The organism is Brucella cytisi (assembly GCF_038433355.1).
Classification (GTDB): Bacteria; Pseudomonadota; Alphaproteobacteria; order Rhizobiales; family Rhizobiaceae; genus Brucella; species Brucella cytisi.
Genome location: NZ_JBCAUP010000005.1, coordinates 115,344 through 300,662 on the forward strand (window position 1 = coordinate 115,344; position 185,319 = coordinate 300,662).

Consider the following 185,319-nt stretch of genomic DNA (forward strand, 5'->3'; position numbering starts at 1 on the left):
GTCGCCTCTGATCGGTTTGCGATCGTCGATGAACAGAAATCCATCAGGTTTCAGCACCGCCTTTAACCGCATCATGGCCAGTTTCTCGATCTCGGGGTGTCTGCCATCCAAAGCACCGACGCGCATGGCAAAAGCGAGATCGAAAGGCTCTTCACCACTCTTCAGATGATAATTCTCGATCGCAACATTGTGCACGACAAGCCGACCCTTCTCGATGTCCGTCTTCGCCAATTGTTCGATCATGCGGATTGCTTTGGATGAGCGATCAATTGCGACGACTGTGCCGCTGCCGATCCTCGACAGTACCTCACGCGCAGCGGCCCCGGGACCACAGCCAACTTCGAGTATACGTAATCCAGGTCTTAACGGTAGAGCTGCAACGTAATCTTTTATCCTCGACGATGGTTTTCTGCCCATGATGACACCGCGTGAAGGTTCGTTTTCCAACACAATACGCGATGGATCGGTATGCGCAAACTTGACGTTGATTTTATAGGATCTTGCCGGGCAACAAGAGACTGAATTAAAGGCAGGCCTTCGTCTTCAGGTTTTTCAGAATTCTTCGGGGGGTGACGTTAAACTGGCGCCGAAATGCGGTTGTGACTTTTCCGGTCGGGACCAGCCGCGATCTCTGCTACCCGTACCTCGCGAAACGTTCTTAACGAGCGCATAGCGCGATGCCGGGGATGGTCGCCAGAACCATTACAGAGCCGAATATGCTGCTTCTGCCCCTCTTGTCGACCGGGCACGAGAAATGACCGGTTTCCTGGGGCGAAAGTTTGATATCATTGAAGACCTGTTGAGGAGAATGACCCACCAGGCGGGACCTGACTGACACCCGAAGGGCCGTTATCTTTTTCCCGCCTTGTTCTCCGAAACCAGACACTGACACTCTGCCCGATACCCGCAGATACCAGACAATTATTTGCGGGTATCGCAAAGCCATGGTCGATGCGTCTCAAAGTTTGTTCTCTTATCCTGATCCCTGGCAGGAACATCGGGCTATCTGCGTTACGACTGAACATCAGGCCGGTCACATTGACAGCAGCCAATCCTCACGCCCAAGGCGGATTAATCCCGAATTTGAGGGCGTACGGCTGGCATTGCGGTGGTGTTTTTACTCACTGAGTGCCAGCCGTCGAGACCTTTCCAATGCTGCAGAATATAGCCTTCCCGACTATTTTTCCCCGTAGGTTGGCTTGCCGTTCTCGCCCTTGGTCCATTCATAGACAACATAGTCCGGCCTGGTAATGTCCCCTTTTCCATCATAGCTGATCTGACCGATTACCGTGGGCCAGGGGCCACCTTGCTTGATTGTCTCGGCAACTTTTTGGGCATCATCGGCAGAGCCAAGTTTTTCGATGGCCTGCATAATGATTTGCATGGCTGCGTAAGAGTATAGCGTATAGGCTTCCGGCTCAAAGCCCTGGGTGCGGTATTTTTCAACCAGATCTTTTGCTGCGGGGTTTTTGCGTGGATCGGGTGCAAAAGTGTTTAGCGTGCCTATGACCGCATCGCCCGCAATGGAGGCCAGCTCATTGGAAACCATGCCATCTCCAGAAAACAGGGTGGCCTTAAGCCCCTGATCTGCAGACTGTCGCATGATCAGCCCGGCTTCCGTGTGGAGACCGCCGAAATAAATCAGCGATACGCCGGATTCCTTCATCTTGCTGATAAGAGCTGAGAAGTCCTTGTCACCCATGTTGATGCCCTCATAGAGGACTTCCTTGATGCCAGCATCGTTCAGTACCTTTTTCGCGACATCGACGAGCCCGACACCGTAAGGTGTCTTGTCGTGAACGATAGCGATTTTTGCGTCCTTGAAATGCTCGGCAATATAGTCGCCTGCAACTTTGCCCTGTTGATCATCGCGACCGCAGGTGCGGAATGTGTTCCAGAGTTCGCGTTCTGTATATTGCGGATTGGTGGAGGCCGGAGAAAATTCCAGTATGCCATTCTCGGCATAGACCTCCGAGGCAGGGATTGAAACGCCGGAATTATAGTGTCCGATGACGTATTTGACACCGTCGGCAGCAAATTTATTGGCAACCGAGATACCTTGCTTGGGATCCGAAACGTCGTCGCCGATTTCGATTCTGATTTTTTGGCCGAGTACACCACCCTTCGCATTGATATCATTGGCTGCCTGTTCAGCACCCTTTTTAAACTGGGCGCCAAAGGCGGCGTTTGGGCCGGTGATAGGACCGGCTACGCCGACCAGGATATCGGCGGAGGCGGCGCCAGCCAGAGAAAGTACGACTGACAAACTGATTGCTGGAAGCAGTATCCGTTTCATGAAAGTCTCCCATTTTATTCGCGGGCATAAACTTTGTCCCTTCCTGCGCTGCCCACACACGCAGATTTCCCTTGTTTTCGGGACCTTTGGGCCGGGAGGCGCGTGTCAACGCGTCCCACGGTCATACGTTTCCGCAGTCACTCCGGTCTTCTTAAGCTCACTGCGGGCAATCTTTTCCGTTGGGGTCCGCGGCAGCGGCCCGTCGATGAGGTCGATGTAACGAGGGATCATATGGCGAGGCGCCTGGGCGCGAAAATGCTCCACCAGTTCGGCTGGTGTCAGTGCGGATCCCGGTCGGCGCATGGCCACCAACATGATGTCTTCTTCAGTAAATTCGGAGGGAACACCAAATGCGGCACTCTCGACGATGTCACTATGGGCCTCCGCAATTGTCTCGACTTCGAAGGCGGAAATATTCTCTCCACGCCGCCGAATTGCTTCGTTGAGGCGTTGCTTGAAATAGAACCAGCCGTCTTCATCCTGATAGCCGGCATCGCCCGAATGGTACCAGAGATTGCGCAGCGTCTGGACGGTTCTTGCTTCCGCCCGATAATATCCGGAGAACATGTTCCAGTTCTTTTTCGGGCGTGAGACGATTTCTCCCACCACACCAGCTGCAACGGGTCGATCGTGTTCATCGACGATTTCCACTTCCCAATCGGGATGTGGTTTTCCGCATGAACCGTCGCGGGTCGTGCCGGGCGTATCGAGGGTTACGAAACTGGTTTCGGTTTGGCCGTAACCGGTGACGAGATTCATGCCGAAGCGGCGCTCAAACATGGATTTATCAGGTACCATTGGAATGCACTGACAGACCCGGAGAGGATTATCGCCATCGTCGGCTCTGGGTTCTGCCCGGGCCAGAATGACACCCATGGCGCCGAGCAGGTTTGTTGCTGTGGCGCCGCTGGCGCGAACCTGTTCCCAAAAGCGCGAGGCGCTGAAGCTCTCAACCAGCGTGGTCTGTGTTCCAAAGATGAGTGGCAGATAGATGCCGAACATCTGCGCGTCCGTATGGAAAAGGGGCAGTGTGCAGAAATAGCTGTCGGCGGCGGTGTATCCGAGATTGAGCGCCATCGCCATGCTCCAGCAATAGCAATGATGATGCGACATCAAAACGCCCTTGGCGGGGCCGGTCGTGCCAGACGTATAGAGGATCGCCATCGGATCAGAATAATGGATATCAATATGTTCGAACTGGTCCGGTTGGGTCATGCATTCATCGAAAGTGACAATGTGCTTTATGATCACACCGGCTGCACGCGCGGTGTCAGTATCTGTATCTGTCAGGACGATTGTTTCAATGTGCGGTAGCTGGTCCTGGATCCTGGCGAGGTCGTTGAGCCTTTTCGCATCCACGACGAGTACCTTCGCGCCGCAATTGTTCAGATTGTGGCTTAGCAGTTCGCCTTTGAGGTCTGGATTGTTGGGGGCCTCGATGGCACCCAGTTTTGCAACCGCAAACCAGATCGCGACAAACTCGAAACAATTGGGCAGCAAAAGCGCTACGCGGTCGGAACGCTCGACGCCAAGCGCACGCAGCCCGTTGGCGAGCTGGTTCGAAATGCGGTGCATATCGTGAAAACTGGCTTTGCGACCGCAAATCTCGATAAAGGGCTTGTCGCCCAGTATCTCAGCCTGATGTGCCAGAATTTTGGGCAGTACCCGCATATCGAGGGTACTGTCGCTGTGTCCGGGAATGACCGTTTGAAGAGGGATATGATCCATCGCCAGACCCATCTGCCTAATAGTGCTTCGCGCGCATCTGCGCATCAGGGGACAGAAAGCCGGAGACCGTAGCACGCGTTTCGCGGGCCATGGCCTGTTCAAGCGATGAATGGAAACCTTCGTTGATCGCCTCTTTGATTGCAGAGACCGATGTTGCCGGACGATCAGCGATTTTTAGTGCGAGTGCCTGCGCTTCCTTGAGCAACTCTTCATCTGGTACGACTTTCCAGGCTATGCCCACTTGAAGCGCTTTGGCCGCGTCGTGACGTTCACCCAGAATTATGAGTTCTTTCGCAGCCTGAGGGCCGATGTGTTTGGTCAGCAAGGCTGTGACGCCACCAGTGACAAAGAACCCATAAGTGACTTCAGGAAAAAACCAGCTCGCTGTTCCAGCAAAGATCCGGAAGTCGCAATTGATCGCCCATTCCAGCGCGCCGCCGACACACCAGCCATGAATGGCGGCAATGACGATCTTTTTCGATCCCATGATCTTCAAGGTAATTGCCTGAATGGATTCGACCCACGCCTGCGTGGCGTCAGCAGACGTAGTCTGATTGTCGAGATCCTGCAGATCATCGCCTGAGCAAAATGCGCGACCTTCACCATGCAGGATGACAGTGCGAATCTTCTCGTCACTCTCGATACGGTCCAGTGCAGCAGCAAGATCATTCACCAGATCCTGATTCATGGCGTTCAGCCTGTGGGGTCGGTTAAGCTTGACCCAGGCAATGACGCCATCCACGCGGACGACAACGGTTTTTCCCATTCTATGTCTCATACGATCATTGGCTCGTCATAAGCGCCCCAAGTGTCGCGCAGTGCGCGGCAGATCTCGCCGAGCGACGCTTTGGCTTTCACGAGTTCCATGGTCTTTGGCAAAAGGTTCACGTGATCGGTTTGCGCTTGTGCAACCAGCTCCGCCATCAAGGTCTGGATATGCGCATTGTTGCGGCTCATGCGGACGGCATTGAGGCGGTCGATCTGAATCTGGGTGCATTCCTCATCATAGGGATGGATGTCGACGTCGGCGCTTTTGGCGGTGTCATCGACGTAGCGATTAACGCCGACGGAAACCTTCTCACCTGTTTCGATTTTCCGGAATGTCGCATATGCGGAATCGGCAAGCTGCTGCTGGAACCAGCCTTCCTCGACTAGCTTGATCGCACCGCCGCGCTCATCGACCTTGGTCAGCACTTTCCAGATTTCTTCTTCCATATCGTGCGTCAGGCGCTCGACGAAAAAGGAGCCCCCGAGAGGGTCAACCACGGAGGTGACATTAATCTCGTCACGAATGATCTGTTGGGTACGGATAGCCAGTTTCATGGCTTCTTCGGTCGGAATAGCAAAAGCTTCATCCAGTCCGTTGGTATGCATGCTCTGGCAGCCACCCAGAACAGCACCCAAAGCCTGAATTGCCGTGCGCACCAGATTATTCTGGTGCTCGACTTTGGTCAGGCTCATGGCAGCGGTCTGCACATGCACGCGCAACCGCATCGATTCCGCTTTCTTTGCGCCGAAACGTTCTGCCATCAACCTGGCATAGACGCGACGGGCCGCACGGAACTTGCAGATCTGTTCGAAGAAATCTTGCTGGCTGATGAAGAAGAATGAGAGACGCGGTGCAAAGTCATCGATGTCCATGCCGGCGGCAATAACTTCTTCGCAATAGGCTGTGGTGAAGGCCATGATGAAGGCGATCTCCTGGATCGCATTGCCGCCGACGTCGGATAAATGATAGCCGCTGAGGCTGATTGGATTGAGCTTGGGCGTGACTCTGGCGCTGTACATGATCAGATCACGCAGGAGCCGGACGGCTGGGCGAACCGGATAAATCCACTCCTTTTGTGCTACGTATTCTTTCAGGGGATCAGCTTGCAATGTGCCGGCAAGCTTTGTCAGATCGTAGCCACGACTTTCGGCTACTGCCACATACATGGCATAGATAACCCAGGCCGACGGGTTGATCGTCAGGGACACCGAGATTTTCTCGAGATCGATCCCGTCGAACAGGCGATCGACATCGTCGATCGTGTCAATGGCGACACCACATCGACCGACTTCGCCAAATGCCATGGGATCGTCTGAATCAAGGCCAAGCAGTGTGGGTAGATCGAAATCGGTAGAGAGACCGGTTTGTCCGGTCTGAACCATATATTTGTAGCGCTGGTTGGTGGCTTCCGGATTTCCGAACCCGGCAACCTGGCGGATTGTCCAGGGGCGTCCCCGATACATCGTTGGATATGGTCCTCGGGTGAATGGATAGGCTCCCGGGAAACCGAGAGCGTCGGCAGGGATATCGGCGACATCGGCTGCTGTATAGACACGCTTCAGCGGGATGCCGCATTCGGTTTCATATTCGAGTTTTTCTTCGGGGCGGTTGGCAAGAGTGGCCGCAAGTTCATTGGCTTCCCATATGGCCTGAGCTGCGCTAATGCTCCCGATTGCATCTTCCCGATATAGTTTTGTCATTTCAAAGCCTCTCTGCGGCTGAGAAGAGTGCGTGCTGCTGTCTCTGGATCGTCACGTCGCTCCAACACTGATTGCAGCAGGGCTTCGATCTCTGTGGCGCCGGTTACAAAACGCCGATGGAACAACCGCCGCGCTGCACCCAATATTCGCGTCATGCAGATTTTTCGCTGGCGAGACCCAAGCTCGCCGGTATCATTGAGATGGAGCCAGTGTTGCTGGATCAGTTCTTTAAGTTTGTTCACCTTGTCACCCGTCACCGGGCTGACCGCGAAAACGGGAACAGTCCACGACGTCTGTTCTGCCGGTCCGCCAAGGGTCATCATGGCTTTCAGCGCCGCCAGTGTCGCAGCTGCCTCGGGCTTGTCAGCCTTGCTGACCGTATGGATATCGGCGATTTCCAGAATACCTGCCTTGATCGCCTGAACGTCATCGCCAAGGCCCGGCGCAGAAAGCACTACAACGGTATGGGCCGCAGAAACGACCTCGACTTCATCCTGTCCGACACCAACCGTCTCGATGATGATCGGTGAATAGCCTGCAGCATCGAGCACATCGACTGCCTGTAAGGTGGCTGGTGCAAGCCCCCCCAGATGCCCGCGTGTTGCCATGCTGCGGACGAAGGCGTTGCCTGCCTGCGCATTGTCATTCATGCGAACCCGGTCACCGAGGATTGCGCCGCCCGAATAGGGACTGCTGGGGTCGATCGCAACCACGCCGACCTTGTGACCGTCGGCTGCAAGTGTCTTGATGAGTGCTGACACGAGGGTGGATTTTCCGGCACCTGGTACACCAGTGATGCCGATGACATGCGCTTTGCCCGCATGCCGGTAGATTTCCGCCAGTGCGGGACCTGCCTCAGCAATACCTGTCTCGGCTCTCGTAATCATGCGGGCGATAGCCAGAAGGTCTCCGGCAAGAACTTCGGCAACGAAATCCTGCGAAGGTCTGTAGGCAGGCTTCGTCCGGGTTGCGGCTTGAGCGACAGCTGTCATATGCGGCCACGGGACGTTACAAGATCGGTAATGGTTGTGACAATTGTCTCCACGCGTGCTTCTTGCGGCACAATTGCATCCACACCGGCGTCGATCAAAGCCGCATAGTCCTGCTCCGGGATGACGCCGCCAGCAACGACAAAAATGTGTTCTGCGCGCTGTTCTTTCAGGCAGCGTCCAAGCTGACGAAATAGTGGTACGTGTGAACCCGAAAGCAGGCTGACGCCGATGACGTCAACGTCCTCCTGAATGGCCGCCTGAACGACCTGAAGCGGCGTTTTATACAACCCGGTATAGATCACTTCCATTCCGGCATCGCGCAGAACGCGCGCCACGACCTTTGCTCCACGGTCATGTCCGTCGAGGCCAAGTTTTGCTACCAACACGCGGATTGTCTGCGACTGTTCGTGTTCCGCAGGAACTGGTGTCGCCGCGTTCATCATTCTGCTGCTGCCTTCTGGTCTGTCATGAGTTCGTGTTCGATGGATTGGCAGATGATGTCGAGACCGAGGTCGATTTCTTCTTCGGTGATGATCAATGGCGGGGCGATGCGGAATACCGCGCCCATGCCTGGCAGCTTGACGATGTTCATGTTCAGGCCGCGATTGAACGCCTCTTTCGCGATGCGTGCGCCCAGTTCATGGTCTGGTTCCCGGTTCGTGCGATCCTTGACAATTTCCATGCCAACAAAGAGCCCACGCCCACGAACATCGCCGACGCATTCGTAACGCTGCTTGATGGAATTGAGACCATCGATCAGTCTGTTGCCGAGGCGGCGTGCTCGCTCGACGAGATCTTGCTCGGCGACGACATCAAGCACGGCGAGGCCGACAGCCGCTGGCAGCGGATCCGATACGTGGGTGGTATAGAAGAGGAAGCCGCGCTCAAAGGCCTCCTGTTCGATCCTGGTCGTTGTCAACACTGCTGACAACGGTAAGCCTGCACCGATGGTCTTGGAAATGGTCAGGATGTCCGGTGTCACGCCATCCCGCTGATATGCAAACATTTCGCCGGTGCGGCCAATTCCGGTCTGAGCTTCGTCAAGGATCAAAAGCATGCCGCGTTCGTGGCATTTATCTCTAAGTGCGCCCAGATAACCTTCAGGCAGTTCCAGCATGCCGCCGCTGGAGAGGATCGGCTCTGCGATAAATGCGGCGAGGCTTCCGGTTGACTGGGCATCGACCAGGGCAAAAGCGTCATCAAGCTCGGAATGCCAGTCAATCGAACCGTCAGCCCGCTTGAAGCGTGGGCGGAATGTATTGGGTGCCGGAACGCTGATTGATCCGGCCATTGCCGGACCGTAGCCTTTGCGCCCGGCGGAATAGGTAGCTGAAGCGGCTGCACCGGTCATACCATGCCAGCTCCTGGAGAATGCTACGATTTCGTGTTTCCCGGTCACGAGCTTTGCCATGCGAATGGCCGCTTCATTCGACTCAGCACCAGTGGAGAGAAGCAGCACTTTATCGAGGCCCGGGGCCAGAAGCGCGAGGCGCCTTGCCAGTTCGACGACGGGTCGCGAAAGCATGCCACTGAACAGATGTGCAACGGTCTCAACCTGTTCTTTTACTCTCCCGGTGATTGCCGGGTGGGAATGGCCAAGCAGCGCGCTCATTTGCCCTGAAGTGAAGTCCAGAATGGGGCGGTCGTCGGCATCGTAAACGAAACATCCCTCTGCACGCTCGATAATCGCCGGGTCGAACGTGCCTCCGTATCGGATCAGGTGCTTGTCGACGTTCGCCCAGAATTCGGGCTCAAGGTTGTTTGACATGACAGTTCTCCGGCCAGATTTCAGTCAACCATTGCAGCTGGATACGTCGAAGTAAATTTGATAATAGTGGCACTACATTATCAGGAAAATTGATATGAACGCATATTTAGATCCTCGTTTGTTACAGACATTTGTTCGTGCCGCGCAAACCGGATCATTGAGCACGGCAGCGCTGCAGGTGGGGCGCACCCAATCTGCGGTAACCATGCAGATGCAACGTCTCGAGGAAGCGCTGGGGCAGACGCTCATGCACCGCAGCGGTAGTGGTATTCGATTGACGAGCACCGGTGAAAAGTTTCTTGCATATGCGGAACGCATCCTGAAAGCTCATGATGAGGCCCTTGCTGATTTCTCGGATCGCGGCCTAAAAGGTTCTATCGTTTTCGGTTGCCCCGAAGACTATCTCCTGGCATTTTTTCCTAGAATTTTCAGGAGCTTTGGCGTCAACCACGGCAATGTCGATATCAAGGTTGTCGCTGCGCCGACTGTCGAATTGCGCGGTCTGCTCCATTCCGGACAGCTCGATCTGGCGCTTATCTCGACGCTCAATGCGAACGACGCCAACGATATCATCAGAACTGAGGCCATGGTGTGGGTAGGTGCAAAGGCAACGCTCGAAGAACATGAATTTGGTGAAAGAACGCCGCTTGCACTTCCGGCATCAAATGCGATGGATCATCGTGCCGCCTGCGAAGCTATGACCAAGGCTGGTTTGCCTTACAGTATCTCGTATGCCAGCAACAGCATTGCGGGCCTCATAGCAGTGACCCGGTCGGGGCTGGCAATCAGTGTAATGACGAAGAATGCTGTGCCGGCGGATCTTTTTATAGTCTACGAGCCGCTTCCGTCATTGCCACTCCTCGGGATGAAGCTGGCGCTTCCCAATGTTGACGTATCAGCGGCAACGCAGGCATTCATGCATCATATAAAAACAAGCCTCGGTACTACTCGGGTGATGTCATAAACAGGTACCGAACACGATCCGTTCCGGGAGACAGGAGGGGCACGCTGGTGCCATCAGGGAGGATGCGATTGTTAAACTGCCATGCGCCGACAACGACTGCATTCGAGACCGGAATGGCCCTGGGTCTCTTGAGCCGGCCAGGGTTTCCGCATGGGATGCCACAATACATACGCTTGTCGTGAGGCGTCATGCAGATGAATCGGAAGTGTAGCGAGACCGGATGTAGTCTCTAAATTCGATGAGCGGTTTTCGATGCCAGGGCCCTCCTGCGAGTTGCCTCTGCGATATTGTCTGTGGCCAGTAAGAGTTTCGATATGCCGCAAGAGCTTGTGCGGCGGTACCCTTCAATTCATCCGGCAGGTTTGTCAGTGCCCACAATCCAGCTTCGTCCTTGCTTGGAATGATGCGTGCTTTGGCCTCGATCATCATGGCCCAGCGGCATAAATTGAGGATGCAGTAATATGGTGACGTCATGATATTCTGATCGTCTAGTATCCAGTCAATATCCCCCCGCACTGAAGTCAGGTAGTCGCTCCAGCATATCTCTCCGATCACTTCCTGCGGGCTTCGGCCAAACAGACTCAGTCCCCGAAGTCTGGCGACCATAAGATGGGCTATCAGGTCTTCGTCTATCAGTGGTTCTCCTCGAATCCAGGGACGAAATCCGGTCGTTGTCTCGCTGAAATGCACGAGATAAGCCAACGGAGCCATAGGTGATTTCACCTCGGACGCCAGAACGACGCTGACTTCCATGCCACCCGCATAGGGTCTGGTGGCATGGTGATGCTCGAAAAGTGCGTACAGTCTGCGGGCCAGGTCTTCAGTCAGCTCATCTACTATTACCAGTAGATCCACATCGCTTTTTGGAGGGTGAAATGATCCCATCGAAAGCGAACCGTGAAGGATGACGCTGACGAGAGATTCACCCAGTATCGTGGACAAATCATCGGTTGCATCGATGATGAAGTTCCGCAAGGCCGGCTCAGCATTATGAAAGGAAATGCCACTCATTTTGAGATTCTCTTAGTGGGTTTTAGAAAAGACAACACCTGATCGTCCGGAGATTTGGGTTTTGCTCGATAAGTCAGGGATGGGGTCTGGAAGCGCTATTCATGGACATTTGTACATTGCAGGAATGAGGGCGCAAATGACGCATTACGAGTGCTTCGGTGCGATGATGGTGTTTTTGCCGTAGCAAGACTTCACAAAACGATCATGTGGTAAAACCTCCCGACTTCAAACTTCACAGCAACGGAACCAATTGTCAAATTGGTTCACGGTGTTTACGCGACATTTGACTTGAATAACTCCATTGGTTTTGGTTTTATTCTATAAAATATAAGAAAAAAAACGGGATGTGTGAAATAGAATACGAACCGGTATCATTCTCGTTCAATCAGAGGTGAACCGCAGACAGACTTGGTTCCATAAAGGTTCAAGCTGATGTCAATGATGGGACGCGATCCAAATTCGACCAGAGCGCTCGAGCAGCTGAGGGCATTGCTTGCCGCAAATATGTCTGATCGCGAAGTCCGGCTTCCTCCCGAGCGGGAGCTCGCGGCCCGATTTGGAGTAGGACGACGTGCCGTGCGTGCGGCTCTCGACATTCTGGAAGAGGAAGGAGCAATATGGCGAAGGCAAGGGCAGGGCACATTTGGCGGCGAGCGCATGCCGATAGGGCGCGGACTTGCCAAGGGAATAGCAGGATTTACCAATCCCATTGAAGTAATGGACGTCCGTATCGAGATTGAACCGGCCCTGGCGAGAATGGCGGCGGCTCGTGCTACGCCTGCTTTGGTCGAGCAGCTTCAAAGACTGGCGATGAAAGCAGAGCAGTCAGCCGATGTTGCCTCATGGGAGCGATGGGACTCGGCATTTCACAGCAGGATTGCGGGTGCATCTGGTAATCATCTGTTTATCGCCATTATGGGGATCATCGATGAAATCCGTCGCAATGACGCGTGGCAGCAGTTTCGTGCCCGCGTGCGGTCCAGCGGCAGAAATGCCCTGTCGGTAGCTCAACATGATGCAATACTTGATGCCATTCGCCGCTTTCATCCGCTTGATGCAGAGGAAGCAATGCGAACGCATCTGGTTTCGCTGCGTGCTGCTGTCGTCGGCGAGATTGGCGGTGTTGCCCGAATGCAAACGACATCGCACGCTCCACAACCGGAAGCCTCGCCGTCCTGGAAGAATGATGAAATCAAATAAGGGGAACCAAAAATGAAATCCATGTATCGATCATATTTACAAAGGGCTGTCTTGTCGGTCGCTTTTCTTGGTTTGGCGTCAACCGCGATGGCGACTGATTTGCGGATCGGTTTGCAAGACGATGCCGACGTGCTTGACCCGCATCGAGCACGCACATTTGTTGGTCGCATCGTTTTCACATCGTTGTGCGACAAACTCTTCGACATCAACGAAAAACTGGAAATTCAGCCACAGCTCGCGACCGAGTGGAACTGGTCCGAAGATGGCAAAGTTTTACATGTGAAGTTGCGTTCTGATGGAAAATTTCATGATGGCTCGCCAATCAAGGCAACTGATGTGAAGGCGAATCTCGAACGGGCAAAATCCTTGCCCGAGTCGTTGCGGAAAAGCGAAGTAGCTTCCATTGACAGAATAGAGGTGATTGACGACACGTCCCTCGACATTCATCTCACCAGACCGGACGCCTCCCTTTTGTCGCAACTCGCGGACAGGGCGGGTATGATCCTCTCGCCTAAAGCATTTGAAGGCGGAGATTTCGGGCAAAACCCCGTCTGTTCTGGTCCTTACAAGTTTGTGAACCGTGTCCAGAATGATCGCATCGTACTTGAGAAATTTCCCGATTACTGGGATGCGGCCAATTATAGCTTCGATAAAGTAACGTTTCTGCCCATACAGGACACAACGGTTCGCTTTGCCAATCTGCGTTCCGGTGATCTTGATCTGATCGAGCGCCTGGCATCATCCGACATCGAGGCAGCAAAGGCTGATAGCAGTCTTGCATTCTATCCCGTTACCGGGACTGGTTATCAGGCTCTTACATTCAATATGACCAGAGGTGACAAGGATTCGTTTCCAATTGGTCATGACAAGCGGGTTCGTCAGGCTTTCGAATTATCCATTGATCGTAACGCCATCAATGAAGTCGTAGGGCAAGGTGTTTTTCAGCCAGCCTATCAGCCGTTCCCGCCATCGAGCTTTGCCTATGACAAAAAATTCGAAAACGTCAGCCGGGATGTAGAAAAAGCAAAACAGCTTCTGAAGGAGGCCGGGCACGAGCGTGTGAGCTTTGAAATTGCGTTCGGCAATAATACCACGTCGCAGCAGGTCTACGAACTCATTCAGGCGATGTCGGCTGAAGCTGGTTTTGATATTTCTCTTCGACCGACAGAGTTTGCGGCGTTGCAAAGCGCATTGAAGGAAAAGTCTTATCAAGCCGGCCAAAGCGGCTGGTCGGGGCGCGCTGATCCTGATGGTAATATCCATCAATTCGATACCTGTAAGGGAAGTCTGAATGATGCAGGTTATTGCAACGAAAAGGTAGACGCGCTGCTGGAGCAGGCCAAATCCATTTCCGATCCCGCCAAGCGTAAGGAAATCTATGATCAGGCACAGGAAATTCTGCAGGATGAGCTTCCTATCGTTTATCTCTATTACCAGCCCTGGCCGTTTGCTGCACGCGCCAATCTTCAGGGGTTCAAGGCATATCCGGATGGCATGATCCGTCTCAAGGGTGTTTCCCTGGTAAAGTAGAAGGAAGCCGGTGGGTAGAGGTTGTAAGCGTGCTCACCGTTTCATTTTGAATATGGATCCAAGCTAATGATGGACTTGATAATACGACGCTGTCTGGTCGTCATCCCAACATTGTTCCTGGTGTCTGTCCTGGTTTTCGGGATGCAAAAACTCTTGCCGGGAGATCCAGTACTCGCTCTGGCAGGTGAAGATCGCGATCCACAGACGATTGCCTACCTGCAGGAAAAATATCGACTGAATGACCCAATCCCGGTTCAATATGTTGCCTGGCTCGGGCAGATACTTACGGGCGATTTCGGAGTTTCCGTGCGCACAGAAGTGCCAGTGTTGGACCTGATAGCGCAAAAATTGCCGGTGACAATACAGTTGGCCGCTTTTGCTATGGTAATCGCATTCATCATCGGCGTGCCGGCTGGTATTGTTTCTGCTGTGCGTAAAGGAACGTTGACTGATTACTCGATTAACGTAGCTGCTCTTTCCGGATTGTCGATACCCAATTTCTGGCTTGGCATTCTGCTAATTCTGTTCGTATCCGTACAATGGCAATTGCTCCCGTCCTCCGGTTACACGTCGCCGCTGGAAGATTTCGGCCAGAATATCCGGACCATGATCATGCCCGCCTTCGTGCTCGGTACCGGACTCGCCGGGGTGCTGATGCGTCACACTCGTTCGGCCATGCTGAGTGTTCTCCGGTCCGATTATGTACGAACGGCTCGTGCCAAGGGTCTGAATGAAACGACTGTCATTTTGCGACATGCCCTGCGAAATGCATTAGTTCCTATTATTACGTTAACAACGCTTCTGTTCGGTGAATTGTTGGCGGGTGCGGTATTGACCGAACAGATTTTTACTATTCCCGGCTTCGGTAAACTGATCGTAGACGCTGTTTTTACCCGCGATTATGCGGTTGTACAGGGTGTCGTGCTGTGCACTGCCATAGGGTTCATCCTGATGAACCTCGTAGCAGATATTTTGTACATCGTTGTCAATCCAAGATTGAGGGACGCATCATGAGCGCGATTGAAATGCCGGTCGCAAGGTCCTCTAATCGTGCAATACGCAAGTTTCTGGCAAACCGAGCGGCGGTACTGGGCACATTCCTGGTCGTTTTTTTTGCGATTGTAGCCATACTTGCCCCCTGGATTGCGGGATACGACCCGTTTCAGACCAGCTTTACGGCTATTCGCAAACCGCCTTCAGCCGCTCACTGGCTCGGTACAGATGAGCTGGGGCGCGATCTATTTGCCCGAATGGCATACGGTGCGCGTACTTCACTGATGGCCGGAGGTATCTCCGTCGCGATTGCCATTGCCGTCGGTGTGCCGTTCGGGGTAATTGCCGGTTATTTCGGCGGATGGGCGGACAGTGTGATATCCCGCGTAATCGACGCCATGCTCGCTATTCCATTTCTGATCATGGCGATAGCGCTTGCCGCGTTTCTGGGAGCGAGTCTCGTCAATGCAATGATTGCCATAGGTTTTTCGGCTGCTCCGGTTTTTGCCCGCATCACACGCGGGCAGGTATTGTCGGTGCGTAATGAGGAATATGTCGAAGCTGCCAAGGTGATCGGTTTGCGGCACCCACGTATCATATGGCGATACATTCTGCCGAACTCTGTCTCGCCAATCATCGTGCAGGCTACCCTGACCATTGCTGCTGCGATTATCGCAGAGGCGAGCTTGTCATTTCTCGGGCTTGGCCAGCAGCCGCCTAATCCATCGTGGGGTTCCATGCTGAACACGGCGAAAAACTTTATTTCCCAGGCACCCTGGATGTCGATCTGGCCAGGAGCCGCGATTTTTCTAGTCGTTCTCGGCTTCAATCTTCTTGGCGACGGATTACGCGACGCCATCGATCCACGCGAATATTGATACATTAACGGATAAGGCTAATGAGTATGTTCACGACCCGCCCTGAAATCCTTGGCACTTTCGGTGTAGTCACTTCAACGCATTGGTTGGCTTCTTCTGCAGGAATGGCCATGCTGGAACGAGGAGGGAATGCCTTCGACGCAGCAGTTGCCGCCGGTTTTGTATTGCAGGTTGTCGAGCCTCATCTTGTTGGTCCGGCTGGAGAAGTGCCGATAATCCTTCATTCGGTGAAAACGGGGAGAACCGAAGTTTTATGCGGCCAGGGAGTAACGCCGGAGGCCGCGACGATAGAACGCTATAAGCGGGAAGGACTGGATCTCGTTCCCGGGTCCGGCCTGCTTGCAACCGTTGTGCCGGGGGCATTTGACGCCTGGATGTTGATGCTGCGCGATCATGGCAGCATGAAACTGCGTGATGTAATGGAGCCGGCTATTTATTATGCTCGTCATGGGCATCCGTTACTGCCACGTGTTGCCAATACCATCCGCGAGCAGGCAGTTTTCTTCGAACAGGAATGGCCGACATCCTATGCCACATGGGCGCGAGGCGGCAAATTGCCAGAGGCACATGAACTTTTTGTGAACGATGCTCTCGCAACAACCTATCAACGGCTCGTTGATGAAGCCGAATGTGGTACAGGCGGACGCGAGGCGGAAATCGAGCGGGCTCGGAATGGGTTTTACCGAGGGTTTGTGGCAGAAGCGATTGATACCTTTTGTAGAACGACCAAAGTCGTGGATACGAGCGGAGAACGTCATGGCGGACTGCTGACCGCTGACGATATGGCACGATGGAGCGCTACATATGAACGACCGCTAACCTATGATTATCATGGATGGACGGTTGCCAAAACTGGTCCGTGGGGTCAGGGTCCCGCCTTTCTGCAGGCTCTCGCACTTCTGAAAGAGACTGACCTGTCCAAAATGGCACCAGAGGGAGCGGAATTCGTTCACGCGACCATCGAGGCTATAAAGCTCGCCTTCGCGGATCGCGAAATCTACTATGGTGATCCAGACTTTGTCGACGTACCGATGGAACATCTTCTTTCTGAGGCGTACAACGCGGGCCGGCGTCAACTTCTTAAGTCAACGGCGGCACATGAATTGCAACCTGGCGCGGTTCCCGGTTTCGAAACGCAGCTGGCCCGCGGAATCCGGCAATTTCGATATGCTGGAAAAACTCAGACAGGTGCGCCAGGGGCCGGCGAGCCGACTATGGCGCATTTACGTACAGAACGGCGGGGTGACACCGTACATATCGATGCAGTTGATCGTTGGGGTAACATGGTGTCTGCAACACCTTCAGGAGGTTGGTTGCAGTCATCTCCGGTCATTCCGGAACTCGGTTTTGCTCTCAATACCCGCGCGCAGATGTTCTGGCTAGAACCGGACCTGCCGACAAGCCTGGCTCCGTGCAAACGTCCGCGTACCACGCTCACGCCATCTCTCGCCTATTTTGAAGGCAAGCCACGGTTAGTATTCGGTACACCAGGTGGTGACCAACAGGATCAATGGCAACTGATCTTGTTCCTGCGTCGTGTGCATCATGGTCTCAATCTGCAGGAAGGAATTGATTTGCCCCTGTTCCATACCATGCACTTCCCTTCCTCTTTTTACCCGCGTGAAGCCATACCGGGGCGTATCGTGGTGGAAACCTCGATTGGAGAGGCCACTATCAGCGATCTCAGAAAACGGGGGCATGATGTGGAGGTAGTAGGTGAATGGACTGTGGGTCGTCTCACAGCCGCGGAAAGGGAGCCTGGCGGATTGCTTCGGGCTGCAGCCACACCTCGTCTCATGCAAGCTTATGCAGTGGGCCGCTGACCGCGAGGTGCAAAAGGATGAGCACGAAGGCGGATCGGGAGTAAGCGATGGTCATGGGAATTGAAACTCAGGAACTGATCTGGCTTGGCTTTGGACTTTTGGTAGCAGGCGGGATAACTGGCCTGCTTGCGGGACTCTTTGGCGTGGGCGGTGGCGCGGTAGCAGTGCCGATCCTTTACGAACTGTTTCGCTATATGGGGGTGCCGGAGGATGTGAGAATGCCCCTGTGCATTGGCACATCGCTTGCCATCATAGTGCCCACGTCAATACGATCCTATAATGCACATCGCGCGAAAGGGGCGGTCGATACCAGCCTTTTGAAACTATGGGCCGCGCCCGTTGTTATGGGCGTGGTCATCGGTAGCGTTATCGCCCGTTATGCACCTGCCGACCTGTTCAAGTTCGTTTTTATCGGGGTGGCAGGCGTTTCGGCTGTTCGGCTGCTGTTCGGGAAGGATAGCTGGCGATTATCACATGATCTCCCGGGTAAAGCCGCCATCCGGTTGAGTGGTTTGGTAATTGGCGTACTTTCATCCCTTATGGGGATCGGTGGCGGGCAACTCTCAAACCTTTTCATGACGTTTTACAATCGCCCCATCCATCAGGCCGTCGCAACTTCTTCCGGTCTCGGCGTGCTGATTTCTATTCCGGGTGCGTTAGGTTATATCTACGCGGGATGGCAGCGTAGCTCAGAATACCCGGACGTCGTTGCCCTGCAGCCGCCTCTTGCCCTTGGCTATGTTTCTCTATTGGGTTTCCTGCTTTTCATTCCGACCAGCATCCTTGCCGCTCCTGTTGGAGTGAGACTTGCGCATAGTCTGTCGAAACGAAAGCTCGAAGTTGCGTTCGGCCTGTTTCTTCTCGTGATCTGCCTGCGTTTTCTTCTCAGCGTCATCTTCTGATTGGGACATATGGATGCAAACGCCTCTACTCTCCGTCACTGATCTTGAGATATCTTTCCTGACCGATGGGCTGTGGACACCAGTCGTGCATAATATCTCGTTCGATCTGGATCAAGGGACGACAGCTGCAATCGTCGGTGAATCTGGTTCGGGCAAAAGTGTGACTGCGCTGTCCTTAATGCGTCTTTTGCCTGCTGGAAACAGTCGTGTTTCCGGTCGTGTTCGTTTCAATGGTCAGGAACTGACCGATATTGGCGACGGGGCGATGCGTCACATTCGCGGGAATGAAATTGCCATGATTTTCCAGGAGCCGATGACGTCGCTAAACCCGAGCCTGACGATCGGTTTTCAATTGGCCGAAGTGTTGATGACGCACCGCGGCATGCCTCGAAGCGAAGCGGAGGCGGAAGCGGTGCTACTGATGGAGCGTGTGCGCATTCCATCAGCTGCCGAGCGCGTGAAGGAATACCCTCATCGTCTTTCCGGGGGTATGCGCCAGCGCGTTATGATTGCGATGGCGCTCGCGTGCAAACCCAAGCTTCTCATTGCTGATGAACCGACCACCGCGCTCGATGTTACCATTCAGGCCCAAATCCTGGACCTGATCCGGGATTTGCAAAAGGAAGAGGGGATGGCTGTCCTCTTCATTACGCACGATATGGGGGTTGTGGCCGAAATCGCCGATCGGACGATTGTCATGCTGCATGGGAAGGTTGTTGAGAGTGGTGAAACGGCGAGGATCTTTAGCAGTCCGGAGCACTCTTATACGCGAATGTTATTGTCTGCGGTTCCAAAGCTCGGGTCTATGGAGGGAAAGAACGCACCGCTCAAGTTCCCTGAAATAGACCGAAAGTCTGGTTTGCCAGCTGTAACCCGCGAAATGGATGCTTCGTTGCCGTCCAGAACCGCATCTGCAGCGACGGTACTGGAGGTGCGCAACCTGCGCAAGTATTTCGAGCTGAAGAAAGGCCTTCTTCGCCGGCCTGCAGGCCGGGTACATGCGGTGGAGGACGTATCTTTTTCGATTGCAGCAGGTGAAACTCTGTCGCTTGTGGGCGAGTCCGGTTGTGGAAAGTCAACGACGGGCCGGGCCATTATGCGACTGAGCGAGCCCACATCTGGAGAAATACGGCTTAACGGAGAGGACATTCTGAACATGAGCCCGGCCAGTTTCCGCGACCGGCGCCGCCAGATGCAACTGATTTTTCAGGATCCCTTTGCCAGCCTCAATCCTCGCATGAAAATCGGAGAAACCATCGCTGAGCCGATGATTGCACACAAACTTGCCACGAAATCGCAGGCACGAGAGCAGGTGGGAGTACTTCTCGAACAGGTCGGCCTTGGACAGAACGTTGTAGATCGCTACCCGCACGAGTTTTCGGGAGGGCAGCGTCAGCGAATCTGTATTGCTCGAGCACTTGCTCTGGATCCTCAACTGATTGTTGCAGATGAGGCAGTCTCGGCGCTCGATGTATCGATCAAGGCCCAGGTCATTAACCTCATGCTCGAGTTACAGGAGAAGCTCGGTCTGGCTTTTCTTTTCATTTCACATGATATGGCGGTCGTTGAGAGGATCAGCCACAGGGTCGCGGTGATGTATCTGGGCGAGATTGTGGAAATCGGTAGCAGAGCCAATGTATTTGGCAATCCGCAGCACCCTTACACCAGACGACTGTTATCTGCCGTCCCTGTTCCAGATCCGGCACATCGCTGGACGAAGCCGCGGCTCAAAACCGGTGAACTGAAGAGCCCGGTGCGGGGTCTCGACTATCGACCGCCTGTGCATTCGATGCAACAGGTTGCTTTTGACCACTTTGTACAAAATTGGGACAAAGATTGGGGCTAGAATGGAACGGGACGGGTCAACGATAATATTGGAGCGTGAAGTGTGTCGCCCAGGGCGAAATCTCATGTTTGCAACGAGGCAGCAAATCATTGCGCCAGTGCTACCTGAATGCAAATAATGGAGTGTCGGGATCGTCGTGACCCATCAATTGGGCCGATATTATATCAGCGGCTATTTTGCTGAAGGTTATGCCGTTTCCGCCATAGCCCATTGCGGCAAATACATTCGGGCAGCCTGGAACTTCACCAATCATGGGTGTTCCGAGCGACGTGGTACCAAATGCTGCCGCCCATTGATAATCAACGCTGACAGGCTCACTACCAATAAGACCTGAAACTTTCCTGGCTATGGTTTCAGACTTGCAATCAAGTTTCGCTTTATCAAGATAGGCCGTCTGAGATGGTTCATCCTCGCCGCCGGCGATAATCCGACCGTGGTTTGCCGTACGAAAATACAGATAAGGATCCGAAGCCTCCCAGACCAGGTAGTTTTGCAACCAATGCGGTGCTGTGGTCCATTTCTGGCTTGCCAGAGCCCATGTCGAGATGATTCTGTGATCTTTTCTCTTAAGCAATTTCAGAAATTCGTACCCGGTACAAAAAACGACGTATGTTGCTGTCAGGAGATTGCCTGTTTGGGTCGCCAGAACGACTTTGTCAGGTAAACTCACCAGATCGGTAATTTCGACACCGGCAATTGTTTCTGCTCCTCGCGCAATTGCTGCCCTCAAGAATCCCGCGGTCAGCTGAGCGGGATTGGCAGATGCGCTGACGTTGCTTTCAATTGCTGCTGTACGATCAATATTAAATTCCTTTTTGAGCTGGTGCGAACCCAGGTACCTTGCCTTTAACCCCGCTTCATTCCGCGCAATTGTCTCAGCCTTGAGTGCTCTCAAACCATACTCATTTCCGGCGAGATAGAGGGCCCGCTTTTCGCTCATCTGACAATCGATGCCGAGTTTCCTTACCAATCGGGTGAGATCGATAACAGAACGACTGGAACGTAGCCAAATACGTTCCGCCATCGATTTTTCCAAACGGCGACTGAGTATGAAAAGGGGGACATCGATTTCATGCTGGATCATTGCTGTGCTGGCCATACTACTTCCCGAAACCGGCGAGCGTCGCTCCACTATCGCAATTGTTCTTATGCCGTCTGCAAGTGCCTCGGCCAGCATTGCACCGCTGATCCCGGCGCCCACAATAATTACATCATAATTTTGACGTTTCGGTTGCCGGAATGTCCGAACGGATATACTAGGCGTTGTTTCCCAGAATGGTTTGGCAATACGAAGATTTCGTTGGACGGTAGCTTTACTGCGAACCATGACGGTTTCCCTTGCTCTGGTTTCGCCAGTTAACGGATTTCAAGGGAAAAGGTTCGAATGCAACGATTATTGTGCAATCCACCGCAATTTTTACAAGCAAAGATTGGGCTTTGGGCTATGCCAAAGAACCTACGTGTATTTTCCGATAATTTATTTCGATCAAAAAAGCCTTGTAAAAATACTGCTCGGATTTGTTCTGACGCGCGGGTTTCCTGGAAATAGCTAGCCGATTCGTACTAATTTATCACTGAAGTTGCGATACTCGCCGCGTGCACAGGATTTATAGTTCCTTCAATCGAAAGCTCCCGGAAATATAAGATCAGCGAAATTCTGGGCCCATTGACGAGAAATATGCCAGTGTCAGAACTGCCCCCCACAAGATCGCAGACAGCTGCATCATGGCGGTACCGAAACCTGATGATAGTGAAGGTCCGAAGAACGGGATAACGGCAAGCATCGCAATGGTGGTCCAGAGACCCAGCCACCGGCCCCATTTCCTGAGAAAGAACAACCCTGCAGGTGGAACAACAATTGCAGCCAACGACACTGCAGCGAGAGGTAAGAAAATGGCCGGATTTGACACAAATGGCGGTAAGGCCCCTCTCGCATACGCCGCTGCAAGTTCATCCGAAACCAATGCCGGGAAGTAAACACTTCGACGGTTGTTGCGAGTAGAGTCACTATGTAAGCAAAGTATCAGCACGCGAAACCACGTTTTTGTCATACTGGTTTTCCAGGTCCGTTTTGTCAGAGTGTGGGTTTTGGACCTGTCAGTCTGAATTTCTATCCCGGCGAAATGAACTTGCCGCTTCCGTAAGCCCGATATGAAAGCGTTCGCCGGTCGGTGCCTCGCTCAATGCGGTTTCTATTGTTTCTTGCGGCGCTCACGGACAAGAATGTGGCAATCAGACCAGAGGCTACAAAGAGGTTTTTCATAGTGTGTAGCTTTCCAAAGTATGGCTTTGTGATGTTTATGGTCGAGATTTGCAGAATTCCTGATGCATGATAACACGCACCCCGATATAATCTTTGCTATGGCAGTCATGTCTGGAACGCTGGTTTCCCACCCGCTGACCATCTGAGAGCCAGCAGGACGGTGACGCAAACGATGAGCATTCCACCATCGGGAATTATTGGAAAATCTGAAATATAATCTACAATTCCAAGTCCTGTGCAAACCAGAATCTGAATGCCCGCAACCATCAGCATGACCGATCTGGTTTCGTTGCCCGCAAACTCAGGACGGACACTCGAAATGAGTCGATAATAGGCGTAAACGAAAACCGGAATGAGTATGGCAGACGAGATTAGTGAAACTAAAATCAGCTGCCGGGGTGCACCAGCGAACAGATCCGGGATGAATAATACCGGGATAAGCAGCAAATAACCTGCGACAATATTGGCGAGAAATGGCGGCCAGAGCAAGACTGTCAGCGAGAACTCTGCCCCGGCATCACCTTTCTTCCCGCATAAAAGCAGGTTAGCAACGACTATCGCTGCAACCGCTAGAACGATGGATAATATAGCAATCAGCCAATCCTGGATCGATACAGCGCCCACCCGTGTCAGGTCTAGCGCCCTAATGAAATCTGCCGGAACCGCACAAATCAGGGACACCGCCAACAACAACCAGAAACCATTGCCTCGATAGGGTACGTGCGCCACGCTGGCCAGCCAGATCATTACAGCGGAAGTGCCGACGAGTGATACAACTCCGGTGACGACTGCGCCGGGAGAGTCTTTCATCAGTCCCATGTCTGCAAGCGCGGAAGTGAAGCCATATCCCTGCATCGCAGCAACCAAGAGGATCATGGCCTTGATGACTATACTTGTATGAAAGGCATTATCTGGAGAAGCGACCTGCCACCGGAAAAAAGAGGGAAATACAAGTTTCGCGATTTCTGCATAAACAAACACGGTGAAGAGCGGCATGATCCCGAGGGCAACGACTGAAAACCTTATCAACGAGCCGTTGGGGGAATAAGTCATCTGCTCGACCAGGGCAAATGTATCTATGCCGGGTAAAGGAATTCGCGACCCTATCAGGATAGCTGCAGCTACCGTTAATGTCACTGCAACAGCTTGCCAAAACATATTCGTGGGTCGGAGGCCTGACCAAGAATCAAAAATCATTTTGTTATCTTACTAAATACTCCGGACATCTCAATCTATGCTGCAGAATATTGCATATCGCGACGAATTTGCACCCCGAATTACGTTTTTGGTTCATGAAATAGGGAATATTCGCGAAAATCAGGGTTTCGTTTCTTGCCGTCGGCGTCCGGTATCCCTGTTTCTTTCTCATTTGAAGGCCATGCGGTTTTCGCCTTGAACTGAGAGACTGGCTCGTGGAGATTTTGTGCCATACTCGTCATTTCTGATGAACTATGAGACGCAGTTGAAAGGAAAAGAATGCCGAAACCTCTGAAACTCGTTGTTTTTCTGTCAACGCTTGGTGTCGTCGCATCCGTTCCAGTGTCGGCCGATGAGCAGCATGAAACGATCATATTGTCCGTTTCACCGAAAATGGTGCGGTGGGCGGATGTTTACAAAGTGCGACCGGAGCGAGCAGATGACCCATATTACCATGTGCGGGTTATCGAGCGACAGAAAGACTGGAAAATCTGGCAGTTCAATGAACTTGCGTCCCATCTAGCGGTAACACCAAAAGCGCTGGAAGCCAGCCGTACCAGTAAAGAAGCCAGAACATATAACTACAAGGACGTGGAAATTCGTAGCGCATATCATCGCTGGCTGAACGAGCCGGAGACACGGTCCGAAGTTCCTGTGTGTAATACGGATATACTGAACTGCGTTAAAAAATTCCGCCGCAATAATTGAGGAACCATTCATGCATAAGTTAATTTTCGGGGTAACTCTGTCGGCACTTCTCTGTGGCGCGGCTGCAGCCAACGATGCTGGTGGTATTGCCTTTGAGAACAAATTGAGGGCCTGCGTGGCGATCAAAGCTGCCAAAACGGTCGTTGAGGCGAACGTCGTCTCAGCCCGCACCCAGTTTCAGTTAAACAAGTCGATTGGAAACTGTGGATGCTTTTCGGCGCGGGCGACCTATACGAGCAGCGTCGATATAGAAGGCGGGCGAGACATATTGCAGCAAGGCGTCATCGTGATCAGGCAGGACGATACGAAAATACTGGTCCTTGCGAGTGATGCCGGCTTGGTCGGCAACCGGAAAGTCCATGTTCAATTGGCTTGCGCAGGTCCGACATAGGCCAGAATTGCGATGTCTCGTTTATAGGCACGTCAGCAGAAAGATTGGTTATGCTCAGAAAGATTGTGCTTTTGGCGATTTTCAGAGCGACAACGTCAGGCATAAGCAGTAGCGGGCAGATTAATATTTGGTCCAAAACCGCGATAAACTGTAGTGTCATCGCGTTGTTCCTGATGGTGATCTTTCCTTCTCCTTCAACCCTTTGAGAACATAGCGAAGCTCCGCCTGAGAAAAGGTTAAAATGGTAGGGCTCCAGTTGGTCGCAATCGATGCGGGAAATGCGAGAAGTTCGCACATGCGTCATGTATCGCCAAGCGATTGGGTGCGACCTATGGAAAACGAGGGAGTGTGGCATCTCCTGCACTGAAAAACGAACCAGGTAACTTCTTGAATGCAAGTCAACTGGTTCATTGACGCGTTGGAACAGTTGCCTGGTTCGGCAGTTTTAAACCTTGCTGAGGCGTTTGCGCGGTTCTGCATTCTCCGCGCGGAGTTTCCCGGCCAGAACTTTTCGAAGTTTGAAGTTCTTGGCTTCTAGAGCTGTCAGAGGGGCAGGATTAGCGCGTAAATAACCCGTTGGAGGCGTGGCCGTGGTTTTGCCGTAGCAGTCTTCAAATTGTAGTAGATCTGTCTGCGCCAATGTGTCCTGGTCTTGCCACCCTTTGTAATCTTCTCGATACAAGGGGGGAAAAGCCACGCTGAGCGTGCGTATATTTGTTCTGCTTGCGCTCTACCGGCTGTGTTGTAACGGGTTCTGCCTTTGCAGCCTCAGTTGCTTTACGGGGCTTCGTAGCAACCTTTGTTGCAGCTGAAGAAGAAATTGCTTCGTTCTTTTTGAATGCCTATGCGTTTTTCGCGGCGCACGCGGTTGCGGTTTCTCACCAACAGGTTCAGCAGCCTGGCTTCGGCTATGTCGGATTAGCGTTCGTACTTGTTTCGGCAGCCACGTGGAGTTTCTCGTGTTTGGAGAGGGCGGACAATTGTTCGATCGCAGATTATACAGATGAATATTCAGCGAGGAAATGAGATCGAATATTTCTTGAATCCGCCCGAGCAGACCTGTTTGAGAGGCGATTGTCGCAATCGAATGGTGCACTGAATGTTGAAATCCCCATGCAAAAACTGTACGTAGCGGCAAAGCTCGTTGAGCACCTTACAGTCATATCGCATTGGGATAGCTTTTCACAATGAAGAATCCAGTCCGCAACGTCGTCGTCGAATACAAGAACAAGCGTGCTCGCAAGGGAAATGTATCCTTGTGGGGAAATCTTGATTTGAAGTCCATTGCTCGTGAGGTCGAAGCGGATACCGCACAACCTCCGATCGACGTTCACGCAAAGTCTGGTTCCTCTGAACCAACAGCAAACAACGCGAAGATCAAAGTTTTGGAAGTTTCGCCCGTTGCCGCTGAGAAGTTAAAGGACGCTGCAATCGAACGAGAGCCTACTGTCTCTGACGTTGTGGAGACACAAAAGGCAACGAATGTGCCTGATCCCGTTTCAGAACCAGACATTGTCGTAGAAATTGATGTCATGCCGAAGCGTCGATCGGTTCAGCGTGGTTCGAGAAAAATCGCGCCACAGAAAAAGAAAAAGGCCACGCTTCCGTTAGCTGAGCCTAATATTCATTCTGAACTGTTGTCCCTCGAAAGCGAGAACGCTTCACTCAAACGCGAACTGATTTCGAAACTACGTGTGGAAAACGAAAACTTGTTGGTAATGATCACGCGAGCAGATCAGCGGATCACAAACAGCAGATAAGGTCGCTTTATTAGGCTTGCATTCCCGGTGCCGATTCTACTGCATTAGTTCCCATCGTTCTGGCCATACGGGTGCGTTTGGTTTATCTTCGACCATGTTTTCGGAAAGAAGATATTTCATGCACTATCTGGTCAGAACAGGGAGGTTGATTGACGATGAAATCATGGGGTGAGCGTCTCATTGCGGGACTGAAGAACTGGCGATCACGCAAGAACGACGCTGTTGAGGCTGAAACCCCAAATGCCCGGCGCCTGGCCGATACCTCAACAGAGCAGTCTGATTACGAAACAAAGATAAAATTATCGATCAGAGCTGTGTCGAATGAGGCGATCGGTGAATCCACACAGGCGGCTGAACTGGAAAGTTCAGACAATAGATCAGCTACTGCAGACCAGTTAAAGGTGCCTGAAGAGGCGCCGGCTCAGGCGGAGCTGGCACCGGAGCAAGCGGAAGAAAACCCGGTCCAGGTTTCTGTTTCCGAACAATCACTTCAGCGATCAAAGCCGAGAACATTAAAAACTGAAGAAAACCATGTGGCAGAAACTGGCGAAGCAGGGTCACTCCCTGACATGGAGAATGAGGGCAGAGACAAGCCGGAGACACCAGGCCAGGCACTGCAAAAGGAAATACCGGCCAGTGTCAGACTCGAGAGGGCACATAAAGCAGATGGAGAGGAGCACGGGCAGGCGACCGGTGTGGCCACACAGGCGGCTGAACTGGCAAATGCAGACTGTGCATCAGCTACTGCTGACGAATTGAGGATGCCCGAAGAGGCACCGGAGCAAGCGGAAGGGCTCCCGGTCCCGGCTTCTGTTTCCGAACAATCTCATAAGCGATCAAAGCCGAAAACATCAAAAACTGTGAAAAACCATGTGACGGAAACTGGCGAAGCGGGATCAACCCCTGACAGGGAGATTGAGGGCAGCGACAAGCCGGAGACACCAGGCCATGCACTTCAAAAGGAAATACCGGCCAGTGCCAGACTCGAGAAGGCACATAAAGCAGATAGTGAGATACGCGGGCAGATCGAACCTGACACCAAGCCGGTAACGCAACTGTCGATTGACGAGCCGTTAAGGCAAAATCAAACGGCTCGTGAAGACGAGATAGCGAGCATCCATGCCATGTCAACCGTTCCCAATTCATTGGTAAGGCGATCTGTGGCCAGGAGGTCGAAAAACGGGTCTCAGAATGAGGCGGTCACTGATGAAGAATTGGAAGCTCTGGAAGCGGAAAATGCTCGGCTCAAGCGACTTCTAAGTGACAGGAAGGGTGCTAAATCCAATACTTCTGACGGTTGAATTAACGGTATATGCCTGACACTATCGGTCACTTGATGCTGATAATCGTCTGGCAATACGGGGCTGGAGTCGTTGGAAGAGGGATTTCTGGCTCCTATGTGAAACCGCGCAAGGTCGACAGTCCTCAGAAGTACATGGCTTCATAAGTAAAGAAGAGATAGGTGTGGGATAGCCATCGTTGGCGCTCGCGAACAGTTCAAAGCATCTGGAGAGGTAAGAAATAACCGGAAGTCTTTGACTGCTGGCGATGTAGGCTGACTTCTGCAGGCTGGTCGGCTGGCAGCCCACTGCAATGGCCGTGGCAATTTTCATAAAATCCAGCGATGCGTCGGCGAAGATATCGTCCAGAGAATTCAAGCACCCGCACCTGCTGTTGGGGGAGGAGCAACAAAGAATCTTTTCGATCGCCGGAAAATGATAACTCCACCGATAACACTCGCCAGCACAAGAATGGCATGTCGAAAATAGGAGGATCAAATCCAGGGTACCGTTCTCGATTAGCGAGAAGTCTGCCAGTGGCAAGGAAATGCCTCCTTTTGCCGGAAAGACCTCAGTCGGTGTACCCGCCCCGGCAATATATGCTTTACGGCAGCTGCGGTGGGTCGGTTCTTCACCCAACTTCATTTATGGGAGAGAAGATGAAACTTGACCAGATTTTACGACATTCGCTATTTCCCTTCGCTGATTTTCGTACCAACGACGCTTCGTTCCGGATGCTCGAGTTCTACTGGGCTGCGGTGGTCAGGGACGCTCTCGGGCAACAGGTTCAGGCGCTTGTCGCACCACTGCAGTTCGCAGATCAGGACACGGAGAACTGGGGTGACCCGCTGATGTTCGACTTCTGGATACCGAACCAGCGGCGAGGCACGAAGTTAGTGCTCGCTGAGAACACCGGGAATTTACCCGCTTGTCGCGACGTATCGGACAAGCTCAACTGCTTTCCCTCGATCCTGGTCTACACGAGCAGCCGTGGTATTACTGGCCCTGATGACGAAATTGATCAAATTTGCTTTCGCGCAGACATGAGCGAGGTCGCTCGATCAGCTGTCGTACATTTCATGAGTGCATTTCTGGTCCACGGCATTGAAGTCGACAAGGTTGAATCTCAATACTACGATTTCTGCAATCGCACAGGCGAGGGTCCAAACCGCTCGTAACTTCAAGCCTGCTTTGCTACCTGGAAAAACGATGTTCGACACCGATTTTGAGTATCCGCAAAGGTTGAACACAAGGTGATCAATGATCCCGATTAAAACGCCCGTCATTCTTGTTTTGACGATTGCATCATGGACCGTTACCGAGCCTGCATTGGGTGGTGTTTCGATCAGTCAAAGCTGCGTTCGGGATTATCCGTTTGCCGACATGCTGGCCCTCCAACCTGGAAAGTCGAAAAAATTGAACGTGTTTGGGAGAAATCACTCCGAAAGGATTTCAATCTCGTGGGAGGAGTAGACGGCTATGGTTGGGCGCGAGCTTGCCGTATGCCCGGAACAGCTACCGACGTTTTCTAAGGAGAATACCTCGATCAAACGACCTGGTATCGCGGACGCTTCCGACTTGAGACCCAGGAAGGCAAACCGGCCCCGGAAAATGCAATGGAACGTTTTTATGTCAGTCACTTCGATTACCCCGATGGGCTTGTTCTTTATCCGATCACTGAAAGCGCTCCGCCTGTAAAAACGCTTCGCCTTGTGCCGGTCAACGCTGACAACTTCAAGTTTCGATCCGGTTTGGAATAGCTGAACGGAACATGAGTTCGCCTCACGAAACGCGAACCAGATTCCGATCCATTGCGTTATCCTCCGTCAATACAGACTTGCGCAAACGAGACCCTGTTAAACGAACCTCACTTCGGCCAGGCGTTTAATAGAGTAATCGTCGTTCCAGCAAACGGCAGCTTCCCAGGCGGCCGAGGCCTGATGAGCAACATCCCATCTGTGTGCGTCAAGAGCTGCCGCATTGTGAGGCAGGGCCAGATCAAGATCGGCAGCGTCGACATGCGACTCGTCCCAGTCAATCAACGCTACCTGATCGCTTGTCATCAGAATATTCCGTGCGTTAGGGTCACCGTGAACAACGCAGGTCGGGCAGTCAACAAGCCGCGCCCAGGCCGCCCGGCATCGCACTACGCCCTCCGCTGGCATTGCGGAGAGGTCGATCCTTGTCCCCTGTTCAGTCAGGAGAAGATCGGTCGATGATCGCCACCCTGGACGCTGCGGCCAATCCCGGGTCAGCCGGTGTAGTTCACGCAGTGTATCAGCTACCCGCCGCCAGTCGGCCTCTGTCCTGGGCGGCATGCCTTCCACGTATTCCATCATTACCATGCCTTCTACGAATAATCGTCCATCCATTGCGGGAATGGGCCGCGGTACCGTCATGCCGTTTCGATCCAGGTATTGGAGGAGCTCGGTCTCCCAGGCCAGATCATCGTCGCTTCGCGTGCCAAGGCGTGCCACCGCAAGGCGTCCGCCGATCAGCACGCTCCAGATATCGTTGGCAACGCCGCCGGTAAGCGGCGCCAGGCGGTCAACATCTGCGCCCCAAGATTTGAGAGATTCCCATCCCATTTGTGTAGCCTTCCCGATTTTGGGTTAATCCAGATCGTACCTTACAATACTATTTTCGTCATACTTGCCGATTGCGATGACTCTGATCAGGCGGAAAATGGCAAGGGCAACGGAAACGGGATACAGGAATCCGCTGACAAACATGATCCCGTATAGGTCAGCGAACAGTTCGCGTTCTTCTCCGAACCTGTCTGTTATCCCGGTTACCGGGTATACATAAGCGGCGATGAATTCCCCGGTCCCGTATCCGAAAAAGATTCAGGCCGGCATGAGCCAGAGAAGGTGCATTCCTGAGATGTTGAAAGAATCTGGTTGCGCAGTTTTCCATACCGGGGCGCATTGGTTCATTACACAACATCATAGGTTTGGCGGCTGCATATGACGGAAATTTTGCTAGAAATGAAATGACGTGTTGAAGGCTCTGGGCCCGTCCCGTAGCTGCGAGAGACGGATGCACCGTTTTTTGTCCGGCTCGTGCTGAGTAAAACATCAAAGGATAAAGTTAATGCTGAAATTATTAAGCGGTTTGGCGGTGCTGGGCCTGGTCCTGTCAACTGCTTCGTTCGCGAGTGCCGACGAAAAAATGTTGAAGATTGCAACCGAAGGCGGCTTTCCGCCCTTCAACATGACACGTCCAGACGGAACGCTGGATGGATACGAGATTGATCTGGCCAAAGATCTTTGCGCGCGCATGGAGATAAAGTGCGAGATTGTAACGCAGGAATGGGACGGCGCTGTTCCGGCACTTCAATCGCGTAAGTTCGACGTGCTGATGGCCGCGATGTCCATTACGCCTGAACGTGAGAAGATGGTAGATTTTTCGATCCCCTACCAGCTCGGTCTGATGGGTTTTGCCGCAATGGCAGATACTCCTGTTGCAGAGCTGCCAGGCACGGGAGAAGCCATCAATATCAGCTCCAATCCGGATAAATTCGCCGAAGTTATCGAAAAATGGAAACCTGTACTCCAAGGCAAGACAGTTGGTGTGCAGAGCAGTAGCAGTAATGCAATTTTCCTTGAAAAATACCTTAAGGACGTAGTGGAAGTCCGCGAATATCCATCCACGGAAGAACACGATATGGATCTTCTGGCTGGCCGGGTTGACGCTGTGTTTGCGGCCTATCCGATCCTTATGGGTGATATGGAAAAGCCCGAATTCAAGGATATGAAGATTGTCGGAACAGGTGTGCGCGGTGACGTATTCGGCAAGGGTGCAGCAGCTGCTTTTCATAAGGGTGACACTGAACTTAAGGCGAAGTTCGATAAGGCTATTCAGGCTGCCATCGATGATGGCACGATCAAGAAACTGAGCATCAAATGGTTCAAGAGTGATCAGACGCCTTCGAACGACTGATCGCACGACAATAATGCAGGATTTGGCGCGCATGGTGCGCCAGGCCACTTTTGAAAATGAAGCTCGGGATTAAATCTCCATGAACACACTTGTTAACGACACTGACCGTCTCATAGATGATCTGGTAACGAAGGAAGAAGCGCGACTGATCGAGATCAGGCGCGATATTCACGCTCATCCCGAAATCGGATTCGACGTTGAGCGCACAGCGGCTGTCGTGGCGCGCGAGCTTTCCCGTCTGGGTATCGAACACCAGACGGGTGTAGGTCGTACCGGTGTGTTGGGTATCATCAAAGGCGGGCGTGCCGGTCCTACACTTTTGCTACGTGCCGACATGGACGCACTGCCGATCCTTGAAGAGACCGGGCTGCCTTATGCAAGCACCATCGAAGGTCGCATGCATGCTTGCGGCCATGACATCCACACTTCCACGCTGATCGGCGTGGCGGCTGTACTCAAGGAGATCGCGCCCCGCCTTGCAGGTACCGTGAAGCTGATGTTCCAGCCAGCGGAAGAAACCCCCGACAGTGGCGCCAGAGCGATGATAGAGGATGGCATCCTGGATGGTGTGGACATGGCGCTCGGTTTCCACAACCATCCCGACGAACCCACGGGCATGTTCAGTTATATCGAAGGCAATGCCAATGGCTCTTGCGACGAATTTGAGATCACGGTTCATGGCCGTTCCGGGCATGCCGCTCATCCTGATCAGGCAGTGGATCCCATCGTTGCATCGGCTCATCTGGTGTTGGCTCTGCAGACTATAGTCTCTCGTGAAACCAACCCAATGCATCCGGCTGTATTGACGATCGGAGCGATTCATGCGGGCGACGCATACAACGTCATTCCAGAGACCTGCAAACTGATTGGAACTGTGCGTTGTCAAGACCCAGAGACACGGCGCTCCATTGATGAGGCGATTCATAGACAATGTCGTGCACTGGAGGATTTGCTGCGTGTCAGGTGTACAGTGAACTATATGCGGACCCTTCCTTCCCTGCAGCATGACGACAGGATTGTTTCGATCACTATGGAGGCCATCGCCGACCATTTCGGCAATGAGGTTGTAATGAAACGTGCACCCAGCCTGGGTGCGGAGGACTTCTCTCTGGTTGGCGAGAAAGTGCCATCTTTCCAACTTGGCATTGGCTCGCAAACCGCAGGACGGAACGATTTTCTGCACAATGGTGATTATCAGCCTGATGAAGCGTGCATTGGCCTCGGTGTTGCTGCATTGTCCTGCGCTGCGATACGTCTTCTCGAAGAGCGTGTCTGAATGAGATCCGATGCCTGATTGAAATTAAGGATTCTGCGAGCCTGGCTGCTTTGAATACCAGTATCTCGAACTCGTAAGTGCGAGCCGCTAGTAAGGGATTTTGTTGCCGCCAATGGGCGTGCTTCGATGTGCCTGGTCATTATTGCGACGAATTTTTGGTGGCCTGGGATCGCGGTCGGGGACAGAATGAGAATCTGACGAGAGGGCAGGAGTTTCAACGGGGCGGGCATTATCTGTTTCAAATGGACGCTGCTCCGGAGCAAATGGTCGCGGAGCAGGACGCTGAGGTATTTCCTGATATTGACTGATCGCGGAAACTGTTTTGCGAACAATATGGTGTTTGCAATACGGGCAGCGTCGACATCGCTTTCAATTGTTGTCCTTATAGTGGACCCAAAACCTGCTTCATCGTTAAGCTATCGGCACGGGTGAGGCAGCTCCGGATTAAAAATTCAGATAATCGGTTTAATATGTACAATTGAAACGTAAGATCAGCGTCCCGCGCGACCGATTGCGGGTTCTGCTCCAGTATCACATCGATTGTTTGGCAAGAAAGTAGTTCTCGTTCCGTGTTCAAAAACTAATGAATAATGAACGAATGCGAAGATGTTTTTTCCGAATTTTATTTTTATGGGTTGACCGAAGGGAAATTGCAAATTTTACTGATATTATTTCCATGAACTATAATTACTTTTGAGAGGGAACAAATGTCAATAAAGCGGGCAATGAGAATCGCTGGATTACTTTCCGGCGCCCTTTACATTGTCGGAACAATGGCGTCTCCAGTGCTGGCACAGGAGCCAGCTATGGTTCCTGCCCCAGAGCGGTCACCATCGGATGGCGTGGGGCCGTTTAGCAAAATGGTTATCCGCGGTGCGACATTAATTGATGGAACCGGTGGTCCGCCTCGCGGTCCTGTTGATATTGTAATTGAACATAACCAGATTACAGATGTGATTAATGCGGGGACGCCTGGCCTGCCGTTAAAGACCGGTCGCAAGCCAACGGATGCTGAGCATGAAATAGACGCCTCCGGTATGTTTGTGACTCCAGGTTTTGTGGACACGCACACACATGCGGGTACACCGGATAAAGCTCCCGAACTGGAGTATCCGTTCAAGCTATGGCTGGCGCATGGCGTAACGACGGTTCGCGGTGTTCCCCTCGTCGCGGGAAAGCTGGGTGCAAGCGAAAAGCTGCGTAGCGAGAAGAATGAAATTACTGCGCCACGGATATTCAATTATCAGACATTGGGCAGTGCGTGGGATGGGGGAAGAGTTACCACACCAGCCATTGCGCGCGATTGGGTTAAATGGGCTGCAGCCAACAACATCGACGGGATCAAATTCTTTAATCGCGGAGACGAAACACCAGAGATTATTGCAGCAGCGATTGATGAGGCAAAAAATCAGAAACTGGGCACTGTAGCGCACCTTTCTCAGAACCTTGTGATGGAAGTAAACGCAGAATCAGCGGCGGCGATGGGGCTTGGGACGGTCACCCATTTCTATGGTCATTTTGAAGCATTATTAAAAGACCATCGCATTCAGGATTTTCCGGCGACTTATAACTATAATAACGAGTATGATCGTTTTGCCGGTGTTGCCGATATCTGGAATCAGATTTATGAGCCGGATAGCCCGGAGTGGAAAGCTTATCTTGAAAAGCAGAAGCGGATGGGGATTGTATTTGATCCGACGTTCACCATCTATGCGGCGTCTCGCGATTTGATGCGGGCCAAAAACGCTGACTGGCACGCAAAGTATACGATGCCAAGCTTATGGAAATTTTTCCAATCCACTCGTGACAATCATGGATCCTATTTTTACGACTGGACCACGCATGATGAAGTACAGTGGAGAAATTTCTACAAGCGTTACATGCAACTCGTGAATGACTATAAGAATATGGGTGGCCGGGTAACGACAGGCACGGATTCTGGTTTCATCTACAAGCTTTATGGTTTCGGTTTTGTAGAGGAACTGGAACTGCTTCAGGAAGCCGGATTTACTCCGCTGGAAGTAATTCAGTCGGCAACTGTTAATGGCGCCCGCACTCTTATGGAGCCGAAGGGCGAGGCTGCTTTATTCGGCGTGGTGCGCAAAGGTATGCGTGCAGATCTTGTCATCATGCCTGAAAATCCGCTGGCCAATTTCAAGACGCTCTATGGCACCGGCCATGAAAGGCTAAATCCCCAAACTAACGAACCGGAGATTGTGGGCGGGGTTAAGTGGACTATTAAGGACGGCATAGTCTTTGACGCGAAGAAGTTGCTCGATGATGTTGCGATGATGGTTGCGGCGAAGAAAGAGAAATCCGGTTCAGAAAAACCTGTTAAGCCGGACTGACCGACCATTAAGCCGCCAGCCGGCATACGCCTGTCAAGGCAGCCCGTGGGCTGGTGGAAGCGCGATGTGAACACCGCCGTTACGAGAGAAATTTGGCAATCCGACGGGAGCACAGGACATTAACGAGGGCAGACGGGGTGCGGGTCAAAGTCATTGACGGGTTAGACCCGCACCTTTTCTTACGCGAGGTCAGCAGGCAGCACTTCCACAGGAATATTTTGATAGCTGACGGGCCGCAGGAAGCGGCGGATGGACATGGTTCCAACACTGGTTGCGCCGAAGTTAGTGCTGGCGGGGTAGGGGCCCCCATGAACCATAGAATCGACTACTTCCACGCCGGTCGGAAAGCCGTTTGCCAGAACCCGCCCGGCCTTGCGTTCAAGAACTGGCAATAGCTTGCGGGCGTCAGCTGCATCGTCCCTGTCCATATGCAAGGTTGCTGTCAGCTGGCCTTCAAGACCCTTGGCCAGATGCACCATGTCATCGACCGACTTCACGCGAACGACGACGCCGAGCGGACCAAACACTTCTTCGCCGATGGTATGATCGCTGAGGAAAGCGTCGCCGGTCGTCTCATAGAGATTGGGCGAAGCTTCGCGGCCCTTGCTTTCTGTGGTCAGCACCGCTTTGACGGAGTTACGGCTGTCGAAATGTACCTTGCCATCCTGATAGGCCTTAGCAATGCCGTCGGTCAGCATGACCTGCGGCGCAACCTTTTCCAAAGCGCTGCGGGTGGACTGCACAAAGCTGTCGGCGTCCGATCCGTCGATAACCACGGCGATGCCTGGATTGGTGCAGAACTGACCAGCACCCATGGTCAAGGACGCGGCCCAGCCTTCGCCGAGCGACGGCGCGCGGATCTTCATGGCTTCCGGCAGCAGGAACATCGGATTGACCGAGCCAAGCTCGCCGAAGAAAGGAATCGGTTCCGGGCGCTGTGCGCAAAGATTGAACAAGGCACGACCACCGCCAAGCGAGCCAGTAAAGCCGACAGCCTTGATCAGCGGATGCGTGACGAGCGCCTCGCCGACCTTGCGATCTCCACCCTGGATGAGGCTGAACACACCTTTCGGCATGCCGGTCCTGGTAATAGCGGCTAGAATGGCATCAGCGACGATTTCGCCGGTTCCCGGATGCGCAGAATGGCCCTTCACAACCACCGGGCAGCCTGCGGCGAGGGCCGCTGCCGTGTCGCCACCAGCGGTGGAGAAAGCGAGCGGAAAGTTGGATGCGCCGAAAACTGCAACCGGGCCGATCGGGCGCTGCATCAGGCGGATTTCCGGGCGCGCTGCGGGCTTGCGGTCAGGCAGGGCTTCATCGACGCGACGATCCAGATAGTCACCCTTGCGGATATGGCTGGCAAAAAGGCGCAGCTGGCTGGTCGTGCGTCCACGCTCGCCTTGCAGACGGGCAACTGGCAAACCGGTTTCCTGCGTGCCGATTTCGGTAATGGCCTCCGCACGCGCTTCGATCTCGTCGGCAATGGCTTCGAGGAAGAGGGCGCGTTCTTCACGGCTCTTGTAACCATAAGTCCAAAACGCATCTTCTGCTGCCTCGCAGGCGCGCGCCACGAGAGCGGGCGTGCCGACTGCGAATTCATGCGATGGACCCGTCGCCGGTGTCGAGGCAAAAGTCGTCTCCCCCGCAACCCACTCGCCAGCTATCAGGTGTTGTCCATGGGGTGTCCAGCTCATTTCAATTCCTTTCCATAGCAATTATCGCATTGTGATCTGTATTTTTACATCCGTCGGATGAGCCGCATCCGCCCGCCTGAATGCCTCAACGCTATCCTTGAAGTCATATGTTTCAGAGATCAATGGCTTCACATCGATCCTGCCTTCTGCCAGCAATGCAATGACGCGTTCATAGACGTTTGCGTAGCGAAAGACTGTGACAAGGCGGATTTCCTTGACCTGCAATGCGACGATATCGATAGGTACCGCTTTTTCAGGCATGCCCACACAAGCCAATGTACCCCCTGGACGAATGCAATCGGCAATGCCATCAAATGCTTTGGCAGCACCTGAGCATTCATAGACAATATCGACGCCCCAGTCATCGGTCAGACATCGAATCTGATCCTTCAGGGGACCGTCGGCTGCGTGAAGTGGCTGGATGCCTGAATAGCACGCGGCAATGTCGAGCTTTTGTGACGCCGGATCGAAGATCAGGACGCGCGAACACCCGGCGGACAACGCGCTGAGCGCCACAAGAATGCCGATCGGACCTGCTCCGAGGACAAGAGCGACATCGCCCGCCGCCACGCCGGTTTTATGAACCGCCTGGAGTCCCACCGCCAAAGGTTCGATCATTGCACCTTCGGCAAAAGACACATTCCCGGGCAGTTTATAAGTCAGGTTTGCAGGGTGCACGACGTCTGGTGTCAGACATCCGTGAACTGGCGGAGTGGCCCAGAAAGTGAGAAACGGATCAAGATTATAAAGTCCGATACGGCTCGGGCGGCTCGTAAAATCAGGGACGCCTGGCTCAACGCAGACCCGCTCGCCCACCGTGAGATTGTGAACCCTTGCGCCGCAGGCAATGACAGTGCCAGCTCCCTCATGGCCGAGGATCATCGGTTTCTTCACGATGAAGGGACCGATCCTGCCATGACGATAATAGTGAACATCGCTGCCGCATATTCCGACAATGTCCATCGCGATGCGCACGTCGCAATCGCCAAGTGTCAAATCGATATCGATATCACGCAAAGCCAGTTCGCGCGCCTTTTCCAGAACAAGTGCGAGCGCCATGATGAACCTAGATACTCGTATAGCCAGCGTCTGCAGTGACAATCGAGCCAGTCATCAGGCTTGAAGCGTCTGAGGCAAGGAACTGGACGATGGAAGCGATCTCCTCCGGCTTGCCCATGCGACCGGCGGGAGTCAGGTCAAGCCAGCGCTCAACCAGCCCCGGCTGATTTTCAAGTCCATGCAACAATGGCGTTTCGATATAGGTTGGCGCAACCGCATTCACCCTGACACCTCGTTTGGCCCATTCGACTGCGAGCGAGCGTGTGAGGTGGTGTACCCCGGCTTTCGAGGCGTTGTAGTGGCACTGTGGCTGCGGTACATTGACGATATGTGCCGACATCGAGCCGATATTGATGATCGAACCCTTGCCATTTTCCAGCATTCGACGACCAAAGGCCCGACAGGTGCGGAATACGCCACTGAGATTGACCTCAATGACACGATCCCATTGATCATCGGTCATGTCTTCAGCGGCGACATTGTTGACGATACCTGCATTGCAGACGAGCACGTCAAGTGGCGGTAAGTCATTCGCCAGCGCGTTCAACTGAACGCTGTCAGTAACATCGAGCTGCCGGGCGGTTGCAGACCCACCGATTTCTCCCGCGGTGGTTTCGGCGCGTGACAGATCAATATCCGTGCAGACCACCGTCGCCCCGGTTTGCGCCAATGCCTGCGCACATGCTGCGCCTATTCCCTGACCGGATCCTGTTACCAGTGCCAGCCGACCGCTCAAATCCATTCTTGCACGATAGGACATTTTGTTCTGCCGTTCCTAAATCAAACCGCGTTTGGCCATGTCCCGCATCAGCGAGCGCATACCGTAAGCCCATGGACGCGCCTTGTCCGACGTCGTGACCACATTGCGCAGGGTTCCAAGCGTTGGCGTCGAAATCTCGACGACGTCACCTTCCTTGTGGGTGAAGCCGCTGCCTTTTTCCGCACGATCCTGCGTGGGAGCGAACATGGTACCCAAAAATAGCAGGAATCCGTCAGGATATTGATGGCTGGCATTGATGGTCTGTGCGACCAGATCGGCAGGTCTCCGGCTGATCTCGGCCATATTGGAGCGTCCTGACATTTCAAAGCCGTCTTCTCCTTTGACGGACATTTCAAGTGTTGCGTTCTCAATGTCTCCGAGCGTAAATCCAGCGTCAAACAGACGGATGAACGGTCCAATGGCACAGGAAGCATTATTGTCCTTGGCCTTGCCGAGCAGGAGAGCTGAGCGACCCTCAACGTCGCGCAGATTGACGTCATTTCCAAGTGTGGCGCCACGGATATTGCCGTTTTTATCTACCGCTAGCACGATTTCGGGTTCGGGGTTGTTCCACTTCGAAATCCGGTTGACGCCGACTTGCGCGCCATGGCCAACGGCAGACATGGGTTGCGATTTGGTGAACACCTCAGCGTCAGGTCCGATGCCCACTTCAAGATATTGCGACCAAAGCCCTTCTTTCTCCAGGCCAGCCTTTACCTCGGCGGCCTGCTCAGAGCCTGCGTGTATGTTGGACAGGCTTCCGCCGATCAGTTCACCGATGCGCTTGCGGATCGCGTCGGCTTTTGCCGGGTCGCCCGAAGTCCGCTCATCGATGACGCGTTCGATCATACTTTGCGCAAAAGTGACCCCACAAGCCTTGAGCGCCTGGAAATCGCAAGGTGCAAGCCATGAATGGCGAGCCGATCCATAACCTGTTTCATGCGGGGAAAGAATGAAATCTTCAGGCTTGCCGAGCTTTTCGCCCTGCAGATCATCAAAGCGTGCCGCGGGATCGTTATCCAGGAAGTCGCTAACTGAAATCACCGAGTTTGTGACATCAATCACCTCACAATCGCGAATGATGACAACACTGGGCGCTGACAGGTCGGCGCGCCACACACGCCCGACCAGGCGGGCCTTTTCATGAGAATCGGGAAGCATGCTTCTCCTCCTTGTATGTAGTAAAACTATTAAAATCATTGCAGTTTCGTCAAGGTGTAATCCGCCTTTGTTGCGAATATTATTGCTGGCTTCAACTGGAAACTGACGTGAATTGCGCCGAGAAGTCACTGTATTTATTTAATTTCATCGCTGAAAATGATTTTGTGCCGTCGGTTCCTTTTTCTGGATTGGCAAATCTGATGCAACGCGATATGTAGTTATGCTATATCAGCGAACCTTGTGAACGTTGATGGCACTGAACCGGGTGGAGAAAATCATGACCGATGCGATCCTGTCGCGGATCGATGGCAAGCTGTTCATCGACGGAAAATTCATTGAAGGACGCGGGGCGCGTATCGACGTCGAGAATCCGGCACGCGGCGAAGTCATCGGGCAGATCGCGGCCACGACGCCCGAAGAAATTGACCAGGCAGTTGCAAGCGCGCGGGCAGCATTTCGTTCATGGTCCAGAGTTCCGGCCAGGGAGCGGTCACAAGCTCTCCACAGGCTCGGCGACCTGATATCTGCCGATGCCCTGCACATGGCCCGGATCATGACGCTCGAACAGGGCAAACCGCTCAATGAAGCAAAGGGTGAAATCCTCAAGCTGGCCGAGGCTTGCCACTTTTATGGCGAGGAAGCCGTGCGCGTTCTTGGCGAAATCGTACCCAACGACCAGAACGGTTATCAAAGCCAGGTTATCCGCGAGCCGATCGGCGTGGTCGGTGCAATCACACCCTGGAATTATCCCGCCGAACTTGTTGGCTGGAAACTTTGCGCAAGCCTTGCTGCTGGTTGCACAATCATCATCAAGCCGGCAGAAATTACACCCTTTACCGCCCTGGCCATTGCCGAAAAGGTGGCGGAGGCCAGGATACCAGCAGGCGTCGTCAATGTCGTGACCGGCAAGGGCTCGCTCGTAGGTCAGGCACTCGTCGAGCATCCAGACGTTGACAAGATCGCCTTTACCGGCTCAAGCGCGGTTGGTCTTCATATCCAGAAGTCCTGTCCAACCGTAAAGCGCCTTTCATTGGAGCTTGGTGGCAATTGTCCGTTAATCATAACCGCCAGCGCTGACATTGATGCGGCAGTGAAGGGGGCAGTGCGCCGTTCCTTCCGCAATATGGGGCAGATCTGCATTGCGATTAATCGTATCTATGTGGCGCGCCCGCTCTACGAGACCTTTCTCGAAAAATTCGCGGTTGCAGCCAACGCATTGACCATCGGCGACGGTCTGCTCGAACCGGCTGCCGATATCGGGTCCATGGCTTCGCTTGCACCACTGGAAAAAACGCGCGAGCACCTGGCTGATGCATTGCAAAAAGGTGCAAGGCTCTTCGCCGGCGGCAAGACGCCGGAAGGTGAAAAATTTGCCAGGGGATTCTTCTTTTGTCCCACCATTGTCGCCGACTGTACCCATGAAATGAAGGTCATGAGTGAAGAAACCTTCGGGCCGCTTGTCGGTGTGGCCGCTTTTGACAGGCTGGAAGAGGCTGCAGCCCTCGCAAACGATACACCTTACGGGCTTGCCTCTTATGTCTATGCGCGCGACTTGCGGGAAATCTATCAGCTGTCAAGCGATCTCGATTACGGAAATGTCGCCGTCAACAATGTCGACGCGGGCATCATGAACGCGCCTTATGGGGGCCGTAAGCAAAGCGGCATCGGCTATGAGCATGGTCGGGAAGGCTTGCTGGAATACTTCAATTTCAAGCATATCCGCCTGCATCATGGCATAGGGGTCTGACTTCATGACTTCCGCACTTCTAGGTATCGACATCGGAACCTCGGGCTGCAAGTCGTTGCTTGTGTCCGTCGAAGGCAAGATTCTGGCTTCCAGCACCGCCACCTACGCGCTGTCGCAGCCTCGTACCGGCTGGGCAGAACAAGATCCTGCACTTTGGATCGAGGGTGCGCGAAAGGCAGTGGCAAGCGTCATGGCGCAATGCCCGGATACTGAACTTGTCTGTGTCGGCCTTTCAGGACAGATGCATGGCCTGACACCGCTTGACCACAACAGAAAAATCCTGCGACCGGCAATCTTGTGGAACGACCAGCGTAATGCTGCCGAAGCGGAGGAAATCACAGCGAAGGCTGGCGGACTTGATGCTCTGATCGGACAGACGGGCAACCGCATGCTGGTCGGCTATACCGGTGGCAAAATCGTCTGGATGAAAAATCACGAGCCGGATCTCTTTGCAAAACTGCATCATGTACTTAATCCTAAAGACTATTTGCGTCTGGTTTTGACGGGAGAACTTGCAACGGAAGTTTCGGATGCGTCTGGCACCGGGCTTTTCGATGTGCGACGGCGCAAATGGGCATCGGGGCTGATCGAGACGCTCGATATCGATCCTGCATTCTTACCCGCCTGTCACGAATCTCATGAGATTTCCGGGCGCATCAGCGCTTCTGGCGCAGCACTCTTCGGGCTTCCCGCAGGGCTACCTGTGGCTGGCGGCGGTGGTGACAGTGTCATTCAAACTATTGGTTCAGGCGTTATCGAACCTGGTCAGTTGCAAACTACAATCGGTACTGCCGGTATTCTGGCAGCAGCCCTGGATAAGCCTGTCCCATGCGCAGACGGTCGCATCCAGATGTTCTGCAATGTCGCCCCTGCCAAGTGGCACGCCATGGGAGTATCGCTGAATGCGGGCGGGGCCATGGGCTGGTTCCGCTCAATCCTTGCCGAAACCGGACATGGTGACGATCTTACCTTTGATGCGGTCGTGAAGGCTGCTGCGTCCACCACACCAGGTGCACGTGGACTATTGTTCCTGCCGTATCTCAATGGTGAACGTTGTCCGCATCCAGATCCCGCAGCACGCGGTGCCATCATCGGCCTCACAGCACGCCACACACTTGGCGATGTCGCGCGCAGTGTCATGGAAGGCGTTGTTCACGCGTTTTATGACATGCATGCGCTGATGAAATCCATGGGGATCGAGGGCCGGGTGATCAAGGCATCTGGAGGTGGTGCCCGATCGCCATTGTGGCGACAGATCCAGGCCGACATGTTCGGTTGTGATGTGGTGACGACGGAAGGTGCTGCGGAAGGTGGAGCTTTTGGCGCGGCACTGGTAGCAGGAGTGGGGGCAGGTGTCTGGAAGGACGCGACTGAGGCAGCTGGCACCTTGCGCGAATTGACACGTCAAAAGGCTGATCGTGCCCATAGTGACGTCTACCACAAGGCACATGAAATCTATCGAGCGCTTTATCCTGCACTCTCCCGGAGCTTCCACGCTCTCGGCGATCCGGTTTTTGCAGGCTGACCGCCGAACGGGCCCAACCTAAGGACTTTTTGAATTATGAAACAATATTCGGCATTGATCTTCGACCTGGATGGAACGCTGATCGACAGTGCGCCGGACATCACCGCGGCGGTGAATGTCTATATGGCGTCCATGGGCTGGCCGGCACTATCCGTCGACTATGTCGAAACCTTTATCGGTAATGGCCCGCGTCGCCTGTTGCAGGACATATTCATTGATCAGGGCCTGCCCTTTGACGATGCAACCGTGGATGCTGCGGTTCAAAGCTATATCGAAAACTATCATCGCAACCCGGCCGAGAAGACACGCTTCTTCAGCCATGTTCGCGAAGATCTGCAAAGCCTGCATGCTGCCGGTTTCAGGCTGGGCATCTGTACCAACAAGCCCCATGCCCTGACACAGGAAATTCTGAAAATCCTGGGGCTCGATCGTCTCATCGAGGTGGCGCTTGGTGCAGACGCGGTACCGGCGTGCAAGCCTGATCCCGGCCATTTGCGCGCCGTTGTCGAGCATATGGAGCTAAACGGTGCCAACTGGGCATTTGTCGGTGACACCAATGTCGACAAGGCGACGGCGGAGGGCGCGGGCGCCACTTTCTTCGTCGTGCCTTGGGGTGGTGGAGCCGATGTAAATGTCGAGCCACATCAACGGCTTGCGCGTATCGCCGATCTCATGGAGTATCGCCCTGATTAAATGGTGAGATGACGAAGGAACGAATTTCATGACGGTTAGCCTGTTACAGCGCATATTCCATGAAACAGACGGAATGGGTGCCGCCGAGCGGCGCATCGCCAACTTTGTGAGTACGTCTCCAGGCGAGGTTATTCATATGAGCATGGCCAGATTGTCCGAACGCTGTTCGGTCAGTGATCCAACCATTATGCGCTTTTGCCGGCGGTTCGGTTTCGATGGCTATCAGGATTTCAAGCTGCATCTGGCGCAAAGCCTCGTTCCTTCCGCACCTTTCGCCTATGAACAGATCATCCCCAATGACGGCATAGACAATATTGTCCGCAAGACCTGTCGCAATTCTCTCAACGCCATCCAGCGTGCTCTGGAGGATCTCGTTCCGCAGCAGGTTGAAAAGGCGGCCCTGCTTTTGCGCGATGCCGCATGGACCGGCATCTACGCCAGCGGTATTTCTGAAGTCACAGCCATTGATGCCGAACACAAGTTCCAGCGTCTCGGTATGCGGTGTGCAGCCGTCATGGGGCGCAAGAAGCAGTGGATGCACGTCGAAAGTTCGCGTCCGCACGAAGTCGCGCTGATCTTTTCGCAGTCTGGACACACCAAGCAGATGGTGGAGCTGGCCATTGCGGCAAGGGCGGGGGGCGCGCGCGTCGTGTCGATCACCGCAGCCGAAAGTCCGCTCGCCCGTGTCACGGATGCGCTGATTGCTGTGCGTCCCTACGATCAGACCGAGTTGATGACACCGCTCGCATCGCGCCTCAATCATCATCTCGTCGTCAACATGCTCGTCACGGCAATAGCAGTGTCGAGCGGCAGCGAATTCCCCGATCAACTGCCAGCCCTCGATTCCTGGCTGACCGACAAGATACGGGACTAACCTTCTAAACAACCGCCGCAGTCGTCCACAACGGCTCCGGTCAATCGGCAGGAAAGACAAATGTCCGCAGAGCAAAATGAAGCCAAGAAAGTCGCAGGCCGCCGGGTCATTGAGGAATTCGTTCGAGACGGTATGAAGCTTGGCCTGGGATCGGGCACCACCTCGCACTTCTTCGTGCGGGAGCTGGGCAAATATGTCGCCGGTGGCATGAAGCTGACCTGCACCACCACGTCGCGTTCGACGATCGACGTCGCGCGGGAAGTGGGTATCGCCATTACGGATCCAAACGAAATTGGCGAGATCGATCTTACAGTCGATGGGCCGGACGAGATCGATCGCCAGTTCAACATGATCAAGGGCGGCGGTGCGTGCCTGTTGTGGGAAAAGATTATCGCACATGCATCAAAGCAGATGATTACGGTTTGCGATGAAACAAAAATCGTCGATACGCTCGGTGCCTTTCCTCTGCCGGTGGAGGTGGTTCAGTTTGCGTGGAAACAGACTGAACGGATGGTAGATCGGATTTTGCAGGAACACGGGATTGCTGCCGGGATCACCCGCCGCATGCGTGACGGTCAGCCCGTGGTAACCGATAGCGGCAATTTCATCCTTGATTGCAGATGCGGCGCGATCGCCAAACCGGCACCGCTGGAAACTGAACTCAACCGCATACCTGGCGTCGTCGAAAATGGCCTGTTTACCCGGGAATCTGCCGGTATTGTTGTCGGTTGTTTTGACGGTACGTCCTACGTCAAGATGCGTTAATCTAGTAAAACTTCAATCGGACTGATGTGACTGGATCCGCCCCAGGTTCCGGAAAGCGTAAAATTTTGCCAAAAATGGCAGATTATCGCGATTATTCGATCAGGATTGCGCCGATCAGTCTGAATTTATCCAAAGCATCTTGACAAGCTTACAGCATATGTAGTGAAACTATATCGACATACTCTGGGAGGTGAATATGGGTATCGATCTTAAACTCAACCGGCGCCATGTTCTGGCAGGGGGGCTTGCACTCGGAGCGGCGGCATTCGCCGGACGTCAGGCATTGGCGCAGGATCGCGTATTCCTGCCGTTCAGCAACAAAAGTCTCGATTACTATTTTTTCGTTATCGAGGAAGAGGCGGTAAAGCGTGCTGTCGAAAGCCGCAAATGGTCGTTCCAGGCAACCAATGCCAATTTCGACAATACAAAACAGCTCGAACAATGGCAGAGCCTGATGTTGTCCCAGCCTGCTGGTCTGGTTGCCGATCCGATTGATAGCCAGGCGATCGTCAGCGCGATCCGCCGCTACAATCAGAAAAAGATACCGGTCGCCATCATCGATACGCCTGCAGATGGCGGGGATGTCGCCATCACAGTCAGCTTCGACAATTACCAGGGCGGCGTCATGGCCGCACGCGAGATTATCGACCGGTTGACCAAAAAGCACGGCAGCCCGCGCGGCAAGGTCCTCAATTGCTATGGAGCACTTGCAAGCGTTGCCTGGCGTCAGCGCAAGGAAGGTATGGACGCCGAATTCGCCAAGTATCCTGACATTACCTATATCAGCCGGCCCACCGAGGGGCAGCTCGATCAAATGCTTTCCGTGACGCTATCGACGCTTTCCGAACATCCAGATCTTGATGCCGTTCATGCACCCAGCGACTCGCCCGCACGCGGCATCACAACCGCCCTGCAGCAGAAAAACCGTTGGAAAAAGGTCGGCGAGGAAGGCCATGTGATTTTCGTCACTATCGATGGCGAGCCGGTTGCAGTCAGAGGCATTCAGGACGGGTACATGGATGCCTGCGTGTCACAAGACCCTATCGCCTACGGCGAGATAGCTGTCGAGCTCTTGGAAAAGCACGCAATGAAGGGCGAGGAAGTGCCGCTCGGCGCTTATGAAAACAAGAAATATTTCTGGGAGAAGGGCGAGATCGTCAAGGGCGATACCGGTCCAACCCTCATCATTCCGCCTTTCGTCATCAACGGCGACAATGCCGCCGACAAGCGCCACTGGGGCTATGTCGCAGAAAAGGAATGGGGCGTTCCCTATACCTGAACATGAAATGCGACGTCCGCGCAACAGGGGTGGGCGTCGTTTCGCATGTGATTGGCGTGCGGTCGCAGGCGACGGAGGAGTATCATGAAAAATATCCAGACAAATGGGCGCGACAAGGATGCTGGCGAAAGCAGCATTGCCTTGCGCGTCGACAACGTTACCAAACGATATGGAACCTTTACGGCCCTGCACTCCGTCAGCCTCGATATTCGCCGCGGCACTATCCACGGACTGCTCGGCGAAAACGGTGCCGGCAAAAGCACGCTAGTTGGCATCATCTCCGGGCAGCGTACGCCCAGCAGCGGAACAATCTATCTCAATAGCGAACCGGTGCAGGGCGCAGACGTCAAGGCCATGGAAGAAGCCGGCGTCTTTCTGGTCACACAGGAGCCGATGATCATCGATCACATCTCCGCCTCTGAAAATCTGATGCTGGGCATCTGGCCTTCGCGAGGCGGTTTCGTGCGCTGGAAGAAACTGAAGGCGGACGCTGCACGGATGCTGAAAGATTCCGGAATTGATCCAGCCGTCAATGCCGGCAGGCTCAACGCCGTTGCGAGACGCAAGCTCAATATCCTGCGCGCCATGTTCTCCGGCGGTAAGGTCATCATTCTCGATGAACCGACTGCCGCCCTGACCGTTCCCGACCGCCGGCAACTGTTTGATTTCATGCGTCAGTTGAAGGGCGAAGGTGTCACCTTCATTTTCATCTCGCATTATAATGACGAGATTCTCGAAATCTGCGATGCGGTTTCGGTACTGCGCGACGGTTTTCTCGCCGGCGGCAGTCAGGACGTAGAGGCGATGACGTCCGAGCAATTGTCTGAACTGGTGCTCGGGCGCGGACTCGACCTGTTTCAGCGCGAGCGCAAAACGTTCGGTTCTCAAACCCCTGCAATAAGCCTGCGAGGTGTTGTGGCGCATCATGTCGATCTGGATGAGCTTGATATCCGGCCAGGCGAAATCGTCGGCTTTACCGGCCTGCCAAGCGCCGGCGCAAAAGAACTCGCGCGCGCGATCTTCGGCCTTAACCGGGCGTCGGCTGGAGCGATCAGCTTTGCCGGTGGACCACGGGAAAGTCTCCCGCAGCATCCAAAGGCAGCTTTCAGCAAGGGTGTCGCCTATTTGTCCGACGATCGGCGCAAGGATGGCGTCGTCGGCCATTTGTCGATCGCTGAAAATATCGCTCTTTCATCACTCGATAGGCGTGCGGTCCTCGGTTTTGTCAAACGCGACGAGGAAGCGCGTCTGTGCGACGGATATTTCTCCAGCATGGGTATCAAGGCGCGAAGCGCTGCCGCAGCCGTCGATACGTTGAGTGGTGGTAACCAGCAGAAAGTATGTCTCGGTCGTGTTCTTGCAACACAGCCACGGCTTCTTATCCTCGACGAGCCGACACGCGGTATTGATGTCGGCGTCAAACAGGACGTTTTGCGCATCATCGATGAACTCAGCAACAAGGGCGTCAGCGTTATTATTGTCTCGACCGATACGGACGAGCTGGTGCGCGCAGTCGACCGTGTCTGCGTATTCCGTCATGGCTCGATCGAGGAGATCGTGACCGGTGACGACATTACCACCGACAATCTGCGCCGCCTTTCACAGGCGTGAGCACAACATCGGTAAAGGAATAAGTGAAATGAGCAATGTCATGACGGCCACCGCACCTAAAGAGGTCAAGCCTAACGAAAAAGCGACACATAATATTGTCGGCTGGATTTTGCACAATGTGGTGTGGATCTGGCTGGTGGCGCTGGTCCTCGGTTTCGGGCTGTTCAATGAGTTTTTCCTTACCGTGATGAACATGCAAAACATCATGGTCCAGGCGACGGTTCTGGGAATGCTCGGCCTCGCTGTCGCCCTGCCGCTGCTTGTGGCTGAGATTGATCTGTCGATCCCGGCCAATCTCGGATTTTCGTCCGCAATCGGCGCGCTTGCCTATTCCAATCTCGGATTGCCCTGGTTTCCAGCCATGCTGGCGGGTATCGCTGTCGCAACTCTCATCGGTTTCTTCAACGGTCTTTGCATCACCAAATTGCGAATGGTCTCGCTCATCCAGACGCTTTCGATGATGATCATCCTGCAAGGCGCTCTCCTGGCACTGACGCAAGGCAAGACCTTGACCAATCTGTCCGACGGATATGTCTGGATCGGTCAGGCATCGGTTGCCGGATGGCCAGTTATGCCGTTGATTTTCGTCGTCGCCTTGATCGCGATCGGTGTCCTGTTGCGCATGACTATTCTCGGGCGTTCCATCTACGCGGTCGGCGGCAACCCGCAAGCGTCGAATTCCGCGGGCATTCGCGTAGACCGTATCAAGATTATTGCCTATACGCTTTCCGGTTTCCTCGCAGGTGTGGCAGGCTTCCTGCTGGCGTCATGGCAGATGGCAATCACATCCAACCAGGGCTCCAGCTATCTTCTCTATGCAATCGCCGCACCAATCATCGGCGGCGTCAGCGTTTTCGGAGGGCGTGGAAATGTGGTCGGCATTCTTGGAGGTGTGTTGCTCCTCACTGTAATTCAGGTCGGGCTGGCGATCATCAATATTCCGTCCTTCTATGTCGGCATGATTGGCGGTTTCATGATCTTCATTGCCGTCGCCATTGATGCAATCAGGGTACGTTATTTCGCTTGATTGGACCTGGTTACCGCCTGTGGGAATTCAATAATCATGCCTGATCTCGTTGAACAGCTTCGCCATTTCGTCGGCCGCCGTCATGTCCTGACCGGCGATACGCAAACCCGTCGCTTCAGACAGGGTTACCGTTATGGCGGAGGACAGGTTCTTGCCGTCGCGCGTCCGGGCACGCTTCTGGAGATGTGGCGTGTACTAGAAGCATGCCACCAGGCCGGCACGATCATTATCTGTCAGGCAGCAAATACAGGACTGACCGGCGGTTCCACGCCGGTGCCTGAAGGCTACGACCGGAAAGTTGTCATCATCAATACGCTGCGCCTGCGCCGTCTCGATCTGATCGCCGAAGGAGAACAAGTCGTTTCGCAACCCGGCGTCACCCTTGATCAGCTTGAAAAGACATTGCGTCCCATCGGAAGAGAACCGCACTCGGTAATCGGCTCAAGCTGTATCGGCGCTTCGGTCACGGGCGGAATATGCAATAATTCCGGCGGATCGCTGATAAGACGCGGACCGGCCTATACACAACTTGCACTGTTCGCTCGCATTGATGCCAAAGGAGAATTGAAGCTCGTCAATCATCTGGGTATCGATCTGGGGAACACGGCCGAGGAAATATTGGGCAGACTGGATAAAGGCGAGATTCCAGCCGCCAATATCGACCAGTCGTCGAATCTTTGTGCCTCGGATCACGAATATTGCAATCATGTACGCGATATTTCAGCAGCCACACCCGCGCGATTTAATGCCGATCCCCGTCGGCTTTATGAAGCATCCGGATCGGCGGGCAAAATTGTTGTGTTCGCACTGCGGATCGACACGTTTCCGGCCGATAACAAGACACAGGTTTTCTATATAGGTTCCAACGATCCGAGCGAACTGGAAAGCATACGCCGCGATATGCTATCAACATTCGAGTATCTTCCCATCGCGGGCGAATATATGCATCGATCAGCCTACGATCTCTCGCGACGCTACGGCAAGGACCTCTTCCTGTTCCTCCAGGCTTTTGGCACAGACAAAATTCCATTCGCTTTCAGTCTCAAAAGCCGCTTTGACGGATTAACCGAAAAGTTTCGCCTCGGCGGTGCGATCAGCGATCGTCTCTTGCAGTTCGTAACCGGATTGTTGCCCGATCATTTGCCCGCCAGACTTAACAATTTTCGGGACGGTTACGAGCATCACCTGCTTCTGAAAATGGGCGATGACGGGGTAGACGAAGCACGCTGCTATCTCGCCGCACGCTTTCCCTCAACGCATGGAGATTACTTTGAGTGCACGGGTGAGGAAGGCAACGCCGCTTTTCTCAATCGGTTTGCGGTTGGCGGCTCGGTGGTCCGATATCGCGCGGTTCATGCGAAGACTGTCGAGGATATTGTAGCCCTGGATATCGCCCTGCCACGCAATACGCTCGACTGGTTCGAGAGCCTGCCTGCTGAAATCGAAAAAAAGATCGATGTCACAATGTATTGCGGGCACTTCTTCTGTCATGTTTTGCATCAGGAATATCTGGTCAAGAAGGGTGAGGACTGCGAGGCCCTGAAAAAGGCAATCCTCGCGCTGCTGGAGGAGCGCGGAGCGAAATATCCTGCAGAACATAATGTCGGGCATCTCTACGAGGCCGACGATAGCCTTAAGCAGTTCTATAGGGATCTGGACCCTACCAATGCTTTCAATCCGGGGATAGGACAGACGAGCCGTTTCCTGGATTGGCAGGAAGCTGGCCACCATTCGAGCATTTAGCCAGTCATTCTGGGAGAAACACCGCCCACTGTCACAAGGTGCTTCTCTGCGTCTTAAGGCACGTGCTATATGCAGGCGTGCACTACGGATCTGTGAAATACCGGGGGGAGTTAAGTACCGGCTTCATTCGGTTGGAATGATGAAGCGAGCCGGATCGGCCCTGGTCCGCTGATGATCGGTGTCTGGCGCGCGCGCGGTTCCGTTGTGCGGAATGTCTCAGATGGCAGGAAAAACCACCTCCATGCGGAAACAGCTCGTCCTTCCGTTCGTTGCTGCAACCTACACCGGGGCAGTCAGCCATAAGGGCTCGCATAGTCAAAGACGAGTTTGAACCAGAACAGAATATCGGTAAACAGGACTGCGATCAGGTTAAGTTAACATACACCGAAGCAAAATTTCAATGAACCTCGCAAAAAGGTTCCCGATGTCAGTCGGCTTCATCGAAGAACTGCATCAGATCTGTGGCGAGCTGTTCTGGAACTTGCCAGCTCGGAGGATGCCTTGTTTCTGCGCACATTCAGGTTGCACCAGTTAATTTTCTTCGTGCTTCATGGATGTTGATCCAGGCTATGATCGACGTCCCGTTGTAATTCAAACTAAGGATCAGGTTGTCGCCGTCGGGAGAGAACCTGGCATGTTGGGCATTGGACGCAGGATCAGTGACCTGAGTGATATTGCCACTTATAAAATCATAAAGTTAAATTGCATAACCATTGCCGCTACGGTTTGTTTCGAAGGCAATTGTTCTGCCGTCCGGGGAGCACGCTGGTGCGCGCCCTTGATGCAACGGATCAAACTGATCAATGGTCGCGTCTGCTGGTAAAAATCCCGTTCTCGTCCATTTCGTTAATAAAGATATAGTTGGCGTTCTGATTATAAGTCGCTACGGCAGAGCCGTTCCAACCCCTGATGTTCGGTTGACCGGCAAAAGCTATAAGAATATCAGACAACGGGCAAGCGGCTGGCATGCCGCCGTAGAGTTGTCTGCCGGTGCAAACTATCCCGTTAACGTTTTCCTGGATTGTTGATCCGCTCTGATCAAAGATGGAGTTGCGGGGTGTCGGCGATGCATTTGTATCCGCATTCATAACTACCAGTTGGCCATCACCGCCTATCCATGTGGGATAGGCCGCGCGAACTATACCCGGAACAATACAGGTGTTGCCCCCGTCATCCGCTATCCAGACCTCCAGCTCTGGTTTCTCAGAACTGCTACCATTGTAAGCGATGTTCCCTGAGGTCCAGCACCAGTCCGGTCGGGTTTGGTTAACCGGGCCCGTGGATGCAGGCAGAAACAGTCTGGCGACAGGAGAGGCAAGGTCTTCAATGATATAAAGCTCTGTGGGACGTCCCTTGAAGGTTCGCTCAAACACTACCTTATCACCAGACGCATTTATGGCTGGGCGATAGTCGTGAATATCAATGCCGCCGGTCCGTCGGTGGACTTCAGGAAACTGGTGAGTCATTAATGTTCCTCCGCGAAAGCAAGAGCTCTTCAGATCAATTCTATGGTTCGTACGAGAGAAAATCCGAATATGCTCAGAATGAAGCGCGCTATCAGAGCATTGAGGTATTCTTTCTGGATTTGCACTACGACAAATGCCGTACTTTATGTGAACCGGCGTTTTCTGGTATTACGATGAATGGACTTGGACCCGGGCCGTGGGCGAAGCGTGAGACCTCGAAACCTTCTGACGCATGAGAAGCTGGGCTGCCTTTGTTACCGGTGCGTCTGCAGTTCATTATCTTTGGGGGAGTAGTAGACGTGGCAGTGTTAACCAATCGACAAAAGCAAATTGTCTGGCTGCTGCTCTAGTAGCACCATTCGCGCGGATCCTTACCCTGCTATCGGGCTTGCTTCGCTGTGTCTGACCAGTCGGGTCAAGTGAAGGGTGACGCGGATAATTTCAGGTACCTTTTTGTCTACGACTTTCTCCTTACGTCTCTACTGCAGTCAAGACGCCTGTAGAGCATCTATAACTGACACAGTTAACGCAGGATCTGGTTGAGAAGCTCTCCGATTTCTCCCTTCGCAGGACCGGTCGATGGTGTTGTATCGATCTCATTTTGACCTGAACCGGTTGTTTCCTGCTGCGGGGTTGCCGCAGGCTGGCCTGGTTGGCGTCCTGAAAGAGCGCCGTTAATTAGATCTCCAAGCGCAGGTGCTTTACCGGAACCGTTGATCAAATCTCCGATTTTGTCACGAACCCTATCGCGTGTTTCATCCGTTGGCGTCTCGCCTGGAAGAAGTTTGTCGAGGCCCAGCTTTCTGGTCGGCAACCCCAGGCGACCCAGCATCTCAATAGCTCCTTTCGGATCCTGCATCAGTTTGCTTAAATCGGGATAAATACGCGGTGCCGATAGCGTGCCGTCGATGATGACCGGTACACCGATGCCCTTTGTTGCAATATCTCCACCTTGACCGGAAAGAGAGGCGACGACCCTGGGGTTGAGATTGATGGCCAGTGTCTGCTCTGCGAGGTCTATTGTTCCGGCACCATCCATTCGCACCAGAGGGCTAAGCAGACTGATGTCGCTGGTCGCCGCAATGCCCTTGTCGATGTTGAAGGTAGCGCCAAGCTCAGTGAAGGTCGTCTTCTTGTTTTCATCTGATTTGAATCCGCCCGCCAGCAGACCGACCAGATTGTTATATACTTCTGCGATATTGATACCGCGTACCGCGCCGTTGCTGAATTTCATGGAGGCCGTGCCGGTAAGCGACCGACGAAGTGTTTTTGTGGTACTGCCCGTCCCCGTTATTGCGAGGCTTGTTGCAAGCTTGCCCTCCAGACGATTGAAACCGGCCGCATCATTCAGCAACGAGGCTGCGGTCGCCCCGGCGACTGACGCGGCTAACTTTACAGCTGCTGTCTTGCCGGAACCATCGGCGGTCATATCAGCGCTGATGGTTCCGGCATAAAACGGGCTTTGGGGAATGGTCAATTCAGCTTTGCTACCTGCAATGACAAGTGAGGTCTTTACTGGACCGGCAAATACTTTCCCATAACCGATTTTATCCGCCGCAACGTCGATCCTGACGTCGAGGTCTTTCAAAAACGAGAGATCGATTGGAGCATCGACTTGTTTGGCAGGAGCACCTGCTTTTGCAGTTGCACCGCTGCTTTGGCCTGAGAACGCTGCGAAATCAAGTTTATCGAAGATGAGCGCAGTACGGATACTGAGCGGCGAACCGAATTTTAGCGATCCTTCACCTGATGCCTTGATGCCGTTGAGACCAACCTTTGCTTTCGTGAAAGCAACGCCTTTTGAACTGCCATCAACGAATCCGTCGAAGGCAAAATCACGCAAGCCTGCCGATCCTGGCTGACCGATCCAGCGCATGAGTTTATCAAGCGATGGTGAGGTAACGGAAGTGTTGCCCCGGAACGTGCCGGTGGTTCCGATATTTCCATTCACGCTTGCGTTCAGGTGTTTCGAAGTGACTGAAAGGACCACCGGTCCGGAAGCATTGCCGATTGACGGAGCAGACAGGAAGTCAACGGGCGAAATCTGTGTTTTGAAGCCGACAGCCTCCCCCTGCCATGTCATTTTTCCCGCAATGCTGACCGGCTTGGTGACGTCCTGAATTGTAGCGTCAAGGCTCAGGTTCGTAACATCGCCAATCTTGTCGGCCTCCCTGGCCGTGAGTGCCGCCAGCGGAATTCTGCCCCCTCGAATGCCTACCGTTCCACGCGCATTGACGCTTTGCATCATCCGGCTGGCAGTCAACCCGCGAAAGGCAAAAGCCGTGTCTATGGTCACTTTTCCTGACATCGGGATGGTTTGACCCGCGAGTTTGGCCAATGCATCAATGTCGAGTCCTGCACTCGTGACCTGGCCATGTACCGTAGGTAATGCGTCAGCCACGTTGGTCATAACAGAAGCGCTGATACTTCCCGCATCAATACGCATGCGTTTCAGTTGTGCATCCAGTTTTCCATTCTTCAGGGAAGCCGAGAACTGTAAATCGGATGCTGCCAACATGCCACTGGATAGCTCGCCTATTGTGACGCTGACCTGGGCATCGACTGTCGAAAGAAACACAAGGCTCGGTTCGCTCTGGCCGGCAACCGGTTTTTCCGGACTGGTGTCGGCAGAACCGCTTCCAGATATCGTACCGATATCTACCTTGTCCGCAGCCAGATCCAATTGGAAATGATGGCGTTCGCCGGGCTGGAACAGCGCGTCCATTGTAAAGGCCTGACCGCCAAGATCAAACCGTCCTCCCCTGACCTGATAGCTGCCGTTTTCATTCAGGCTGATTTCGCCTTCGGCTTTGACGGATGCAAGCATTGGTGACGGTGCCGGATCCGTTTGCGCTTGCAGTACCAGTTCTGCCGGCTTGCGTTGAAGGATCGGCCTTAACGCCGACAGCGTACCGTCCAATTGAACGCGGCGCTTGTCTTGCGTAGCTGCCATGGAGAACGAAACCTCCCTGTCGAGGTCAGGTACGCCAAGATCCATATCAATAGCTTCTACCTTACTCGCGACGCCTGCCGCATCGAGCAGGGTGAGGCTGCCGTTTTCAATACTGATGTGATTGACTGCCAACCGCTCAAGCGTATCGACAAGCGAGGCAAAAGGGTCATTCTTCTTTATTCCATCGTCCGGCCCTGCATCATTTTTCTGGGTGGATGCGGACGAGGGAGCAAGCCGGATGGCCGGATCTGCCATCGAGATGGACTGAATCTCCAGCTTGTCCGACCACAATGATGAAAGCGTGATCGAAGTGGAGAAAACAGGAACCCTGACAGAAATGTCGCCGTTATCAGATGAGATCGCGATGTCTTTGGCAACGACGGACAGGTTTGGAAGAAAGGAAAGTCTTACCGGACCTTCCAGCCGAACATCCATGTCACTTGCAGTCGACAGTTTCCGCCCCAGCTCGGATCTTGCCCAGTCTGTCGAAATCAGAGCGGGCAGAAGAAGGAGTAGCCCCACGGCAACTGCTGCTATAATTACCAGTGTGGCAAATATTTGTTTCATGTCGATCAGCCAGATTGATTGAATAGAATCAGTATTTTTGGATTATATAACAGTCTGGACTGGATTTCGTATTTGCGTGGAACGGATATTTTGGGTGCTGGTGCAGGCCAGCAAAGGACGGTGGCCAATCAACCATAGCGCTCAACGTCGACTGAGGCTTTTCCCGGCAGGTCGAAAGTTGTTTTTAAGTGCTAGGGGTTCAGGGAAGGGAGCCAACGTTTTTTCCGCGCGAAGCGGCAATAGGGCAACCAACGTATCAGGTCCCACTGGGAAAAATTTGGTACTCTGAATGAATACTTGCGTCGAGCGGTTAAGCTATCCGTTTTCAGGTGACGTGTTTGAATACCTCGGACATTGTTCACCATTCGGACAGTCTTGGGGATAATTATCGATTTTGTATTCTGTTCTCGTCAATCGACCGGTGCAGGGTAAAGTGGGCTGACATACTGGAGCCGCTTTCGAAATCAACCGTGTCGTCAGTTGACCTGCGCTCCTGTTCATCCCCACATCATCGGCGGTGGCAATGGAATCCTGGAATACGCCTCTTGTGGACGACTTCGAAGGAACCGACTTTTCTCCGTCCGGCGGATTTTCCATGTCCGCACTTTCTCAACGCGTCAACTGTTCCGTGGATTTCGCTTTGACCTAATCGACAAAATATTGCGTGATAACACTCGAACGAACTGAACTGCCTTTATGGCGGCGTTTAGTGTTATCCGCGTCCTTGCGATGACCGCGGTTTTTGTTCGCAAAACTGCTTGAGAAAAGCAGTCAGTTTTGCCGGCTGCTGTTGTCGGGATGGATAGTAGACGAAGAACTGAACAGGCGAAGGTTCGTATTCGGGCAAGATCTCAATGAGGCTGCCGTTGATGATGGCGTCTTCTTCCGTCCACCGATAGCGCTGGGCGATACCCAGACCGCTACGCACCGCAGTCCACGCCACCCGATACTTGCCGCGCGCGCGGTGATGGAAACGACCGAGCATGTATTTCTGGCCGGTGATGGCGCCAAACGCTTCTGTGAAAATGCCGGTCTTGAATTACAAACTCCGGAATGGTTCAGTACCGAACATCGGCTCAATGCCCTCAAGGCTGAAATGAAGCGCCGTAAAGAGGGGCTTCCGGATGACGGCGATCCTGCTCGCAAGCATGGAACTGTCGGGGCGGTGGCGCTCGATCGGTTCGGTCACCTCGCGGCAGCAACCTCCACAGGCGGCATGACGGCAAAGACGCCCGGTCGCGTCGGTGATAGTCCCGTTATTGGCGCCGGAACCTGGGCTGACGATACCACTGCGGCCATTTCGGCAACCGGACATGGAGAATATTTCATTCGTTGGGCTGTTGGACACGAGATCGATGCACGTATGCGCTGGGCAGGACAGGACTTGCAGAATGCGGCAGGTGGTGTCGTGACCGAACTGGGTGAAATCGGCGGTTCAGGCGGGCTTGTGGCCGTGGATGCAAAGGGCAATATCTGCCTGCCCTTCAACAGCCCGGGAATGTATCGCGCATGGTGCGGTGTGGATGGTGTCATCCATACCGGAATCTATCGCCACTGATTGTCTCGCCCGAATTGCATCGCGATAGTTATATACTGCCTGAACTACGCTGAGGTCACGAACAGAGGTTTGTGCGGGCAAAGCCATCGTCGGGATGATGGTCGACCGGGGTATTGCCGTTCGTGCGGTTACGTCAGCTCGCGGACCGGGTACGCCGGTTCGCGAGATTAGGAGCAGGGACGTCAAATATGCCCGGGAAAGCTCGCGATCAGACCGACAAAACGTAGAACGGTCAGAACGTTGGCGTTCCAGTTCGCTCCATTGACTATGTAATCCGCTTTCGGGGCGGTCGACGGCGCTGTGGCACGCGGTCGGCTTTCATTTGAATTATCGCGGCTGAGGACTGGCTAAGCCATTAAAGCTTCGGGGAAATCGATTGAGACACATCACTATCGAAACCGAGCCGACAGTAACCGATCCCGTACAAAGAAATTTCGTCTTCCCTGCAATCTATCGCTTGGGCGTGTCATTGAACGCGATCGACAACGTCTTGAGTGCAGCGCGCGCCCTGTCGTCCGTTTCTCGCGTGTGCAGTACGACCGGCAGATACGGCAAGTCCGGCAATTCCAGTTGCGATCCTACGTTGACAACACCTGCGGGCAGCATCCGTTTTGCCAATGCTGCAACGCCGAGCCTGGCCATCACTGCGGCGGAGACTGCAGTCACGCCACCGCCAACGAAGACTTCCGTCCATGCTATCCCGGCGTCCTCAAGAAGACGGCAAGCCAGGCTCCGCACCCCGCACGGCTCGGGCATCGTCACCAGGGGGAGCTGTTCCCCAGGTTGATGCTGCCAGCCATTGGCCGCGAACCAGCCGAACTTCTCTTCAGCTATTGTCTCGCCGTCGGTGCGACCGGAATGAAATCGCACAATAACTGTGTCGAGTTCGCGACGGTCGAAATTTCGCAGCAGCTCGTCGGATGTCCCAATTCGTATTTCGATCAAAAGGGCAGGATCGTGAGCTTTCATACGTGAAATCAGTGCGGGTAGTTCGGGGCCGGCCACGTGGTCACTGATCCCGATAGCAATACGTCGTCTCTGCTCTGTAACAGTCGCAATGGCCTTGTCATGCGCTTCGAGGAGTTCGCGCGCGCGAATGAGAAATGCCGCTCCCTTTGGCGTGAGTTTCAGATATCGGGGAGTTCGGGTGACAAGGTTGCAGCCAATGGCAGTTTCCAGGCGCTTTAGCTTCAGGCTCATGGCCGATTGCGTTGTGCCAAGAAACTCTGCCGCCCGGGTAAAGCTTCCAAGATCGACAATGTAAACGAATGCGCGTACCGCATCGAGGTTCAGAGCTGCCTCAGCCATTTCAATCTGTTATTTCTGATATCAATTACATTGCATTATGAAATACATTCACGCGTGCTATCTGTAAAGCAGAGAAACGACTGGAGTAGTACCATGCCAATCCTGCAAGTTTCGATGCAGGTCGGAAAGCCAGCTGCTTATCGCAAGGCCATCCTTGACAGCCTCTATCAGTCTCTGCGGGATGTGCTTCGTGTGCCGGAGGGCGATAAGTTTATGACGATTACTGAGCACGAGCCGGAGAATTTCTGCTTTGGAAGCGCATTCGACGTCCAGCGAACCAGCGATTTGCTTTATATATCAATTACGTTGTTCGATACACGAACCACCGACCATAAGGCCAGTTTATTCCGACGAATGGTAGTGTTGCTTTCGGAAAGCCCTGGCGTTCGTCCTGAGGATGTCTTTATCAATATCTACGAGGCACCGAAAGAAAACTGGTCGGTTGGAAACGGGGAAATGCACTTCGGTTCAGGAAAAGCTGCGCACGGATAAATACCCGGTGTGAATCCGTCGCGAGCAATTGCGAGGTCCCCCGGCGAGGGGACGTTCTGAAAGCCGAACTGCCGGGAACCGGATACAGAATCTGGTTTAAATACGACACCTGCCGTATGTCACTTTGTGTCAGCGAAGTTTAATCCTCCCTGCAATGAGACCAGGGGAGGAACCATCATGTTGTCGCAGGACTTGTGGGTACAATTTGCTGTAGCAACGCTGACGTTTGCATGCATACCCGGGCCTGCAATACTCTACATGACAGCACAAACCCTGGCGTACGGTCGCAATGCCGGCCTGATGGCTGCTCTCGGCATTCACCTTGGCTGTTATGTGCATATTGTGGCGGCCACGGTCGGCCTCGCCTCGCTGCTGGAGCACGCGCCGATGGTCTACACGAGCCTTCAATTTATCGGTGCCGCCTATCTAGTCTGGTTGGGTCTCGCAATACTCTTTGACTGGAGGAAATCGAGCGATCAGTCCGATCGTCCAGCGTTGAAGTCATTTCGGGATAGTGTTGTCGTTGAAATTCTCAACCCCAAGACGGCTATATTTTTCCTGACATTTCTGCCGCAATTTGTGCAGCCGGCGGCCGAAATTCCAATCTGGATGCAGTTTCTTGTCCTGGGCCTGATAGTGAATTTGATCTTCTCACTAGCCGATGTCGCGGCCGTGGCCATTGCGTCGATCACCTTCGGGCGTTTTAGCAGTAACAGGACCGGTTGGCTGGTGCCAAAGACGTGCGGAACGATCCTTGTGGGGCTCGGTGCGGCGCTTGTCAGTCATCACTTTTAGTGCCGGTAGATTGCGGATGCTGTCATTGTGCGGGCTTAATCTGCCCCGATTGTAGAGCTCGAGCCGACACGGGATCCCGGTTCGATCCGCAGTTGCGATCATTACGTCAACGCTGCGTTCGACATCTGCCACTTTAAGCTCCGCAATTTCTTGAAACACATCACTGCTTGCACCGCTCTATAATGAACAACCCCGCCTGATGGCGGGGCTCTCGTCGTTACATTCGTATAGATTGAGCCTGGAAACCGGAACCTTATTTACTTCTCCAGCATGTTATCGATTTGTTGGAATTCCTTCTCAGAAATTGTGCGGTTGAACGCTGTTTCCAGTTGGTCTTTCGCCTCATTCAGGGCTTCCTCTCTCTTGATCGGATCACTAATCGACAATGCACGATCTCTGGCCTGTTCGTAAGACGCGATTCTACCAACGGACGAGTTCGGAGCTGCGTTTGCTCGTGCCGTTGCCGATGCATGCGCCGCGTTCAGCGGACCAAGCGTGTTCTTGTCTTTCGTTACGCTCTGGCCCTGGTAACGCCAGACTTCGTTATTGGGTCTGCTCTATGATGGCTTGATCTGGCAGCAGACGATCGGTGGGAATCTCGCATGCCAGAGTGGCTGGAATTGCCACCTTTGTTCCCTCCATTGCCACTGCCGTGACCGCCACCATGGCCCCCGCCATTTCCGCCACCGTTACCACCGCCTTCTCCCTTGGCGTAAGCAGTATCGGCGTGATTCGTGTCGGTCAGTACTGGCAGCAAGCTAAGTGAAACCGCTAATCCGGCGGAAAGGCCGACGGCGCCGATTTTTCGACCAATTGACATTTTTCTTCTCCCATCAATATCCGATGGGACATGAGCTGCCTGTCATGCGGCAAAATCCGGGCAGACACTCGGTCGTTCATTCACTTATCATTAGCGGCGCGACAAGATACGTGACTGCAATTTGGGAGCGTCAGGCAATCAGATATCGCACCGCGTCCGGCATCGGCAGTAATGGTCGAAGTTGTGGCTCGTAAATGAAACCCCATCGAAAAAGAGCGATGAGGTTTGCATCAGAAGCGCGGAATTTATTGTACAGGTGGTTGAATAGGTGCAGGAGTCGGTGTTGCTGTGCCCGATGGTGGTGGCATTTCCGTGGCCATTGGAGATTGCGAAGTCTGCGAACCTGTCTGATTGCAAGCGCTCAGTAACGCAGCAGTTATTCCAATGGTCGCGAAAAGGCAAAGTTTGCGGGTCATAAATGGTCCCTTCAGTTTTTTACAGCCCCTCGCCGGCTGGAATTATCGGGACAGGAATTGTCAGGTCAACGCATAGGCGATCACAGGTTTTATCTGCTTGAAATGAAAAGGGGCCATTGAGTTGAGCTTACGCGTGGTTATGCCTAGATCAGAAACCAGGGGGGAATGTGGAATTCCGTTTTAAAAACAACGTTTTCAAATTTATATAACGAACGTTATCGCTCGTGGCAAAAGGGGAGGGTTAAAAGTGATCATTTTTACTATTTGAATATTATTTCAATATTTAAATTATATTGAATTGTTATTTGTATAGTCTGGCAATGACAATTCAAACGGCAGAATATTATCGTGCAGAGGAGGGGAGGCGGTGGCGCGGATTATAGCGCAAGCGACGATGATCGCATCGTTGGAACTGCCGGTGAGGTGTATATTGCGGCCTCTGGTGGCGACGACGTTGTCGATGGGGGCATCATGATCGCACCATAAGGACAGATTCAGGCGATGACAGGATTCACGCTTCGGATGGGTATGACCGAATTGATGCTGGCGGCGGTGACGATCAGTTTTCCATCTGCGCTTACCGGCTCGGTAGCGTGAAGGGACACCCCATATTCGCTTGTGACCACTTATTCCAGATAGATTCGAAGCGGTGATGAGGAAATTCCTGTCTATCTTTTTGAAAGGAGGCATCTGCATAGAGAAGCCTCGTCCGCCACAGTTCCATCATTAAGTTCAAAAGAAGGTGTTTTCTCTTGGCCAGAAAATCTACTGCCGGAGTGATCAGGTCAGCGTCCGAATACTCGCCAGCCTTGCTGGAAAGATCATAAATTCTTATTCGGACAAGGTGTTTCATGACCGGATCGGGGGTTAATTTCCACACCGAGCCACCTGGTTCATCATAAAATGGTTGGGTATGCTGATAGTTCTCGATGGCGGAATGACAGCATGCAAGAAGATCGTTGGCGATGTTCGAGTAAGCGTCGCTGACAAGCGTCGTATGAGTGCAATCTGGCAGGATAAGTAAAAGATTCGACCAACCATGCTGACGTACCAGCAGGGAAATCTGAAATTCATCAAAAATATTGGTTTGTTTCATAATCATCAAATTTTACACGCGCCGGATATCGGTTTGGTTGGCTGTTACGACGCATCTCCCATCATTTGGGGCATATGACCAGAGTCGCAGACCGCTGTCGAGTAACGGTTCAGGATGAAAGCTGCTGTTATTTCCATTGGGGGTTGAATAAAATAGTCTTCAGTTCGGTTTAAACAGGTTTATCGAACACGTTTGCGGACACCAGGAGGCGTTGCCGCTTTTGATCTTGTCTCGCAAATGGCGCTGAAACGAGAAGATGCATTGTAGATGCTTTTTTACTCTTGCGTGTTTGCCTGCCCGATCGGACTTGCAGCAAGCCACTTGATGACATCCTGGTTATTTGTATGTTGAGCGTGAGAAACCAGAGCGTCGTAAACGGTTTTCATGGCCGCTTTGGCCATCAGATCGTTCATTTGAAGTATGTCTGCATCCTCCCATCCACACTGTTCTATGGCGGTCGCTATATTTTCAATGAGGTCAGGCTTAGCCACGTGTTCAGACCTTCGTGAGTAGTTGGAACTCTTCCATTTAATCAGATTGGCAAGACAGGGTGTTTTGCAGGATTGCTAACAAGATTATAACATCAGATATACTGCAGCCGCCAGCGGATGTGGTGCCTGCAATGGTAGCGGGTTATGGATCTACAAACTCTTGCAGTTGACGACCTTAACCGGATTTCAACCGGGTTTTATCCTGATTTAGCCTGTACCATCCACGAAATACCCTGATGTACTCCGGCTGCTGTCGTCTGTCGTTCGTGAGCGCGTGTTTGCGAAGATGCGCAGCGACTTCTTCTTTTCGGAGCCCGGGTATTGCCCGCTGAACACATCGCGCACTGAACGGCTCGCGAAGATTTAGCTGACGGATCACGTTCTCTATGTGTGGCGTTTTCATATCCCACCTACTATCGCCCATCGACTTTTGGCATAGGCATTCTCCATTAAATGCAACGTTTGCTTGAAGTCTATTCCGTATACAGGGTCATCTTGCAAAGATGACGACAAGTTGACCGCAGTTTATGTTTCCGCGCACTCTGGCTGTTCGTAGCCAGGAAAGGAGCGCACGATGATCAGAGTTCCATTTCATTTAAATACGGCATATGCCGTATTTCGAACTCGCGATTGCGTCGGTCAGATTTGTAAGGGTCGAGAACACGATAAATGAAAAATTGTTGACCATTGTGTAAGCTTAATCGAAGCCAATGAAAAGTAAAGTCAGAACACAAGGATTTGCTGGCGCTTTAATGTTGTCCTTGAGTGCGTTACAGAAACTCGATGTATTTGAATGAGAAGTAATTTTCCTATGCAACAGAGGTTAGCTGAAACATTCTCGCAGGTCACGAAACCTGGCTCCCGTATCCGGCAGGATATGCATCGCCGCAGTGCCGTTTTTAACCAGTACCGGAGCTGTATCAAACGGCGAAGCTGAAGGGTATTCCGCGTAGGAGCGAGATAACAACCATTCTTTCTGTTCACTGCGCCTGACGGGTGATTTCTGTATTTTTCCGGTGCATTGCGCCACTTCTCAAGCCAGACCCCTTCGTTTTAAGAGTGAACCCCGGGGCTGCGGTGGGTGGATCTGTTGTTTTAGCCAGATGTCGCGGAACAGCCGCGATGTCACTCAGACAAGTGCAACAAGAATAGTATCGTCAATCAGAGAATTGCAGCGCATGGCGGGACCCTCACGTTAGGTTTCAAGCTCTACGTGAGCTTTTGTCCGGCATCCATGGGATTATGGTCTCCGGTTTTTCGAGCATGTTGCGTATTCTCGCAAAACCTTCGAACGCGTCACGTCCGGCATGTATCGGTTTAAGGCCGTTCTGTGCATCGCAGCAGGTCTTCCACGCTACCTCATAGATGATATCGCGGGTTTCATCGGGCAATTCAAAAAGAAAATCAATTGCATCTTCGATGCTTGCAACCTCCTGTATGAGGTATCTGCCGTCTTTAACAAAAACAGGACTGTCAAATAAACGGTCGCTCATCTGAATCACCTGCGATCGAACAATAAGTTTGAATGATCGCTTCGATTTAGTGAGTGCACAGGTGGTGTCAAGAACCTCACATTGCGATCTCAGGAAAAATGCTGATTAGAACGAAGTTTCTCGCTCATGTGATGCAACGCGCAATCTGGAATTGGTCGCGTGGTGCCTGCAAGGCCAAGGATACTATCTAACAAGAACCAACAAAATTATTCTGATATGGCATATGTTTCCATTTAATAAATAGGAAAAACAGTGATCGGAAATTCTGATCACTGTTTTTGCTTTATGGTTATTTATACAGTGCAATAACATGGAATGTAGGGAGGCGGCCCGGAACCGCGAGCGCCGGCCTGGATATTCTATGCTACCGAATGATAACGTCGGTTCTTTCGAAACGGGTGACGTCGACCAGCCCGATATCGGAAATGCGTAATTCAGGGATTACCACTAATGCCAGCAGTGAATGCTGCATGTAGGCGTTATTCAGAGTACAACCGCATGCACGCATACCTTCCACCAGACGCTTGGCCTTGTCCGCAACAACTTCTGCCCGCTCGTCCGACATAAGGCCGGCAACCGGTAGTTCGACAAGTGCAATTTCTGAACCACCGGCGATGAGCACGATTCCGCCTCCCACTTCATGAAGACGGTTGGCTGCCTGCGCCATGTCGGCCTTGTTGGTGCCGACGACTATCATGTGGTGACTGTCGTGGGCGACCGTCGATGCCATCGCGCAATCAGTATCATAGCCGAAGCCGGAAACGAAAGCATTAACCACGGCTCCTGTCGCCCGGTGGCGCTCGACCAGCGCAATCTGACAGACATCGGCAGTACGATCCATTTGCACGATGCCTTCGCTGACGGGAAGGTTGCGCTGCAAGGCTTTGGTCGGCGCCTGGTTTTCCACTACGCCAACTACCCGTACATCCACCTTGTCAACGTCGTTTGCAGCGATGTCGAAGTCGGTGGCGGCCAGAACTTTGCCAAGCTTTACGGTATTTTTTGCGCTTTCTGGATAGTCGTAGGCTGGGATATCAGCGACCAGTATGCCATTTTCAGCAAGCAACTGACCGCGTGCGAACACCATCTCGATTGGCAGACTGGCGATATCCGAGGTTACGATCAGGTCGGCACGGCGTCCAGGGGCAATCGAGCCCAACTCGCGTTCGACACCGAAATGTTGCGCCGTGTTGATAGTAGCCATCTGGATTGCGGTGACGGGTTTGACACCCTGGGCAATGGCATGGCGCACAACACGGTTCATATGGCCGTCGTAGACCAGCGTGCCAGAATGACTATCGTCCGTGCAAAGCACAAAATTACGAGGATCAATGCCGCGCTCGGTTATCGCCTTGACTGGGGTAGCGACGTCGAACCATGCCGACCCAAGACGCAGCATGGCACGCATCCCCTGACGAACACGAGCGATTGCATCGTCCACGGTGGTACCCTCGTGATCGTCTGCAGGCCCTCCTGCCACATATGCGTGAAATGTCCGGCCGAGGTCGGGAGAGGGATAGTGGCCGCCGACAGTCAGCCCGGCCCTTTGCGTAGCCGCGATTTCTGCTACCATCTTTGGATCATTTGCTGCAACGCCTGGAAAATTCATCATCTCGCCAAGACCGATTATATTGGGCCAGGTGAGGGCTTCTTTTACGTCTTCGGCACTCAGTGTCGCCCCAGCATTTTCAAGCCCCGGCGCACTTGGAACACAACTGGGCACCTGCACGAAGATGTTTACGGGCAGGCTTTGCGCCTCATCATTCATCAGCTTTACGCCTGCCATTCCGAGAACGTTCGCAATTTCATGCGGATCGACAAACATGGTCGTTGTACCATGGGGGATTACCGCACGGGCAAACTCCGTCACCGTCACAAGTCCGCTTTCGACATGCATATGCCCGTCGCATAAACCAGGAACGAGATAGCGGCCTCCAGCGTCCACGATCCTTGTTCCTTCACCGATAGTGTGGCTGGCATCCGGTCCAACATAGGCGAAGCGGCCGGCAGCAATCGCGATGTCGATATCTGGCACGATCTCGCCTGAATAGACATTCACCCACCGACCGTTACGAACGACGATATCCGCGTGCCTGCGCCCCATCGCGACGTCTACAAGTAACGGCGCAGTTTCAGACCATGATTGCAACATTTCCGCCTCTTTTTCCCAATGCAACTGTTATATGTTGGCGATGTGACGCCACGCCGCCGACAAATGAATCATTGAACTTGTGCAACCAGCATCGCAGCCAGTACGGCTACGAACCACATTACCGGTCGCACCTCCTGTGGTTTTCCGAGAACAAGCTTCATCACAACGAAACCGATAATGGCAAGCGACAGGCCGAGTGTGATCGAGAATGTCAGGGGAATGAGTACTATAGCAAGAAATGCCGGAATGGCGTCTTCCATACTCCCCCAGTTAATGCGTCCCATCGGTTCGGACATAAACAGGCCGGTAAGGATCAGCACAGGTGCAGTCGCAATCGCTGGCACCAGCGAGAGCAAGGGCGAAAGAAAAAGAAACGGCAAGAAAAGCATGCCTGCAATAAAGGCGACCAATCCCGTGCGCCCGCCCTGTGCGATGCCTGCGCCGGATTCCAGATATACTGTTGCCGGGCTGGTGCCCAGTGGAGCAGAAATCAGAGCCGCAACAGCGTCGACATGCATGGATTCCCTGACATTGCGCGGCATTCCATTGTCATCCTTCAAATTGGCCGCTTCGGCAAGCCCGAGGAAGGTAGACAACGCCTCCACGAAATTGGTGAAAAGGAAAACGAAGATGAACGGGATATAAGCGAATTGCAGCGCGCCGATAAGATCGATTTTGCCAACAAAGCTGAAGTCGGGTGCTGCGAAGAGCCCACTCCAGTTTACCAGTGTGTGCATGTCGGGTGTGCCGGCAGCAAATGCACTGCCGTCACCCCACCAGCGGCCAATCGGGATTGCGAGAAGGGTCGTAATGACCATACCGGCCATCATCGCGCCGGGTACGCGGCGCACGACGAGCGCGGCGGTAATGATGAATCCGGCGATAAATGTCAGCGTGACTGGTGTAAACGGCGTCAGTGCGACAATCGTATCCGGATTTGCCACGATAAATTTCGCGTTCTCAAATCCGATAAGTGCAATGAACAAGCCAATACCGCAGGCGATTCCGTAACGAAGGTCTCTTGGAATCGCGTTGATGACAGCTGTACGCAGATTCAAGATGGCGAGGATAGTGAAAAGTACGCCCGCCCAGAAAACGCAACCTAGCGCGATTTCCAGTGGTACGCTTGCTCCCATTACCATTGTGTAGGCAAAAAGGGCGTTAATGCCCATCCCCGGCGCGACGAGAATGGGGCTACGGGCATAGAGCCCCATGGCGCAACTGCCGATAAGGCTCACCAGCACCGTAGCGCTCACGCCTGCGGAGAAGGGGATCCCAGCGTTCTGCAGAATTGCAGGATTAACCACGATGACATAGGACGCCGCCAGGAACGTTGTCAAAGCGGCAATGATTTCCGTGCGGATCGTTGATCCGCTCCGGGTGACCTCAAACAGGCGGTCGATGGTTCCAGTGAGCCGGGATTGCGCCCGGATCGTGGATTCTCCCGCGACTTTCGACTGATAGTTCATTTTGTTCCTCCCCATTTTGAACTTCATCGAGCCGCTTGACGGTTCTCCTACTCCGCCGCCAGCGTATCCGCTGTTCCAGGAGTATCCGGATGCAGCGGCGAAATGATCCTGAGATTCACGCAATCGACAACACCAAGATCGGTAATGGCATAGTCAGGGATTGCTGTAATCTGCAGTACGAACATGTACATGAAAGGCCACGGCAGGTCGCAGCCAAGGCTTCGTGCCGCTTCATCAAGCCTGATCTCGGCAGCGGCCATTTCGTGCGGTTCTATATCGGAGACGATGCCGCCGATCGGAAGATGCAGGAACTCGATCACCTTGCCCTTGTCGACCACAACCTGGCCTCCGTTATTGGCGATGAGGTGATTAATGGCGACCGCCATGTCTTCGGGATCTACTCCGATGCAGATGATGTTGTTATCATCAGGCGCGGTGGAACTGGCGATGGCTCCGGATTTCAGGTTAAATCCGGAGGTGAACGCAACGGGGCGGTTTTGCGTCTTGCCGTAACGCTCAACGACTGTCACATACTGCACGTTCCGCACTGGATCGGCCAGAACCTTGCCACCAACGACTGGCAGTACAACGTCACGCCGTGTACGAACGAAGATCTTTTCGGGGGTAACGGCGATTGCCAGTACATCGGCAGACGAAGTCTTCCCATCGAAGGGAACGACAATATCCGCAGCTGTTACAGGTTTGGCGTTGACTGACTGCAAAAGCGCGGCACTGCGCTGCGGCGCCACAAGTTCTACGGCCATCCGGCCTCCGCGAGCGGCAAGTATGCCGTTAGCAACCACAGCCTCAATGTGGAAATCGCGCAAGTCGTTGACAATAAGAATATCTGCAGCGCGACCTGGCGAGATTGAACCGACCTTGTCATCGATGCGCAGAGCTTCGGCACCGTTGATCGTCGCCATCTGAATTGCAGTCATTGGCGAGATTCCCATCGCAATTGCCATGCGGACCATATTATCCAGATGACCGCGGGCAAGAATGTCGCTGGCAACCACGTCGTCGGTACAAAAGCTGATACGACGCAATGCTTTTACGCCCATCTCCGTAACAATGCGCAGATTGTTGGAAAGAAAATGAGAAATGGAGGATTCGCGTACGACTACGTGCATGCCAGAGCGCAACTTCTCCAGCATTTCCTCAGGTGTATAGCTTTCATGGTCGGCGCGGACGCCGGACTGCATATAACCGTTAAGACGCGCGCCCCGGGTCATCGGACAGCAACCGAGCACGGGCAGGCGGCTTGCCTGACCTATCTGTATGGCCTCAAGCACATCGTCATCTTCCTCCTGAATGAATTCGCGCACAGTTTCCCAGATCCCGACACATTCAGGCCAATGGTGAGTGTCACGATGATCTTTCGGGCTAAAATAGTGGCCCACTGTCGATCGTGGCATGGTATAGGGTGTTTTACACGGCGCACCCCAGAATACTTTCAGTGGCGTTCCTTTGACCTCATCAAGGAACTCGCGCGCCGCATCGGGGCCACCAACCACAATAATCTGGTCGAGTCCGGTGACGATGGATGTGGTGCCGAGTGGAACAACGGCCTTTGCGAAACTGGTCAGTGATAGTTTGGAACATTCGACATGAAGATGTCCGTCAATCATACCAGGCGTGAGATACTTCCCGGTCGCGTCGATGATATCCGTTGCCGGTCCAATATAGTCACTGATATCACCGACAGCGATAATGCGATCGTTATAGACGGCGACGTCAGCCAGGTAGATTTCTTCAGACACGACGTTGACGAGGCGACCGCCTCTGATGGCGACGGTTGCCTTGGTGTTGCCGCCGGACGCAGCGCGGATAAATTCACGAATGTCGGACATTCTAACCTCCCTTGTTGAGGGGGAGTATTCCAGCGCCGTGACGTTTGCACAACTGGCCGAATTAAAGGTATGATCGGACGTATCGTCCAATATTCTGAACGAAATGAGGAATGTTAATGGATCTGTCGGTGATTGATTGTTTCGTGAAAGTCGCAGATGCGAAGTCAATATCCGCTGCGTCACGTCTCCATCGTTTGCCAAAATCCACGCTTAGCCATCGCATTCGTCAACTGGAGGATCAGTTCGGTGTCGAGCTGTTTGTACGTGAAGGTCATCACCTGAACCTGACCGATGCCGGTTCGGAACTGTTGCGCCATGCGAGGAAAATCCAGATGAGTTGCGACGATGCTGCAACTGCTATGGCTGATATGCATGAGGTAGTGGCCGGGACTTTGAGGGTTGGTTCGACGGGCGAGTTTGGCACAACGATCACTTCGGAGCTACTTTACGCGTTTCAGAAGAAATACCCCCAGGTCATTCTGGATGTTGTATTTCTTCCGGCTCGCCAAACCTTTACCGACGTTTCCGAGATGGCACTCGACGGCATCTTTCACTGGGGCGAGCCGTCCGATGTCGACTATGTCAGTCGTCGTTTGGCAACGGCCTCATACGGACTTTACGCCAGCCCGGATTACCTCGCCCTGCATGGGATGCCGGTGCGACCGGACGATCTGACCCGTCATCGCGGATTGATCTTTCGCAACACCACGCGCCTTCAGCCATGGTATCTTTCCAGACAGGGTATGGAAGAAACCGAAATCCTGCCTACCGCCAGTTTGATGGCCAACGATTACTGGACCTTGAAATATTTTGCAGTTGCAGGGCAGGGGATTGCATATCTTCCCGGTTTTTTTGTCGAAACAGAGTGCCAGGGGGATCTTCTTGTGCCCGTACTCCCTGATTGGCGTTCACGCGAAACGGCAATCAATCTCATTTATTCGAGACGTCGACATGTTTCGCGTCGCTTCAAGGCGTTCGTCGGGTTCTGCATGGAATTTTACCGTCGAAGGGAACGTGACCAGATTCCACGTTATTTTGTGGAGAAAATAGTCCGATAGCGGCGGCTCGGTTCGGTTCACCTCCGATACAGCATTAGTGCGGCAAGCAAGGGAACAGCGTGGTTCCCTGAGCTACAGGCACGACGGACGTTAAGGTTCCCCGAGGGCAAGATGTAACGGACATAGAGTACTTTGAAGAAGAGTTGGTTCACCTGAAGTGCCTGGTGACGTGTTTCACCGAGAGATGATCCGGAACGTGCCCACTTTGACGTTCCGTTAGCGCAATTGCCGTGATCTTGCGCAGATCGCAAAGTTGATTTCGCCTTCGGTCGAACATGGTCACTACCCATCGCTTATCGTTGCAGGCGTAATGCGCACAACAAAACTCATGGAAAAGATCGTTGCGCAGCAATCATATTCGAGGGGTTCACATGTCGAGAATCACGACAGCTTTGATACTGTCCGTCGTACTTGCAACAAGCAGCTCAGCATTCTCTGAGGGGAGCGAAAGACAAAAGCCAATCAAAGATCCGACAGCACTTCAACTGCAGAGTACGTTTGATCCAGTTGGAGCAGAAGTTCATACTCTGCAAGACAACGGGCGTGAGCTTTTTTTCATAGATGAAGGCAAGCGAGATGATCGTGCCGTCGTTTTTATTGGCGGACAGGGCACAAGCCTGGAAGCATTCCAACTGACAGAGTTCGCTCGAACCACGCGAGAACAGTTTGGGATTCGCATCATTTCGGTTGAACGAAACGGGTTCGGAGAGTCCAGCTTTGATCCCAAACTGGGATATCAGGATTATACAAGAGAAATACTGACCGTCCTGGATCATCTTGATATCGATAGATTCGCTATTGTAGCGATCTCGGGAGGGGGCGCATACGCTGCTCACCTGGCCGCAACAGTACCAGACAGGGTCCTGTCTTTACACGCTGCAGCGGCCGTATCCAGAACATTGCCGACGCGTTCTGAACCGAAATGCAATATTGATGAGAAGACTGCACGCGAAAGTCTGATAGCTGATACCCACAATCCAAAGAAGTGGTGGGCCATCGGAGATTCCCCTGTACAGGCCATTCCTGGTTGGCAGACGCGAGCCTATGCTGACGCAACCCGTTCATTCTATGTTGGCGGCCAGCTTGGAGATCCTGCAGCGTTGGCGCACGAGAATATGCTTGTTTGTGGAAAAGATGCGGTAGTCGATTCAAAGCGTATCACTGCTCCGACGTACCTGTATTATGGCGATGCTGATACTGCTGTTCCGGTCGATCAGATGCGCCAGTGGCAAGCTGCCCTTCCCAATGTGGTTAAAGCAAAGGTCTATGCAGGTGAAGGACACACTGTCCAGTACCGGCATTGGGATCAGATACTGGCGGATCTTGCAGGGTACAGCGAATATACGATTGTATGCCGAGATGGGAACGGCAAGCTTGTTGCTAACGATGAAGTCGGCGTGACTGAGCAACTTGGGATCTGCGCCTGGAAACCGAACAGTGACTGAGACGATAAGAAATCCGGGTGGGCCAGAGACCGTCGTCTGCTCGCATTAAACCCGGCAGTAGCGGACTGCCACTCGCCGTCAGAGACACTGATTTTTGATATCGGCGAGCGGCAGCAGTGCAAAAGAACTGTCCCGACAGGCTGCAAGCAGTTTGCTGGGAAAAGCCTTCCTTTCTTAATTGTTGTATATTTCAGCGTACATATCACGCAGAATGTTTTTTTGTACTTTGCCCATTGTATTACGCGGCAGCTCGTCAACGAATACGATGCGTTTGGGTTGTTTGTAGCGAGCCAGTCGATCTCGCAATCCAGCGAGAATGGCACCTTCGTCAATCTCGGATCCGGCTTTGCGTACGACAACAGCGGTAACGCCTTCACCGAACTCCGGGTGCGGTACGCCGACAACAGCGCTCTCTATTACACCCTGAAGCTGATCAATCTCCGTTTCGACTTCCTTGGGATAGATATTATAACCTCCTGATATAACAAGGTCCTTGCCACGACCGACGATATGGACGTAGCCCCGTTCATCAAGTTTACCCAGATCGCCAGTGATGAAGAAGCCGTCGCCGCGAAACTCTGCCTGCGTTTTCTCTGGCATGCGCCAATAGCCTTTGAAAACATTCGGGCCTTTCACCTCAATCATTCCGGTTTCATCGGTTGACAATAGTTCGCCGGTTTCGGGATTGGTAATCCGCAAGGTAACGCCGGGGAGCGGGAAACCAACCGTACCAGCAATGCGCTCGCCATCATAGGGATTGGAAGTGCTCATATTTGTCTCAGTCATGCCGTATCGCTCGAGAATCGCATGACCGGTCTTTTGCCGAAACTGTATGTGGGTCTCGGCCAGCAGCGGCGCTGACCCGGATATGAAGAGCCGCATCCGCGCTGTTGCCTCACGCGTCAGCCCTTCATGTTGAACGAGCCGTACATAAAAAGTCGGCACACCCATCAGGCATGTTGCGTCGTCCATAAGCTGCAGGGCTTCGTCGGCATCGAATTTTTGCATAAAATGCATTGATGCGCCCGCAAGCAGGATCGTATTTGAGGCGACAAAGAGCCCATGCGTATGAAAGATCGGCAAGGCATGGATCAGCCGGTCACGAGCGGTGAATTGCCAGTAGTCGCGTAGCGTCGAAGCATTCGATAAAAGATTGTCATGGGTGAGCATTGCTCCCTTGGAACGACCCGTGGTGCCGGATGTATAAAGGATCGCAGCGAGGTCATCCGGCGCACGGGGAACATCCTTGAAGGCGCTGTTCTCTTCAAGATCAGAGGTTAATGAACCGCGACCGTTCTGGTCCAGTGTCTCGACGCGTGCCGTGTGATTGGCTGCAATTGACCTGACGCCTTCAGCCTTCTCCGGCGCCACTACAACCAGGCGTGGTTCGGCGTCCCCGATGAAGTAATCGAGTTCGGCCAGCGTATATGCACTGTTGAGAGGCAGATAAACGGCGCCGGCACGGATACAGGCAAGATAGAGTATCAGCGCTTCGGGGCTTTTCTCAACCTGTACGGCTACCCGGTCCCCTGCCTCAACACCAAGTGCGATCAATTTTGCAGCCAGCTGCCCTGAAAGGCGCAGCATATCACCATAACTCCAGACTCTGCCGTTGGCCGTCAACATGAAAGGCGCATCATCTGCGGAAATCGAGTTGCGAATTGCATCAAACAGATGATTGCTCATTAGGTAGTCTCCCGATTGTCTTTTCTTGACTTGTTTTGTGTTGATTGCTCGCCTTGGGTTGTTTCCTTTGAAACTGTGACCAGGTTGCGCTGTTTTGCGGAGGGTACCAGTCGGCGGATGGCCTGGGTCGCAACAACTTCGTGACGGCTGGCATATGCCTCGTGATTGGCCTCTATATCATCGAGCTTGTAGAGATAGTTGACCATCAGTCCGTGCGCCTGTCTCATTGCCCGTGCTGAACGATCCCCGAGGAAGTTGATACGTTCCAGGCGAGCACCATTTCCAAGATGAAACCGCGCAACGGGATCAATCGTCTTGCCGTGTCTGTTACGTGACTTCAGGAAGTACCGGGCTGCCAATGTAACCAATACCGGTTCAAGTGCGGTGACGTGGTCATCCTGTTCGGCCCAATCGGGTTCATCGAGGAGGCAAAGGGTTCTACGATCATCAGGGCTGACGAGGTCGGAAACTTCGGTACGGCGTTCTTGAGAGAGCCAGTTCGCGAAACCGGGAACCGGGGAAAGTGTCACAAAAGTATTCAGTTTCGGCAGTTCCCGCCGCAGATCTTCCACAACCTGTTTTATCAGAAAGTTGCCAAATGAAATACCTCGCAATCCGGTCTGGCAGTTCGAAATGGAGTAGAATACCGCCGTAGTTGCTTCATCAGCGCGGATTGTGGCACGGTCTTCCTGCAAGACGTTGGTGATACTGGAGGGGACATCTTTGGTTAGCGCAACCTCCACAAAGATAAGTGGATCGTCGACCAGTTGCGGATGAAAGAAGGCGAAACATCGCCTGTCTTCCGGCGCGAGACGGCGTCGCAGTTCATCCCATCCACTAATGTGATGAACAGCCTCATAGTGTATGATTTTTTCCAGTATATCGGCGGGTGTGGACCAGCTGATCGGGCGCAGGACGAGAAAACCGCGATTGAACCATGAGCTGAAGAGGTGAGCGAAGTCTGCATCAACAGCTTCAAAGTCGGGCTGATCTGCCTTCAGTTTCAGAATTGCCTCACGCATTCTGACCAGCGTCGCAATTCCGTTCGGTGCGAGATTAAGCCGGCGGATCAACTCCTGCCGCCTTGGTTCAGCTGCATTGTGGAGTTCCAGCAAAGTCCTGCTTCCCGGGTCGGACTGATACCCGTCGATTGCCTTTGCGAGCCGTTCACGATCAGGCCCGAAACGTTCGAGTAGCAGCGCGATGAACTCCCGTTGCTGAGATGAGTCAAACTGTTTCCATCGCGTCAGAATTGTGGTCGCGAGTGCCATTCCGGATGCTTCGCCCTGGCTCGACAGCAGGGTCTGGCAGGCCCGCTCCAGATCGCGCAGTTTTTCGGCAGGCGTGGTCTCTGTTTTCGTGCTGAAGGACAGAAAGCGGCGCCCGCGCTCACTAATGGTCTGGAGCATATCGCTGAAAAACGATGTACCGTTCATTGTATCGATCCCAGCATCTGGTTCGGCAGCCATACGGCAATTTCGGGAAAGAAGCACAGGAGGATGATCGCAAGAAACATAACAAGCACATAGGGTAGCGAACCCCACAGGATGTCTTTCGTAGGAATGGTGGGCGCGATGGCATTGATGACGAACAGATTAAGGCCGATGGGGGGGGTAATCAATCCTACTTCCATATTGATCGTCAGGATAATAGCGAACCAGTAAGGGTCGAAACCTGCCTGTGTGACGATCGGAAACAGCATTGGAGCTGTCATGACGATTACTGCGACTGGTGGAAGAAACATGCCGGCGACAAGGAGGAAGGCGTTGATGATAGCCATCAAAACCCAACGGTTCACTTCCATATCGGCAATGGCGCTTGCAACTGTCTGGGTGATAAAAAGAGAAGAGAGCGCAAAGGCGAACAGTTCCGCGGCCGCCATAATCATCATGATCATAACGCTTTCACGCATTGCCGAGCCGAATATGTTGGCAACAGGGCGGAGCCGGAAAAGTCGATAGGCGATGACAACAACCACGAGTGTGAGCAACGCACCAGCACCGGCGGCTTCCGAAGGTGTTGCTATACCACCATAAAGCACGTAGAGCGTGCCTGCAATAATCAGCAGAAAAGGTAATATTCGCGGCAGGCCGGCCAGCCGTTCCTTCAGGGTATAACGGACGGCTCTGGCACTGAACTCATAGCCTTTGCGCTTGCAGTCAATAACAGCCCAGATCATGAACATGATTGTCAGCATGATACCAGGGATAACGCCGGCCATGAACAACCGGCCAATCGATGTTTCGGTAGCGATACCATAGACAATCAGCGTGACTGAGGGCGGAATAAGGATGCCCAGAGTGCCGCCAGCGGCTATCGAGCCAGTCGCCACCGATGCCGGATATCCCCGTCTCAGCATTTCGGGAATACCCATTTTGCCGATTGCCGCGCAGGTGGCTGGAGATGAGCCGGTCATGCCCGAAAATATAGCGCAAGCGCCGATATTGGAGAGGACGAGGCCGCCAGGTATCTTATTGAGCCAGCGATCGAGTGCGGTATACAGGTCAGAGCCAGCGGGCGAGGATGCCACTGCTGCACCCATCAGGACGAACATTGGGATTGAGACATAGGCAAGATTGGCAATGCCCGAAAACATTGTATCGCCCAGGATATAGAAGATATCCAGACCATTCTGCAGAAAGAGTGCGGCAACGGCAGCCATTCCCAACGCAAAGGCAATTGGCATACCTGTACCCAGTAGCAGAAAAAGAACGGCAATTATCAACAGACCAGCGGCAAGTGGGCTCATTGCACAGTCTCCCTCGTGTGTTCCGCGTGGGGCGCGTCGCTATGCACCGGATCTGCAGATGCAGTTACTGTATTGATACCCGAGAATTGTCCGGCAATCTCAGCAGTGTACTGCAAACTCAGCATTCCGAAACCGAGTGGCAGGGCGCTCAGCGGTATCCATAAAGGTGGTGCCCATACGCTTGAATGGCGCCAGTTGCCCGCCCATGCTTCATGAAACTGTACCCAGCCCGCTGCGAGCATGATCAGGCAAAAGGCCAATCCAATGAAACTTGCAACAAGACGCAATCGGTTGCGAACATGATCCTTTACAATCAGTTCGATTACGTCGACCCCAACGTGGCCCCCTTTCATTAATACGTAAGGGGCGCCGAGAAACATTGCGGCGGTCGCAGAGAAAACAACGAAGTCGGTTTGCCAGATCGTAGGCAGTCGAAACGCATATCGCATCAGTATCATCTGACAGACAACCAGCATGGCCATTATCATCAATCCTGTCGCCAATGCCGCCAGGGCACGGGAAAGGTTGCCGACGGCCCTGATATAGACCTTCACCATAGCAAACCCCTTAGATGGTAAACCTTTGCAAAACAGAGGCAGTTGAACAGGAAAGCCCGCTCACTCGACCGCGAGCGCCTGTTCAATCAGTTTGGCGCCGTCAGGCACCTTTTCGGCGAAGTTCTTATAGGCAGACTCTTTTGCGACCTTAATCCAGGCATCGTAGTCTGCCTTCGACATTTCCACGACCTCGACGCCAGCCTTTTTATACGCCGAAATCATTGCCTCATCGCCCTTGCGTATCTCGCCGTTGAAATAGCTCTCGGCCTTCTCCCCTGCGGCAAGGATGGCTTTCTGTTGTTCGGCTGTCAGTCGATCGAATACCTTTTTTGACATCAGTACAGGCTCGTACATGAACCACAGTGCATTCTCGCCAGGTGCTGTCAGGCATTTAGCCTGTTCAAAAAGCCGATAGGAAACGAAGCTTGCTGATGAAGTGTTGGCGGCATCGAGAACCCCGGTCTGCATTCCGGTGTAAATTTCAGACGATGGCATGGACGAGATTGAAGCCCCGGCTGCAACCAGCATTTCCTCAAATGCGGGGCCTGCCGCACGGATTACCTGGCCCTTGATTGTGTCCGGTGCCGTAATACACTCTTTTTTGGATGCAAATGCTCCTGACAGCCATGCATCTGCAATGACTATTGCCCCGGCGTTTTCGATAATACTTTTGATACTCTTCATGAAGTCGGAGTCATTGAGACGCAGTGCTCGGTCATGGCTCCCGACCAGTCCTGGCATCAAGGTTGCAGAGAACTCCGCATGTCGACCGGAAGCATAATCCAGAGGAAAGGCCGTCATGTCGAGAAGCCCGCGTGTCACAGCGTTCCACTGGTCGTTCGGTTTATACAGTGAAGACCCCGGGAAAACCTGTATCTCCAGATCAACATTGGCTGCGGCAACGTCTCGCGCGATCATCTGCACCATTTCGTCGCGAATATCGCCTTTCCCTCCGGGGAACTGATGAGATGCTTTCAGTACTGTCTGAGCGTTGGCGCTGCCCATCGACATACCTGATGCTGCGATCAATATGGCAAGCGCGAACGTCTTTCCCAAATGGTTTGGCATATTCTCCTCCTCAAGATTATTTTTTATCTCCCGATATGGAGGATTGTATAAACTTGCACACAGAGTCAATATTTTTGTATACAAGATCCGAAACGCCATCTGGAAACGCAAATGAGTGAGAACGCTTTTCATAAGCTCCGCGATGAAATCGAAAACGGGATCGTAACCGGTGTTTTCAAACCGGGAGAGAGGCTTGATGAAGTTCAGCTCGCAGCCCGCTTTGGCGTCTCACGTACACCTATTCGCGAAGCGCTGCTGCAGCTGAGCGCTACTGGACTGATCGAGACACGTCCAAGACGGAGTGCGATAGTTGCGGATCCGGAACCACAACGCATTTTTGAAATGTTTGAAGTCATGAGCGAACTGGAAGGGCTGGCGGGTGCACAGGCTGCCAGAAGGCACACTAATGTTGACCGGGAAGCTTTGCTGGCTGCACATCACGCCTGCCAAATGTCAGTCGAGGGCGAGGATGCGGATGCCTACTACTACGATAATGAAATTTTCCATCGAGCGATCTACGAAGCAAGCCATAATCAGTTTCTTGCTGACCAATGCATGACCCTTCACCGGCGTCTGCGTCCGTACAGACGTCTCCAGCTACGTGTTCGCAACCGGTTGAAAGCATCTTTTGCAGAACACGGTGGAATTGTCGAAGCGATTTTGGCTGGCAAGGACGACATTGCACGTGAATTGCTTCGACGGCATGTAGTTGTGCAAAATGAACGTTTCAGTGATTTGATCGCAAGTCTGAAGAACAGTACCAGTTAACCGGTTTCTTCGGGAAGAGAGACTGTGGTGTTAAAAATCTCCATCGCAGGTGTTACTTCAAAGGGTTAAACTTTCCACTCTTTCCCGATTTTATAGCGATTGACCATCTCGGCAATACGCGTTCCTGCTTCGACAGCCGCGCGGTGGTCTTGCGAGAAGTTCAGACGTACACTGCCATTGTGAGGTCCGAACTCCGTCCCCGGAGTAACAGTGACGTGCGCTTGATGCCGCAGCAATCTGACGAAATCAGGAAGATTAACGGCGAGAGGAGGCAGGGTTGGAAACAAATAGCTTCCTGCCTGTGGTGTGCGAGCCTCGATGCCGCTGCTACGGAAAACCTTTAGCAGGTCGTCCCGGATTGCCTGATGAAGTCTGATGCGTTCGTCGAGCCAGCCTTCCGGCTCGTTGAACCATGTTCTGAATACTGCCTGGTTGTAGCCTGCTGCGCGTAATGAAACGATGGCTTGCAGCTTCTCCATCCTTCCGATTATTGCTGGAGCGCCGAATGCTGCACCGAGCCGGTATCCACTCAGCGACTCTGTTTTGGAAGGCCCCATGATTGTCACCAGCTTTTCAGCTGGCGCTCCACGGGCTCTGGCATGGCTGTAGCCCTCTCCTTCGTAGCGCAGCCGCGAATAGAGCTGATCAACTATGATCGTAACCCCGAACTCGTTCGACAGCGCGATTATCTGGTCGATTTCCGACCCGGAATAAATGGCTCCTGTCGGATTGTTCGGGTTAGAGAACAGGAAAGTTCTGGCGCCCGCCTCAAACGCAGCCCGCAGTTGGGCAAGGTCCAGTCCTGCCTCCGTGACGGAACTCATATAGTTCAACCTAACCGGCACTGCTTTTCCGCCAAAGAATTGAACGAGTTTTCGATTGGCAAAGTAGTCAGGCTGGACTATTGCCACCTTGTCGCCGTCGGTCACAGTGGATGCTACTGCCAGAAAAAGAGCGCCCTGCGTCCCCGGAGTGAGTATAAGGCCCTCGTCAGCACAGACAGGTGCACCGGTGAACGCTTCCAGCCGCTCCGCCAGTTCCGCTCGAATGTCTGATGAACCGCGATATTCTGTATAGGCCTGGCAACTGCCAGCTTCGACAGCGCCCGAAAAAACCTCGAAGGAACCGGGTGTTGGTGTAAAGGCATCAACGTCGCCGTGTGAGAAGTCAACGGGACGTCCTGATATTTCCTGGCCTCGCATCAGGTGGTGGATGTCATTAGCGCTCTGTCTGACTTCCTGACCTGGAGCATTGTCTGTCGCCAGCGCGGAAAATTTCTCGGAAACTGAAACCATTTTAGCCTCGAAAACCAGGAGTTATTGGCGTGCCAGTGCCGGGATCACGCTAACTCGAATGTTATATTAATCACAAGTGCAGAAGTAATCTGACTGGTTGATGCGACCGGCGCGACTTTGTGGCTGAGATCCAGCAAAGTGCATTCATTTTCGTTCAGGGCAGTAATTACTGGATGTCCGGAAAACCAAGATGCAACCAAAAGTATAAAATGATTTCGGTAGCCATGCAATACTGGTTGTCGAAGCGCCCGGAGGGTCAGTGACAATAATTATAATAATATATATTTCCTCATTTCTTATTTTTTTATTGAAATAATTTGATTTGTATAATCAAATGAAGTTGTGATGTTGTCATATTGAGGGAGTGGGAACTTGGTGATTTTGAATAGAATCCTATGGTGTTCAGCGTTTGCCTTGGTCAGCTTAACGAATTCGGCGCGAGCAGAGCAAAACGCGCTTGATATTGAAAAACTGAAGACAGAAATTGCGTCCGGGATCGACTCTCGTGCAAAGCTTGCCCAGGAAATGAATGATTCATTGTTCAGTTTCGGAGAACTTGCTTTTCACGAAGTAGAAACATCGAAGTATATTACCAAAGTCCTGCAGGAAAACGGGTTCACGATCAAAAAGGGAATATCGGGACTGCCGACCGGTTGGGTTGCGACCTGGGGTGAAGGAGAACCTGTAATTAGTTTCGGAAGCGATATTGATGGTCTACCCACAACCTCGCAGTATCCAGGCGTCTCCTACCATAAGCCGATAATCGAAGGTGCTCCTGGACATGGTGAGGGACACAATTCAGGTCAGGCAGTCAATGTTGTCGCTGCATTAGCTCTAAAAGACGTCATGCAGAAGCAAGGCATCAAGGGTACACTCATGTTATGGCCAGGGGTGGCCGAAGAGCTGCTGGGCGGCAAGGCTTATATGGTTCGAGATGGTGTGTTCAAAGACGTTGATGCAGTGATATTTACGCATGTCGGCTCAAACTTGCAGACGGCCTGGGGCCAGCCAAATGGAACTGGCATGGTTTCGGTAGAGTATACCTTCAGCGGCGAATCTGCGCATTCGGCCGGTGCGCCATGGAGAGGACGAAGCGCTTTGGATGGTGTCGAGCTGATGAATATCGGCTGGAACATGCGAAGAGAGCATTTGCGGCCCGAACAGCGATCTCATTATGTCATTACCAAGGGTGGCGACCAGCCCAACGTGGTTCCGCCTGAAGCGACGGTCTGGTATTTCATCCGTGAACTGGATTTCGAGAACATAAGTAAAAATTTCGAGATAGCGAACGTAATGGCGGAATCTGCGGCCAGGATGTCAAATACCAGCGTCGAGCGCCAGATCGTGGGGTCGGCTGCGCCACGGCACTTCAACAAACCGATGGCAGAAGCTGCAGTCGAGAACATGAAAAAGGTCGGTATGCCATCCTGGTCTGATGACGATCAGAAGTTTGCCCGCGCCGTGCAAAAGACTTCCAACGGTAAGGTAGCAGGCCTTGACACCGAGATGAAGGGGTTGATTGCACCGCTGGAAGAACCGAAAAGCGGTGGATCAGATGACATTGGTGACGTCTCGTGGGTCGCACCGACGATCACCATCAACTATCCTTCCAATATCCCCAATCTGCCCGGGCATCATTGGGCAAATGCCATGTCAATGGCAACACCGATCGCTCACAAGGGCGTTGTTACCGGAGCAAAGGTAGTAGGGATGACGGCGCTGGATCTGTTGACCTCTGCTGATCTTTTGAAAGACGCCAAGGCTTACTTTAATGACGTTCAACTGAAGGACCAGAAATATCTGCCTGTTCTCTCTGCCGACGATAAACCACAAATCCAGAAAAATACGGAGATCATGGATAAGTTTCGTCCACAGATGTCCAAATTCTATTATGATCCCTCAAAATACACCACTTATCTCGAGCAACTCGGTGTGAAATATCCGGAAATCGAGCATTGAGTGCTTGATTTTTCAGCTGGAGAGGTCTTGAACCTCTCCAGCTTTTGACTGATCACTACGGGGTTAGCGAGGATAGATAAATCCGTCTTGTTTTCGTTTTTTCTGGATGCATGAACGGATAGTTGCCGATTAATCGACGGTTTTCCTTCGCGCCAGGCCGGGCACGACTTTAATCAGGTTCGCATGCTGTCCGTCTCCGCTGCCGGTCCGCTATCAGGGACGGGAGCCGCCTTTAATGACAACGCGGTCAGTCCCGCAGCAACCATAAAGGCTCCGACCACCCACAGACCGGCTTTCGGAGAGCCGGTGAGGTCAGTAAGCCAGCCGGTTACGTATGGGCCGACAAAACCGGCCAGATTGCCCAGCGAATTGATGAGAGCAATACCGCCCGCTGCTGCCGCACCGGTCAGAAATGTGGTTGGTAAAGGCCAGAAAGTCGGCAAGGCAGAGCAAATGCCCATTGCACAGATCGTTACCGCAATCATGGTGGTAAAAGGTGATTGTAGATAAAGGGCGACGGGGATTGCAATGCCGCCGATTATTGCGGGAAGAGCTACGTGCCATACGCGTTCGCGCGTTCTGTCGCCATGTCGGGCCCAGAAATACATGGCTATCGCCCCGAATACATAAGGGACAGCAACGATGAAGCCTTGCTCAATCACGGAATAGTTCGTGTTATAGGTCTGCTGGAAGCCAGCAATGATTGTTGGCAGAAAAAAACCCACAGCATAAAGGCCGTAAACAATGCCGAAATAGACGAAGGCAAGCGCGAGGACGCGCGGTTGTGTCAGAGCTTTGCGAAGGGGATAGTGATACCGTTTGCCTGTTTCTGCATGTTCGGTATCCATTTCGTTTTGTAACCAGTTTCGCTCTTGCAGCGTAAGCCAGGCAGCGTCTTTTGGTCTGTCTGTAAGGTAAAACCAGCAGCAGATACCCAGAAGAATGGCGGGTAACCCTTGCATGAGGAACATGAAGCGCCAGCCATCAAGACCAAACATCATCCCGTGTCCGACTTCGATTAGCCAGGCTGAAAGAGGTGCGCCAAAGACTGAGGAAAGCGGAATTGCCACCATGAACAGGGCAACGGCCTTTGCCCGTTCGCGCTTGGGAAACCAGAAAGTCAGATAAAGGATAATACCGGGGAAGAAGCCAGCTTCGGCAATCCCCAGGAGAAAACGTAACCCGTAAAGAGTTCCGGCATTCGGAACAAATGCCATGGCTGAAGCAACGATACCCCAACTCACCATAATACGGGCAATCCATCGCCGTGCACCGACTTTGTGCAGGACCAGATTACTTGGCACTTCAAGTAGCAGGTAGCCAATAAAAAAAATGCCGGACGCCAAACCGAAAGCCGCCTTGTCAAGCCCGAGTGTTTCATTCATTCCATGCGGGGCTGCAAAGCCAATATTCGTACGATCAAGGTAGTTGATGAAATAAAGGAGCCCCAGAAACGGCGAAAGCCGCCAGGCGACTTTGCGCAATACGCGCTCACGCATCATTTCTCCGGCGGGTTCATTACCGAAATTTCTGGACACAAGCTCCTCCCTCGGTCGCAGTTTCAATATCCGCCCGTTTCCAGCCTATTTGAGAAAACAAGCTACGACCAGCGATGTCATCTGTTCTCCCCTCAAAATATTGCATCACCGACGCAGTATTCACGGTGGACATAGCAGTTCGCCGATACCATGCCGCAAATCGTGTCACGCGGGCAGCGTGTAGTTGAGGCGGGAAGGGCGCGACCACCGAAATCAGCAAAGCAGTCTGGTGGCGATTGGACAGAGATTGGCGAGCAGGCTTCCTCCTGCAAGGTACAAGCAGTTGAACCTGCAGTCGGGCTGGCAGACCTTTCGATGAGGGCGTCGGAATAGTCGAGTGTCTGTCCGGTTACGGGGATGTTTTGTATTCTGCCAGGTATCCCAAACGAAGGTAGTGTGAGCCTTGACCTTTCGTCTGGCGCAAAGTAGATCATTCGCGCAACAATCGGACCTCAGCATTGGAAATTGTTTTTGACCAGGCCCAGGTAACTTTCAGCCAGCGCGTGGTGCTTAAGCCGCTGTCGCTGACGCTGACTGAGCAACGGATTGGGATCATTGGTCTCAACGGATCGGGAAAAAGTACGTTCTCGCGACTGATTAACGGGCTCCTGTTGCCTTCCTCCGGTCGCGTCATCACCAATGGTCACGACACCGCAACCAATGTCGTCCGGGCACGCGCGACCGTTGGCTATGTCTTTCAGAACCCGTCAGCCCAGATCATCATGCCGCTGGTCAGGGAAGATATCGCACTCGGCCTGCAGTCTCGCCGCCACTCGAAAATCGATGTCGATAAGGCGGTACTTGGTGCTCTTGAGCGCGTCGGTGCCGCACACCTTCTGGAGCGGCGTGCACATGAGCTCTCGGGCGGGGAGGTTCAGCTCGCCGCGCTGGCTGCAGTTCTCGCCACTGCGCCCGAAATCGTTATTATGGACGAGCCCACCAACCAGTTGGACCTTCTCAACCGCAACCTCGTCGAGCGGACAATTCGCACTTTGACAGAAAACGTCATCGTTGTGACCCATGACCTGGCGCTGGTTTCGGAATTCCCGCGCGTACTTCTTTTCCACGAAGGGAGACTTGCACATGACGGACCCGCTGAAGAAACCATCGACCACTACCTGAAGCTCGTTGCATGATGATGCCAGAGCGCCCCGATAGCAGCCTGATCCACAGACTTCGCCCGGAGGCAAAGTTACTTGTTCTTTTCGTTTGCAGTATTTTTCTGTTTGTTCTGACCTCTCCGCTGGCCTTGATCTGGCCGGCGGGCGCAATATTAGCAATTACTGTGCTGTGTTGCAGTCCGGCTTTTCTACAGTGGCTCAGAGCCTGGCCGCTGCTCCTGACCATTGCAGCACTTGGCATCTGGACATTTTTTGCCAGGGGATTGGAAGAGACTTTAGTCATCCTGCTCCGTCTGGGCGCGCTCAGCCTGCTTGCCACCATAGTTACGGCGACCACAACGGTCGGACAGTTTATCAGCACGATTACACGTCTGGTCCGTCCTTTGGAAAAGCTTGGTGTTGTTAATGCGAGAGATGCCGGCCTGGTCATAGGTCTTGTCGTCCGCTTCGTGCCCGAGGTACAGGCCCGGTACCGGAGTGTTGTCGATGCTCATCGAGCCAGAGGCATCGGGCTGAAACTATCCACCATCATCGTGCCGATCATCATTGCAGTCATTTTGAGTGCTGATGAGATCGCCAATGCGATCGACGCTCGCAACATCCGTGACACACAGTCACGGAACAATTGAAAGTTCAGAAGAAGTGACCACGAGATCCCTGGTTCTTGTCGCCCTGTTTACTGCGATAATTGTGGTTCTAGGACTAGTTCCACCTGTTATGGTCGGCTTTTTCCCTGTTCCTATACATGCTCAGAGCCTGGGTGTTCTTCTCGCCGGTGTTGTTCTCGGTGCACGCGGGGGGGCTTTAAGTGTTCTGCTCCTCTGGGTTCTTGTCGCGGTAGGTCTACCTGTCCTGTCTGGCGGGAGAGGCGGGCTTGTGGTGTTCCTCGGCCCGACAGCAGGTTATCTGGTTGGGTTTCTCCCCGCCGCCTATGTTACGGGTTGGTTGTCCGGCATGACAGACGACCGCATCTACGATCGCCGGCAATTGGCTGCGGCCTTTTTTCTCGCTACAACCATTGGAGTGGTGATCGACCATGCTTTCGGAATCGCGTGGCTTTCATTCGTTGCAGGTCTGACGCTTGCTGAGGCGACCATCGGTAATCTGATCTTCGTGCCTGGTGACCTCATCAAAGGCGCTATCGCTGCCTATGTCGGTGTCCTGCTCAGGAACAATTTCGGTAACCTTTCCCGGATTGGATGAATATAACGGTTGCCTCATCTGTAGCATTGCGAGGATGCTGGCCTTTGTAGCAGCGCGGACCAGGGAGATGGTTGAGCGCCTTGGCGGCGATGTTGGGATAGTTGGCCTGATGGAAAGCGTGCGGCAGCAGGTGTTTCCATCACGATTGCCCGAATGCGTTCTGTTGGGTATCGCTCTCGGACGGGTGGCAATAACGTTTTCATACGTAAAACAGGCGGCATCCACTGGATTCCGATCTGCATTCGCCTTGTTATGGTTCGGTGTGAAACCGTTTAACTTAAAGGTCGCTGGCCTTGTATTAATGTGCCTGAACACCCTCCACCTGCGGGTGCGCAGACGCGTACCGGTGGGGATGAAGTTGGTGTTCAGGCGGAGGTAGTGTCTGCGACCGAAATAAGGAAATCATTACCCCGCGCGACTGCGCCCGTACGTCCGTTAATGGTGTGATAACGATTTTATCCATCGGTATGTGCGCCTCAGCTGCATGGACCGGATTGGCGTGATGACTTTGAGCCAAAAAAGTCTTGATGGTTTGAACCCGGATTAAATGGCTGAAGCGATCTGGTTCGGAATTACACTCCGCTCTGCTATCATCGTTTTGATGCCATCACGAATGGTGTGCTCCTTTGCCGTTCACCGGTCAGTCTGTATAAAGCGTTGGCGATGGCTGGAACAACAGCCGGATTTGAAAGTTCTCCAACGCCAGTTGGATGTTCGTGATCGCCCTGTATGACCGTAATATCGATATCCGGCATGTGAGACTGACGCATGACGGGATAGGTATCAAAGTTGGCCTGCATTACACGGCCTTCGGTGATGTCAACGCGGTCGAAAAGTGCATGTCCCACGCCCCACATTATGCCTCCGTAGAGCTGTTCTTCAACGCTTCCGGGATGCACTGCCAGTCCACAGTCGGCAACACATGTGATTCGACGTATCTCGACTGTCCCGCCGGTCTTCTCAAGTTCAGCCACGATCGCAATGAAGCTTTTATATCCCTGGTTCGTTGCCAGTCCTAGTGCCCGATGCGGGGGAAGGGGCCTGTTCCAGCCCGCGCGTTGAGCGGCGCTGCGAAGGACGTTCATGTGGCGTGGCCTGTCCGACATCCGTGATATACGAAAGGCAAGGGGGTCCTTCCCCGCGAGATCGGCCATTTCGTCCATAAAGCTCTCTGTGGCAAATACGTTAGGAATAAAGCTGACGGCCCGATACCATCCGGTTGGCATGCCGGTTTCGTGACGTATCCAGCCGATATCCAGGTTTTTGGGAGCATAGGCGAAGTCCCACGCGCAGATCGATTCTGTCGTGCTGTAATCCATCTTGTCCTGGCGTTCATAGTAGCCAGGTTCCCATTCTTCGGGTGATGCCGGAGAGACCGCGCGAAGCTTTAACGCCAGCAGCTCGCCATTCTGATCGATTGCCCCGGATAGTTCCGTCAAAGTTGCAGCATGGTAATAGAGCTGCTTCATTTCATCTTCTCGACTATAAATCAGTTTGACCGGTCGCCTGGTCTCTCTGGCAAGATAGGTTGCTTCCAGAAGCCAATGCCGCGACTCCCTGGCTCCAAAACTCCCGCCGCCGGTCAGTTCATGCAGCACCACATCTTCCTCACCAAGACCGAGAAGGGTACTTGCGGCAAACAATGCGTTGCTGGGTATCTGAAGCCCTCCCCAGTAATGAACTTTTCCGTCGCGAATTTCCACAGTTACACTTTGCGGTTCCATGGGGTTCTGTGCCTTGTAGGGCATGATATATTCGGACCGAAGTGTTCTGGCGGCTGTCGAAATTGCCTGCTCTGCGTTGCCGTTGCTGATTGTAGGTACAAATGGGGCTTGTGGTGATACAAGAGCGGATCTTTGCTGATGTGCAATATGCGCACTGTTGAAGGTGGAAAATTCACCATCGTCCCACTCGATTTGCAGACGGTCACGTCCGGACATGGACGCCCAATAGCTATCAGCCAGTACGGCTACGCCTTCCTGATTGCCACCCAATACAGAACGATCCGCTGCGGGAATAGTGATTACATGCTGCACGCCGGATACTGCGAGGCTCCCCTCCTTGTTCAGGGTTTTGACATGTCCATGAACAGTGGGTGCATGCAGGATGGTAGCAATCAGCATTCTCGGGAGTTTGACGTCAATACCAAAAGTGTGTTCGCCGGTAAGCTTGGAGAGAGTATCGATCTTGCGGGTGAGCTGCCCAATTATCCGAAATTTGTCGGGCGTCTTCAACGTTACATTTGTAGGCGTTTCCATAAGCGCTGCAAGTTGGGTAAGTTTTCCGTATTCCAGCCGCCGTCCGGTTCGAGAGTGGATGACCTGCCCCTGTTCTGCATGACATTCGCCGGCACCTACTCCCCATCGATCTGCAGCCGCATTGATGAGCATGGTGCGGGCTATAGCGCCTGCCTTACGTAAGGTTTCAAACTCAAGCATCACGCTTGTACTTCCGCCAGTTGAAAAAACATGCCATTGCGGGTGGAGATAGTCCTGAATGAAAGGGTTCTCCGGAGAGATCACTGTCACCTGCTCAAGCCCGACTTCCAGCTCTTCCGCAAGAATTGCACCAAGTGACGACCTTGTTCCTGTTCCTGAATCGTGTTTGTGAACGACAAGGTGGACGGAATTGTCAGGCAGTATGCGCACAAATGCATTGGGCTGGAATGTTTTCTCTATCGCCGCTTCCGCCCGACCGCCGGATAAATCCACTCCTACAAGGAGTTCCGCGCCCATTGTTGCTGTCGCCATCAGAAACTGTCGGCGGGTAGTACGGATATCTGGCAAAGGCACTGGCTTGCTCCGTAAAATGAGTTGGAACTGCGGTAAGGTAGGGAACCCACGAACAGGTATGCTGAAGCGCCAATGCCTGCGCCTTTGCTCCCCGAGAAATCCTGTCCAGGCACGAGGTCAGGCAAGTTCACCAGAATTGCACCAAAGCGTAACACCGCAGCTCTGGAAATCTACGTCTATAACGACCGAAGTAGACTGTACAATATTCGTTTCAGATCACCGGAATAGCTTCCGCGAATGGTTCAGAATGGATCGTGTTTCGATTATCCGGTCATTGTGCAAAGTCCTGACGAACAACCTTCAGGATTCCAGTGATACGTCAATGCTATCGCCACCATGCGATTTTCGTCTTTTACACACCGGTGACAATTCAACATGCTGCTATGCCGATGGACGTCGTTTTCGGGAGGACCGCGTGCTGAAATTCAATATTAACGAGAAAAGCTATCAGGTCGATATCGCCGGGGATACGCCACTCCTATGGGTCCTGCGTGATGAACTCGGGCTTACCGGTACCAAATACGGATGCGGTCAGGGGCTTTGCGGAGCTTGCACGGTGCATATGGACGGAGTTGCAGTGCGATCATGCCAGGTGCTGGCGGGAGATGTTGGTGACAGCGTAATTACAACAATTGAAGGGCTGGGTTCTGCCGAGCATCTTCATCCCGTACAGCAAGCCTGGTTTGACGAGGATGTGCCGCAATGTGGATACTGTCAGCCAGGGCAGATGATGTCTGCTGCTGCATTGCTGCTCGAAAATCCTGCACCTACCGACGACGATATAACAACGGCTATGGATGGAAATATTTGCCGGTGTGGCACCTACGGCCGGATTCGTCGAGCTATTCATCGAGCTGCTGCTACACTTGAAAACAGGGGCAAGCAATGACCAGATCCTTCAATTCGCAACGGTTGGATGTGAGGAAGCCAACCGGACATTCATCAGACAGGCGATCATTTCTCAAACTGGGTGCGGTTGCTGGACTTGGTCTGATCCTTGAAGTTCGAGCTGGTGGAATTAGCAAAGCACTTGCCGGTACGAATAGAATAACGGAGAGCGAACCGCTGTTTCCAAGCGCCTGGATACGAATTGGCTCGGATAACCGGATCCAGCTCGTGTCGCACAAGTTCGACAGTGGTACCGGAATGAGAAACGCACTTGGCCTCATTCTGGCCGAGGAACTTGATGTCGACTGGAACAAGGTTGAAGTGGTGTCACCCGATGACCCTCTCGCTAAAGAATACATTCATCCCCTTTGGGGGATGCACGCAACTGGTGGCGGTACGACGGTTGCTCTGGAATGGACCAATATGCGGCGAGCTGGCGCGACAGCACGTGCGATGCTTGTCGCGGAAGCCGCTGAACGCTGGTCAGTCGACGTCGATGCCTTAAGTACGCGAGGAGGGCAGGTGATCGACCGGCACAGCGATCGATCACTGCATTACGGTGAGCTTGCGGAAGGTGCTGCGAAGCGAGTCTTGCCTGAAAGTGTTTCACTGAAAAATCCACGGGATTTCCGTCTCGTCGGAAAACCACACCACAGCTACAATCTGAAAGACAAGCTGACCGGCAAGGCCCAGTATGCAATCGATCTGCGCTTGCCCGATATGGTGACGGCGATTGTGGTGCATGCGCCGGTTATTAAAGCGCGACTTAAAAGTTTCAACAAGGATGAGATCAAGGCATCGCCAGGCATTATTGATGCTTTCGAAATGGATTTACCTGAAATCATCGCGCATTTCCGACCGGACCATCCTCCCGCAGCGCCACTGAATGGCGCCACTCAGTCCGGTATCGCAATCGTCGGTCGTAGTTTCTGGGCATGTCAGCGAGCCCGTGCGTTACTTAAGGCAGAATGGCACCCTTCGCCGATGGCTGATTTCAGTTCCGATCAAGCGATTGCTGATATGGAAAAGCATGTGCAAGATGCCGGTTTAAAGGCCCATTACGTCGGGGAGCCCGAGCAGGTTTTTCGAAACGGGGGCAAAAGCCTCGAAGCGATATATCGAATGCCTTATAAAGCACACGCTCAGATGGAACCTCAGTCGGTAATCGCGTGGGTTAAGGCTGACGAAGTGGAGTATTGGGGAGGCATTCAGGTGCCGTCGCGTTGTGCCCAGGCATGTGAGACGATTGCCGGAGTTCCCAGAGATAAGGTGCGCATTCACATAACCGATGCAGGCGGAAGTTTCGGAGCACGCGAGGGGCTGCATCCCATTCTGGAAGTTACTTATATAGCCAGGAAAACGGGCAGGCCAGTCAAACTGTTATATAGTCGCGAAGACGACATCAGAGGACTTTATTATCATTCGGCCACTGTGCATAAAGCACGCTTTGCGTTTGATCAGAGAGGAAAGCCGGGTGCTTTTAGTCTAAGAGCAGTGTCTCCTTCAATCAAACAAGCCGATGATCCCGGTTTCCTCTCCAAGGTCCCGGTGGACCCAAGTTGCACTGAAGGCATCAGGGACGACTTCTATTATGATATTGATGCATTAGACCTGGCCTGGGTTCGCCATGAACCGGGGTTCCCCCATTGGTGGTGGCGTGCCGTTAGCTATGTCCCCAATATATTTGCTGTCGAAAGTATGATTGATGAAGCTGCATATGCGGCGCGAGAAGATCCGCTAGCGTTTCGCCGTAAAATGCTTGCGCGTCGACCTGACCTTGTACGCGTATTAGATCGCGCAGCCGAATTATCCGGATGGACCAGTGCGGTAGCGTCACGACGCAAGGGTGAAGGACGTGGTATGGGGGTCGCAACCTACGAGGGTTACAAAAGCAATATCGCTGTCATAGCCAACGTGAGCGTTGAAGCGGGGAATATTCGGATTCTCGGTTTGACCTGTGTTGCTGATTGTGGCGTGGCCGTTGACCCTGTGTCTGTAGAGCAGCAAATTGCTGGTGGAATCTATTGGGGAATATCAACGGCTTTAATGAACGAAATTCACATTGAACAGGGAATGGTGCGTGAAAGCAATTTTCATGATTATCCCGTCGTTCGGATGAGTGATGCACCGCCTCTCACGATAGAAGTACTGCCACCATCTGACAGACCGCCAAGCGGTGTCGGTGAACTATCAAATCCTGTTGTGGTCCCGGCGATAGGAAATGCGATATTCGCAGCGACGGGGAGGCGCCTGCGTCAAACTCCGTTCCGGGTAACAGCTTAATTCATTTCCTGCTTCCGGTCAGCTTTAGATGCCCGGAGAATTGAAGACTGAGAGCAATTCGATGAAAAAACCTCCAACAACCCTGATGTTATCGGCCATATTTTTGCTTCTTGCCAGTGGCAATTACTCTAACGCGGCCGAAATTGAAGTAAAAATGCTGAACAGGGGCGAGAAAGGCCCAATGGTTTTCGAGCCGGATTTTGTTCAGGCCAATCCGGGCGATACGATCAGTTTTATCGCAACGGACCGTGGGCATGACGTTATGAGTATTCCGGGTATGCTTCCCGAGAAAGCAAAGTCATTCAAGAGTAAAATGGGCGAGAATTTTAGCATTACGCTCCAGGACGAAGGGGTTTACGGGGTAAAATGCTCGCCGCATTATGGGATGGGTATGGTTGCCCTGATCGTGATTGGAAAACCTGTCAATGAGGCTGAAGCGACCGGCAAGACACATCCGGGTAAAGCAAAACAGCGGTTTTCTGAACTTTTCAAGCTGATGAGCCAGCACTGACACCGTCGCAAGCTCACGCCTTGACAGCAAGTGAAGTTACGAGCTCCCGAAAGGGTTCGGCGACAGTGAGATCGGCATCTCGGCATACTGTGGCATAAACATCTGCGTTCAGTCCATCAGCATCGAAGGAAATGAATGATACCCGATCACGATAAAAGCCCTGCATGTTTGCGGGCAGTATACTCATCCCCAAACCAGCGCCGACCAGACTAAGAACTACTGTGGGATCCGTTGATGTGTGAACGATACGCGTGCCGACAACGGCTTTGCGGCAGCTTGCAAGGATCTCCCTTATGAGGGGACTGCGCCCATCCAGCATGATCAGATCTTCTGAATTGATATCCTGGATGCCGATGACCGTTCTGGAGGCTAAGGCGTGAGTTAATGGCAAGGCGGCAACCAGTTTCTGGGGATAGGCGAGGAACGATTTCAATTCGCCATAACTCGTACGGTTACAGGAAAAACCGATATCTATGTCTCCGTTGAGTAAGGCCTGTTCCTGCCGGTCAGGTAATAGCTCGTGCAATGACCAATCGATATTAGGTTTCAGTTCGCGAAAACGGCGCAATGCGGTCGGGAGGATACCATGGAGAAGGGAGTTTATTATGCCAATTCGAATGAACCCTTCAAGCCCCTCCGCTGCGCGGCGCACAATCTGTTCGGTGCTGTTGCAATCGCTTACGATCGCTCTGGCGCGCACCAGAAGCATTTCGCCGGCAAGCGTTAGCTTGGCCCCCTGTCGGTTGCGGTCGAAAAGACGCACACCCAGCCTGTCCTCCAGCAGTTTTATCTGCTGGCTGAGTGGGGGTTGGGACATATGTAAGCGCTCGGCGGCACGGCTGAAGTTTTTCTCTTCAGCAACGGCGATGAAATACTCTAACTGTCTGAGGTTCATGAATAGGTTGCCGCTTTTCTTGATTGCTTTGGAGATAGGTGCGGAAACCGCAGGCAATTATAGCGGACTTGAAGTTACAGGCAATCCCGCTTTCCGAAAGGACACCCCCGAGCGCATGGATTGCGTTTCCAGTATGACCTGTTTCCTAACGACAAGGATTTGCACATGACGGAGCTAATGCAGGATGTTCGCTTGTCGCGTTCCACCGATCAACCTCTGGAAATCCTTCGGTTTGCCAACGACGAAGCGAGGGCAGGGCGACGCTGTGCGTTGGTTACACTCGTTGAAATAGAAGGGGGGGCATCGCGAGCGCTAGGCACGCAAATGGCGGTGAGCGAAAACGGTCGCTACTGCGGTTACATATCCGGAGGATGTATAGAGGCCACCGTTGCGCGCGCCGCTATAATCGCATTAAGCCGGGGACAAAGCAGATTGCTTCGACTGGGGCTTGGCTCACCCTACTTCGACATTGTGCTGCCTTGTGGCGGTGGTATTACCCTGGCGATACATATTATAACACAACCGGAAGAGATTGCCGAACTCGTGCTTGGTCTCGAGAAACGGAGGGAAATGACGCTCGAATTGAGGCTCGCAACTGATGATGTTGTGGCTTGCATGTCAAATCGGGCGAGCGGTTGGGACGGGGAGAAATTTGTGGTCGGTTACATGCCTGCTCCGCAGATTCTGCTTTTTGGACAAGGGATCGAACCGGATGCGTTCAGTGAATTGGCACATGCAGCCGGAATCGCGGTAGAAAGGCCTGAGTCAGTTGATCGAATACATATAGATTCATATACAGCGGTGGTGCTGCTTCAGCATGATCTGGAGAAGGATATGCCTGTGCTGCAAGCGGCACTTGCGACCGACGCCTTCTACATTGGTTGTCTGGGCAGCCTCAAAACTCATCGAAAACGCGGTGAACGTCTGATAGAACTCGGGTTCGTGCCATCACAGATTGGGCGTATCCGGGCTCCTATCGGCATGTGGGGGCCAACACGTGATGCACGAAGCCTGGCTATTTCCGTTCTGGCGGAAGTTGTTGCCCGGTATAACAAGATCCCTGTTGATAATTCTACGCCGGTGACTGGTCCAACAGTTTTCATTTCCGACCAGGTCAATCAAAGTCTGTGTGACTCTTGTAACCGGGAATACTAGGTGCCACCGGGATGGAGAAGGCTTCGGATATTGCGGTCGTTGTACTTGGTGCTGGTGCCGGAAAAAGGTTCGGGAGCGGGGACAAACTGAATCAGAAACTGGCCGACAAACCAGTCGCGCATCATATACTGGGCTCGCTCGCGCCGTTTCAGTGGGGGCGTAAGATACTCGTTCATCACGGAAAAGCTCCCTGGCACGATGCATTCATCGCCAATGGTTTCGTGCTGGCGCCTGTCGCCCAGCTTTTCGGGGGCATGTTGGGGTCGATACACAATGGCCTGACACAAGTGATATATGAACGGCATGTCCTTTTATGTCTCGCAGATATGCCGTTGGTATCCGTCCCGCATCTGACAGGTCTCCTGGCCTTGTTCAGAGCCAGTAATAGAGCAATTGTCGCGTCACGGTCACCGAATTTTCGTGGTCCGCCTGCCATCATTCCGTTGGCCAGACTGGAACTTCTCCCGAAGACGGGCGAGGGTGGTGCGCGTGCCTTGCTCAATGAAGCCCGGTTTCTGGATGCTGACGACCAGCAGTTCGCGGATATCGATACCGCCGGTGATCTCGAGAAGATACGGATTTTTCACGAGCAACCGGGTTCAGCTGCATTGGTTGCCGGAATTGGTTCAGGGTAATGGTTTTGCAGGAGACAGCGATCAGATTACTGGTCGGATAATCGCTCCTCGCGTACCGGGCCCGGACATTACATCTGCGTTCTCGGGAACATCCGGAAACCAGGGGCGTGTCTTCGGCTTTGTGTCTTAACGAATTCTGGTGAAGTATTAGCCCGTAATCGCGCAACGCCGGATTTCAGCCGGTCCTACCGATTGCGAACCGGTGTCCGGCAAAAATCTGGACCCCAGCACAGTCAAAGTCGACATTGAACTACATCTCATGTGTTGGAACAGCTCATTATCATCGCTGATCAGGTGCGCTTTCTGCCTGGAGATAGAAATTTTGCGAGCGGGCGGGGACAGGACCGACTTTGGTTAATGTTCCAAATGCCAGCCGGTGACGAACGCCACCGTGGCAGAATGCGTAATCTGCTTTTTTTCCCCCAGGGACAAAAGTTCATCTCTCACAGAGAACAGAAGGAGTTATTCGCGGGAAAATCGTTGAATGGAGGTTGCTGCCATTACCGCGTTATGGTCTGGGCACTCAAGAATTCTGTTGGCCCTGAATTCACCCGCTTGACGTTCACCCGACTATCAGGAAGATATTTATGCGTAGTCCACTATTCGCGTTTTCAGAATAGTTCTGGTTGGATTGGCTTTGGTGCCGGGACTTCTCGAAGAATCAGACTCGATCCTAGTCCACTCCAACGGACAAAGCTGGATCGCGGACATCACTGACCTGCTCCGTTTCAGGAATAGAGGCGGTAACTCCAGGGCAGAAGGAACAGATTTTTGTCTCGTTCAGCTTCAAGTCATCTTCAGCGCGCTATGACCGCACTGCTTGCCTAATGTGGCCCCGTAAAAGGAGTAATAATCGTGAATTTCATTCGTACTGCTGTTCCCGTTGCTGGCGTTGCCTTGATGTTGGTAATCGCCGGATGTCAAAAGGAAAAGGAGACCTCAGTGGCAGCAGATACCTTGCAGCCGCGTGTTTGTAAAAAGGAGGCTGCCGAGACCCTCGCGGGGAAAGACAGGATTTCGGACGAAGTTGCTATGAAACTGACCGGCGCAACCATTGTCCGTCAGATCAAGCCGGGCGATCCGGTCACGATGGACCTGAGACAAGAGCGAGTTACGATAGAGACCGACCAGGCCACTGGTAAAATCGTTCGCGCGTTTTGCGGATGAACCGGATTCTGCGCCGCATGCGGCCAGAATAATAGTGCGGGAAGGAGCTCGCTTTGGCTTCTCCCCGCAAGGAGCTGATTTTCCAGACGCCTGAGTGGTCCCGCCGATGCAATATCGTTTGGCGCACCATCCTCGCCGGAATAAGCGTAATAGACTTGTCTGATGCCCGCAAGGTACATTGCAGACAAGCGCGTCGGCCAGGGATAACCGCTTGCATAGACGACACCGCCACTCAAATCGGTTGTGCCAAGTGACTTGCTGGCCTGACGGACGGCTTGCATTTCAGCATGGGCACATCTCTGGTCAGCAAAGCGATCACAGCGTCAGATAATCTTGCCGCGTCATACGCATCTCACAAGCATTCGGGCAATCCGAAATCAGTCAGTTTCAAATCATATTTCTGTACCGCATTGTTTCTTTTGATCAACTCTGATTTGGTATTTTCGACAGGTCGACATTTTGCTTCTTATTTCGCGGAATTCCTTCCTTTGGTTTATCGGGAGTCACCCATTCCTTTCCTAAAGATGACTTTCTATCAGCTATGGCACGATCGGGCGCACTACAGTCCCGAGCTTCGCTGGCTCCGCGACCTGATCAATCGCGCACGTAATAGTCTTTATCGATAACGCATAAGATCATTAAGTGCAGCCGGGGAAGTATGCTGGAGCAACTCCACCCGTCGGGAGAATGGAATGAGGACGAAATGCCGGTGTGGTCTCTCCAGATTGTCGGTCGACCGTCGCTTGCCGGCAACCAGCTCCGGGGCTGGATGCTTGAACCGGGTGTGGGGAACGCTGTTCCGCGCATCCCAGTCGAATGTGCCGATTTGGTCTTCAGACGCTACAGCCTGCAAGGTTTGGGAAGGGTGCTACTTTCAAAACATGGATGAAGCTGTCTGTGGAATTCAAGATGACAGCCTGTCAAGCACTTGCCGGTGGAGATCAGGATTTGCAGACGCTACACATCGGTCACCTGATGCGAGGCCAAGCCCTGCTCCCTGCCAGTCCGTAATACAGCCTCCTGCTCCATTAATTACAGGGACGAGTGCGCAATAATCATATGGCGAGAGACCGCCATCAATGCTTATATCCAGGCTTCCGTCTGCGACACGTCCATAAGCAATACAGCTTCCCCCATAAACACACCAGCGTGTCGCTTCGCGCAAGTTATCGACACATACTCTGTCCGACCCGGTGAATACATCAGGATTTCCGTTGGCTATAAAGGCTTCGGCAAGGGTCCTGGTTGAGGCGCACTGGACAGGATTGCCGTTCAAGGTCGTTGGCTTACCCTGGTTGCCAAGCCAACGGTCTCCTGTGGTTGGATTATCGATCAACCCGATGAGTGGTACGCCGCCGCGTGTTAGAGAAATCAGCGTCCCATAGATTGCAAGCCCTCCGATGAATGCCTTGGTCCCATCAATCGGGTCTACGACCCATACAAATTCCCGATCCAATCCTCCGGCACCGAATTCTTCCCCAAGAATTCCATGATCCGGGAAGCGTTCGGCTATGCGCTCTCGCAGACGAAGTTCCACAGTTTTGTCTGTGTTCGTCACCGGGCTCGAGTCTGGTTTCGCGATGGGGCGTCGGTCGGCCTGTTTCGAACTACGGATGGTATGACGTGCAATATCGGCTAGTTCATTTGCGAATATAGCCAACTGGTTCAGTGTCTGTTCAGACATTGTCGCGCTTCCGAATGCATGACCAGCTATGAGTTATCTGGATTAGTTACACGTATTTGGTTCCACAGCGAAGCTGTGTGGTTTCGGTTGGCGGTTCTGAGAACCCGCCAGCCGATCTTTCCGGTCCATCAAGTGCTGGAACTATGCGCTGCGACGTTCGGTCTGCCTCGTCATCTCCTCTATGAGATTTGCCCGGAGGTTTTCGAGCTGACAAATACGAAGATGCTCGCAGGCTGCGCGCGCTTCATCAATTGCGGGGTGGTGTGCTGACGCCGGCAGTTTTTCCAGATTGAGAGCACTCTTCATAACATCCGGAAACTTGGCAGGATGTGCGGTTGCAACACATACGATCTTGACATCAGCGGGCAATTGATCGCGGACAGAGTTAACGGCTGCAACTGCAACTGCGGTATGTGGATCGATGAGATAGGAACCATCAGTTTCATAAAGATTGCGGATGGTTGCAAGGGTTTCTTCATCACCGATAGAAGCTGAAATGAAACCGTCCCGAATTTTATCAGCTGTATCCTGATCGAACTCCACCAGCCGGTTTTCGGAGAAGTCCTTCATCCATTGCCGTATACGTTTTGCGTCGCGGTTTGTGACGAAGTACAAAAAACGCCAAAAATTGTATGGTGCGACGATGTCGATCGCTGACGAGGGGGTTTGAACAAGATCACGGCGCGGAAATATTCCGGTTGAGAACGCGGTATGCAGAGCGCTGTTGACGTTGTTGGCGCAGACAAACCGGGCAACCGGCAATCCCATCGAACGCGCCAGATAACCGGCGAACAGATTGCCGAAAGCTCCTGATGGCACGGAGAAAACGATAGGGTCGCCTACCTGATTGACCGTCCGGAAATAGGCGTAAAAATAGTGCACAGTCTGATACATGACACGGCACCAGTTAATTGAGTTGACGCTGGAGAGCCCCAGGTTGCGTTTAAGAGTGTCATCTTCGAATAACTGAGCAACGACAAGATCAAGATCGTCGCCGCCATCAGGGCAGTTTTCAACGCCGACCGGGTGAACATTATCGGCGCGCAACACCGTCATTTGACGCTCTTGTTCCCGGGAAATCATTCCCCGCGGGTATAGCGGCCAGCAGTCAATATGGCGTTTTCCGGCTGCTGCCCACGCGGCGGCCGGACCGGTGTCACCGGTAGTGGCCAGCACGATGTTCAGCCGTTTCTGACGCTTCTCGAGGAGATAGTCCACTGTCTGCATCAGGAAGCCCATTGCCATGTCCTTGAAAGACTGGGTCGGGCCATGAAAGAGCTCTAGTACGCTTATATCGGGTTCGCCGGTGATTGGAGCCAGTCTGACGATGTCAGGGTGTTGAAAGTCACGATAGCTATCGTTTATGAGCCGTTTCAGATCATGTGGCGGGATGATTGATGGATCAATGTATAACGAAGTCAGCTCGAATGCGAGCTCCTGAAATGTGAGCCTGGAAAGTGCTTCCAGTCTGGTTTGGTCGATGACGGGGATCTCATCGGGAACGAACAGGCCGCCATCGGCTGCAAACCCCTGGAGCACGGCTTCATCAAAGCCGACCGGCTCAATACCACCTGTTGTACTAACGTACTGGATCATTACACTCCTCCTTGTTCGATTTAACTGGTGTAGTTTGCAGCATTTGTTCATGCGGAAGGGGATAACAGCCGCTCGCAAACTGCTTTTGCTATCTGGATATCCTGAACCGCAACGCCGGTTAGATCAGCTACGGTGATGTCGCTTTCGCTTGCCCGCGCTTTCGCGCCGGACTTTATGACATTGCCCAGCTCCAGAACTCCGTTCTCCGAGAGGTGCCCTTCACGAATGGCATGGAATATTTCCCCGCGTGAGCGGCATTGTTCTATGCTGTCTGCAATAACGACTTTGGCAATGCCCAGGATGCGTCCGTCCAGTTCCTGTTTCTCCGGCGTATCTGAACCAACGGCGGTGATATGTGTCCCGGGGCGCACCTGGCTTGCCATGATCAGCGGTTGGACAGACGGAGTGGTCGTAACTATAACATTACAGGCATCCGTGACGTCGCTGCTTTTACGTGTGGGTGTAACGGAGTAGCCAAGCGCGGAGATATCTTCGCAGTAGCGATCCAGACCTTCCTCAGAACGACCCCACACCACTACTTCCCGGCAGTCTGTTACGGAAGCAAGATAGGTTAGCTGCAGACGTGCCATCGCTCCGGTACCATAGATCCCTATTGCGTTGACCGTTCTGGGAGCGAGGTATCTTGCCGCAATACGACCGGCCAGCGCAGTCCGGATGTTAGTAAGATAACCGTCATCGAGAAGAATGGACTGCAGGAAACCAGTCTTCTGGGAGAAAACAAGCATCAGACCGGAGCCAGACGGAAGTCCGATGGAAGGATTATCATAAAAGCCTGAAGCGATCTTGATCACGAAGATTTCGTCGTTATGGATATAGCCGTATTTTATGTGTGTGTCGCCAGGTGGCTGTGCAAACAGGAGCTCGCCCACAGGCGGGACTACGACTTTTCCGTCAGAGTAGGCGACGAAACCGGCTTCGATGACAGACGTCAGGTCCATTGCCTCGGCAGCGGAACGAATATCATCAATTTGAAAGACTTTGGCCATCAATTGCCTCACATGGATTTTCTGAGCACAAGAATCCGCTCGGATGATCTGGACCCAATCATCCGTTCCTTCCTGTATTTGCCTTTTCCGATCGCTATGAGCTTCCGACGATCAGGAGAGTGTGTACGATCGCTCGCACACGCTAATGTCTGAGTATCTGACGCAGAAACAGCGCCGTACGTTCGTTCTTCGGATTGCCGAAGAAAGCCTGGGGATCTGCTTCTTCAATCATTTCGCCGCGGTCCATGAACACGACCCTGTCGGCAACGGATTTGGCGAAGCCCATTTCGTGTGTCACGCAGACCATGGTCATGCCGCCCTGCGCAAGATCGACCATCACGTCGAGCACTTCGGATATCATTTCCGGGTCAAGGGCGGAGGTCGGCTCATCAAACAGCATGATCTGGGGTTTCATGCACAGGGCTCGCGCGATTGCCACTCGCTGTTGTTGTCCACCGGAAAGCTGAATCGGATATTTGTGTGCCTGTTCGGGAATCCTGACACGCTCCAGATAATGCATGGCAATTTCGGTGGCCTGTTTCAAGGGCGTTCGACGAACCAGACGCTGGGCAATGGTGAGATTGCGGAGAACGGTCATATGCGGAAACAGATTGAAGCTCTGGAAAACCATGCCGACTTCACGCCGGACTGCATTGATGTCCCGGGTCTTGTCGGTAAGCTCGTGACCGTCGATGAAGATATCGCCGCTTGAATGCTCTTCCATCCGGTTGATACAGCGGATCAACGTTGATTTGCCCGATCCGGACGGACCGCATACGACGATCTTCTCTCCACGGTGCACCTTGAGGTTAATCTGCTTGAGTGCCTGGAACTTGCCGAAGTTCTTGTTAACATTGACCAGTTCAATCATCGTGTGTTTATCTTCATTCATGGAAGTCACCTTCAAGAGACAGTTTTGCTTTAGCGCACCATGTGGCGGCCAAGATAATCCTCAAGGCGCTTGATCCCAGTCTGCAATATCCAGGTCAGGATGATGTAGACGAAGGCCAGTGACAGGAATATCTGGTAGGGAGCAAAGGTTTCAGCGACAATGGTTCGGGCGATGCCGGTCATGTCGACAAGAGTAATTGTGCTTGCAAGCGCGGTTGATTTCATCAGGCTGATGATCTCGTTGCCGTATGCTGGCAGACATATGCGGAAGGCGAGCGGCGCGGTAATATAAACGAAGCGGTGTATTGAATTCATTCCAAGAGCGGCGCCGGCTTCGGTCAGCCCGCGCTCTACCGCGAGAACTCCGCCCCGGAAAACTTCAGAAACATAGGCCCCAACATTTAGCGAAAGTGCGACAATGGCACAACCAAACGGGTCTCTGAATACTGGCCAGAACATGCTGTCACGAATCCAGTCAAATTGGGGTAGGCCGTAATAGATGATGAATATCTGGACGAGGATCGGGGTCCCGCGGAAAACGTAGATATAGAGCTGCGCCGGCCAGGACAGCCACCATCTGGCACTCAGTCGCATCAGGAGCAGGATGACAGCGATCAGGGTTCCGGTGGCTAGGGAAACGACCATCAACTGGAATGTCATGGCAAAACCGCCCAGCATGCGTGGCAGTGCATCAAGGAGAATACTCATATTCATGATGGTCTCCGCTGCAAATGCCGGTTGGCCAGGTACTCAAGCAGATTGACTGAGAGCGTGATGATGCTGGAAAAAAACAGGTATATCAGGCCCACGACGATATACATCGTAAAGGGTTTACCAGTCACGCCCGCTGCCTGTTTGGCTACAAACAGCGTCTCGTTTAGCCCGATGATCGAGATCAGCGCCGTATCCTTGATGAGCGATAACATGTGATTGCCAAAGGCTGGCAAGGCCGTGCGCCACATTTCGGGCAGGCGAATATAGACAAATGTCTGCAGGGCGTTCATTCCCAGGGCGCGCGAAGCTTCGACGCTGCCGGGTTTGACGCTCTTGAACGCCCCGCGGAATGTTTCAGTGGCATAAGCGCCCACAACCAGGGCAATGGCTATCGAGCCCGCCCAGAATGGCGGAATGTCAATGAACTTGACCGACGGATTGAAAAGCCGTGCAATCGTTGTCAATGTGACCGCCGAACCAAAATACAGCATAAGGATGACAAGTATTTCAGGCGTGCCACGAAAGAACACCGTGTACATGTTGCCAATTGCATTCAGTGGCCGACTAGACGACAGCTTGGCAGCAGCGCCAAGCAGTCCAAAAATCACCGTCAGAATCAAGGAGTAGATGAATACTTTCGCAACTATGACCGATGCGAATAGATAATTATCCCACCAACCGTTCAGGGCTTCCAATTTGCTTCTCCGTCTTTTGAAAAACCATGATCGACGGATTATTTATCAGCCCATGCATCATCATGGATCGGGAATGGAAATATCTTCAGGGCATACTCCTTGAGCTTGCCCTCGCGAATGAGCTGACGAATGGCATCGTCTATCTTGCCACGCAATCCGTCGTCACCTTTGCGCAGACCGATCCCAACACCTGGTCCGAAATATTCAGGCTCGTTGATTTCCGGCCCGACCAGCTCAAATTTGCCTTTACCTTCGCCCTGCAAGAAGGAGAGATAGGCCTTCATCGGATTGGTCATGATCATGTCGACGCGACCGTTCTTGAGGTCGAGATACATTGGTTCGACACCGTCATACATGACCAGATCGGCATCAGGCAGTTTGGCCTTGAACCATTCGAAGTAGGTCGACGCACGTTCGACACCTATCCGGACGCCGTTGAATTTTTCGGGGATGGGCTGTCCGTTTGAGTCAAACATATCGGCCCCCTTTCCAGCCTGCCCCACCAGGTGCCCGACCGACTTGCGATAAGGGATAGAAAAATCGATCTGCTGTTTGCGCTTGTCGGTAATCGACATGGAAGCAATGATCAGATCAAATTTGTTGGCGAGCAAGGCCGGAATCAATCCGTCAAACCCCTGACAAACATAGTCCAGCTCGTAACCGGTGATCTCGGCAACGCCTTTGGCCACATCCACATCGTAGCCTTCGAGATTGCCTTCCGCCGTGCGGTAGTTGAATGGCGGATAGGTACATTCCATACCAACCCGCAACGTTTCGGCTTGGGCCGTAGTAAGTGCAGCCAGCGCTACCGCTGCGGCACCAGTCAGAGACAGTTTCCAGTTATTCATCGTGTTTGTTCCCTTTTGTTATTATTTCAACAGCCCATTTCCGGGCGATGCATCTGATTTTCCCCGCTTGCGTGGCGCCTGGATTGTTATTAGACTATTTCATCTAAAATAGACTGTCTAGTCCAATTAATTCGGAAGTGTTCAAAGAGGATTCAGTCTATATTGCGTGGGATCGACGAAGGAGGATTCATTTTGGGTAAGGAAAACAAAGCTGTGGCCAACGAAATTGACCCGGCACTTTTGCCTTATGTGCCGATATGCGAGGCAATAGCGAATTTGTTTGCCCCCTTTGCGGAAGTTGTTCTTCATGATCTGTCGAGCAAATCTGTTGTTCATATCGCCGGGAACTTCTCAAAACGAGAACCGGGAGATCCTTCCAACCTCGATGAGATTGACTTTAAATCATCCGACGTACTGATTGGCCCTTACGCCAAAACGAACTGGGATGGGCGTAGAATAAAATCTATCAGTTCTGTTGTCAGAGCGGTGTCGGGTAAGGAAATTGGCGTTTTGTGTATCAATGCCGATATGTCAGTGTTCGAAAGTATGGTGCTCACATTACAGAATTTTGTATCGGTTCCTCCGGCGCCAGGCGAGATGGAAAGTTTGTTTCGCGATGACTGGTTTGAACGCATTAACAGTTATATTCAGCATTGGACCACGTCGCGTGGGCTGAACATTTCCGACCTTACCCGAGCACAAAAGAAAGAACTTGTGCAGGCGCTCGCCGATGACGGAGCGTTCAGCGGGAAAAACGCTGCCAGCTATATATGTCGACTGCTCGGTATGGGACGGGCTACAGTTTATAATTATCTGAATGGTCATGTCGCGAACGTTGGGAAATGAGTACAGAACCGTTGTATGCGAAGTGTGGCTGCTATTCCCGATCTGACCGTTTTTCTTGCTTCACCGGCCTGAGCTCCGTGCTCCAGTAATCTCTTGCGGAGGCGCATGGAGGGCCATGCCCGGGGATGGGGCAATGGAGGAAATGCCAAAACGGCGGTAGTTCCTGGCTCATTGGATCATGTTTCTGGCAATTTCATTATTATCAAAAACGCCCGATCCACAGTCTCGCTTTGGGTACGATCGCTTCTTCGTATACGTCTGCACGCTTCCTCTTGAAAGTATTTGGAAAGTGAATACTCAATATAGTAATATTTAATTTCCGAATGAATACCACCACACGTATAAGAGGCGGAACACGCTGCCCGCTATCAATTCAGCAGGTTGACGTGCGAGGTGGTTTCAGCGCCTGAACGGTGCATATTCATGAGTTATCCATGTCAGAACGGGAAGATATTGCAGTTGAGGCGGCGGCCTCGCATAGAACCGGGAAACTCGGTCACGGCGTAGTGAAGCGAATTGCATCCTCACTTCTTCTATACCCGCGCTACCGGTTGTTATGGCTCTCCAATCTTTTCTTTTTTGCCGGGGTATGGACGCAAACACTCGTACTAGGGTGGTTGGTGTTCGAATATACACATTCCGAGATCTCGGTTGCAATTTTCACTGCCGCGCGCCTCTCACCAATGATGCTGGGTCCGGTTAGCGGTGTCATTTCGGACCGTTTTGACCGTCCGAAACTGTTGCTTGTGGCATCGGGCTGGGCATTCGTGATGATGGTGTTAATCGCGACCCTGGTCGCGCTGAACATGGCCAGTTTCTGGGGGCTGGTTTTCGGTGGCTTCTGCATTGGTCTGGCGCAATCTCCCTCGCAACCGGCCCGGTTCAGCCTGGTCGCCGATTTTGTCGGGCGTGAGAGCCTGAGCAACGCGAACGCACTCAATTCCATCGTTGTTTACCTGACCCAGGTTATCGGTCCTGCACTGGGTGGTGCTATGATTGCCAGCTTTGGTCCAGCCGTTGCGCTGGCGGTCTCTGCATTCTGGTATCTGATCGCCTTTGTAGCAATCTGGCCGGTTCGAAATCTGAAAAACAAACACGGCTCTGCGTCAGGCGAGAGCCTGGGGAGATCGTTGGCTGCCGGCTTTCAAGTCGTTCTATCCAACCGCTTGCTGGGTGCGGTGCTGTCGGTAACTTTTGCTGCGAATATATTGTTATGGCCAATTTATCAGGGGTTCATGCCAGTCATCGCCAAGGAACATCTGCATCTCGATCCACGAGGGCTTGGCTGGCTGCTGGCGTGTAGCGGGACAGGTGGTCTGATTGGCTCGCTTATTATCGCCAGCCTGGGTGATTTTCATTATAAGGGCGGTCTTTTCGTGTGCGCAACTGCGACGTGGGGAGCGCTTTGGGCGGTGTTCGCACTCTCTTCGTCAATTCCGCTATCTTTTATCCTGATGACGCTGATCGGACTGGCATCATCGCCTTTTGCGGTTTTGCAGACGACCTTGATGCTGATGATGACAAAGCCGCAGTTGCAAGGACGCGTGATGGGAATACAGGAGCTGACAATTGGCATTATGCCGGTTGCCAGTCTCATGCTAGGCATAGCCGCAGAATTCATTGGAATCATCCACGTCGCAATGTTGAGCGGGATCTCTCTGGTGATCGTCCTGGTAATACTGGCTGTCAGGATCCCGGCACTGCTGCGTTACAGTGGAAATGATACCTGAAATCATCACCAATGATCTCGGTTTGAAACATGAGTTGTTACGAGATGGGCTTGGTTGGGGGGGATGCCTCTTGGCATCGTTAGCGCCGACATCGAAGCCGGTCGTCTTGTCATATTGGACCTTGAGAAGCGGACAGCGCGCAATCGGAGAATGCCGATGCATTTGATTCATCGGTTTGACCGGTCACCGGGACCTGCGTGCGCGACGCGGACCTTCTTCCATTAATGAAGCGGGCGGGAATGATCTGCGTGCTGATGGGAATAGAGCCTACCGATCCGGCGACGCTGGCCGCGATCCGCAAAGGCTCGACGGTGCGCGAGGATCAACAGGCGGTCGCGGCCTTGCGCGAACATGGTATCCTGTCAATGCTGGGCCACATCGTCGGGTTCGAGGAGGAACGCATGGGCGACTACCTTCGCGCGATCCGGCAAGTTTCGCTTTACGATCCCGATCTGTTGAACGCGATGTATGTAACTCCTCATCGTTGGTCGGACTGGACAGCCAGCAACGCGGACCGTGTTGTGATTCAGCACGACCGGGCGAAATGGGATTATCGCAACCAGCTGCTGTCGTCGCGACACCTTTCATCACGTGCGATCTTCTGGATGGTGAAGCTGATGGAAATTGCGGTTCATGCGCGGCCAATGGCATTGTACCGGGTGCTGTTTCACCCCGATCGCGCGCTTTGTGAGCATCTGCGATGGTGCTTTCGTTTCAGTTTCCGTGTCTGGCGCGCGGAAGTGGCAGAATTCCTGCGCAACCCACCGGACGACGTATCGACATTGACGCTCGCCGACTGGTTTAAACGCAAGCCCTCCAGTTAGGATCCACGCAGGGCGGTTTGACTGATATATGTAGCCACGCCACCCGTAAATCGGACCCCGCTTTTGTGCAGCGTTTCCAGAAGACGTGCAAACCAACTCCGGGCCCTGCCAGCTTGCCTCCTGACCAACCGGGGTGATCGCCGGAAGTACTTCCCATCAACTTGTGACGGAAAGTACTATGCGTATCACGCATGTGGGTTACGGCATGACTGGAGCCACATAGGTAAAGGTCGACATCAGGATGGCTGCCAATATCATAACCAACGGAAAATGAATGCAGAACTGAACGGAAGTGTAGCCAATCAGGTCCTTGGGTTTCAGGGTTAGAATTCCAAGCAGCGGCAGCATCCAGAATGGATTAATGAAGTTCGGCAATGTTTCTGCAACATTGTACACCATCACGGTCCAGCCGAGATGAGCTTCCAGCTCATTGGCGGCCTTCATTACGTAGGGGGCTTCAATCACCCATTTTCCTCCCGCTGATGGAATAAAGAACCCGAGTACCCCGGAATAAATGCTGACCACGAAAGAGAAAATCGTCGAGTTCGACGAAAAACCGACGAACCAGTGCGCAATCGTGTCGGAAAGGGTAGCGCCGCCGGAATTGGTCACCTTGGTAAGAATGGCGGCAATACCGGCGTAGAATGGGAACTGCAAAAGGACACCGGAAACACTCGGCATTGCTTTGGCGAAAGCATCAATCAGGCTGCGTGGGCGCCAATGTAAAAGGATCCCCAGAAGCAGAAACACAAAATTATAGGTATTCAGTCCCGAAAGTGTGATCAGCGGATTTCCGGACTGAAAAGTCTGCCATAACCAACCTAATGCCACAAGAACCACGAGAATCGTCAGTATCGGGCTGTATTCCAGATAGTCACCAGGACGTGTCGCCTTGCGCACTTCGATCTGGTCGGTATCAAGTCGCACTCCAAGATCTTCGGCTGTCTTGGCAAACCGGTCAACTGGGGCGGAATAATAGCAGATGATGGCTGACAATACGGTGACGAACAAGGTCATTACCAGGTTCTGCCAGGTAAGAATGGTATCCGTAAAAGGAATAACACCGGTAATTGGTAAAAGTGATGGAGGAATGCTCTCAGCGTTCGCCTGCAATTGTGCAGCGGACGAGGTGATACCGAGCGTGAAACCGCAACCGAGACCCAGATAGCCGGCTGCGCCCGCAGCACGGTAATCGAGGCGGATATCGCGTCGGCGAGCGATCTCGCGCACCAATAAGCCGGAGAAAATCAGACTAACGCCCCAGTTTATGAGCGAAAGAAGGATCGACAGAACGCCGACAAATACGATTGCCCCGCGCCCGGTTTTTGGAAATTTCGCCAGCCATTTGAGCGTGGCGGCAACGGGAGGGGACATCGCCACAACATAGCCGCCGATCGCAACAAGTGCCATCTGCATCGTAAACGGGATCAGGTTCCAGAAGCCGTCCCCGAACGCTTGGCTGATCGCCAAAGCAGACGATCCGTGAGCTAGCGCGGCGCCCGCAACGAGAACCACGGCAAGTAATACGAAGACATAGGCATCTGGAAACCAGCGTTCGGCAAACAATACCATCTTTTGTGAAAAGCGAGCCATCCAGCCCGGGTTCTCGGTTGTCCGTACGACATCGGTCATTTTGATTTATCCCCTTGTATTTTCTATTTTTGATTTGCGCTTATCCTCTCGCCAGAGTGACGCCACTCAAAGGCACCGCCACACAGGCTAGACAATGTCCAGGTTCCACATCCACTGCAGAAAGGTGTGCAACCTCTCCGGAGATCACGGTCAGGGAGCAGCTTTCGCACTGGCCGACCCGGCAACCACTAGGTAGCTGGACGCCGGAAGCGTGCGCCGCATCCAGGATTGAACCTGCGTCCGGTTTCCAGACGAATGAAATATTGCTGCCGGCGATCCTGACTTCTTGTGCCGTAAGTTGTGGCGGGATTTGCGCTGGCGATACGAATGCCTCGGCAAAGATATCGAAGGCGAACACACCTAACTCAACCAGGCTTGCTTTTGTGTCGGATATGAATTGCGGAGATCCGCAAAGATAGATGAGTGGTCGGTGGCTAAGGAGCAGTGTGAGTTCACCGATGTCAATCCGGCCCGCTCGATCATAATCGTATCCTGCCTTATCTTCAGAACGTGGCGAGGAGTAAAATGTAATGAGCTTCAGCGTTGATAATCTGGACTTCAGCTCTTGAAGGCGCTGCGCATACGGGTGCAGACCGCCATGTCTGCAGCCGTAGAGCAGATGGACCTCTGGCGCGTTGTTCCTGTGAGCCAGGGTTTCAAGGTGGCTCATGAACGGCGTTATACCGATGCCCGCGGCAATGAAAACGATTGGCCTGTCGCCGCCAAGCGGAAGATTGAAAACGCCCGATGGTTGAGACAGTTTGATTTCATCGCCGATATTGAGCTGATGCATTAACTGTGAGAACGACGGCGGCGTGCCAGCAGGCGAGGGCGTGCGGCGGATGCCCAGCGAAAGGCTTGAGGGAGCATCACCGGTTCCTGTGAGAGAGTAAGAGCGACGTGTATCGACGCCGCTTATGGCGACTTCCACATGCTGGCCTGGCAGAAAATCCGGCAGCGCACCAGCATCACGCGGAACGAACTCGATCGCAATAACATCGTCAGCCTCGTGACGTCGCGCAGAAACAACGAATGTACGGGAACCAGTCCAGCGACCCTTGTTGGCATCGGACAGCGCGTGAACCTGGCAACTCGTTGCACGCAGCGGAACCGATCCGCTTACTGGATCAGAGTGACCGTCGTTCAGGATGGCGTTAAGATTGGTCACGAACGCCTGGTTGTCGTCGTCGTGGTTGCGTCCAAGCGGCTGACAGTCTTCCCACCAGCCAAATTCGGCAACGACCACCCGATCATCTAATGTGTTGTTGATACGCACCCGTAAGCGAGCCTGGCCGTTTGGCGTCTCGACCAGCGCCCAATCTCCGTCCTCGAGGCCGTGCTTATTGGCAAGTGCTTCGCTGAGTTCGACTGCGGGATCGGGTGACTTCTTTCGCAGTGATGCGACATGACGCAGCGAAGTATGGATGAACCAGCCACTCTTGGCTGTTGTCAATACCAGCGGAAAACGCGGGTCAGCAGTTGGACGGAGTGGACTTTCAACCGGCTCGACATGCTCGGGCAAGGGGTTGTAGCCATGCTGGAGAAGTGTTTCAGAATAAAGTTCCGCCCGGCGAGTATGTGTTTTAAAGCCGGTTACGCCATTGCCCTTGTTGGTGGCGTATTTGGCGTAACCGAATGGCTGTGGAAAGCGCCGGCCTGAAGGATGCAATGCCAGGTCAGCAATGTTCACCCCTAATGGCTCGAGTTGATAATTCCACCCACGTCGTATGTCGCCCTCGAAGAATTTCTCCCCGAAGCCAAGTCGCTGGGCCAGATCAAAAGCGATGGCGTAATCAGCTCTTGATTCTCCACATCCTGACAACATGGATGGGCGGAACTGGATCGTTTCGGCTGCCTCTTGTGTAATCTCAAAGCCGATCTTGAGCGCCTCACGTTCCCACGGCATGTTTGCGGGCAGAATGATATCAGCCATCTCGGCTGTAGGGTTCATGAACATGTCAACGTGAACATGAAAGTCGAGCGCATGCAGGACGGCAAGGTTACGTTCGGTATTGCTCTGCGATCCGACAAGATTTGATCCCCAACTCATGAGGGCGCGCACCTTGTAGGGATCGCCATGCAGTGCCGAACGTTCAAAGTCACGGGCAGTAATCCAACCCAGTGAGGGAGGTCCCAGGGGCAAACGGTCGATACCCAGCGCCTTTTGTAATTGTCCGGAAGGTAAAAGCGAAAGGTCGTTGACGGTACGCGTGGGCGGTGCAACCGGCCAGACATTGCCACCTGATCTGTCGCAAGCTCCGGTCAATGCATATAGCGTGGCAATCGCCCGTTCGATTGCGCTGGCGTTGGAGTGCTGACCGACGCCGGTCCACGAATGATAGGCAAGGCGAGGCGAACCCTCAAATAGTCCCGCAAAGGAACGAATAACGGTCGTGTCGAGCCAGGTAAGACCCGACACATGGTCAAAGTCATAGGGTTCGACCGCTTCTCGTAACATTTGGAACGCCGTCTTCGCGCCCACTTTTCGCCCGTCACCCAGTTTGATCGAGACCATTGCGTCAAGGCGTACACCGTGCGCGAGCTCATGTCTGGTATCGTACGCTCTCGGCTGTCCTGTCGGGTCGAGCACGACAAAGGCGTCTTTGTCTCCGCCAGGAAAAACATCGTTTGCGCGCAGGAACCGCCCGCTACCGTTTTCGATTAGAAAAGGTGCATTGGTCCAGTGTGCAACGAAATCGTGATCAAAGGTTTCGGTTGCGATGAGGTGGCGTATAACAGCCATCGCTAACGCTGCATCCGCACCTGGGCGAATTCGAAGCCAAAGATCTGCCATCTGGCCTGAGCCATCCGGCTTGGGGTCTATTACAGCGACTTTAGCGCCCCGCTGCTTCGCATCGGCTATTCTCGATGCTTGTGCCAGCCAGGTTCGTGCGGGATTATGACCCCATAGAACGATCGAATCCGCCTGTTCATAATCAGGAAAGCCAATGCCGCGACCAAAGGTCAGCGCATGAGCATAATCCTTGTGCCATCCGCAAACTTCAACTGCGTACAACAGGTTGGGGCTGCCGAAGCAGCGCACGAAGCGCTCAATCCATTCTGAACTGTCAACTATCGGCGTGCCGCTCGGCGTAGTCATTGCGAAAACTACCGCCTCCGCGCCGCATTCTTTGCGGACGATGTCCAGTCGTTCAGCGACCGTGGTCAACGCCTCATCCCAGGAAATCTCGGTCCAACCGGGATTTTTGGCGCCTTTGGGCGCGGTGCGACGCAGTGGTTTCTTCAAACGGCGCGGGCTGTAGACGAGCTCTGGAGCGGCGCGACCCTTGGCACAAAGCGCACCGCCAGTGGGATGCTCACCGAATGGCTCGACACCTACCAGGCGCTTCCCCTCGACAACCGTCATCGATCCACAACGAGACCGACACAAAGTGCAGTAGCCTGGTATCTTTCTGGCCATAGGCATTGCTCTCGATAATGCATGACAGTAATGCACTACTGTAAAAATTGCAGTAGCCTCTGTCAAGCTGCTATCGTAGAAAGCGATTCAGGAGGCGTGGCCATGGACACAAACTTGAGAGAGCAGGTACTCCAGAGAGTTCGCGCGGAGATCATTGCCGGTGAAAGCTCCCCTGGAACGATGTATTCTGTTCCCACGCTGGCGTCTGCGCTCGGCGTGTCGTCGACACCCGTGCGTGAAGCGCTATTGGAACTTGCTCGCACAGGTCTGTTGGTTCCGGTTAAAAATCGTGGTTTTCGCGTAAAGGAGCGTTCACTCCAAGAATTGCGAGATTTGTTCAATATGCGTGAATTACTTGAGCTTCACGCCGCCCGCCTGGTTGCAGAAAGGCCGCAGAAAGACATTTCGTCACTAACGGTTCTGGCTGATCAGATCAGACAGGCTTACGAAGCAGATGACGTCAAGAGTTACCTTGAGTCAGATCGGGCCTTTCATCGTGACCTGATCGATGCCGCAGGCAACAGGCTGCTCACAGAGACTGTCATGGGACTGCGTGATACGATGCGTCTCTATGGTATCCGCTCACAAGCGGGTCGTGATCGCCAGAAGGATTCAATCGCTGAACACTATGAAATCATCGCACTGGTGAAAGCTGGTGAATCTGGCCAGCTCGAGGCATTAATGCGTCGTCACATCCGTGCCTGGGAACCGATCTTCGTTGAGGCATTGACACAACCGAACGGAGTTTTGCCAAGGGCTGCTGCATCTCGATAAAGAGCAAACGGTTATCTCAGCAATGAGTATCGTCAACAATCGGGCCAGATGGTGCTCCTCATGAAGCTATTACGATTTTCGATCTCGTAATAACAGAAATGTGAGCGATCCGTTCCGCTTGCGAGAAAAACTGTTGTCAGTGTTTTGCCCAATGAATACGGGAAGTTACAGGCGGCAACTCAGCCTCTTCATGATAAACTGTGCATTTCGAACGAAACAACATTATCGTAAGTCACCGTGCTTGCGAATATTCTTACAGACCATTGCAATTACACAGAATTTCCAATAATTAGCGGAAATCCAGTCGCCTGTAATGATGCGATCAGACACTCTAGACGAGCGCCAGCTTTCTCCTGCGTAGGGGAAATGAACAGAGCGCACCAAACAAGCACGATCCGGTTTTTAGAGATGATACCCGGCAATTGTTGACCGGTAATCTGATCCAATCGGAACCCGCGCACGTTGCAGGATTGTGGTGTTGCCCCATACGGATCGAAATCTTCAGATTTATCTTACCCATCGCATCGAGTTCGTGGACTATGCAACCACCATCGTTGGTGATCGCTCAGTAGGCGAAGATCTGGTGCAGGAAGCATTTCTGCGCATGAAATCCGCTGTGGCCGATCGATCTCTCGATGAGCCGGCGCGATATCTTCGTCGCATCATACGCAATCTTGCTATCGACTGGACACGGCGATCCGTCATCGAGCAGCGGCGACGCGACAACAGCGCTGATTTCGACGCCTTCGCGGAAGACCGGCCTAGTCAGGAGGATGTCGTATCGCATCGTGACGACTTGCGTGTCGTCATGGCAGCGATGGCGGAGTTACCTGAGCGAACCCGGATTGCTCTGGAGATGCATCGCATGGAAGGTTGCAAGCTGAAGGAGATTGCTGCCCGGCTTGGCATCTCCGTTGGGCTCGCACATTCGCTTGTCTATGAGGGGTTGGAATATTGCCGGAAGCGGCTTTTACAAAATATATGAAGACTTAAGCCATTTCTGAAAAAATCGGGGGCTCCTTCGTTCTTTGTACAGGGAGCATCTAAACTGGAAGAGTTCCCTGCCCACGACAGGCCGAACAATCATTCGGGAGTCATACCCATTTCATCGAACGAGACATCGGAGAAGGCAGATCGGGAAGCGCTTGGCTGGCTGATTGCGCTTCAGGAAGATCCGGATGATGAGGATGTACGCGCCCGTTTTCGTGCCTGGCTTGGCTCTGACCGGACGAATCGGCAGGCATGGGCAAAGGCTCGGCATGTCTGGAATGTCCTCGGCGATGCAAAGTATGCGTCTGCGGCACCAAAAGTTGCTTCGGTAGGAACAGGCTTGCAGATTCACAAAATGAAGTCGGAAGCGGCACCGCGGCGTCATCGACGTCCACGTCAGTACGTGTGGGCGGCTGCCACTGTGTTAGCGATCTGTCTGGCAGTCGTGTTGCAGCCATCGTTTAACATCTGGCTTACCGCGGACTATACCACCAGTACTGCGCAGATTCGGAATATCCGGCTGGAAGACGGAAGCATTGTACATCTTGGCGCCGACAGTGCCATCGAAATTGCATTTGAGCCGGAAATGCGACGTATCCAGCTACTTTCTGGCGAGGCATATTTCGAAGTCGAGCCAAATCCGATGCGTCCCTTCAAGGTAGAGGCGAGGAATGTTGAAACAACCGTGCTTGGCACCGCTTTCGATGTGCGTTTGATGTCGGATGGGGTTACCGTAGCCGTCAATCGCGGGCGCGTCGGTGTTGTTGGGTCCAGGAGGCGGCCCGTTCTCGATGCCCCTCTCGAAGCAGGGGACTGGGTGCATGTCGATCGGAATGGGCAAGTCGAGCGCGGAAACGACGAGCCCGAGTTGGTCGCAAGTTGGCGCACTGGCATGCTGGTTGTGAAGAACCGGCCGATATCGGAAGTTGTGGATGAGATCCGTCGGCATTATCGCGGAAAGATTATACTCGCAGAAAATGAACTCGGCGGGCAACGGATCACCGGTGTTTACGATCTCAGAAAGCCTGTCGATGCGCTTCGTGCTGCAGTGCAGGTGCATGGCGCCAATGTGCGCCAGATCAGCCCCTGGATGGCGATTGTTTCAAGCTACTGAAACCCGGTTCCGCAAGAAAAATTAAAACATGAGTATTTTTCTCTGAAAAACTTGCGCACCGTTTCGTTCTTTAGGTGAGTGGGTGTGCTACCTGTCGCACCACCCCTCGACCGGAGAATGAAGGGGTTGGTGAATGCACCGCAAAGGGACTGCAATTAGAGGATTTGTCAGTGCTCTGACAATAATTGGAACGGTGGTTCCTGTCATTATGCAGAATGCAGTGGCGCAATCGGCTGCCGAGCAGGGCAGGACCTTTAACATTCGCCCGCAATCCCTTCAAAATGCCCTGACGATTTTCGGACGACAGGCGGGGGTTCAGATTTCCGTCGACGCCGCGGTCGTGCAAGGGCTGGCTTCGTCGGGCGTAACAGGCTCGATGACGCCGCAATCTGCCATCGGACGTCTGCTTGCCGGTACCGGGCTTAGCTATCACTTCACCAACCCGACAACCGTGCTTATCAGCACATCAGGCGCCCCTACAGACGGCAGTTTCGATCCGGATGGAACGACAGTGTTGGATAGAATTACCATTGTTGGTAACGGCACCAACAATTGGGACACACCTCCGGAATACGCAGGCGGACAGGTTGCAACGGGCGGGGCACTCGGTGTCCTTGGTAATCGTGACGTGATGAGCACGCCATTCACGGTCACAAACTACACCTCGAAACTGATTGAGCACCAGAACGCGCAATCGGTCGCCGATGTCGTCAAGAACGATCCTGCCATCCGCAACGTCGAACCCACCAATGTAGGCAACGGCAACTATTTCATCATACGCGGGGTTCAAGTAGGTAACGGCGCGCTTGCCTATAATGGATTGTTTGGGGTGGCGCCGAACAGCCAGACAACGCTGGCTGGCATTGAACGCGTCGAGGTCATCAAGGGACCTGGTGCATTTCTGGGCGGACTTTCGCCAAGTGGTGTTGGCGGTGTAATCAATCTCGTGCCCAAACGTGCGGGAGACGAGCCCTTGACGCAACTCACCACAACCTACGCCACCGATAGCCAGTTTGGTGGACATCTCGACATCGGGAGGCGGTTCGGAGAGAACAAGGAGTGGGGTGCGCGTGCCAACATTCTTTACCGCAATGGCGACACGCCGATTTCGGACCAGTCTCAAAAACTGACAAACGGAACGCTTGCCCTTGATTACAGAGGCGATCGTTTTCGGTTCGCCCTGGATATTGGCCATCAGGATCTTGATACCGAGCGGATGAACAATACTGTAATTGCCGCGCCCGGTGTTCCTCTCGCTCGTCCGCCAAAGCCCGATCACAGTTGGGTATCGCCGTGGAATTTCAGCTATTTCACTGACAATTACGGTGCGATTTCGATTGAGTATGATGTTTCCGATCAGCTCACTGCTTACGCTAAGGGCGGGTTAAGCAAAATGGACTGGAACCAGGCCGTCGAGGCTGGCCGCAATCTGATGCCCAACGGCGACTTCACCGCCACTGCCAGCCGTTATCTGATCGGGATTGATCGGCGTTCGGGGGAGGCTGGCCTGCGCGGCAATTTTGACACAGGTGCGCTCTCGCATGAATTTACGCTGTCGATGAACGGTTATCGGGCTGACCGAAGTTCCGCCGGCACAAAGGTTTTGTCAGTAACAGATTCCAACATTTACAATCCGGTCTTTTCACCAGTACCCACCATTATCGATAATCCCCTGGGACTGCAGAGCAAAACAACTTTCACCAGTTTCGCGATTTCAGACACGGTTTCCGCATTGGATGAAAGGCTCGAGTTGACTCTGGGCTTGCGCAAACAATATGTCGATGTCGAGAATTACAATGTTGCCACAGGAGCCCTGACCGGTTCTTACGAAAGTAATGCGCTGACGCCTGTCGTCGGCATCGCAGTAAAACCGTGGGACAATACCACAGTTTATGCGAGCTATATTGAGGGACTTACCGCGGGCCAGACGGTGCCGGATACCTATGCGAATGGTGGAGACACATTGTCCCCCTTTGTGACGAAGCAATATGAGGCCGGCGTCAAGGTAGACTGGGGCGATATCCTTACCACACTCAGTCTGTTCCAAACCACTCAGGCCTCCGGTATCGCCAACAGTGCCACCAACACGTTCACAGCCGATGGTGAAACTGTCTATCGCGGTATTGAATTCAATGTGGCAGGCGAAATCACACCATCTCTGCGCGTGCTCGGCGGCCTGGTTCTCCTCGATACGGAAGCCACAAAAACAGCGAATGGTCTTTATGACGGCAACAAAGCGACCGGCGCACCGGACTATACCGTGACGTTCGGCGCTGAATGGGATACGAACTTTCTCCCGAACCTGACTTTATCGGCACGCATGATCTCGACCGGTTCATCGTATGTCGATGCTGCCAACACACAGAAAATGGCAGGATGGAACACGTTTGACTTCGGTGCACGCTATACCTGGGAACGGGAAAATGCCGAGCCGGTCGTCGTCCAGGCGAACCTTACAAACGCGTTCAATGAAGCATACTGGAGTACCTTCCCTGGCACAAACCTGCTCTACTCGAGTGCTCCACGCACCCTGACCCTTTCGACCACTTTCAAGTTCTGATCGGTCATGCCCGTGTCTTCCCGTGTGTCACGACGTGGATTTCTTTCAGGCGGAGCGTCTGTTTTCCTGTCCGCAACTGCTCCAAATGGGTCAAGCGGGGTTCGAAGGGTCGAGACACCGCTGGGGTATGCCGAAATTCCGGTAAGCCCGAAGCGCGTTCTGGCAATCGATTCGCGCGTCAGCCTGGAATCGGCGCTGGCTCTTGATCTCCCTGTGGTCGGTTACAGTCACAGCCGGGTCCGACCGTGGGTTCCCTTGCCCGCCGGCGTGCCGATGCTGAAGGCGCCACCGGACCTCGAACAGATTCTGATGATGGCACCGGACCTCATATTGTGTCCGGACACTGCGCCAAATTCGGATTGGTGGCCATTGAACCGGCTTTCGTCAATCGCGCCGGTGCTGCCGTCCAGGCACCTCTACAGCTGGCAGGTCAATCTGGAACAGCTCGGCAACTGGCTTGGCAAGCTGCCGCTTGTTCGCATGCGCCTGAAGGAGCACGGTGAACAGATCGCGGATATTCGAAGAGCACATGCAAATGCGCTGGCGAACCTTCGTTTTGCCGCACTATATTACGACCCGCTCAAGCGCCGTGCCATAGTGTGCAGCCACGGGACGGGCTATGGTCTTGTCATGCCGGCGCAGGTTCTTTTCGAACTGGGCGGTCAGGAAGTCAGAGCCGACAGGCTCGGACCGTACGGTGAAGTTGCCCTAGAGTCTTTCGGAGAGGTCCTTGGTGACATTGACGCCATTTTGCTGATCGATTTTGGCAATGGCGCCACGCGTGAACTTTCATCAGAACCATTGTGGCAAAGGTTGCCCGCCGTCCGTGCCAACCGCATACACATAATCAGGGGAAACTGCGTCTTTGGTTCTTTCTATACCGCGCGCTATCTGGCTGACGGTTGGCGCGACCTTTTTGCCCTGGAGCATACACAATGACGGCATTGTCCGCCAAACCCATACGTCCGATTGTGTTTTTCCTTTGCTTAGGTCTCATAGTGTTTGTAACAACCTTGCTGAGCCTCACAGCGGGTACTCGCTATCTCTCCCTGGAAACTATCCTGGATGCGCTGAGCAATCAGGCTGATGAGGAAACACTGCTGATCTTGTGGAATATAAGAATGCCTCGCGTAGCTTTGTCGGCGATGGTGGGGGCGGCATTGGGACTGTCCGGCGGCATCATACAATCCATCACCCGCAATCCTCTTGGGGACCCCGGACTGCTTGGCCTCAATGCCGGTGCCGGACTGGCAATTGTCATCGGGACCGGTATACTGGGGACCGACATTGTCTCGTCTCCTTTCTGGCTGGCAGCCATAGGCGCAGGCCTCGCCGCCTTCGCAGTACAGGGGCTGGCCGGTTATCCCAGTCCGATACGCCTCACACTGGCAGGGATCGCCATCGGTGCTTTTTGCTTCGGACTGTCACAGGCCATCGCGCTGACCGACCCGGAACGTTTCGATCTCGTCCGTAATTGGCGCGCTGCTTCACTCGCCGCAGCGACACCACAAAACGTCATAAATTCGATCTGGATGTTTGCCGCCGGCACCCTTCTTGTCGTATGGCTTGCGCCTCGAACGGGGTTGATCGCTCTTGGAGACGACCGGGCACTCTCGCTTGGTGTGTCCGTAAAATGGACGAGGCTCGTAGGTCTGCTGGCTGTGATGTTGTTAGCGGGTGGCGCAACCGCAATCGCGGGCCCCATCACCTTTATCGGACTGGCTGCGCCACATATTGCGCGGCGAATGGTGCACTTCGGTGAAGGCATCACCCTTACAGTTGCGGCATTTATCGGCGCTGAGCTGGTTGTTCTGGCAGATACTGTAGCGCGTACTGTCGTCGCGCCAAACGAAATACCCGTCAGTGTGGTGGTTGCAGTGATGGGCGCGCCATTTCTTATTTTCATGGCGCGCAGACAAAAGCCATCGCTGAGCGTGTAGAGGAGGGATTATGCGGCGGCTTTACAAACGACAATTCTCACACGCTTTTCGGCGCCAGGCAGGATGGAGCGCACTCTACATCGCCGCCGGCGCTGGACTGGTTTTTGCTGCTCTGGCAACAGGAACATTTCCGGTCACTTTTAATCAGGTGGCGAAAGCGTTGTTTGGTAATGGCGATCCGCACATCAGACTTGTCGTGGCGGATTGGCGAGCGCCGCGCGTTGTCGCCGCGATACTGGCAGGTATGGCACTGGGCATGGCCGGGGCGTTGTTTCAGACATTGTTACGCAATCCGCTTGGAAGCCCCGATATTATAGGGTTCGATTCAGGAGCTTTCAGCGGGGCACTGTTGGCCATGCTTGCCGGCGCCTCGCAGATTGCGGTCGCTGGCGCAAGTCTGGCAGGGGGGATGCTCGCCGGTTGTCTCGTATACGGCCTGGCCAGTCCTGGCCAAGGTAGCATGGGGCGCGTTGTTTTGATCGGCATTGCTGTCGGGGCGTTTTTCATGGCACTCAACGATTGGATCGTCATGACGGCGCAACTCGATACGGCACTGTCAGCCGCGAGCTGGAAAGCAGGCTCGCTGAATGGCGCGGATGATACAAGGCTTTCTTTGGCGGGACTGTCGCTGTGTCTGCTATTGCCGGCGGCGCTGGCCTGCACCCGCTCTCTGAGGATACTGGAGCTCGGCAACGACAGGGCAGCCAGTCTTGGCGAAAACGTTGCCATAACACAGTTGGTTATTGGCATTATCGGACTGGCGCTGACAGCCGTAGCCACCTTTGTTGCTGGCCCGGTCGGTTTCGTGGCGTTGATTGCCCCACGAATTGCCCATCGGTTACTCGGGGGGGCATCGATTCCGCTGTTTGCCTCTGCACTGTTTGGCGCTGCGTTTCTACTCAGCAGCGATCTTGCCGCGCGACTGTTTTTCCTGCCCCGCATCATACCAACTGGCGCAATGACAGCTGCATTGGGCGGCATTTATTTCGTCGCGCTTCTTTGGATCAGGCGCGATGGCAAAGGAGCGTCTGCATGAGTGCTTCTCCAACTGCCATTCATGTTCGGGGCCTGGTTGCCGCACCTGGTGGGACACCGGTCTTGCGTGACGTGAACGTGAATTTTCCGCGCGAGACCTTTTCAGCAATCATCGGCCCGAACGCGTCTGGTAAATCGACATTGCTGAGATGCCTGGCAGGACTTCTCCCGACGTCTGCTGGGCAGGTATTACTCGATGGTACCGATATTCGATTGTTCAGGCGCAGTGCCTTTGCGAAAAGGGTAGGGCTCCTGCCGCAACAGATGCAGTTTCCGGAAGGCGCCCTTCCAGTGGAACTGATACGACGGGGACGCCATCCCCACCACGGCTGGTTTCGCCGATGGTCTTCCGCTGATACGGCAGTTGTTGAGGAGGCGATGGCGGTGACCGCAACTGAATCGATTGCACGGCAGCAGATCAACCAGCTCTCAGGCGGGCAAAAGCAAAGAGTATCTCTGGCCATGCTGCTGGCTCAGGACCCCGATATCCTGCTGCTGGACGAACCCACGACATATCTTGACCTTGCCCATCAGGTCGAAATTCTGGATATCTGCCAAGGACTGGTATCCAGGGGCAAGACTGTAATAGCCATCATGCACGATCTGAGCCTCGCTGCCCGCTATGCTACGAATCTGGTTATTGTCCATCAGGGAACAGTTGTTGATCAGGGGAGCCCCTGGACCATTCTAAAGGAACCAACGTTCAATCGGTATTTTGGACTGAATTGCGCCGTCATTCCGGATCCGGAATACGCGACACCAGTGGTTCTGCCCAGAACGCTCACATCACGATCTTTCGTTCAATGTCGTATACGCAAGGACGTGGATGGTAATGAAGGTTAAACACAGCCTGAACAAAGCGGTAGGAGTTTGTGAGTTTGCAAGCTGGAGGTTCTTGTTAACGGGTCAAACTCCCGTCACGAAACTATCTGGAAATACGTGGTTCTGGTCGGGACGTTCCCGGTCGACAGGATCGGGGGCAAGCCCGGATTCGTTGCCGACGTATTTCTCTGTTTCTCGAATAATCTCGCAAGCAGATGCCTTGAAATCAAGGCCACTCCACCGGTCCGAAATCGAGCTTGTCATTTCTGTCTGATGGTTCATCCGCCCCAAGAATGTCCACCTCAGAACAATCGTTGTTCTGTTTGGGAATATCACATGCTGTTGATCCGGTCTGCACTAATCTTCATATTCAAGTCGGACGCTTTCGTAATCTCGGGTGTAGCCTCCATAGGGCACCACACATGTTTGTAACCGCTGCATCTGACAATCAGGTTCTCGGCGAAAGCGTCCGCTTGTTGAGCTTACTGAGGTCGACCTCAACACTCCCAGGGCCGTTCCATTCTGTGCGACTTATGCTTCGTCTGGCCGAAGTCCTTCTGATTAAAATCAAGTGCCCGGTTCAGAACATTCCTGCGATACATTCAGATCGACGAGACCGGGGCATGCGTTCATCATAAATTGGGGCGCTCCGTACCCATTGCCCTGTTTGATATCATCGGCCCCCGCTCGATTAAAACATGGCAACAACCCCTCCCGTGGAAACCCTCGCAAGGTTGGTTCGAAGCGTCCACCTTTACTGTTTATGCCTGTAAACCAGGTGAAATGCGTTATTAGAAGAACAAGGCATTCGAGGAGTTCTACCGTTACTCGGTTGATCGACGTGCGTCGGCCAGTATCAATGGCAGGCGTCTATAGACGCAGATGCATTGTTTGATCCACCATCAGAATTCCACTCCTGTGTACAATTGCCGGCATCGTCTATTCGGCGATCAACGCGATAGCGCAGATTATCCGGCGTTGCTTCAATGATGGCAATAACCAGGCCCCTCAGTTGAACTTCATGCGCTCCATGTGGAAAGCGCAAATTCTGTCCGCTACCGGAGTGTGCAAGATCGTCGCTGGCATAGCCGCGTATCTCAAAAACCAGTTCGCCACCCTCGATACCCTGATATGTTATGTCATAGATACGACCGACTTCATCGGAATCGTACTCGTTCAGTGGCGGTATTTCCACAGTGCGAGAATAGTCTCGAGGCGGCACGATCGGCCGTCCGACAGCAACTTGCTGTTCGGTGCCGAACGTCTCGGGCGGTGGTGCGGTGGAACGGATCAACGGCGTCTTGGAACCCCTGCGCAGGTGGTCATGGATTTCCGAAGGGCGTATGCCGGTATCCGTGTTGGCAATAAGGGCTTCGGCAAATACAGCCATGTCCACGGCTATGGGAAATGCATTACTTTTCCCGTCGGAGTGATTGGAAGCGCAGACAAAATCGAGTTCGGTTGCAGCAAGGGTACCGGGTTCAACGGCTGTCGCTGCCGGATAGCTGGCAACCGTTTCGTCAAGCCGTTCGCCATCCAGACCGTAACGCACGACCATAGGCCACTGCATCTTCCGCGTATTGCAATCGGCCTGCATAAAAGCGCGCCGCTCGCCCAGATCGTCGGCCAGGTCGCGCACGATAAGGCTTGAATTGTAGCGAATCTCATCTCCCTCGCGTTGAATGGAGCCGGTATCGACAAACAGAACTCGATCCGCTTCCTCCGCAACGTACCACCATTGAGGTGAATGTGCCCGACTAGCCTCGGGAGTGCCAAGCATGATCAAAACTGCCACTGAAACAGAAACGATAATTCTATGCATTCAACCTCACAATCAGTACCAGCCATTACCCCGGTCAGATAATGCTGTCCAGCAACATGCCAAAGCGCGTGCCCGGGAAAAGGTAGCTGATCAGATTGATGTCCAAACGGTCATAAGAATTGCCGTGATTGCAGATCAGCGGCGTGAGGCAGCGTACGTCCTCCGGCGTCAACCTGCCCGCCCGTTTCGGTTCTGCCAGCAGGGTCTAAAGCGCACGGGTGTCCACATAGACAAGCGATGCCTGTAGCAGATGCAGAACGAGGGTCAAAACGTCCTGCCCGTCAGCCAGGAGTGGAACGTCATTTCTCGCCAGCTCAACGGCCGGTTCTCACAAGGTACTTCAACCTGGTTAAAATCGCAGCGTCGGGCCGACTGGGCCCGATACGTTAAACGCTGCAATAGTTTCCTTACGTCCGCCAGCTCGCTTCAATTCTTATCTGACTGTGATCATGTGAGTCGATCATCCAGGATGCCGTAGTACCGAAAAGACGCAATGATGATGGCCTCCTCATTATGGGGCAGGCTCTCGGAAAGACGATGAAACATCCAGCAAAATTCAAGTATCTCCTCCTTACATAAAAGTAATTCAAATAAATAAATAAAGTATGCGCAATTCAATTTCGTTGACGGAAGGCATCTGTTCCTCTTTACTGCAATGCCATGATGAGTCATGCAATCAATACTATCGTTCCAGGAGGATGTCGATATGGTTGGACTTCCAGAAAATGAACGTGAAGCCGCTCCGCACGTTAACCACGATATGGACAGGATCTCGCTTGTGCCTGACATTGATGAGTCCAATCAACACGGTTCGATCGAAGTCCTGCAAGCTGGCTTTGCGATACCTGCCGAAACTGCGCGCGTCCACGAAACCCTTGCGCCAGCGAATGTCGGCGGCTACCCACAACCTTTCGAGGATATATCTACTGACAAAGCTGGCTCCAACGACGCCCTTATCGTCTCCAATGTCATGGTTGACGGGGATGCTACGGATGGAGATGACCTGATCCAGGGTGGGCCCGGCACTGATAGCCTATGGGGTGGCGGTGGTGACGATATACTCCTGGGTGGCGATGGTGATGACTACCTTGACGGTGGAGCCGGCAACGACTTTCTGGATGGTGGTGCAGGGCGCGATTCGCTGAACGATGGCGTCGGAGATGATATGCTTCTCGGCGGCGATGGAGATGACACCCTTTATAGTTACGATGGTGACGATTATCTCGACGGCGGCGACGGAAACGACCGGCTTGCCAGCTTTGGAGGCTATGACATTCTCCTCGGCGGCGACGGGGACGATTGGATCGATGCCTCCCGAGACTGTTTCGTGGATGGTGGCGCCGGCTACGACGTACTCGCGATCGATTTTGGCAAGTCGGAGAACCCGATCGTTTTTGATGCTGCGAGCGGGACCACCACGACTGGGCTCACCTTCCTCAATATTGAAGCCATCTCCGCTCAGGTGTCCGGCGACCAGAACAACCAGCTTCTTGGTTCCGATGCAAACGAGGCATTCTTTTCGTCATCCTCTGGCAATGACGTACTTGACGGTGGGGGCGGAAACGACACGCTTGTCGATCAGGGCATTTTGGAAGGTAGCGGTGACGATCGCCTCTTCGGCGGCGAGGGCAACGACAGGCTCCAGAACGATGGCGGAGGCGGTTCGGACGAACTGACCGGCGGCCCCGGCGCAGATACCTTCTCCTGGTTCCTGATTCCGCCGTCTGGCGAAGGCGTCGACCGCATTCTCGACTTTGATGGTGCAAGCGGCGACAGAATTGAATTTTCCGAAACCGCTCAAGGAGTTACAGGAATAGACGATTTTGACGCCTTTCTTGCAGCATCACGCGACGTCGAAGAAGGTGTCTATATTTCCTTCAATGGTACTGACGATTTCGGAATCCTGGTGGAGAATGTGTCACTCGCGGACCTGTCGTCCAGCGACATTGTCTTTGACGTTGGCGGTGCGTAACGGCGCAACACCTGTAGTTGCACTCACCAACTCAGCATTAACAGATTTACCCTGTGCTAACGGATCAGGAGTGTCCAACAGGGATCTGTTTCAACAATGCAAACAGAATGGCTGAGAGGATTGCTGCTGCAGGGACTGTTACTACCCAGGCAGCAGCAATCGTCAATGCGTGGGAACGGCGCACCAGTTTGCGACGGCGACGCTCTTCTGCTGGGATAGATTCCAATGGCAGGGCCTGGCGCGCCTTCTTCAATCTACGCTCAGTGTCCCATTCCCGAAAGAACCCGACGCCAAAGATTGCACCAATGGCAATATGGGTCGAACTGACCGGAAGTCCCAACCAGCTTGCCAGAATGACAGTGATCGCAGCGGAAAGTGACACGCAGTAGGCTCGCATCGGGTTTAGTTTGGTGATCTGGTTTCCAACCATTCGAATGAGCTTGGGACCAAACAGGCACAAGCCGAATGAAATGCCACATGCGCCGATCAGCATGACCCAGAGCGGGATTACGACGCCGTCGTTTAACGCGCCGGTCTGCGATGTCTGGACAATTGCCGCGAGCGGCCCGACAGCATTTGCCACATCGTTGGCACCGTGGGCAAAGCTGAGCAATGCCGCTGAAACAACCAGGGGAATGCTGAACAGGACCTTGAGTGACTTGTTGCGATTTTCGAGACCGTGTGACTGGCGGCGAATAACCGGGACCAAAATCAGCCAGCTTCCGACGCCGACAGCCAATCCACAGATCAGGGCTGTTCCAATCGATACGTCGACCAATTGTTTCAGCCCTTTCATGATCAGATATGTTGCAAAGGTTCCAGCCATTAGACCAACAAGGATCGGTACCCATATGCGAGCAGCGGCAATCTTATCTGCACGATAGACAATACGGGCCTTGATCAACCAGAGAAAGCCAGCCGCTATGATGGCACCCAGCACAGGCGAAATAACCCAGCTTGCCGCGATAGCCATCATTTGAGACCAGTTCACTGCTCCGAAGCCAGCAGCGACGATGCCTGCGCCCACGACACCTCCGACGACCGCATGCGTGGTCGACACAGGAGCGCCGATCCATGTCGCAAGGTTGACCCAAAGTGCCGAGGCGAGCAACGCTGCCATCATTGCCCAGATGAACATGATTGGTGTTGCTAGCGTGTCTGGCGCGATGATGCCGGTTGCGACCGTCGACACAACATCAGCTCCGGCGATGAGCGCGCCAGCACTTTCGAACACCGCGGCAATCGCAATCGCGCCGCCCATGCTCAGCGCGTTTGCGCCGACTGCCGGACCCATATTGTTGGCCACGTCGTTAGCACCAATGTTCAAAGCCATATAGGCGCCAAAAACGGCTGCGGCTACAACTATAAGCGTCTGACTGGTCTGGCCCAGCAACATGGCAGCGCCAAGCCCGGCAAGGATGATGAATACAAGGGCGATTCCTGGTGCCACAAGCGGACGCGAGACGTAACTCGCCGCCGTTTCCAGCTTGACGAAGCGGCCCAAGTCTCGATCCAGGGTCTCCAGATGACGAGCTTCGAGATCTTCGTTTGCCATAATTTACTCTTGATTCCTAACGCAGCTTATCTGCGGACACGGACGCCTGGAACTGATCCAGTTCAGGATTTTGACCGGTGTTTAAATGCAGCCATTTTGAAAAGTCAATGGTTCGAGATCGAGATGAACGATGTGGACTGCCGCTCGGCTGGCTATGGTGGAGCCTCAATCTGATGCGCGATCCGGCAACGGGATAAAGTTCTCTGCCCTTTAAGTCGGGGTATTCGTGGCGATATCGCCCTGGTTCAGGAGAATGTACTGGCGGCAATTGTCGAGTTTATGTTCATTCTTTAAGTGCCCCAGCGTCTGGTGGTTCGTTGTCCTATGGATAGACTGTGGACAGAGTTGGACACTGAAACAAAATGTCATGCCGAAGCTCGGGAACAACGGTCGATCGAAAGAATGGTAGATGTTGTAATCTGCATCTATCTGCTGGATCCAACCTGCTGGAGCGACCGATAATGCTGACGCCTGTCAGTTTCTGCTGCTACTCAACTGCTCGGGGAGACGAAACATACAAGTTACGCATATTTGGGAATGTTGTCAGTTGACAGCTATTATTCCGCTCAACGACAAAAGTGGTGCTGTGGGAAAATAAGCGCTGCAGAAATGCCAGCAGCGCTCACAGATTGCCACGAGGGGCATCGACAGCCTCACAGAGGGCGTACGTTCTCGGCCTTTGTTTTTCCGGTCTTGCGATCTTGACCGATATCGTAACTGACTTTCTGACCGTCCTGGAGTGATCCACCAGCCTGCAAAAGTGCAGACACGTGCACAAAAACATCGGTCCCGCTATTTTCTGGCGTGATGAAGCCAAAACCTTTATCGTGATTGAAAAACTTTACAGTGCCAATTGCCATGTGATCCTCTTTGATGAAGCAATAAAAGTATTGCCGCAAAAGATTATTCAATGCGTCTGCACTATGCAACTGTTTACTATCGGCATCAATCGTTCAGACGCGATGATTGAATCATTCTGGTACCGACCGAATGAGCATGTCGGGGGCGATTCCGGGTAGGGGCGAAATCGCATATGTGGACGGCCCCCTGGATGCAAGAAGTCTTTATGGTTTTGATCGGATCGCTTGCGCTCATATGTCCGGCCCGCGGTGCGCCTCAGGCTACACCGAGCGATTTGCATCGCCACCAGCAGAATCATCCGCCATTTGTAATTACAAAAAAACTTGGCATTGCCGTTGACATCGAGATTATGAGCGGATTAATTGTAATTACAAATAGACAAGGGGAACAACAATGAAATTGTCTTTAACAATTGCCGGGCTGACTGTTGCGCTGGTTGCCGGTTCGCTGTCAGGCGTTCAAGCCGAAGAGCGGCGCGAAATCGTTATCGCCAATGAAGGTGGCTTTCCTCCGTTCAACATGACAGCAGCGGATGGCACGCTTCAAGGGTTTGACATCGATCTCGGAAATGCAATGTGCGAGATCATGAAGGTGAAATGCCGGTTCGTGACCAATGAGTGGAGCGGTATCATTCCCGCCTTGCTTGCCGATAAGTTTGATGTCGTCATCGGCGGCATGGGTATTACCGAGGAGCGAAAAAAGCGTGTTATCTTCAGCGAGCCCTATGCACGCACCTATTCCTATTTCGGTGTGATCGAAGGCGAGGAATTCGACATTTCACCGGAAACCATGAAGGGCAAGACGATTGGCGTGCAACAAGGCACAACGAACGCGGCATATGTCGAAAAGACCTATCCCGGTCTCGAAGTCCGGCGTTATCCATCCATGGATGCCCTGGTTTCTGATCTGAAGACCGGTCGTATTGATATCGTTCTCGGCGACATCGAGCCCTTCGTCGGGAAAACCGACGACACACCGAAAATGATCAATATCGGTGATCCGGTCCAAGTCTCGGAAGGCATAGGCATGGCTTTCCGCCCGGCCGATACGGCGTTACGAGATGAATTCAACGCTGCCCTCAAGACGACACGCGAAAACGGTGTCTGGGATAGGCTAGCTAAAAAGTGGGGTCCGCCCATCAAGTAATTTATGGCCTTGCCGCTTTCATAGCGCAATTGTCATCACCGACTGCCCCGATGACTGAAAAGCGAAGGGGTAGCCGCCAGCCTGAAATTCCATTTCCGCCAGCGCCTAAAAAGTAGCCATTACCCGGCTTCAAATATTTTTAGGAGGCGCACCCATTGGCTGCTCCGGTATTTCCTGTGCAGCTTCGGGAAATGCTTGTCTGGCGTGAAAACAGTCTGAACTTTCGCGTTACCAGTACCCTATAGAAACAGGTTATCCGCATGCTTGAATATTTGGAAGCCGGCTGGGGCTGGCAATTTGCGAGGGCCTTCGGTGTCAGCCTGACTGTGGCGATTTTCAGCTTCGCCTTCAGCATGCTTATCGGGATCGTGCTTACAATCGTCGCCAGATCACGGCTTTGGGGCGCAGCTTTCGTAGTTCGGCTCTACACATATATTTTTAGAAGCCTGCCAGACATTTTGCTGCTGATCCTGATTTTCTACACTGCAGATGGGATTATCAACAGTCTTATCTCGGTCATTCCAGGCATATCCCACATCACAATAAGTCCGCTGGTGCCAGGCATCATGTCAACATCCATTGTGTTAGGTGCCTATTCAACTGAGCTTTTCAAGGCCGGTTGGGCGGATATTCCTGCCGGGCAGCATGAGGCGGGCCGGGCGCTCGGCTTCTCTGGTTTGCGATCTTTGGGACTGATCATCCTCCCGCAGGTCTACAAAAAAATGATACCGCATCTGAGTTCTCTTTGGCTCATCAGCATGAAGGAAACGGCACTTCTGAGCATTATAGGCATTTCTGATATCGTGCGCATCGCCTCGCTGGGCGCGCGTTCGACCGGCGCTCCCTTCACCTTCTACGGGATTTCTATCGTCATTTTCATCATCTTCGCATTCGTCTCGGCGAAGTTGTTTCACCGTCTTGAAAGACATTCCCGCAAGTCCATGGGAGGCATGTGATGGAACATATGATGTCTTACGCAATGGAAATTCTTGACGGGCTTTCCACTACCCTCAGCCTGTTCATCATTTCGCTGCTGATCGGCTTTGTGTTCGCCGCGCTTGTGGCCTTTGTCCAGATCCGTTTCGGCGGACTGACATCAAAAATCGTCTGGAACCTGATGTTCTGTATTCGCGGCGTGCCCATGCTGCTGATGCTTTATGTCATCTATTACGGCTTTCCGGTTCTGCCGGTCATTCGCGAGACATTTTTGTGGAGCATCTTCTCCAGCCCGTTCTGGTGCGCGGTTCTGTGTCTGGCCATTGTAGAAATGGCCTACACATCGGAAATCATGCGCGGCTCCTACTACCAGACGCCGAAGGAACAGGTCGAGGCTGCGAGATCGCTGGGGCTGACAGGCTTCCAGACCTTCCGGGTGGCGATTTTTCCGGCCATGCTGCGCAATGGTTTCGCCGCCTATACGACCGAAGTTATCATGCTCTGCAAGTCTACGGCTCTGGCGTTTACGGTCACGGTGATGGATGTCATGGGCTTCGCCAATGAAATCCGCTCACGGACGCTCGATATCTATGAGCCGCTGCTGATTGCCGGCATTATCTATCTCTGCATCACAATAATCACACGGGTCGCTATTTCTATGCTGTTTTCGCTCGTTTCCGTTTCGTGGCGGGGACGCGTCGAAGTGCTGTGATCACGCTGCCCATGATCTGAAGGAAAGGGGCCGGGCATGCCCGACATAAATATCGAAAAGTCGATTGAAATTGAACAGATGAGCAAGTGGTTCGGTGATTTTCAGGTCCTGGACGAAATCAATCTCAGCGTGCGTGAAGGTGAAAAGATCGTTGTTTGCGGTCCTTCCGGCTCCGGTAAATCCACGATGATCCGCTGCATCAATGGCCTTGAATCCTTTCAGGGCGGCAAGATCACCGTCAACGGTGTCGCGCTTTCGCAGAAATCAAAGGTGCTGGATGCGGTTCGCAGGAATGTCGGCATGGTTTTCCAGCAGTTCAACCTCTTTCCACATCTCACCGTGCTGGAGAACTGCACTCTGGCGCTACGGTGGGTTCACAAGCTACCCCGCCAGGAGGCCGATGACATTGCCCGCCGTTATCTGAAGCGGGTGAGAATACCCGAGCAGGCAGATAAATATCCCGGGCAGCTTTCCGGCGGGCAGCAGCAGCGTGTGGCCATAGCTCGTTCGCTATGCGTCAAACCGTCGGTGCTTCTATGCGACGAACCGACCTCTGCGCTCGACCCGGAAATGGTGAAGGAAGTGCTGGAAACGCTGGCAGATCTTGCCCAGGACGGAATCACCATCATCTGCGTAACGCATGAAATGGGTTTTGCGCGAAAGATCGCCGATCGAGTCATATTTATGGATCAGGGCAAGATTGTTGAAGAAGCCCCGCCATCAACATTTTTCGAAAACCCGAAGGAAGCGCGCACCAGACACTTCCTCGAGCAGATACTTCACTAGCGCATGCGAAGCCTTGCGCTCCGATTGGCATTGAATGTCAAGGTAACTTGAGGCAAAAAATGACAGATCTGAATATTGAGACTCCCTCGCTTGCGAAGGGGCAGAGGTCGCTTGGCCCGGGAAATCCGGCTTTCCCGCTACTTCCAGCGCTACTTTCGGGGTGCCCCGAAACCTCGAATGGCAGCATGCAGTTTCCGTTGGAAGTGGATTACGACTATGCGCTCGTATCCCGCGTCCGTTTCTCTAAGGGAGCGAAATGGGAGGACTGGCAGGAAATCCTGCCGCCGCTTCACCCGAAATTGACCATGCCGGTGGGCAACACGCCGCTGATCAATGTTTCCGCGGTTGCGCCCTTAGCTGTCCGCGACCGGGGAGTGTTTGTCAAGGATGAGAGCCGCAACCCGACTTGGAGCCATAAGGACCGGCTGAATGCATTCACAGTTTCGGCCGCACTTTATGAGGGCGCCTCAACGATTATCGTCGCCTCTTCGGGTAACCACGGCGTATCCGCTGCTGCCATGGCCAGCCGCGCCGGTCTCAATTGCATCGTGTTGACCATGCCGGAAGTGAGCCCGGCATTCCGCGATATGATCATCGGCTATGGCGCGTTTCCGGTATTCTTGCCCGCCGAGGATCGCTGGCCGGCATTGCGCGCGCTCCAGGACCTACCGGGCACTTATCCGGTCAGCAACCTGACCTCCGTGCATACCGGGCACCCTTGGGGTCCGGAAGGCTATAAAACGATTGCCTATGAAATCCTCAGCGATCTCAATGGTCAGGTTCCATCTGCCGTTGTGGTGCCAACGGGCTATGGCGAGATGCTTTATGGTATATACAAAGGTTTTAACGAGGCGCGGCTCCTGGGCCATACAGACCGCATTCCGCAACTCGTTTCCGTTGAGCCCGCGGCGAGGGGGCCGCTTTTCCATGCAATCGAAGCCGGGTTTCCGGCAATCACAGTCGAGGCGAAGCCAACGTTTCAGTCGGGTACAGCGACGACAGTTAATGGCTATCGTTCAGTAGTTGCCATCCGGGAAAGCAACGGCTTGCCGATGCTGGTGGATGACGATGCGGCGCTGGCAGCCCACGGCATAATGGCGCGCCAGGGCCTATGGCAGGAATATTCTTCCAGTGCTGCATTTGCGGCGCTCAATAAAATTGGTGGTTTGGAAAATGATGGTCCCATAGTGGTTATCGGCTGCTCGACGGGGCTGAAAGAACCGACTGAACCGAGGCCGGTTCCAGCTGTGAAGGCAGATATTGCATCGCTGCGCGCTTATCTGAAAACGGAATTTGCCTTTGAAATTGGAAAGGCGGGGAGGTAGGCATGGTCGAGGATGTCAAATTCGCCGGAAATGCTATCGACGCTGCGCTTCAGGAAGCAGATCGTAATCTTGAGGAAGGACTCCACAAACTCCTTGAGCTAATAGCGATCCCCTCCATTTCGAGCGATTCTTCAGGCGTCGAAGGGATTGACCATGCGGCGCGCTGGCTTGAGAATGAACTTGCGCAGCTCGGCTTTAAGGCGCGGGTTGTCGAAACCGAAGGTCACCCATTGGTGCTTGCCCGTTCAACCGGCACGGTTGTCGAAAAAACTCCGCGAATGCTGTTTTACGGGCATTACGATGTGCAGCCGGTTGGCGAGCCGCAGGCCTGGAAACATGCACCTTTCGCGCCGGAGATTATAGAGGAAGACGGGCTTCGCCGCTTCTATGGCCGTGGCGCATCGGATAGCAAAAGCCAGCTCTGGACATTCATCGAGGGGTTGCGCGCCTGGAAAAATATTCATGGGGATTTTCCGGGCCAGGTGATTGTGCTGCTGGAAGGCGAGGAAGAATCCGGATCCCATAGCCTACCCGCCTTTCTTGAGGCGCACAAAGAAGAACTGTCCTGCGACGTGGCTTTCATATGTGATAGCGATATGTGGTCGCCCACACAGCCAGCACTGAGCATTCGCCTCAAGGGTCTTCTCCACGAAAAAATCGTTATAAAGACGCCAAATGACGATCTGCATTCAGGATTTTTTGGTGCGGTTGCGGCCAATCCGGTTCGCATTCTCAGCCGTATCCTCGCGGGCATTCACGATGAAAATGGCCGCGTAACAATCGAAGGATTTTATGATGATGTGAAGGATATTTCCCCGGAGCTTCGCCAGCAATGGCAGGCGCTCGGGCAAGAGACCGATCTGGTTGAGAAAGTCGATCTGCGCGGCGGCGTTATCGAGAATGGCTATTCGCTTCTGGAAGCCATCTGGGGGCGGCCCACCGTTGATATAAACGGCATTACCGGCGGCAACCAGGGACCGGGCGAGCGCTCGGTCATTCCCGGCTCGGCAACAGCGCGGCTTTCCTTCCGGCTGGTGGAAGGGCAGGATCCGGCAAGGATACGCGAACTTTTCCAGGCCTTTGTACGAGCTCGTCTGCCGTATGGTTGCACGGCGGAATTTGAGGGTTTTCCCGGAAGCAGCGCCGTCACGATGCCTGAGGACAATCCGTTTGTGAAAGCCACCGCCCGCGGCCTTGCGGAGGAATGGGGAAAGCCAACTGTTCTCAAGGGTTCCGGTGGGTCTATTCCGCTTGCGCAACAATTCCGCCATATGCTGGGCATCGATTGTATCGTGATTGGCTTCATCTTGCCCGATGATGCCATTCATGCACCGGATGAACGTTACGATGTCGGGCGTTTCCATAAGGGCGTGCGCAGTTGGGTTCGCATTCTCGAGGAAATCCGCAAAAGCACGAACACGCCCGGTCCGGGTAACTAGGACTGTGTCCAGTGTTCGTTCAATAGGTTTTTTCCGGCTCTGGTCTGGTAATACCGCATCGGGTTTTGCCACGTGGGCGCTACCATTCGTTCTCGGTATTGCCGTTTCGGAGAGTGTTCTCTCCACGATCGATCTGGGCATCTTTCTTGCGCTGCGCTCGGTAGGCTTTCTCGCTGCCGTGCCGATTGCAGGCGTAATGGCGGATCGGGTGGGAAGTCGTCGGATTATTCTGGCATCAAGCCTGATCGCCGCCTGCGGCGCGGCTCTGATATTCCTTGACGTTGCCGGAGATACGCGGCCGCTCTCCATTCTCACCGCTATGGGCGTTGTACTTTCAGGCATGGGGCAGGGCGCTTGCAGGCCTGTTTACCAGTCAATCGTTCCGGCACTGGTACAGGAAGCAGAGCTTCGTATTGCCAATGCTGCACTCAGTTTTTCGGTACGAGCGACGATTCTTGTCGGCCCGGCGGCGGCCACGATCATTGCAACCGTGTTCGGGCTTGGTTCAGCGTTTCTGGTAATCGGCATGATGTGGATAGTCAGTGCCCTGCTTCCGCCATGGCCCGCTGAACCGCAGGTGGAGATCGGGCGGGCAGCAGCCGGTAAAGGCCTTGCTGAAAGATTTATCTTAGATTTGCTCGAAGGCTATCATGAAGCCCGCCGCCATCCGTGGTTCTTTGCATCTCTGGCTGCCCTGTCGGCGGTGGTGGCGACAGGCTATTCTGTTACCGGCGTTCTCGTGCCGCTGATAAGCACGACCGTATACAACAATGCCAGCCTGCTCGCCGGCAGTGTGATGGCCTATATGTCCGGCGCACTTCTCGGCGGCATTGCGATCTCATACTGGCAACCTGTCAAAAGAGGTTGGTGGGCACTTGCCGGTCTTGGAGCCTATAGCGTGGTCCCTCTCAGCCTCCTGGTACCGGAAGTTTTCTGGATACCGATGGCGTCCTATGTGATCGCGGGTTTCGGAATGGAGCTTTTCAACGTCATCTGGTTTACCGCCATTCAGGGCGAAATTGAGTGTCGCAAGTTGGCCCGCGTTTCCTCACTGGATTTTATCGTATCCTACGGACTCGCGCCACTGGGGCTTTCGGCAATGGCGCCTTTGTCGCAAGGACTCGGGATAACGCCGGTTCTTGTAACTACAGCCATTATCTGTGTCGTTGCGGCATGCCTTGCAGCCGCAGTACCGACAGCCCCGGAGTTTCGTATGAAACGCATGTGAGCCGAATATTTTTACCGCAATGAGCCGATTAAGTAGAAACAAGCGAGCCAAAATGACAAGCGAGATGAAAAGCCAGGTCTGGACGACAATCGATTTCGAGCGGCGCGGCGTGCAGATTGATTATGCTCGCGTGCCTTTTTCGTCCGATACATCGGCCTACGGCTGGATTCCGGTGCCCATGGTCTGCATCAATGGTGGCGAAGGTCCGACAGTTCTCCTCGCTGCAGGTACGCATGGCGACGAGTATGAAGGGCAGATTGCCCTGCGCAGGATTGCCACCGCATTGCTTAAGACCGAGGTGAAGGGCCGCGTCATCATCATGCCTGAGTTAAACCGTCCGGCCGTTATTGCCGGGCGCAGAAATTCGCCACTCGATTCGGGCAATCTCAACCGGCTGTTTCCGGGTACAGCAAATGGTGGGCCGACGGCCATGATTGCCCATTATCTAACCACAGTTCTGTTTCCGCTGGCCGATTATGTGCTGGACCTTCATTCGGGCGGTAGCTCGCTGGATTATATGCCGGTTTCCTTTGCCCATCGCGGGCGCACGCCCGAGCAGGAGGCGCGCATTGCCGCGCTGCTCGACTGTTTTGCCGCGCCCGACACCATTCTCACCGATGGCCGGGGCGGCGGCGGCGCAACGACGCTCTACGCATCGGCTGTCGCGCATGGGCTTGCGGCCCTGACCACGGAGCTTGGCGGCGGGCCCGGATTGTCGCAAGGCGGCATAACGCTGGCTGAAGCGGGAATACGCCGTGTTCTGCGGGACTTCGGTGTCGCACCCGACCTTGCTGCACCGGACAAGCCAACGACCCGAATGCTCAGGATGCTGCCGCCTGAAACATCGATCTATGCGGTGTCGGATGGTCTTTTTGAGCCGTTGAAGCAGGTGGGATCGACTGTGAACAAGGGCGACTTGGCGGGATATCTGCATCACGTCGGTTCGCCGCTCGGTGAACCGACAGAGCTTTGCTTCGCTGCAGATGGAATTGTGGTCTATCGAAGATTTCCTACTCTAACTGCCGCTGGGGATGCTTTATACGGTCTCTGCGCGCCAGTCGAATAGTAAGGTGAAATCAGGAAATGACGACGAGTTCGCGTGAAATCGTCGTAAGTGGCTCATAGCCCGTTTCGGTAACCCGTATCATGTCCTCAATCATCATTCCATCGACGCCGATTTCGTAATAGGGGGTTTCTAGACACAGACACATACCTTCGAGCAGTGGCGTCGCCTCGCCGGGTCGGATCGTTGGATTGTCATATGATCGCAACCCAATGCCATGCCCGCAATGTTGTCGCCGGTAGTGAGGAATCCCGCTGGATTGAACACTTTCCACGGCGATTGCAAAGAGATCCTCAGCAGGTATACCGGCACGCACGGCTGACAGTTCCGCTTCGAGCCCGGCATACAACGCCTCGTAAATCCTGAACTGCCGGGAATCGGGTTCGCCAAACACGAAAGTCCGGCCTATATCCGACCAGTACCCGTCGACCGTGCACCCAGCATCGATCCGGAGGATATCTCCAGCCAGTATTTTCCGGTTCGTCGGGTAAGCGTCGGCAAGCGCTGATCTTTCGCCTGATGTTACAGAAACGAAGCGCGGCACGCCGCCGCCTGCGACGATGCAACGAGTAATCTCGGCCGCAAGTTCACGTTCGGTTATACCAGTTCTGGCGATTTCCGCTACCGTTCGAAAACCCTGCTCAACAACTTCACTGGCTTTACGAAGGCGTGCGATCTCGCCTTCGGTCTTGGTTGCGCGCGCTCGTGCCAGATCAGTAGTGATATCTCGCACTCTATTATCCCCGAGAATTTCGCAGCACAGCACCCAAGCCATATCGTCATTCGATCGATCCACGCCGACAAGACCGTCTTCAGACCGCTTTGCTCTGATTGCTTCGGCAAGGGCTTGTTGAAAATCGGCATAGGGATCTTTGCCGAATTCTGAAAACACATCATCGTTGGTTTCGAAGTAGAATTCTCCATAACGGTAGAGCTGGCTTGGATCCGAAAAAAAAGCATGAGCCGGACCGGCATCGGCCGCGCTCACAACCAGCGAGACCTGATCGCGTGAGGCCAGAACTGCCGATCTGTAGGCAGGTGCAAGGTCATGCGTCATGCTGACATAGCCGGATAGGTAGGCCTTGTTTAGCGGGTCAGACGATACGACCAGCACTATCTCCTGCGGCGCTTCCCGAAAAGACTTTTCACGAAGGTCTCGCGAGAGAGCGCCCATATCCGCAATTCTGTCCACGTCGTTCACCTTGTAAAATGCGGTCAGGAGAGGTTCGCTAGGGGTTCAAGAGGGCTGAATTCGCCGACGAACTCGTTGCGGTAGCCCGGAAATGATAGCTTTACCCAAGTCAGCGCATCATTGTGAGCCCATGTTCGCCGCTCCGATACCAACACCGGCTCGTTTGTTGTTAGGCCGAGCACCTTTGCAATCCTGCGGTCGGGGTTTGCGGCCCGGATCGTATTGATCAGCCTTGTACAGGGCAACCGCGCAAGCAACCACTCATTGGGAAGCACGGCATCGAATTTCTGGAGTTCGACTTCCGGAATGACAGAAATGCGTATGAAGCGTTCCTCGAAAACTTCGTTCACGCCATTTGCCTTGTGAACAAGTTCCAGCCGCAAAAGCCGCTCGTCGCGAACGGCTTCCTGCCAACCATAGGCGTCTTCGCCATTGACGATCTCGCGTTTCAGGAGCTCGAAACTGTATTCCTTGCCGGATTGCTCGATCTTGTTGCGAATATCTATAATGCCGATCACGGCATGATTATCAGTCCGTTCGCTGACGAAAGTGCCAAGCCGCCGCCGCCGCACGATGATCTTGGCATTGGCAAGGTTATTAAGCACCTTGTTGAGCGGCGCGCGGGATACGCCAAGGCTGACCGCCAGTTCCTCTTCGGGTGGAATCCGGTAACCCGGTGGCCAGGCGCCGGTTTGTATTTTGTTGCGAATGGCTCTCTCGATCTGTTGATAGGGCGCGCCTACACCATCAAGAACCAGTTCCGAAGCAGCTTTGGTTTTTAGCCGGTCTATATTCATCCCGAGACTATAGTCGACTGGTCAGCTTCGGGAAAAGAGGAGAGTACTCCAAACGCGCCGGTATCCGTGATTTTCTTTTGAAAACTGGCAGGACGCGCGGCGCTAATAGTTGAAGTGGAGTCTTACGAAGGCTGCGCTCAGACCAATCTGAAACACCTGATCGGTTTGCCCGGGCTGACCGACTCGGCGGCGCGTATAATGCCATGTGTATCGATACCGTAATGACGGTAAAGTTCGGCGATAGAACCGGCCTGCCCGAAGTGGTCGACCCCGAGCGGGCGTGTGCGATGTCCGTGTACTGAACCCAGCCAGCCAAGCGTTGCCGGGTGACCATCAATGACCGTAACGATACCGCAATGGGGAGGAACATCGGCCAGCAGGCGTTCGATATGGCTATCGGCGTGAGAAAGCCCGCCTTCACGCGCTTTTTGCGCCGCGGTCCAGCCGGCATTGAGCCTGTCAGCGGATGTGACGGCCAGAAGTCCGATATCACGGCGGTCCTCGCTCATCAGGCCGGTTGCCTCTATCGCCTCGGGGGCTATCGCACCCGTATAGGCAATAATCACCTGGACAGCGGGGCCGGGTTTGCGCATCCAGTAGGCACCGCTGACGATGTCCTGTTCAAGCTGCGCTGTCATCTGGCGCATCGGCTGGTCGATGGTGCGGGTCGACAGGCGCAGATAGGTCGAGCCGCCATTATCGTCACGAAGCAAGGTCGAATCGCCTGCCGGGGTCTCTCCAGAGCGCTGCATATGTTCGAACCCCCAGCGCATCATCACCGCAAGCTCGTCCACAAAGGCAGGCTCGAAACTGGCGAGACCATCCTGCGCTATACCTATCAGCGGTGTTGCGATGGACTGGTGCGCCCCACCTTCTGGTGCGAGTGTTACACCAGCGGGCGTCGCGACCAGCATGAAGCGGGCATCTTGATAACAGGCGTGGTTGAGTGCATCGAGACCACGTTCGATGAACGGGTCGTAAAGCGTACCGACAGGCAGCAGCCGTTCTCCGAAAATCGAATGGGAAAGACCAAGTGCCGAGAGCATGATGAAAAGGTTCATTTCAGCTATACCCAGTTCCATATGCTGCCCGGCAGGCGAGAAGGCCCAGTTATAGGTAGAGGGAATGCGTTCTGTTCTGAAAAGATCGGCCATGGTTTCCCGCGAGAACAAACCGCGCCGGTTGACCCATGCGCCGAGATTGGTCGAGACCGTAACATCGGGTGAGGTCGTGACGACGCGGGATGCGAACGGCGTATCGGCGCGGGCAATCTCGTGCATGATGAAGCCGAAACCCTGCTGGGTGGACATGGCGGACTGTGCATTGAATTCCAGTTTTTCCGGCACAGCAATTTTCGCGGCGTCGAAACGGCGGCGTCCGCGCTGGACAAACGGAACTGTCTTCAGAAAGTCGCGTGCCGCCTGTTCCGGAATGTTCATTCCCTCGAACATGTCCCATTCATGTCCGGTGCGCACATTCATTGTCTCGCGCAGCGCCTCCACCTGGGTCGGCGTCAACAGTCCGGCGTGGTTGTCCTTGTGGCCGGCCAGCGGCAGGCCAAAACCCTTGATGGTATAGGTAATGAAGCATACCGGACGGTCGTGCTTGCGCGCCTCATCAAAAGCACCGAGCAACGTTGCCAGGTCATGGCCGCCGAGATTGGCCATCAGAGCCGCAAGCTCGTCATTATTGTGACGCTCTATCAGTTTCGACACCGGTCCCTGATCACCCAGATCATCCGTCAGCCGCTTGCGCCAGGCCGCACCGCCCTGAAAGGTCAAGGCCGAATAGTCCTGGTTCGGACATGCATCGATCCACTCGCGCAGCTTTTCTCCGCCAGGTTCGGCAAATGCCGCCTGTTGCAGCGTGCCGTACTTGATTAGAACGACATCCCAACCGAAATTGCGGAAAATCGACTCGAAACGCTCCCAAAGACCTTCGCGCACCACGGCGTCTAGGCTCTGGCGATTGTAGTCGACCACCCACCAGGTGTTGCGTACACCGTGCTTCCAGCCTTCAAGAAGCGCCTCGAAAATGTTGCCTTCGTCCATTTCGGCGTCGCCAACAAGGGCAACCATCTTGCCCACCGGGGCGGCGGTCTTCCAGTTCCTCGCCTGAACGTAATCCTGCACCAGCGATGAAAACAGCGTTTGTGCCACGCCGAGACCGACCGAGCCGGTGGAGAAATCCACGTCATCGGTATCCTTGGTGCGTGAAGGGTAGGACTGCACACCCTTGTAGCCCCGAAAGTTCTCCATTTTGTCGCGTGTCTGGTTGCCGAACAGATACTGGATGGCATGGAAGATCGGGCTGGCATGGGGTTTCACCGCTACCCGGTCTTCTGGCCGCAGCGCATGAAAATATAGCGCTGTCATGATCGTCGCAAGCGAAGCGGATGATGCCTGATGCCCGCCAACCTTGAGGCCGTCGCCGTTATCACGCAAGTGATTGGCATTATGGATCATCCATGTCGCAAGCCACAGAACCTTGCGTTCCAGTTCCTCGAGCATATTCAGGTCGACCACTTTCTCTCTCCCGGGTGCCGTTGACTTCGGGAAATGCTAGAATATTCCGGCAGGTAAAACCGGCTATATTTGTCCTTACAAATCTAGTATATTGGCTCCGATAACCAATGCGACCGCAACAATTGGTGTTTTATGCCAGATTCCGAACTAGACATGATTGACCGCAAGATCCTCGTCAGCTTGCAGACCGATGGCAAGATTTCCATCGGGGAATTGGCGGATAGGGTTGGTCTTTCACCCTCGCCCTGTGCCCGGCGGGTGCGGATGCTGGAAAAGGCCGGTATCATCAAGGGCTATGCGGCTATCGTCGACCAGAAGCGGGTCAGCCTTCCTGTCAATGCCTTTGCATCTATCAAGCTTGAGCGTCAGCGTGAGGAGGATCTCGACCGGTTCGAGGAAACCGTTTCACGATGGCCGGAAGTACTGGATTGCTACCTGATGACAGGTCAACGCGATTATCTGATGCGAATCGTTGCGGCGGACCTTGAGGCCTATGAGCGTTTCATCAAGGACAGGCTAACCCGGCTCGACAATATAGCATCCATCGAAACCAGTTTCGCCTTGGGCCAGGTTAAGCGTTCGAACGTGTTGCCGCTGAACTGATATTGTGACTGCGCCGAGAAGAAGTGAGAATTTTGCTCTTTCCAAATGCGGTCGGTGAAGGAATGGAAAATGGGGCGGAACTCACCAATGTCATACGACTTCTTAGCGTTCCGATCGATCACAGGTCGTTCGCATCCAGCGAAACAGAAAAATGGCTCATATGACGTCTTAACAACAATAGAATGTCATAATCCTCGGGAAACAGCCTCTTTCGCTGCGTTGGAAACCATTTTCACAAGGCACCAAGCACGCTTTGCATCATTTGATGAAAGAGATTGGCGAAGTGAAGACGCGTCGACCTGGCAAAGATGTCACGATTATTGCGGGCGCTAAGGGAGATGATCGCGTTAAAGTTGCACAACAGCTTTGAACGACAAGACCAATCCCTCGACCTTGTCTATGAATATGATCAAATCGCTTGATGTTTACGCTGGTGAAGAATGCAATACCCTCGGGGCTAGGTTCGGCAGCAGGAGAAGTTTTGGCAGGAGCAGCCGGTAAAAGCTAGATCACGGATGAGCTTAGCCTCACTGCACGGCCAACGCATCCAAATCGCGATAACAATCGAGACCAAACGGCTCATTGACGACGAGGGGCCTTCAAACATTTACTCACCCAAGAGTTCCAGGGGGACGGCAGTACCGCCACCAACATGCCTAAGATGAAAGAATGACAGGGATGCTGGCTTCCTCGAGTAATCCAGACAGAATCGGGGCCGGCATTTCATTAGTTACGACGGCGGTAATGTCTTGAACTGATCCAAGTCTGACCATCGCACGTTTGCCAAATTTTGAGCTGTCCACTGCGAGCAGCTTGTGTGCCGCCTGCCGCAATGCGGCTGAAACGACGGCCACCTCCGTATGGTCGTCGTCACAAAGATCACCGTCAACATCAACGCCGCTGACGGAAATGATTGCATAGTCGAACTTGAAGCGTCGAATGAATTCCGGTGTATCTTCCTGAAACATCCCGCCATCGATAGGGCGTACGAAGCCACCGGGAACTGCTAAAGTGAAATCTGTTTTCTCACTGATAATGGCGGCTGATCTCAGGCTATAGGTGACAACATGCAGGCTTTCTCTGCTTATAAGCGCATTGGCTATGGCTTCGCATGTGGTGCCGGTGTCAAGAAAAATAGTGGCGTTATCGGGAATGAGCGCGACCACAGCTTCAGCAATTCGCGCCTTTTCATCTGCCCTATCATGCCTGCGCTGACGATATGTGATGGGGTCCAGTGGTGCTAGCTGCGAAACGCCACCATGTAACCTTCTGACTTTGCCCTGATGCTCCAGATCCGCAATGTCACGTCTGGCTGTTTGCGTGGTAACGCGGAATCGTTCAGCGATCTCCTCCAGCGAAACATAATGGCTGTTCTCAATCCACTGAAGCAGCATTTGCTGCCGGGTTTCTTTCTTCGTGCCACCGGAACCGGAAAGTTTGTTCATATTTGCCGTCGCATCCTTATGCGCGTGGTTGCTTAGATCCATCTCTCATTCCCAGGTTGAAATAGGCAAGGAAATTGTGGGTTTAGGCCACAAGATCTCCCAAAAGCGATATCAAATAAAAATGTAATATTAATGACATTGTCTATTCACGAGGCGGAATAACCGGGTCTTTCAGAGCCACCCTAGAGTAAAATGTAATAAAAGTGACATTGATCTCTGTCATTTCAACATCAGGTGAAGTTGGATGATCAATCCAGCTGTCACATTGATGAGATGAATGCATTTTCCAAGAAAAGGACTGAGGGATGGTACCGGGGACAACCAAACGTAACCGAAAACTTTTGGCTTTAACTGCGCAGCTTTTATGTGGTGTTGCAGTTGCAGGAATGGCCGCTGTTCCGGCACGCGCGGCCGATAGCTATGACATTCGCGTCATGACACTGAATATCTGGAACAAGTTCAAACAGAACCCGGAACTGACCGCCGATTTTATGGCAGCAGCCAATTTTGATGTCCTTGGTATGCAGGAAATCAACGGTAGTACTTATGTCACACGCATACCCGATTTCCTCCAAACCGCTGGTCGTGGGACTTACGGCAACGTGCAGATTGGTGATGTGGGTATTATTTCGCGTCTGCCAGGCACGTTTGGAACACTTAATCTGGGTGGATCGACGCAGGGGCGCTATGTCAGCTACACTCAGCTGGATGCCCAAGGTTCCCGCCCGCAGACAATGATCGGTACGGTTCATCTTGATTATGCAGACGGTTCAACTGGTCGCCTGAACGAAGCCAAAGCCCTCAATACATGGGCAAAAGGATTTAATCAGCCAATCATCGTTCTTGGCGATTTCAATGCTGGTGATGTTTCCGAGCGCGGTCTTCATCACATTGATGCACAAATTAGGCTGATGCAGCAGTCTGACGGCAATACATTTTACCGCGACCTGACACGACAATATGTTCTTAACGCCAATCAGCAGACCATGCGTGCGGTCATTCAGGAAGCATATGCTGGACAAAACATCGACAACCTGTCGTGGAAGCAATGGGGTGACGCCCTTTCAGCCGCCTACAGAGCTGGTAAGGATGTTGGTCTGCAAGAAGAAACATATGCGGTTGATAACAACACGCCGGTTACCATGAATGTTCTCAAGAAGCAGTATATGTTGCTTCAGACTGATGCAGCCCGCGAAGGTTTCAAGCCTCATGATCTCAACGATGGTAGCACCACATGGCCATCGGCAGGCGAAGACGCAACCAACACCTGGGCGAGTTGGGATCGTGCCAAGATTGATCACTTTCTCGTCTCGCGACCATTCGGGAAATGGTATCAAATTGTAGATGATCCAAATGATCCCTACACCGGGGTGATTAAAGAAGTAAAAGTCACGCGGCCGGGCGGCCAGCCGGAAGCAATCTCGGATCACGAACCCGTTGCGCACGATTTCCGCTGGGTCGGGCCTCAGTTACAGACCTATTCGGAAAACCAAGTTCAGAAAACACGCCTCGTTTGGGGTGCCAGTGCTTATGGTTTTGCGGACAAGAACAAGGAATTTGTTCTAACGCGTAACAACCATCGTACAGATCTCTATCTTGGCCAGATTTCGGATGCCAATGGCAAACCAATCCTGAACGATCTGACGCTTGACGAAAAGAAGACATTGCTGAACTGCGACAGCACGGATGCGCGCTTCCAGCAGGCCATCAAGGACTATTGCATCGACGATCATTCCTTTATCGGTGAAACGGCTGTCACCGACGGCGGGACGATCCTCGTCAGCGAAGATGCGGCTCTTGGCAATGCCGATGCTCGGCTGCGTCTCATTGATGGCGGTCTGCGTATAACGGGCAGCGACATGAAAACGCTGGATCGCACCGTGTCCCTTGAGGGAGTTGGATGGATCGACATCGCGGAGGCAAACAACCGCGTGACGCTGCTGCAGCAGGCCACAGGAGAGGGCGCGCTGCTCAAGGGCGGAGCTGGTACGCTCGTTCTGGGCCAGGCAAACAGCTATACGGGCGGAACCTTGGTGGAAGGCGGAGTACTTAAGGCTGGCGTGGACGGGGCATTCGTCGACAGTACGGCCTTCTCGGTGAACGGTGGCAAGCTCGATCTCAACAATTTCAATGTGAGCATGTCGTCGCTGATGGGCGAGGGCGGGACATTGAGCCTTGGTTCGGCAGCTCTGACTGTGGACCAGTCCGCCAATACCCGCTTCGACGGCAACATTGATGGTACTGGCAGTCTCACGAAGTCCGGCACTGGTGTTCTGGTTCTGAATGGTGCCAACACCTATTCAGGCGGTACGACTGTAAAAGAAGGTGGGCTGGTCATTGGCGATGCATCCCATTCAGGTGCATCCCTTGTCGGCACAGCCAGCGTTGAAAACGGCGCATATCTGGCTGGCGCAGGTTCAGTCGGAGGCCTTTATGCCCACGCTGGCAGTATCATCGCACCGGGCAATTCTATCGGCACGCTGAAGGTCAATGGCAATCTGGCCTTTGATGCGGGAGCCACTTACGTTGCGGAAATTGATGCTTCCGGTAAAAGCGACCGCATCGATGTGAGCGGAACGGCGACGCTTGGTGGCGCGAAGGTCTACATAGAAAAAGCCGCGGGCACCTATATGCCCGGCAAGAGCTACACCATTTTAAGTGCTGAAGGCGGCATTATGGGTACGTTCGGCGATTTGAGCCAGAACACGCCTTTCGTCGATCTTGGCCTGGCATATGATCCCAACGCAGTCTACCTCAACATCGCGCGCAACGACGTCGACTTCGCTGCTACGGCAAAGACAGGCAATCAGAAATCGGTGGCGGTGGCCGTCGAGGGGCTTGGTGCTGGTAATGCCGTCTACGATACGGTTGTCATGCAGGACAGTGAAGAGGATGCGCGTCGCGCATTCGACGCGCTTTCGGGGGAAATCCATGCTTCGACGCGAACTGCGATCATCAATGACAGTTCGATCGTTCGCAATGCCGTCATGGAACGCGTTGACGCGGCGTTTGGCGGTAGCGCGCAGAGTGCTGCCTCATCATCCGTCGCAACAGACATGGTTTCATCGCAGGTTTTGGCACCGCGCGCAGCGATCTGGGGGCAGGCACTTGGCCAATGGAGTGAAACCGGCGCGGATGGAAATGCTGGCAAGCTGAAGCAATCAACGGGCGGCTTTGTTGCAGGCTATGACGCGGAAGTCGTCGAGAATTGGAGGCTGGGCGCTCTCGCGGGCTATAGCCGCACCAGTTTCGATGTGAATGATCGCAACTCGTCTGGCCACAGTGACAACTATCATCTGGGAATCTATGGGGGCACTCAATGGGACGCGACACGGCTCAAAGCAGGTGTTGCCTATAGCTGGCACAAGATCGAAACTGATCGCCTTGTCGCTTTCCCGGGCTTTTCAGAAAGTCTTGATGCCGATTACAGCGCAGACACCTTTCAGGCATTCGGCGAACTCTCGCATCGTTTTGATGTGAACGGAACGGCGATTGAGCCATTTGCAAATGTTGCGGTGGTGCGCCTGCAAACTGGGCGGTTCGATGAACATGGCGGGAATGTCGCGCTCCGGATTGGAAAAGAAACGGCGACAACCACGTTTACCACAATTGGTCTTCGGGCTTCTGCTCCAGTCGTATTCGGCAGCATGAATGCAAGGCTTAACGGTACGGCTGGCTGGCAGCACGCCTATGGCGATACCATTCCGACGACAGCAGCCTCGTTCGATGCCGGAACGGTATTTGAAGTGGCCGGTGCACCAATTGCGAAGGACACAGCGATTATCAAGGCTGGCTTTGATATTGATCTCGGCAATCAGACGACGCTGGGTCTTGAATATACAGGTCAGTATGGTTCGAGCTTCAATCAAAACGCGGGCAAGGCCCGGCTTAGCGTAAAGTTCTAAGCTTATTCAGCACTGTTTCTACCGCCAAGGACATTAATTTTGGCGGTAGAAGCCTCTGGCCGTGTCCAATGGAGTTCGGCTTCATGCAACGAGCGCATGATTGAATAGAGGAAATGCAGGATAGATTGCGGCGATCGATCTGATCTGACAGAAATCTCCAGGTCCCAGGTCCAAACCGTAGCCGGTCGGGTTCAAAGCTCTGTCACATTGCTGAGAGGGGAGCCTATGCTGCCGTTGAAACCGCGATAGCGCTGGTGGCTGCGGGCGAGGTGCGCCTGCATCGCCTCGCGCGCAGCCTCCGCATTCCCGGCACTGATGGCTTCGCAGATTGCACGATGTTCAGTCACGCTATTGCGGATATAGTCGGGTGTAATCAACGAAGGATTGAGATCGCTCGAAAATGCGGGCTGGGGTAGGATCTTCAGGCTCATGACGCTGAAAAACTCGATAAAGGCCTGATTGTTGGTCGCCTCGGCAATCGAACGGTGAAAGATGTAATCCAACTCATCGAGCGCGGCCTCGTCGTCCACGGACGCCTCGAATTTTTTGAGCGCTTCCCACATATTGGCCTCCTGCGCCCAGGAGCGCCGTTGCGCGGCCAGTCCCGCAGCATGAACCTCAAAGGCCATGCGTAATTCCAGCAAATCCATGAAGGGCAGCGACAACCGTGCCAAAGGTTCAAGCGGCGAAACATCGTCGCCTGAAAAACGCAGCCTTTCGAAATCACGGATGAAAACTCCGACGCCGTGCTTCACTTCCAGCAGGCCATCAGAGCGAAGTTCTGCAATGGCTTCACGGATGACCGTACGGCTGACGCCAAGCGTCTCGCCAAGCTCCACCAGCGTAGGCAGCTTGTCCCCGGTTTTAAAATCCCCATCGCGAATGAATGCCTTAAGATTTTCAATCGTCCGTGCGGTAAGCGTCTTCAATGTCCGTCAGTTCCAGTTGGTCGATCAGGTTGTCTGTCATTGATACGATGCCGTGAACAGAATTACAAGATAATATCACTCATTAGAGATATTATCTTATCAGGTTATGGCGCTGAATTATGCCTCTGGATGTAACCTCTCTTTCGCAGAATGGTATTACTAATTTTTGGCGGTGAGGGTCATCGCGCGCAAATTTTCACCATGCTTCTTTGGGCGGATAATATGCGTCTGGCACGGTCTGGCATTATTAAATAGTTGGAAGTGTTATGTTAAATGGCAATCTCGCCGCGGGCTTCGCATCATGCCGCTCCCCAAAATATCCATCTTGACAAGTGATAATATTTTAGCAAACCTATCATCATAACAAAGGGCAAAGTCATAATATCACTTGTCGAAACTCTGAGGTTGTCGGTCGAAAGAGCGCGTTGGCATCAGGTGCGAGGGCCCAATCCTCCGGCCTCATGGACCGGGTGATGGGACACGTGCTCTCAAAATGGTCTTGAACGGACATATGCGCCTTCCGGTCATATGTGCGTTCCGGCGAGAATAAGGGGAAACAGAATGGGACTGGTTTCAGCCAGACTGAAGGAACTGGGTCTTATCCTGCCTGAAGTGGGGGCGCCCAGTGGCGCCTATGTACCATACAGGCTGAGTGGTCATACGTTGTATATCTCTGGTCAGGTGCCGCGTGTCGATGGAGTTGACTGCTATCTCGGATTGGTTGGCAGCACGATGAATGTCGAGGAAGCTTACCAGGCAGCGCGCGTCTGTGCGCTCAATTTGCTGGCGCGGGCGGCCGCCGCCCTCGATGGCGATCTCGACCGCATTTCCGCCTGTCTGCAGCTGCGGGGCTTTGTGAACGCCGTGCCTGATTTCAAGGATCATCCAGCAGTGATCGATGGTGCTTCCGATCTTCTGATCGCGGTGCTTGGGGAGAAGGGGCATCATGCTCGCACAGCCCTTGGCGCAGGTTCCCTGCCGCGCGGTTTTGCCGTCGAAGTCGACGCCATCTTTGAAGTCCAGCCTTGAGCGCCAACTTCCTTTTGCAAATATAGACGAAGCGAGAATGAGATGTCTGACAAAGCCATCACGATGAATGGGGTCAACAAATGGTATGGCCAGCTCCATGTTCTCAAGGATATCAATTTGGAGGTGGACCGAGGTGAGCATATCGTGCTGTGCGGTCCATCCGGATCGGGCAAGTCGACACTGATCCGCTGCATCAATTATCTGGAAGAAATTCAGGACGGTATCATCGATGTAAATGGCACCCGTCTGGGACATACCGGCGCCAATGTCGATCACATTCGCCGCGATGTCGGCATGGTATTCCAGCAGTTCAACTTGTTTCCGCACATGACAGTGCTGGAAAATTGCATGCTGGCGCCACGCCGCGTGCACAAGAACTCGCTTCTCGAAGCCCGGGAAAAGGCGATGCATTTCCTGAAGCGTGTTCATATTGCCGAGCAGGCCGAAAAATACCCGGCACAACTCTCCGGCGGTCAGCAGCAACGCGTCGCCATTGCGCGGGCACTCTGCATGGGCCCGAAGATCATGCTGTTCGATGAGCCGACTTCGGCGCTCGATCCAGAAATGGTCAAGGAAGTGCTGGACACAATGATCAGTCTCGCTGACGACGGTATCACCATGATCTGTGTGACCCATGAGATGGGTTTTGCCCGTGCGGTCGCTCATCGCGTCATCTTCATGGATCGGGGCGAAATCATCGAAAGCGCGCCGCCAGCCGAATTCTTCGGCAATCCGAGACATGAGCGCGCCAAGGCGTTTCTAGGCCAGATTCTGAACCACTAGAAAACAAAGGGGAAACGGCCGCGAACGGGAGAATAATTTGATGCAATACACATTCGACATGGGACCGGTCCTGGCAGCCTGGCCCGCGCTCTTCAACGGTGCGATCCAGACGCTGAAGATTTCATCCATTTCCATGGTCCTGGGCCTCGCGCTGGGTATCGTCTTCATGCTGATGCGGATGAGTTCGGTGCGGGTGATTTCGCTCACGGCCTTCGGCTATATCGAACTGATCCGCAACACACCGTTTCTGGTGCAATTGTTCTTCATCTTCTTCGGCATGCCTTCGCTGGGCGTGACTCTTTCCGCCGAACAGGCGGCCGTTCTCGCCATGACACTCAATTGCGCGGCATATGCGGCGGAAATCGTGCGCGGCGGCGTGGAATCGATCAAGGCGGGCCAAATCGAAGCTGGCAAGGCGCTCGGGCTTCATACCTTCGACATCTACCGTTTCATCATCTTCCGCCCGGCCATACGCGCTGTATATCCCGCGCTTTGCAGCCAGTTCATCCTGATGATGCTCAATTCAAGCCTTGTGGCGTCAATCTCCGCGGAAGAACTGACCTATGTCGGACAGATGATAGATTCGGAAACCTTCCGCAGCTTTGAAATCTATTTCGTGCTCGGCGTCATCTACCTGGCCTTGTCGCAATTCTTCTCGCTCGTTCTGCAAATCATCGGCAGGACCTATTTTTCCTACCCGTCGAAGTGAGGTCCCAAGATGATCCGCAGTTTTGGTTTCTCCGAATTTCTCTTCATTCTCGACGGTGCTAAATGGACCGTCATTCTCTCTATCCTTGCCTTCACTTTCGGGGGGCTGGGCGGTCTCGTCGTAGCACTGGGACGCACATCCGGGAAAAGATGGCTGCGCTATCTGATGGCAACCTATATCCAGATTTTTCAGGGTACACCGCTGCTGATCCAGCTGTTCTTCGTTTATTTTGGCCTGCCCATCCTGGGTATCCGGGTCGACATCTGGGTGGCGCTGATCATTGGCCTGTCGCTGCATGCCAGTGCTTTTCTGGGAGAGATCTGGCGCGGCAGCATCCAGGCTGTTTCCAGCGGACAGGACGAGGCTGCCCGTGCGCTCGGTATCGGTTATTTCCATCGCATGAAGGATGTCGTGCTGCCGCAAGCCTTTCGCATTGGCCTTCCGGCGACGATCGGCTTTCTCGTCAATTTGATCAAGGGAACGGCGCTGGCCGCGCTGCTCGGACTGACTGAACTCACCCGTTCAGGACAGTTGATGGCCAACATTACTTTTGAGCCGATGAAGGTCTACGGCACCGTGGGGCTCATCTATTTCATCATCTGTGTGCCACTCACTTACTACAGCGCCCGGATCGAAAAGCGGCTGAACACCCCACGCTAGTCAACGATAAAACAAACCAGAGGTAAGAACATGATCAACGCAGTTTTCAAGGGTTCCGCGATCGCACTCAGCCTTGCAACCAGCCTCGTCGCATCCGCCTTGTCCATTGGTGCGGCTGAAGCGGCAAGCCCGGAGGAAATCAGGGCCAAGGGCGTGGCCGTCATCGGCGTGCAGATGGATCAGTTTCCATGGGGCTTCATCGATGAGAACGGCAAGAATGGTGGCTTTGACATCGATGTGGCCAACCTTATTGCCGGGGAACTGGGAGTGGAGGTCAAGTTCGAGCGCGTGACAGGGCAGAACCGCATTCCGCTTCTGACCAACGGCATGGTCGATTTTCTGGTGCCCTCGATGACGATCACGCCCGAACGCGCAAAGGTTATCCAGTTCGTGCTTCCCTATTCGGCCAATGACATCACGGTCTGGGGCAAAAAGGACGCCGAGATCAACAGCAACGAGGATCTCGCCAAATACACGATCGGCGTCAATCGCGGCAGCGCGTTCGAGCCGATCCTCAAGAAGGCAGCCCCCGCGGGCACAAAAATCAAGGGCTTTGACGACGACGCCACCACCGTGCAGGCGCTTCTGTCGGGCCAGGTCGATGCGATCCTCGGAAGTCTCACCTATGGCCTTGTGATCGAGAGTACCGGTAATGGTGACAAATACGTTCGCAAATACAAGGCAGCGGACAATATCCAGGCCATGGCAGTGCGCAAGGGCGACCAGGCCATGCTCGATTTTCTCAATGATTTCGTGACGCGCCACAATGCAGATGGTTCGCTGGATACGCTTTATAAGAAGTGGATCGGCGTCGACCGTCCGAAGCTGCCAACCACGCTTGAAGGGGTGGATTTCACCGGCAAGCAATAACGCCAGCACATAAGGTTCCCCGGTGCGTGTGAAACGCACCGGAACATCCAAAGTCTTCAGTATCCAATGACATGAACCCGCAAGGCCTTTTGCGGGAACCGGTAAACACGTGCCTGAACCAAGCCGTGACAGCACGCAACGTACTCGTCCCTTTCCGGGATATCTTTCTGGGAGTTAAGCAGAAAATGACGATAAATGGCAAACTGGTCAGGGTGGGTGTCGATATCGGCGGAACCTTCACCGACGTGGCAATGGAAGTGGGTTCCACCCTCTATTCAACCAAGGTGCTGACGGATTATGCATTTCCCGAAAATGCCATCATCAAAGGCATTCGGGAAGTGGCTGAAAAAGCTGGAGTGAAGCTTGATCAGATCGACACTGTCATTCACGGAACGACGCTTGCCACCAATGCACTGATTGAGCGACGCGGTGCGAAAACCGCACTCGTGACAACCAGGGGCTTTCGCGATGTGATTGAAATGCGCACGGAAAGCCGTTTCGAGCAATATGATCTCGATATCGTGCTGCCCGCGCCGCTTGTTGCGCGTAACGACCGGCTGGTTGTTAACGAACGCATAGGCGCCCGTGGCGAGGTTTTGAAGCCGCTCGATGAAAAAGAAGTCGATGCGCTTTGCGACCGCATCATTACGGAAGGCTACGAAAGTGTGGCCGTCGGTTTCATCCATTCCTATCTCAATGGTGAGCATGAGCGCCGTTTCCGCGAGCGTCTTCTCGCCAGAAAGCCCGGTCTTTCCGTATCGATTTCCTCTGAAGTCTCGCCGCAGATGCGCGAATTTCAGCGTTTCAACACCGTCTGCGCCAATGCCTATGTCAAGCCGCTGATGGCTTCTTATCTCAACCGTCTTGTCGGACGTCTTCGCGAAGAGGGCCTTGTTGCCCCCGTCTTCATGATTCATTCGGGCGGCGGTATCATCAGCATTGAAAGCGCCATCGAATTTCCTGTTCGCCTGCTTGAATCCGGCCCTGCCGGTGGCGCGATCTTCGCGGCCCACATTGCCGCCAATCACAAGCTCGATCAGGTCGTCTCCTATGATATGGGCGGCACGACCGCAAAAATCTGCCTCATCGAGCAGCAGATGCCCAAAACCTCCAAAACCTTTGAAGTGGCGCGTACCTATCGCTTCAAGAAGGGAAGCGGCATGCCGATCTCCATTCCGGTGATCGAAATGGTGGAGATCGGTGCGGGCGGCGGCTCAATTGCAACCGTCGATTCCATGCGTCAGATCCGCGTCGGACCGCATAGCGCGGGATCGGAACCCGGTCCTGCCTGCTATGATCGCGGCGGCATCCATCCAACCGTTACGGACGCCGATGTCATTCTGGGCCGCCTCGACCCCGATACATTTGCGGGCGGCACGATGCAACTCTCACGATCTGCATCGGAAAAAGCCGTGGATGCCGATATCGGCTCCAAGCTTGGTTCCGACATTGCCACTTCTGCATATGGTCTGAGCGAAGTGGTAGATGAGAACATGAGCAATGCCGCACGCATGCATGCAGTTGAAAACGGCAAGGAACTGTCGGAATTCACGATGATCGCCTTCGGCGGTGCCGCTCCAGTTCACGCCGCGCGCCTGTGTGAAAAACTCGGCGTGACCGATCTTCTCATTCCACCCGGAGCCGGGGTTGGTTCGGCCATCGGTTTCCTGCGTGCTCCCTTCGGCTTTGAATCGGTACGCAGTGCATACAGCCGCCTGAGTCGCTTTGAAGGCAAGGCCATCAATGCGGTCATCAAGGAACTGGTTGAGGAAGCAACCTCCTTCGTTCGATCAGGCGCGCCTGACGCAGACCCGACGCTCGAATGCACCGCTTACATGCGCTATGCCGGACAAGGCTGGGAAGTGCCGGTTACGATTGACGTAAGCGATTACAGCGATGCGGATGCGGCGCTGTTCCGCACGCTTTTTGACAAATGCTACGAGCGTTTCTTCGGCCGCGTGATCGATGATCTTGATGTCGAGATTGTCAGTTGGTCATTGCGCGCAAGCGCAGACGCCGCTGCCCTAACTCCCGCAAAGCCGGTCCAGAAACAGGAGCAAGCCGCCATATCCGCCACGCGTCAGGTGTTCGACGTTCTCGAAGAACGCTTCCTGAAAGCCTCGATCGTCGAGCGCGAAACCATGAAGCCGGGCGAGTGGATTGCCGGCCCCGCCATCATTACGGAACGCGAAACCTCGACCGTTGTAACCTCCAGCCGCGAAGCGATCATGCAGGCAGATGGATGCCTGCTGCTACGCGCCAAGGCTGCCTAAGGAGCTGTCTCACATGACAAAGAAACCCATTTCCGACGTTCATATGCAGATCATGTGGAACCGCCTGATTTCCGTTGTCGAGGAACAGGCCGTCACTCTCATCCGTACCGCCTTCAGCACCAGCGTGCGTGAATCCGGCGACCTTTCTGCAGGTGTCTTCAACCGCGCAGGCCTCATGATCGCGCAAGCTGTGACCGGCACCCCCGGCCACGTCAATGCCATGGCGGAAGCGGTCGGCCACTTCATCAACGATATAGGTCGCGAAAACATCTACGAGGGCGATGTCTATATCACCAACGACCCATGGAAAGGCACGGGCCACCTGCATGACTTCACGGTCGTGTCGCCGAGCTTCCGCAAGGGCGAGTTGACTGGCTTCTTTGCCTGTACGGCACATGTGGTTGATGTTGGCGGACGCGGCTTCGGCCCAGATGCGAACGAAGTTTATGAAGAAGGCATTTTCGTGCCGATCATGAAGTTTGCCGAGCGCGGTGTGGTCAACAAGGACCTCGTCAATATACTGCGAAACAATGTGCGCGAAAGCCATCAGGTCGTCGGCGACGTCTATTCGCTCGCAGCCTGCAATGAAATCGGTCATCGCCGCCTGATGGACATGATGGACGAATTCCAGCTCGATGATCTGGAAGGCCTGGCCGATTTCATCTTCAAGCGCAGCTATGATGCGACGCTGGAACGCCTGGCCAGTCTGCCGCACGGCACCTATTCCAACGTGATGCGCGTGGATGGTTACGGCGATCCAATCGACATTGCTGTGCGGATAGACGTGCATGCCGATCATATCCTTGCCGATTTCGCCGGTACATCGGCACCGAGCCCCAAGGGCATCAACTGTCCGTTGATCTATTCTGCCGCCTATGCCTGCTATGGCCTGAAATGCTCGCTCGCACCGGAAATTCCCAACAACCATGCATCATTGCTGCCGTTCAAGGTGACAGCGCCGAAAGACTGCATCCTTAATGCGCAGCGTCCGGCTCCCGTTTCAGTGCGCCACGTGTTGGGCCATCTGGTGCCCGATGCGGTGCTCGGTGCCGTCCACAAGATGCTGCCGGGAAAAGTGCCCGCCGAAGGTTCCGGCGCACTTTGGAACCTGCATGTCAGCGCACGCCCGCTCACCGGCAAGGATGCCCCGAGGGACGGCGGCCGCCGTGCGGAAGTGCTGTTGTTCAACAGCGGGGGCACCGGCGCGCGGTCGCATCTGGACGGGTTGAACGCCACGGCTTTTCCAAGTGGCGTGCACTCGATGTCGATTGAAGCAACGGAGCACGTCGGACCGGTCATTTTCTGGCGCAAGGAACTGCGCGATGGTTCGGGTGGTGCCGGTCAGTTCCGCGGTGGCCTTGGTCAGGTGGTGGAAATCGCTCCAATCGAAGGACACGAGATTTACTTCAACGCAATGTTCGACCGCATCAAGCACCCACCGCGTGGCCGCGAAGGAGGAGAGAACGGCGCCGCCGGCGCGGTCCTTCTCGACGATGGCACGGTGTTGAACGCCAAGGGACGCCAGCATGTTCCTGCCGGTCGCAGGCTCATCCTTCAACTGCCCGGAGGTGGCGGTTATGGCCCCCACGACAAGCGTGATGCGGAAGCCGTCAAACGCGACCAGGATTTTGATTATGTGGTGAATGGATAGTCCTGAACGTCATCGGAAGCCGCCCCATGAGGGCGGCTTCTTTCATCTCACCAATAAAAGAGTATTCCCATGCAGTATGAAAATCGCCGATCATCGGGCATCAAGGCGTCCCCCAGCATGGCCGTCTCCATGGCCGCCAGGAAACTGCGCGCCGAGGGCCGGGACATTGTTGATCTTTCTCTGGGTGAACCTGATTTTGAACCGCCCACCCATGTTCTGGATGCTGTCCATGCGGCGGTTAAAGCCGGCGGCGTGCGTTATGGTGCTGCTGCTGGCACGGAATCGCTTCGCAAGGCCATCATTGCCAAGTTCAGTCGCGACAACCAGCTTGAATTCAGCATTGATGAACTGACCGTGGCCAACGGCGCCAAGCAGATATTGTTCGACACGTTTCTGGCAACGCTGGAAGAAGGGGATGAAGTGATCATCCCCACGCCGTGCTGGGTATCCTATGCTGATATTGTCGCGTTGCATGGCGGCAAGCCGGTCTTTGTGCCTTGCGGACCGGACACTGGTTTCAAACTGACCGCGAGCCGGCTTGCAGCGGCAATTACACCCAAATCCCGCTGGCTGATGCTCAATTCCCCATCCAATCCGACAGGAGCCATTTATAGCGAAGATGAATATGCGCAACTAGCCAATATTCTCGAAAAGCACGAGCGCATTCTCATTCTCTCCGATGAAATCTATGAGCATGTCCTGATAAGCGAGGTGCCTTTCAACTCTTTCGGGACTGCATGTCCGCAGCTTCGCGAACGCACGCTCATTGTCAACGGTGTCTCCAAAACCTATGCCATGACGGGCTGGCGCGTCGGCTATGCCGCAGGCCCCAAAGCACTTGTTGCCGCGATCAACAAGATGCAATCGCAAAGCGTGACCTCCGTATGCTCTATCGCGCAGGCGGCGGCACAGGCAGCCCTTGACGGTGATCAGGCCTTTGTTGCGCAGGCCGCAGAAATCTTCAGTCGCCGCGCCGATCTGGTGGCCGACCATCTGGCGCAGATTGCGGATATTAATTTCCTCAAGCCCGATGGCGCCTTTTACGCTTTCATCGGCGTTGAAAAGCTTTTCGGTCGCAAAACCGGTGCGGACAATGTTCTTCACACCGATATCGACGTAGCGAAATATCTGCTTGAGGAATTTGGCGTTTCCAGCGTCCCAGGCATTGCCTTCGGAGCCCCGGGCTTCATCCGCCTGTCAATTGCGGCTTCGGAAGCAGAACTGGTCAAAGCCTGCACGCGTCTCAGGGAAATGGTCGCTTCCCTGATGTGAGGCCATCAAAAAGCCGCAGCCAAGAGCTGCGGCTTCTATCTTCAAGTCGAGGTTTCAAGCCGCCTGCTTGCGGGCATGATTGCCGATCAGAGCTTCAAGCATGCCTTCTTCTTCCCTGGTCAGGTCGGAAAGGGGAGCACGAACCGGACCGGCAGCAAAGCCCTGCAGGCGAACGCCGGCCTTGACTGCGGCAACAGCATAGCCCTTACGGCGGCTGCGGATCGCCATAAACGGGTAGAAGAACTCATTGAGGATGCGCTCGCAGCTTGCGCGTTCGCCTGCTCGCAATGCCTTGTAGAATTCCACCGCCAGGCCCGGAACAAAGTTGAAAACCGCCGAGGAATACGTGGTGAAGCCCGCACCGAGATAAGCTTCGGCGAAGAGTTCCGCCGTTGGCATGCCGCCGAGATAGGTCAGTCGGTCGCCCATCTTTGCGGTAATCTGGCGAACCAGACCGATGTCGCCGACGCCATCCTTGAAACCGACGAGATTAGGGCAGGCATCGCAAAGGCGGGCCAGCGTGTCAGCCTGAAGAACCGAATTGTCGCGGTTATAGACCATGACGCCGATTCCGATTGACTGACAGACGCGCTTGACATGCTCATAGAGCCCTTCCTGCGGGGCATCGATCAGATAATGGGGCAGAAGCAAGATTCCATCAGCCCCGGCTTTTTCTGCTGATTTCGCAATCTCGGTGGCTACCTCGGTGCCATAGCCGCAACCAGAAACGATGGCCGTATTACTGCCGCCCGCCGCCTCTTTGGCGGCCGAGACGATTGCCGGAATTTCGTCGGGTCTCAAAGAGAAAAACTCACCCGTACCTCCTGCTGCGAACAGCACGGGTGCGTCGAAACCCGAAAGCCATTCGACATGCGCCTTATAGCTTTCAGGAGCAAAATTCCCCTCCACATCAAAATGTGTGACCGGAAACGAGAGCAGGCCAGCGCCCAGTTTCTGTTTGATTAGTTGCGGTTCCATGTGTCGATCCCTTCTGGAAAACTACACATAGGACCTACCCGACTCAGATGATAAGTGTCAACAATTTATATTATAAGTTATGGTGCTCTCTGCAGAATGGCCCGATAGCGGGACTGGCTGCCCTTCAAATGTCGGCGCATGGCGTCACGGGCACCGTTTTCGTCACCGTTGAATATAGCCTCTATGATCTGCGCGTGTTCCCTATGCAAATGGGCGATATAATCACCGGAACTGGTGTCTACACCCGACTGAAGTGCTGCACGGGGAATGACGCCACTGCCGATCATTGCCAGAAACTCGCGGAAGCGCGGATTGTTGGCGGCATCTGCAATGGCAAGATGCAAGGCAAAATCTGCCTCGCTTGTGGATTGACCGGATTCGAGGCAGGCCAGAACCTGCCTGTGACAATTGATGATGGCTTCTTCCTGTTGCGGCGAACGACGCAAGGCGGCAAGTCCCGCAGCCTCGACTTCCACGCCGGTTCGCAGTTCCAGAAGTTCTATGACGGAAGAAACGCGCTCATAATCAAGGTTTTGGAAAGGAACTGTTTCCGGCGGCTGCGGCTCGAGCACAAAGACACCCGCACCTTGTCTTGCTTCCACCAGCCGGTCGGCCCGCAAGGCTGCGATCGCTTCGCGAATGACCGTGCGACTGACGCCAAAGGATTCAGTAAGCCGTGCTTCGCTGGGCAACTTCGTCCCGGGCGTTATTTCGCCTGACTGTATGGATCGCCGCAGCTGTTCACTCACTTTGGCGACGAGATTACCAGCTGAACGGGATGTGTCCTTGTCTTTGTTCGTCACTGCAAACTTCCTTGGTTGTGCTTCAATCGTTTAGCAATTCTGATTGCGTAGAACAAGACTGCCTATGAAAGACATATGATGTATTGACGATCATATCCAAATACATATTATAACCTTACTAGTTCATCAGAAATGGAAATGACAATGAATTTTAAGCCCCACGGACGCCATCTGATCGCGGGTGAATGGGTTGCGGGGGAGACGACTTTTGCCTCGACACCGGCGACGGGTCCATCGCATGAATTCGCAGTCGGCACGCCCACTCTCGTGGCGCGCGCCTGCGAGGCAGCGGAAGATGCGTTTTGGACTTATGGTTACAAGAGCCGTGAAGAACGCGCACTTTTTCTGGAAGCCGTTGCCGACGAGATCGAAACGCGTGCGGAGGCCATTACCGAAATCGGCACGCAGGAAACCGGTTTGCCAGTTGCCCGTCTGCAAGGCGAGCGTGGACGCACGACCAGCCAGCTTCGCCTTTTTGCCAGCCATATCCGCAAGGGTGACTATCTGGATCGTCGCGTCGATGAAGCCCTGCCTGACCGCAAGCCCGCAGCGCGCCCGGAAATCCGCCTGATGCAGCGCCCGATCGGCCCGGTTGCAGTTTTCGGCGCATCCAACTTTCCGCTCGCTTTCTCCACCGCTGGCGGCGACACGGCAGCGGCCCTCGCCGCAGGCTGCCCGGTGGTCGTGAAGGGCCATTCTGCGCATCCGGGAACCGGCGAAATCGTCGCTGATGCCATTCTAGCCGCTATTACCAGGACCGGCATGCCGAAAGGTGTGTTCAGCCTCATCCAGGGTGGAGATTGCAAGGTCGGCGAGGCGCTCGTCACGCATCCGCTGATCAAGGCTGTCGGCTTTACTGGCTCGCTTGGCGGTGGTCGTGCCTTGTTCAATCTTTGCGCACAACGCCCGGAACCGATTCCTTTCTTCGGCGAGCTTGGCTCGGTCAATCCGATGTTCCTGCTGCCGGAAGCCATGAAAACCCGCGCGCCGTCGCTGGGCGAAGGCTGGGCCGCGTCCTTGACCATGGGTGCCGGTCAGTTCTGCACCAATCCAGGCATCGCCGTGGTTATCGACGGATCGGACGCCGACAGCTTTGTGCAGTCCACCCGCAGTGCTTTGGAAAAGGTTGCGCCGCAGGTCATGCTGACCGACGGCATTGCCAGGGCCTATCAGGATGGCAAGGTACATTTCGACAGCCGTAACTCCGTCAAAGCGGTGCTGACCACAGAAAGCAAGGGCCGCGAAGCTTCGCCCAATCTCTATGAGACGACCGGCGACGCTTTCCTCAGCGATCACACCATCGGCAAAGAAGTGTTTGGTCCGCTCGGCATCGTCGTTCGCGTGAAGTCGGTCGATGACATGGTACATCTGGCCAAGGGCCTTGAAGGCCAGCTGACAGCAACCTTGCATATGGACAGGGACGATGCAGCTGACGCCCGCAAGCTATTGCCAGTTCTTGAACGCAAGGCCGGACGGGTTCTGGCAAACGGCTTTCCGACCGGCGTGGAAGTAGTCGGTTCTATGGTTCATGGGGGCCCCTACCCCGCCAGCACCAACTTCGGCGCAACCAGTGTTGGAACCATGTCCATGCGCCGCTTCCTGCGGCCCGTCAGCTATCAGAACATCCCAGCCGATGTGCTGCCGACGGATTTTGAGTAAGCTTCTCTATCGTTGTTGAAGCCGCCAACATCGGATCCTATCGAACTTTATTTGCCCTGTGAGCGGAATGTCAGAAACCCGAAATAATTATTTTGAAATCTAGCTGAAAGCCAACAGTCCATTGCTTTGGAAAATGCATCGACGGCCATTTTGTCATAGTTTGGGTTTTGACCGACATTGGGTTTCGCGATGTTTGTCCAGGATGCGAGGCTCTTTTTTGTTAGATGAACAACCAGAGTTTACTGATACCGGAATGAATCTTGTATAGGACGCGGGAAAAAGTTCGAACTCGATCAGCGCTTTCGAAAGTGAGGCATTGGAAGTTACTAACAGTATTTTCCTATCTGCTCAGATACTTAGCCAAGCATGCGAACGGGTCGATGGTCCGTATCCTTTCAAGGCAAAATGGGCCATTTTGTTCATGGCGAGAGGTAATCGCCAAGAATTTTGACTGGAAATTAGTGCATTGCAAGATTGTTCAATTAGCTTTAGTGTGTACTATTCCAGATATCGGATTGCTTCGCGCCTGAAAAATAAGAATATGCCAGGTATATTGTGGGCCGTAAATCAATATTTTCCGATATTAAAGCACAATAGTATTGCATGTTGAAATGAGTTATCTTTTGGAAGTTGCCAGAAATAACAATTGTTCTAAAATTCTGGAATGTTTTCCTTAAATATTACTTGGACGCGTGGTGGATGATGGTCGAAAGGTTGACCTTTGATGCTGCTCATCAAAATGGTCAGTGACTCACGCGCTTCCACGCGCGGATTCTGGTCAATGACGGCATCCATCGTACCATTCAACAGAAGTCGCTTGGTGCCTTCTGTCAGTTCATGCCCGATGAAAATAATTGAATCTGTTTTGCCTGAATCCATCAGCGCTTGCCCGATACCCTGATTGCCAGCGCCGAGATTATAAATACCTGCAAGGTCGGGGTGGCGTTTAAGCAAAGCTATGGTTTCTGAGTAGGCTTTTTCACGGCTGTCTTCGATTTCGTTCAGTTCAACGATATTCAGTTGAGAAAATTCTTCCGCAATGACGCGACGAAAGCCCATTTCGCGCTCTTCGTGGCCGCGATAGGAAAGTGATCCGGCAAAAAGCGCGATCTTGTTTTTGCGCTGGCCCAGAAAGCGACCGAGAATATAGCCGCCGAGGCGGCCAGCTGCACGGTTATCGATGCCGATATAGCCGACGCGTGGCACATGCAGAATGTCAGAGGCGATGGTGACGATATGGGCGCCGGATTCAGCTAGTGCGCGCATGGCCTCACGCACGGTGGGGTGATCCAGTGCAATCACGCCAACGCCTTGTGACTGTCCCTTGAGGTCTTCAAGGGCGCGCGCAAGCGTATCGGGATTGAAGCCTTCGACACTATGGATTGTAAGCTCGATTTCAGGCCTCAAGGCTGCTTGCCTCACGATCTGGTCGCGAAGATTGGCAATGAAGGTGTTTGTGCCCGCTGGCAGAACGAAGTCCAGTTTGATGCGGTCGGTGGTATTTCCGAGCGGCCCGCTGCCGGGGAGATAGCCAAGATTGCGCGCGGCTTCGAGGACGATTTCACGCGTGCGCTTTTTCACGCCTTCGCGGTTGTTCAATACGCGATCGACCGTGGCGCTGGAAACGCCCGCTGTTCTGGCAATGTCACTCACCGTGGAACGCAAATCACACTCCTTATCAAAATGATGGAAAATGATGTATTTCGATTTGTGCAAGATGCAAGGCTTGTTGTGTCATGGCCATCGGTTTTCCTTATGAAATCGGCTCTGATGTGATGTAAAGCCATCAAAAAACATCATTGATTTATATATGGACGTTGAAATTCAGAAGAGTAATTAGAAAATTGATCAATTACGATGTGAAATGATGGAAAATGATTTCATATGATGTTGACACTGCCGCATTGAATCTTCATTAATCCTCAAGCTGCCAATGGAGGTTGGCATTGTCCTCGAATGAGGCGGGCTTGTTGGTCGATCTTTCGATGAGATGTTGGCCTGGAAGTACAATGGGAGGATGCAATGAGCGAAGCGCGGGGCTTTATGCCTGATCCGCAGGTGCGGGCTCGGGATTTCAAAATCGGCTGTATCGGCGCAGGCATGATCATGGCCGAGTGTCATCTTGCTGCCTATAAGGAAGCGGGCTTTACGGTCGCCGCAATCGCCTCACGCACCAAGGCAAAGGCCGAAGAGGTCGCCGCGCGCTGGGGTATCGCCACAGTGCATGACATGCCAGAAGCGCTGATTGGCGACGAAGATATAGAAATCATCGATATTGCTTATCCGCCGGATCAGCAACCTGCGCTCATTCGCAAAGCGCTCGCGCAGCCACATATCAAGGGCATTCTCGCCCAAAAGCCACTGGCTCTGACGCTTGATGAGGCCATTGCGCTTCGCGATGAAGCAGCGAAGGCTGGCAAAATCCTCTCGGTTAATCAGAACATGCGCTACGACCAGTCGATGCGCGTATTGAAGCAAATTCTCGATAAGGGTGAGCTTGGCGCGCCTGTCATGGCGACAATCGAGATGCGTGCCATCCCGCATTGGCAGGGGTTTCTCGAAGATTATGACCGCCTGACGCTGTCTAACATGAGCGTGCATCATCTCGACGTGCTGCGCTTCCTGTTTGGTGAACCTGACACCATCACCACGCTGACGCGCACTGACCCCCGCACTCAGTTTGAACACAAGGACGGTATCACCGTTTCAACGCTGATGTTCCCGAGCGGTGTGATGGCTGTTTCAATGGAAGACGTCTGGTCGGGGCCGCGCGAAGAGGGCTTTGACAGCGATTTTTACATCAAATGGCGGGTCGAGGGTACGGATGGTGTGGCACAGGGCACGATTGGCTGGCCGGATGGTTCGCCATCAACGCTGACTTATGCCTCCAGAAAGACGACAGGCGGCAAATGGGTGAGCCCGAATTGGGAAACCATGTGGTTCCCGCACGCCTTTATCGGTGTGATGGAGCAGCTGCAATACGCCATTCAGTCTGGCGAACCGCCAGCACTTTCAGTGGCGGACAATGTCAAGACGGTCGCACTCATTGAGGCTGGCTACAAGTCGATCGATGAAGGCCGCACTGTCAAATTGTCCGAGATATCAATCAATTAAACGAGCACATCCCAAAAAGAGCAAAGCGGTTTTCGGGAAAGATGCGCATTAACAAATAATCTTAACGGGAGGGTTTCGATCATGATGCAGGTGGGTATTTTCAGCGGCTATTTCCCTTATTCGCTTGAGGAAACAGCTAAAAAAATCCGTGCACTTGACTTCAATACGGTCCAGCTGGACATGCATTTCAAAGATATTGATCTGAGCGCGGGGCAGATCACAAAGGACAAGTGCATTAAAATCCGCGAGACATTTCGCGATCACAATCTGCCGATTTCTTGCATTTCCGGTTATACGAACATCATTCATCCGGACAAGGCAGAGCGCGAGCGTCGCGTGGGCTATCTCAAAGAGATTATCCGCCATGCACAGTATCTCGGCACGCCTTATGTGATTTCGGAAACCGGTACTTACAATACCCAATCCGACTGGGTTCATCACCCGAAGAACAAGACCGAAGAAGGTTTTGAAGAATGCCGCAAGGTCATCGCTGATCTGTCGCAGTTTGCTTACGATCACGGCGCAATGTTCCTGCTCGAAACTTATGTGAACAACGTCGTCGGTTCGGTCGAGGAAACAGTGAAAATGTTTGCGCAGGTCGATCATCCGGGCCTTGGCCTGCTGATGGACCCAACCAATTATTTTGAAACGCACAATATCGACCGGATGGATGAAATTCTCAACCAGGTGTTCGATACGTTGAGCGACAAGATCAAAATCGGTCATGCCAAGGATGTCAAACGTTCCGGCGATGACAAGACTGAAAAACATGCGGATATCGGCGACGCCGATGCCCTTGAAAGCCATACTTTCCGTGGCGTTGGCGAAATCGAACTGCCAGCGCCGGGTCTCGGTTCGCTAAACTACGACCTATACCTTAAGCGCCTTGCGCAGAAGCATCCAAATATTCCGATGATCATCGAACATCTCGATGAGGCCGATGTGCCACGCGCGAAGAAGTTCCTCGACGGAAAGCTGCGCGCGCAGGGACTTTAATACCACCTGGGGCGAGGTGGAGCGGCTGGTGCTATAAACAAGTGTTTGGACACTGGCCGCCTTTGATTGAAATGGCTGTATGCCGCAGCATTCAAGGTGTCAAAATGGTGAAGCTTTATGGAGAGGCGAGGTCGCGTCGCGACATCGCCGCGAGCAGTGGCTCTTTTGCTCAGTTTGCAGGCGTTCGCCTTATGGTGCTCGAAGACGGGTTGGAGCGCGGCATAAGAATGCTGGAGTTCCGTTCCGGCACTGGCTTGCGCTTTACCGTTCTGGTTGACCGCGCACTCGATATTGCTGACTGCGACTATCGCGGCATGGCCATCGGCTGGCACTCGCCGTCCGGTTTCCGCCATCCGGGATTGCATGAATATGAGGGCGAGGGCGGTCTTGGCTGGATGCGGTCTTTCTCCGGCATGATGGTTACGTGCGGTCTTGACCATATCCTCTTCATGCATGAGGAGGCAGCGGACCATTATAATTACAAGCCGCGCCAGACGATCAAGCACTCCATTCATGGCCGTGTTGGGACTATTCCTGCAAAACTGACTGGCTATGGTGAGCGCTGGGAAGGCGACGAATGTTATCTCTGGTGCGAGGGTGTCGTCACACAGGGAACCGTGTTCGGTGAGCATCTCGAACTGACACGCCGCATCGAAATCAAGGCCGGTACAAACGATATCAAGCTGACGGATCGCGTGATCAATCGCGGTTTCTATCGCACTCCACATATGTACTGCTATCACATCAATGTCGGTCATCCCGTTTTGGCCGAAGGTTCACGTTATCTGGCGCCTGTCAGGGATGTGGTTTGGGCGGCACATGCCGGAGAAGACTACAAAAAGCAGGGCGTCGGCTATCGTACGCTGCCTGCTCCGCAGATGAAGTTTCATGAGCAGGTCTGGCAGCATGAAATGGGCTCTGATGCCAATGGCGAAGTGCCGGTCGCGCTGGTCAATGACAAGCTGGGTATCGGCTTTGAAGTCGTTACCCGCAAGGATCAGTTCCCTTGCATGTATGAGTGGCAGAATCTGCAGGCCGGGCATTATGCGCTTGGAATCGAACCTGCGACCAATCACGTTTTGGGACATGGCGCAGCACACGACCGCGGCGAGCTGATCTGGCTCGAACACGGCGAAGAGCGTTGTTACGACAGTACGTTCCGTATTCTGGGTGATGCAGCGAGCATCGCGGAAACAGAAACACGCATTGCTGCAATCGCAAAACAGCCAATAGAGTATTATCCGGTGCCATCCGGCAATCACGTTGCTATTGGAGGCCGCTCATGACCGCATCACCGCCGTTTTCCGTTGCAGGCAAAACCATTCTCTACACGGGTGCTGCCGGTGGCCTCGGTCTTGAAACTACGCTCAATTTTCTGCGCGCTGGCGCGCGGGTTGTGGCTATCGATCATGATCCGAGAAAGATTGAGGAACTGAAAGGCAAGGCAGAGGGGCTTAGCGGACTTTCGATCCACGCGCTCGATCTGTCGGATTTGCAGGCACTTCGACCTGCATTGGAGGCAATTAGTCGCGAGGCCGGTGGCTTTGATATCGTGATCAACAATGCTGCGATTTATCCATCCAAGTCGTTTGAAGACTATACACTTGAGGAAATGCAGAAAGTGCAGCACATCAATGTCGATGCGGGCATTGTCTGCGTTCAGGTGGCGCTGCCGCATATGCGTGAAAAGGGGTGGGGTCGTATTATCAATATCGCCAGCGTGACTGCCTATGGCGGCTGGGCACTCCTGTCACCTTATGTGCAATCAAAGGGCGCGCTCATCGGGCTTGCGCGCGCCTGGGCACGCGAGTTCGGCGCTTATGGCATTACCGTCAATGCAATCTCTCCGGGCGCATTTCCAACAGATGCCGAGAAAATCCACCCCGACCCAGAAGGGTATACGAAATTCGTGCTTGAGCATCAGGCTGTTAAGCGTCGCGGATCATCGCGGGATATTGCTTCGGCTTTGATGTTCCTTGCCTCTGATGAAGCAGGATTTATCACCGGGCAGACCTTGAATGTCGATGGCGGATGGGTGATGCATTAAGGAAAGAGTTTGCATTGGAGGAATGCGTGAGGAAGCTTTATCTGGCGGTTGGGTCGCTTAATCGCGAAGCCCCTTATTTTCAGGGTGCGCGTGGCGAAGGTCTTTCCATCTACGCATTCGATACGACGACAGGAGATGCATCGCATATATGCGCGACATCTTCCGTCGACAATCCAACATTCCTGAGTGTCGCGCCGGATACAGGGGTGATCTATGCAAATTCCGAAGTGTTCAGCTGGCACGAGGGAACGGTCAGTGCCTATCGCTTTGATGCTGAAAAGGGTGAACTTGTTTATCTCAACAAGCAGGGTGCCCAAGGCAGCATAACTGCACATAATACCGTGACAATGGACGGAAAGTTTGTGCTTGTCGCCAATTATGTGATGGGATCTGGCGGGCCTGATCAATCGCTTGTTGCATTGCCAGTGTTGCGTGACGGCAGCCTCGGGCCGGTTGCACACAGCGTTCGTCACCAGGGAAAGCCTGGCCCTGCCGTCGACCGGCAAGAACGCAGCCACACGCATTGCGTGGTTGAAACACCGGAAGGCGGCATGTTCCTTTCTGCCGACCTTGGCCTTGATGAACTCATTGCCTATCGTCTGGATGGTGATGGCAGTTTCAAGCGGGTGAGCAGTGTTGCGACGCCACCCGGCACCGGTCCTCGCCATATTGCACAGCATCCTGATAGCCGGTTTGTCTATGTCTCCAACGAACTCAATTCCACGGTTTCGCTCATTGAGCGTGACGGCGATGAGATGCGCCTTGTTCAGACCTTGCCGACAGTGCCAGCGAATGTTGAGTCGCATGGCGCTGATATTCACCTCTCGCCCGATGGTCGTTTTCTTTATTGTTCCAACCGGGGTCATGACTCGATCACTACATTTCGTGTGGATCAGGAAAATGGCAGCCTGGTTGATATCGGTCACAGCTTTACGGGTGGCGCAACACCGCGTAATTTTACGCTGACACCGGATGGAAACTGGCTTCTGGTCGCTAACCAGAATGGAGATTGCATTGCGATCTTCGCAATCGATAAGGAGACGGGAAATTTGACCGATACGGGCAAACGCATCGAAATTGGCACTCCCGTCTGTGTCAGGCCGTTCTATCTGTGAGCGTTGAAGCCTCAACACCGCGAAAGCAGCGCCGCAAAGGTTCTGGTGTGACCATGGCAGATGTGGCTGCGGCTGCAGGGGTTTCCATGCAGACCGTTTCGCGCGCGTTGCGTTTTCCAGATTCCGTGATGCCTGAAAAGCGGAAGCTTATTCAGGATGCGATCGAGAAGACGCACTACGTCCATAATCTCGCGGCAAGCCATCTTGCATCGCATAAAAGCAATACGGTTGCGGCGATCATACCCACGCTGTCCGCATCTGTCTTTGCTGACACGATCCAGCATTTTTCCGACGTTCTGCATCAGGCCGGTTATCAGATATTTTTAGGCAATACCGATTACCGGCTGGAGCGCGAGGAAGAAATCATTCGCAGCCTCCTCGGGCGGCGTCCGGATGGCGTTTTTCTGATTGGCACACACCATAGCAAGCGCGGTGTCGCATTGCTCAAACGTGCGGAAATTCCAGTCGTTGAGGGCTGGGATTTTACCGACAAACCGATTGACCGGCTGGTTGGATTTTCCAATACGGCGGCGATCACCGAGATGGTCAGTCATCTGATCAATACGGGCCGGCGCTATATTGTGTTTGCCGGTGTGGTTCGGAAGGGCGACAGCCGGGCTGCTGAACGCCGCGCCGCATTCAAAGCGACAATGGAGCAACAGTTCCCGGATGAGAAGCCACGCATCACGGTGGCAACTGAAATGCCGATTGCCATGGCTTCGGGTGTCGATCTTCTGAGACGGGCGCTGGCTCAATATCCGGAAGCTGATGCTGTCATGTTTTCAAGTGATATTCTTGCTTCCGGCGCGCTTCTGGAGACGCAACGCATTGGTATCAAGGTGCCACAACGCCTTGCGATTACCGGCTTCGGCGACTTTGAACTTTCGCGTCATCTGCTGCCGCCATTGACGACGGTTGCAGTACCTTCCGCGGAAATTGGACGGCAGGCAGGTGAGCTTTTGCTTGAAGCCATGCGTGGTGAAACATCGACAAACACAATTGTCGATGTCGGTTTCGAACTCAAGATCAGGGCTAGTGGCTAATAACCATCTGATGCTCGAAGTCGGTTAGCACTTCGCAGCCATTTTCTGTCACATGCAGCATGAATTCGAGCCGCACGCCGCCAGTGTCCGGATCGAAGGCGGTGGGTTCCACCATGACAACCGTGTCTTTGCGGAAACGTTCTGTTTCATAACTGACAAGCCGTGGCCATTCATGGACGGATGTGCCGATAGAATGTCCGGAATGATGAGCGTAGCCATAGCCATGTGCTGCTATATGGGCCTGCAATTTTTGATCCAGTTCACCGATGCCAAGGCCTGGGCGGATGATTTCGATTGCCAGATCAAGCGCCGATTTTACGGCCTTGAACTGTTTCTCAAACCCATTAGTTGTTTTGCCCAGCATTGCCGATGCGCAGCTGTCGCCCCAATAGCCTTTGACGCGCGGTGCGAGATCGCAGATGAGCGGGTCGCCGGTTGCAACGATGCGGTTTGTTGGCCAGCCCATGAATGCTGATGTGCGGGTTTTGCCGGATATGAAATCGCCGGTAAGTGGCAGGCGTTCACCAGCTCTGCTTTCCATGGCGAGCCTAATGTCGCCAAATATTTCCAGCTCGCTGCGGCCAGCCTTGCTGTGCTCAATAAACGCGCGTTGCCCGGCGGAAGCGGTCAGCGCTGCCTCACGCAATAGCGCGATCTCAGTTGCTGTTTTCACCATGCGCTGGCGCTTGAAAGCATCGTCAATCGACACACGACGGCATGTGTCGATGAGTGGGAGCAAGGACAATGGGAAGCTGTTCTGCTCTATGGCAATTGCTCCCCCGACACCAAATTTGGTAAAGAGAGCCTGTGCGGCTTTGAGATAGTTCGTAAAAATGTCTGTCGGCTCTTTATATGAGAAACCTTCATATGTGAGAACGATCTGTGCCCAGCTTGGCGTGTCTGCTTCGAGATTGGTTACGACAAGTCCACATTCGCCGTTTTTGCCAACCAGTGCGATGGCAGGTCCACCCGCAAAGGGTGATGGCCCCGCTTTAATGGAAACGATATGACCGGAGGAGTAGGCGATGCCATCGGGGCTGGTGAAAACGCCCCAATCGGCACCGGATGCTTTGATAGCGTCAATTGTCCGTGCAAGCCGCTCGTCCAACGGGTTCTCCTTCAGATAAGGTTGCGGATATGGCGATCACGGCCATAGGCTGCGACCAGAAGCAGGATGAGGACACCGAGTGACGACTGTACCATGGCATCCGAAAATCCCATGCCGATGAGAAACGTGCGCAGTTCCATTAGCATGATCGCGCCAGCCACCGTTCCGACAAATCCGCCGCGCCCGCCGATCAGTGCGGTTCCGCCGATAACGACCGCAGAAACCGTTTGGAAAAGATAGGGCGTGCCAACTGTCGCACTTGATGAGCCGGTGAAGCCGAGCAGAAGAATGCCAGCAAGTGCAGCAAATATGGCACTGAGGCCAAATGTGATTGCCCAGATTGCAACCGGTCTGATCAGTGCCAGTTCGGCGGCTTTGATATTTGAACCCAGCGCATAAAGCTTGCGGCCATAAATCGTACGGCGCAACACAAAGACGGTGCCAAGGGTAAGCAAAATTGTAAACGGGATCAGCCAAGGGAATGGCAAAGGCCCGATGCTGCCACCCAGTGACACAAAATCATTGATGAAAGCAGGCGCTGAACCTGTCGGCAAGCCGCGGGTCCAGATTTGTACGCCCGCTTGAACCATCGTTCCGACACCAAGCGTGACGATGAGTGGGTGGATGGAAAGCGCTGCCGATAATGCGCCGGAAAACGCACCGATCAGCCCCGCTGACGCCAGCACGATAATACCGGCCAAAAGCGGCGACATTCCATCGCCGTAGAGGCTGGCGAAGACAACATTGGCAAAGCCGATTACAAATGGAATGGAAAGGTCGATGCCGCCGAGGATCATCACCAGCGTCTGACCGAGTGCTGCAATAGCAAGTAGTGCAGCCAGAACCAGCATGGCGCGAATGGAGAAAAGGCTGGCAAAGCCCGGAATGAGGGCTGCTCCCAAGAGGAACACCAGCAGGACTCCGATGAAGGCGACCAGCGCGCGATTTGTAGCGAGTGCCTGAATCATGACTGCGCCACCTTGCGTCGGAAATAGAGTTTGAGTTTTTCGGAGTTGAGGCAGACAGCCAGAACAAGTACTGCGCCATAGACTGCCTGCAGCACGAAGGTCGAGACGTTGAAGGCCGTCAACATGCTTTGAAGCAGGAAAATACATGCTGCACCCAGAAATGCTGCGGTTAATCCGCCAACGCCGCCGGCGAGGCTGACGCCGCCAAGGGCGACTGCAGCAATAGCAATCAGCGTATAGCCGGGACCGATGATCGGATCACCCGAGCCAATGAGAGCTGTGAGCGACAATGCTGCAAGTGCCGCGAATAATCCGGCCAGCACATAAGCGATGAAGCGAACGAGCGGAACATTGACACCTGAGGTGTAGGCGGCTCGATCCTCGCTGCCGACGGCCATAAGCGTCTCATAAAAAGGCAGGCGTTTGATACCAATCCATATCAGAACTGCAGCGCCTACTGGCAGAATGGACCATGGACCCGCCAAAGATGACAGCCATGTAGGTACCGAACCAGATGGGGAAGGCAGGATGGTGAGTGCCAGCCCGCCAAATATCAAGTAGGTGCCAAGCGTTGCAACAATTGGCTGAATGCGGATGATCGCCGCCAGAAGGCCATTTAATGCGCCAGCTAGAATGCCGAGCGCAATTGCTGCCGGGATAATGATGAAGGGCGAGGATATGCCGCCTTTTGTGATCAGTATCTGAACGAGAATGACATTGATCAAACCCACGAGCGGTCCAACGGAAATGTCAATCGAGCCACGCCCGGCAAGAAACGGTATGGTAATTGCGAGCGAAGTCAGCAGCAGCGGCGCTGCAAGCCCCAACACCGAGCCCCAGTTTGACGGCGCAAAGCGTACCGGGTTAAGCACAATATTGATGACAAGCAGAATGATGAACAGGATTGCGGCGAGCCGTGTTTCCTGACTGCCGCAGAAGATGCGCCGCAAGCCGCTTTTGTTGTCGGTTAAGATCATAGCTCCACCTCATCCTGTCCGAACATGGCTGCAAGGACGCCCGACATAGACATTTTGGATTTGCTGATGGTTTTTGAGCATTCAAAATCGCGGAACACTGAAACGCTGTCGCAGATTTGCAGGATTTCTTCGATTTCGCTCGACAGAATGACGAGCGCGATACCTTCTTCACGGGCGAGTTTACGGAAGGCTTCATAGAATTTCATGCGGGTGTTGAGATCAACGCCGCGTGTCGGATCGTTGAGCAGCATCACACGCGGCTTGAGCGCCAGAAGCCGTGCGAGCAGCACTTTTTGCTGATTGCCGCCGCTGAGTGCCGTGATCGGCGCGTCCATTGCCGGACAGCGGATCGACAGAAATTCGGTATAGCGCTGCAGCTCTTCCTTCTGTTTGCGGCGGTTGAGAATGCCACCCCATGAAAAACGTGGCATGGAAGGCATGCCAAAATTATCGAGTACGGAAAGCACCGGGAAAATGCCGGTCGCGCGCCGGTCACGCGGCAAATAAACCACGCCGCATCTGGCTGCATTGTGATGATTGCTATAGGCGCTCTGCTCGCCGGACCGGGTGACGATTTCGACCTTTGAATGACGAGGCTGATCGAAGCCTGCAAGCGCCAGCAGAAACTGCTCCTGGCCATGGCCTTCAAGACCTGCAAGTCCGGTTATCTCACCGGCGCGGATTGTGCCGGACAGCGCTTTGCGCCCCGGCGCAAGCACGAGATTTTCATAGGTAAGAATGATTTGATCATTCAACATGGAGATGAGCCTCCGGCGCCATGAGTTCCAGAAGGATCTGGCTGTTGATCTGCTGCCTTTCGAGCGTATCGACAACATGGCCGCTGCGCAGCACCGTGACCTCATCGGAAAGGCGTTTTACCTCTTCCAGCCGGTGCGAAATGAAGATCACAATATTGCCCGACGCAGCGTAGTCTTCGATTGTTTCAAAGACGAGATCACGATCTGCATAGTCGAGCGCTGCTGTTGCTTCATCGAGAAGCAGGATCGAAGGACGGCTGATGAAGGCGCGCGCAATCACAACGAGCTGCTGTGCTGCTAGTGACAGGCTGCCAGCCGCTGCGTGCAAGTCGATCGGAAAGCGTGCAATTTTTGACAGAACTGCGCGGGCTGCCTTTTCGCGCACTGATTTGCTGACTTTGCGGGTAATGAGCCCGTCAAATCCGAGAAAGATATTCTCGACCACCGAACGATGCGGAGCGATCAAGACTTCCTGAAAAACCGTCGCAAGGCCCAGTGCCTTCATATCTGCAGGCGATTTGGCCGAGACGGTTTTGTCGTTGAGAACGACACGCCCATGCGTGGGTGCGACCACGCCAGACAGTATTTTCAGCATCGTGCTCTTGCCTGATCCGTTCTCCCCCAGGATCGTATGAACGCCATGGCTGAAAGTCACATTGGCATTTGTGAGCGCAATTGTTTCGCCATAACGCTTTTCAAGGTTTTCGACCTGTAGTGACATAACCGGAGCGTGCGTGATGTTGGGCAGCCCCGCTTCGGCAAGCAGCCTGTGTATGCTGGATGTGCCCAACGGGGGATGCTCAGAGTCTGGCATAATGAAATGACTTTCTGCATGCGATAAGCGAAAGTCATTGCCAATGGTTCGGGCCAAGTGATCTGGACCAACTGATCTTGGCAATGACGTTATTCAGCGCGTCGTCCTGCAAACCTTACTTGGAGCAGGAAGCTGGAACTTTCGCGAAATCATAAAGTGCGGTGGCGCTTCCGTTTGAGAAGTAGCCATTCAGCAGTTCTTCCGGGAATGGATCCTGCGGCGGTATCGGGAAGATGGCCGCGGAATCCGGCTTCATGCAGTCCTTGTACCAATTTGAAAGGTCAGCCTGCGTCACAAGCGGCATCGGAGCGATGATCGTGTTGACGAGCGGTTTCTGGCCTTCAAGAACCCGTAACGCGACCCGGAAAGCGTTCTGGGCTGCAACATGCGGTGATACTTCGCCGCCATAGAATTTGAACGCATCCTGATTGGCATTCCAGTAGCCAAGTGCATCGCCAGAAATGGAAGCGGCAATCAAGGGAAGTGGACGACCTGCCTGCTGGAAGGCTTCCGCAATAAAGCGTGCTTCGCTGCCCGTCGACCAGACTGCATCAATCTGCTGCGGTGTGGTGGCAAGTGCCTGAAGCACTGCGGATTTCGTTGTCGTGCCGGTCCATTCGCCGCTCACTTTACGGGCAATCTTGAGATTGCCGGACTCTTCAACGGCTTTTTCAAGTCCGGCATTTTCCTGCTGTACAAGCGGATGACCGGAGATGCCTTCAACTTGAAGGACGGTGCCACCATCTTTGAGCACTTCCGCAATGCCTTTGCCCATCTGGTAGCCCCAGAGGTTCTGGTTGTGCATGACATTGATGGCATTAGGGGTCGTTACGGAACCGGCGGACGTTATAACCGGAATGCCAGCCTTATAGGCATCGTCAATCACTGCATTGAGTGCGGTGGACGAACCGGCAATAGTCGAGATGACATTACAGCCCTGCTCGATGAAGGCGCGAATTTGCGAAATCTGCTGTGTGGCATCGCCATTGGAGTCTGAAACAACATATTCAGACACATCACCTGCGGCGATAGCACCATCCACAAGGCGCTTGAGTTCGTCATTGAAGGTTACACGCCACGGATTGCCCATATAGGACTCTGAATGGCACCAGCGCCATGGCTTGGCTGGCGCCTTGAAATCACCATAAGTAGAAGGGCCAACTTCAACCACATCGGTATAAAGTGCCTGAATTTCGGTTGGCAGGGTGCCGAGTAGTGACGCGCGGTCCTGATTTTGCGCACTCGCGCTCAGCGCAGATGTCGACAAAATGGTGAGTGTGAGTGCCTGCAGGCCAAGGCCTGAGCGAATTCTGGTCATGTGTTCTCCTCCAGTGTGAACCTCCCGTTCACTTGTAAAAACTTTATTCACATATGCGTCATCACGTCAATTGAAAAATGTTAGCGCTAAATCATCTTGTGGCACTATCTCATAAATCATGAGGATATGAATATAAAAATGTTAGCGCTCACTCTAGACAAGGCAAAAATATTGGGTAGGTTCTGACGCTATTGGATTTGAGCAGGGAGTGGAGCTGCCATGGGTGTTTTATCAGGCTATCGTGTGCTGGATTGTTCAATTGCGATGGCGGGGCCATTTGCGGCACAGCGGTTGGGCGATCTTGGTGCCGATGTGGTGAAGGTTGAGCCGACGACAGGCGAATGGCAGCGCCATGTGGCGGCGGGCGGTGCCGAAGGCAATCGCGTTAATGTCTCTTTCCTGTCGCTCAACCGTAACAAGCGTTCGCTCGCGGTCGATCTCAAATCACCAGACGGTAAACAGGTGCTTCTTGACCTTGTGAAAACCGCCGACGTGTTTTTGCAAAACTATCGTCCGGGCGTCGCAAAGCGTCTTGGCGTCGATTACGAGTCGCTTTCCAAGATCAATCCAAAGCTGATCTATGTTTCGATCTCTGGCTATGGCGAAGATGGTCCTTATGTCCATCGTCCGGGACAGGATCTCGTTTTGCAAGGTATGTCGGGCGCTATGCTTTCGGCAGGCCGGGAGGGCGAGCCGCCAACCGCCGCCGGGCAATATCTGGTGGATGCCATCACCGCTTACACTGCGTTTGAAGGCGCGCTTGCAGCACTTCTCCATCGCGAGCGCACGGGTGAGGGGCAGTTGGTGCAGGTCAATATGCTCGATGCGATCACCACCATTCAGATGCAGGAACTTTCGGTTTTCACCGTCGGTGGCAAGCCGCAAACCCGTTCGGCAGAGCCACATGCCCATGTCTATATCCGGGCGCCTTACGGTGCTTTTGCAACCTCTGACGGCTTTATTATCGTCGCTTTTCCGAAGCTGAAAACGCTGGGTGAGGTGATCGGCGAAGACAGTTTCCTCACCATGTATGATGAGGTTGATACCTGGGCGCGCCGCGATGAAATCTTTGCCAAGACACGCGATAAGCTGAAAACGAAAACCTCTGCCGAATGGCTGGAGCTTCTGCGCGCCGCCGATATTTGGTGCGGGCCTGTCTATGGCTATGCCGATCTCGTGGACGACGAGCAGATCAAGCATAACGGCACCTTTGTCGAATATGAGCATCCGACCGAAGGCAAGGTAAAAACGCCGGGCTTCCCGATCCGCTTTTCCAAGACACCATCGACGGTGGACCGTGGCGCGCCCGTAACTGGGCAAGATACGCGGGATGTGCTGGCGGAAGCCGGATATGCGGCAGACAAGATTGAAGCACTTGAGAAATCGGGCGCTATCGTGTCGGGGAATATCTGAAATGCAGGTGATTAAAGCTCTCACCTGGGATCATCCGCGCGGCTATAATGCATTGGCGGCGGCATCAAAATTGCCGGACGTTATTGATGCCGGTCTGGATATCCATTGGGACAAGCAGTCGCTAGAAGGTTTTGAATCCCACCCGATTGCTGATCTCTGCGCCCGCTATGATCTCGTGGTTCTCGATCATCCGCATGTGGGCGAGGCCATGTCTGGCGACTGTCTGCTTTCACTTGAAGACGTGTTTGGCGCTGAAACGGTTGCTGAGCTTGCCAAGGCAAGTATTGGCCCATCTTTGACGAGCTATCGCTTTGCGGGCAAGCACTGGGCGTTGCCACTTGATGCCGCAACACAGGTTATGGCTCTTCGTCTTGATCTCTCAGATGGTGTGCCTGTCACTTGGGATGAGGTGCTTCGCCTGTCGCAGCAAAGCGGGAAGGTCGCGCTTTCGCTCGCTGGCCCACATGCCTGCCTGTCATTTCTGTCTATCGCTGCAGCTTTTGGCGAGCCACCTGCTGAAAAAGACCCGGACATATTGGTTTCAGAAAATGTGGGGCAGCAGGTCTATGACCTGATGGCAGAACTTGCGGCGCACAGCCCGGCATCTGTTCGGCAAAAGAATCCCATCGGTATATTGGGCCATATGGTCGAGCATGACGATGTTGCATTGTGCCCGCTGGTCTATGGTTATGTGAATTATTCAGTGCCGCAAAGCGGAAAGCCTGTCGCGTTTCACAATGCGCCACGCGCCGCCACTGGTGGTCGTCCGGGCTCGACATTGGGCGGCACGGGCATTGGTGTTTCTCGCAGCGCTCAAATCACCTCGGCGCTCAAAGCCCATCTTTTGTGGCTGATGAGCCGTGAAGCCCAATCCGGGTTCATTCCCGATCATGATGGTCAGCCATCGCGCCGTGACGCCTGGCAGGATGAACGGGTGAACCGGCAATGGGGTGATTTTTATCGCAACACGGCGGATACGCTGGAGCAGGCCTATGTACGCCCGCGCCATGATGGCTACGTTGCCTTTCAGGGCAAGGCTTCCGCGCTTTTGAAAGCGGCCTTCGACGAACACCGTCCGGCATCTGCGGTGTTGAACGAACTGCAATCTCTTTACGCCGTTTCGCGCGTTCATGGTGGTGAAAGGTAGTTTTCCATGACTGAAGACATCAAATTCGAAATCGACGGCGCGGTTGCCATCATCACGCTGAACCGACCGCAAAAACTCAACGCCGTTACCCCGGCAATGGCCGACGCCATCGTTGCGGCGGTGACCGAATGCAACGACAGTGACACGATCCGTTGTGTCATCCTGATGGGCGCTGGAGAACGTGCATTCTGCGCGGGCTCGGATATTCGTGAGCTCGACTCCTATGAGACGCCCTGGCAATTCCGCAATCGGCCGGATTATTGCGATGCGTTCCGTGCACTTCTCAAGCCAACGATTGCGGCCGTCAATGGTTATGCTTTTGGTGGTGGGCTGGAAACAGCGATGGCGTGCGATATCCGCATTGCTTCTGAAAATGCGCAATTTGCGGCACCCGAGATCAAGCTCGGCTGGATCGGTGGTGGGGGAATGGCCGCCCATCTGGCACATTCCATTGGCGCATCAAACGCAGCATTGATGATTATGACAGGCGACCCGATTTCAGCCGAGAAGGCAGAGCGATGGGGGCTGGTGAGTGAAGTCGTGCCGCAGGCCGATCTGCTCACGCGTGCGCGCGAAATTGCGAGTGTGATCGCATCGCGCGCACCGATTGCTGCCGAAACCGCGAAGCTCAACCTCAAAGCTGCGGTCTCGATGCCACTTGAAAAAGCCGTCGAGTATGAGCGTGACCTGCAAACGATCTGCTTTGCAACGGCTGATGCGCAGGAGGGACGTGCAGCTTTCAAGGACAAAAGAGCGCCGGTTTTCCGGCGTCGGTAGAGGCTCTCGGGAGGAAGCCTTTCTACTTTATCGACTATTTATTCATGGGAGGAATGCTCGTGGTAACGAGTTCAAGAAGCAAGTCGAAAGCGCTTGCTAGCACTATCTTCGCAAGCACAATTGGAACAGTCGTGGAATGGTATGATTTCATACTGTATGCCACGGCGGCCGCGTTGATATTCAATCACCTTTTCTTTCCGCAATTTGACCCTACGACGGGCATCATTGCTTCTTTCGCGACCTATACAGTGGGTTTCCTGGTGCGCCCGCTTGGCGGGATCGTCTTTGGTTGGATGGGCGACCGCATCGGTCGTAAACCGGTGCTGATGCTAACGCTCTTGATGATGGGTGTCAGTACGACGCTTATTGGTCTCTTACCAACTTATGCCTCAATTGGTGTTTGGGCGCCAATCTTTCTTCTTTTGCTTCGTGTTATACAAGGATTGGGCGCTGGCGCCGAATATGCAGGGGCTGTCGTCATGGCAGGTGAGATTGCCGCAGACAGACGAGGTCTCTTTGCGAGTCTTCCCGCCGCAGCAGTGGACGTAGCGACTATTCTGGCTGCGGGTGTCTTTGCGCTCTTTACATTGTTGCCTGAAGACGCATTTATGAGGTGGGGCTGGCGTATTCCGTTCCTGCTGAGCGGACTTGTGCTGTTTCTCGGGGTTTATATACGCCGTAAGGTTCCGGAATCACCAGAATTTGTTCAGGTGAAGGAAGAACGCCGCGACGCAAAATTACCGGTCCTGGAAGTGCTTCGCAATCATCCGCGCACGATGCTGGCGGCGATGGGCGCGAACCTCGCTCCCAACCTTTCCTATGTCTTCCAGACTTTCACTCTTGCTTATGCTACTTCCAAACTTGGGTTCTCACGAGAAATCATTCTGACCGGCGTGATGCTTTCAAGTGCCTTTGGTGCCGTCATGTGTGTCGTCTTCGGTGCGATATCTGACCGTTTCGGACGCGTTCCAATCATGGCAATGGGATCGGCAGCAGCAGCTATCTATTCGCTGTTTTATTTTCAATTGCTCGGCGCGGGAACACCATGGACCGCTGTTATATTGATTATTATTGGCCACGCTCTTGGCGCCCGATCGTCCTTTGGCGTTCAACCTGCGTTTTATTGCGACATATTCCCAACGGAAGTGCGCTATAGCGCGATCGCCTTCGCACGCGAGGTCACGGGCGCCATCTTTGTTGGCCCCCTACCATTGGTCGCAACGGCGCTCGTGGGCTGGTACGATTCGGTCTGGCCGGTTGCTGTGATTACCGCGCTTTACTGTCTCATTACGCTTGCTTCGGTTCTGTGGGTGAACAAGGCCCGCGAGCTTGACGCGCGATCCAGTCAAAACCGCCTTACGCCTGAGCCCGAAGCCAATAGCGCATATACCCGTTGATCTTGCGCCGTTGAACAAAGACGCGATCAACAGAGGGGAGAAAACATGCAGTTTGTGAAGAAGCTTGCGCATTATCGTGAAGCATCGGTTCTGCTCATGCTGATTGCTGTCGCCATCTATCTGGCAATTGCGAGCGACTATTTCCTGTCGCCTCGCAACTTGCTGAATGTCGGGCGGCAAGCATCGGTCGTCGCCATTGTCGCGCTCGGTCAAGCATTGGTTATCATCGCGCGCGGCATCGATCTCTCTGTCGGTTCGGTCATCGGTCTGTCAGCGGTCGTTGCCGCAACTACGATACGCGACACCGGCTATGAGAGCGTGGGTCTGGCGGCGGGGCTTTTGACGGGCGTTGCTTGCGGCGTTATCAACGGCGTTCTTTACACCCGCTTCAAGATTAATCCTTTCATCGCAACATTGGGCGTCTTGTCAATCGGGCGTGGCCTGGCCTTGCTGATGACGGGTGGAATTCCTGTGCCGATTGGCGGCTTGGCGGAATTTGTGGGTGCTGGCCGCCTGCTCGGTATTCCTGTGTCCTTTTTGCTAATGATCGCGCTTGCAATCGTCGTCCACGTGCTTGTCACCTATACAGTTATTGGGCGTGAGATTTACGCCATTGGCGACAATCCCAAAGCGGCCCGTCTTGCAGGCGTCAACATCAAGGCAACGCGCTTAGTTGTTTTTACTATTTGCGGACTTCTCGCCGGGCTCGGCGGCTTGATTTTGTCTGGCAATCTAGCAAGTGCGGATCCAAATCTTGGGATTGGGTACGAACTTGATGTCATTGCGGCTGTTATTCTTGGGGGAACCGCACTGTCCGGCGGACGCGGTTCCATCATTGGCGTCGTAATAGGAGCTTTGCTTATGGCGCTTCTTAACAATGCTTTCGTGCTGCTTGGTATCGCCGCCTACTGGCAGGTAGTCACCAAGGGCCTGGTTATTATCCTTGCCGTTGGCATCGATGGTTTAACACGTGGCAATGAAGACGATTAAATAACGATTAGAGGAGGAGATTTCGATGTATTGGGACAGAATCCGAACTTTCACCATGGCCGCGCTGACCACGGTTCTTTTGGCTCTATCCTCTCATGCCGCAGAACCACCGAAAGGAGGAACGGTCGCGGCTGTAGAAAATACCAAAGGTCCAATCAGGATCGCATTTCTCTCGTTCCAGAATAATCCTTTCTGGATGCCGGTGACCGAAGGGGCCGGGGCGGCGAACGACTATCTGTCGAACTTTAACGCGAAAGTGGATTTCATCGATTTGGGCAGCGAACTGTCGGCGGAGGCTGTTGTTTCGGGAGTGGAGGGAGCGCTCGCCAAACAGTATGACGGTATTGTCGTGGTGCCGATATTCGACGGCACAGCGCGGATCATCAACGAGGCATCAGACGCTGGTGTACCGGTTTTCACTATCGTTGCCGAAGGGGCGACGCCTTCCAAGCGTCTCGCTTTTATCGGGCAGAATGCGACGTCGGCTGGCGAGCAGATTGGTGAATTCATCGTCAAAAAGATGAACGGTCGAGGCAAACTTGGTGTCATCACCGGTTACTTTGGGGCAACGCAACACAACCAGCGTATGGCTGGCGCTCTAGATTATATCAAGGCAAATGCCCCGGAAATTCAGATATTAGGGCCCTTCGAGAACAAGGACAAAGCAGAGGCCGCCTATTCATTGTTGCAGGATATGAGCACCGCAAATCCGGACCTAAAGATGGTTTATGTCACGGCTGGTGGCCCGTTCGGCGCCGCAAAAGCCGTCAAGGATCTGAACCTGACAGGAAAGGTCGGCATTGTTGGATTTGATCACACGCCTGATAATATTCAATATCTCAAGACGGGCGAAATGGTTGGCCTTCTCGATCAGGCTCCTTATCAGCAAGCTCTCGACGCCAGTGTTTATCTTTATAATTTTCTAGTCTCGGGTCATGAGCCACCTTCCAAAGTGATCCCCGTCGCTGGCAATTTGTTGACGCCTGACAATGTCAAATAACTTGTCCTCACAAAAAACGGACACGAGGCGCCCTTCAGACGGGCGAGAAACGGTCATGAGAGTGCGCGGCGTTGCCAAGAGCTTTTCTGGTAACAAGGTGCTTCATGCCGTGGACCTCGACCTTCGAGCCGGCGAGATCGTCGGCTTGCTGGGCGAAAATGGCGCTGGCAAGTCGACGCTCATGCATATCCTCTCTGGAGGTCTCGCGGCTGACGCGGGATCGATCGAGATCGATGGGACCGCGATCACATATCGCAATGTCGCCGATGGCATCAAGGCAGGGGTGAGTTTTGTTCATCAAGAGCTTTCGGTTGTAGGTGCTCTCAGCGTTGCTGAGAACCTTCACCTTGGAAGCATGCCCAAAAACGCGTTCGGCTTTGTTGATTTTGCAGAGATGGCGGACAAGGCGCGCCATATTCTCGCCAGTGTCGGTGCTGGTCACATTGATCCGAAGCGCTTGGCTTCCGGTCTGCGCGCCGGAGAACAGCAGCTGGTCGAGATTGCGAAAGCTGCGGCGCGTGATCCTCGACTTCTCATTCTCGATGAACCAACGTCTTCGTTGACCCCACACGAGGTCGAAAGCTTTTGTGACTACGTGAAAGCAGCGCGTGCGCAAGGTGCGGCGATCGTCTTCATCACCCATAGGCTTGAGGAGGCATTGTCTCTCTGTGATCGCATGGTCGTGCTTAGAAATGGCGCTATCGTCAGTGAAAGGCGTCCAGCGGACACGTCACGTGGACAATTGATTGCCGACATGACGGGCAAGCCGGCGCTTTTCGCCCGCCGTAATCATGCCGTGAGCCATGACACCACGGCCTTGTCCCTGAAGAATGTCAGCGATGGGACCTTGATCCGCTCCCTCGATCTTGAAGTGAGCGAGGGCGAAGTGCTTGGTCTTTTCGGGCTTGTGGGAGCAGGCCGCACGGAACTTATCGAGCTCATTCACGGAGCTCGCCGGCTTGCGGGTGGTGAAATTCACATGTTTGGAATGCCGCTCGTCGTATCCGATCCAAGTCAGGCGGTAAAAAAGGGTATAGCGCTGGTGCCTGAAGGGCGCAAAATTGCGGGCATTTTGCCTCAGCATTCGGTGCTCGATAATGCAGCCATTTCAAGTCTGCGCCTTTATGCGCGGGGTCCGGTTTCGGATAGAAAGGCGGATACGGAACGGTTGGCGCGCTATCGCAAAATGCTTGGCATCCGGATGGAAAGTGATAGTCAACCAATTTCCACATTGTCGGGTGGTAATCAGCAAAAGGTGATATTCGCCCGCGCCCTGATGAGCCAACCACGTCTGCTTCTGCTCGATGAGCCTACGCACGGTGTCGATGTTGGCGCTAAGGCGGAAATTTATGAAATCATCATGCAGCAGGTCACCGACGGCTTGACGGCGATCGTGGCGTCTTCAGAAATCCCCGAGATTCTTGCGCTGTGTGACCGCGTCGCCGTTTTGTCGAAAGGGCAATTGGTAGGGATCCTCAATAGAAATGAAATGACTGAAAGCAATATCCTGACCATGGCCTTCGACGCCCATTGAACCAACCCAGATAGTGAGGAAAATTCTACCGTGAGCAGCAACGAAACTTTCGCCTCGGGAACATTTGTCGGGCGAGCATGGAGCCCGACGGCCATGGGGCCGGTTCTGGTGACTTTGCGCGAAGGGCGCGTCATCGACTTTACCACCAAAGCTGCACCGACAATGCGCGACCTGCTCGAACTTGACGATGCGCTGGCTCATGTGCGCGCAACCGCCGGACAGGATATCGGTTCGCTTGAATCCCTGTTTTCCGGCAAGCCTGGCGATCAAAACACTCTGCATCTTCTGCCGCCGAACGACCTGCAGTCGATCAAGGCCTGCGGCGTTACCTTCGCCCGCTCCATGATCGAGCGCGTAATCGAGGAACGCGCCGCCGGTAATCCCGATCTCGCTTTGAAAATCCGCGAGCGCGTGGGTGCGATCATTGGCGACAGCCTGCGTAACCTTAAGGCAGGCTCGGAAGAGGCGGTCCGCGTCAAGGTGGCGCTGATCGAAGAGGGCGTCTGGTCGCAATATCTCGAAGTCGGTATCGGTCCTGATGCCGAAGTCTTCACCAAGAGCCAGCCCATGTCGGCGGTCGGTCATGGCGCCGATGTTGGCCTGCATCCGATTTCCACCTGGAACAATCCTGAGCCGGAAGTAGTGCTGGCGGTCAACAGCCAGGGACAGGTCAAGGGCGCAACGCTTGGCAATGACGTGAACCTGCGTGACGTCGAAGGCCGTTCAGCCCTGCTGCTCGGCAAGGCCAAGGACAACAATGCATCTTGCGCGGTTGGTCCGTTCATCCGCCTGTTTGACGAAACCTATTCGATGGACGATGTACGTTCGGCGGAATTGGCGTTGAAGGTCGAAGGACCGGATGGATATGTTCTCAACGGCCGCAGCACCATGAAGGAAATCAGCCGCGATCCGCTGGATCTGGTTGCCCAGACCATCGGCAAGCACCATCAATATCCGGATGGTTTCGTGCTGTTCATGGGAACATTGTTTGCACCGGTGGAGGACCGTGACACGCCGGGGCAGGGCTTTACACACAAGATCGGCGATGTGGTCACCATCTCCAATCCGCAGCTTGGCGCGCTGACCAACACGGTGCGCCTGTCGACCGAATGCAGCCCATGGCGGTTTGGCTCGTCGCATCTGATGCGCAATCTCGCATCGCGCGGGCTGGTCTGATTTTGAAAGGGCAACTGACATGACAATTCATCAGAATCTGATCGCTGGCGAATGGGTCGGCGGCGACGGGATCGCCAACATCAATCCTTCGGATACGAATGATGTCGTTGGGACCTATGCGCGGGCAACTGCCGAAGACACCAACGCAGCCATTGCCGCCGCGAAAGCCGCTTTCCCGGCCTGGTCGCGTTCCGGCATTCTGGAACGGCACGCCATCCTGCGCAAAACTGCCGATGAAATTCTGGCACGCAAGGACGAGCTTGGCCGTCTCCTGTCGCGCGAAGAAGGCAAGACGCTGGCTGAAGGCATCGGCGAAACCATTCGCGCCAGCCAGATTTTTGATTTCTTCGCAGGCGAAGCCCTGCGTTTGGCTG

General features: G+C 53.7%; 152 protein-coding genes and 1 pseudogene (1 of these 153 cut by a window edge). 92 read left to right on the forward strand and 61 right to left on the reverse strand.

What is annotated here, in order from left to right; translation table 11 throughout:
* From AAE521_RS06815 to AAE521_RS06850, 8 genes are all read right to left on the reverse strand, one after another.
* Positions 1-417, reverse strand: partial view of a class I SAM-dependent methyltransferase gene (locus AAE521_RS06815; RefSeq protein WP_342060817.1) — the 5' portion only. The gene continues 33 nt to the left of window position 1, outside the view; the window shows 417 of its 450 coding nt (coding positions 1-417); it begins with the start codon at positions 415-417; the stop codon falls past the left edge of the window.
* Positions 418-1,177: 760 nt separating this feature from the next.
* Entirely contained in the window at positions 1,178-2,296 is a 1,119-nt protein-coding gene (locus tag AAE521_RS06820; protein WP_071631587.1) for a branched-chain amino acid ABC transporter substrate-binding protein, read from the reverse strand.
* A 105-nt stretch (positions 2,297-2,401) separates the two neighbouring features.
* Entirely contained in the window at positions 2,402-4,024 is a 1,623-nt protein-coding gene (locus tag AAE521_RS06825; protein ID WP_342060818.1) for an AMP-binding protein, read from the reverse strand.
* A gap of 16 nt (positions 4,025-4,040) precedes the next feature.
* A complete protein-coding gene (locus tag AAE521_RS06830; protein WP_342060819.1) occupies positions 4,041-4,790 on the reverse strand; it encodes an enoyl-CoA hydratase/isomerase family protein in 750 nt (249 codons plus the stop codon).
* Between the two features lie 8 nt (positions 4,791-4,798).
* A complete protein-coding gene (locus AAE521_RS06835) occupies positions 4,799-6,493 on the reverse strand; it encodes a methylmalonyl-CoA mutase family protein (protein WP_342060820.1) in 1,695 nt (564 codons plus the stop codon).
* Positions 6,490-7,485, reverse strand: a complete 996-nt coding sequence (gene meaB, locus AAE521_RS06840) for a methylmalonyl Co-A mutase-associated GTPase MeaB (protein WP_071631583.1) — start codon at positions 7,483-7,485, stop codon at positions 6,490-6,492. Before meaB ends, AAE521_RS06835 begins: the two co-directional genes overlap by 4 nt.
* Positions 7,482-7,928: a cobalamin B12-binding domain-containing protein gene (locus AAE521_RS06845; RefSeq protein ID WP_084094116.1), complete on the reverse strand. Its 447-nt coding sequence runs from the start codon at positions 7,926-7,928 to the stop codon at positions 7,482-7,484. The genes meaB and AAE521_RS06845 overlap by 4 nt, the downstream gene beginning before the upstream one ends.
* Positions 7,925-9,253, reverse strand: a complete 1,329-nt coding sequence (locus tag AAE521_RS06850; protein WP_342060821.1) for an aspartate aminotransferase family protein — start codon at positions 9,251-9,253, stop codon at positions 7,925-7,927. The genes AAE521_RS06845 and AAE521_RS06850 overlap by 4 nt, the downstream gene beginning before the upstream one ends.
* Before the next feature lie 94 nt (positions 9,254-9,347).
* On the opposite strand from AAE521_RS06850, the gene AAE521_RS06855 reads away from it, so the two are divergent.
* Positions 9,348-10,217, forward strand: a complete 870-nt coding sequence (locus AAE521_RS06855) for a LysR family transcriptional regulator (protein ID WP_071631580.1) — start codon at positions 9,348-9,350, stop codon at positions 10,215-10,217.
* Positions 10,218-10,403: 186 nt separating this feature from the next.
* Here the strand turns inward: AAE521_RS06855 and AAE521_RS06860 are convergent, their stop codons facing one another.
* Positions 10,404-11,228 carry an aminoglycoside adenylyltransferase domain-containing protein gene (locus tag AAE521_RS06860; protein ID WP_342060822.1) on the reverse strand — a complete coding sequence of 275 codons (825 nt, stop codon included), beginning with the start codon at positions 11,226-11,228 and terminating at the stop codon, positions 10,404-10,406.
* Positions 11,229-11,660: 432 nt separating this feature from the next.
* Between AAE521_RS06860 and AAE521_RS06865 the strand changes: the two genes are divergently transcribed.
* The 7 genes from AAE521_RS06865 to AAE521_RS06895 all read left to right on the forward strand — a co-directional run bounded on the left by AAE521_RS06865 (position 11,661) and on the right by AAE521_RS06895 (position 20,400).
* On the forward strand, positions 11,661-12,428 hold the full coding sequence (locus AAE521_RS06865) for a FadR/GntR family transcriptional regulator (protein WP_342060823.1): 768 nt from the start codon (positions 11,661-11,663) through the stop codon (positions 12,426-12,428).
* 21 nt (positions 12,429-12,449) lie between these two features.
* On the forward strand, positions 12,450-13,958 hold the full coding sequence (locus tag AAE521_RS06870) for an ABC transporter substrate-binding protein (protein ID WP_342060941.1): 1,509 nt from the start codon (positions 12,450-12,452) through the stop codon (positions 13,956-13,958).
* A 66-nt stretch (positions 13,959-14,024) separates the two neighbouring features.
* Positions 14,025-14,972: an ABC transporter permease gene (locus AAE521_RS06875; RefSeq protein WP_342060824.1), complete on the forward strand. Its 948-nt coding sequence runs from the start codon at positions 14,025-14,027 to the stop codon at positions 14,970-14,972.
* Positions 14,969-15,829 (forward strand): ABC transporter permease, encoded by an 861-nt coding sequence (locus AAE521_RS06880; protein ID WP_342060825.1) that lies wholly within the window; start codon positions 14,969-14,971, stop codon positions 15,827-15,829. Before AAE521_RS06875 ends, AAE521_RS06880 begins: the two co-directional genes overlap by 4 nt.
* Positions 15,830-15,849: 20 nt before the next feature.
* Positions 15,850-17,652, forward strand: coding sequence for a gamma-glutamyltransferase family protein (locus tag AAE521_RS06885; protein ID WP_342060826.1), 1,803 nt, complete (start codon positions 15,850-15,852; stop codon positions 17,650-17,652).
* A 47-nt stretch (positions 17,653-17,699) separates the two neighbouring features.
* A complete protein-coding gene (locus AAE521_RS06890) occupies positions 17,700-18,554 on the forward strand; it encodes a sulfite exporter TauE/SafE family protein (protein WP_342060827.1) in 855 nt (284 codons plus the stop codon).
* 13 nt (positions 18,555-18,567) lie between these two features.
* On the forward strand, positions 18,568-20,400 hold the full coding sequence (locus AAE521_RS06895) for an ABC transporter ATP-binding protein (protein ID WP_342060828.1): 1,833 nt from the start codon (positions 18,568-18,570) through the stop codon (positions 20,398-20,400).
* Between the two features lie 100 nt (positions 20,401-20,500).
* On the opposite strand, the gene AAE521_RS06900 is transcribed toward AAE521_RS06895, so the two are convergent.
* The 3 genes from AAE521_RS06900 to AAE521_RS06910 form a co-directional block, all read right to left on the reverse strand.
* Positions 20,501-21,727, reverse strand: coding sequence for an NAD(P)/FAD-dependent oxidoreductase (locus AAE521_RS06900; protein WP_342060829.1), 1,227 nt, complete (start codon positions 21,725-21,727; stop codon positions 20,501-20,503).
* Between the two features lie 319 nt (positions 21,728-22,046).
* Positions 22,047-22,451 (reverse strand): hypothetical protein, encoded by a 405-nt coding sequence (locus AAE521_RS06905; protein WP_342060830.1) that lies wholly within the window; start codon positions 22,449-22,451, stop codon positions 22,047-22,049.
* 317 nt (positions 22,452-22,768) lie between these two features.
* Complete coding sequence (locus AAE521_RS06910; RefSeq protein ID WP_342060831.1) at positions 22,769-23,860, reverse strand: preprotein translocase subunit SecY; 1,092 nt, start codon at positions 23,858-23,860, stop codon at positions 22,769-22,771.
* 279 nt (positions 23,861-24,139) lie between these two features.
* Between AAE521_RS06910 and AAE521_RS06915 the strand changes: the two genes are divergently transcribed.
* The 6 genes from AAE521_RS06915 (at position 24,140) to AAE521_RS06940 (ending at position 29,759) form a co-directional block, all read left to right on the forward strand.
* A complete protein-coding gene (locus AAE521_RS06915) occupies positions 24,140-24,568 on the forward strand; it encodes a DUF5086 domain-containing protein (protein ID WP_342060832.1) in 429 nt (142 codons plus the stop codon).
* A gap of 10 nt (positions 24,569-24,578) precedes the next feature.
* Entirely contained in the window at positions 24,579-24,959 is a 381-nt protein-coding gene (locus AAE521_RS06920; RefSeq protein WP_342060833.1) for a DUF2195 family protein, read from the forward strand.
* 1,187 nt (positions 24,960-26,146) lie between these two features.
* Positions 26,147-26,719, forward strand: a complete 573-nt coding sequence (locus AAE521_RS06925; RefSeq protein WP_342060834.1) for a hypothetical protein — start codon at positions 26,147-26,149, stop codon at positions 26,717-26,719.
* A gap of 149 nt (positions 26,720-26,868) precedes the next feature.
* The gene (locus AAE521_RS06930) at positions 26,869-28,020 is read left to right on the forward strand and encodes a hypothetical protein (RefSeq protein WP_342060835.1); all 1,152 of its coding nucleotides are present in this window, start codon (positions 26,869-26,871) and stop codon (positions 28,018-28,020) included.
* Between the two features lie 638 nt (positions 28,021-28,658).
* Positions 28,659-29,177, forward strand: a complete 519-nt coding sequence (locus AAE521_RS06935) for a hypothetical protein (protein ID WP_342060836.1) — start codon at positions 28,659-28,661, stop codon at positions 29,175-29,177.
* Positions 29,178-29,615: 438 nt separating this feature from the next.
* Positions 29,616-29,759 (forward strand): hypothetical protein, encoded by a 144-nt coding sequence (locus AAE521_RS06940; RefSeq protein ID WP_342060837.1) that lies wholly within the window; start codon positions 29,616-29,618, stop codon positions 29,757-29,759.
* Positions 29,760-29,855: 96 nt separating this feature from the next.
* On the opposite strand, the gene AAE521_RS06945 is transcribed toward AAE521_RS06940, so the two are convergent.
* A complete protein-coding gene (locus AAE521_RS06945) occupies positions 29,856-30,587 on the reverse strand; it encodes a phosphotransferase enzyme family protein (RefSeq protein ID WP_342060838.1) in 732 nt (243 codons plus the stop codon).
* Positions 30,588-31,092: 505 nt separating this feature from the next.
* Here AAE521_RS06945 and AAE521_RS06950 point away from each other — a divergent pair.
* From AAE521_RS06950 to AAE521_RS06960, 3 genes are all read left to right on the forward strand, one after another.
* The gene (locus tag AAE521_RS06950) at positions 31,093-31,941 is read left to right on the forward strand and encodes a transporter substrate-binding domain-containing protein (protein ID WP_342060839.1); all 849 of its coding nucleotides are present in this window, start codon (positions 31,093-31,095) and stop codon (positions 31,939-31,941) included.
* 79 nt (positions 31,942-32,020) lie between these two features.
* Entirely contained in the window at positions 32,021-33,217 is a 1,197-nt protein-coding gene (locus tag AAE521_RS06955; RefSeq protein WP_342060840.1) for a M20 metallopeptidase family protein, read from the forward strand.
* 707 nt (positions 33,218-33,924) lie between these two features.
* Positions 33,925-35,565: an amidohydrolase family protein gene (locus tag AAE521_RS06960; RefSeq protein ID WP_342060841.1), complete on the forward strand. Its 1,641-nt coding sequence runs from the start codon at positions 33,925-33,927 to the stop codon at positions 35,563-35,565.
* Between the two features lie 179 nt (positions 35,566-35,744).
* On the opposite strand, the gene AAE521_RS06965 is transcribed toward AAE521_RS06960, so the two are convergent.
* The 4 genes from AAE521_RS06965 to AAE521_RS06980 are packed head-to-tail and all read right to left on the reverse strand — an operon-like array spanning position 35,745 to position 40,239.
* Positions 35,745-37,259: an aldehyde dehydrogenase (NADP(+)) gene (locus tag AAE521_RS06965; RefSeq protein WP_342060842.1), complete on the reverse strand. Its 1,515-nt coding sequence runs from the start codon at positions 37,257-37,259 to the stop codon at positions 35,745-35,747.
* A 21-nt stretch (positions 37,260-37,280) separates the two neighbouring features.
* Positions 37,281-38,318, reverse strand: coding sequence for an NAD(P)-dependent alcohol dehydrogenase (locus AAE521_RS06970; RefSeq protein WP_342060843.1), 1,038 nt, complete (start codon positions 38,316-38,318; stop codon positions 37,281-37,283).
* A gap of 7 nt (positions 38,319-38,325) precedes the next feature.
* Complete coding sequence (locus AAE521_RS06975; RefSeq protein WP_071632258.1) at positions 38,326-39,078, reverse strand: SDR family NAD(P)-dependent oxidoreductase; 753 nt, start codon at positions 39,076-39,078, stop codon at positions 38,326-38,328.
* 15 nt (positions 39,079-39,093) lie between these two features.
* Positions 39,094-40,239, reverse strand: coding sequence for a fumarylacetoacetate hydrolase family protein (locus AAE521_RS06980; protein ID WP_342060844.1), 1,146 nt, complete (start codon positions 40,237-40,239; stop codon positions 39,094-39,096).
* A 277-nt stretch (positions 40,240-40,516) separates the two neighbouring features.
* On the opposite strand from AAE521_RS06980, the gene AAE521_RS06985 reads away from it, so the two are divergent.
* From AAE521_RS06985 to dld, 9 genes are all read left to right on the forward strand, one after another.
* Positions 40,517-41,986, forward strand: a complete 1,470-nt coding sequence (locus AAE521_RS06985; RefSeq protein ID WP_342060845.1) for an aldehyde dehydrogenase family protein — start codon at positions 40,517-40,519, stop codon at positions 41,984-41,986.
* A gap of 4 nt (positions 41,987-41,990) precedes the next feature.
* Positions 41,991-43,511, forward strand: coding sequence for a xylulokinase (gene xylB / locus AAE521_RS06990; RefSeq protein ID WP_342060846.1), 1,521 nt, complete (start codon positions 41,991-41,993; stop codon positions 43,509-43,511).
* Positions 43,512-43,547: 36 nt separating this feature from the next.
* Complete coding sequence (locus tag AAE521_RS06995) at positions 43,548-44,204, forward strand: HAD-IA family hydrolase (RefSeq protein ID WP_342060847.1); 657 nt, start codon at positions 43,548-43,550, stop codon at positions 44,202-44,204.
* Between the two features lie 28 nt (positions 44,205-44,232).
* Positions 44,233-45,078: a MurR/RpiR family transcriptional regulator gene (locus AAE521_RS07000; protein WP_071632263.1), complete on the forward strand. Its 846-nt coding sequence runs from the start codon at positions 44,233-44,235 to the stop codon at positions 45,076-45,078.
* Positions 45,079-45,138: 60 nt separating this feature from the next.
* Positions 45,139-45,843 carry a ribose-5-phosphate isomerase RpiA gene (rpiA, locus tag AAE521_RS07005; RefSeq protein WP_342060848.1) on the forward strand — a complete coding sequence of 235 codons (705 nt, stop codon included), beginning with the start codon at positions 45,139-45,141 and terminating at the stop codon, positions 45,841-45,843.
* A gap of 196 nt (positions 45,844-46,039) precedes the next feature.
* On the forward strand, positions 46,040-47,122 hold the full coding sequence (locus AAE521_RS07010; protein ID WP_071632265.1) for a sugar ABC transporter substrate-binding protein: 1,083 nt from the start codon (positions 46,040-46,042) through the stop codon (positions 47,120-47,122).
* Positions 47,123-47,206: 84 nt separating this feature from the next.
* Positions 47,207-48,733, forward strand: a complete 1,527-nt coding sequence (locus tag AAE521_RS07015; protein WP_342060849.1) for a sugar ABC transporter ATP-binding protein — start codon at positions 47,207-47,209, stop codon at positions 48,731-48,733.
* A gap of 28 nt (positions 48,734-48,761) precedes the next feature.
* Positions 48,762-49,760, forward strand: coding sequence for an ABC transporter permease (locus tag AAE521_RS07020; RefSeq protein ID WP_342060850.1), 999 nt, complete (start codon positions 48,762-48,764; stop codon positions 49,758-49,760).
* A gap of 36 nt (positions 49,761-49,796) precedes the next feature.
* The gene (dld, locus tag AAE521_RS07025; RefSeq protein WP_342060851.1) at positions 49,797-51,503 is read left to right on the forward strand and encodes a D-lactate dehydrogenase; all 1,707 of its coding nucleotides are present in this window, start codon (positions 49,797-49,799) and stop codon (positions 51,501-51,503) included.
* Positions 51,504-52,303: 800 nt separating this feature from the next.
* Here the strand turns inward: dld and AAE521_RS07030 are convergent.
* The gene (locus AAE521_RS07030) at positions 52,304-52,969 is read right to left on the reverse strand and encodes a hypothetical protein (RefSeq protein WP_342060852.1); all 666 of its coding nucleotides are present in this window, start codon (positions 52,967-52,969) and stop codon (positions 52,304-52,306) included.
* Between the two features lie 523 nt (positions 52,970-53,492).
* On the reverse strand, positions 53,493-56,489 hold the full coding sequence (locus AAE521_RS07035; RefSeq protein ID WP_342060853.1) for an AsmA family protein: 2,997 nt from the start codon (positions 56,487-56,489) through the stop codon (positions 53,493-53,495).
* A 790-nt stretch (positions 56,490-57,279) separates the two neighbouring features.
* Here AAE521_RS07035 and AAE521_RS07040 point away from each other — a divergent pair.
* Positions 57,280-58,047: an isoaspartyl peptidase/L-asparaginase family protein gene (locus AAE521_RS07040; protein ID WP_342060854.1), complete on the forward strand. Its 768-nt coding sequence runs from the start codon at positions 57,280-57,282 to the stop codon at positions 58,045-58,047.
* A gap of 450 nt (positions 58,048-58,497) precedes the next feature.
* Here AAE521_RS07040 and AAE521_RS07045 read toward each other — a convergent pair whose 3' ends face one another.
* A complete protein-coding gene (locus AAE521_RS07045; RefSeq protein WP_342060855.1) occupies positions 58,498-59,355 on the reverse strand; it encodes a LysR substrate-binding domain-containing protein in 858 nt (285 codons plus the stop codon).
* Between the two features lie 93 nt (positions 59,356-59,448).
* Between AAE521_RS07045 and AAE521_RS07050 the strand changes: the two genes are divergently transcribed.
* From AAE521_RS07050 to AAE521_RS26740, 4 genes are all read left to right on the forward strand, one after another.
* Positions 59,449-59,847 carry a tautomerase family protein gene (locus AAE521_RS07050; RefSeq protein WP_342060856.1) on the forward strand — a complete coding sequence of 133 codons (399 nt, stop codon included), beginning with the start codon at positions 59,449-59,451 and terminating at the stop codon, positions 59,845-59,847.
* A 177-nt stretch (positions 59,848-60,024) separates the two neighbouring features.
* Entirely contained in the window at positions 60,025-60,642 is a 618-nt protein-coding gene (locus tag AAE521_RS07055) for a LysE family translocator (RefSeq protein WP_342060857.1), read from the forward strand.
* Between the two features lie 1,584 nt (positions 60,643-62,226).
* Positions 62,227-62,364 (forward strand): hypothetical protein, encoded by a 138-nt coding sequence (locus AAE521_RS07060; RefSeq protein WP_342060858.1) that lies wholly within the window; start codon positions 62,227-62,229, stop codon positions 62,362-62,364.
* Positions 62,361-62,531 carry a hypothetical protein gene (locus AAE521_RS26740; protein WP_374864492.1) on the forward strand — a complete coding sequence of 57 codons (171 nt, stop codon included), beginning with the start codon at positions 62,361-62,363 and terminating at the stop codon, positions 62,529-62,531. The genes AAE521_RS07060 and AAE521_RS26740 overlap by 4 nt, the downstream gene beginning before the upstream one ends.
* On the opposite strand, the gene AAE521_RS07065 is transcribed toward AAE521_RS26740, so the two are convergent.
* From AAE521_RS07065 to AAE521_RS07090, 6 genes are all read right to left on the reverse strand, one after another.
* Entirely contained in the window at positions 62,456-62,974 is a 519-nt protein-coding gene (locus AAE521_RS07065) for a hypothetical protein (protein ID WP_342060859.1), read from the reverse strand. The genes AAE521_RS26740 and AAE521_RS07065 overlap by 76 nt on opposite strands.
* A gap of 275 nt (positions 62,975-63,249) precedes the next feature.
* Positions 63,250-63,465, reverse strand: a complete 216-nt coding sequence (locus AAE521_RS07070) for a hypothetical protein (protein ID WP_342060860.1) — start codon at positions 63,463-63,465, stop codon at positions 63,250-63,252.
* A gap of 1,202 nt (positions 63,466-64,667) precedes the next feature.
* Complete coding sequence (locus AAE521_RS07075; protein ID WP_342060861.1) at positions 64,668-64,958, reverse strand: DUF982 domain-containing protein; 291 nt, start codon at positions 64,956-64,958, stop codon at positions 64,668-64,670.
* A gap of 364 nt (positions 64,959-65,322) precedes the next feature.
* Entirely contained in the window at positions 65,323-67,110 is a 1,788-nt protein-coding gene (gene ade / locus AAE521_RS07080) for an adenine deaminase (protein ID WP_342060862.1), read from the reverse strand.
* Between the two features lie 68 nt (positions 67,111-67,178).
* Positions 67,179-68,579: an NCS2 family permease gene (locus AAE521_RS07085; RefSeq protein WP_342060863.1), complete on the reverse strand. Its 1,401-nt coding sequence runs from the start codon at positions 68,577-68,579 to the stop codon at positions 67,179-67,181.
* 47 nt (positions 68,580-68,626) lie between these two features.
* A complete protein-coding gene (locus AAE521_RS07090) occupies positions 68,627-70,429 on the reverse strand; it encodes an adenine deaminase (RefSeq protein WP_342060864.1) in 1,803 nt (600 codons plus the stop codon).
* A gap of 116 nt (positions 70,430-70,545) precedes the next feature.
* On the opposite strand from AAE521_RS07090, the gene AAE521_RS07095 reads away from it, so the two are divergent.
* Together AAE521_RS07095 and AAE521_RS07100 are read left to right on the forward strand one after the other, a co-directional pair.
* Positions 70,546-71,487: a LysR substrate-binding domain-containing protein gene (locus tag AAE521_RS07095; RefSeq protein ID WP_342060865.1), complete on the forward strand. Its 942-nt coding sequence runs from the start codon at positions 70,546-70,548 to the stop codon at positions 71,485-71,487.
* 371 nt (positions 71,488-71,858) lie between these two features.
* Positions 71,859-72,932, forward strand: a complete 1,074-nt coding sequence (locus AAE521_RS07100) for an alpha/beta fold hydrolase (protein ID WP_342060866.1) — start codon at positions 71,859-71,861, stop codon at positions 72,930-72,932.
* A 174-nt stretch (positions 72,933-73,106) separates the two neighbouring features.
* Here the strand turns inward: AAE521_RS07100 and AAE521_RS07105 are convergent, their stop codons facing one another.
* Genes AAE521_RS07105 through AAE521_RS07125 form a run of 5 tightly spaced genes read right to left on the reverse strand, consistent with a single transcriptional unit; the run spans position 73,107 to position 78,935 of the window.
* Positions 73,107-74,618, reverse strand: a complete 1,512-nt coding sequence (locus AAE521_RS07105) for a malonate--CoA ligase (protein WP_342060867.1) — start codon at positions 74,616-74,618, stop codon at positions 73,107-73,109.
* Positions 74,618-76,054 carry a malonyl-CoA decarboxylase gene (locus AAE521_RS07110; protein WP_342060868.1) on the reverse strand — a complete coding sequence of 479 codons (1,437 nt, stop codon included), beginning with the start codon at positions 76,052-76,054 and terminating at the stop codon, positions 74,618-74,620. Before AAE521_RS07110 ends, AAE521_RS07105 begins: the two co-directional genes overlap by 1 nt.
* The gene (locus AAE521_RS07115; RefSeq protein WP_071632295.1) at positions 76,051-77,367 is read right to left on the reverse strand and encodes a TRAP transporter large permease; all 1,317 of its coding nucleotides are present in this window, start codon (positions 77,365-77,367) and stop codon (positions 76,051-76,053) included. Before AAE521_RS07115 ends, AAE521_RS07110 begins: the two co-directional genes overlap by 4 nt.
* The gene (locus AAE521_RS07120; RefSeq protein ID WP_342060869.1) at positions 77,364-77,924 is read right to left on the reverse strand and encodes a TRAP transporter small permease subunit; all 561 of its coding nucleotides are present in this window, start codon (positions 77,922-77,924) and stop codon (positions 77,364-77,366) included. The genes AAE521_RS07115 and AAE521_RS07120 overlap by 4 nt, the downstream gene beginning before the upstream one ends.
* Positions 77,925-77,984: 60 nt before the next feature.
* Positions 77,985-78,935: a TRAP transporter substrate-binding protein gene (locus AAE521_RS07125; RefSeq protein WP_342060942.1), complete on the reverse strand. Its 951-nt coding sequence runs from the start codon at positions 78,933-78,935 to the stop codon at positions 77,985-77,987.
* 168 nt (positions 78,936-79,103) lie between these two features.
* On the opposite strand from AAE521_RS07125, the gene AAE521_RS07130 reads away from it, so the two are divergent.
* Positions 79,104-79,760, forward strand: a complete 657-nt coding sequence (locus tag AAE521_RS07130) for a GntR family transcriptional regulator (RefSeq protein ID WP_342060870.1) — start codon at positions 79,104-79,106, stop codon at positions 79,758-79,760.
* Positions 79,761-79,825: 65 nt separating this feature from the next.
* Here the strand turns inward: AAE521_RS07130 and AAE521_RS07135 are convergent, their stop codons facing one another.
* Positions 79,826-81,055 (reverse strand): pyridoxal phosphate-dependent aminotransferase, encoded by a 1,230-nt coding sequence (locus tag AAE521_RS07135; protein ID WP_342060871.1) that lies wholly within the window; start codon positions 81,053-81,055, stop codon positions 79,826-79,828.
* Between the two features lie 375 nt (positions 81,056-81,430).
* Between AAE521_RS07135 and AAE521_RS07140 the strand changes: the two genes are divergently transcribed.
* Positions 81,431-83,014: an amidohydrolase gene (locus tag AAE521_RS07140; RefSeq protein WP_342060943.1), complete on the forward strand. Its 1,584-nt coding sequence runs from the start codon at positions 81,431-81,433 to the stop codon at positions 83,012-83,014.
* Positions 83,015-83,187: 173 nt separating this feature from the next.
* On the opposite strand, the gene AAE521_RS07145 is transcribed toward AAE521_RS07140, so the two are convergent.
* Positions 83,188-84,552 (reverse strand): MFS transporter, encoded by a 1,365-nt coding sequence (locus AAE521_RS07145; protein WP_235817642.1) that lies wholly within the window; start codon positions 84,550-84,552, stop codon positions 83,188-83,190.
* A 458-nt stretch (positions 84,553-85,010) separates the two neighbouring features.
* Here AAE521_RS07145 and AAE521_RS07150 point away from each other — a divergent pair, with 458 nt between their 5' ends.
* From AAE521_RS07150 to AAE521_RS07160, 3 genes are read left to right on the forward strand one after another with little or no spacing between them, the layout of a single operon-like run.
* The gene (locus tag AAE521_RS07150) at positions 85,011-85,688 is read left to right on the forward strand and encodes an energy-coupling factor ABC transporter ATP-binding protein (RefSeq protein WP_342060872.1); all 678 of its coding nucleotides are present in this window, start codon (positions 85,011-85,013) and stop codon (positions 85,686-85,688) included.
* On the forward strand, positions 85,685-86,302 hold the full coding sequence (locus AAE521_RS07155) for a CbiQ family ECF transporter T component (RefSeq protein ID WP_342060873.1): 618 nt from the start codon (positions 85,685-85,687) through the stop codon (positions 86,300-86,302). Before AAE521_RS07150 ends, AAE521_RS07155 begins: the two co-directional genes overlap by 4 nt.
* 13 nt (positions 86,303-86,315) lie before the next feature.
* Positions 86,316-86,876: a biotin transporter BioY gene (locus AAE521_RS07160; RefSeq protein WP_342060874.1), complete on the forward strand. Its 561-nt coding sequence runs from the start codon at positions 86,316-86,318 to the stop codon at positions 86,874-86,876.
* Between the two features lie 590 nt (positions 86,877-87,466).
* Here the strand turns inward: AAE521_RS07160 and AAE521_RS07165 are convergent.
* A complete protein-coding gene (locus tag AAE521_RS07165) occupies positions 87,467-89,668 on the reverse strand; it encodes a xanthine dehydrogenase family protein molybdopterin-binding subunit (protein ID WP_342060875.1) in 2,202 nt (733 codons plus the stop codon).
* Between the two features lie 415 nt (positions 89,669-90,083).
* On the opposite strand from AAE521_RS07165, the gene AAE521_RS07170 reads away from it, so the two are divergent.
* The 3 genes from AAE521_RS07170 to AAE521_RS07180 all read left to right on the forward strand — a co-directional run bounded on the left by AAE521_RS07170 (position 90,084) and on the right by AAE521_RS07180 (position 93,350).
* A complete protein-coding gene (locus AAE521_RS07170) occupies positions 90,084-90,557 on the forward strand; it encodes a (2Fe-2S)-binding protein (protein ID WP_143132770.1) in 474 nt (157 codons plus the stop codon).
* Positions 90,554-92,839, forward strand: coding sequence for a xanthine dehydrogenase family protein molybdopterin-binding subunit (locus AAE521_RS07175; RefSeq protein ID WP_342060876.1), 2,286 nt, complete (start codon positions 90,554-90,556; stop codon positions 92,837-92,839). Before AAE521_RS07170 ends, AAE521_RS07175 begins: the two co-directional genes overlap by 4 nt.
* A gap of 61 nt (positions 92,840-92,900) precedes the next feature.
* A complete protein-coding gene (locus AAE521_RS07180; RefSeq protein WP_342060877.1) occupies positions 92,901-93,350 on the forward strand; it encodes a pseudoazurin in 450 nt (149 codons plus the stop codon).
* Between the two features lie 13 nt (positions 93,351-93,363).
* Here AAE521_RS07180 and AAE521_RS07185 read toward each other — a convergent pair whose 3' ends face one another.
* Positions 93,364-94,245, reverse strand: coding sequence for a LysR family transcriptional regulator (locus AAE521_RS07185; protein WP_342060878.1), 882 nt, complete (start codon positions 94,243-94,245; stop codon positions 93,364-93,366).
* A gap of 165 nt (positions 94,246-94,410) precedes the next feature.
* On the opposite strand from AAE521_RS07185, the gene AAE521_RS07190 reads away from it, so the two are divergent.
* The 3 genes from AAE521_RS07190 to AAE521_RS07200 all read left to right on the forward strand — a co-directional run bounded on the left by AAE521_RS07190 (position 94,411) and on the right by AAE521_RS07200 (position 97,202).
* Positions 94,411-95,400 carry an XdhC family protein gene (locus AAE521_RS07190; protein ID WP_342060879.1) on the forward strand — a complete coding sequence of 330 codons (990 nt, stop codon included), beginning with the start codon at positions 94,411-94,413 and terminating at the stop codon, positions 95,398-95,400.
* An 11-nt stretch (positions 95,401-95,411) separates the two neighbouring features.
* Entirely contained in the window at positions 95,412-96,035 is a 624-nt protein-coding gene (locus tag AAE521_RS07195; protein ID WP_342060880.1) for an NTP transferase domain-containing protein, read from the forward strand.
* Positions 96,036-96,890: 855 nt separating this feature from the next.
* Complete coding sequence (locus AAE521_RS07200) at positions 96,891-97,202, forward strand: I78 family peptidase inhibitor (RefSeq protein ID WP_342060881.1); 312 nt, start codon at positions 96,891-96,893, stop codon at positions 97,200-97,202.
* A gap of 904 nt (positions 97,203-98,106) precedes the next feature.
* On the opposite strand, the gene AAE521_RS07205 is transcribed toward AAE521_RS07200, so the two are convergent.
* The 7 genes from AAE521_RS07205 to AAE521_RS07235 form a co-directional block, all read right to left on the reverse strand.
* Complete coding sequence (locus tag AAE521_RS07205; RefSeq protein WP_342060882.1) at positions 98,107-98,886, reverse strand: inositol monophosphatase family protein; 780 nt, start codon at positions 98,884-98,886, stop codon at positions 98,107-98,109.
* Positions 98,887-99,027: 141 nt separating this feature from the next.
* Positions 99,028-100,482: a threonine synthase gene (gene thrC / locus AAE521_RS07210; protein ID WP_342060883.1), complete on the reverse strand. Its 1,455-nt coding sequence runs from the start codon at positions 100,480-100,482 to the stop codon at positions 99,028-99,030.
* A gap of 47 nt (positions 100,483-100,529) precedes the next feature.
* A complete protein-coding gene (locus AAE521_RS07215) occupies positions 100,530-101,489 on the reverse strand; it encodes an ornithine cyclodeaminase family protein (RefSeq protein WP_342060884.1) in 960 nt (319 codons plus the stop codon).
* Positions 101,490-101,631: 142 nt separating this feature from the next.
* Positions 101,632-102,381, reverse strand: coding sequence for an amino acid ABC transporter ATP-binding protein (locus AAE521_RS07220; RefSeq protein ID WP_342060885.1), 750 nt, complete (start codon positions 102,379-102,381; stop codon positions 101,632-101,634).
* Between the two features lie 29 nt (positions 102,382-102,410).
* On the reverse strand, positions 102,411-103,094 hold the full coding sequence (locus AAE521_RS07225; protein ID WP_342060886.1) for an ABC transporter permease: 684 nt from the start codon (positions 103,092-103,094) through the stop codon (positions 102,411-102,413).
* On the reverse strand, positions 103,091-103,789 hold the full coding sequence (locus tag AAE521_RS07230; RefSeq protein WP_342060887.1) for an ABC transporter permease: 699 nt from the start codon (positions 103,787-103,789) through the stop codon (positions 103,091-103,093). The genes AAE521_RS07225 and AAE521_RS07230 overlap by 4 nt, the downstream gene beginning before the upstream one ends.
* 38 nt (positions 103,790-103,827) lie before the next feature.
* Positions 103,828-104,637: an ABC transporter substrate-binding protein gene (locus tag AAE521_RS07235; RefSeq protein ID WP_342060888.1), complete on the reverse strand. Its 810-nt coding sequence runs from the start codon at positions 104,635-104,637 to the stop codon at positions 103,828-103,830.
* Between the two features lie 192 nt (positions 104,638-104,829).
* On the opposite strand from AAE521_RS07235, the gene AAE521_RS07240 reads away from it, so the two are divergent.
* The 3 genes from AAE521_RS07240 (at position 104,830) to AAE521_RS07250 (ending at position 108,037) form a co-directional block, all read left to right on the forward strand.
* Positions 104,830-105,483, forward strand: coding sequence for a helix-turn-helix transcriptional regulator (locus AAE521_RS07240; protein ID WP_342060889.1), 654 nt, complete (start codon positions 104,830-104,832; stop codon positions 105,481-105,483).
* Between the two features lie 413 nt (positions 105,484-105,896).
* Positions 105,897-107,213 (forward strand): MFS transporter, encoded by a 1,317-nt coding sequence (locus AAE521_RS07245; RefSeq protein WP_342060890.1) that lies wholly within the window; start codon positions 105,897-105,899, stop codon positions 107,211-107,213.
* 197 nt (positions 107,214-107,410) lie between these two features.
* Positions 107,411-108,037 carry a radical SAM protein gene (locus AAE521_RS07250; RefSeq protein ID WP_342060891.1) on the forward strand — a complete coding sequence of 209 codons (627 nt, stop codon included), beginning with the start codon at positions 107,411-107,413 and terminating at the stop codon, positions 108,035-108,037.
* Between the two features lie 198 nt (positions 108,038-108,235).
* Here AAE521_RS07250 and AAE521_RS07255 read toward each other — a convergent pair whose 3' ends face one another.
* Both AAE521_RS07255 and AAE521_RS07260 read right to left on the reverse strand, forming a co-directional pair.
* Complete coding sequence (locus AAE521_RS07255; protein ID WP_342060892.1) at positions 108,236-109,669, reverse strand: short-chain fatty acid transporter; 1,434 nt, start codon at positions 109,667-109,669, stop codon at positions 108,236-108,238.
* A gap of 40 nt (positions 109,670-109,709) precedes the next feature.
* On the reverse strand, positions 109,710-113,090 hold the full coding sequence (locus tag AAE521_RS07260; protein WP_342060893.1) for a molybdopterin-dependent oxidoreductase: 3,381 nt from the start codon (positions 113,088-113,090) through the stop codon (positions 109,710-109,712).
* A 102-nt stretch (positions 113,091-113,192) separates the two neighbouring features.
* Here AAE521_RS07260 and AAE521_RS07265 point away from each other — a divergent pair, with 102 nt between their 5' ends.
* The 9 genes and pseudogenes from AAE521_RS07265 (at position 113,193) to AAE521_RS07300 (ending at position 122,346) form a co-directional block, all read left to right on the forward strand.
* The gene (locus tag AAE521_RS07265) at positions 113,193-113,864 is read left to right on the forward strand and encodes a GntR family transcriptional regulator (protein WP_071632328.1); all 672 of its coding nucleotides are present in this window, start codon (positions 113,193-113,195) and stop codon (positions 113,862-113,864) included.
* A gap of 478 nt (positions 113,865-114,342) precedes the next feature.
* Positions 114,343-114,849: a sigma-70 family RNA polymerase sigma factor gene (locus AAE521_RS07270; protein WP_071632369.1), complete on the forward strand. Its 507-nt coding sequence runs from the start codon at positions 114,343-114,345 to the stop codon at positions 114,847-114,849.
* A 117-nt stretch (positions 114,850-114,966) separates the two neighbouring features.
* A pseudogene (locus AAE521_RS26745) lies at positions 114,967-115,113 on the forward strand (FecR/PupR family sigma factor regulator); the annotation flags it as partial.
* Between the two features lie 81 nt (positions 115,114-115,194).
* Entirely contained in the window at positions 115,195-115,968 is a 774-nt protein-coding gene (locus AAE521_RS07275) for a FecR family protein (protein WP_342060894.1), read from the forward strand.
* Between the two features lie 133 nt (positions 115,969-116,101).
* The gene (locus AAE521_RS07280) at positions 116,102-118,528 is read left to right on the forward strand and encodes a TonB-dependent siderophore receptor (RefSeq protein WP_342060895.1); all 2,427 of its coding nucleotides are present in this window, start codon (positions 116,102-116,104) and stop codon (positions 118,526-118,528) included.
* 6 nt (positions 118,529-118,534) lie between these two features.
* Entirely contained in the window at positions 118,535-119,467 is a 933-nt protein-coding gene (locus tag AAE521_RS07285; RefSeq protein ID WP_342060896.1) for an ABC transporter substrate-binding protein, read from the forward strand.
* Positions 119,464-120,468: a FecCD family ABC transporter permease gene (locus tag AAE521_RS07290; protein WP_342060897.1), complete on the forward strand. Its 1,005-nt coding sequence runs from the start codon at positions 119,464-119,466 to the stop codon at positions 120,466-120,468. Before AAE521_RS07285 ends, AAE521_RS07290 begins: the two co-directional genes overlap by 4 nt.
* A gap of 10 nt (positions 120,469-120,478) precedes the next feature.
* Positions 120,479-121,504, forward strand: coding sequence for a FecCD family ABC transporter permease (locus AAE521_RS07295; protein WP_342060898.1), 1,026 nt, complete (start codon positions 120,479-120,481; stop codon positions 121,502-121,504).
* 71 nt (positions 121,505-121,575) lie between these two features.
* Positions 121,576-122,346, forward strand: a complete 771-nt coding sequence (locus tag AAE521_RS07300; RefSeq protein ID WP_235817647.1) for an ABC transporter ATP-binding protein — start codon at positions 121,576-121,578, stop codon at positions 122,344-122,346.
* An 835-nt stretch (positions 122,347-123,181) separates the two neighbouring features.
* On the opposite strand, the gene AAE521_RS07305 is transcribed toward AAE521_RS07300, so the two are convergent.
* Complete coding sequence (locus AAE521_RS07305) at positions 123,182-124,147, reverse strand: surface-adhesin E family protein (RefSeq protein ID WP_342060899.1); 966 nt, start codon at positions 124,145-124,147, stop codon at positions 123,182-123,184.
* Positions 124,148-124,853: 706 nt separating this feature from the next.
* Here AAE521_RS07305 and AAE521_RS07310 point away from each other — a divergent pair.
* A complete protein-coding gene (locus AAE521_RS07310) occupies positions 124,854-126,119 on the forward strand; it encodes a calcium-binding protein (protein WP_342060900.1) in 1,266 nt (421 codons plus the stop codon).
* A gap of 64 nt (positions 126,120-126,183) precedes the next feature.
* Here AAE521_RS07310 and AAE521_RS07315 read toward each other — a convergent pair whose 3' ends face one another.
* Both AAE521_RS07315 and AAE521_RS07320 read right to left on the reverse strand, forming a co-directional pair.
* Entirely contained in the window at positions 126,184-127,674 is a 1,491-nt protein-coding gene (locus tag AAE521_RS07315) for an inorganic phosphate transporter (RefSeq protein WP_071632335.1), read from the reverse strand.
* Positions 127,675-128,327: 653 nt separating this feature from the next.
* Entirely contained in the window at positions 128,328-128,534 is a 207-nt protein-coding gene (locus tag AAE521_RS07320; protein ID WP_071632336.1) for a cold-shock protein, read from the reverse strand.
* Positions 128,535-128,725: 191 nt separating this feature from the next.
* On the opposite strand from AAE521_RS07320, the gene AAE521_RS07325 reads away from it, so the two are divergent.
* The 9 genes from AAE521_RS07325 (at position 128,726) to AAE521_RS07365 (ending at position 137,173) form a co-directional block, all read left to right on the forward strand.
* Entirely contained in the window at positions 128,726-128,932 is a 207-nt protein-coding gene (locus tag AAE521_RS07325; RefSeq protein ID WP_143132773.1) for a hypothetical protein, read from the forward strand.
* Positions 128,929-129,681 (forward strand): transporter substrate-binding domain-containing protein, encoded by a 753-nt coding sequence (locus AAE521_RS07330; RefSeq protein ID WP_342060901.1) that lies wholly within the window; start codon positions 128,929-128,931, stop codon positions 129,679-129,681. The genes AAE521_RS07325 and AAE521_RS07330 overlap by 4 nt, the downstream gene beginning before the upstream one ends.
* Positions 129,682-129,941: 260 nt before the next feature.
* Positions 129,942-130,637, forward strand: a complete 696-nt coding sequence (locus AAE521_RS07335; protein ID WP_342060902.1) for an ABC transporter permease subunit — start codon at positions 129,942-129,944, stop codon at positions 130,635-130,637.
* Entirely contained in the window at positions 130,637-131,329 is a 693-nt protein-coding gene (locus tag AAE521_RS07340) for an ABC transporter permease subunit (protein WP_342060903.1), read from the forward strand. Before AAE521_RS07335 ends, AAE521_RS07340 begins: the two co-directional genes overlap by 1 nt.
* Before the next feature lie 36 nt (positions 131,330-131,365).
* On the forward strand, positions 131,366-132,115 hold the full coding sequence (locus tag AAE521_RS07345) for an amino acid ABC transporter ATP-binding protein (protein ID WP_342060904.1): 750 nt from the start codon (positions 131,366-131,368) through the stop codon (positions 132,113-132,115).
* Positions 132,116-132,174: 59 nt separating this feature from the next.
* A complete protein-coding gene (locus AAE521_RS07350) occupies positions 132,175-133,440 on the forward strand; it encodes a threonine synthase (protein ID WP_071632342.1) in 1,266 nt (421 codons plus the stop codon).
* A gap of 2 nt (positions 133,441-133,442) precedes the next feature.
* Positions 133,443-134,879: a M20/M25/M40 family metallo-hydrolase gene (locus tag AAE521_RS07355; protein WP_342060905.1), complete on the forward strand. Its 1,437-nt coding sequence runs from the start codon at positions 133,443-133,445 to the stop codon at positions 134,877-134,879.
* Positions 134,880-134,883: 4 nt separating this feature from the next.
* A complete protein-coding gene (locus tag AAE521_RS07360; RefSeq protein WP_342060906.1) occupies positions 134,884-136,107 on the forward strand; it encodes an MFS transporter in 1,224 nt (407 codons plus the stop codon).
* A 52-nt stretch (positions 136,108-136,159) separates the two neighbouring features.
* A complete protein-coding gene (locus AAE521_RS07365) occupies positions 136,160-137,173 on the forward strand; it encodes a succinylglutamate desuccinylase/aspartoacylase family protein (RefSeq protein ID WP_342060907.1) in 1,014 nt (337 codons plus the stop codon).
* 10 nt (positions 137,174-137,183) lie between these two features.
* Here the strand turns inward: AAE521_RS07365 and AAE521_RS07370 are convergent, their stop codons facing one another.
* The 3 genes from AAE521_RS07370 to AAE521_RS07380 all read right to left on the reverse strand — a co-directional run bounded on the left by AAE521_RS07370 (position 137,184) and on the right by AAE521_RS07380 (position 141,669).
* Positions 137,184-138,362 carry a M24 family metallopeptidase gene (locus tag AAE521_RS07370; RefSeq protein ID WP_143132774.1) on the reverse strand — a complete coding sequence of 393 codons (1,179 nt, stop codon included), beginning with the start codon at positions 138,360-138,362 and terminating at the stop codon, positions 137,184-137,186.
* 23 nt (positions 138,363-138,385) lie between these two features.
* Positions 138,386-139,159 (reverse strand): GntR family transcriptional regulator, encoded by a 774-nt coding sequence (locus AAE521_RS07375; RefSeq protein WP_342060908.1) that lies wholly within the window; start codon positions 139,157-139,159, stop codon positions 138,386-138,388.
* A 137-nt stretch (positions 139,160-139,296) separates the two neighbouring features.
* Positions 139,297-141,669 (reverse strand): transketolase, encoded by a 2,373-nt coding sequence (locus tag AAE521_RS07380; protein WP_342060944.1) that lies wholly within the window; start codon positions 141,667-141,669, stop codon positions 139,297-139,299.
* A gap of 147 nt (positions 141,670-141,816) precedes the next feature.
* Between AAE521_RS07380 and AAE521_RS07385 the strand changes: the two genes are divergently transcribed.
* Entirely contained in the window at positions 141,817-142,287 is a 471-nt protein-coding gene (locus tag AAE521_RS07385) for an Lrp/AsnC family transcriptional regulator (protein ID WP_071632348.1), read from the forward strand.
* 656 nt (positions 142,288-142,943) lie between these two features.
* Here the strand turns inward: AAE521_RS07385 and AAE521_RS07390 are convergent.
* A complete protein-coding gene (locus AAE521_RS07390; RefSeq protein ID WP_084094237.1) occupies positions 142,944-143,774 on the reverse strand; it encodes a DeoR/GlpR family DNA-binding transcription regulator in 831 nt (276 codons plus the stop codon).
* A 344-nt stretch (positions 143,775-144,118) separates the two neighbouring features.
* On the opposite strand from AAE521_RS07390, the gene AAE521_RS07395 reads away from it, so the two are divergent.
* On the forward strand, positions 144,119-147,637 hold the full coding sequence (locus AAE521_RS07395; protein ID WP_342060909.1) for an autotransporter domain-containing protein: 3,519 nt from the start codon (positions 144,119-144,121) through the stop codon (positions 147,635-147,637).
* 191 nt (positions 147,638-147,828) lie between these two features.
* Here the strand turns inward: AAE521_RS07395 and AAE521_RS07400 are convergent, their stop codons facing one another.
* Positions 147,829-148,566 carry an FCD domain-containing protein gene (locus tag AAE521_RS07400; protein WP_112584919.1) on the reverse strand — a complete coding sequence of 246 codons (738 nt, stop codon included), beginning with the start codon at positions 148,564-148,566 and terminating at the stop codon, positions 147,829-147,831.
* 561 nt (positions 148,567-149,127) lie between these two features.
* On the opposite strand from AAE521_RS07400, the gene AAE521_RS07405 reads away from it, so the two are divergent.
* The 8 genes from AAE521_RS07405 to AAE521_RS07440 all read left to right on the forward strand — a co-directional run bounded on the left by AAE521_RS07405 (position 149,128) and on the right by AAE521_RS07440 (position 157,813).
* On the forward strand, positions 149,128-149,595 hold the full coding sequence (locus AAE521_RS07405; protein WP_039853397.1) for a RidA family protein: 468 nt from the start codon (positions 149,128-149,130) through the stop codon (positions 149,593-149,595).
* 42 nt (positions 149,596-149,637) lie between these two features.
* Positions 149,638-150,378, forward strand: a complete 741-nt coding sequence (locus tag AAE521_RS07410) for an amino acid ABC transporter ATP-binding protein (RefSeq protein ID WP_071632352.1) — start codon at positions 149,638-149,640, stop codon at positions 150,376-150,378.
* A gap of 40 nt (positions 150,379-150,418) precedes the next feature.
* The gene (locus AAE521_RS07415) at positions 150,419-151,087 is read left to right on the forward strand and encodes an amino acid ABC transporter permease (protein WP_342060945.1); all 669 of its coding nucleotides are present in this window, start codon (positions 150,419-150,421) and stop codon (positions 151,085-151,087) included.
* A gap of 9 nt (positions 151,088-151,096) precedes the next feature.
* Positions 151,097-151,747: an amino acid ABC transporter permease gene (locus AAE521_RS07420; protein ID WP_342060910.1), complete on the forward strand. Its 651-nt coding sequence runs from the start codon at positions 151,097-151,099 to the stop codon at positions 151,745-151,747.
* A 30-nt stretch (positions 151,748-151,777) separates the two neighbouring features.
* A complete protein-coding gene (locus tag AAE521_RS07425) occupies positions 151,778-152,617 on the forward strand; it encodes a transporter substrate-binding domain-containing protein (protein ID WP_342060911.1) in 840 nt (279 codons plus the stop codon).
* 185 nt (positions 152,618-152,802) lie between these two features.
* Entirely contained in the window at positions 152,803-154,890 is a 2,088-nt protein-coding gene (locus AAE521_RS07430; RefSeq protein ID WP_342060912.1) for a hydantoinase/oxoprolinase family protein, read from the forward strand.
* A gap of 13 nt (positions 154,891-154,903) precedes the next feature.
* On the forward strand, positions 154,904-156,541 hold the full coding sequence (locus AAE521_RS07435; protein WP_342060913.1) for a hydantoinase B/oxoprolinase family protein: 1,638 nt from the start codon (positions 154,904-154,906) through the stop codon (positions 156,539-156,541).
* 69 nt (positions 156,542-156,610) lie between these two features.
* Positions 156,611-157,813, forward strand: a complete 1,203-nt coding sequence (locus AAE521_RS07440) for a pyridoxal phosphate-dependent aminotransferase (RefSeq protein WP_342060914.1) — start codon at positions 156,611-156,613, stop codon at positions 157,811-157,813.
* Between the two features lie 54 nt (positions 157,814-157,867).
* Here AAE521_RS07440 and kdgD read toward each other — a convergent pair whose 3' ends face one another.
* Together kdgD and AAE521_RS07450 are read right to left on the reverse strand one after the other, a co-directional pair.
* Complete coding sequence (kdgD, locus tag AAE521_RS07445) at positions 157,868-158,791, reverse strand: 5-dehydro-4-deoxyglucarate dehydratase (protein ID WP_071632358.1); 924 nt, start codon at positions 158,789-158,791, stop codon at positions 157,868-157,870.
* Between the two features lie 77 nt (positions 158,792-158,868).
* Complete coding sequence (locus AAE521_RS07450) at positions 158,869-159,594, reverse strand: FadR/GntR family transcriptional regulator (RefSeq protein WP_342060915.1); 726 nt, start codon at positions 159,592-159,594, stop codon at positions 158,869-158,871.
* A 144-nt stretch (positions 159,595-159,738) separates the two neighbouring features.
* On the opposite strand from AAE521_RS07450, the gene AAE521_RS07455 reads away from it, so the two are divergent.
* The gene (locus AAE521_RS07455) at positions 159,739-161,253 is read left to right on the forward strand and encodes an aldehyde dehydrogenase (NADP(+)) (protein WP_342060916.1); all 1,515 of its coding nucleotides are present in this window, start codon (positions 159,739-159,741) and stop codon (positions 161,251-161,253) included.
* A 651-nt stretch (positions 161,254-161,904) separates the two neighbouring features.
* Here the strand turns inward: AAE521_RS07455 and AAE521_RS07460 are convergent.
* Entirely contained in the window at positions 161,905-162,918 is a 1,014-nt protein-coding gene (locus tag AAE521_RS07460) for a LacI family DNA-binding transcriptional regulator (RefSeq protein WP_342060917.1), read from the reverse strand.
* 357 nt (positions 162,919-163,275) lie between these two features.
* Between AAE521_RS07460 and AAE521_RS07465 the strand changes: the two genes are divergently transcribed.
* The 6 genes from AAE521_RS07465 (at position 163,276) to AAE521_RS07490 (ending at position 169,568) form a co-directional block, all read left to right on the forward strand.
* A complete protein-coding gene (locus tag AAE521_RS07465) occupies positions 163,276-164,367 on the forward strand; it encodes a Gfo/Idh/MocA family protein (protein WP_342060918.1) in 1,092 nt (363 codons plus the stop codon).
* An 81-nt stretch (positions 164,368-164,448) separates the two neighbouring features.
* Positions 164,449-165,363, forward strand: coding sequence for a sugar phosphate isomerase/epimerase family protein (locus AAE521_RS07470; RefSeq protein ID WP_071634291.1), 915 nt, complete (start codon positions 164,449-164,451; stop codon positions 165,361-165,363).
* A 104-nt stretch (positions 165,364-165,467) separates the two neighbouring features.
* Positions 165,468-166,649, forward strand: coding sequence for an aldose 1-epimerase family protein (locus AAE521_RS07475; RefSeq protein ID WP_342060919.1), 1,182 nt, complete (start codon positions 165,468-165,470; stop codon positions 166,647-166,649).
* Positions 166,646-167,410, forward strand: a complete 765-nt coding sequence (locus AAE521_RS07480) for an SDR family NAD(P)-dependent oxidoreductase (protein ID WP_071634295.1) — start codon at positions 166,646-166,648, stop codon at positions 167,408-167,410. The genes AAE521_RS07475 and AAE521_RS07480 overlap by 4 nt, the downstream gene beginning before the upstream one ends.
* A gap of 26 nt (positions 167,411-167,436) precedes the next feature.
* Entirely contained in the window at positions 167,437-168,525 is a 1,089-nt protein-coding gene (locus AAE521_RS07485) for a lactonase family protein (protein WP_342060920.1), read from the forward strand.
* Positions 168,522-169,568 carry a LacI family DNA-binding transcriptional regulator gene (locus AAE521_RS07490; protein ID WP_342060921.1) on the forward strand — a complete coding sequence of 349 codons (1,047 nt, stop codon included), beginning with the start codon at positions 168,522-168,524 and terminating at the stop codon, positions 169,566-169,568. Before AAE521_RS07485 ends, AAE521_RS07490 begins: the two co-directional genes overlap by 4 nt.
* Here AAE521_RS07490 and AAE521_RS07495 read toward each other — a convergent pair.
* From AAE521_RS07495 to AAE521_RS07520, 6 genes are all read right to left on the reverse strand, one after another.
* Entirely contained in the window at positions 169,558-170,676 is a 1,119-nt protein-coding gene (locus tag AAE521_RS07495) for a M24 family metallopeptidase (protein WP_342060922.1), read from the reverse strand. The genes AAE521_RS07490 and AAE521_RS07495 overlap by 11 nt on opposite strands.
* 11 nt (positions 170,677-170,687) lie before the next feature.
* Entirely contained in the window at positions 170,688-171,644 is a 957-nt protein-coding gene (locus tag AAE521_RS07500; protein WP_342060923.1) for an ABC transporter permease, read from the reverse strand.
* A complete protein-coding gene (locus AAE521_RS07505) occupies positions 171,641-172,621 on the reverse strand; it encodes an ABC transporter permease (RefSeq protein ID WP_342060924.1) in 981 nt (326 codons plus the stop codon). The genes AAE521_RS07500 and AAE521_RS07505 overlap by 4 nt, the downstream gene beginning before the upstream one ends.
* On the reverse strand, positions 172,618-173,379 hold the full coding sequence (locus tag AAE521_RS07510) for an ATP-binding cassette domain-containing protein (RefSeq protein WP_342060925.1): 762 nt from the start codon (positions 173,377-173,379) through the stop codon (positions 172,618-172,620). The genes AAE521_RS07505 and AAE521_RS07510 overlap by 4 nt, the downstream gene beginning before the upstream one ends.
* The gene (locus AAE521_RS07515) at positions 173,369-174,193 is read right to left on the reverse strand and encodes an ATP-binding cassette domain-containing protein (protein ID WP_342060926.1); all 825 of its coding nucleotides are present in this window, start codon (positions 174,191-174,193) and stop codon (positions 173,369-173,371) included. The genes AAE521_RS07510 and AAE521_RS07515 overlap by 11 nt, the downstream gene beginning before the upstream one ends.
* Before the next feature lie 115 nt (positions 174,194-174,308).
* Positions 174,309-175,511, reverse strand: coding sequence for a substrate-binding domain-containing protein (locus tag AAE521_RS07520; RefSeq protein ID WP_342060927.1), 1,203 nt, complete (start codon positions 175,509-175,511; stop codon positions 174,309-174,311).
* Positions 175,512-175,730: 219 nt separating this feature from the next.
* Here AAE521_RS07520 and AAE521_RS07525 point away from each other — a divergent pair, with 219 nt between their 5' ends.
* From AAE521_RS07525 to AAE521_RS07565, 9 genes are all read left to right on the forward strand, one after another.
* Positions 175,731-176,924, forward strand: a complete 1,194-nt coding sequence (locus tag AAE521_RS07525) for a CaiB/BaiF CoA transferase family protein (RefSeq protein WP_342060928.1) — start codon at positions 175,731-175,733, stop codon at positions 176,922-176,924.
* Position 176,925: 1 nt separating this feature from the next.
* A complete protein-coding gene (locus tag AAE521_RS07530; RefSeq protein WP_342060929.1) occupies positions 176,926-178,071 on the forward strand; it encodes a carbohydrate ABC transporter substrate-binding protein in 1,146 nt (381 codons plus the stop codon).
* Between the two features lie 6 nt (positions 178,072-178,077).
* A complete protein-coding gene (locus tag AAE521_RS07535; protein ID WP_342060930.1) occupies positions 178,078-178,848 on the forward strand; it encodes an enoyl-CoA hydratase/isomerase family protein in 771 nt (256 codons plus the stop codon).
* 59 nt (positions 178,849-178,907) lie between these two features.
* Positions 178,908-180,245 (forward strand): MFS transporter, encoded by a 1,338-nt coding sequence (locus AAE521_RS07540; RefSeq protein WP_342060931.1) that lies wholly within the window; start codon positions 178,908-178,910, stop codon positions 180,243-180,245.
* 45 nt (positions 180,246-180,290) lie between these two features.
* On the forward strand, positions 180,291-181,235 hold the full coding sequence (locus AAE521_RS07545) for an ABC transporter permease (RefSeq protein ID WP_342060932.1): 945 nt from the start codon (positions 180,291-180,293) through the stop codon (positions 181,233-181,235).
* A 25-nt stretch (positions 181,236-181,260) separates the two neighbouring features.
* Entirely contained in the window at positions 181,261-182,235 is a 975-nt protein-coding gene (locus AAE521_RS07550) for a sugar ABC transporter substrate-binding protein (protein ID WP_342060933.1), read from the forward strand.
* 55 nt (positions 182,236-182,290) lie between these two features.
* Positions 182,291-183,769: a sugar ABC transporter ATP-binding protein gene (locus AAE521_RS07555; protein ID WP_342060934.1), complete on the forward strand. Its 1,479-nt coding sequence runs from the start codon at positions 182,291-182,293 to the stop codon at positions 183,767-183,769.
* A gap of 30 nt (positions 183,770-183,799) precedes the next feature.
* Entirely contained in the window at positions 183,800-184,945 is a 1,146-nt protein-coding gene (locus AAE521_RS07560) for a fumarylacetoacetate hydrolase family protein (protein ID WP_342060935.1), read from the forward strand.
* Positions 184,946-184,964: 19 nt separating this feature from the next.
* Positions 184,965-185,319: aldehyde dehydrogenase family protein (locus tag AAE521_RS07565; RefSeq protein ID WP_342060936.1), on the forward strand; the 355-nt coding region annotated here is incomplete at its 3' end.

Excerpts from the sequence above, each read along its gene's own strand:
- AAE521_RS06820 (WP_071631587.1), bottom strand. The coding sequence starts at position 2,296 with ATGAAACGGATACTGCTTCCAGCAATCAGTTTGTCAGTCGTACTTTCT.
- AAE521_RS06825 (WP_342060818.1), bottom strand. The coding sequence starts at position 4,024 with ATGGATCATATCCCTCTTCAAACGGTCATTCCCGGACACAGCGACAGT.
- AAE521_RS06830 (WP_342060819.1), bottom strand. The coding sequence starts at position 4,790 with ATGGGAAAAACCGTTGTCGTCCGCGTGGATGGCGTCATTGCCTGGGTC.
- AAE521_RS06835 (WP_342060820.1), bottom strand. The coding sequence starts at position 6,493 with ATGACAAAACTATATCGGGAAGATGCAATCGGGAGCATTAGCGCAGCT.
- meaB (WP_071631583.1), bottom strand. The coding sequence starts at position 7,485 with ATGACAGCTGTCGCTCAAGCCGCAACCCGGACGAAGCCTGCCTACAGA.
- AAE521_RS06845 (WP_084094116.1), bottom strand. The coding sequence starts at position 7,928 with ATGATGAACGCGGCGACACCAGTTCCTGCGGAACACGAACAGTCGCAG.
- AAE521_RS06850 (WP_342060821.1), bottom strand. The coding sequence starts at position 9,253 with ATGTCAAACAACCTTGAGCCCGAATTCTGGGCGAACGTCGACAAGCAC.
- AAE521_RS06855 (WP_071631580.1), top strand. The coding sequence starts at position 9,348 with ATGAACGCATATTTAGATCCTCGTTTGTTACAGACATTTGTTCGTGCC.
- AAE521_RS06860 (WP_342060822.1), bottom strand. The coding sequence starts at position 11,228 with ATGAGTGGCATTTCCTTTCATAATGCTGAGCCGGCCTTGCGGAACTTC.
- AAE521_RS06865 (WP_342060823.1), top strand. The coding sequence starts at position 11,661 with ATGTCAATGATGGGACGCGATCCAAATTCGACCAGAGCGCTCGAGCAG.
- AAE521_RS06870 (WP_342060941.1), top strand. The coding sequence starts at position 12,450 with ATGTATCGATCATATTTACAAAGGGCTGTCTTGTCGGTCGCTTTTCTT.
- AAE521_RS06875 (WP_342060824.1), top strand. The coding sequence starts at position 14,025 with ATGATGGACTTGATAATACGACGCTGTCTGGTCGTCATCCCAACATTG.
- AAE521_RS06880 (WP_342060825.1), top strand. The coding sequence starts at position 14,969 with ATGAGCGCGATTGAAATGCCGGTCGCAAGGTCCTCTAATCGTGCAATA.
- AAE521_RS06885 (WP_342060826.1), top strand. The coding sequence starts at position 15,850 with ATGAGTATGTTCACGACCCGCCCTGAAATCCTTGGCACTTTCGGTGTA.
- AAE521_RS06890 (WP_342060827.1), top strand. The coding sequence starts at position 17,700 with ATGGTCATGGGAATTGAAACTCAGGAACTGATCTGGCTTGGCTTTGGA.
- AAE521_RS06895 (WP_342060828.1), top strand. The coding sequence starts at position 18,568 with ATGCAAACGCCTCTACTCTCCGTCACTGATCTTGAGATATCTTTCCTG.
- AAE521_RS06900 (WP_342060829.1), bottom strand. The coding sequence starts at position 21,727 with ATGGTTCGCAGTAAAGCTACCGTCCAACGAAATCTTCGTATTGCCAAA.
- AAE521_RS06905 (WP_342060830.1), bottom strand. The coding sequence starts at position 22,451 with ATGACAAAAACGTGGTTTCGCGTGCTGATACTTTGCTTACATAGTGAC.
- AAE521_RS06910 (WP_342060831.1), bottom strand. The coding sequence starts at position 23,860 with ATGATTTTTGATTCTTGGTCAGGCCTCCGACCCACGAATATGTTTTGG.
- AAE521_RS06915 (WP_342060832.1), top strand. The coding sequence starts at position 24,140 with ATGCCGAAACCTCTGAAACTCGTTGTTTTTCTGTCAACGCTTGGTGTC.
- AAE521_RS06920 (WP_342060833.1), top strand. The coding sequence starts at position 24,579 with ATGCATAAGTTAATTTTCGGGGTAACTCTGTCGGCACTTCTCTGTGGC.
- AAE521_RS06925 (WP_342060834.1), top strand. The coding sequence starts at position 26,147 with ATGAAGAATCCAGTCCGCAACGTCGTCGTCGAATACAAGAACAAGCGT.
- AAE521_RS06935 (WP_342060836.1), top strand. The coding sequence starts at position 28,659 with ATGAAACTTGACCAGATTTTACGACATTCGCTATTTCCCTTCGCTGAT.
- AAE521_RS06940 (WP_342060837.1), top strand. The coding sequence starts at position 29,616 with ATGGAACGTTTTTATGTCAGTCACTTCGATTACCCCGATGGGCTTGTT.
- AAE521_RS06945 (WP_342060838.1), bottom strand. The coding sequence starts at position 30,587 with ATGGGATGGGAATCTCTCAAATCTTGGGGCGCAGATGTTGACCGCCTG.
- AAE521_RS06950 (WP_342060839.1), top strand. The coding sequence starts at position 31,093 with ATGCTGAAATTATTAAGCGGTTTGGCGGTGCTGGGCCTGGTCCTGTCA.
- AAE521_RS06955 (WP_342060840.1), top strand. The coding sequence starts at position 32,021 with ATGAACACACTTGTTAACGACACTGACCGTCTCATAGATGATCTGGTA.
- AAE521_RS06960 (WP_342060841.1), top strand. The coding sequence starts at position 33,925 with ATGTCAATAAAGCGGGCAATGAGAATCGCTGGATTACTTTCCGGCGCC.
- AAE521_RS06965 (WP_342060842.1), bottom strand. The coding sequence starts at position 37,259 with ATGAGCTGGACACCCCATGGACAACACCTGATAGCTGGCGAGTGGGTT.
- AAE521_RS06970 (WP_342060843.1), bottom strand. The coding sequence starts at position 38,318 with ATGGCGCTCGCACTTGTTCTGGAAAAGGCGCGCGAACTGGCTTTGCGT.
- AAE521_RS06975 (WP_071632258.1), bottom strand. The coding sequence starts at position 39,078 with ATGTCCTATCGTGCAAGAATGGATTTGAGCGGTCGGCTGGCACTGGTA.
- AAE521_RS06980 (WP_342060844.1), bottom strand. The coding sequence starts at position 40,239 with ATGCTTCCCGATTCTCATGAAAAGGCCCGCCTGGTCGGGCGTGTGTGG.
- AAE521_RS06985 (WP_342060845.1), top strand. The coding sequence starts at position 40,517 with ATGACCGATGCGATCCTGTCGCGGATCGATGGCAAGCTGTTCATCGAC.
- xylB (WP_342060846.1), top strand. The coding sequence starts at position 41,991 with ATGACTTCCGCACTTCTAGGTATCGACATCGGAACCTCGGGCTGCAAG.
- AAE521_RS06995 (WP_342060847.1), top strand. The coding sequence starts at position 43,548 with ATGAAACAATATTCGGCATTGATCTTCGACCTGGATGGAACGCTGATC.
- AAE521_RS07000 (WP_071632263.1), top strand. The coding sequence starts at position 44,233 with ATGACGGTTAGCCTGTTACAGCGCATATTCCATGAAACAGACGGAATG.
- rpiA (WP_342060848.1), top strand. The coding sequence starts at position 45,139 with ATGTCCGCAGAGCAAAATGAAGCCAAGAAAGTCGCAGGCCGCCGGGTC.
- AAE521_RS07010 (WP_071632265.1), top strand. The coding sequence starts at position 46,040 with ATGGGTATCGATCTTAAACTCAACCGGCGCCATGTTCTGGCAGGGGGG.
- AAE521_RS07015 (WP_342060849.1), top strand. The coding sequence starts at position 47,207 with ATGAAAAATATCCAGACAAATGGGCGCGACAAGGATGCTGGCGAAAGC.
- AAE521_RS07020 (WP_342060850.1), top strand. The coding sequence starts at position 48,762 with ATGAGCAATGTCATGACGGCCACCGCACCTAAAGAGGTCAAGCCTAAC.
- dld (WP_342060851.1), top strand. The coding sequence starts at position 49,797 with ATGCCTGATCTCGTTGAACAGCTTCGCCATTTCGTCGGCCGCCGTCAT.
- AAE521_RS07030 (WP_342060852.1), bottom strand. The coding sequence starts at position 52,969 with ATGACTCACCAGTTTCCTGAAGTCCACCGACGGACCGGCGGCATTGAT.
- AAE521_RS07035 (WP_342060853.1), bottom strand. The coding sequence starts at position 56,489 with ATGAAACAAATATTTGCCACACTGGTAATTATAGCAGCAGTTGCCGTG.
- AAE521_RS07045 (WP_342060855.1), bottom strand. The coding sequence starts at position 59,355 with ATGGCTGAGGCAGCTCTGAACCTCGATGCGGTACGCGCATTCGTTTAC.
- AAE521_RS07050 (WP_342060856.1), top strand. The coding sequence starts at position 59,449 with ATGCCAATCCTGCAAGTTTCGATGCAGGTCGGAAAGCCAGCTGCTTAT.
- AAE521_RS07055 (WP_342060857.1), top strand. The coding sequence starts at position 60,025 with ATGTTGTCGCAGGACTTGTGGGTACAATTTGCTGTAGCAACGCTGACG.
- AAE521_RS07065 (WP_342060859.1), bottom strand. The coding sequence starts at position 62,974 with ATGAAACAAACCAATATTTTTGATGAATTTCAGATTTCCCTGCTGGTA.
- AAE521_RS07075 (WP_342060861.1), bottom strand. The coding sequence starts at position 64,958 with ATGAGCGACCGTTTATTTGACAGTCCTGTTTTTGTTAAAGACGGCAGA.
- ade (WP_342060862.1), bottom strand. The coding sequence starts at position 67,110 with ATGTTGCAATCATGGTCTGAAACTGCGCCGTTACTTGTAGACGTCGCG.
- AAE521_RS07085 (WP_342060863.1), bottom strand. The coding sequence starts at position 68,579 with ATGAACTATCAGTCGAAAGTCGCGGGAGAATCCACGATCCGGGCGCAA.
- AAE521_RS07090 (WP_342060864.1), bottom strand. The coding sequence starts at position 70,429 with ATGTCCGACATTCGTGAATTTATCCGCGCTGCGTCCGGCGGCAACACC.
- AAE521_RS07095 (WP_342060865.1), top strand. The coding sequence starts at position 70,546 with ATGGATCTGTCGGTGATTGATTGTTTCGTGAAAGTCGCAGATGCGAAG.
- AAE521_RS07100 (WP_342060866.1), top strand. The coding sequence starts at position 71,859 with ATGTCGAGAATCACGACAGCTTTGATACTGTCCGTCGTACTTGCAACA.
- AAE521_RS07105 (WP_342060867.1), bottom strand. The coding sequence starts at position 74,618 with ATGAGCAATCATCTGTTTGATGCAATTCGCAACTCGATTTCCGCAGAT.
- AAE521_RS07110 (WP_342060868.1), bottom strand. The coding sequence starts at position 76,054 with ATGAACGGTACATCGTTTTTCAGCGATATGCTCCAGACCATTAGTGAG.
- AAE521_RS07115 (WP_071632295.1), bottom strand. The coding sequence starts at position 77,367 with ATGAGCCCACTTGCCGCTGGTCTGTTGATAATTGCCGTTCTTTTTCTG.
- AAE521_RS07120 (WP_342060869.1), bottom strand. The coding sequence starts at position 77,924 with ATGGTGAAGGTCTATATCAGGGCCGTCGGCAACCTTTCCCGTGCCCTG.
- AAE521_RS07125 (WP_342060942.1), bottom strand. The coding sequence starts at position 78,935 with ATGTCGATGGGCAGCGCCAACGCTCAGACAGTACTGAAAGCATCTCAT.
- AAE521_RS07130 (WP_342060870.1), top strand. The coding sequence starts at position 79,104 with ATGAGTGAGAACGCTTTTCATAAGCTCCGCGATGAAATCGAAAACGGG.
- AAE521_RS07135 (WP_342060871.1), bottom strand. The coding sequence starts at position 81,055 with ATGGTTTCAGTTTCCGAGAAATTTTCCGCGCTGGCGACAGACAATGCT.
- AAE521_RS07155 (WP_342060873.1), top strand. The coding sequence starts at position 85,685 with ATGATGATGCCAGAGCGCCCCGATAGCAGCCTGATCCACAGACTTCGC.
- AAE521_RS07175 (WP_342060876.1), top strand. The coding sequence starts at position 90,554 with ATGACCAGATCCTTCAATTCGCAACGGTTGGATGTGAGGAAGCCAACC.
- AAE521_RS07180 (WP_342060877.1), top strand. The coding sequence starts at position 92,901 with ATGAAAAAACCTCCAACAACCCTGATGTTATCGGCCATATTTTTGCTT.
- AAE521_RS07185 (WP_342060878.1), bottom strand. The coding sequence starts at position 94,245 with ATGAACCTCAGACAGTTAGAGTATTTCATCGCCGTTGCTGAAGAGAAA.
- AAE521_RS07190 (WP_342060879.1), top strand. The coding sequence starts at position 94,411 with ATGACGGAGCTAATGCAGGATGTTCGCTTGTCGCGTTCCACCGATCAA.
- AAE521_RS07195 (WP_342060880.1), top strand. The coding sequence starts at position 95,412 with ATGGAGAAGGCTTCGGATATTGCGGTCGTTGTACTTGGTGCTGGTGCC.
- AAE521_RS07205 (WP_342060882.1), bottom strand. The coding sequence starts at position 98,886 with ATGTCTGAACAGACACTGAACCAGTTGGCTATATTCGCAAATGAACTA.
- thrC (WP_342060883.1), bottom strand. The coding sequence starts at position 100,482 with ATGATCCAGTACGTTAGTACAACAGGTGGTATTGAGCCGGTCGGCTTT.
- AAE521_RS07215 (WP_342060884.1), bottom strand. The coding sequence starts at position 101,489 with ATGGCCAAAGTCTTTCAAATTGATGATATTCGTTCCGCTGCCGAGGCA.
- AAE521_RS07220 (WP_342060885.1), bottom strand. The coding sequence starts at position 102,381 with ATGAATGAAGATAAACACACGATGATTGAACTGGTCAATGTTAACAAG.
- AAE521_RS07225 (WP_342060886.1), bottom strand. The coding sequence starts at position 103,094 with ATGAATATGAGTATTCTCCTTGATGCACTGCCACGCATGCTGGGCGGT.
- AAE521_RS07235 (WP_342060888.1), bottom strand. The coding sequence starts at position 104,637 with ATGAATAACTGGAAACTGTCTCTGACTGGTGCCGCAGCGGTAGCGCTG.
- AAE521_RS07255 (WP_342060892.1), bottom strand. The coding sequence starts at position 109,669 with ATGACCGATGTCGTACGGACAACCGAGAACCCGGGCTGGATGGCTCGC.
- AAE521_RS07260 (WP_342060893.1), bottom strand. The coding sequence starts at position 113,090 with ATGGCCAGAAAGATACCAGGCTACTGCACTTTGTGTCGGTCTCGTTGT.
- AAE521_RS07265 (WP_071632328.1), top strand. The coding sequence starts at position 113,193 with ATGGACACAAACTTGAGAGAGCAGGTACTCCAGAGAGTTCGCGCGGAG.
- AAE521_RS07280 (WP_342060895.1), top strand. The coding sequence starts at position 116,102 with ATGCACCGCAAAGGGACTGCAATTAGAGGATTTGTCAGTGCTCTGACA.
- AAE521_RS07285 (WP_342060896.1), top strand. The coding sequence starts at position 118,535 with ATGCCCGTGTCTTCCCGTGTGTCACGACGTGGATTTCTTTCAGGCGGA.
- AAE521_RS07290 (WP_342060897.1), top strand. The coding sequence starts at position 119,464 with ATGACGGCATTGTCCGCCAAACCCATACGTCCGATTGTGTTTTTCCTT.
- AAE521_RS07295 (WP_342060898.1), top strand. The coding sequence starts at position 120,479 with ATGCGGCGGCTTTACAAACGACAATTCTCACACGCTTTTCGGCGCCAG.
- AAE521_RS07305 (WP_342060899.1), bottom strand. The coding sequence starts at position 124,147 with ATGCATAGAATTATCGTTTCTGTTTCAGTGGCAGTTTTGATCATGCTT.
- AAE521_RS07310 (WP_342060900.1), top strand. The coding sequence starts at position 124,854 with ATGGTTGGACTTCCAGAAAATGAACGTGAAGCCGCTCCGCACGTTAAC.
- AAE521_RS07315 (WP_071632335.1), bottom strand. The coding sequence starts at position 127,674 with ATGGCAAACGAAGATCTCGAAGCTCGTCATCTGGAGACCCTGGATCGA.
- AAE521_RS07320 (WP_071632336.1), bottom strand. The coding sequence starts at position 128,534 with ATGGCAATTGGCACTGTAAAGTTTTTCAATCACGATAAAGGTTTTGGC.
- AAE521_RS07325 (WP_143132773.1), top strand. The coding sequence starts at position 128,726 with ATGCAAGAAGTCTTTATGGTTTTGATCGGATCGCTTGCGCTCATATGT.
- AAE521_RS07330 (WP_342060901.1), top strand. The coding sequence starts at position 128,929 with ATGAAATTGTCTTTAACAATTGCCGGGCTGACTGTTGCGCTGGTTGCC.
- AAE521_RS07335 (WP_342060902.1), top strand. The coding sequence starts at position 129,942 with ATGCTTGAATATTTGGAAGCCGGCTGGGGCTGGCAATTTGCGAGGGCC.
- AAE521_RS07340 (WP_342060903.1), top strand. The coding sequence starts at position 130,637 with ATGGAACATATGATGTCTTACGCAATGGAAATTCTTGACGGGCTTTCC.
- AAE521_RS07345 (WP_342060904.1), top strand. The coding sequence starts at position 131,366 with ATGCCCGACATAAATATCGAAAAGTCGATTGAAATTGAACAGATGAGC.
- AAE521_RS07350 (WP_071632342.1), top strand. The coding sequence starts at position 132,175 with ATGACAGATCTGAATATTGAGACTCCCTCGCTTGCGAAGGGGCAGAGG.
- AAE521_RS07355 (WP_342060905.1), top strand. The coding sequence starts at position 133,443 with ATGGTCGAGGATGTCAAATTCGCCGGAAATGCTATCGACGCTGCGCTT.
- AAE521_RS07365 (WP_342060907.1), top strand. The coding sequence starts at position 136,160 with ATGACAAGCGAGATGAAAAGCCAGGTCTGGACGACAATCGATTTCGAG.
- AAE521_RS07375 (WP_342060908.1), bottom strand. The coding sequence starts at position 139,159 with ATGAATATAGACCGGCTAAAAACCAAAGCTGCTTCGGAACTGGTTCTT.
- AAE521_RS07380 (WP_342060944.1), bottom strand. The coding sequence starts at position 141,669 with ATGCTCGAGGAACTGGAACGCAAGGTTCTGTGGCTTGCGACATGGATG.
- AAE521_RS07385 (WP_071632348.1), top strand. The coding sequence starts at position 141,817 with ATGCCAGATTCCGAACTAGACATGATTGACCGCAAGATCCTCGTCAGC.
- AAE521_RS07390 (WP_084094237.1), bottom strand. The coding sequence starts at position 143,774 with ATGGATCTAAGCAACCACGCGCATAAGGATGCGACGGCAAATATGAAC.
- AAE521_RS07395 (WP_342060909.1), top strand. The coding sequence starts at position 144,119 with ATGGCCGCTGTTCCGGCACGCGCGGCCGATAGCTATGACATTCGCGTC.
- AAE521_RS07405 (WP_039853397.1), top strand. The coding sequence starts at position 149,128 with ATGGGACTGGTTTCAGCCAGACTGAAGGAACTGGGTCTTATCCTGCCT.
- AAE521_RS07410 (WP_071632352.1), top strand. The coding sequence starts at position 149,638 with ATGTCTGACAAAGCCATCACGATGAATGGGGTCAACAAATGGTATGGC.
- AAE521_RS07415 (WP_342060945.1), top strand. The coding sequence starts at position 150,419 with ATGCAATACACATTCGACATGGGACCGGTCCTGGCAGCCTGGCCCGCG.
- AAE521_RS07420 (WP_342060910.1), top strand. The coding sequence starts at position 151,097 with ATGATCCGCAGTTTTGGTTTCTCCGAATTTCTCTTCATTCTCGACGGT.
- AAE521_RS07425 (WP_342060911.1), top strand. The coding sequence starts at position 151,778 with ATGATCAACGCAGTTTTCAAGGGTTCCGCGATCGCACTCAGCCTTGCA.
- AAE521_RS07430 (WP_342060912.1), top strand. The coding sequence starts at position 152,803 with ATGACGATAAATGGCAAACTGGTCAGGGTGGGTGTCGATATCGGCGGA.
- AAE521_RS07435 (WP_342060913.1), top strand. The coding sequence starts at position 154,904 with ATGACAAAGAAACCCATTTCCGACGTTCATATGCAGATCATGTGGAAC.
- AAE521_RS07440 (WP_342060914.1), top strand. The coding sequence starts at position 156,611 with ATGCAGTATGAAAATCGCCGATCATCGGGCATCAAGGCGTCCCCCAGC.
- kdgD (WP_071632358.1), bottom strand. The coding sequence starts at position 158,791 with ATGGAACCGCAACTAATCAAACAGAAACTGGGCGCTGGCCTGCTCTCG.
- AAE521_RS07455 (WP_342060916.1), top strand. The coding sequence starts at position 159,739 with ATGAATTTTAAGCCCCACGGACGCCATCTGATCGCGGGTGAATGGGTT.
- AAE521_RS07465 (WP_342060918.1), top strand. The coding sequence starts at position 163,276 with ATGAGCGAAGCGCGGGGCTTTATGCCTGATCCGCAGGTGCGGGCTCGG.
- AAE521_RS07470 (WP_071634291.1), top strand. The coding sequence starts at position 164,449 with ATGATGCAGGTGGGTATTTTCAGCGGCTATTTCCCTTATTCGCTTGAG.
- AAE521_RS07475 (WP_342060919.1), top strand. The coding sequence starts at position 165,468 with ATGGTGAAGCTTTATGGAGAGGCGAGGTCGCGTCGCGACATCGCCGCG.
- AAE521_RS07480 (WP_071634295.1), top strand. The coding sequence starts at position 166,646 with ATGACCGCATCACCGCCGTTTTCCGTTGCAGGCAAAACCATTCTCTAC.
- AAE521_RS07500 (WP_342060923.1), bottom strand. The coding sequence starts at position 171,644 with ATGATTCAGGCACTCGCTACAAATCGCGCGCTGGTCGCCTTCATCGGA.
- AAE521_RS07505 (WP_342060924.1), bottom strand. The coding sequence starts at position 172,621 with ATGATCTTAACCGACAACAAAAGCGGCTTGCGGCGCATCTTCTGCGGC.
- AAE521_RS07510 (WP_342060925.1), bottom strand. The coding sequence starts at position 173,379 with ATGTTGAATGATCAAATCATTCTTACCTATGAAAATCTCGTGCTTGCG.
- AAE521_RS07515 (WP_342060926.1), bottom strand. The coding sequence starts at position 174,193 with ATGCCAGACTCTGAGCATCCCCCGTTGGGCACATCCAGCATACACAGG.
- AAE521_RS07520 (WP_342060927.1), bottom strand. The coding sequence starts at position 175,511 with ATGACCAGAATTCGCTCAGGCCTTGGCCTGCAGGCACTCACACTCACC.
- AAE521_RS07525 (WP_342060928.1), top strand. The coding sequence starts at position 175,731 with ATGGGTGTTTTATCAGGCTATCGTGTGCTGGATTGTTCAATTGCGATG.
- AAE521_RS07530 (WP_342060929.1), top strand. The coding sequence starts at position 176,926 with ATGCAGGTGATTAAAGCTCTCACCTGGGATCATCCGCGCGGCTATAAT.
- AAE521_RS07535 (WP_342060930.1), top strand. The coding sequence starts at position 178,078 with ATGACTGAAGACATCAAATTCGAAATCGACGGCGCGGTTGCCATCATC.
- AAE521_RS07545 (WP_342060932.1), top strand. The coding sequence starts at position 180,291 with ATGCAGTTTGTGAAGAAGCTTGCGCATTATCGTGAAGCATCGGTTCTG.
- AAE521_RS07550 (WP_342060933.1), top strand. The coding sequence starts at position 181,261 with ATGTATTGGGACAGAATCCGAACTTTCACCATGGCCGCGCTGACCACG.
- AAE521_RS07555 (WP_342060934.1), top strand. The coding sequence starts at position 182,291 with ATGAGAGTGCGCGGCGTTGCCAAGAGCTTTTCTGGTAACAAGGTGCTT.